The organism is Shewanella sp. QJM3NY_23, from assembly GCF_056173105.1.
The window spans coordinates 2,018,504-2,249,189 of the sequence record NZ_CM149657.1; the positions used below are offsets into that span (position 1 = coordinate 2,018,504).

180 protein-coding genes, 21 tRNA genes and 5 pseudogenes (2 of these 206 cut by a window edge) are annotated in these 230,686 nt (G+C 45.2%); 87 read left to right on the forward strand and 119 right to left on the reverse strand.

The window, feature by feature from the left end:
* From AC0VXX_RS09180 to AC0VXX_RS09200, 5 genes are all read left to right on the forward strand, one after another.
* A protein-coding gene (locus tag AC0VXX_RS09180) for an FAD:protein FMN transferase (protein ID WP_475516868.1) crosses the window boundary here: on the forward strand, positions 1-816 show its 3' portion. 381 nt of this gene lie to the left of the window's left edge; only the last 816 of its 1,197 coding nucleotides appear in the window; its start codon lies off the left edge, out of view; its stop codon occupies positions 814-816.
* A gap of 806 nt (positions 817-1,622) precedes the next feature.
* Complete coding sequence (locus AC0VXX_RS09185) at positions 1,623-3,476, forward strand: sensor histidine kinase (RefSeq protein ID WP_475516869.1); 1,854 nt, start codon at positions 1,623-1,625, stop codon at positions 3,474-3,476.
* The gene (locus tag AC0VXX_RS09190; protein WP_475516870.1) at positions 3,469-4,098 is read left to right on the forward strand and encodes a response regulator transcription factor; all 630 of its coding nucleotides are present in this window, start codon (positions 3,469-3,471) and stop codon (positions 4,096-4,098) included. The genes AC0VXX_RS09185 and AC0VXX_RS09190 overlap by 8 nt, the downstream gene beginning before the upstream one ends.
* 9 nt (positions 4,099-4,107) lie before the next feature.
* Positions 4,108-5,028, forward strand: coding sequence for a serine hydrolase domain-containing protein (locus AC0VXX_RS09195; protein WP_475516871.1), 921 nt, complete (start codon positions 4,108-4,110; stop codon positions 5,026-5,028).
* A complete protein-coding gene (locus AC0VXX_RS09200; RefSeq protein ID WP_475516872.1) occupies positions 5,013-5,315 on the forward strand; it encodes a serine hydrolase in 303 nt (100 codons plus the stop codon). The genes AC0VXX_RS09195 and AC0VXX_RS09200 overlap by 16 nt, the downstream gene beginning before the upstream one ends.
* A 675-nt stretch (positions 5,316-5,990) precedes the next feature.
* Here AC0VXX_RS09200 and AC0VXX_RS09205 read toward each other — a convergent pair.
* Positions 5,991-6,749, reverse strand: a complete 759-nt coding sequence (locus AC0VXX_RS09205; protein WP_475516873.1) for a tRNA-uridine aminocarboxypropyltransferase — start codon at positions 6,747-6,749, stop codon at positions 5,991-5,993.
* A 144-nt stretch (positions 6,750-6,893) separates the two neighbouring features.
* Entirely contained in the window at positions 6,894-8,207 is a 1,314-nt protein-coding gene (gene pssA / locus AC0VXX_RS09210) for a CDP-diacylglycerol--serine O-phosphatidyltransferase (RefSeq protein WP_475516874.1), read from the reverse strand.
* A 573-nt stretch (positions 8,208-8,780) separates the two neighbouring features.
* Here pssA and AC0VXX_RS09215 point away from each other — a divergent pair.
* Both AC0VXX_RS09215 and dacB read left to right on the forward strand, forming a co-directional pair.
* A complete protein-coding gene (locus AC0VXX_RS09215) occupies positions 8,781-8,960 on the forward strand; it encodes a hypothetical protein (protein ID WP_475516875.1) in 180 nt (59 codons plus the stop codon).
* A gap of 174 nt (positions 8,961-9,134) precedes the next feature.
* Positions 9,135-10,745 carry a D-alanyl-D-alanine carboxypeptidase/D-alanyl-D-alanine endopeptidase gene (gene dacB / locus AC0VXX_RS09220; protein ID WP_475516876.1) on the forward strand — a complete coding sequence of 537 codons (1,611 nt, stop codon included), beginning with the start codon at positions 9,135-9,137 and terminating at the stop codon, positions 10,743-10,745.
* A gap of 78 nt (positions 10,746-10,823) precedes the next feature.
* Here dacB and AC0VXX_RS09225 read toward each other — a convergent pair whose 3' ends face one another.
* From AC0VXX_RS09225 to aroA, 10 genes are all read right to left on the reverse strand, one after another.
* Positions 10,824-12,581 carry an acyl-CoA dehydrogenase C-terminal domain-containing protein gene (locus AC0VXX_RS09225; protein ID WP_475516877.1) on the reverse strand — a complete coding sequence of 586 codons (1,758 nt, stop codon included), beginning with the start codon at positions 12,579-12,581 and terminating at the stop codon, positions 10,824-10,826.
* 150 nt (positions 12,582-12,731) lie between these two features.
* Positions 12,732-13,274 carry a DUF2058 domain-containing protein gene (locus AC0VXX_RS09230; protein WP_475516878.1) on the reverse strand — a complete coding sequence of 181 codons (543 nt, stop codon included), beginning with the start codon at positions 13,272-13,274 and terminating at the stop codon, positions 12,732-12,734.
* Positions 13,275-13,357: 83 nt separating this feature from the next.
* Positions 13,358-14,191 carry an SDR family oxidoreductase gene (locus tag AC0VXX_RS09235; protein ID WP_475516879.1) on the reverse strand — a complete coding sequence of 278 codons (834 nt, stop codon included), beginning with the start codon at positions 14,189-14,191 and terminating at the stop codon, positions 13,358-13,360.
* 78 nt (positions 14,192-14,269) lie between these two features.
* Positions 14,270-14,965, reverse strand: a complete 696-nt coding sequence (gene pyrF, locus AC0VXX_RS09240) for an orotidine-5'-phosphate decarboxylase (protein ID WP_475516880.1) — start codon at positions 14,963-14,965, stop codon at positions 14,270-14,272.
* Between the two features lie 33 nt (positions 14,966-14,998).
* A complete protein-coding gene (lapB, locus tag AC0VXX_RS09245; protein WP_475516881.1) occupies positions 14,999-16,159 on the reverse strand; it encodes a lipopolysaccharide assembly protein LapB in 1,161 nt (386 codons plus the stop codon).
* A 1-nt stretch (position 16,160) separates the two neighbouring features.
* Positions 16,161-16,481 (reverse strand): lipopolysaccharide assembly protein LapA domain-containing protein, encoded by a 321-nt coding sequence (locus AC0VXX_RS09250; RefSeq protein WP_475516882.1) that lies wholly within the window; start codon positions 16,479-16,481, stop codon positions 16,161-16,163.
* Positions 16,482-16,603: 122 nt separating this feature from the next.
* A complete protein-coding gene (ihfB, locus tag AC0VXX_RS09255; RefSeq protein ID WP_475516883.1) occupies positions 16,604-16,891 on the reverse strand; it encodes an integration host factor subunit beta in 288 nt (95 codons plus the stop codon).
* Between the two features lie 71 nt (positions 16,892-16,962).
* Positions 16,963-18,630, reverse strand: coding sequence for a 30S ribosomal protein S1 (gene rpsA, locus AC0VXX_RS09260; protein WP_110457652.1), 1,668 nt, complete (start codon positions 18,628-18,630; stop codon positions 16,963-16,965).
* 99 nt (positions 18,631-18,729) lie between these two features.
* Positions 18,730-19,422, reverse strand: coding sequence for a (d)CMP kinase (cmk, locus tag AC0VXX_RS09265; RefSeq protein WP_475516884.1), 693 nt, complete (start codon positions 19,420-19,422; stop codon positions 18,730-18,732).
* 184 nt (positions 19,423-19,606) lie between these two features.
* The gene (aroA, locus tag AC0VXX_RS09270) at positions 19,607-20,887 is read right to left on the reverse strand and encodes a 3-phosphoshikimate 1-carboxyvinyltransferase (protein WP_475516885.1); all 1,281 of its coding nucleotides are present in this window, start codon (positions 20,885-20,887) and stop codon (positions 19,607-19,609) included.
* A 389-nt stretch (positions 20,888-21,276) separates the two neighbouring features.
* Between aroA and AC0VXX_RS09275 the strand changes: the two genes are divergently transcribed.
* Positions 21,277-22,467: an amino acid aminotransferase gene (locus AC0VXX_RS09275; protein ID WP_475516886.1), complete on the forward strand. Its 1,191-nt coding sequence runs from the start codon at positions 21,277-21,279 to the stop codon at positions 22,465-22,467.
* A gap of 72 nt (positions 22,468-22,539) precedes the next feature.
* On the opposite strand, the gene serC is transcribed toward AC0VXX_RS09275, so the two are convergent.
* Both serC and gyrA read right to left on the reverse strand, forming a co-directional pair.
* Positions 22,540-23,628 carry a 3-phosphoserine/phosphohydroxythreonine transaminase gene (serC, locus tag AC0VXX_RS09280; protein ID WP_475516887.1) on the reverse strand — a complete coding sequence of 363 codons (1,089 nt, stop codon included), beginning with the start codon at positions 23,626-23,628 and terminating at the stop codon, positions 22,540-22,542.
* Positions 23,629-23,816: 188 nt separating this feature from the next.
* A pseudogene (gene gyrA / locus AC0VXX_RS09285) lies at positions 23,817-26,509 on the reverse strand (DNA gyrase subunit A).
* Positions 26,510-26,807: 298 nt separating this feature from the next.
* On the opposite strand from gyrA, the gene ubiG reads away from it, so the two are divergent.
* The 5 genes from ubiG (at position 26,808) to yfaE (ending at position 32,790) form a co-directional block, all read left to right on the forward strand.
* Entirely contained in the window at positions 26,808-27,524 is a 717-nt protein-coding gene (gene ubiG, locus AC0VXX_RS09290; RefSeq protein ID WP_475514011.1) for a bifunctional 2-polyprenyl-6-hydroxyphenol methylase/3-demethylubiquinol 3-O-methyltransferase UbiG, read from the forward strand.
* Positions 27,517-28,218, forward strand: coding sequence for an HAD family hydrolase (locus tag AC0VXX_RS09295; RefSeq protein WP_475516981.1), 702 nt, complete (start codon positions 27,517-27,519; stop codon positions 28,216-28,218). Before ubiG ends, AC0VXX_RS09295 begins: the two co-directional genes overlap by 8 nt.
* 577 nt (positions 28,219-28,795) lie before the next feature.
* The gene (gene nrdA, locus AC0VXX_RS09300) at positions 28,796-31,084 is read left to right on the forward strand and encodes a class 1a ribonucleoside-diphosphate reductase subunit alpha (RefSeq protein WP_475514012.1); all 2,289 of its coding nucleotides are present in this window, start codon (positions 28,796-28,798) and stop codon (positions 31,082-31,084) included.
* Between the two features lie 73 nt (positions 31,085-31,157).
* Positions 31,158-32,288 (forward strand): class Ia ribonucleoside-diphosphate reductase subunit beta, encoded by a 1,131-nt coding sequence (gene nrdB / locus AC0VXX_RS09305; RefSeq protein WP_475514013.1) that lies wholly within the window; start codon positions 31,158-31,160, stop codon positions 32,286-32,288.
* A gap of 121 nt (positions 32,289-32,409) precedes the next feature.
* Entirely contained in the window at positions 32,410-32,790 is a 381-nt protein-coding gene (gene yfaE, locus AC0VXX_RS09310) for a class I ribonucleotide reductase maintenance protein YfaE (RefSeq protein WP_475514014.1), read from the forward strand.
* Between the two features lie 211 nt (positions 32,791-33,001).
* Here yfaE and AC0VXX_RS09315 read toward each other — a convergent pair whose 3' ends face one another.
* Entirely contained in the window at positions 33,002-33,691 is a 690-nt protein-coding gene (locus AC0VXX_RS09315) for a hypothetical protein (protein WP_475514015.1), read from the reverse strand.
* Positions 33,692-33,989: 298 nt separating this feature from the next.
* Between AC0VXX_RS09315 and AC0VXX_RS09320 the strand changes: the two genes are divergently transcribed.
* A protein-coding gene (locus AC0VXX_RS09320) for an IS3 family transposase (RefSeq protein ID WP_475514016.1) occupies positions 33,990-35,545 on the forward strand; the annotation gives its coding sequence in 2 pieces (ribosomal slippage) (positions 33,990-34,443 and positions 34,443-35,545; 1,557 coding nt in all).
* A gap of 381 nt (positions 35,546-35,926) precedes the next feature.
* Here AC0VXX_RS09320 and AC0VXX_RS09325 read toward each other — a convergent pair.
* Positions 35,927-37,942 carry an oxidoreductase gene (locus AC0VXX_RS09325; protein ID WP_475514017.1) on the reverse strand — a complete coding sequence of 672 codons (2,016 nt, stop codon included), beginning with the start codon at positions 37,940-37,942 and terminating at the stop codon, positions 35,927-35,929.
* Positions 37,943-38,107: 165 nt separating this feature from the next.
* On the opposite strand from AC0VXX_RS09325, the gene sppA reads away from it, so the two are divergent.
* A complete protein-coding gene (sppA, locus tag AC0VXX_RS09330) occupies positions 38,108-39,949 on the forward strand; it encodes a signal peptide peptidase SppA (RefSeq protein ID WP_475516982.1) in 1,842 nt (613 codons plus the stop codon).
* A gap of 314 nt (positions 39,950-40,263) precedes the next feature.
* Entirely contained in the window at positions 40,264-41,277 is a 1,014-nt protein-coding gene (gene ansA / locus AC0VXX_RS09335) for an asparaginase (RefSeq protein WP_475514018.1), read from the forward strand.
* Positions 41,278-41,342: 65 nt separating this feature from the next.
* On the opposite strand, the gene AC0VXX_RS09340 is transcribed toward ansA, so the two are convergent.
* The 7 genes from AC0VXX_RS09340 to AC0VXX_RS09370 form a co-directional block, all read right to left on the reverse strand.
* Positions 41,343-41,624 carry a YeaC family protein gene (locus tag AC0VXX_RS09340; RefSeq protein ID WP_110457665.1) on the reverse strand — a complete coding sequence of 94 codons (282 nt, stop codon included), beginning with the start codon at positions 41,622-41,624 and terminating at the stop codon, positions 41,343-41,345.
* Entirely contained in the window at positions 41,621-41,938 is a 318-nt protein-coding gene (locus AC0VXX_RS09345) for a zinc ribbon domain-containing protein (protein WP_475514019.1), read from the reverse strand. The genes AC0VXX_RS09340 and AC0VXX_RS09345 overlap by 4 nt, the downstream gene beginning before the upstream one ends.
* A gap of 12 nt (positions 41,939-41,950) precedes the next feature.
* The gene (locus tag AC0VXX_RS09350; protein WP_475514020.1) at positions 41,951-43,078 is read right to left on the reverse strand and encodes a M14 family metallopeptidase; all 1,128 of its coding nucleotides are present in this window, start codon (positions 43,076-43,078) and stop codon (positions 41,951-41,953) included.
* 332 nt (positions 43,079-43,410) lie between these two features.
* The gene (locus tag AC0VXX_RS09355; protein WP_475514021.1) at positions 43,411-44,091 is read right to left on the reverse strand and encodes a response regulator transcription factor; all 681 of its coding nucleotides are present in this window, start codon (positions 44,089-44,091) and stop codon (positions 43,411-43,413) included.
* Positions 44,092-44,534: 443 nt separating this feature from the next.
* The gene (locus AC0VXX_RS09360) at positions 44,535-46,310 is read right to left on the reverse strand and encodes a DUF885 domain-containing protein (RefSeq protein ID WP_475514022.1); all 1,776 of its coding nucleotides are present in this window, start codon (positions 46,308-46,310) and stop codon (positions 44,535-44,537) included.
* A 718-nt stretch (positions 46,311-47,028) separates the two neighbouring features.
* On the reverse strand, positions 47,029-48,951 hold the full coding sequence (locus AC0VXX_RS09365; protein ID WP_475514023.1) for a RecQ family ATP-dependent DNA helicase: 1,923 nt from the start codon (positions 48,949-48,951) through the stop codon (positions 47,029-47,031).
* A gap of 88 nt (positions 48,952-49,039) precedes the next feature.
* Entirely contained in the window at positions 49,040-49,843 is an 804-nt protein-coding gene (locus AC0VXX_RS09370; protein ID WP_475514024.1) for an endonuclease/exonuclease/phosphatase family protein, read from the reverse strand.
* 167 nt (positions 49,844-50,010) lie between these two features.
* On the opposite strand from AC0VXX_RS09370, the gene cls reads away from it, so the two are divergent.
* Positions 50,011-51,465 carry a cardiolipin synthase gene (gene cls, locus AC0VXX_RS09375; RefSeq protein WP_475514025.1) on the forward strand — a complete coding sequence of 485 codons (1,455 nt, stop codon included), beginning with the start codon at positions 50,011-50,013 and terminating at the stop codon, positions 51,463-51,465.
* A gap of 511 nt (positions 51,466-51,976) precedes the next feature.
* On the opposite strand, the gene AC0VXX_RS09380 is transcribed toward cls, so the two are convergent.
* From AC0VXX_RS09380 to astE, 10 genes are all read right to left on the reverse strand, one after another.
* Complete coding sequence (locus tag AC0VXX_RS09380; protein WP_110457673.1) at positions 51,977-52,321, reverse strand: zinc ribbon domain-containing protein YjdM; 345 nt, start codon at positions 52,319-52,321, stop codon at positions 51,977-51,979.
* A gap of 189 nt (positions 52,322-52,510) precedes the next feature.
* Positions 52,511-53,398: an IS982 family transposase gene (locus tag AC0VXX_RS09385; RefSeq protein ID WP_475514026.1), complete on the reverse strand. Its 888-nt coding sequence runs from the start codon at positions 53,396-53,398 to the stop codon at positions 52,511-52,513.
* Between the two features lie 91 nt (positions 53,399-53,489).
* Entirely contained in the window at positions 53,490-53,681 is a 192-nt protein-coding gene (locus tag AC0VXX_RS09390; protein WP_110457674.1) for a CopG family transcriptional regulator, read from the reverse strand.
* A gap of 446 nt (positions 53,682-54,127) precedes the next feature.
* Positions 54,128-54,215: transfer RNA gene (locus AC0VXX_RS09395), tRNA-Ser, on the reverse strand.
* Between the two features lie 257 nt (positions 54,216-54,472).
* Positions 54,473-56,461: a methyl-accepting chemotaxis protein gene (locus AC0VXX_RS09400; RefSeq protein ID WP_475514027.1), complete on the reverse strand. Its 1,989-nt coding sequence runs from the start codon at positions 56,459-56,461 to the stop codon at positions 54,473-54,475.
* 349 nt (positions 56,462-56,810) lie between these two features.
* On the reverse strand, positions 56,811-57,878 hold the full coding sequence (gene nadA / locus AC0VXX_RS09405; RefSeq protein ID WP_475514028.1) for a quinolinate synthase NadA: 1,068 nt from the start codon (positions 57,876-57,878) through the stop codon (positions 56,811-56,813).
* Positions 57,879-57,990: 112 nt separating this feature from the next.
* Positions 57,991-59,583: a dihydrolipoyllysine-residue acetyltransferase gene (locus AC0VXX_RS09410; protein ID WP_475514029.1), complete on the reverse strand. Its 1,593-nt coding sequence runs from the start codon at positions 59,581-59,583 to the stop codon at positions 57,991-57,993.
* Positions 59,584-59,593: 10 nt separating this feature from the next.
* Positions 59,594-60,571 (reverse strand): alpha-ketoacid dehydrogenase subunit beta, encoded by a 978-nt coding sequence (locus tag AC0VXX_RS09415; RefSeq protein WP_475514030.1) that lies wholly within the window; start codon positions 60,569-60,571, stop codon positions 59,594-59,596.
* A 3-nt stretch (positions 60,572-60,574) separates the two neighbouring features.
* Positions 60,575-61,753 (reverse strand): thiamine pyrophosphate-dependent dehydrogenase E1 component subunit alpha, encoded by a 1,179-nt coding sequence (locus AC0VXX_RS09420; protein WP_475514031.1) that lies wholly within the window; start codon positions 61,751-61,753, stop codon positions 60,575-60,577.
* Positions 61,754-61,957: 204 nt separating this feature from the next.
* Entirely contained in the window at positions 61,958-63,001 is a 1,044-nt protein-coding gene (astE, locus tag AC0VXX_RS09425; protein WP_475514032.1) for a succinylglutamate desuccinylase, read from the reverse strand.
* A gap of 297 nt (positions 63,002-63,298) precedes the next feature.
* On the opposite strand from astE, the gene msrA reads away from it, so the two are divergent.
* Positions 63,299-63,778 carry a peptide-methionine (S)-S-oxide reductase MsrA gene (gene msrA / locus AC0VXX_RS09430; protein WP_475514033.1) on the forward strand — a complete coding sequence of 160 codons (480 nt, stop codon included), beginning with the start codon at positions 63,299-63,301 and terminating at the stop codon, positions 63,776-63,778.
* A 483-nt stretch (positions 63,779-64,261) separates the two neighbouring features.
* Here the strand turns inward: msrA and AC0VXX_RS09435 are convergent, their stop codons facing one another.
* The 3 genes from AC0VXX_RS09435 to AC0VXX_RS09445 form a co-directional block, all read right to left on the reverse strand.
* Positions 64,262-64,918, reverse strand: coding sequence for a glutathione S-transferase family protein (locus AC0VXX_RS09435; RefSeq protein WP_475514034.1), 657 nt, complete (start codon positions 64,916-64,918; stop codon positions 64,262-64,264).
* A 632-nt stretch (positions 64,919-65,550) separates the two neighbouring features.
* Positions 65,551-66,153 (reverse strand): hypothetical protein, encoded by a 603-nt coding sequence (locus AC0VXX_RS09440; protein ID WP_475514035.1) that lies wholly within the window; start codon positions 66,151-66,153, stop codon positions 65,551-65,553.
* 59 nt (positions 66,154-66,212) lie between these two features.
* Positions 66,213-66,692, reverse strand: coding sequence for a hypothetical protein (locus tag AC0VXX_RS09445; RefSeq protein WP_475514036.1), 480 nt, complete (start codon positions 66,690-66,692; stop codon positions 66,213-66,215).
* 406 nt (positions 66,693-67,098) lie between these two features.
* On the opposite strand from AC0VXX_RS09445, the gene AC0VXX_RS09450 reads away from it, so the two are divergent.
* The gene (locus AC0VXX_RS09450; protein ID WP_475516983.1) at positions 67,099-67,335 is read left to right on the forward strand and encodes a tyrosine-type recombinase/integrase; all 237 of its coding nucleotides are present in this window, start codon (positions 67,099-67,101) and stop codon (positions 67,333-67,335) included.
* Between the two features lie 117 nt (positions 67,336-67,452).
* Here AC0VXX_RS09450 and AC0VXX_RS09455 read toward each other — a convergent pair.
* The 3 genes from AC0VXX_RS09455 to punC form a co-directional block, all read right to left on the reverse strand.
* Positions 67,453-69,008 (reverse strand): IS3 family transposase gene (locus tag AC0VXX_RS09455; RefSeq protein ID WP_475514037.1). Its coding sequence is split into 2 segments (ribosomal slippage): positions 67,453-68,555 and positions 68,555-69,008, totalling 1,557 coding nucleotides; the frame shifts between segments, so codons are not numbered across the junction.
* An 872-nt stretch (positions 69,009-69,880) separates the two neighbouring features.
* Positions 69,881-69,971 (reverse strand) — tRNA-Ser (locus tag AC0VXX_RS09460).
* Positions 69,972-70,122: 151 nt separating this feature from the next.
* Positions 70,123-71,388 carry a purine nucleoside transporter PunC gene (punC, locus tag AC0VXX_RS09465; protein WP_475514038.1) on the reverse strand — a complete coding sequence of 422 codons (1,266 nt, stop codon included), beginning with the start codon at positions 71,386-71,388 and terminating at the stop codon, positions 70,123-70,125.
* A gap of 117 nt (positions 71,389-71,505) precedes the next feature.
* On the opposite strand from punC, the gene punR reads away from it, so the two are divergent.
* The 6 genes from punR (at position 71,506) to AC0VXX_RS09495 (ending at position 74,789) form a co-directional block, all read left to right on the forward strand.
* Positions 71,506-72,408 carry a DNA-binding transcriptional activator PunR gene (gene punR / locus AC0VXX_RS09470; protein WP_475514039.1) on the forward strand — a complete coding sequence of 301 codons (903 nt, stop codon included), beginning with the start codon at positions 71,506-71,508 and terminating at the stop codon, positions 72,406-72,408.
* A 227-nt stretch (positions 72,409-72,635) separates the two neighbouring features.
* Positions 72,636-73,295 carry a Bax inhibitor-1/YccA family protein gene (locus AC0VXX_RS09475; RefSeq protein WP_475514040.1) on the forward strand — a complete coding sequence of 220 codons (660 nt, stop codon included), beginning with the start codon at positions 72,636-72,638 and terminating at the stop codon, positions 73,293-73,295.
* Positions 73,296-73,419: 124 nt separating this feature from the next.
* Entirely contained in the window at positions 73,420-73,809 is a 390-nt protein-coding gene (gene tusD, locus AC0VXX_RS09480) for a sulfurtransferase complex subunit TusD (protein ID WP_475514041.1), read from the forward strand.
* Positions 73,810-73,828: 19 nt separating this feature from the next.
* Entirely contained in the window at positions 73,829-74,185 is a 357-nt protein-coding gene (gene tusC, locus AC0VXX_RS09485) for a sulfurtransferase complex subunit TusC (protein WP_475514042.1), read from the forward strand.
* The gene (gene tusB, locus AC0VXX_RS09490; protein WP_475514043.1) at positions 74,185-74,457 is read left to right on the forward strand and encodes a sulfurtransferase complex subunit TusB; all 273 of its coding nucleotides are present in this window, start codon (positions 74,185-74,187) and stop codon (positions 74,455-74,457) included. Before tusC ends, tusB begins: the two co-directional genes overlap by 1 nt.
* Positions 74,454-74,789, forward strand: coding sequence for a TusE/DsrC/DsvC family sulfur relay protein (locus tag AC0VXX_RS09495; RefSeq protein WP_110457694.1), 336 nt, complete (start codon positions 74,454-74,456; stop codon positions 74,787-74,789). The genes tusB and AC0VXX_RS09495 overlap by 4 nt, the downstream gene beginning before the upstream one ends.
* 261 nt (positions 74,790-75,050) lie before the next feature.
* On the opposite strand, the gene serS is transcribed toward AC0VXX_RS09495, so the two are convergent.
* The 6 genes from serS to lrp form a co-directional block, all read right to left on the reverse strand.
* Positions 75,051-76,337: a serine--tRNA ligase gene (serS, locus tag AC0VXX_RS09500; RefSeq protein ID WP_475514044.1), complete on the reverse strand. Its 1,287-nt coding sequence runs from the start codon at positions 76,335-76,337 to the stop codon at positions 75,051-75,053.
* 19 nt (positions 76,338-76,356) lie between these two features.
* The gene (gene crcB, locus AC0VXX_RS09505; protein WP_110457696.1) at positions 76,357-76,731 is read right to left on the reverse strand and encodes a fluoride efflux transporter CrcB; all 375 of its coding nucleotides are present in this window, start codon (positions 76,729-76,731) and stop codon (positions 76,357-76,359) included.
* The gene (locus AC0VXX_RS09510; protein WP_475514045.1) at positions 76,724-78,055 is read right to left on the reverse strand and encodes a replication-associated recombination protein A; all 1,332 of its coding nucleotides are present in this window, start codon (positions 78,053-78,055) and stop codon (positions 76,724-76,726) included. The genes crcB and AC0VXX_RS09510 overlap by 8 nt, the downstream gene beginning before the upstream one ends.
* Positions 78,056-78,063: 8 nt before the next feature.
* Positions 78,064-78,690 (reverse strand): outer membrane lipoprotein periplasmic chaperone LolA, encoded by a 627-nt coding sequence (lolA, locus tag AC0VXX_RS09515; protein ID WP_475516984.1) that lies wholly within the window; start codon positions 78,688-78,690, stop codon positions 78,064-78,066.
* A gap of 70 nt (positions 78,691-78,760) precedes the next feature.
* Positions 78,761-81,280: a DNA translocase FtsK gene (locus AC0VXX_RS09520; protein ID WP_475514046.1), complete on the reverse strand. Its 2,520-nt coding sequence runs from the start codon at positions 81,278-81,280 to the stop codon at positions 78,761-78,763.
* Between the two features lie 180 nt (positions 81,281-81,460).
* Positions 81,461-81,964, reverse strand: coding sequence for a leucine-responsive transcriptional regulator Lrp (lrp, locus tag AC0VXX_RS09525; protein ID WP_110457698.1), 504 nt, complete (start codon positions 81,962-81,964; stop codon positions 81,461-81,463).
* A gap of 178 nt (positions 81,965-82,142) precedes the next feature.
* Here lrp and ald point away from each other — a divergent pair, with 178 nt between their 5' ends.
* Together ald and trxB are read left to right on the forward strand one after the other, a co-directional pair.
* Positions 82,143-83,258 (forward strand): alanine dehydrogenase, encoded by a 1,116-nt coding sequence (gene ald / locus AC0VXX_RS09530; RefSeq protein WP_475514047.1) that lies wholly within the window; start codon positions 82,143-82,145, stop codon positions 83,256-83,258.
* A 133-nt stretch (positions 83,259-83,391) separates the two neighbouring features.
* Entirely contained in the window at positions 83,392-84,345 is a 954-nt protein-coding gene (gene trxB, locus AC0VXX_RS09535) for a thioredoxin-disulfide reductase (RefSeq protein WP_475514048.1), read from the forward strand.
* 435 nt (positions 84,346-84,780) lie between these two features.
* Here trxB and rplT read toward each other — a convergent pair whose 3' ends face one another.
* The 4 genes from rplT to thrS form a co-directional block, all read right to left on the reverse strand.
* Positions 84,781-85,140 carry a 50S ribosomal protein L20 gene (gene rplT, locus AC0VXX_RS09540; RefSeq protein WP_011865827.1) on the reverse strand — a complete coding sequence of 120 codons (360 nt, stop codon included), beginning with the start codon at positions 85,138-85,140 and terminating at the stop codon, positions 84,781-84,783.
* 18 nt (positions 85,141-85,158) lie between these two features.
* Entirely contained in the window at positions 85,159-85,353 is a 195-nt protein-coding gene (rpmI, locus tag AC0VXX_RS09545; RefSeq protein ID WP_011865828.1) for a 50S ribosomal protein L35, read from the reverse strand.
* Positions 85,354-85,441: 88 nt separating this feature from the next.
* Positions 85,442-85,984, reverse strand: coding sequence for a translation initiation factor IF-3 (infC, locus tag AC0VXX_RS09550; RefSeq protein WP_475516985.1), 543 nt, complete (start codon positions 85,982-85,984; stop codon positions 85,442-85,444).
* Between the two features lie 3 nt (positions 85,985-85,987).
* Positions 85,988-87,916, reverse strand: a complete 1,929-nt coding sequence (gene thrS / locus AC0VXX_RS09555; RefSeq protein ID WP_475514049.1) for a threonine--tRNA ligase — start codon at positions 87,914-87,916, stop codon at positions 85,988-85,990.
* A gap of 605 nt (positions 87,917-88,521) precedes the next feature.
* On the opposite strand from thrS, the gene AC0VXX_RS09560 reads away from it, so the two are divergent.
* Complete coding sequence (locus tag AC0VXX_RS09560) at positions 88,522-89,262, forward strand: SDR family oxidoreductase (protein WP_475514050.1); 741 nt, start codon at positions 88,522-88,524, stop codon at positions 89,260-89,262.
* Positions 89,259-89,459: a CPXCG motif-containing cysteine-rich protein gene (locus AC0VXX_RS09565; RefSeq protein WP_110457704.1), complete on the forward strand. Its 201-nt coding sequence runs from the start codon at positions 89,259-89,261 to the stop codon at positions 89,457-89,459. Before AC0VXX_RS09560 ends, AC0VXX_RS09565 begins: the two co-directional genes overlap by 4 nt.
* A gap of 345 nt (positions 89,460-89,804) precedes the next feature.
* Here AC0VXX_RS09565 and AC0VXX_RS09570 read toward each other — a convergent pair whose 3' ends face one another.
* Positions 89,805-90,428, reverse strand: coding sequence for a riboflavin synthase subunit alpha (locus AC0VXX_RS09570; RefSeq protein ID WP_475514051.1), 624 nt, complete (start codon positions 90,426-90,428; stop codon positions 89,805-89,807).
* A gap of 29 nt (positions 90,429-90,457) precedes the next feature.
* Between AC0VXX_RS09570 and AC0VXX_RS09575 the strand changes: the two genes are divergently transcribed.
* From AC0VXX_RS09575 to AC0VXX_RS09600, 6 genes are all read left to right on the forward strand, one after another.
* Complete coding sequence (locus tag AC0VXX_RS09575) at positions 90,458-91,816, forward strand: MATE family efflux transporter (RefSeq protein ID WP_475514052.1); 1,359 nt, start codon at positions 90,458-90,460, stop codon at positions 91,814-91,816.
* 177 nt (positions 91,817-91,993) lie between these two features.
* Positions 91,994-92,070, forward strand: a tRNA-Val gene (locus AC0VXX_RS09580).
* A gap of 48 nt (positions 92,071-92,118) precedes the next feature.
* Positions 92,119-92,195: transfer RNA gene (locus AC0VXX_RS09585), tRNA-Met, on the forward strand.
* 15 nt (positions 92,196-92,210) lie between these two features.
* A tRNA-Val gene (locus tag AC0VXX_RS09590) sits at positions 92,211-92,287 on the forward strand.
* Positions 92,288-92,334: 47 nt separating this feature from the next.
* A tRNA-Met gene (locus AC0VXX_RS09595) sits at positions 92,335-92,411 on the forward strand.
* A 428-nt stretch (positions 92,412-92,839) separates the two neighbouring features.
* A complete protein-coding gene (locus AC0VXX_RS09600; RefSeq protein WP_475514053.1) occupies positions 92,840-95,539 on the forward strand; it encodes a bifunctional acetate--CoA ligase family protein/GNAT family N-acetyltransferase in 2,700 nt (899 codons plus the stop codon).
* A 226-nt stretch (positions 95,540-95,765) separates the two neighbouring features.
* Here the strand turns inward: AC0VXX_RS09600 and AC0VXX_RS09605 are convergent, their stop codons facing one another.
* The 8 genes from AC0VXX_RS09605 to zwf all read right to left on the reverse strand — a co-directional run bounded on the left by AC0VXX_RS09605 (position 95,766) and on the right by zwf (position 105,205).
* Positions 95,766-96,794 (reverse strand): GGDEF domain-containing protein, encoded by a 1,029-nt coding sequence (locus tag AC0VXX_RS09605; RefSeq protein WP_475514054.1) that lies wholly within the window; start codon positions 96,792-96,794, stop codon positions 95,766-95,768.
* Positions 96,795-96,920: 126 nt separating this feature from the next.
* Entirely contained in the window at positions 96,921-98,582 is a 1,662-nt protein-coding gene (locus AC0VXX_RS09610; protein WP_475514055.1) for a phosphoethanolamine transferase, read from the reverse strand.
* 170 nt (positions 98,583-98,752) lie between these two features.
* On the reverse strand, positions 98,753-99,172 hold the full coding sequence (locus AC0VXX_RS09615; RefSeq protein WP_475514056.1) for a MarR family winged helix-turn-helix transcriptional regulator: 420 nt from the start codon (positions 99,170-99,172) through the stop codon (positions 98,753-98,755).
* Entirely contained in the window at positions 99,162-100,208 is a 1,047-nt protein-coding gene (dmeF, locus tag AC0VXX_RS09620; protein WP_475514057.1) for a CDF family Co(II)/Ni(II) efflux transporter DmeF, read from the reverse strand. Before dmeF ends, AC0VXX_RS09615 begins: the two co-directional genes overlap by 11 nt.
* A 314-nt stretch (positions 100,209-100,522) precedes the next feature.
* The gene (locus AC0VXX_RS09625) at positions 100,523-101,164 is read right to left on the reverse strand and encodes a bifunctional 4-hydroxy-2-oxoglutarate aldolase/2-dehydro-3-deoxy-phosphogluconate aldolase (RefSeq protein WP_475514058.1); all 642 of its coding nucleotides are present in this window, start codon (positions 101,162-101,164) and stop codon (positions 100,523-100,525) included.
* 21 nt (positions 101,165-101,185) lie between these two features.
* Positions 101,186-103,012 (reverse strand): phosphogluconate dehydratase, encoded by a 1,827-nt coding sequence (gene edd, locus AC0VXX_RS09630; protein ID WP_475514059.1) that lies wholly within the window; start codon positions 103,010-103,012, stop codon positions 101,186-101,188.
* Positions 103,013-103,021: 9 nt separating this feature from the next.
* Entirely contained in the window at positions 103,022-103,720 is a 699-nt protein-coding gene (gene pgl, locus AC0VXX_RS09635) for a 6-phosphogluconolactonase (protein ID WP_475514060.1), read from the reverse strand.
* Between the two features lie 12 nt (positions 103,721-103,732).
* Entirely contained in the window at positions 103,733-105,205 is a 1,473-nt protein-coding gene (zwf, locus tag AC0VXX_RS09640; RefSeq protein ID WP_475514061.1) for a glucose-6-phosphate dehydrogenase, read from the reverse strand.
* Between the two features lie 310 nt (positions 105,206-105,515).
* Here zwf and AC0VXX_RS09645 point away from each other — a divergent pair, with 310 nt between their 5' ends.
* Positions 105,516-106,370: a MurR/RpiR family transcriptional regulator gene (locus tag AC0VXX_RS09645; RefSeq protein WP_475514062.1), complete on the forward strand. Its 855-nt coding sequence runs from the start codon at positions 105,516-105,518 to the stop codon at positions 106,368-106,370.
* 182 nt (positions 106,371-106,552) lie between these two features.
* Positions 106,553-107,992 carry a pyruvate kinase gene (gene pyk, locus AC0VXX_RS09650; RefSeq protein WP_475514063.1) on the forward strand — a complete coding sequence of 480 codons (1,440 nt, stop codon included), beginning with the start codon at positions 106,553-106,555 and terminating at the stop codon, positions 107,990-107,992.
* A gap of 303 nt (positions 107,993-108,295) precedes the next feature.
* On the opposite strand, the gene AC0VXX_RS09655 is transcribed toward pyk, so the two are convergent.
* The 3 genes from AC0VXX_RS09655 to AC0VXX_RS09665 form a co-directional block, all read right to left on the reverse strand.
* A complete protein-coding gene (locus AC0VXX_RS09655) occupies positions 108,296-110,572 on the reverse strand; it encodes an acyl-CoA dehydrogenase (protein WP_475514064.1) in 2,277 nt (758 codons plus the stop codon).
* A gap of 9 nt (positions 110,573-110,581) precedes the next feature.
* Positions 110,582-111,220 (reverse strand): TetR family transcriptional repressor PsrA, encoded by a 639-nt coding sequence (gene psrA, locus AC0VXX_RS09660; protein WP_475514065.1) that lies wholly within the window; start codon positions 111,218-111,220, stop codon positions 110,582-110,584.
* Positions 111,221-111,404: 184 nt separating this feature from the next.
* Complete coding sequence (locus AC0VXX_RS09665) at positions 111,405-111,992, reverse strand: Smr/MutS family protein (protein ID WP_475514066.1); 588 nt, start codon at positions 111,990-111,992, stop codon at positions 111,405-111,407.
* Positions 111,993-112,295: 303 nt separating this feature from the next.
* Here AC0VXX_RS09665 and AC0VXX_RS09670 point away from each other — a divergent pair, with 303 nt between their 5' ends.
* Positions 112,296-112,868, forward strand: a complete 573-nt coding sequence (locus AC0VXX_RS09670) for a YybH family protein (protein WP_475514067.1) — start codon at positions 112,296-112,298, stop codon at positions 112,866-112,868.
* Positions 112,858-113,385, forward strand: a complete 528-nt coding sequence (locus AC0VXX_RS09675; protein ID WP_475514068.1) for a YchJ family protein — start codon at positions 112,858-112,860, stop codon at positions 113,383-113,385. Before AC0VXX_RS09670 ends, AC0VXX_RS09675 begins: the two co-directional genes overlap by 11 nt.
* 186 nt (positions 113,386-113,571) lie before the next feature.
* Here AC0VXX_RS09675 and AC0VXX_RS09680 read toward each other — a convergent pair whose 3' ends face one another.
* The 3 genes from AC0VXX_RS09680 to AC0VXX_RS09690 form a co-directional block, all read right to left on the reverse strand.
* Entirely contained in the window at positions 113,572-115,764 is a 2,193-nt protein-coding gene (locus tag AC0VXX_RS09680) for a putative bifunctional diguanylate cyclase/phosphodiesterase (RefSeq protein ID WP_475514069.1), read from the reverse strand.
* 136 nt (positions 115,765-115,900) lie between these two features.
* Positions 115,901-116,188: a DUF406 family protein gene (locus tag AC0VXX_RS09685; RefSeq protein ID WP_475514070.1), complete on the reverse strand. Its 288-nt coding sequence runs from the start codon at positions 116,186-116,188 to the stop codon at positions 115,901-115,903.
* 116 nt (positions 116,189-116,304) lie between these two features.
* Positions 116,305-116,793, reverse strand: coding sequence for a VC2046/SO_2500 family protein (locus tag AC0VXX_RS09690; protein WP_475514071.1), 489 nt, complete (start codon positions 116,791-116,793; stop codon positions 116,305-116,307).
* 125 nt (positions 116,794-116,918) lie between these two features.
* Here AC0VXX_RS09690 and AC0VXX_RS09695 point away from each other — a divergent pair.
* The 4 genes from AC0VXX_RS09695 to AC0VXX_RS09710 all read left to right on the forward strand — a co-directional run bounded on the left by AC0VXX_RS09695 (position 116,919) and on the right by AC0VXX_RS09710 (position 118,872).
* Positions 116,919-117,003 (forward strand) — tRNA-Tyr (locus AC0VXX_RS09695).
* 33 nt (positions 117,004-117,036) lie between these two features.
* Positions 117,037-117,121, forward strand: a tRNA-Tyr gene (locus AC0VXX_RS09700).
* Between the two features lie 105 nt (positions 117,122-117,226).
* Positions 117,227-117,311, forward strand: a tRNA-Tyr gene (locus tag AC0VXX_RS09705).
* Between the two features lie 499 nt (positions 117,312-117,810).
* A complete protein-coding gene (locus AC0VXX_RS09710) occupies positions 117,811-118,872 on the forward strand; it encodes a PLP-dependent cysteine synthase family protein (RefSeq protein WP_475514072.1) in 1,062 nt (353 codons plus the stop codon).
* Here AC0VXX_RS09710 and queE read toward each other — a convergent pair.
* Positions 118,869-119,537 (reverse strand): 7-carboxy-7-deazaguanine synthase QueE, encoded by a 669-nt coding sequence (gene queE, locus AC0VXX_RS09715; protein WP_475514073.1) that lies wholly within the window; start codon positions 119,535-119,537, stop codon positions 118,869-118,871. The two genes, AC0VXX_RS09710 and queE, sit on opposite strands and share 4 nt — an antisense overlap.
* Positions 119,538-119,723: 186 nt before the next feature.
* Here queE and queC point away from each other — a divergent pair, with 186 nt between their 5' ends.
* Positions 119,724-120,407 (forward strand): 7-cyano-7-deazaguanine synthase QueC, encoded by a 684-nt coding sequence (gene queC, locus AC0VXX_RS09720; RefSeq protein WP_475514074.1) that lies wholly within the window; start codon positions 119,724-119,726, stop codon positions 120,405-120,407.
* Positions 120,401-120,985 (forward strand): rhombosortase, encoded by a 585-nt coding sequence (gene rrtA, locus AC0VXX_RS09725; protein ID WP_475514075.1) that lies wholly within the window; start codon positions 120,401-120,403, stop codon positions 120,983-120,985. Before queC ends, rrtA begins: the two co-directional genes overlap by 7 nt.
* A gap of 105 nt (positions 120,986-121,090) precedes the next feature.
* Here rrtA and uvrB read toward each other — a convergent pair whose 3' ends face one another.
* A complete protein-coding gene (uvrB, locus tag AC0VXX_RS09730) occupies positions 121,091-123,106 on the reverse strand; it encodes an excinuclease ABC subunit UvrB (RefSeq protein WP_475514076.1) in 2,016 nt (671 codons plus the stop codon).
* A 779-nt stretch (positions 123,107-123,885) separates the two neighbouring features.
* Between uvrB and AC0VXX_RS09735 the strand changes: the two genes are divergently transcribed.
* The 14 genes from AC0VXX_RS09735 (at position 123,886) to gloA (ending at position 134,090) form a co-directional block, all read left to right on the forward strand.
* Positions 123,886-123,961 (forward strand) — tRNA-Asn (locus AC0VXX_RS09735).
* A 35-nt stretch (positions 123,962-123,996) separates the two neighbouring features.
* A tRNA-Asn gene (locus AC0VXX_RS09740) sits at positions 123,997-124,072 on the forward strand.
* 63 nt (positions 124,073-124,135) lie between these two features.
* Positions 124,136-124,211: transfer RNA gene (locus AC0VXX_RS09745), tRNA-Asn, on the forward strand.
* A 39-nt stretch (positions 124,212-124,250) separates the two neighbouring features.
* Positions 124,251-124,326: transfer RNA gene (locus AC0VXX_RS09750), tRNA-Asn, on the forward strand.
* 32 nt (positions 124,327-124,358) lie between these two features.
* Positions 124,359-124,434, forward strand: a tRNA-Asn gene (locus AC0VXX_RS09755).
* A gap of 154 nt (positions 124,435-124,588) precedes the next feature.
* Positions 124,589-126,499, forward strand: coding sequence for an EAL domain-containing protein (locus AC0VXX_RS09760; RefSeq protein ID WP_475514077.1), 1,911 nt, complete (start codon positions 124,589-124,591; stop codon positions 126,497-126,499).
* A 95-nt stretch (positions 126,500-126,594) separates the two neighbouring features.
* Positions 126,595-127,173 (forward strand): electron transport complex subunit RsxA, encoded by a 579-nt coding sequence (rsxA, locus tag AC0VXX_RS09765; protein ID WP_475514078.1) that lies wholly within the window; start codon positions 126,595-126,597, stop codon positions 127,171-127,173.
* A gap of 2 nt (positions 127,174-127,175) precedes the next feature.
* Complete coding sequence (gene rsxB, locus AC0VXX_RS09770; RefSeq protein ID WP_475514079.1) at positions 127,176-127,745, forward strand: electron transport complex subunit RsxB; 570 nt, start codon at positions 127,176-127,178, stop codon at positions 127,743-127,745.
* A complete protein-coding gene (gene rsxC / locus AC0VXX_RS09775) occupies positions 127,739-129,937 on the forward strand; it encodes an electron transport complex subunit RsxC (RefSeq protein WP_475514080.1) in 2,199 nt (732 codons plus the stop codon). Before rsxB ends, rsxC begins: the two co-directional genes overlap by 7 nt.
* Positions 129,938-129,939: 2 nt before the next feature.
* Positions 129,940-130,992, forward strand: coding sequence for an electron transport complex subunit RsxD (rsxD, locus tag AC0VXX_RS09780; RefSeq protein ID WP_475514081.1), 1,053 nt, complete (start codon positions 129,940-129,942; stop codon positions 130,990-130,992).
* A 20-nt stretch (positions 130,993-131,012) separates the two neighbouring features.
* Complete coding sequence (gene rsxG, locus AC0VXX_RS09785) at positions 131,013-131,651, forward strand: electron transport complex subunit RsxG (RefSeq protein WP_475514082.1); 639 nt, start codon at positions 131,013-131,015, stop codon at positions 131,649-131,651.
* Entirely contained in the window at positions 131,644-132,342 is a 699-nt protein-coding gene (locus AC0VXX_RS09790; RefSeq protein WP_475514083.1) for an electron transport complex subunit E, read from the forward strand. Before rsxG ends, AC0VXX_RS09790 begins: the two co-directional genes overlap by 8 nt.
* A gap of 3 nt (positions 132,343-132,345) precedes the next feature.
* A complete protein-coding gene (gene nth / locus AC0VXX_RS09795; protein WP_475514084.1) occupies positions 132,346-132,990 on the forward strand; it encodes an endonuclease III in 645 nt (214 codons plus the stop codon).
* Positions 132,991-133,679: 689 nt separating this feature from the next.
* A complete protein-coding gene (gloA, locus tag AC0VXX_RS09800; protein WP_475514085.1) occupies positions 133,680-134,090 on the forward strand; it encodes a lactoylglutathione lyase in 411 nt (136 codons plus the stop codon).
* A gap of 164 nt (positions 134,091-134,254) precedes the next feature.
* Here the strand turns inward: gloA and AC0VXX_RS09805 are convergent.
* From AC0VXX_RS09805 to AC0VXX_RS09835, 7 genes and pseudogenes are all read right to left on the reverse strand, one after another.
* A pseudogene (locus tag AC0VXX_RS09805) lies at positions 134,255-136,768 on the reverse strand (TonB-dependent receptor plug domain-containing protein).
* Positions 136,769-137,643: 875 nt separating this feature from the next.
* A complete protein-coding gene (gene ruvB, locus AC0VXX_RS09810) occupies positions 137,644-138,657 on the reverse strand; it encodes a Holliday junction branch migration DNA helicase RuvB (RefSeq protein ID WP_475514086.1) in 1,014 nt (337 codons plus the stop codon).
* A 19-nt stretch (positions 138,658-138,676) separates the two neighbouring features.
* Positions 138,677-139,294, reverse strand: coding sequence for a Holliday junction branch migration protein RuvA (ruvA, locus tag AC0VXX_RS09815; protein WP_475514087.1), 618 nt, complete (start codon positions 139,292-139,294; stop codon positions 138,677-138,679).
* Positions 139,291-139,812, reverse strand: coding sequence for a crossover junction endodeoxyribonuclease RuvC (ruvC, locus tag AC0VXX_RS09820; RefSeq protein ID WP_110457740.1), 522 nt, complete (start codon positions 139,810-139,812; stop codon positions 139,291-139,293). The genes ruvA and ruvC overlap by 4 nt, the downstream gene beginning before the upstream one ends.
* A 4-nt stretch (positions 139,813-139,816) precedes the next feature.
* Positions 139,817-140,563, reverse strand: coding sequence for a YebC/PmpR family DNA-binding transcriptional regulator (locus AC0VXX_RS09825; protein WP_475514088.1), 747 nt, complete (start codon positions 140,561-140,563; stop codon positions 139,817-139,819).
* Positions 140,564-140,628: 65 nt separating this feature from the next.
* On the reverse strand, positions 140,629-142,419 hold the full coding sequence (gene aspS, locus AC0VXX_RS09830; protein WP_475514089.1) for an aspartate--tRNA ligase: 1,791 nt from the start codon (positions 142,417-142,419) through the stop codon (positions 140,629-140,631).
* 171 nt (positions 142,420-142,590) lie between these two features.
* Positions 142,591-145,458, reverse strand: coding sequence for a transporter substrate-binding domain-containing protein (locus AC0VXX_RS09835; RefSeq protein ID WP_475514090.1), 2,868 nt, complete (start codon positions 145,456-145,458; stop codon positions 142,591-142,593).
* A 149-nt stretch (positions 145,459-145,607) separates the two neighbouring features.
* Between AC0VXX_RS09835 and cmoA the strand changes: the two genes are divergently transcribed.
* The 8 genes from cmoA to AC0VXX_RS09875 are packed head-to-tail and all read left to right on the forward strand — an operon-like array spanning position 145,608 to position 154,248.
* A complete protein-coding gene (gene cmoA, locus AC0VXX_RS09840) occupies positions 145,608-146,339 on the forward strand; it encodes a carboxy-S-adenosyl-L-methionine synthase CmoA (protein WP_475514091.1) in 732 nt (243 codons plus the stop codon).
* Entirely contained in the window at positions 146,336-147,328 is a 993-nt protein-coding gene (gene cmoB, locus AC0VXX_RS09845) for a tRNA 5-methoxyuridine(34)/uridine 5-oxyacetic acid(34) synthase CmoB (RefSeq protein WP_475514092.1), read from the forward strand. Before cmoA ends, cmoB begins: the two co-directional genes overlap by 4 nt.
* Positions 147,329-147,352: 24 nt before the next feature.
* Positions 147,353-148,099 carry an ATP-dependent zinc protease family protein gene (locus AC0VXX_RS09850; protein ID WP_475514093.1) on the forward strand — a complete coding sequence of 249 codons (747 nt, stop codon included), beginning with the start codon at positions 147,353-147,355 and terminating at the stop codon, positions 148,097-148,099.
* Positions 148,100-148,116: 17 nt separating this feature from the next.
* Positions 148,117-149,622 carry an inactive transglutaminase family protein gene (locus AC0VXX_RS09855; protein ID WP_475514094.1) on the forward strand — a complete coding sequence of 502 codons (1,506 nt, stop codon included), beginning with the start codon at positions 148,117-148,119 and terminating at the stop codon, positions 149,620-149,622.
* Positions 149,623-149,624: 2 nt separating this feature from the next.
* Entirely contained in the window at positions 149,625-150,581 is a 957-nt protein-coding gene (locus AC0VXX_RS09860; protein WP_475514095.1) for an alpha-L-glutamate ligase-like protein, read from the forward strand.
* Entirely contained in the window at positions 150,544-152,223 is a 1,680-nt protein-coding gene (locus AC0VXX_RS09865; RefSeq protein ID WP_475514096.1) for a peptidase M3, read from the forward strand. Before AC0VXX_RS09860 ends, AC0VXX_RS09865 begins: the two co-directional genes overlap by 38 nt.
* Positions 152,201-153,307 carry a DUF3541 domain-containing protein gene (locus AC0VXX_RS09870; RefSeq protein WP_475514097.1) on the forward strand — a complete coding sequence of 369 codons (1,107 nt, stop codon included), beginning with the start codon at positions 152,201-152,203 and terminating at the stop codon, positions 153,305-153,307. The genes AC0VXX_RS09865 and AC0VXX_RS09870 overlap by 23 nt, the downstream gene beginning before the upstream one ends.
* Before the next feature lie 47 nt (positions 153,308-153,354).
* Positions 153,355-154,248 (forward strand): LysR family transcriptional regulator, encoded by an 894-nt coding sequence (locus AC0VXX_RS09875; protein ID WP_475514098.1) that lies wholly within the window; start codon positions 153,355-153,357, stop codon positions 154,246-154,248.
* A 632-nt stretch (positions 154,249-154,880) separates the two neighbouring features.
* On the opposite strand, the pseudogene AC0VXX_RS09880 reads toward AC0VXX_RS09875, so the two are convergent.
* Positions 154,881-155,196, reverse strand: a pseudogene (locus AC0VXX_RS09880) (putative metalloprotease CJM1_0395 family protein); the annotation flags it as partial.
* Positions 155,197-155,743: 547 nt separating this feature from the next.
* Positions 155,744-156,010 carry a chemotaxis protein gene (locus AC0VXX_RS09885; protein ID WP_475514099.1) on the reverse strand — a complete coding sequence of 89 codons (267 nt, stop codon included), beginning with the start codon at positions 156,008-156,010 and terminating at the stop codon, positions 155,744-155,746.
* A gap of 313 nt (positions 156,011-156,323) precedes the next feature.
* Between AC0VXX_RS09885 and trhA the strand changes: the two genes are divergently transcribed.
* The gene (gene trhA, locus AC0VXX_RS09890) at positions 156,324-156,998 is read left to right on the forward strand and encodes a PAQR family membrane homeostasis protein TrhA (RefSeq protein ID WP_475516986.1); all 675 of its coding nucleotides are present in this window, start codon (positions 156,324-156,326) and stop codon (positions 156,996-156,998) included.
* Positions 156,999-157,018: 20 nt separating this feature from the next.
* Here trhA and AC0VXX_RS09895 read toward each other — a convergent pair whose 3' ends face one another.
* Positions 157,019-157,543, reverse strand: coding sequence for a tRNA-uridine aminocarboxypropyltransferase (locus tag AC0VXX_RS09895; protein WP_475514100.1), 525 nt, complete (start codon positions 157,541-157,543; stop codon positions 157,019-157,021).
* A gap of 167 nt (positions 157,544-157,710) precedes the next feature.
* The gene (def, locus tag AC0VXX_RS09900; RefSeq protein ID WP_475514101.1) at positions 157,711-158,202 is read right to left on the reverse strand and encodes a peptide deformylase; all 492 of its coding nucleotides are present in this window, start codon (positions 158,200-158,202) and stop codon (positions 157,711-157,713) included.
* A 275-nt stretch (positions 158,203-158,477) separates the two neighbouring features.
* Between def and AC0VXX_RS09905 the strand changes: the two genes are divergently transcribed.
* Together AC0VXX_RS09905 and AC0VXX_RS09910 are read left to right on the forward strand one after the other, a co-directional pair.
* Positions 158,478-158,804 (forward strand): MGMT family protein, encoded by a 327-nt coding sequence (locus AC0VXX_RS09905; RefSeq protein WP_475516987.1) that lies wholly within the window; start codon positions 158,478-158,480, stop codon positions 158,802-158,804.
* A 35-nt stretch (positions 158,805-158,839) separates the two neighbouring features.
* Entirely contained in the window at positions 158,840-159,583 is a 744-nt protein-coding gene (locus AC0VXX_RS09910) for a DUF3108 domain-containing protein (protein WP_475516988.1), read from the forward strand.
* A gap of 121 nt (positions 159,584-159,704) precedes the next feature.
* Here the strand turns inward: AC0VXX_RS09910 and AC0VXX_RS09915 are convergent, their stop codons facing one another.
* Positions 159,705-160,502, reverse strand: a complete 798-nt coding sequence (locus AC0VXX_RS09915; protein ID WP_475514102.1) for a class II glutamine amidotransferase — start codon at positions 160,500-160,502, stop codon at positions 159,705-159,707.
* 243 nt (positions 160,503-160,745) lie between these two features.
* Here AC0VXX_RS09915 and fadE point away from each other — a divergent pair, with 243 nt between their 5' ends.
* Complete coding sequence (gene fadE / locus AC0VXX_RS09920) at positions 160,746-163,193, forward strand: acyl-CoA dehydrogenase FadE (RefSeq protein WP_475514103.1); 2,448 nt, start codon at positions 160,746-160,748, stop codon at positions 163,191-163,193.
* Positions 163,194-163,384: 191 nt separating this feature from the next.
* Here the strand turns inward: fadE and hda are convergent, their stop codons facing one another.
* Together hda and AC0VXX_RS09930 are read right to left on the reverse strand one after the other, a co-directional pair.
* Positions 163,385-164,095 (reverse strand): DnaA inactivator Hda, encoded by a 711-nt coding sequence (gene hda, locus AC0VXX_RS09925; protein ID WP_110458946.1) that lies wholly within the window; start codon positions 164,093-164,095, stop codon positions 163,385-163,387.
* 67 nt (positions 164,096-164,162) lie between these two features.
* Positions 164,163-165,263 (reverse strand): DUF2066 domain-containing protein, encoded by a 1,101-nt coding sequence (locus tag AC0VXX_RS09930; RefSeq protein WP_475514104.1) that lies wholly within the window; start codon positions 165,261-165,263, stop codon positions 164,163-164,165.
* A gap of 197 nt (positions 165,264-165,460) precedes the next feature.
* Here AC0VXX_RS09930 and AC0VXX_RS09935 point away from each other — a divergent pair, with 197 nt between their 5' ends.
* On the forward strand, positions 165,461-166,693 hold the full coding sequence (locus AC0VXX_RS09935) for a uracil-xanthine permease family protein (protein ID WP_475514105.1): 1,233 nt from the start codon (positions 165,461-165,463) through the stop codon (positions 166,691-166,693).
* Positions 166,694-166,951: 258 nt separating this feature from the next.
* On the opposite strand, the gene AC0VXX_RS09940 is transcribed toward AC0VXX_RS09935, so the two are convergent.
* Together AC0VXX_RS09940 and AC0VXX_RS09945 are read right to left on the reverse strand one after the other, a co-directional pair.
* Positions 166,952-167,968, reverse strand: a complete 1,017-nt coding sequence (locus tag AC0VXX_RS09940; protein WP_475514106.1) for an IS110 family RNA-guided transposase — start codon at positions 167,966-167,968, stop codon at positions 166,952-166,954.
* A gap of 170 nt (positions 167,969-168,138) precedes the next feature.
* Positions 168,139-168,489 carry a Grx4 family monothiol glutaredoxin gene (locus AC0VXX_RS09945; RefSeq protein ID WP_475514107.1) on the reverse strand — a complete coding sequence of 117 codons (351 nt, stop codon included), beginning with the start codon at positions 168,487-168,489 and terminating at the stop codon, positions 168,139-168,141.
* A 229-nt stretch (positions 168,490-168,718) separates the two neighbouring features.
* Here AC0VXX_RS09945 and sodB point away from each other — a divergent pair, with 229 nt between their 5' ends.
* From sodB to AC0VXX_RS09965, 4 genes are all read left to right on the forward strand, one after another.
* Positions 168,719-169,303, forward strand: coding sequence for a superoxide dismutase [Fe] (sodB, locus tag AC0VXX_RS09950; protein ID WP_475514108.1), 585 nt, complete (start codon positions 168,719-168,721; stop codon positions 169,301-169,303).
* A 234-nt stretch (positions 169,304-169,537) separates the two neighbouring features.
* Positions 169,538-171,472, forward strand: a complete 1,935-nt coding sequence (locus AC0VXX_RS09955) for a PrkA family serine protein kinase (RefSeq protein WP_475514109.1) — start codon at positions 169,538-169,540, stop codon at positions 171,470-171,472.
* Positions 171,473-171,520: 48 nt separating this feature from the next.
* Complete coding sequence (locus tag AC0VXX_RS09960; RefSeq protein WP_475514110.1) at positions 171,521-172,789, forward strand: YeaH/YhbH family protein; 1,269 nt, start codon at positions 171,521-171,523, stop codon at positions 172,787-172,789.
* A 13-nt stretch (positions 172,790-172,802) separates the two neighbouring features.
* Positions 172,803-174,329, forward strand: a complete 1,527-nt coding sequence (locus AC0VXX_RS09965; RefSeq protein ID WP_475514111.1) for a SpoVR family protein — start codon at positions 172,803-172,805, stop codon at positions 174,327-174,329.
* A 57-nt stretch (positions 174,330-174,386) separates the two neighbouring features.
* Here AC0VXX_RS09965 and rplY read toward each other — a convergent pair whose 3' ends face one another.
* The 14 genes from rplY to AC0VXX_RS10035 form a co-directional block, all read right to left on the reverse strand.
* Complete coding sequence (gene rplY / locus AC0VXX_RS09970; protein WP_110458937.1) at positions 174,387-174,674, reverse strand: 50S ribosomal protein L25; 288 nt, start codon at positions 174,672-174,674, stop codon at positions 174,387-174,389.
* 128 nt (positions 174,675-174,802) lie between these two features.
* Complete coding sequence (gene mepK, locus AC0VXX_RS09975; protein WP_475514112.1) at positions 174,803-175,357, reverse strand: peptidoglycan L,D-endopeptidase MepK; 555 nt, start codon at positions 175,355-175,357, stop codon at positions 174,803-174,805.
* Between the two features lie 89 nt (positions 175,358-175,446).
* Entirely contained in the window at positions 175,447-177,027 is a 1,581-nt protein-coding gene (locus AC0VXX_RS09980; protein ID WP_475514113.1) for a L,D-transpeptidase family protein, read from the reverse strand.
* A gap of 367 nt (positions 177,028-177,394) precedes the next feature.
* Positions 177,395-177,480 (reverse strand) — tRNA-Leu (locus AC0VXX_RS09985).
* Between the two features lie 39 nt (positions 177,481-177,519).
* A tRNA-Cys gene (locus AC0VXX_RS09990) sits at positions 177,520-177,593 on the reverse strand.
* A gap of 29 nt (positions 177,594-177,622) precedes the next feature.
* Positions 177,623-177,698, reverse strand: a tRNA-Gly gene (locus tag AC0VXX_RS09995).
* A 204-nt stretch (positions 177,699-177,902) separates the two neighbouring features.
* Positions 177,903-178,460, reverse strand: coding sequence for a CDP-diacylglycerol--glycerol-3-phosphate 3-phosphatidyltransferase (gene pgsA, locus AC0VXX_RS10000; RefSeq protein ID WP_475514114.1), 558 nt, complete (start codon positions 178,458-178,460; stop codon positions 177,903-177,905).
* Positions 178,461-178,507: 47 nt separating this feature from the next.
* Positions 178,508-180,340 (reverse strand): excinuclease ABC subunit UvrC, encoded by a 1,833-nt coding sequence (uvrC, locus tag AC0VXX_RS10005; RefSeq protein ID WP_475514115.1) that lies wholly within the window; start codon positions 180,338-180,340, stop codon positions 178,508-178,510.
* Between the two features lie 36 nt (positions 180,341-180,376).
* The gene (uvrY, locus tag AC0VXX_RS10010; RefSeq protein WP_110458933.1) at positions 180,377-181,021 is read right to left on the reverse strand and encodes a UvrY/SirA/GacA family response regulator transcription factor; all 645 of its coding nucleotides are present in this window, start codon (positions 181,019-181,021) and stop codon (positions 180,377-180,379) included.
* Positions 181,022-181,369: 348 nt separating this feature from the next.
* Positions 181,370-182,548, reverse strand: a complete 1,179-nt coding sequence (gene prpF, locus AC0VXX_RS10015) for a 2-methylaconitate cis-trans isomerase PrpF (RefSeq protein WP_475516989.1) — start codon at positions 182,546-182,548, stop codon at positions 181,370-181,372.
* 60 nt (positions 182,549-182,608) lie between these two features.
* On the reverse strand, positions 182,609-185,200 hold the full coding sequence (acnD, locus tag AC0VXX_RS10020; RefSeq protein WP_475514116.1) for a Fe/S-dependent 2-methylisocitrate dehydratase AcnD: 2,592 nt from the start codon (positions 185,198-185,200) through the stop codon (positions 182,609-182,611).
* Between the two features lie 202 nt (positions 185,201-185,402).
* Entirely contained in the window at positions 185,403-186,527 is a 1,125-nt protein-coding gene (prpC, locus tag AC0VXX_RS10025; RefSeq protein WP_475514117.1) for a bifunctional 2-methylcitrate synthase/citrate synthase, read from the reverse strand.
* A 121-nt stretch (positions 186,528-186,648) separates the two neighbouring features.
* Entirely contained in the window at positions 186,649-187,527 is an 879-nt protein-coding gene (gene prpB / locus AC0VXX_RS10030; protein WP_475514118.1) for a methylisocitrate lyase, read from the reverse strand.
* A 24-nt stretch (positions 187,528-187,551) separates the two neighbouring features.
* On the reverse strand, positions 187,552-188,208 hold the full coding sequence (locus tag AC0VXX_RS10035) for a GntR family transcriptional regulator (protein WP_475514119.1): 657 nt from the start codon (positions 188,206-188,208) through the stop codon (positions 187,552-187,554).
* A gap of 360 nt (positions 188,209-188,568) precedes the next feature.
* On the opposite strand from AC0VXX_RS10035, the pseudogene AC0VXX_RS10040 reads away from it, so the two are divergent.
* Positions 188,569-188,712, forward strand: a pseudogene (locus AC0VXX_RS10040) (IS110 family transposase); the annotation flags it as partial.
* Positions 188,713-188,746: 34 nt separating this feature from the next.
* On the opposite strand, the gene AC0VXX_RS10045 reads toward AC0VXX_RS10040, so the two are convergent.
* The 3 genes and pseudogenes from AC0VXX_RS10045 to AC0VXX_RS10055 form a co-directional block, all read right to left on the reverse strand.
* Positions 188,747-189,967 (reverse strand): hypothetical protein, encoded by a 1,221-nt coding sequence (locus AC0VXX_RS10045; protein ID WP_475514120.1) that lies wholly within the window; start codon positions 189,965-189,967, stop codon positions 188,747-188,749.
* Between the two features lie 432 nt (positions 189,968-190,399).
* Positions 190,400-191,190: pseudogene (locus tag AC0VXX_RS10050) on the reverse strand (IS91 family transposase); the annotation flags it as partial.
* A gap of 453 nt (positions 191,191-191,643) precedes the next feature.
* Positions 191,644-191,734: transfer RNA gene (locus AC0VXX_RS10055), tRNA-Ser, on the reverse strand.
* A 209-nt stretch (positions 191,735-191,943) separates the two neighbouring features.
* On the opposite strand from AC0VXX_RS10055, the gene AC0VXX_RS10060 reads away from it, so the two are divergent.
* The gene (locus AC0VXX_RS10060) at positions 191,944-193,677 is read left to right on the forward strand and encodes a S16 family serine protease (protein ID WP_475514121.1); all 1,734 of its coding nucleotides are present in this window, start codon (positions 191,944-191,946) and stop codon (positions 193,675-193,677) included.
* 66 nt (positions 193,678-193,743) lie between these two features.
* Positions 193,744-194,259 (forward strand): bifunctional 3-hydroxydecanoyl-ACP dehydratase/trans-2-decenoyl-ACP isomerase, encoded by a 516-nt coding sequence (fabA, locus tag AC0VXX_RS10065; RefSeq protein WP_475514122.1) that lies wholly within the window; start codon positions 193,744-193,746, stop codon positions 194,257-194,259.
* A gap of 82 nt (positions 194,260-194,341) precedes the next feature.
* Here the strand turns inward: fabA and rmf are convergent, their stop codons facing one another.
* From rmf to rlmKL, 5 genes are all read right to left on the reverse strand, one after another.
* Positions 194,342-194,518, reverse strand: coding sequence for a ribosome modulation factor (gene rmf / locus AC0VXX_RS10070; protein ID WP_110458926.1), 177 nt, complete (start codon positions 194,516-194,518; stop codon positions 194,342-194,344).
* Positions 194,519-194,706: 188 nt separating this feature from the next.
* Positions 194,707-196,545 (reverse strand): DUF3466 family protein, encoded by a 1,839-nt coding sequence (locus tag AC0VXX_RS10075; RefSeq protein WP_475514123.1) that lies wholly within the window; start codon positions 196,543-196,545, stop codon positions 194,707-194,709.
* A gap of 26 nt (positions 196,546-196,571) precedes the next feature.
* Entirely contained in the window at positions 196,572-198,485 is a 1,914-nt protein-coding gene (locus tag AC0VXX_RS10080) for an ABC transporter ATP-binding protein (RefSeq protein ID WP_475514124.1), read from the reverse strand.
* 1 nt (position 198,486) lies between these two features.
* Positions 198,487-198,723 (reverse strand): glutaredoxin family protein, encoded by a 237-nt coding sequence (locus AC0VXX_RS10085; protein WP_475514125.1) that lies wholly within the window; start codon positions 198,721-198,723, stop codon positions 198,487-198,489.
* Entirely contained in the window at positions 198,716-200,851 is a 2,136-nt protein-coding gene (gene rlmKL, locus AC0VXX_RS10090; protein WP_475514126.1) for a bifunctional 23S rRNA (guanine(2069)-N(7))-methyltransferase RlmK/23S rRNA (guanine(2445)-N(2))-methyltransferase RlmL, read from the reverse strand. Before rlmKL ends, AC0VXX_RS10085 begins: the two co-directional genes overlap by 8 nt.
* A gap of 297 nt (positions 200,852-201,148) precedes the next feature.
* On the opposite strand from rlmKL, the gene AC0VXX_RS10095 reads away from it, so the two are divergent.
* From AC0VXX_RS10095 to AC0VXX_RS10110, 4 genes are all read left to right on the forward strand, one after another.
* Positions 201,149-201,225: transfer RNA gene (locus AC0VXX_RS10095), tRNA-Met, on the forward strand.
* A 48-nt stretch (positions 201,226-201,273) separates the two neighbouring features.
* Positions 201,274-201,350 (forward strand) — tRNA-Met (locus AC0VXX_RS10100).
* 48 nt (positions 201,351-201,398) lie between these two features.
* Positions 201,399-201,475 (forward strand) — tRNA-Met (locus AC0VXX_RS10105).
* A gap of 781 nt (positions 201,476-202,256) precedes the next feature.
* A protein-coding gene (locus tag AC0VXX_RS10110) for an IS630 family transposase (protein ID WP_475514127.1) occupies positions 202,257-203,283 on the forward strand; the annotation gives its coding sequence in 2 pieces (ribosomal slippage) (positions 202,257-202,712 and positions 202,714-203,283; 1,026 coding nt in all).
* A 313-nt stretch (positions 203,284-203,596) separates the two neighbouring features.
* On the opposite strand, the gene AC0VXX_RS10115 is transcribed toward AC0VXX_RS10110, so the two are convergent.
* From AC0VXX_RS10115 to AC0VXX_RS10175, 13 genes are all read right to left on the reverse strand, one after another.
* Positions 203,597-204,130 carry a cell division protein ZapC gene (locus AC0VXX_RS10115; RefSeq protein ID WP_475514128.1) on the reverse strand — a complete coding sequence of 178 codons (534 nt, stop codon included), beginning with the start codon at positions 204,128-204,130 and terminating at the stop codon, positions 203,597-203,599.
* A gap of 159 nt (positions 204,131-204,289) precedes the next feature.
* Complete coding sequence (gene pyrD / locus AC0VXX_RS10120; protein WP_475514129.1) at positions 204,290-205,315, reverse strand: quinone-dependent dihydroorotate dehydrogenase; 1,026 nt, start codon at positions 205,313-205,315, stop codon at positions 204,290-204,292.
* A 60-nt stretch (positions 205,316-205,375) separates the two neighbouring features.
* Entirely contained in the window at positions 205,376-210,220 is a 4,845-nt protein-coding gene (locus AC0VXX_RS10125; protein WP_475514130.1) for an NAD-glutamate dehydrogenase, read from the reverse strand.
* A 267-nt stretch (positions 210,221-210,487) separates the two neighbouring features.
* The gene (locus tag AC0VXX_RS10130; protein ID WP_475514131.1) at positions 210,488-212,794 is read right to left on the reverse strand and encodes an efflux RND transporter permease subunit; all 2,307 of its coding nucleotides are present in this window, start codon (positions 212,792-212,794) and stop codon (positions 210,488-210,490) included.
* A 12-nt stretch (positions 212,795-212,806) separates the two neighbouring features.
* Positions 212,807-213,817, reverse strand: coding sequence for a WD40/YVTN/BNR-like repeat-containing protein (locus AC0VXX_RS10135; protein WP_475514132.1), 1,011 nt, complete (start codon positions 213,815-213,817; stop codon positions 212,807-212,809).
* A gap of 52 nt (positions 213,818-213,869) precedes the next feature.
* Entirely contained in the window at positions 213,870-215,234 is a 1,365-nt protein-coding gene (locus AC0VXX_RS10140) for a DUF1329 domain-containing protein (RefSeq protein WP_475514133.1), read from the reverse strand.
* Between the two features lie 18 nt (positions 215,235-215,252).
* Positions 215,253-217,301, reverse strand: coding sequence for a DUF1302 domain-containing protein (locus AC0VXX_RS10145; RefSeq protein ID WP_475514134.1), 2,049 nt, complete (start codon positions 217,299-217,301; stop codon positions 215,253-215,255).
* Between the two features lie 320 nt (positions 217,302-217,621).
* Positions 217,622-217,840 carry a DUF2835 domain-containing protein gene (locus AC0VXX_RS10150; RefSeq protein ID WP_475514135.1) on the reverse strand — a complete coding sequence of 73 codons (219 nt, stop codon included), beginning with the start codon at positions 217,838-217,840 and terminating at the stop codon, positions 217,622-217,624.
* A gap of 62 nt (positions 217,841-217,902) precedes the next feature.
* Positions 217,903-220,464 (reverse strand): aminopeptidase N, encoded by a 2,562-nt coding sequence (pepN, locus tag AC0VXX_RS10155; RefSeq protein ID WP_475514136.1) that lies wholly within the window; start codon positions 220,462-220,464, stop codon positions 217,903-217,905.
* 74 nt (positions 220,465-220,538) lie between these two features.
* Positions 220,539-222,584, reverse strand: coding sequence for a carboxy terminal-processing peptidase (gene prc / locus AC0VXX_RS10160; protein ID WP_475514137.1), 2,046 nt, complete (start codon positions 222,582-222,584; stop codon positions 220,539-220,541).
* 31 nt (positions 222,585-222,615) lie between these two features.
* Positions 222,616-223,257 (reverse strand): RNA chaperone ProQ, encoded by a 642-nt coding sequence (gene proQ / locus AC0VXX_RS10165; RefSeq protein WP_475516990.1) that lies wholly within the window; start codon positions 223,255-223,257, stop codon positions 222,616-222,618.
* A 283-nt stretch (positions 223,258-223,540) separates the two neighbouring features.
* Positions 223,541-223,999 (reverse strand): GAF domain-containing protein, encoded by a 459-nt coding sequence (locus AC0VXX_RS10170; RefSeq protein WP_475514138.1) that lies wholly within the window; start codon positions 223,997-223,999, stop codon positions 223,541-223,543.
* Between the two features lie 16 nt (positions 224,000-224,015).
* Complete coding sequence (locus AC0VXX_RS10175) at positions 224,016-224,300, reverse strand: YebG family protein (protein WP_475514139.1); 285 nt, start codon at positions 224,298-224,300, stop codon at positions 224,016-224,018.
* Positions 224,301-224,547: 247 nt separating this feature from the next.
* Between AC0VXX_RS10175 and AC0VXX_RS10180 the strand changes: the two genes are divergently transcribed.
* The 4 genes from AC0VXX_RS10180 to AC0VXX_RS10195 all read left to right on the forward strand — a co-directional run bounded on the left by AC0VXX_RS10180 (position 224,548) and on the right by AC0VXX_RS10195 (position 229,583).
* A complete protein-coding gene (locus AC0VXX_RS10180; protein ID WP_475514140.1) occupies positions 224,548-225,162 on the forward strand; it encodes a paraquat-inducible protein A in 615 nt (204 codons plus the stop codon).
* Positions 225,155-225,787 carry a paraquat-inducible protein A gene (locus tag AC0VXX_RS10185; protein WP_475514141.1) on the forward strand — a complete coding sequence of 211 codons (633 nt, stop codon included), beginning with the start codon at positions 225,155-225,157 and terminating at the stop codon, positions 225,785-225,787. The genes AC0VXX_RS10180 and AC0VXX_RS10185 overlap by 8 nt, the downstream gene beginning before the upstream one ends.
* Positions 225,774-228,398 carry a PqiB family protein gene (locus tag AC0VXX_RS10190; RefSeq protein WP_475514142.1) on the forward strand — a complete coding sequence of 875 codons (2,625 nt, stop codon included), beginning with the start codon at positions 225,774-225,776 and terminating at the stop codon, positions 228,396-228,398. Before AC0VXX_RS10185 ends, AC0VXX_RS10190 begins: the two co-directional genes overlap by 14 nt.
* A 165-nt stretch (positions 228,399-228,563) precedes the next feature.
* Positions 228,564-229,583, forward strand: a complete 1,020-nt coding sequence (locus tag AC0VXX_RS10195; protein WP_475514143.1) for a GGDEF domain-containing protein — start codon at positions 228,564-228,566, stop codon at positions 229,581-229,583.
* Positions 229,584-229,653: 70 nt separating this feature from the next.
* Here AC0VXX_RS10195 and AC0VXX_RS10200 read toward each other — a convergent pair whose 3' ends face one another.
* Together AC0VXX_RS10200 and AC0VXX_RS10205 are read right to left on the reverse strand one after the other, a co-directional pair.
* The gene (locus AC0VXX_RS10200; RefSeq protein WP_475514144.1) at positions 229,654-230,286 is read right to left on the reverse strand and encodes a class GN sortase; all 633 of its coding nucleotides are present in this window, start codon (positions 230,284-230,286) and stop codon (positions 229,654-229,656) included.
* 2 nt (positions 230,287-230,288) lie between these two features.
* Positions 230,289-230,686, reverse strand: the end of a protein-coding gene (locus AC0VXX_RS10205; RefSeq protein WP_475514145.1) for a marine proteobacterial sortase target protein. The gene runs 1,918 nt beyond the window's last position; the window shows 398 of its 2,316 coding nt (coding positions 1,919-2,316); its start codon lies off the right edge, out of view — the gene reads right to left on this strand; its stop codon occupies positions 230,289-230,291.

The window sequence follows — 230,686 nt, forward strand, 5'->3', positions numbered from 1 at the left end:
ATCGATCCGCAGCTGACCGCGCTTATCGCATCAGGTATCGATTGGTATAAGCAAAGCAATGGCTATTTTAATATTGCCCTGTCGCCGGTGATCGACCTGTGGCGCAATCATCGTTTTGCCTGCATTAAGGCTAATAATGATCCCAGCCAGTGCAGTATTCCGACACCTGTAGAATTAACTGCTGCAGCCAAATTGACTCACATAGAAGCGATACAACTCGATAGGCAAGCCAATACCATTCGCTTACAAGATGGCATGAGTATCGATTTAGGCGGTATCGCCAAAGGCTGGATGGCCGAAAAGGTGTATGACCAATTAAAAACCGACGGTGCACAGCAGTTTATGATCAATGCAGGCGGTAACATTCGTCACTTTGGTCTGCATCCTGAGGGGCGTCAGTTTGTCACTGCGATTGAAGATCCGCTATGTAAAAAAAGTGACTATCAATTGCCTAAATGCGCCACCTTTGAGGGACAGTTCCATGAAGTAGTGACAGGTCAAGACTTGACTATCGTCAGTAGCGGTAATTACTTACGTTACTTTGAGGTGAAGGGACAGCAATATCATCACTTAATAGACCCAACGACTCTTTACCCTAAACCTAATGGCATAGCGACGACTGTGGTCTTAAATAATCAACAGATTTATGCTGATGTGATCTCAACTATGTTATTTTTAATGCCGCGAGATAAAGCGCTAGATTTTGTGAATCAGCATGATTATGTTGAGGCCATTTGGTATTTAAACGAACAAGGCGATAAAGTTGAATCTAACCGTTTTAACCAATTTAGGTTGAGCCCTAAAAATGAGAACTAGATCTCAAATCACTCTAAATTTGCAATGCAACTTGAGTTAGTAATGGGATCGAAATCATAAAGCCAATTTAATAGATTAAGTTGGCTTTATTTTTTAAATCAAAAAACGCATTGACCATATTTAACAATAAGTGAAGTTTTCATTTATTATCCGCCATTGAGTTTAAATGAAACAACCTTGTAGTTAATTGAATAAATCATCCAGATAAATTAATAAAAGCAACCAATCAAAAGCCAACTAAAGCAATAAGCCTATAAACTAATTACTTTATTGCCCATAATAAGTGTGACATGTAAATTAGACTGGGCTAAATATGACGCAATCATATGGCTTAACATGCCAATTCTATTTTACGGAGCCATGCATGGGTGCGTATTAACTTAGTGCTTATCAAGGTGAATGCTAGCAATAATTTTGCTGTGTTTATCAGCCAGTGTTGTCATCTTCGTTTTAAACTTGTCCATTAGCCGCTTTGATCACTTTGAGTGATGATTTTACCCAAGTTTAACGTCAAAATAAGACCATTTGCAGCAAAGCGCCCTTTATAGTTAGGGCTCCTTACAGCTGAGGACTCCTTCCCCTTTACCGTTAAGCACGCTTTACTGATGAGTTCGCGATACGGGTAAGTCCCAGTAGCCCTTGTGAGCCAGATCACCTCCTGTAATTAAGCAATTAAGAAAATAGCTCAAAGTAAGTCATAATGCTGACTATGATATTTGCTATTGGCCTTTGAAATGAGTTTGCGCACGCAAAATCCACTTTTCCCGCAATCAACCCACATTAACTTCAGAGCTATGTTTAGGACAATGCTCAAGAGCATCATCCTACTACTGGTGATGACCATGGGGAGGGCTTATGGCGCAGACGACATCACCATAATAACCGCTCAAGGTACACAAGGTGGCGTTGTTAATAACAGTAAAGTAACCCGCAATCGCCCCTTAACTGTGGGTGCGCTGGCTTTTTCTGCGCCAGAGGTGGTCTACCAACGCTGGGCGCCGACCTTAGCACGGGTGAGCAAAGAAACTGGGCTGCCACTGACATTAGTGCCACTCACGCCCGATCAGCTGGTCGCAAGAGTCGCCAATAATGAGCTCGATTTCATTATTGGTAACGCGCTCATTACTGTAGCATTTAAAAAAGATTATGGCGTAAGCCACCTACTAACCTTAGTCCCTCACACTCGAGTAACGCCAGAACATGCCATAGGCTCAGCCTTAATCGCTAAAAAAGATCTTAATATCAATAGTCTTAACGATCTTAAACAGCTTAGGGTTATCTCAACAGATCCCAACGCCTTTGGCGGCTTTCAAATTATTGCCGGAGAAATGGTTGAACAAGGTATTGCACCGCTTAGTGATCTTAAGCAATTAGACTTTGTTGGTTTTCCTCAAGATAAACTGCTCAACTATATTATTGAAGATCGTGCCGATGTAGCCATTTTGCCCAGTTGCGTGTTAGAAACCGCCATTAACAAGGCGGCGATTTCGGCCGATAAACTGCACGTTTTATTACCCCAGCTGCACAGCGACTTTCAATGTCAGGTATCAAGCAAACTTTACCCCTCGTACGCGTTTTCTAAACTGGGGCACACAGATCATCGTGTTGCGACGCAGGTGGTACGCGCCCTATTGGCTATCGAGGCAGACGATAGTGAAGCTATTAACGGGCGTTACCAATATTGGTCGGCGCCAGTGCAAGACAATCACGTATTTGCCTTACTCGAACATCTAGATCGCTGGCCCTTTGTCACCAACTGGCAGCGACTGGTTGCCGATATAACGCCTTGGGCCATGCTCACCGGCTTAGTGTTACTTTTGGGATACTTACACCACCTGCGAGTGAAACGATTAGTGGTGAAGCGCACTCAGGCCCTAAGCGATGAAATGGCGCAGCACAAAAACACCCAAAAGGCGTTATTTGAACAACAAAAACAATTTTATAAGGCGCAGCGAGTGCTATTAACCGGTGAAATGGCTTCAGGTATCGCCCATGAACTCAATCAACCGCTCGCTGGGATCCGTTATCTCACCCAAGGGTGTATTTATCGTCTTGGAGACGGTCATGATGAGTTAAAATCGGCCCTCACCAAAGCGATCCAACAAGTGGACCGAGCGCAAAACACCATCAAACGCTTTCGCCAGTTTTGCCACCAGCCCAGTGTGCTACAAGATTGTGACTTGCAAGAGCTTATCCAAGATACCCTTAATTTAATGCAACCAGACTTTAATCGAATGAAGCTGCAACCCCAATTGACCTTAATGCCACTTACCGTGTGTATTGACGTGAGTTTGATGCAGCAAGTACTGGTTAACTTGCTGCGCAATGCGCTTGATGCCATGGAAACCATAGAGCAACCGCAACTGGCGATGTTAATCTGCCAAACTGAACAAGACGCGCACATCGCTATTACCGATAATGGCACAGGGTTAAGCGAAGCGGCGCAGCAGCGACTATTCTTCCCTTTTGAAACGTCAAAAGTGCATGGGCTCGGGTTAGGCATGGTGGTATGTAAACGCATTATCGAAGAACACGGAGGAAAAATCCGCGCCATGAACAATCGCGAACTCAATACCAGCGACGCTCCCTGGGCAACCCTACACCCACGTGGTGTAACCATACTCGTGACTCTTCCACTGAAGGCAAAGACAGATGTGTAAATTGTATTTGGTCGACGATGACCAAGATGTATTGGACTCTTTGAGCTGGATGCTCGACGCACTGGGTCATCAAACCCAGTGTTTTCTCTCCGGAGAGGCGTTTCTTGCCCAGGTTGATTTACAGCAGCCCGGCATTGCCATATTAGATATTCAAATGCCCAGCATCGATGGTATTGAGTTATTAGACAAGATAAAATCTACCCTCAGCCCGATTGCCGTCATTATGCTCACAGGCCATGGCACCATCAATATGGCGGTGCAATCGATTCAAAAAGGGGCGCTCGATTTTCTAGAAAAGCCAGTCGATGGCGATAAACTCCACAGCTTAATCAAGCTGGCGGAGCACGATACCGCTAGCCGCTATGCCCAGCGTACCCAACAAGCGAGCGTGAGCGAGCGCATCGACAGCTTAACGCCACGCGAGCGGCAAGTGATGTATAAAGTATTAGAAGGTAAACTCAATAAGGTGATCGCCAATGAACTTGATATCGCCCAGCGCACCATTGAATTACATCGACAAAAAGTGATGCAAAAGATGCAAGTTAGCAATATTGCAGAATTGGCGTATCTGATGGCGAAAAGTGATGCCGACATCAACGTACCGCGCTCATCACCTAAATAGGAAAGCTGCATGAATGTAAAACGGGTTATAGCCGCTAACAGCATCGCGCTTATTATCATGTCTATGTCTACATCGACTTGCGCCCAGACATCACCCGCTAGACTCTCGACTTATGACGCGAGCAATACAGCAAAAACCTCAGAATACCAAAATGTGGCGGAGAGCTTTAACCACCAATTTCACCGAGAATTAAAAAATAATAAGGTGCCTGGCGGCGCAATGGTTGTCGTGCAAGGTGATGAGATTATCACCCTCACAACCTTTGGCAAGCGCAGTAAAGACAGCAATGAAAAGGTTAATGCCGATACCGTGTTTCGCCTCGCCTCGATATCAAAAACCTTTGCCGGCACCCTTGCCAGCTTATTGGTGCATGAACACGATCTTAGCTGGCAACAACCAATAGTCACTTACGTGCCCGAGTTTCGCTTATCTGATCCCAAGCAAAGCCAGCAAATCACCCTAGGTCATATCGTGGGCCAAAGCAGCGGTCTCATGCCTAACAGCTACGACAACTTGATCAATGCCAACGTACAATTGGATAATGTGATCCGTCAATTTACTAAACTAACGCCCATCTGCAATCCCGGCGTGTGTTATAGCTATCAAAATGTTGCCTTCTCATTTATTCAGCAGGCTATCGAACAAGAAAGCGGTCAACCCTATGATGAGCTGATTAACCAACGACTATTTGTCCCTTTAGCAATGGACACGGCCTCAGTCGGCTTTGCGGCGTTTAATCATGCCAGCAATCGCGCCGAGCCACATATTAAAACCCGAAGCGGTTTTAAGCGCGTCAAGGTTAAACCTAATTATTATCAGTTAGCCCCCGCCGCAGGGGTTAATGCCAGCATCACAGATATCAGCAAATGGCTTATTGCCAATATGGGTTATCGGCCCGATGTGGCCCCCAACGAGTGCTTGAAGATGTAACCACACCAGGTGTACGCACCACCAAAGAACTTAGGCGACGAGATTGGCGACCTTACCTTGATGACGCCCACTATGGTAAAGGGTGGCGAGTCTATCAATTTGAAGGTCAAACGTTGATATATCATGCAGGTTGGGTAGCGGGTTATGTGGCAGAAATTGCCTATTCGCCAGAGCTTAAGCTGGGGATGGCCATTTTACTTAATGGCGAATCGAGAGTAGTGAGCGAGCTTAGCGCGCAATTTTGGCATCAAGTATTTAGCCTTCATAACCATAACAGGCTCAATTGATAGGTAAGCTAATAGCGTTAGATGACAATAACTGAGTCGTTTCTCTCAATGAAGGGCTATACCAAGCAAGAATAATGGATTAATAAACAGATAAAAAAAGGAAGGCACGTGGAGGAGTGCCTTCCGAAGGTGATGGACAAACTCAACTAGAATGTGTCTGCAGGGATACACTCTATAGTCAAAAATACGTTTGCTCCAAAACGACTGCGTTAAACCAAATGGATTAATACCAACCAGCCAAAACAGTCCCTATCAAACGATAAACGCACAATACGAAATGCTTCAGTAGATGCTCGATAACGATGATGGGGCACGGAGCAGTGGTAGTCGTTACGTGACGCGAATGTAACAAGATCACTCTTAATCTGTGTTAACGCTATTTTTTATGCCAGCCTAACGCTAATAACATGTCGAGCTGGTTAAAATTCGCATAGAATACTCATTTGAATAAAAATACCGCTTTATGCACTTTTGAAAATATAACCCCGAGATATTTTTAACCGATATTCAGAATGAGGCATAACTATTCATCATTTAGCATCACCAAGCCATGAACGATAGACAATAAATACCCGTAATTACCCTATAAATACGTCAAAGCGTTTTACCATCGAGTTGATAAAGAGCGCCGTGCCGTTGCTAGGTATCACAACAACAGCGGCTAGCTCTTTTAGATTATCGGTTAAGGCTGAGTTTAAAAGCTGTTTGTAAGTCCTGTAACGGTGAGAGATCTAGGGTGCTTTTACGGCTACGACTAAACAATGATGACTCAATAAACAGTGAGAACCAGGCATTAAGGCTATTAGCGTTGGCGACTTCACCTGCGCTTGCTAGCGCTAACGCGGCCACTTCGGCGGTACCTAACTGGAAATCGCGACTGCCCTTACGTAAGCCATAACGCGCAGCGGTCTCTGGGGTAAAAGATAATAGCGGCAGTTGATGTAAATAAGGGCTTTTACTGAACATTTTAATCGCTTCTCGCCAACTACCATCGAGTAACACCAATAAGGGCCGCTTTCCTGAAGGAGACGCTTCGACTTGGCCTGTTTGGGTCACCGACTCGACAACCGCTTGACCCGGTTTAGCGTATTCACTGGGAAACACCACATAAGGTTGATAGTGCGGCGAGTTAAGCAGGTTCAATAGTTTGCGATTAGCGTAGTTACGCGACCAAATATAAGCATGGGTATCGGGAATAAGATCGGCAATTAAGCGTCCCGAATTACTGGGCTTTAACACTTCATCGTCGTACATGATCAATAAAAAACTGACATTGGAGTCAAGCTGTCGACGAAATTCACAGGTACAAAACTGCTGCGCCAATAAGCAGGCCTCGCAGCGTAGCAGGTTTTTACCGCGAGCATTATAGGGTCTGGTTGAGATCGCTTTACGATATTGATATCGCTGGTGGATAGCGTGAGGTGTAAAACCCATAATCTATTTTTTGCCTTTAAAAAATTTCAATGCAATGGTGGCGCCACATCTATCGTTGTGTCGACGATACGCCAAAGGTTCCTCTATTATAGAGGACAATAAAAAAGCGAGCATCTGCTCGCCTTTTTGATGGGTTTATCACCACTAGAGTATGCGGCGCAGTAAAAAGTCAGCCTTAATGCGCCGAATGCGATTCATAATTTTGCGCACCGGCGCTGGGTAATCTTTTAAGGTTTCAATTTGACTGTAGTGATACAAACGCTGGGTATGCTCAAGAATATGCGCCTGTTCATCAGCAAAGTGTGATTGCCAGCAACCCTCTTTATCGTGGATAAGCAAGCCATTTTCTAAGTCCAGCGCCCAAGCACGCGGATTAAGATTAGATCCGGTGATCAGATGATACTGTTCATCCGAGCTTATTCCCTTGAGGTGATAACTATTACGCCCATGTTTCCATAAATGAATGTTCAGCTGGCCAGAGTCGATAGCCCACTGCTGGCGCTTAGCAAATTTACGCAGCGCCTGTTCATACAGGTAAGGCAGTGCGCCAATGGTGGAGAACTGCTCTTCTGGCGGAATAAAAAAGTCGTTAGCCGTTTTGTCACCCACCACGATATCGATGCGTTTTCCCTGCTTAAGGTGCTTAGATAAGGCGCGAGACAATATATAGGGCGGATTAAAATAGGGAGTACAGATAAACAGTGAGCGCTTAGATTCAGCAACCAAATCAACAATCAGCCGATTAAGTTTATTACGCTTACGACCCAGTCCCACTAACGGCGTCACTCGATTACCGCGTTTGGTGGCAGTAAACTCATATTGTGCCGCGCTTAAACGCGATTTAAGTGTGCGTACATCGGCCTTATCGGGTAACTGTTCGCTCTCTTGCGGCTGAGTCAGTGACGTTACCGCTTTATCGCTAACAATGTAATCTTGCACCATTTGGCGCATTGAGCGAGCGAGCTCTGGCGAATCAATCACGTGATAACGATCGAAGCGGTATTTGTCGCCTTGATGTAGATAGATATTATTTAAACTGGCGCCGCTATAGATAACGGTATCGTCAATAATGAAGCCCTTGAGGTGTAATACCCCCATAAATTCACGAGACTTAACCGGCACCCCTAAAATCGTGATCGGATGTTGTGCCTGCTCCATCACCTTGCGGTACATTAAATAATTGCCACTATCGCCTTTGTGACCAATCAGTCCGCGGCGCGCACGATGAAAATCCACCAAGACGGTGACATCTAATTGGGGGTTGTTGGCTTTGGCATCCATAAGCGCCGTGAGAATTTCACGACCCGCTTCGTCATCTTCGAGATACAATGCGGCGATCGTAATGGCAAATTTAGCCTGAGAAATCTGTGTTAATAGTTCGGCTTTTAGTGCCGAGGGGGTTAGCAACCAACGAATTGAATCGGGTTGTAACGCAATACCACCTAGCTGATCCAGCAAGGTATCCTCCTTCGAAAAATAGTGACCATCACGGCAATAACAACGGGGTATCCCCAAATACATGCCTTAAGGCTTTACAACTGACCAACGCAAACCTGCGTGATAATGTGTCGTTATGCCCCGTGATGTATGTCAGGATCTTGGTCTCACATGAGCACTTTAATGAAATAACCACTTGCGCATCTTTGGGATGACTCGATTAATTAGCGCAATTGACTCGCATGTTTAAACCACATCTTCGACCCAATACTATCGGGTATTTTGGCCTAAATGCATAAGCAATGTCTCATCAGCAAACCATTCTAGTGGTATTGCGTAAAGCCTCATCGACGCAATTATGGCCCATGGTGAGCCTATCCTTCTCTCAAGGGGATAGAAATTACCGACTTACGCTACGTGGGGCAAGGTTTTTCTACAGGATTGCGAGTTGACGAGCAAAATAGTGGCTTTAATTTAACCAAGCACACCAGTGTCGTCCAATTATTAACCATCAATATCAAATTTATGCCGCCGTCACGGCTTTTTCATCATGCAAACGTTACAATAAAATGTTTGCGTTTAAATGAGATCATTATGAACACTAAAATACTCATCACCCTAGCCTTAACGTTACTGGCGGCCTGGGGGATTTTTCATTTTAAAACCCAGTTAGGTTTACTGATATTACCGCTATTTATTGCACTGGTGCTCTTTGTCACCTTGCGCCTGTACCGTTTAATGGAAAAAGATGCGCCTGAAGATAAAGATGAATAAAGCCGCGCGAGTCAAAAACTAGAGAGATAAGGCCTGAGTATTAATTCTTGGGGTGATCAACATCTGATAAGCAGAAACGCTTGGCTTACAGTAAAATGCTCACCAAAGAGAGAAAGTTGCTTGCTCCTATGGAGCTGTCCATAATGAGCCTTTAGCCTCAACGTTATCATTGCCATGCCTTTTAAACTGTTTGCCACCCAATATGTTCCCTCTCGCCGCTCATTATGGCTCAGCCTAACTCTTGCAGGTGCGCTGACCAGCGCAGCACTGACCTCACAAACGGGCTATAGCGCCGAGCACGCTAGCGCAGCGACAACAGCCACACGGACATCAACACCCCAATTACAGACACCATTTCAAGTACAGGCTCAATCACAATCTAAGTCGCAAGCAAACGCGGTGACATTGCAGCAATTGCAGCCAGCAACGTTTGAAAACATGACTCGTCAGTTAGCCCCACGTCACTCCCAATTAGCCATCGGCGTGGTCGACTTACATTCAGGCCAGGCGTTATATCAGCACAATATTGATACTTTAATGCAGCCCGCTAGCACCCAAAAGCTGCTGACCGCCGTTGCAGCAACGGCTCAACTGGGCAATGCCTTTCGCTTTACCACCGCCCTTTATGGTCAATCAGTGAACCATAAAGGAGAGCTTAATGGCGATCTCTCTATACGCTTTAGCGGCGATCCCAGCCTCACCCGCAATGATTTAAGCCATTTAATACAACAGCTCTCCGAGCAAGGCGTACATACCATTAAGGGGAACGTCTATTTAGTGGCTCAGGCCGAAGAGCAGCTTCGCGCTCCTGGTTGGGTGTGGGACGATCTAGGCATCTGTTACGCCGCGCCTGTGTCGCAATTTGTCATTGATAGAAATTGCATTTTCGGTGAACTCACGCCGCAACTTGGCAGCAATCACAGCCAGTTGAATTTTCCAAAGGATCTTCCTGTCACCTTAACGACCAGTGCCCAGTTTGATAAAAATAATCAACGGGCATTGTGCGATTTGGCATTACAACGCTTACCCAACAATCACTTTCACTTAAGCGGTTGCTTTGCGGGTAACCAAGCATTGAAGCTGGCCATCGCCATTAATGAACCAGCCCTTTACGCCCAGCAAGTAGTGACTCAACTTTTTGCCAAAAGTAATGTGCGCCTGAGCGGTAACGTGCTGCTCAGCAACCAAGTCAACCAGCAGGCCAAATTGCTGGCGCAGCATTACTCGGCGGCCTTGCCTGAACTGCTGAGCACCATGTTACTGACCTCTGATAACTTAATTGCCGACAGCCTATTCAAAGCGCTAGGCGCGGATGTGTATCAACAGCCAGGCACATTTCTCTCTGGCACTAAAGCAATGAAACAGGTTTTAACTGATGAAGGCATTGACCTTGACTATGGGCAAATTATCGATGGCTCAGGGCTATCACGGTATAACTTGTTAAGCGCAAGGCAACTGACGCAGGTATTAATGCTTATTTATCAAGATGAGCGCTTTCGGTCTTTATTGGCGCAGTTACCGCTGGCCGGGCGTAGCGGCTCTTTGCGATACAAATCGGGTTACCGCCAAGCGCCATTGCAAGATAAGGTGCAGGCCAAAACAGGTTCAATGCAAGGGGTCGACAACTTAGCGGGCTATTTAAGCTTAAATGCTGAAGATAATCTGCTATTTGTGATCCTTGAAAATGGCATCGACCCACAGCAAAAGCAGACACAACCCATGCCCTTTAGCGCGCAATGGTTAACGGCGTTATTGAAAGAATCCCAACCAACGCCCTCTCAGTAAGCGTTAGTAACAAAAACGCGTCTAAGTTGGTCTTAGACGCGTTGTTTATGTCGCTTTTATAGAGCTATTCGTCAGCATTTAGAATAGCGATTCATCCATTGCCATCACAGTCGCATCGCCACTACTGACTTGAGCTAAATGGTAATCGACCTTAGGTAACAGTTTAGCCATGTAAAAATCAGCCAATTGCTGTTTGGTTTGGCTAAATTGTTGATCTTGATGGCCTGCGGCTTTATCGGCCATCAATAACCAATAATAGCCATACATTAGATGACCGAAGGCATCGAGAAAATCGACCGCCGAGGCATTGATCAATGCAGGTTGAGTCAATTTGTTATCGTTGATCTGGTGCGCCACCGTTAATAGGGCTTCAAATCGTGAAGCCACCGCATTTTTATGCTCGTCACAAATGTGCGTCATCGCGGTCAAGGTTGCTTGATGTTCAGTGACAAACTCAGTCAATGCAGTGACATTATCGCCTGTGGTTTTACGGCCTAAGAAATCGATAGCTTGGATACCATTAGTACCCTCATAGATTTGGGCGATACGAGTGTCACGCACTAGCTGCTCAATGCCAGTTTCACGAATATAACCGTGACCACCAAACACTTGCTGAGCCATCACCGCGGCATCTAAACCTCTATCGGACAAAAACGCCTTAGCAACAGGAGTCATCAAGCCAACATAACGAGCGGCTTTGGCTTTAACTTCACCTTCACCATATTTGGCTAAATCCAATTGTTGACCGGTATAGACTGACATTGCACGGCCCGCTTCGGTATAACAACGGATATTCAGCAGCATGCGCCTAACATCACCGTGGACCAAAATAGGATCGCTTATCGCCCCAGTTGGTGAGCCGCCAGCGGCAACGCCTTGAGTACGCTCTTTTGCATACTCAGCAGCCATCTGATAAGCGGCTTGAGATGTACCCAGCCCTTGAATACCAATGGCTAAGCGCTCATAGTTCATCATGGTGAACATGCAGACTAACCCACGATTGGCTTTACCAATGAGGTAACCTTGAGCATTATCAAAGTTCATCACACAGGTCGCAGAGCCCTTAAGCCCCATTTTGTGTTCAATCGACCCGACGCTAACACCGTTAGTCTCACCCAGCTCACCGTCATCATTCACCTTAATCTTAGGCACTAAAAATAGCGAAATACCGTTTGAGTCAGGCAACTTGGCCAAAACCAGATGGATAACGTTGTCGGTGAGATCGTGATCGCCACCAGTAATGAATATTTTACTGCCGCTAATAAGATAGCTGCCATCATCTTGTGGCACTGCTTTGGTGCGAATGTTACGCAGATCCGAGCCCGCTTGCGGCTCTGTCATGTCCATGGCTCCAGCCCATTCACCGCTATAAAGCTGAGGTAAATAGGCTGCTTTAAGTGCATCACTGCCATGAGCGTTAATGCATAAAGCCGCGCCCGCCGTTAATGAGCCGTACAGCGTAAAAGCGTTACAGGCACTGTAAGCCATCTCATCGACAAGAACCCCGAGCATTTTAGGCATTCCCATACCACCGAAATCAGGCTCACCGCAGAGTCCGACCCAACCGCCCTGTGCATATTGGTCATAGACCGCTTTGTAACCGTCGGGTGTGATCACCTTATCACCTTGATGACGCACGCCTTGCTCATCGCCACTGCGGTTTATAGGATGGATCAAATCACGCGCGATTTTATCGGCTTCATCCATAATAGCCACCGCGGTATCCATGTCTACCGACTCGGCAAGTTGAGGTAGCTTAGCCCAGGTTTGCGGTGCATCAAATACACCTTCTAGCAGGAATTTCATGTCGGCCAACGGCGCGTAATATGGATTCATCTTTTACTCTCAAACATCAAATTAAAACAGTTGTTTTAATCTATACTAACTCGTTAACAGAATAAAGCCTTTTGTTAAGGAACCGTGGGCTGCTTCCATAAAAAAAGCCCCGCAAAAATTGCGAGGCTATTTGATAAAAATTTACAGCGATCACCACATTAAATCGTCAGGGATCACATAATCCGCGTAAGGATCGTCTTCAGCGACTGTCTCTGCTTGCTCATCTTGTTGCCACAAGTAACCGCACCATTCAGGTACCAATAAGTGGACTCGTTCAGCTAATTTATGCGGCACCAAATAACTGGTCTCTTCATAACGAACGATCCCAAGTTGGCCATTAAGTAGTTGGCTTTGCAGCTTGTCGGTGATGTAAACAGAATAAATTTTAGTGCCTAGAGTGTAGTTAAATTTAACTTCAGCTCCTTTAGGTACATCAACGGCGAGACGCTTAAACTCGGTGATAAGCCCTCTTACTTGGCCTTTTTCTGTCGCCTGGGCAAAACGTTGCTCATTGAGCGCTTTGTCTTTGGCAATTTGAGCCTGCTTCTTGGCGGCGATTTCTTGCTTTAGCGCCTCTGAGCCATCATCTACCTTGGCTTTACGATCGCGGCGTTTTTGGGTTTTAGTATCACGCACTTTTTGTTTGCTTACTAAACCCGCTTTTAACAGTTGTTCTTGAAATGGGTTCGCCATGGGTTTCTCACTATCCTTGATAGCAAGCATTGCTGCTATCTCGTTATGGGTTATAAAATGAGTCTATCTATTAAATACAGTCATTAAGCACGAGGGCTCATCTGGGCTAATTTACTCAGTTCGGTCATCGCCAAACTTGCGCCGCCTAGGGACCAGCCACCATCAACAGGTAAGATGGTACCTGTGATATAGCTCGCCATAGGCGAGGCCAAAAATAACGCGGCATTGGCAATGTCTTGGCATTGACCATTGCGTTGCAGTGGCACGCTTTGAGCCACCCGTTGCTGTAATGCCTCACTCGGCGCTAAACGATTAAAGCCTTCGGTGTCGGCAATGGGGCCCGGAACTATCGAATTAACGCGGATCCCTTCACTCCCCCACTCTAATGCTAAACTTTTAGTTAGCATATCGACGCCGGCTTTGGCAGCGCTGACATGTGCCTGCATTGGCATGGCAATATAGGCTTGGGGCGCTGAGATCTGAATGATGCTGCTACCCGGTCTTTTCAGCAACGGATAAGCCTGTTTTAACACCTGAAAACTGCCCAGTAAATCAATGTCCATCACAGATTTAAAGCCGTTTTCGCTCAATTGAGCTGCCAAGGCGGGGAAATTCCCCGCAGCGCCACTAACTAAAATATCGATATGCTGATATTGAGTGGCAATAACGGCAAAGCCTGCCTTTACCCGCTCAAGATCGCGCACATCGAAACTGACACCGAGCATGTTTGCATTTGGGTTAATGCTTTGCAGTTGGTTAACTGCCGCATCGACTTTATCTTGGCTACGGCTCGCCACTGCCACATTAGCACCAGCATGGGCAAATGCCTTAGCAATGCCTAAATTAATGCCACTGGTGCCACCGACAACGACGACATGTTTACCTGAGTAATCGAATATTGCTTGGTTATCTTGCATGGTATTTCAATCCCTCCAATCATCTGTTGCCGTTTAAGTTAGGCGCGCTCCCCTTAGCCTGTCAAGTATCTGCCAGCACTAAGCTAATGAAGCGTGAATAGCACTGAGCGCCGCAAGCGGATCAGCCGCTTTGGTAATTGGACGACCTATGACTAGGTAGTCTGAGCCTGCAGCAATGGCTTGTGGCGGTGTCATGATGCGATGTTGATCGCCTTTGTCGGCGCCTGCTGGACGAATGCCAGGGGTGACCAACTTAAACTCAGGCCCAAATTCAGCCTTTAACATACTGGCCTCTTGCGCCGAACAAACAATGCCGTGTAAACCCGCTTGTTGAGTCAACGCAGCAAGTCGTTTTACATGCTCGGCGGCGGATACATTGATCCCCAATAACTTAAGATCGTCATCGCTCATCGAGGTCAATACGGTCACAGCAATTAACAATGGGGCTTTGTCACCATAAGGCAACAGTGCTTGCTGAGCCGCTTGCATCATGGCTAAGCCACCACTAGCGTGCACATTGGTCATCCATACGCCAAGCTCCGCCGCTGCAGTAACCGCTTTAGCTACGGTATTGGGGATATCATGAAATTTTAAATCGAGAAAAAGGTCGAAATCACGACGGTGGATCTCTTTGACTAAATCGGGCCCAAACAGGGTAAACATCTCTTTACCCACTTTTAGGCGGCACATGTTGGGATCTAATTTATCGATTAGCTGCAAAGCTTCGGTTTTATTATCGTAATCTAGCGCCACTATAATGGGTTTACTGCTCATCTTGTTCTCCTGATGCTTTGCATGTAGTACGTATTATTCGCCGTCGAGTCCGCGGATCCGCTTGATAGTGCCCCAATGTTTACACGAAGGACAATGCCAGTAGAGTGTGTGTGACGGGAAACCACACTCAACACAGCGGTAACTAGGACGGAATTTAATTTGTTGTTCGACCAATTCGGCTAGCATATTGAGGCTTTTCTTTGCCTGGCCATCTTCAGCATGTTGCAGTTGCATCTTCATCAGATGCTGGAAACTTTTCATGGTTGGGTGTCTATATAAGCCATCGAGTACCAGTTTTTCGGCGTCTTGGATTTCGCCTTGAGCTATCATCTGCTGTGCCAGCGTAATAGCGACACTGGCGCCAGCACCCTGCTCTAATGCTTCTCGCAACAGTTCTCGGTAAGCAGGTTGATCTTGTTTGTCCTGGTATGCTTCTTTCGCGATGGCCAGTGCTTCAGGAAACAGCTCAATATCGACCTCTTTTAGCCTATTGAGTATCTCTTTGCACCGACTAACATCTTGTTGATCAAGATATATTTTTGCCATATTTAACAAGGCGCGACCACAAGTACTGTCTTGCTTTAATGCCTGACTCAGCATTTTTAATTTGAGTTCACTGTCTTGTTGTTCATCAGCCAACTCACAATAAAGGTGTGCCGATAGATGCTTCAGCGTTTGCTGGCGTTTACGTTTGAGCGTTTTGATGATATCGATGGCTTTTTGCCAGTCTTTGGTCACTTGATAAATAGCCACCAACTGATCTTCAGCTTCTTCGCTGTGATCATCTTGTCGCACTAGGGCTAAAAATATCTCTTCTGCGCGGTCGTAAAAACCCGCGGCGAGATAATCTTTGCCCAGTTCCATCATGGCAATATCACGCTGTTCGGTGGTCAAGCTTGGCCTAGCAATCAGATTTTGATGAATGCGAATTGAGCGATCGACTTCGCCACGTTTACGAAATAATGACCCCAGAGACAGATGGGTGTCTATGGTGTCATCGTCAACATCGAGCATGGAGATGAAGAGATCAACCGCTTTATCTGATTCATTTGAAAGAAGAAAGTTAAGACCGGTAAAATAATCTCGGCTGAGCTGTTTACGCTTACTATTCTGTTTGTGCCGTATACTACGACGCCCCATATACCATCCGTAACCGGCGGCAATAGGCAATAACAGAAACAGGATCTCTAACATACTAAGCGTTCAGTTCTTTGGGTTTAACTTGGTCTTCAACCGTGGCAACATCAAGGGCTGATGTGGGGACTTGGGCTTCCAGTTGGGCTATTTTTTTATTGGCTTGGCGTATTGCCAGCTTCATTTTCGCGATATGGTACACGGCAAAAATCCAACTGACGAGAAAGCCAACTAAAAAAACCACACCCAACACCACAGGGAGACGATATTCGCCTTGGGCAACAAAGTAACTAATGGTTACCAACTGTTCATTTCGAGCACCAAATAATAAAGCAAGCACGAAAAACAAGGCTACAAGGATGGTCGCAATAAATGACTTCACGTTACACTCCATAAACGCGTAATGGTGAGATGATTATCTAAGAATTTAAGCTAACTAGCCAGCTATACCTATGATTTAGGCATAAAAAAGCCTCCGAGAGGAGGCTTTTAAAACGATGTCATTTACGAGTTGATCGAATCAACGCGCTCACGCAGTTCTTTACCTGGCTTAAAGTGCGGCACATATTTGCCTTCCAATTCGACTGAAGTTCCAGTTTTTGGATTACGGCCTGTACGTGGAGCACGATAATGAAGCGAGAAGCTACCAAAGCCACGGATCTCGATACGATCACCGCTTTCTAATGTTGTTGCCATTTGCTCCAACATCTCTTTGATTGCATTTTCAACTTCTTTTGCCGACAGCTGCGACTGCCTAGTGGCAAGTTTTTCGATTAGTTCGGATTTAGTCATCCTGTACCCTCTTTAATCAAGCCAAACACAGTCACCTAACGGGGATGAAACATCCCCGAACTTCAGGCGATTTACTTACGAGCTGCTTTGAACGCTTCAGCCATAGCACTGCTCATAGCAACGTCATCTTGCTTGTTCAGGTTAGCCATCGCTTCTTTCTCATCAGCTTCATCTTTCGCTTTGATAGATAGGCTGATAGTACGGTTCTTACGATCCACACCCATGAACTTAGCTTCAACAGCATCACCTACTGAGTATACAGTAGACGCGTCTTCGATACGCTCACGTGAGATATCAGCAACACGTAGATAACCTTCTACAGTGTCAGCTAGCTCAATGGTAACGCCTTTCGCGTCAACAGCAACTACAGTACCGTTTACGATAGCACCTTTCTTCTTATCTGCAAGATAAGCATTGAACGGATCGTCTTCAGTTTGCTTAACGCCTAGGCTGATACGCTCGCGTTCTGGATCAACTGACAGTACAACTGCGTTGATTTCGTCGCCTTTCTTGTAATCAGATACAGCTTCTTCGCCAGTACCGTTCCAAGAAATGTCAGATAGGTGAACTAGACCGTCGATGCCGCCGTCAAGACCGATGAAGATACCGAAGTCAGTGATTGACTTGATCTTACCAGTAACTTTGTCACCTTTCTGGAAGCGCTCTGCAAAATCATCCCATGGGTTAACTTTACATTGCTTAAGACCTAGAGAAATACGACGACGCTCTTCATCGATGTCTAGTACTAGAACTTCAACTTCATCACCTAGGTTAACAACCTTAGATGGGTGGATGTTCTTGTTAGTCCAATCCATTTCAGAAACGTGTACTAGACCTTCAACACCTTCTTCGATTTCAACGAAACAACCGTAGTCAGTTAGGTTAGTTACGCGACCAGTTAACTTAGTGTTTTCTGGGTAGCGCTTGCTGATTTCTAACCATGGATCTTCGCCAAGTTGCTTAAGACCTAGTGAAACACGAGTGCGCTCACGATCGTACTTAAGTACTTTAACGTTGATTTCGTCACCAACGTTGACGATTTCAGATGGGTGCTTAACACGTTTCCACGCCATATCAGTGATATGTAGTAGACCGTCAACACCACCTAAGTCTACGAATGCACCGTAGTCAGTAAGGTTCTTAACGATACCTTTAACCGCTTGACCTTCTTGTAGATTCTCAAGAAGAGCATCACGTTCTGCACTGCTTTCAGATTCGATAACAGCACGACGAGAAACAACAACGTTGTTACGCTTCTGGTCTAGCTTGATAACTTTGAATTCTAATTCTTTGTTTTCTAGGTGAGCAGTGTCGCGAACTGGGCGAACGTCAACTAGAGAACCTGGTAGGAATGCACGGATACCGTTTAATTCAACAGTGAAACCGCCTTTAACCTTACCATTGATGATACCGATTACAGTTTCAGCATCTTCGTACGCTTTTTCTAGAACGATCCAAGCTTCGTGACGCTTAGCTTTCTCACGAGAAAGTTGAGTTTCACCGAAACCATCTTCAACAGAGTCTAGGGCTACGTCAACTTCGTCGCCAACTGCGATTTCAAGAACGCCTTGTGCGTTTTTGAACTGTTCAGCTGGGATTGGGCTTTCAGACTTCAGACCAGCGTCAACAAGTACCATACCGTTCTGGATTGATACTACAGTACCACGAACGATAGAACCTGGACGGAACTCAAGTGTTTCAAGGGATTGTTCAAATAGATCAGCAAAAGATTCAGTCATGTTTAATTTACTTTAAGTAATAAACCACAGCCCATCCTAGACGTGGAGTCAGATTAATCATTTGTCGCATCCGTGAGACAAATAGTATAACGCGCGTCTTTACAGACCCACGTCGGGTAATTTTTGTTTGATGTGCGCCAGAGCAAGCTCTACCACTTCATCAATGCCCATTGTTGTCGTGTCGATAACAAGAGCGTCCTCGGCTGGGATCAAGGGAGCAACGGGGCGATTCATATCGCGCTCATCGCGTTCAACGACCTCAGCTAAAAGACGGTCGATATTAACATCGAAGCCTTTGTCCTGCAACTGATTATAGCGCCGCTGCGCCCTTTCCTGCGCCGAGGCAGTTAAAAAAAGTTTAGCCGGTGTTGAGGGGAATACCACTGTGCCCATATCGCGGCCATCGGCGATTAAACCTGGCGCTTCAGCGAAGGCTCGCTGGCGACGCAATAATGCTTCTCTAACACTCGGAAATGCCGCCACTTTTGAGGCTGCGTTGGAGCATTCTTGGCTGCGGATATCGTGGGAAACATCCTCTCCTTCGAGTACCACTTTAATGCCGTTGTGATTAGATGTTATAAATTGAACATCGAGATGGGCGGCCAGTAGTGCTAAAGATGCTTCATTGTCTAGTTCGACATTATGGTGAATAGCCGCCAAGGCTAAAACACGATAAATAGCACCGCTATCAAGCAGCTTCCAACCTAGTCGAGAAGCAAGTAATTGACTGATAGTGCCTTTACCCGCACCGCTTGGGCCGTCAATAGTGACGATAGGAGCCCGTTGTGACATATGTTTCTCCAAATTAAATCCATCTTCCCTAACGATCTTGAATGCCGTTCACGAAAAAGAGCGCGCGCATTATAAACCAAAACCCGCAACAAAGCGGTAAAAAGTTAACATTAATCAGAGGAGGATCAGCTTAGGTTCAGAAAAAGGAAGCCATAAACTATCAGCTTCCTAAGGTGTGCAAAGTTTAAACTGCTAGTGCAGCAAACTTTTCAAAGTAATTAGGGAAGGTTTTCGAAGTGCAATCGGGATCATTAATGGTGATACCACAATCGGCAAAGGCCAACATGGAAAAACACATCGCCATACGATGGTCATTGTACGTATCTATCTGCGCAGTGTGAGGCTGTTCGGGAGGCGTCACGGTAATATAGTCGTGGCCTTCGTCGACCTCGGCGCCTACTTTACGTAACTCGGTTGCCATGGCAGCTAAACGGTCGGTTTCTTTAATGCGCCAATTATAGATATTACGAATCGTGGTCGGCCCTTTGGCAAATAAGGCCGTCGTTGCTATTGTCATCGCCGCATCGGGAATATGGTTCATGTCAAGGTCGACGCCAGTTAATGGCGCGGCGCGGGCAATAATATAATCATCGCCCCACTCTATCTGTGCGCCCATTTTCGCCAGTACATCAGCAAACTGAATATCGCCTTGAATGCTGTTACGCCCAACACCTGTGACCTTAACTTCGCCGCCTTTTATCGCTCCGGCCGCCAAAAAGTAAGACGCAGACGAAGCATCCCCTTCGACTAAGACTGTTCCTGGCGATACATATTGCTGCCCAGCAACAATCTCAAAGCACTGGTAGTTATGGTTTATCACCTGAACACCAAACTGAGCCATCAAAGCGATGGTGATATCGATATAGGGCTTGGAGACGAGTTCACCCTTAATTTGAATATTAACGGCCTCTTTTGCTAATGGCGCCACCATTAATAAGGCCGTTAAAAACTGGCTAGAGAGATCGCCTGCAATGGTGACATCACCGCCATTTAAGCCGGTTGCATTAATCGTCAGAGGGGGGAAACCGTCGTTTTTAAGGTACTCAATATCAGCGCCAAGCACCCGAAGTGCATCGACTAAGTCACCGATAGGGCGCTCTTCCATACGGGGCTCACCCGTTAAGGTAAATTGCCCTGTCCCTAAGGTAAGCGCCGCACATAATGGTCGCATTGCGGTACCCGCATTACCTAAGAATAAGCACTGAGGTTGCGATGCATGGAGCGCACCGCCAAGCCCTTCGAGTTCACAGACGGTTTTGTCATCTGAAAGCCGATAGTTAACACCTAATTGTTCAAGTGAAGCCAACATATGACCAATATCATCAGAATCGAGTAGATTGGTCAGTGTGGTCGTTCCTTTGGCTAAGGTTGCTAATAATAATGCACGATTAGAAATGCTCTTAGAGCCAGGAATGTTAATCGTACCTTGCACTTTGCTTATGGGCTCGAGTCGTAGTTGCTTCATTAATCACTCTTTTATCATTGCACGACCTATTTATCGGCCTGCGGGTTATCATTAACGTTATTACCATCACGACAAAATGGCGATCTGTTCAAAAGACTTTGAACCTCGTAGTTATAAAATTACTGATTGGCGCGCAGTATTCAACCCTTTTTTACTATTTTTACCCATTATTGCGTCGTTTTATTACTAAGCGGTTAAAAATAGGGTTTGTAGCCTGTGGTGATCCCTTAATGACTTAGGATAAATTGCTCTGGCATGAATTATTGCCAACTGAACAATGAAATCATTTCATCATGTTGACTGTTACTTAGAATAGGGTTTAGTTTATTCTTAATCACTTCACCGCATTCGCCGCTTACGGCCCAAAACAACAATAAAGGTTATCGAATATGTTTGAAAATCTGAGCCCTATGCCAGCAGATCCTATTCTAGGATTGATGGCTCAATACCGACAAGATCCTCATCCGCACAAAGTCGATTTAGGCGTTGGCGTTTATAAAGATGCTGTCGGTAATACTCCCATTCTTGCTTGTGTAAAGCGGGCCGAACAACTGCGTATCGATACCGAGCAGACCAAGGTATATATTGGCCCAACAGGCTCATCCGAGTTTAATCAATTAATTGCCGAATTAGCTTTCGGCAAAGATCATCAAGCCTTGCAAGAGGGCCGCATCCGAACCGTGTCGACTCCAGGAGGCACTGGCTCGCTGCGTGTCGCCGCTGATTTTATTAAACGCCTTAACCCCAATACCACCGTATGGGTTAGCGACCCGACATGGGCTAACCATATAGGGCTATTTGAAGCCGCTGGGTTAAGGGTCAAAACCTATCCCTATTATGATCACGCCAACAAAACCCTTAAGTTCGATGAGATGCTCCAGGCGTTGGCACAGATTGGCAAAGACGATGTAGTGTTACTGCATGCCTGCTGTCACAACCCAAGCGGCATGGATTTGACCAATGCGCAGTGGAACAAGGTCGTTGACCTCACAGTGCAACAAGGGTTCACCCCGCTCATCGATATGGCTTACCAAGGCTTTGGCGATGGTGTTGACGAAGATGCCTACGGAGTTCGGCAAATGGCAACTCACGTCGACGACATGATTTTATGTAGCTCTTGTTCAAAAAACTTTGGTCTCTATCGTGAGCGTATTGGTGCCTGTTCAATTGTGGCAGCATCGAGTCAGGCTGCCGAGGTGACATTATCGGTATTGTTATATGTAGTGCGTTGTCTTTACTCTATGCCCCCGGCCCATGGCGCCGCGATAGTAGAGACTATCTTAGGCAACACAGAACTAAAACAACAGTGGCTCGATGAACTGAAAGTGATGCGGGATCGGATCAATAGTAACCGCGCCATGCTGGTTAATAAACTGCTAGAAAAAGGCGTTAGCCGTGATTTTAGTTTTATTGCCCAGCAAAAAGGGATGTTTTCTTTCTTAAGCATCACACCTGAGCAAGTCGCACGATTGCAACGCGATCATAGTATTTATATGGTGGATTCTAGCCGTATCAGTATTGCGGGAATTGCTGAAGGAAATGTCGACTACTTAGCTGAATCAATTGCCAAAGTGCTATAAAACAAAAAAGTTCCTAGGATCTTTATCCTAGGAACTCATTTAATATAAATCACTTGTAACAGCTAGCTGCGACTAATGTTGCTCAGCAAAGTCCCGCATAAATCTGACTAACGCTTCAACACCCTCAATGGGCATGGCGTTATAGATACTGGCTCGCATTCCACCGACACTGCGATGGCCTTTTAACGCGACTAAACCCGCTTCTTTCGCCTGAGTGATAAATTGCTCGTTGAGCGATTCATCTTTTAAGTAAAAGGTCACATTCATTTGCGAGCGATTGGCTTTAGCCACGCGGGTTTCATAAAAGTCATTGCTATCGATAAACTGATATAGGGCTTGGGCTTTTTGCGTATTGAGTTTCGCCATCTCGGCAATCCCCCCTTTACCCTTAAGCCATTTAAACACTTCAGCAGCCAAGTACCAGGCAAAAGTCGGCGGCGTGTTGTACATAGAATCATGCTTAACGGCTAAGCGGTAATCCATGATTGAAGCTTGCGGCAGTTGCGGCAGAGCCAATAGCTCATCTTTTACGATAACAATACTCAGTCCTGAAGGACCTATGTTTTTCTGCGCACCCGCGTAAATTAACCCAAAACGGCTTACATCGATGTCACGCGACATAATGTTCGATGACATGTCAGCGACAATCGGCCATGGCGAATCTAATTCATCAAAAATTTCGATACCATCGACAGTCTCGTTAGGACAGTAATGTAGGTAACGATAATCTTGATCAATACGGCTAAGATTTGGAACGACAACACTGCTGATATTATTACTTTTTTCGACAATATCAAGCACGTCAATATTCTGCTCACCTACCAGTTTAATCGCTTCTTCTGCCGCGGCTAAAGACCAACTACCATCGACTAAATAGAGTGCCCTACCATTGTTGCCTAAAAAATTATTCACAACAGCAGCAAACTGGCCTCGACCGCCGCCATGCATAAACAAAACATGGTAGTTGTCGGGTATTGACATTAGCTCACGCAGATCTGCCTCGGCTTGCTCTGCCAGCGCAATAAACTCTTTACTGCGATGACTGACTTCCATCACCGACACACCTTGGCCATTCCAATCTAATAACTCCGCTTGTGCCTGTTGCATAACGGTGGCGGGCAACATTGCAGGGCCTGCACAGAAATTATATGTCGCGCTCACTTCTCTTCTCCTTTGACCTTTGATGTGTCATTGCGTGGGTACAAATGGTTATGTTTAATTATGGGTAATACGTTTCGGGGACTACGTTTCAAGTACTATATTTTAGTTTCAAAGTTTCACGTACTCAGGATTTGACTTGCACAAACAAAACGAGCGTCCCAAAGGACGCCCGTTAATTTACCTAGCTGTTACTCAGCGGGCTCTGTATCGTGTGTATCACCCGATGCACCCTCAACAGGCGCTTCATGAGCGTCGACTAAGATAGGATTACCCTCTTCGTCTAGTTCGACTTCATCTTGGATCTCATCGATACGCTGTAGACCGACCACTTTCTCATCTTCTGCGGTGCGAATGATAGTCACACCTTGAGTGTTACGACCAATGCTCGATACGCCAGTTGCTGGTGTACGCACCAAGGCCCCTTGTTACTGATCAGCATGATTTCATCATTTTCGCCAACTTGAACTGCACCAACAACGGCACCGTTTCGTTCGCTCACCTTGATAGAAACCACCCCTTTAGTGCCACGGCTCTTAGCCGGGTACTCAGACAAGGCTGTACGTTTGCCATAACCATTTTCGGTCACGGTAAGGATATCGCCATCACCTTTTGGCACGATAAGTGAAACCACACTGTGGCCTTCTTCTAGCTTAATACCGCGTACACCGGTTGCCGTACGGCCCATGGCACGCAGGGCTATAATTTCTTCGCCAGTTTCAGGATCGATTTTCACTTCACCCGTCTCAGAGTTACGGGCTTTTTCATTGAATCGAACCACTTTACCTTCGTTAGAGAACAACATGATATCGTCATTACCATCGGTAATATCGACACCAATAAGCTGATCGCCATCTTTCAGGTTAACGGCAATGATACCGTTAGCACGTGGGTTACTGTAGGCGGTTAATGCGGTTTTCTTCACTGTACCGTGCGAGGTCGCCATGATAATAAACTTATCTTCAGCGTATTCACGTACCGGTAAGATTGCCGTGATATGTTCACCATCAGACAGTGGCAACAAGTTAACAATGGGTCGACCACGGGCGGTGCGACTGGCTAACGGTAGTTGATACACTTTCAGCCAGTACATCTTACCAAAGTCAGAGAAGCACAAGATGGTGTCGTGGGTATTGGCGACCAATAATTTTTCGACGAAATCTTCATCTTTAACCTTAGTCGCTGCTTTACCTTTACCACCACGACGCTGAGCTTGGTAGTCAGACAGAGGTTGGTATTTAGCATAACCAAGATGAGACAGGGTCACGACCACATCTTCTTCGTTGATCAGATCTTCAAGGCTCATGTCAATTTCGTTGGCATTAATGATGGTGCGTCGTTCATCACCGTACTGCTCTAAAATCTCTTCAAGCTCTTCTTTGATCACTTCCATCAGACGCTCAGGGCTGCTCAAAATAAGCAATAGTCCAGCGATGAAGATCAGTAGTTCTTCATATTCTGATAGAATTTTCTCATGTTCTAGACCCGTTAAGCGATGTAAGCGCAGTTCTAGAATCGCCTGAGCTTGTTGCTCAGTCAGGTAATATTTACCATCGCGAATACCAAACTCTGGCTCTAACCATTCTGGACGTGCGGCATCATCACCCGCCTTCTCGAGCATGCTTTGTACATGACCCAGTTCCCAGCCCTGTGCCACCAGTTGTACTTTGGCTTCAGCTGGGGTTGGCGAGGCTTTGATAAGCGCAATAATAGGATCGATGTTTGCCAGAGCAATGGCGAGTGCTTCCAAGATATGAGCACGTTCGCGAGCTTTACGCAGTTCAAACACGGTGCGGCGAGTCACCACTTCACGGCGGTGTAAAATAAAGCACTCGAGCATCTCTTTAAGGTTAAACAGCTTAGGCTGACCGTCGGTCAACGCCACCATGTTTATACCAAAAGAGCACTGCATTTGAGTTTGGGCATAAAGGTTATTAAGGACAACCTCACCCACTTCGCCGCGCTTAATCTCGATAACGATACGCATACCGTCTTTATCTGACTCATCGCGCAGGCCGCTAATGCCTTCAATCTTCTTATCTTTAACCAGCTCGGCAATCTTTTCGATTAGGCGAGCCTTGTTCACTTGATAAGGGATCTCATGAACGATAATGCGTTCACGGCCATTGTCTTCAGTTTCCACTTCCGCTTTAGCGCGCATGACGGCGCGGCCTCGGCCAGTATTGTAAGCATCAATGATGCCTTTGCGACCGTTAATAGTGGCGGCAGTTGGAAAATCAGGCCCTGGAATATATTCCATTAGCTGTTCAATCGATAAGCTTGGCTCTTCGATTAACGCTAAGCACCCTTTTACCACTTCGGTTAAGTTGTGCGGTGGGATATTGGTTGCCATACCAACAGCAATACCTGATGAACCGTTGATTAACAGGTTAGGTACGCGCGTCGGTAATACGGCCGGAATGAATTCGGTACCATCGTAGTTAGGTACAAAATCGACGGTTTCTTTGTCTAAGTCAGCCAGTAAAGAGTGAGCTAACTTCTCCATACGAATTTCGGTATAACGCATTGCAGCTGCAGAGTCACCGTCGACCGAACCAAAGTTACCTTGGCCATCAACTAGGGTGTAACGTAGCGAGAATGGCTGCGCCATACGAACGATAGTGTCATAAACTGCAGTATCACCATGTGGGTGATATTTACCGATAACGTCACCGACAACACGTGCCGATTTTTTATAGGGTTTATTCCAATCATTCTTGAGTTCGTTCATCGCGAATAACACGCGGCGGTGAACAGGTTTGAGTCCGTCTCTTACATCAGGTAGAGCACGGCCAACGATAACGCTCATGGCGTAATCTAAATATGAATTCTTTAATTCGTCTTCAATATTAATTGGTGTTATAGATGAAGCCAGATCAGTCATAAACTGCTCGATCCCTTGAAATTTAGCCGACACCCCACTGTATGAAAATAAAACAGTGTTGTATCAAGCCTGAAAACGTGATTTGGCATTCTAACACAGATAATTATTGTCGCTAGACCCTATTGATATTTCCCAGCAAATATATGATTAAACCGATAAACATTGACTCAAATCAAACCCTGTATGCTTTGACAGCAAAGTCACAGCATAGCTTGCGCAACCTGATTGATTATCCTTTGTTTATTAATTGCTATCGGTATAATAGCACCACAATAAAATCTCGATGAGAGGTCCAAGAGTGTCTAACCATAGCAATGTTGATCCACAGGAAATCGCTAAATTTGAAAAGATGGCAGAAACCTGGTGGGATCCTGAAGGCGAGTTTAAACCTATTCACAAACTCAACCCGCTACGACTGAACTTCATCGACCAAACGGTCGGTGGCCTGTTTGGCAAGCGAGTATTAGATGTCGGCTGCGGTGGCGGGATCTTGTCTGAGAGTATGGCCCGTATTGGCGCCAAAGTGGATGGGCTAGACATGGGAACAGAGCCATTAGACGTCGCTCGTCTACATGCGCTTGAGACCGGTGTTAAGATCAATTACATTCAAGATACCGCTGAAGCCCACCGCGATAACCACCTTGGTACTTATGATGTAGTCACCTGCATGGAGATGCTCGAACATGTCCCCGATCCTGCCTCTGTCATTCAAGCTTGCAGTGACATGGTTAAACCAGGTGGCTATGTGTTTTTCTCTACTATTAACCGTAATATTCGTGCCTATATAGAAACGGTACTGGGTGCTGAATATCTGCTGAAAATGTTACCCGTAGGCACCCATGATCATAAAAAATACATCAAACCTGCCGAGCTTATCGCGATGGCTGATAATGCCGAGCTTATCTGCAGCGACGCCACGGGGATCACTTACAACCCGATGAGCGGCATGTTTCGTTATACCAAGAGTCTCGATGTCAATTATATGATAGCGACTATCAAAAATGACGATGCCTAATAGCGCGATCCTTGGGGTGCTGTTTGATTTAGACGGCACCTTGGTTGATACCGCGCCCGATCTTGTCGCGGCGCTGAATCTGGCTCTGCACGATTTTGATTACCCCAGTGTTGCGCTTGAAGATGTACGTGACGCCGCATCCAATGGCAGTTTAGCCCTAGTCACCGCGGCTCAGCCGACACTCGATGCTGCGCAAAAAGTCCAACTGCAGCAGGCGCTGCTGGCGCATTATCAACGTATCAATGGCGACCATGCTAAGTTGTTTGATGGCATAACAGAGGTACTGCGCTATTTAATTGATAATGGCATTGCCTTTGGTGTTGTCACCAATAAGGCAGCACGATTTGCCCGCCCATTATTAGCCACACTGCGCTTAGGGCAACAGCCCCTTATCGATTGTATGAGCAGCGTTATCAGCGGCGACACTACCACCCAAGGTAAACCCGCCGCAGCACCGATGCTGTTAGCTGCGCAGCAGCTGGGCTACCATGCACATAACATCATCTATATCGGTGATGCACGGCGCGATCTTGAAGCGGCGCAAAATAGCCACATGCTTGGCGCCATTGCCATGTGGGGTTATATTGCCGAAGATGATAATCCTACTCATTGGCCGCACCAAGTATGCTTTGATAAACCACAAGCCATTATCGATTATCTGACTCAGGCTTCTGTAAACCACAGCGTAAACTAACCATTAATAGCCAGCAAATCGCACTAATCGCAACATTAAGCGGTTTGTTGGTGTTGATTTAACAAAAACACCATGAGTTTAACGGCGTTTCAATGAAATGTTGTTCCTAAGTGTCGCTTTACCATTGCTTGTATGCTTTTACTTAGAAACAGATTGATGAATGTTAACAGTGATAGGATCGCAAACTTAGCCCAATGATGAATAAACGATCGCCACGATCGATGATAAAACTAGCGTTCTATTCGTTTAAATTTAATCGCTCAAAAGTGACTTCAAATGAGCAAGCATAATTGAAAACAAGGCTTAAAGGTTAGCCATTACTAACCCTAAGCGTTACCCCCAAGATATCCACAACTTGTCCCCTAAAATCTCGCTTGCAAAATGCCGCCAACCTCACTATCTTGTATCCTATATTTTATATAACACCATATATTGTGTGTGAGTGACGATCGAAGCCACTAGAACCTAAGTTGTATTTTGGTAATTTTCGTTAACTTTTCGATTGTTTTGACAGGGAAACGTTGAGTGTTTTTTTTCAACTCATTTGACCGCAATATTTAATCAAGGCTTATCTTTAATGAACAGCACTATGCAAGTCACTAAACGCAGTGGCGAACGTGAAACTATCGATCTCGATAAGATCCACCGAGTGATCACTTGGGCGGCAAAAGGACTGAAAAATGTCTCTGTCTCTGAAGTGGAATTACGTTCTCACCTTCAGTTTTATGATGGAATTCCAACTGAAGCAATCCATGAAACCATTATTAAGGCTGCCGCAGATTTAATCTCGCCAGAATCACCTGATTATCAGTTTCTCTCTGCCCGTTTAGCTATCTTCCATTTGCGTAAGAAAGCCTTTGGTCAATTTGAACCACCCAAGCTGTATGATCATGTCGTTAAGCTGGTGGAGATGGGCAAATACGACAGCCACATCCTAAGTGACTACACCCGCGAAGAGTTAGATTTGCTTGATGAGCATATCGATCACTGGCGCGACATGAACTTCTCTTACGCAGCCGTTAAACAACTCGAAGGCAAGTACTTGGTACAAAACCGGGTTAGCCATGAGATTTATGAGAGCGCCCAGTTCTTATATATCCTGGTTGCGGCATGTTTGTTTGCCAAATACCCAAGAGAGACGCGTCTAGATTATGTAAAAAACTTCTATGATGCGACTTCAACCTTTAAGATCTCGCTACCCACCCCCATCATGGCGGGTGTGCGTACCCCTACGCGTCAGTTCAGCTCGTGCGTACTGATTGAATGTGGCGATAGCTTAGACTCAATCAATGCCACCGCGTCGGCCATTGTAAAGTACGTATCACAACGTGCCGGTATTGGTATTAATGCTGGTCGCATTCGTGCGCTAGGTAGCCCAATTCGTGGCGGCGAAGCTTTCCACACGGGTTGCTTACCTTTTTATAAGTATTTCCAAACCGCGGTTAAGTCGTGCTCACAAGGCGGCGTTCGTGGCGGCGCAGCGACCCTCTTCTACCCTATGTGGCATTTAGAAGTTGAATCACTGCTGGTATTGAAAAACAACCGTGGTGTTGACGATAACCGTATTCGTCATTTGGACTATGGGGTTCAGATCAACAAGTTGATGTATCAACGCTTGATCCAAGGCGGCATGATAAGCTTATTCAGCCCATCTGACGTACCTGGCATGTATGATGCGTTTTTTGAAGATCAAGCCGAGTTTGAACGTCTTTATCTGCAATATGAAGCGGATGACAGCATTCGTAAGAAACAGATTAAAGCCGTAGAGCTATTTGCGTTAATGATGCAAGAGCGTGCTTCTACTGGCCGTATTTATATTCAAAACGTCGATCACTGTAATACTCACAGCCCATTCGACTCAAAAGTAGCCCCAGTGCGTCAATCTAACTTATGTTTAGAAATTGCACTGCCAACCAAGCCATTGAATAATGTTGACGATCCTAACGGTGAAATCGCACTATGTACCTTATCTGCCCTTAACTTAGGTGCAATTAAGAATCTTGAAGAGCTAGAGCCATTAGCAGACCTTGCTGTACGTGCGCTAGATAATCTACTCGATTATCAAGATTACCCTATCACCTCGGCTCATAAAGCATCGATGAACCGTCGCACCTTAGGGATAGGTGTGATTAACTTCGCCAACTACTTGGCTAAAGAAGGGGTACGTTACTCAGACGGTTCAGCCAACGGCATTACCCACAGAACCTTTGAAGCTATCCAATATTATCTATTGAAAGCATCGGTGAACTTGGCTAAAGAACAAGGCGCTTGCCCATTGTTCCATGAGACCAATTACGCCAAAGGCATTTTACCCATAGACACCTATAAGCGTGACTTGGATAAAATTTGTGACGAGCCATTGCACCTTGATTGGGAAACACTGCGTGAAGAGATAGTGACTCATGGCCTACGTAACTCTACGCTGTCGGCCCTGATGCCATCAGAGACCTCATCACAGATCTCAAATGCCACCAATGGCATTGAACCTCCACGCGGATTAATTAGCGTGAAAGCCAGTAAAGATGGGCAGCTTAAGCAGGTGGTACCTGACTTTGAAAAATATCAGCATAGCTATGAACTATTATGGCAAATGCCGAACAACGATGGTTATTTGCAATTAGTGGGTTTAATGCAAAAGTTTGTCGACCAATCGATTTCTGCCAATACTAACTATGACCCAAGTCGTTTCCCTGGGTCAAAAGTCCCTATGCAAGTGTTGCTAAAAGATCTATTGACCGCTTACAAATACGGTGTGAAGACACTTTACTATCACAACACTCGTGATGGCGCCTCAGATAGTCATGACGATATCACCGCCATTGAAAAAGAAGATGATAGTTGCGCTGGCGGCGCGTGTAAGATCTAATCACTTGATGTTTATCATCAGTATTTAACGTTAATATATGGGGGCTTAGCCCCCATTGTCGGAAGATAGAAACATGGCCTATTCTACATTTTGTCAAACCGCTAATAATGCTTCACTGGAACCCATGTTTTTGGGGCAATCAGTCAATGTAGCGCGTTATGATATTCAAAAATATGAAGTTTTTGAAAAACTAATCGAAAAGCAATTATCCTTTTTCTGGCGTCCAGAAGAAGTCGATGTCAGCAAAGACAAAATCGACTACGCTGGCCTACCTGATCATGAAAAGCATATTTTCATTTCAAACTTAAAGTATCAGACTCTGCTTGATTCGATTCAAGGCCGCTCACCTAACGTGGCATTTTTACCCTTGGTATCATTACCCGAGTTAGAAACCTGGATTGAAACTTGGTCGTTTTCTGAAACCATTCATTCACGCTCATACACTCACATTATCCGTAACATTGTTAACGACCCATCGGTAGTATTTGACGATATCGTCGCTAATGAAGAGATCCTTAAGCGTGCTAGCGATATCGCCGAGTACTACGATAAGTTGATTGTCCTTAGCCAAGCCTTCCATTTGTTTGGCGAAGGTACGCACGAGATCGACGGTAAACACGTCGTGGTCACCCAGCGTGAGATCAAAAAAGCACTGTATCTGTGTATGGTGTCGGTTAACGTATTGGAAGCGATTCGTTTTTACGTGAGCTTTGCCTGCTCTTTTGCATTCGCTGAACGTAAAGTAATGGAAGGTAACGCTAAAATTATTCGATTGATCGCCCGTGATGAAGCACTTCACTTAAATGGTACCCAGCATATCCTTAAGATTATGCAAGCGGGTAAAGACGATCCAGAGATGGGTGAAATTGCTAAAGAGTGTGAGCAGATAGCCACAGATATCTTTATCAAAGCGGCAGAGCAAGAAAAAGAGTGGGCAAAATACCTATTCAAAGATGGCTCAATGATCGGTCTTAACGAACAGATCTTATGCCAATACGTTGAGTACATCACTAATGAACGTATGAAATCGGTTAACTTAGTCAGCCCGTACGCAGATCAGAGCAACCCGCTGCCTTGGATGAAGAACTGGCTAGAAAGTGATTCAGTACAGGTCGCGCCGCAAGAGGTAGAAGTATCATCTTACCTTGTGGGCCAAATTGACTCTTCAGTCGATGAAAGTCAGTTTGCCGATTTTGATCTGTAATCATATAGCTCTGTGATTGAGTGACGAATCACCCTGCATGGCTAAATCGATGCATCCTATTTTTAGTCACCATAACGTGAGCAATCATAGCTCAATAAATAGATGTTAGATAATTATAAGCATGACGTTTAAGCAAGTGACCTTTAAAAAAGCGCCCATTGTCAGCCTACAAGGCCAGCCAGTGCTGCTCTATACTGAGCAGCACGTCAGCCTGCTACAGGCTCTGGAGCAGAAAAACGTTAAGGTATTTTCAGAATGCCGAAACGGCTTTTGTGGCGCCTGTAAAACCAAACTCAATCATGGCTCGGTGATATATCATACTGAGCCTTTAGTTGAACTGGAGGCCGATGAATGTCTGCCTTGTTGCTGTCATCCCGATGGCGACGTGGACTTGGCCTTATCGGCTCAAGGCGCTAATGTGGTCATCACTCGTGCGTCAAGCTCGAACAACAGCTCTGCCACAACGGTTAATCAGTCAAGACAAAATCAACTGAAATGTTAATCCTTCATGCTTAAGGATTGTCATTGTGCTAAACGTGCAACGATTACCACCATTAGTCATCCTTGCACTTAGGCTCATCTTTAAGACTATCGCAGATAATTAACAGCATTGCTGGCTTAACAAGCCCCAGCCATTGGTTCAATAAAAGGCTAACCGATAAGGTTAGCCTTTTTATTGTATTGGAAATCACGAAACAGTAATTTGGTTCAATTTACCTAGGTAGTATTATTGATTTTACTTCAGGGTTGGAATTAAAAGAAACTCGGTACTCGAAAATTCCAGTGTCTGAATTGTAGACTTTCATAGAGTTAACATACCCCGATTTATGAGTCGGGGAACTCGCTCTGCGAATAAACTCATTGAAAAAATCCTCTAACTCACCTTTAGATTCAGAAGCAAAATAACCAAAACAAACATCATTATTACAGGCAACGTCATAATCGCTAAGAAGTGGATTCACATCTGACTTGTTTATATAGTCGCTAATACGGTTTTCATACTCAACAGTATCAGACTCTTTATTTGTATAATTAGGCAGTTCTTTAACAATCTCTCTATATACTGGAGATGTCATTATTGCTGCTAGAGTAACGCCATCAACAACATTATCACTCACGATCGATTGATAAAGTTTTTCACCAATGTCGCTAACTTTTATCTGCTTATCTCCTATTTTATAACTTTGCCTATCAGTTTCAGAAATCTGATTATTTGATTTACCTTCATAACTGTTAGATAAAGCATTGCTGCCATCACTCACAAAATCAAGGTTTTCACTTTCTTTAACTTCATTACTTTCTGATAAGGATGAATCATTGCTTGAACTATAAAAATAGACAAACACAATAGACATTATGGCTAAAATAAGTAGTGATGATAGTACTTTTTTATTTGCAATCATGATTTACCAACTCTCAAGTGATTATTGAATTCTAGTGTGTTCTACCATAATGATCTAGGATTGTGCCTAAGCAACTATTTTTCACATATTGGAATAGGATTAATTACGTAAGCAAAGTCGCCGCTCGATAAGGAAATCGCGAATATATAGTCACATTTATTTATAATCATTATTTCCCTATAAAATTATAAACAGAACATATTTAAATATAGCCCACAGTATCCCCCTGTGTCAGGATTGTTGTCACCCCTTAAAATCATCCAATAATTAAATAAAGGGGGCGGTCAATGAGAGCTCAATGGCACGATATTCACCTGAACGTAAAGACGCTGTCTTAAAGAAATTATTACCTCCCCACAATATGACGGTCACGGAAGTGGCTCGCAGTGAGGGGATCTCCTACCAAACCCTGTATCATTGGCGAGATAAAGCCAAAAAAGAGGGTCGCCCTGTGCCAGGTAAAACATTAACCAGTAATGATTGGTCAGCTGAAGCTAAGTTTGCAGTTCTCATTGAAACAGCACCAATGTCAGAAACTGAAATCAGCCAATATTGCCGAGAAAAAGGCTTGTTTCGAGAACAAGTTCAGCAGTGGAAACAAGATTGTTTAGGTGGTTTTAAGACGAGTGAAGTTCAAGCTAAAACGATTAAGCAGCAAGCCAAATCAGACAAGGCAGAAATAAAATCCCTGCAACGAGAATTACGTTATAAGGAGAAGGCACTCGCTGAAGCTGCGGCTTTACTGGTGCTTAGAAAAAAGCTCAATGCGCTTTGGGAGGACGACAGCGAGGAGAGTTAACGCCTTTGCCTAAGCGCATAACACTGGTGGATTTAATACAAGAAGCTTATGCCCACGGTGCGCGTCTTTACAAAGCTTGCGCTGAAGCAGAGTTAAGTAAACGGACGTATCGCCGCTGGTATCGAGCAGGAAAAGTGCAGGCAGATTTAAGGCCTACGGCAGTAAGACGGGCGCCTGCTAACAAGCTTAATGATGATGAGCAAGAGCAGATATTGGCAACCTCTAATGAGGTAAGGTTTGCAAGCCTACCTCCCTCACAAATCGTGCCGACACTGCTTGATGAGGGGGTCTATATCGCTTCAGAGTCGAGTTTTTATCGAGTGTTAAAAGCCAATGAACAATTAAATCGGCGTGGGCGAAGCCAAGGCGTAACAAAAAGAAGCAAACCAGATGCTTACGTTGCAGATGGGCCAAACAAAGTATGGTCTTGGGATATTACTTATTTAGCCTCGGTCATCAAAGGGCGCTTTTATTATCTGTATATGTTTGAGGATATTTATAGCCGTAAGATAGTGGGTTATGAAGTCCATGACCGAGAATGTGGTGAGCTAGCGGCCGAGTTAATGCAGCGCAATATGCTACGTGAGCAATGCTTCAAAAAACCGTTAGTACTGCACTCTGATAACGGTGCTCCGATGAAGTCATTGACGATGAAAGCCAAGCTTGAAGAGTTAGGTGTTACCGCTTCGTTAAGTAGACCAAGCGTAAGCAATGACAATCCTTACTCCGAAGCATTATTCAGAACCTTAAAGTATCGGCCGGAATGGCCTAGCTCTGGCTTTAAAAACATCACCGAGGCACGGGAATGGGTAGAAGAGTTTGTGACTTGGTACAATACCAAACATAAGCACAGTAAGCTCAATTTTGTATCACCGAGTGAGCGACATGCGATGCAAGATAAAGCGATTTTATCTAAGCGTAAGGAGGTACTAGAAGAGGCAAGATCAAGAAACCCTAAACGCTGGCCAAACGGTATAAGGAACTGTGACGTTATCGGTGAGGTAGTGTTGAACCCAAAAAAAGAGTCTGAAACTGAAACAAGAAATGCAGCTTAAAATTTAAGTAAAGAGTGCCAACTACCTTGAAAAACACCGGTATTGCAACCATGCTAGCAACTGGCCAGATTCACGTCAACAAACTGTTAACACTCTGAGTTGTAGGTTTTTCCATAATGTAGATAATAACATTATCCACTCTAATTGAGATGTAGGAAGGGAGTGAAGAAGCTATATTGGTTGGTTTATCAATAATTGTATTAGGCGTTTACGGCCAATTCTAGATTGGTACCCCATCAGTCTCTACATCGACAAACGACACTGCTACAATAAAGTCGTTTTTGCATCAGTAATGTCGTAGCAACACCACGTTATTCGCTTATTATGCTGAGATCTGATTATAAGATGGGATAACCCAAGTGTTATCCCATACTCAGTTAATTACAAGCTGATAGCCAGCTCTGCCCCCTGACGGATCGCGCGTTTAGCATCCAGCTCTGCCGCAACATCGACGCCGCCTATCAGGTGCACGGGTAATCCCGTTGCTTTCATCTCATCGACCAAAGTACGGTTCGACTCTTGGCCAGCGCACAAGATAACATTATCGACGTCAAGCACGCGTGAGTCATCACCCACCTTGATATGTAAACCTTGTTCATCGAAGCGTTCATAGTTAACTCCAGTTAACATTTGCACTTGATGGTGTTTTAACACAGAGCGATGGATCCAGCCGGTGGTTTTACCCAGCCCTTTACCCATTTTACTGGTTTTACGCTGCAGTAAATAAATCTGCCGCTCAGGCGCCGATAGCTCTGGCTCAGTGAGCCCGCCAGGCTCAGCATACGTCTTGTCAATGCCCCACTGTTTAAACCACTTGTCCGGTTGCAGTGTACTCGACTCACGTTCACCAAGATAATGCGCCATGTCAAAGCCAATACCGCCCGCACCAATCAAGGCTACCCGCTCACCAACGCTAACTTCACCGCTAAGCACCTGCTGATAGGTCACCACCTTAGGGTTATCAAAACCAGGAAGTTCTAGGCGGCGCGGCACGACGCCTGCCGCAATCACAACCTCATCAAAGGCTTCATCACGTACCACAGAAGCATCGAGACGAGTGTTGAGTCTAAGCTCAACATGATGGCGTTTCATCTGCTCAGTAAAGTAGCGAATGGTTTCATTAAACTCTTCTTTACCTGGGATCTTACGCGCTAAATTAAACTGACCTCCCACCTCGCTTTTCGCCTCAAATACCACGACTTGATGACCACGCATAGCCGCATAGATTGAAAATGCCATGCCGGCAGGGCCAGCGCCCATCACGGCAATGCGCTTTTTGGTCGCAGCTGGAGTAAAGTTAAGCTCAGTTTCATAGCAGGCTCTTGGGTTAACCAGGCAGGTCGCACGCTTAAGGGCAAAGGTATGATCCAGACAAGCCTGATTACAACCAATACAGGTATTAATCAGCTCGCTTTCACCCGCAGCGGCTTTGTTAACAAACTCGGCATCGGCAAGAAACGGGCGCGCCATCGACACCATATCGGCCTGCCCTGAGGCAATGATCTGTTCACCTATTTCGGGCGTGTTAATGCGGTTGGTGGCAATTAACGGTACTGTTACTTCCTGCTTGAGTCGCTCAGTCACCCAAGCAAAGGCGCCGCGCGGAACACTGGTAGCAATGGTTGGTACCCTAGCTTCATGCCAGCCAATACCTGTGTTGATAATCGACACCCCAACCTGCTCAAGGGATTTGGCTAAACTGACCACTTCATCCCAGCTCGAACCATTATCCACCAGATCCAACATAGATAGACGGAAAATAATAATAAAGTCAGCGCCAACCTTAACACGTATCGCCTTGACGATTTCGATGGGAAAGCGAACGCGATTGTCAAATGTACCGCCCCATTCATCCTCACGCTTATTGGTACGCGAACAGATAAATTGGTTAATCAGATACCCTTCCGATCCCATGACTTCGACGCCATCATAACCGGCTTTTTTAGCCAAGGCCGCCGATGTCGCGTAATCTTTTATCGTGTTTTTCACCTGTCGAGATGACATGGCCGAGGGGGTAAATAGAGTGATAGGCGATTTGATTTTGCTTGGTGCCTGTGAAAACGGGTGGTACCCATAACGCCCGGCATGTAAAATTTGCATACAAATTTTACCGTCAGCCTCATGAACCGCATCGGTCACTATTTTATGTTTAGCCACTTGCCACGGGAAACTTAATTGACAGGCATGTGGGGCTAAGCGGCCGCGCAAATTGGGGGCTATTCCGCCAGTTACAATTAGCCCTACGCCACCTTTAGCACGCTCTTGATAAAATGCTGCCAGTTTCTCAAAACCGCCCTTTTCTTCTTCAAGCCCGGTATGCATGGATCCCATGAGTACACGGTTCTTGAGTTGAGTGAATCCAAGATCTAAGGGTTCTAATAAATGTGGAAACGACATTCAAACATCCTTTTTAAACAAGTGATTTAAACTAGCATACCCGTTGTTTGTTTTAAGCTCAATACACAATCAAAGGGCTATGAAAAGATTCATTTACAATTGTGTTTCACCCCAAAGAGGATTTTCAGTTAGCATAGGGAAATCTAGCTAATATAGGAGTGGATGATGTCCGCTAAACCCTCAGTTTTTAAAAGGATCTTAATCGGTTTGTGGAAAGGCCTTAATGGTACTCGCAAGCTAATACTTAATCTGTTCTTTTTCGGTTTCCTCGCGCTCATTGTGGTTGCCATGAGCAGTGACGAGCTGCCTACCGTTGAAGATGGCTCTGCGTTAGTGCTCAATTTATCCGGCACTGTAGTAGAACAGTTACGTCAAGTTGATCCCATAGAAGCAGTGATGAAAAGCAATCAAGGCGCCGATGTTGATGGTGAGATTTTACTGGCCGATCTGTTACGCACCATAGATAACGCCGCCACCGATAATCGCATAGCCGCAATTGTACTCGATATTGGTGAACTCAGAGGCACGGGGATCAGTAAGCTGCAAAGTATCGGTGAAGCGTTAGAGCGCTTTAAAGCATCAGACAAACCGATCATTGCCATGGGCAACTGGTATGGCCAAAATCAATATTTTTTAGCCTCTTTTGCCGACACCATTTATCTAAATCCACAAGGTGGAGTTGAAATTGATGGCCTAAGTCGTTATCGCCAATATTATAAATCGGCGTTAGACAAACTTAAAATTAAGGCACATGTGTTTCGGGTTGGCACCTTTAAATCGGCGGTTGAACCCTTCGTACGCGATGATATGTCAGCAGCAGCCAAAGAAGCTAACAGCGCCTTACTTAACGATATTTGGACCAGTTACGAGCAAACGGTTGCCCGTAATCGCGGTCTTGAGCAAAGTGATTTAGTGCTCACATCTGAGCAGTACCTTGCCGAGCTAGATAAAGCTAAGGGCCGCTCGGCAGAAATGGCCGTGAATATGGGCTGGGTCGATAAACTGGTCTCGGCTGAGGCCTTTCGTTTAGCCATGATAGATAACGTGGGTAAAGCCAAAGAAGGTCATCAATATAAGCAAATAAATTATTACGATTACCGCACGCTTGTAAAAGAGTTACCACCTCTGATGATACAAGACACTGTTGGCATCATTGTGGCCAAAGGCAATATTCTTAATGGTAGTCAACCTGCTGGCCAAATTGGCGGTGAAAGCACCTCAGCCCTGCTGCGTAAGGCGCGCTTTGATGACAAAGTCAAAGCGGTTGTGCTACGTGTCGATAGTCCTGGTGGTAGCGCGTTTGCCTCTGAGCAGATCCGCCAAGAAGTGCTCGCACTGAAAACCGCTGGTAAGCCGGTGGTTGTCAGTATGGGCAGTTATGCGGCTTCTGGTGGTTACTGGATCTCGGCCAGCGCCGATTATATCTTTGCCACGCCAACGACCCTAACAGGCTCTATTGGTATCTTTGGTATGGTTGCCACATTTGAAGATTCACTGGCTTCCCTTGGCGTGTACACCGATGGAGTGTCAACATCAGACAGAGCTGCATTCTCTGTCGCTAAAGGCATTAGCCCTGAGTTAAAACAGATCATTCAACGCCAAATTGAGCGCGGCTATTATGACTTTATTTCACTGGTCGCCACTGAGCGCGATATGGAATTGGCCGAGGTCGACAGCATCGCCCAAGGTCGTGTTTGGTCTGGTAAAAAAGCCCTCGATTTGGGATTAGTGGATGCGCTCGGCGATCTCGAGCAAGCCGTAACCAAAGCGTCTGAGCTGGCTAAACTGGATAAGTTTGACACTCGCGTGATTGAGCAAGAGCTCACACCTCAAGAACTATTTATTCAGGAAATGTTCGCCAGCGTTGGCGCCTATTTACCTGAATCGGCATCAAACAGCCAGTTAGCAGATAAAATCATCGGTCAATGGAGCAAATTTGCTCAAGAGTTCAGTGCCTTTGACGACCCAAATGGCGTGTATCTCTACTGCGATACCTGTAATTTTTAACCTCACAGATCTTGACCATTAACGACAAGTGTTAATCAAAAAGCCCTCGCATTTTCGCTGGGGCTTTTTATTCCTCCTCACCATTAATCATGCCCATAAGACACGGCAATAGGTCATATTGCCGTCTCCATGTGGTTCAGCTGTGGGTATGTTAGCGCCTGCAGATTTTTGGTAACGCCACACTCAGACAGAGAATCACCAAAGTAGAGGCGGATTATGGGCAATTGCTAAGCGCTTACCTGCTATAACCTTTTTTATTAATGCCAACCCCAGTATAATCGCGCCACCCTTGCGATTAACCAGCCACCATTATTATGACAAAACGCTCAATCTACGTTGCCTACACAGGCGGTACCATCGGCATGCAAAAAACCGATAACGGCTTCGCGCCGGTACCAGGGTTCTTAACCGATTGTGTTAACGATATGCCGGAGTTTTTCCATGCAGAGATGCCCAGCTTTGTCATTCATGAATATCAGCCGTTAATCGACTCATCCAACATGGCGCCCAACGATTGGCAGATGATCGCCAATGATATCAAGGCTAACTACGACAAATACGACGGATTCGTGATTTTGCATGGCACTGATACCATGGCCTTTACCGCCTCGGCACTCTCTTTTATGTTACAGGGACTCACCAAACCCGTGATTGTCACCGGCTCGCAAATTCCATTGGCGCAGTTGCGCTCCGATGGGCAAACCAATTTGCTTAATGCCTTGTATATCGCGGCAAACTACCCGGTGGCCGAAGTGTGTTTGTTCTTCAATAATAAGCTGTTTAGAGGCAATCGAACCACTAAGGCCCATGCAGACGGTTTTGACGCTTTCGCCTCGCCTAACTTTCCGCTGTTAATTGAAGCCGGGATTAAAATTCGTCTGCGCGCAGGCAAGATCAGCCAATCACAAGCCAATACCCTTAAAGTGAACAATATCAGCCCGCAGCCGATTGGCGTGGTCACCTTGTATCCAGGTATCACCACTGCCATTATCGACAATATTTTACAGCAACCGGTTAAAGCGTTAATTTTATTAACTTATGGCGTGGGTAACGCGCCGCAAAATCCTGAGTTGCTCGACTGCTTACGCCGCGCGAACGAACGCGGAGTGATCTTAGTTAATTTAACCCAATGCATGCAGGGAAAGGTGAACATGGGTGGCTATGCCACTGGTAATGCGTTGGCACAAGCGGGGGTGATCAGTGGCTTTGATATGACCACCGAAGCGGCGTTAACCAAACTGCACTATTTACTGTCTACCGATTATAGTACGGCGCAAATTCGCGAAATGATGCAGCGGGATCTGTTTGGGGAGTTAACCGAAGATTAAAAAAATGCCCCTAATTATGGTTAAAAACTTATGTTTAAAGACCAATGGTTAGGGGCATTATTTAATTATAATTCTTCGGCTTTAAACGCGGCGATGCTCTCGCCTTTAAACTGTTTTTTAAGCTCTGCTTTAGACAGCTCGTTTAAGGTGCCTTGGTTACCTATGGTAAAATGGTCAGTTTGATTTAACCTTCTTGCCTGATAGAGCATCACCAGTTGTAAGGTTTGCTCTTTTTGTTCATCAGACAACACACTGCCATCATCCCACTTGCCCAATTCAGCAGCGCTTAATAAGCGCGCATACACTTCATCTGGCATCTCATCGATTACTTTATTAATGTCACTCATACACTTTTCCGTTTATGTAATACTATTCGCACTCTGGCAATGAGGTAACCCACAAACCCAAACACTACGCACGCACCAGCAATGTTGGCCTGCGCACCTTCGGCAGGCTCTCCGCCCCAAAACCAAATCACCACCCCAGCGATGAATAATGTCATAGCAAAAAAACTATGATTCATTAACTGGTTACTGCGTTTAATATGGCTTATCCGATTAAGCGATTCATTGTCACCACTGGATTTAGCTGCGCAGTGAGGACACGTTTTCGCTAGGCTGGATATGCGCTTATTACAATTTGGACATTGTATTAACGCCATATCAGCCCTCCATTACTTAATATCGTCAACCACGGCCAACATGGCCAACAACGAGGCTTCACCTAAATAGATACAGCGCTCTGGCGACCAACCCGACATAGGATCAGCCATATTCGCATTATCTTTAAAGGGCATTTCCAAGGTATTGGACAAGCAGCCAAAGGTTTCGGCTACCCAGTTTGAGGCAACCGTAAGATTCGCCTTGCCCGGCTCATCTTTATCGTAGCCAAATTTATCTTGAAAATCGGCGCTGGTCAGTAGCAAAGCATCGACAAAGCGACGCTGTAACTGCGCCATCTTATCGTTAAAGCACGGCACGCCTTCGCAGCCGGCCAAAAACACATAAGGTAAGCCTTCATCACCATGCACGTCGTAATATAAATTCACCCCAGTTTGCTGCATTTTGTTCACAACATGATACACCTCGGGGCTTTTCTCCAGTGAAGGGGTTTGCCATTCGCGGTTAAGGTTGACGCCCGCAGCATTAGTGCGTAAATGGCCTCTAACGCCGCCGTCGGGATTCATATTCGGTACTATGTAGAAATTAGCTTTGTCTAACAATGCCTTGGCTGTCGGGCAATCACCGTCGAGTAAGTTGGTCAGCAGGCCTTCAACTAACCACTCGGCCATGGTCTCACCTGGATGTTGGCGAGCGGTGATCCAGATATTAGCTTTATCGGGATCTTCATCGCCGACTTTGACTAAGGTTATATCGCGCTCATCAAGTGTGAGGCCTAGATGCTCTAGCGACACCAAAGGATGTACTTGAACGGTGCTGAGCAGATCTTGGTGACGCTCATAACTGTATGGCGCGAAATAGGCGATTTGAATAACGTCACAATCGAGTTCAACCTCAATGGTCAATTTACCGTCTTGATAACGGGTTGGCAGACGAAACCACTGCTGGCGATCGTAACTGGCGACGGCTTGGTAATCTTCCCAACCCTTGGTGTAAGATGCCGAGCCGGCATTCATAATATTAAGGGTATAGTGTTGGCCGACAGTGCCCTGCAACTTAAAGTTAAACCACTGAAAAAATTCCCCGCCTTCATCTGGTCTGATCGCCAGCTGTATATCATTTATATTATCTTGATTGATGACATCAATATTACCGCCATCGAAATTGGCACTGATCCGCATATCCATTCCTTCATATTATGTCGCCGCATAGGGCAGCGTTGTTATCTGAAATCACTTATCAATCAAATGCACTCACTACACGATGAGATTAAGCTCACGCCGACACCAAGAGTGGGATCAGGCCTGATGAATGGTCATGTGCCGTTATATCCATGATAAAACGCATAACGGATTAACAATCTATTTTCACCAGCAAGCATGCCATAGTGACCCGATGTCATAATGACCGATAATAAGTACGCTTGATATTAATGCCCATAGGATAAACTAAATTGGCTCACTTTCGCAGTCGCTATCACAAAAAAGCCGCCAATCTTGATCAAATACACCGCTTAATTGGCAAAACTGTACCCTTGTCCCCGTACCGTATTAATCATGCTTTTGGGCAGATTGGTCTGGGCAAGTTTTCGACGCGTATTGCTGATGTGCATATCGAGGTTACGATCGAACTGACCTAACTCTTTTTTGAGCACTGCACGTTGTAACTCCTGCTTGGTGACCACTTTGCCTTTACGCTCAAACAGGTATTTGATCAAATTAAACTCTGTGTGTGTCAGGGTGACTCGGCGCTCATCCACTTCAATACTGTAATCGAGTTCATTAAAGTTCATTTGCTTAAACATACAGCGTTGTTGTGGCCGAGGTTGGGTACGGGCCAGTTGAATACGACGCTGCAACGCGGCGACTCTGACCTGTAATTCTCTGGTGCTAAAGGGTTTTGCGATAAAATCGTCGGCACCTAGCTCGTAACCTTTAATTCGAGTCTCTTCATTATCATTAGAGGAGATAACAATGACAGGTAAGCTATCGCGGCGAGATTTTAAGAACGCAAAGCCATCTGCACAGGAAATATCAATATCGAGTATGATAAGTTCCGGCTGCAGCTGTTCAACTTTGTCTAGCGCTTCTTTGCCATTATTGGCATGGTCAATTTGACAAGCTTGTGAATACAAGGCTTGAGCCACGATCTGTCTTACGCTCAGATCGTCATCGATAAGTAACACCCTGTCCATCTACGAACCTTAATGATAACAATTATCATTAAGGTTACATCTTTTAAGTATGCGATGCCATTACTTTTTATACGTAGTCGTGGCTTTTAAGCAAGATTTAATCACATCGTGATAAGGCTCACACCATTTGCCCTACCCTAGACTCAAAGTAACCCACAGTAGCGACACAACACTTGTATATAAAACACCCACCCCATGCAGGCACTATTAAGCTCTCAATATTAGGCAGGCTGGCGATAATAGGTAGGTTATCGACATATGGCGGCCATGAATATCAGCAGCCAATAAGCTCTACGGATACAAAAAGGGCTAAAAGCACTAAGTCCACATCAACTCAGAACAAGAAAAACAGTCAAACTACCCATAAAACTCCCATAAAAAAGCGGCCTCAACATTGCAATGTTGAGGCCGCTGCTATAGCAAGATTAATGCATATTAAGCCGTTACTGCTGCGCTAACATCAACTGACGAATGTATTTTACTGGCGCACTGCCATAACTTAAAAAGGTCTCATGGAAAGATTTAAGGTCAAACTTATCCCCCTCGACCTGCTTTAACTCTTCTCTAAAGTCATAAATCTCACGGTAACCGGCATAATAACTGGTTAATTGCACTTGGCTCAATGTCGCTCGGCGCCATTTACCTTGCGCCTCGGCTTCCTGCTGAAACGCCTCTTGCGTCATCAGTGCTATCGCTTCAGCCTCTGTCATGCCTTTGACTTGGATGGCATAATCTAAAATGGTGTTGGCAATGACTCTCAGATTCCATTTGTAATACATTAGCCACATTTCTGGTTCAAAATTACCGTAACCTTCTTCCAGCATCATACGCTCAGTGTACACCGCCCAACCTTCGACCATAGCGCCATTACCAAAGAGGCTTTTGACTAAACTTGGCGACTCATTAGAATAAACTAACTGAGTATAGTGACCTGGGATCGCCTCATGAATATTGAGAACCTGTAAAATCCAGTGATTATATTCGCGTAGATAGCTTTCAGCAGACTCATCACTCATGTCATCGAGTGGCGTCACATTGTAATAAGTGTTGCTGGACTTTTCATAAGGCCCTGGGGCGCTAATAGAAGCCCCCGCAAAACCGCGCATGTATTCAGGTGTTTCACGCACCACTAACGGCTTGTTAGGATCTAATGTGACTAACTGTTTAGCGTTGACAAACTTAACCAACTGAGGAATTTGTGCACGCACCTCATCAACAAAGTCTTCCCGTTTAACATGTTTGGCCGACAACTTATCGATCAGCTGACGAGTCGCCACCGTACTGTCGCTTGGCATAGGCGTGGTAAAATAAGTCGACCACAACTGAGCGGTGATCTTGGCCATTTCAGCTTGAACGCGATCTTTATCGGCTAACGCTTTCTCATACAATGCCTTTGCTGTCATGCCTGACTGAATATCAAAGGCAAACTTTTGCTCGTATAGCGACTCACCAATCCTAAAGCTACGCGCGCCCTCTTTTTCAAGCTGACTTTCTAATGACTTAAGCCATTGTATATGTTCATTAATGGCGCTAGTTGCCGCGTTAAAACGACTAACAAACAGTGCTTTTTCTTGCTCGCTTAATCCTGAGCTTTTAACCGTGCCTAGCAGTTCATCAGAAAAAACCGCAAACGCCCCCTCATTTTGCATCACAGCCAACTGAGTATGCTCAAGGGTAGGATTGTTAATGTTAGCGCGCGCGGCATCGTAATAAGCGGGAACATTTTCCATGCGGCCTAAAAATGAGCGCAGGCGTTCATCGAGCGGCGCAAAATCTTCATTGATGATCTGCGCAAAGCCACCAGCGACATTATAAGCCGAGGGATCCCATTGCCATGATTTAAAGGTCTCTATCTCCCATTTATCCCGCAGTAGCAAATTTTCAATCAGGCGATAATCGATCAGTTGACTCGCCGACAGTGATTGCGGCTCAAACTGCTGGAGTAGCGCCAACTGGTGTTCGATAAATTGCAGCGATAGCGCACGATTAGCCGCATTCGGTACTTTTAACTGTGCATCATATTGATGGTAGCCACTGTACAATGCCCACGTTGGTGACTCCTGCCAAAGTGCGTCGATAAATTGCTGTGAAAACTGCTCAAATTGATATTGTGTCGCTTGCGTCATGGCAGGCTCACTCGGTGTTACAAGCTGATGCTGACAGGCAGTCAAACCGCCTAACGCGAGCACAACGGCCGCAGCGAGAAAGGATTTTTTCATCTTGGCTTCCCTAATAGGTTTTAGTTTATTGTTCTAGTTTATTTTGATTTTTTAATCATTTGGCGCTGTATTTGTCTTTAGCACCAAACTGATGCTTATCTGTAAGCGTTACTGACTCACACTTTTATCACCATGACTTGCGTCAAAGATAAATCATAAGCGGCATTGCTAGTGGTTGGCATTAAAGAGATAACAGCAGGACTTCAACCTTTGCCTAAAGCCCGCGTGACATAACGTGCTAAACCTACTAATAGCCAATTACCCATGTGTTCTATACAGCTTAATTTAGGTCAAACGCCGCCAGAGTTAATCACGTTAGCGGATAAATTGCAGCTAAAGGGTTAATATTGACAAAGATTGTTACAAAAAACCTACTCAATCTACAGCCTATAATCAATGCCTTACAGTGGCTATCAGGCCTCCCCCCTTTGTCGATACAGCCCTTTGTTGATATGGCCACATTATTGCTATAGATCGCAAAATTGATTCTGCCAGTACACTTGAGTGTCAGGTCAGAATCAGGCTCAGCTTTATTTAAGGCTCTAGCTGACCCAAAGCCCAATTGTAATAAAGAGCTATTCAATTAAATGCTTTTGATTAAATGCTTTTGATTAAATACTATTTAATCAAAAGCGATTCAATCAAGCTTATTGCAATAAAAGCCCTATTGATAAAGCACTTGCAGTGCGATCCATGATGACTGCAGTAGCCAAGCGCACTAGCCTAAATGTTGCTGGCACCAGGCTTTCACGTCGGCAAACGGATAAGACTCTAACACGGCAAAATTAGGATCGCGGCGTAATTTAAGTTTGGTAAATAAAGGCGTGGGTAAACCACATAAGGCACGGGCTAACATATTGGCATCGGCTCGATCGCCTAATAGGCGCAGCAATCCGTCACACAGCGCTGCAAAAGGTTTGCTCGCAAGTGGCGTCAATCTGGTGTTATGGGGTAACACGGCCGCACCTTGTATACATACCGAGCAATGACCACAGTCTTGCGTCAACTGTTCATCGGCAAAATAGGCTGACAATCTGCGGGTTAAGCAATGGTCACTGCCTAGCATATCAACCATGGCTTGGATCCGCGCAATCTCACTTTGCTCTTTACGTAAAAACTGCAGATGTAATTTCTCAACTAAAGCATCAATATTTTGATCAAACTCAAGCAGTTGATAAACCTCGGTCATTTGCTTAGTTTGCAATTCTATCAAGCCTTTCTCTTCAAAATAATTGATAGCAGATACTGCCCGGCTTCGGTCACTCGGATAATGCCGATTCAGCGCATTAAAATCGATGGTATACCAAATTCTGGCTTTATTAGCACTAGAGAGCAATGCGTGCACAAATGCCTGACGCTCACCGCTAAAGCGTGCAATAAGCTCGTCTTCGCTGCACAACAACTTAAAACGGTATTCGGCGTAATAGCTAAAAGCGGGTTTGATCACCTCGAGCATCTCTAAATACACCAATAAGGTTTTTAAGCTTAAAAGGCGCACATTAGATTGCATTGAGAGAGTATTGAGCATCACTTCCCATTGTGACGACTGTTGTTTGGCTTGTACGATTTCATGTAACACAGAAGCGATACCTTGTTTATCGGGCGTATCCCCATACACAAAGTTTTGTAACACATTAAGGTTATCGGTGTTGGCAAGGACTAAGCAGTCAGATGGTAAGCCATCGCGTCCGGCTCGACCTATCTCTTGAGCATAGTTTTCTATCGACTTAGGCAGATCATAATGCACCACAAATCGTATATCTTGTTTATCGACCCCCATACCAAAGGCGATCGTCGCCACAATGATCGGGCAATTTCCGGCCATAAAATCGCGCTGTATGGCTTGACGAATATCGCTGTCCATCCCTGCATGGTAGGCTTTAGCCGCTATATTGGCGCGATTAAGCGCACTGGCCACTTGCTCGGCACTTTGCTGTAACGTGACATAGACAATGCCGTGCTGACCTTGACGAGGTCGTAGCCAGTCAATCAACGTTGCTAGCTTATCTTCGCTGCTCACCCCTTTAACATTAAGGTGTAAATTGGCGCGATAAAACCCGGTTAGCGCAATATCATCACGGGGAATGTTAAATTTAGCCCCCATATCCTCAATCACTTGTGGTGTAGCCGTCGCCGTTAACAACAAGGTTTGAGGAATACCAAGATCACGTTGATATTGAGGTAGTTTTAAATAATCAGGCCTAAAATTGTGTCCCCACTCTGAAATACAGTGGGCCTCATCGACCACCAGCAATGAGATAGGCACATTGGCGATAAATTGCCGAAAGCGTTCATTGTTAAACCGCTCAACAGAGATCATTAAAATCTTAATCTGACCTTGGCGGATCCCTGCCATAACCGCTTGGGTTTGTTCATGGGTTTGGGTGGAATCAATACTTGCAGCCGCGATGCCTTTTTGATGCAAAAATGCCAGTTGATCTTGGATCAAGGCCAATAAAGGAGACACCACAATCGTTAAATGCGGTAACGCTAACGCGGGTAATTGATAGCATAAAGACTTACCCGAGCCAGTGGGGAAAATAGCCGCTGCACTGCGACCAGCCATAATGGTTTCAACCACTTGCTGCTGACCAGGACGAAACGTATCGAAGCCAAAATACTGTTGTAAAAGTTGCTGCACAATAAAAGCCTATTACTGAGGGCCCGCAAAGGAAGCCAGTCTGCCTAGCCTATCTTGAATAGGCAAGTACCATTAAGAATCCACTTATTTACATCAATGAAAACTTAGCCACTATAGGGTTGTGATCTGACGCCTTAGTTTTAAATGACTCGGCTTCAATTAGCGTTAGGCCGCGATAATAAAGATGATCAAGCGGTAAACCAAAAACCCTATGCCTATGATCAATATGATACTTAGCTTCTTTTAACTTAAGCCGCTCTGTGAGTTGAGCGACAACCCGCAAACGTCCCTCACGCCAGGTATTAAAGTCACCGGCAAGCACCACTGGCCCTTGATGTAGCGCCACTTTTTTAATGATCTGCTCCCACTGTGCTTGGTAAGTATCAAGGCGCCAATCAAAATTCACCCCATGCAAATTAATCACCAATAAGGATTGATGGTTCGAAAGCCGGTATTGTGCAATCAAGGTCGATTTGGCAAAGCGGATAAGCGGCTCAGGGGCTTGAAAAGCACAGGCTTCATAGGCCGATTGCCAGGAGATGTTCATCACCCCCATAGGCACATTCAACCATTTAAAGCCTTTCGCCATCACCACATGTTGTTGCTGTTGTTGTAAATAACCAGCAAAACGGCGTGTTAAGCGTGCTTCTTGTAATAGCACTAACTCGCTTTGAGCAGTCAGTTGTTGCAACACCGCCTGCCATTGAGGTTTTTGTTGTTTATAAATGTTCCACACCGCAATATTGAGCAAGCCATCTCTGTCCAAAGGCTCTGAAGTGCTCGTCTGCTGGCATTGCGATACAAACATGGGCTCAACTTGGCTCATCATCACCTCGGCACTTCCATTAAGTTGTTGTACTACAACAACATAAAATAATGGCAATAGAAGCATTATAGCCCCTAAGCCTATTTTTACTCGTGTTGAAACCAATCAATTTCCTTACTTAAGCCTATAATTCACTCAAATTTATGTGTATAGCTACGTTTTATTATGATAAATCAGTACAATCAAGCATAGCGTGCTCTATTACAACAACCAAGGCTAAGTGCCACACAATTATGGAAAATTTTTATCAAATACTCACCATTGCGGGCGTACTACTCTATTGGTTAACGCTGGGCGCGGTAGCGGTACGCGTGGTAATTAAACGTCGCACTATAGGGGTGTCATTTTCTTGGTTACTGGTTATCTACTTTCTTCCCTTTATCGGTATTGTCGCTTACATGCTGTTTGGCGAGTTACACTTAGGAAAATCTCGAGCCAGTCGTTCTAAAGCGATGTTTAGACCTTACGGCCAATGGTTTGCCAAGCTGTACCAGCATCCTCAACACCAACCGCACTGCCAAAGCCACTATGGTGTTTCTATTAGTCAATTGTGTGACAGCCAATTGGCCATCCCCTCTTTAAGTGGCAATAATCTGATACTGCAAAACACGCCAGAACAGATTTTAAACTCAATCATTGCCGATATTGATGCTGCTAAAGAGAGCATCATCATGGAGTTTTATATTTGGCATCCCGGTGGTAAAGCCGACAATGTGGCCCAAGCCCTGATCAGTGCAGCGCTGAGAGGTGTGAAGATAAAGCTCTTGCTTGACGCTGCCGGTAGTCGCCCGTTTTTCAAATCTAAATGGCCCAGCCAACTGCGTAGTCACGGCATTCAAGTCGTCGGGGCTTTAGCCGTGAGCCCGCTAAGGATGTTCTTTCGGCGTCTGGATTTACGCCTACATCGAAAAATTGTAGTTATCGATAATACCATTGCCTATACCGGGTCAATGAACCTCATCGATCCGAAATACTTTAAGCAAACCCAAGGTGTTGGCCAATGGATTGATGTGATGGTACGTATCACAGGACCTGTGGTGCCGGTTGTCAGCGCTGTTAGCGCATGGGACTGGGAAGTAGAAACCAACCAGCGCGAGTTACCGCAGCAACCTATTGATGGGCATCTGTTACCCTGTTCAACCTCTCTGGTGCAGGTGATCCCATCGGGTCCGGGCATGCCAGAAGAGGTTATCCATCAAGTATTACTGCAAAGTCTTTATGAAGCTCGGCGTAAAATTGTTATCACAACCCCCTACTTTGTGCCCAGTGAAAACCTACTCGACGCGCTGGCTACCGCTGCCCACCGCGGTGTTGATGTGAATATTATCATTCCACGTAAAAACGACTCCACCATGGTGAAATGGGCCAGTCGTTCTTTCTTTGGTGAGTTGCTTAAAGCGGGAGTGAAAATTCATCGATTTAATGGCGGACTGCTGCACACCAAGTCGGTGGTGATCGATGACGAACACTGCCTTATCGGCACCGTTAACATGGACATGCGCAGTTTATGGCTGAACTTTGAGCTCACGCTTGCTGTTGACGATGTCGTCTTTGCCGCTAAATTAGCGCAATTGCAGCAACAATATATGGATGATGCCGAGCAGCTCAATTTAGCCCGCTGGCAAAATAGAGCGCTTTATAAACGCTTCATTGAACACGTATTTTATCTATTTAGCCCCTTGTTATGATGAGTCAATAGCATTGGCTGTCTATCACAGTTGTCAATTACTGTTAGCTGTCATCAGAGAGCCCCTTGACACTCAACTGTCACACTCAGGGTAATAATTGCAGGGGGTATTGATGTGTGACTATTCAGTGCTTGGATATTAAGCAGTCGATTTTTATGCACTTGACACTGAGCTATTGATATTGGAGCACCATGAAATTACAGCATTTTTGATAAGTTAGATGTTTGAGCTCTTGGTTATTTGAACACTTGGGTATTCACGCTCTTGCATATCAAAATACCCAGATACTGAGATACTGAGATACTGAGATATTATCGTTTATCTTTTAGCCAGCCTCCAGAGTTTATAAACTCTGCAGACTTAACCCGATAGTACCTTGTACGGTTAACGCTTCAATCTAACAGTGGGCTAAGTATCTCTAAGATGACTAACATCATCGCATACATTGGTCAATTTAAGGCAAAAAAATACCTGCACATGGCAGGTATTGTTAAAACTTAAACTAAAATGATTAGTTTTGTTTTCTGACAAACTGTGACTTCAACATCATTTGACCGTTGCCATCAACTTTGCAGTCGATGTCGTGATCACCATCAACGAAACGATTAATAACCGCTTTAGTGCCGACTTTAAGCACCAGTGAAGAGCCTTTCACTTTAAGATCTTTAATCAACGTGACCTTATCACCTTCGGCCAATAAGTTACCCACGGCATCTTTCAAGATGATGGCATCTGGATCAACGATCTCTTCGTTCGGATTCCATTCATTAGCGCACTCAGGGCAGATCAATAACGTGCCGTCTGAATACGCATAAGGAGACTCACATTTTGGACATGGTGGGATTATATCGCTCATCACTAATTCTCTTTAATTTACAAAATATAACGGTCAAAGCTTTATCAATAACCATAATCGTCTAGCATACATGATGCCTTTGACGCTTGCTCTGACCATAAATGATAATAGTATTATAATAAAATTATCATATTTCAGCTAGCCAACTTTGATTTCTATGCCGTAAAAGTAAATTAACCTCAGATCGGTTTAACGTAACACTGAAATCACGTTGAATTCTGCTGATGTAATATTGAGTTGTGGCTTATTCTCTTTGAGTTGATAAGCCACTAAACCTCCTATCACATTAAGCATGAAACCATGTACGCTGCGGTGCCGCGTATGCTCTATTTGTGAGATGTTTTTTAGCTGGTCATTGATTGTTTCGATAATAAATCGTCTAGAAAGCATGGCTCTATCCCATAATGATAAAGCCTTTGCTTTCATGTTTTTACGCACGTTATTAACGATAGTTACCCCACGTTCTAATAGGTCGCCTGCTAACGCTTTGCCGATATACCCCTTATCAGCATAGAGTTTATCCATTGATTCAACGACCATACCTTTTACGGGTTTCGTGTCATGCACATTCGCAGGTGTTATTTTGGCTGCAACGATGCCACCTCGATGGTTCACAATAAGATGAAGTTTAAAACCATAGAACCAGCCCATCGTGCCTTTTCCTCGGCTGGCGAGACCTGCTAGCGTTTTATGCCTTGGAATTCGTAAATTATGACAAACCTTAATGCTCGTTGAGTCAACGAACTCGATGCCTGTCGGTTCGCTTTTTAAAGAGGAAAAATAACTGCACATTGGAATGACTGTACTCGGCATGACTTCAAGAAATCGAGTGTAGCTGAGTAAGTTTGGAAAATCAGATTTGTAGAAACGAGCCAGATATCCTGTGTAAAAATTCTTGAAGTCACGATGATTAGACATATGGAAGGCAATGATAATTGTCATAATTTCACTCATCGTCATTCTGCCAGCGCGCTTACGCTTGCGGGTTCCATCAGTTAGACACTGTTGTTCCCATTGAGGAATAAAAGCATTACAAAAATCATCGACATCACAAAATACATCCACTAAATTATTCATATGCCCTCTGCGTGATTGATTAATCTTGGTCGAGAGATCTGATCACAAAGAGGGCTATTAGTTCAATTTCTTATCCCGAGTTCAGGTTAAATTAACTTCTCACTTTTGGATTATGCGTCGGTGTTTGTTGACCATAACTCACATCATGCTGCTCAAGATAGCCACGAATAAGCTGGCGCACCACTTGTGATGGGGTTAAATCTTGAGAGGCACAGAGTTGCTCAAAAGCTTGCTTCTTGGCAGGATCAAGTAATACGGTAAATCGTGCTGTTTTATTTTCCATTGAGTAGACCTACACCTAAACATTATCATCTGATTATAATCAATCACTCCTTGAATGCCTACCGTTGTTACACGTAAATCTGATTCGGTTAGCAAGCTGTTTTGCCTTAGATTCTGTTTTAGCACTCATTATTCAAAGAACAATAAATAAGCCTAACCGATTTGAAAAATTTTAAGCTGTGCAGATAATGGGCTTAACGAGCAATACTGAAGAAAAAGGCTTTAGGCTCCAAAGCGACAAGTGAACCAGTAATCAACTGATTGAGGCTTTTACAGTTAGAGAGGAAGTAGTGGCGATTCACAAGCAATAAGGAGTCTATGCCCTGTCTAGTTTTGAAGTGTGAAATTGTGATACGAAAAAAACAGACGGAAGCATCGAATTTGCCCCCAAAATGCCCCAAAGCAGAAACGGGAACCAGTAAGTTACTGATTCCCGTTCTTTTAATTTGGCGGTGAGAGAGGGAGTCGAACCCTCGATACGTTACCGTATACACACTTTCCAGGCGTGCTCCTTCGGCCACTCGGACATCTCACCGTAGCATTAGCGTTATCGGATCTTTAAGATTCGATGCGGCCAACGGAGCGACACTTTACGCAAATCACTAAACTGGGTCAAGCAATAAAACAACTGTGTCAAGCATTTGCGTAATAGTTCACCAGTTTTCTTGTTTCCCAGCCCTATTCTGGTTTGGATCTGACGAAAGTGTCTAATATCTGTGGTGTACAACATGATGCATATGCAAGCAAGCTGATGAAAACCTAAATCGCCCGCCCTACTCGCTACTCAGTGAGTTACTTAAATTTACTCACGAGTTGTGACATAGCGCTGACATCGTTAAGCAAGGCTTCGTTTAGCTGACTGAGCTTATCGGATACATCATGAGTATTACGATAAATCTCACTTATCTTCATCGCATTTTGATTCACCTCTTCAGAGACTGCCGACTGTTGATGAGTTGCCGCTGCAATTTGCTCGTTCATGCTATCGATAACACTGACTTCATTCACAATACGCACTAATTCTTCACCGGCACGACGAGACTCGACAACACTAATCTCGGCACGCGCCTTGCCCGCTTCCATCGCTTTTACGGCGAGCAGTGCGCCACGCTCTAGACGCTCTGTCATGCTACGAATATCTTCTGTCGAAGTTTGAGCTCGTTGAGCCAGATTTCTGACTTCATCGGCCACCACGGCAAATCCACGTCCCATCTCACCTGCACGCGCTGCCTCTATCGCGGCATTGAGTGCTAATAAATTGGTTTGCTCGGCAATGCCGCTGATCACGCTAAGCACATCGACAATCCCTTTAATATCTTTATCAAGGTGGTTGATTGCCTCTGCAGCTTCATCTATTTCAATCGCCAGTTGATTGATTGACTCAGCCGTACGCTCTACTTCTTGGCTGCCCTCTTGAGCTTCTTTATTGGCTTTTGCCGACGCTTCTGATGCTTGCACCGCATTTTGAGCAATCTCTTGTACCGTGGCACTCATCTGTGTCATGGCCGACGCAACTTGATCCACTTCGCTATGACCTTGAGTGACATCTTCGCGCATATTGCGCGCATAGCCTTCCATCTCTTGGCAGGCATCGAGCAAGCCTTTAGTGTTAGTGCGCACCGTGCCAATAACCGTTTCAAAATCAGCCATCATGTGGTTAAACGCTTGTCCCAATTGCGCGATCTCATCACGTCCAGATATGGCTACCCGTACGCTCAAATCATAATGTTGCTGCGATTCAGTCACTTTATGGTATAGGCTGCGCAGTGAACTATGCAGATAACGGCCGATGAGCAGTGACAATACAATGACAACTAAACCTGAGGTCAGCATCAACACGATAGCGCTGATCATCAAGGTGGTAGCTTGGGTCAAAGCTGCACGGGTATCAGTCAACAGCTCGTTGGATAAGCGCAGTTCAAATTGCCGCAGCGCTTCGATTCTCGCGGTCGACTTGGCAAACCATTGAGTCGAACTGTTAGCTTGTAGCTGTTGTGGGTCTTGGCTAAAGGCGATACTACGTAGCTGATTTACCTCGGTAAAAACCGAAGAATTAGCAAGTTGTTGATACGCGGATTTAACCTGAGGAGTCGCCAAAGCCAAGAAGCGCTCTTCATAGGTATTTTGCTCTGACACTAGTGTGGCAAATTTAAGAAACATATTCGGCTTAAAACTGGGGTTACCAAACGTAGAGCTCAGTACAGCCCGCTCGATTCCGGCACGTTCTTTCATCTGCAAATATGCCGCGAAACTAGCAGATTGAATGGCAATAGCGCGGCTATCTCCCTGTAAGCTGGCGTGGTCGACAATCGCTAATAATGCCGTATTGAGGTCGCTATAATACTGCACCTCCTCTGCCACACTAATGGTCTGTTGATCGATACGGCGGCGCACCTCATCGAGTTGACTCAGCATACTGTTAACGCTGTTCATCTGAGTTGCAAAATCAGGTGAGATCGCATGGTTTAAGGTAAAGGATCTAAATGTATCAACTTGTTGATCGCTTAGCTGACGTTGACTAGGCAACTTATCGGCAAATGCTTGACCTTTTGATCCAAGAAATCCGGCGCTCATGCCGCGCTCTTTTTGCAATTCATGGACTAAATTACTATTCACTTGTGAAAACTCAGCCAGAGTTTCTATTTGACTCAGTCCTTGTTGCATTTGGTATTGGCCATAAACAACGTATAAGCCAAAAAATAATGCCCCAAGAATAGGTGGCACTATCACCAGTAATAGCTTGTTTTTAATTGAAAGATTACTTATCCATTGCATATTCATGATTGGTTACCCATAACACCGCATTTTTTAAGCCATTGTATTGTCATTTGAGTAAGACGCTCCGGAATATTATCTGGTCAATCACTGCATAGCGCCTGGGTTTGTAAACACTAGCATGACATTTAAATGTCAGTAAAACATCAGCGACAGGCGCACCAAATGGGACTGTTTTTAGCACTTCAATCAAGCAAGCACAATTAGTCTCTGGTCTAGTACTGCGCCGAATTAGAGCAAATTTAAACATAAAAAAAGCGCCTTTAATGGCGCTTTATTTGCTTAATATCAAGTTTGCTCAGCGGTTGGATAATTAACTGCCTTATCGACCATTTTTAAACGGCAACTTATGCCGTTAAGCATTACCCTTAATTTGCATATTTAACGTTTTGGCAAAGTCGAGCATCCTGTCCAAGGGCAACAGCGCCCTTTGACGCAATGACTCATCGACAAATATCTCATGTTGTGCGCTGTCACTGTCACTTAACGCTGCCTCAATGGCTTGTAGGCCGTTCATCGCCATCCAAGGACAATGAGCACAGCTTCGGCACGTTGCTCCGTTACCACCAGTGGGCGCCTCAATTAATGTCTTGTTAGGTGCAGCTTGCTGCATCTTATAGAAAATGCCTTTATCGGTTGCCACAATAAAAGTGTCGTTATCCATTGATTGTGCAGCTTTAATCAACTGGCTGGTTGAGCCCACCGCATCGGCTAACTCGACCACACTGGCGGGTGACTCAGGATGAACTAGCACGGCTGCATTTGGATGCAGTGCTTTAAGCTCACGCAAGGCCTTGGCCTTAAATTCGTCATGGACAATACACTCACCTTGCCACATCAACATCTCGGCGCCAGTTTGCTTGGCAATGTAACTGCCTAAGTGTCTGTCTGGGCCCCAGATGATTTTTTTACCTTCGCTATCTAGATGCTCGACAATTTCCAGTGCAATGCTAGATGTGACCACCCAATCGGCGCGGGCTTTGACCGCTGCAGACGTATTGGCATAAACCACTACGGTATGATCGGGATGAGCATCGCAAAAAGCACTGAAGGTTTCGATGGGACAACCAACATCCAATGAGCAAGTTGCATCAAGGGTGGGCATTAAGACGGTTTTTTCTGGGCTCAAGATTTTTGAGGTTTCGCCCATAAATTTAACCCCAGCTACAATCAATGTCTTAGCTGGATGATCGCGCCCAAATCGCGCCATTTCAAGTGAGTCAGATACACAACCGCCAGTCTCCTCGGCTAATGCCTGGATCTCTGGGTCGGTATAGTAATGGGCTACTAACACCGCGTCCTTTTCTTTTAAAAGCTGCTTAATACGCGCCTTATAATGCTGTTTTTGCTCATCATTTAGCGGAATAGGTTTAGCGGGAAATGGATATTGTATGTTTGATATACTTGGAGCTAACTGACTCATGCTTAAACCAAAAATAGTGGATTAATTTGCGTCATTATACTTAATTCAGGCCAAAGATTAATAGCATTAAAAAAAAAGAGCGCTAAGCGCTCTTTTTCAAAAAAACGTTTTGTTAATGCATAGCCAGCAGCATCTCTTGAGGCTGCTCAAGATACTGTTTCCACAAATTACAGAAGCGTGCAATGGTGCCGCCATCGATAACGCGATGGTCACCCGACCAACTCACTTGCATGATCTTACGAGCCTCTACCTCGCCCAGCGCATTAAAGCGCGGCAACGTTTGCAGTTTACCTAACGCCACAATCGCTACCTCAGGTTTATTGATAATAGGCGTTGCGACTGTGCCACCTAATGCACCAATATTAGAGATAGAAATGGTGCCACCTTTAAGGTCCTGCGGGCTCACCCTGCCACTTCGGGCATCTTTAGTTAACCGAGTGATCTCACTAGCCACGTCAAGAATCGATTTAAGCTGTACATCTTTAACATTAGGCACCAATAAGCCCACTTTCGAGTCGACCGCCATGCCTATATTGTGCGAAGCAAAGAAGGTTTGCTCGGTGCAGTCGTCATTAACTCGGCTATTGATATCGGGGAATTGACTTAAGGCCAACGACATCGCTTTCATAAAAAACGGCATCATAGTGAGTTTTAACTCATCGCTAGAATACCGCTGTTTCAACGATTCGCGCAGGGCAACTAACTCAGTTAAGTCTAACTCTTCGCAATAGGTGAAATGCGGTATGGTCGATACCGACTCCATCATCATCTTCGCCATCACGGCGCGAACGCCGCGAATGGGTTCGACTCGCTCTGATTGCTTATTCTCAAGTGTGGCGATCTGCTCGGCGCTGCTGGCAGCTTTAGCCGCTTTGGCTTTAACGGCTTCGCCACCACGATAACGTTCGACATCTTCTTTATAGACGCGGCCATGTTTGCCCGTACCAGGCACTTTGGCTAAATCGATATCATAACTGCGCGCCAAGCGTCTTACCGCTGGGCTGGCGAGTGCTTTACCATTGCTAGGTAATGTACCATCGACCTCTAAGGTGTCATTATCTGTCGCCGCATTATGAGCACTAGCGGCATGCGGTTGCGACACAGCTTGAGCTGCAGGCGCCGACTCCACCTCCACTTCAATAGCAAATAACGGTGAATGCACTTGGGCAAGTTGGCCTTTGCGGTAATGCAGTTTTACAACCTTACCACTTTTTATGGCCGGAATTTGCACCAGTGCTTTGTCGGTCATGACATCGGCAATGGGTTGGTCTTCGACCACCATGTCACCTTCTTTGACTAACCAATCCACTAATTCACATTCGACAATCCCCTCGCCAATATCAGGCAGTAAAAACTCTTCAATGGCAGTGCCCACTGCACTTGTGCTGGCATCATCTTGCGATGAATTATTTTGAACGCTAGCTGAGTTAACGGCCGCTTCCTCCGATAATTCAGTCTCAGCAATATCATCCAGCTCCACCGAATAAAGCGGTGCATGCACTTTTGCGACATCGCCTTTTTTGTAATGAAGTTTTTTGATAATACCAGCATGGGGTGCGGGAATTTGCACTAAGGCTTTGTCTGTCATGACATCGGCAATGGGTTGGTCTTCAACCACAGTATCGCCTTCGCTCACCAGCCATTCGACCAGCTCGCACTCAACGACCCCTTCACCTATATCGGGTAAAATAAATTCTTTAATCATGCCTGCGCTCCTAATATTTCATCGATGCTTTGATCGCTTCAAACGTTTTGAGCGCATCTGGCATATATTCTTTTTCGTGCACCAAGGGGTAAGGTGTATCTAGGCCACACACTCGGCTAATGGGAGATTCAAGATACAAGAAACACTCTTCTTGAATCGTGGCGGCAATTTCTCCAGCGAAACCACCCGTTAATGGCGCTTCGTGATTGATGAGCAGGCGACCGGTTTTCTTAACTGACGCCGCGACTGTCTCCACATCCCATGGGGCAAGTGTACGTAAATCGATGATTTCGCATGAAATGCCCTTTTTGGCTGCCATCGAAGCTGCATTTTCGATGATCTCCATCTGCGCCCCCCAAGCCAGTAAGGTGATATCTGTGCCCTCTTTAACCACTTCCGCTTTACCTAGCTCTATCTCATAGGCGCCTTCAGGGACTTCACCGACACTGGCGCGGTACAAGCGTTTAGGCTCGAAAAACACCACAGGGTTGTTGTCGCGAATAGACGCTAATAATAACCCTTTAGCCTGATAGGCATTTCGTGGCACAACCACTTTTAAGCCTGCGGTTTGAGTGAAATAAGCTTCAGGTGATTGCGAATGATAATGACCACCAGCGATACCTCCGCCATAAGGAGTGCGGTAAGTGATGCCACCGACGTTGAATTCGTTACCACTGCGATACCTAAACTTGGCCGACTCGTTGACGATTTGGTCAATGGCAGGAAAGATATAATCAGCAAATTGGATTTCGGCAATCGCGGTCATGCCGTTTGAGGCTAAACCGTTAGCAAAACCGGCAATGCCTTGCTCAGTCAGTGGGGTGTTAAAACAGCGATCACGGCCAAATTTTTCCTGTAAGCCAGAGGTGGCACGAAATACGCCACCAAAGTGGCCTACATCTTCACCAAACAATACTGCTTTCTCGTCGGTTTCCATTGCAATGGTCAAGGCATCATTGATGGCTTGTAACATATTGATCTTTGCCACGATTTAGACTCTCCCTGCACTATTTGGATAGGACTCTGGATATTTCTTAATATGCTGTTTAAGATTTTTGAGTTGCTGTTCGAGACGCGGCGTTGGCGTGTCATACACATCGGTTATCAGTTCATCTATGGTCACAACAGGCAGCTTCTCTGCCACTTTAACCGAGGCTAACACCTCTTGACGATATTTGTCATACAGTGCGCTGTCATCGCTTTCGGCTAGCCAACCTTTATTGATCATCCACAATTTAAAGCGCTGCACGGGATCATGCTGTTGCCACTTCGCCTCTTCCTCTTTGGAGCGATAGCCAGAGGGATCATCAGACGATGAATGTGCGCCTAAGCGATAGGTCATCGCTTCAATGAGTACTGGCGCATTATGCTCTAACGCATAAGCTCTGGCTTGCTGGGTAGCGGCAAGCACAGCTAACATGTCGTTACCATCTACGCGTATGGTGTGCATACCATAGCCCACCCCTCGGCTAGCAATACCATTGCCGGCAAACTGCTCACTGGTCGGCGTTGAGATGGCATAGCCGTTGTTACGGCAGAAGAAAATCGTCGGCGACTTGAGCACGGCGGCCATATTCAGTCCGGCGTGAAAATCTCCTTCAGAGGCGGCACCTTCACCGAAGTAACAGATAGCAACATTACGTTTACCCTGCATTTTAAGGCTATAACCGACCCCTGTGGCCTGTGGTATTTGCGTCGCCAGTGGCGATGAAATGGTTTGATAATGCAAGGCACTGCTACCATAGTGAATCGGCATTTGACGGCCTTTCCCCAGATCTTTTTCATTACTGAACATCTGGTTCATAAACTGCTCGGTGGTAAATCCACGGTAACGCAGCGCGGCATGCTCACGGTATTGCGCTAAGATAACATCTTCATCATCGAGCGCCGCGACACTGCCAACGATAGACGCTTCTTCTCCGGTGCAGGTCATATAGAAGCTGATGCGTCCTTGACGCTGTGCGCCTAGCATGCGTTCGTCGAGTACTCGGGTGAATACACAAGTGTCATGAATTTTTTCAGCTAATGCTTGGTCAATCACAGGTAATACTGCTTCTTCAAACGTGGTGCCGTCTGCTTGAAGGATCTTTAAAATCGGGATTGACAGCGAATCCTTATCAAGAAAGCTGACCCTATGGACAGTTTCTGTCGTGCTCTTAGTGTTGCTCATACTATTCTCTTATCAGCTGAGTTTTCTTGTTATTTATTTGCTAGCGATTGAGCATAACACTCAATCTCTGGCCTGTATTATCTTCACACGTGAGGTTCAAATTACGTTAACGTAAACTACCTATCAAGCCCAACATGTTTAAAGGAACTAACTAGCATCTAACATTGTTGTATATTTAGCTTTACAATCCTGTCGAGCGTGGCCTTAACTAACCTGATAGCCCTCTGCGGGCACCAAACAGAGCACGGTTCTTTGCCCGACGGGCACATTGGCATTAGGAAACACGATAGACTCTAATGCAGCATCAACCTTAATCTCTGCACCGCCCTCTTTTGCCAGTACATAACCTTTAGGAAACGCGGTAAAGTTCTCCACGTCATTGGTAAACGTAAATTCAAAATCGTCATAACGCTTATTAATAGAGCGATTAACTTGGTAAAGGTTAAGCTGAGTGTTATCAAATGCGGGCAATGCCAAAGGCTCACCTTTAATCAATTGAATTAACATTGTTTTTAACGCAATAAAGCGTGTCATATCATTTTGACCCATCGGCATAACCTTGCCAAGTTCGATAGTAAAAGCATGGGCTTGATAATTATGAGCAGAAAAGTAACTAAAGGTGGTGGTTGGCTCGTGGTGAAATAACACCGTCTTAATACCACAAGCGGCTAAAAACATCAGTTGTTCACCACTATAAGGCGCACCTTGACGATAGGGATAAATGGCAAATTTTTCATGCTTGGAGCCACGAATAGCCGTGTGTAAGTCATAGTGATATCGCGGCGAGTTAGGCTGACCGCCAGTAAAAAAGCGATCGACATAACGCTCAAGCTTCTTGGCTCTCACACGCTCGGCATTGATAAGCCCTTGCCCACTGGAGTGTGCCCCACTAAAAAGCCGGTTGAGGTTTTCTTCGACAAAACGGGTGCCATTTAAAATAGCCGCAGGATTACCGATTAAGAAAAGTAACCTTTGCTGCGTGATGAGTTGGCCGCAGAGTAACTGAGTGATCAGCGTGTTACACAGTTCAATGGGTGCGGTTTCATTACCGTGTATGGCACTGGACAATACAATATTTTTGACTGGTGCATCGCCGCTAGACAACGGCTCAAATGCTATCACCCCGGTATCCCAAATATGTACGCGGGTGTGTTCGCCTATGGTAAAGGTAAACGGCTCTGGGATAGATTTTGGATTTGCGAGGGTAAATTGCAAAAAGTCATTCGACAAATTTAGTGCTTGTTGCACACAAAACTCCTTACATTATTCATACCTTACAGACCATGTTGATCTGCTGTAATAGGCATGACTCCTTGGATTTATTAGTATTATGTTTATCAAGGGCTGATAGTACCATTTAACGGATCAGACAGCCATTTGTCACCACACAATAACTCAGTAACCGGTAAATTAAACTTGCATTCTCATTAAAGCCATCACACAATAAAGCCATCTAGACGTCTACAGTGGTTGCAGGGTGATACTGAGAATTTCATCCTTACCTGCTAATAGGCATATATCAATTAAAAGTCATGAGGTGTACAGATGGCTATAGCCACATTTGGTGCTGGTTGTTTTTGGGGTGTAGAGTACTTTTTCAGACAAATTGAAGGGGTGACAGCGGCAACCTGTGGTTACATGGGCGGTGACGATAAGCGCACCACTTACGAACAAGTCAAACAAGGCAATAGCGGTCACGCTGAAGTGGTTCAGATTGAATATGACGAACACCAAGTCAGTTACCAACAACTTTTAGCCGTATTTTGGTCTAATCACAACCCGACCATGCTCAACATGCAAGGCGGTGACATAGGTCATCAATATCGCAGCGCGATCTTTTTTTATGATCAGCAACAAAAAGCGGCTGCAGAGCAATCGAAACTTGCCTTAGCGCGAAGTGGAAAATGGGGGATGCGCCAAATTGTCACAGAAATCGTGCCAGCGATGGCGTTTCACCGCGCCGAAGAGTACCACCAAAACTACTTAGAAAAGAATAATCTACCCAGTTGTCACTTGACCTATTAAGCCACGATTAATCACGGCAATACTTAAGTAATGTTAAAACTAATCAGGCTATTTTTAACGCGGCAATGGGCAATACTGGCATGTAGCCTGCTCAGTTTTTGTGATGAACGACTTGGGTTAAATGGCTTTTTATGCAAAGCTGTTCATTAATGTAACAAGCACTTTTATGCAACCCTCTCTTTTAATGTCTGCAACGTTATATCAAGTTTGTGTGCCTTATAAAAAAGCCGCCAACCCATTATAGGTTGGCGACTTTTACTAATCAGTCGTCATCTAATCAATCTATGTCTCATTGGACCATTACTCATTCATCACATCTGAACAGCCACTCATGCGTCGCAGCGTTTTATGTGACGATTGACTGCATGCGACTAATTTATAGGCCTTAGTATTTATAGGCCAGTATTTATAGAGCTTAGTATTCACCGCAGTTAAGTCAGTTTAATCTCAGTTTTCATCAACAAAACTGGATCTACACCAAACCTATGCCGTTATTTTTGCAATAATACTTTGCTCGCCGGGTAACATGGCTTGCATCGATGCGCGCGCCTTAACCCGTAAATATAAAGCACTTAAATATGGCCAACGCGTCGCATCTATCGTCTCGCCAGCGTGCTCCATATTAACCATCTGACAACTGAAAGCCAGATCCGCTAAGGTGAGCTTTCCTGCGACAAAATAATCGCTACCCGCTAACTGTTGCTCAAGGTAATCGAAATGAGCAGGCAATTTTTCTGTCAGTGTTAACTGTACTGCAGCTTCGTCACACTCTTTCCCCATACTTTTACTGAGAACACGCTGCGCAAACACACTAAAGGTTGTCAGAGGTGCTAGTTCGTCATCGGCATATTTAGCTAACCAGCGCACGCACGCATTTTGCTCAGCATTATCACCCAGTAAGCTCAACGCTTGTGGATACTGATCTTCGAGATATTGGCAGATCACGCTCGAATCGGCCAAAGTGAAATCTCCCACTTTAATCGCTGGAATACGGTTGAGTGGGTTTATCTCTTTATACCAAGACGGCTGATCAAACGGCGAAATTATCTCTAATTGATAATCCAACGCCTTTTCCGCCAAGCACAAACGTACTTTACGCACAAATGGCGACAGCGGCACACCATAGAGTATCAGGCTCATTGTAAATCCTCAGTTAATTTAGAATTAGTTAATTTAAAAAATGAGCCATGCTATACACCTTAAGCCACGAACACAAGACGCAGTAATCACATCGGCTTCACCACTAAAATAACAAAAAGCCATATCTTTTGGTGCATCTTAAAATTGGATGGGGACGCCTTAATCCTAAACCATATAACGCCGCATTAAAGTGTAAGAACACGCCCACAAAGGCACGGTAAACGGCACGGCTACAACAATAATAAGGGGTCTTAGATACACGTTTGAGTTTAGCGAGAGAGCGGCATAAAACCTCCTGGTTTCATGCTCAATCAAAGCTTAGTCAGAGGCTAATGTCTATAAGCGGTTAGGCAGCAAAATTTTGCAGCATGAGATATCTAGAAGTGAAGCATACGAGGTGATTAAGGTATTGAAAATATTGAGTTGCTTATAAAAAACTAATTGGCTAGCGTTGCTAAGGGATAGTTACGGTTAGCCTAAAGTGTCATTTAAGATCCGGACCTAAACCAGCGTGAACTCTCGCGCCGCTATTTACTATACAAAGGTATCACTTCAAGTAAGCTCGGGCTTGTTCAACACTCGGGATAAGGACGCAGCTGCGCGCGGCCTATCCTTATTTGTTATGTTTCGCCCTACAACGACTCACCAACTTCCCAAACGCACGCTACACAAGATACAGGTTTAACATATCTATTTTGTTTAGTATCGAACGTTACTTTATGAAGTGACTTTACTTGATAATTTGGTAGACATTCAATATGCGCTTGGCGACCATCGTCAGGTAATTGATAGTTAAATACGTCAACTAAAGCGCAAAATAATCGAATACACTTTTTTTCTTTGATTCGACCAAGTTTTTCAATGTCATTTTGATAGGCTGTAGTTGTATCTCGCAACTTAAATTCAATCGCTATTGTATAACCAGAATCCAATTTAAAAACTAAATCGGTGGGTCCGCCATTTTTAAGATCGTATTCCCTATACCATTCAACTTTTGTTTCACCAAAGATATTCTTTGACTCTTTGACAATCGCCTTACCGCATTCATATGCAAAAGCTAATTCAGGCATATGAAATATACCCTGTTCTATATCAGATAGTTCTCTATTTTCACTCTCAGCCACAGAGCAGATTATCTGAGCAATACGATTAATATCCATAATTCCCCTTTCAGAAACATAACGTTCGAATAACGGGCGTTTACTAGCCCAAACTGATTGAAACGCCTCAATCACAACGTTTCTTTGAAAAAATGCGCCACGAGTAAACGTCCCAGTTCATTTGCTTGTTAGCACTATACATACCCCTTGCCAACTTTTTGGAGAGCAGAGAGCATCATCAACACCTCATTTGCCACATAACTACTTCTATTACCCTCGAAGCCATAGCGCCAAGAAACGAAGTGATTGTTGTATTTTTCAAAAAATGCTTGTGCTGATAGTGAAAAGCCTATTTCACTGAGCTGAAGCTTGATTTTGTCTTTGTATTCTTGTGCCAAACTAATAAATAGACTAGACAGGTGATGTCCATGCTCACCACCTTTACTTACGACCTCTTCGTATTGAACAACGCCTTCACAATACTCAGAGGGGGCTTTGAAAACGGTCTTTCCATCAAAAGCTTTTAGATATAACTCTAGTGCGAAACTGGCATTTACGATAAAAGGGGCACCGCGATGAATCATCGCTGCTGCTTCATGTAGGGTAATCGCTGCAATATGAAACGCTTCTGCTTGATAATAAATACTTGGTTCTACTGGTCGTACAATTTTCAATATGGCCTCTCATAGTGCTAACAGCTTATTATCTAGCTGCTCGATAATGTTCCGGTTCAAATTACAACTTAGGCGCAATCAGCCCAATATAACCGACTGTTTATAAATAAAAAATGATAGAAATGACATCTAGTTTTATCAAAATCAAGCCTGCAAAATTGAGCATTTTGATGTAGCGGTCTCTACAACCTTTTACAAAATATCTTATTTTCAATACCTTACTTATTCTACGGAGATTTATCGAGCGAAAATTATCAAAAACCAATTACGACTGTATATATACAGTTACCGTTGTACAATTCCGATGAAAAAACCCTCTTTTATTGAAGCTATCCGTGAACAAATTAGAGTTCGCCACTACAGTTAGCAAACGGAAAAGTCTTATCTTTACTGGGCGCGCTATCTCATCAGATATAGCCAAGTTCAACGAGCATTAAGAGTCGCCACAAAACAGGCTCAGGTGGGTAAGCGAGTCACAGCCCATACTTTCAGGCATTCGTTCGCGACTCAACTTCTACAACATGGAACAGGTATAAGAACCGTACAAGAACAGCTTGGACATAAAGATCTTCAAACCACCCAGATTTATACTCATGCAGCGGGTATCAACCAAACTGGCATCGTCAGCCCACTGGATAGATAAAAACCTAAATCTTGTCATTAGGACCGAAGTGAAATTTTGCCTTGTTTGCCTTTTTAAAAATTTAAAAGTTAACCCTAGCGGTGTTTTTCAAGGTAGTTGGCACTCTTTACTTAAATTTTAAGCTGCATTTCTTGTTTCAGTTTCAGACTCTTTTTTTGGGTTCAACACTACCTCACCGATAACGTCACAGTTCCTTATACCGTTTGGCCAGCGTTTAGGGTTTCTTGATCTTGCCTCTTCTAGTACCTCCTTACGCTTAGATAAAATCGCTTTATCTTGCATCGCATGTCGCTCACTCGGTGATACAAAATTGAGCTTACTGTGCTTATGTTTGGTATTGTACCAAGTCACAAACTCTTCTACCCATTCCCGTGCCTCGGTGATGTTTTTAAAGCCAGAGCTAGGCCATTCCGGCCGATACTTTAAGGTTCTGAATAATGCTTCGGAGTAAGGATTGTCATTGCTTACGCTTGGTCTACTTAACGAAGCGGTAACACCTAACTCTTCAAGCTTGGCTTTCATCGTCAATGACTTCATCGGAGCACCGTTATCAGAGTGCAGTACTAACGGTTTTTTGAAGCATTGCTCACGTAGCATATTGCGCTGCATTAACTCGGCCGCTAGCTCACCACATTCTCGGTCATGGACTTCATAACCCACTATCTTACGGCTATAAATATCCTCAAACATATACAGATAATAAAAGCGCCCTTTGATGACCGAGGCTAAATAAGTAATATCCCAAGACCATACTTTGTTTGGCCCATCTGCAACGTAAGCATCTGGTTTGCTTCTTTTTGTTACGCCTTGGCTTCGCCCACGCCGATTTAATTGTTCATTGGCTTTTAACACTCGATAAAAACTCGACTCTGAAGCGATATAGACCCCCTCATCAAGCAGTGTCGGCACGATTTGTGAGGGAGGTAGGCTTGCAAACCTTACCTCATTAGAGGTTGCCAATATCTGCTCTTGCTCATCATCATTAAGCTTGTTAGCAGGCGCCCGTCTTACTGCCGTAGGCCTTAAATCTGCCTGCACTTTTCCTGCTCGATACCAGCGGCGATACGTCCGTTTACTTAACTCTGCTTCAGCGCAAGCTTTGTAAAGACGCGCACCGTGGGCATAAGCTTCTTGTATTAAATCCACCAGTGTTATGCGCTTAGGCAAAGGCGTTAACTCTCCTCGCTGTCGTCCTCCCAAAGCGCATTGAGCTTTTTTCTAAGCACCAGTAAAGCCGCAGCTTCAGCGAGTGCCTTCTCCTTATAACGTAATTCTCGTTGCAGGTATTTTATTTCTGCCTTGTCTGATTTGGCTTGCTGCTTAATCGTTTTAGCTTGAACTTCACTCGTCTTAAAACCACCTAAACAATCTTGTTTCCACTGCTGAACTTGTTCTCGAAACAAGCCTTTTTCTCGGCAATATTGGCTGATTTCAGTTTCTGACATTGGTGCTGTTTCAATGAGAACTGCAAACTTAGCTTCAGCTGACCAATCATTACTGGTTAATGTTTTACCTGGCACAGGGCGACCCTCTTTTTTGGCTTTATCTCGCCAATGATACAGGGTTTGGTAGGAGATCCCCTCACTGCGAGCCACTTCCGTGACCGTCATATTGTGGGGAGGTAATAATTTCTTTAAGACAGCGTCTTTACGTTCAGGTGAATATCGTGCCATTGAGCTCTCATTGACCGCCCCCTTTATTTAATTATTGGATGATTTTAAGGGGTGACAACAATCCTGACACAGGGGGCTAGGGTCAAGTCGCTATCATAAGCGAGTACAAGTAGTGGTCGTACAAATAGCAAAAAACCCGTTATCTTTCGATAAGGCCTTTTGTTTTAATGTGGTAAAGAGATAGCTGACTTTAAACAATAGGAACCCGAGGGTTCAAGTCGCTATCTTTAACTAGTAATAATAGCGGAAGTACAAATAGTGATAGTACAAACAGCAAAAGCCCGTTACCTTTCGATAAGGCCTTTTGTTTTAATGTGGCAAAGAGATAGCTGACTTTAAACAATAGGAACCCTAGGGTTCAAGTCGCTATCATAAGCGAGTACAAATAGTGATAGTACAAACAGCAAAAAGCCCGTTATCTTTGAATAAGGCCTTTTGTTTTAATGTGGCAAAGAGATAGCTGACTTTAAACAATAGGAACCCTAGGGTTCAAGTCGCTATCATAAGCGAGTACAAATAGTGATAGTACAAACAGCAAAAAGCCCGTTATCTTTGAATAAGGCCTTTTGTTTTAATGTGGCAAAGAGATAGCTGACTTTAAACAATAGGAACCCTAGGGTTCAAGTCGCTATCATAAGCGAGTACAAATAGTGATAGTACAAACAGCAAAAAGCCCGTTATCTTTCGAGTACAAACAGCAAGAAGCCCGTTATCTTTCGATAAGGCCTTTTGTTTTAATGTGGCAAAGAGATAGCTGACTTTAAACAATAGGAACCCTAGGGTTTAAGTCGCTATCATAAGCGAGTACAAATAGTGATAGTACAAACAGCAAAAAGCCCGTTATCTTTCGATAACGGGCTTTTGTTTTAATGTGGCGGAGAGATAGGGATTTGAACCCTAGATGGGCTATAAACCCATGCCGGTTTTCAAGACCGGTGCATTCGACCACTCTGCCATCTCTCCGAACGCCGCGAATAATATAGTGCTCTTTAATCGATGTAAAGTAAAAATGATATTCGCGGCATCAACTGCTTAACTAACCATCAACTAAGGGCTATCACCTACTATCGTTTTATTTTGAAAGCAGATGTTGCCCTTTCGATGAAAAATGCAATTAATTTTCGTCGCTGTGGATACCAACACGCGAGTTATCCGGCGCCGCCAGTTCTTTGCTCAACTTTTTACTTAGCTGGCTCCAGCTATTTAAACGGCGCATTTTGTATCCAACCAGCACACCTACTGACGATACGACAATTGCGATAGCGATTGTCACTTCAGCATGTATTGCCCATATCGCAACAATCGATGATGCGCCGAACGCTAAGCTTATCTGCAAAAAGTTCTGTAAGCCTGCCGCCTTGGCTGAAGCTTGTTTAAAGACCTGCAGCGCACAATTAACCACAATAGGATAACAAGCGCCATTAGCCGCCGCTAATACCGAGAAAATACATAACAAAGGCCAAATGGTCTCGGCCTGGACCACTAAGGTACTAAAGGCGATCCCAGCAACGCACATGCCAAACAGTAACAATAAAATGGTTAAGGTCTGCTCAGCACCGACTCGACGGATAAGCACTTTGCTCATGTAGCCACCCACTATAAACATGACAGTTTGAGGTATAAAGCTCAGGCCAATTTCAGTGGCTTGGTAACCGTGTTGTTCCATGGTGATCGGCCACAGCGTCAGATACGAGAAAAACGCCGCAGAGCAAGCCCCAAATATTAATACGTTACCCAAGTATTGTGGGCTCTTAAGCATATCAAGATAACTCACCCCCACCTTTGTAGGTGCTTCGGCGTTATTTTCAACTTGCTCCGATTTAACCCACATCATGGTTGCCAGCATCAACAGCACTGTGAGGCCAGTCAATAGCATAAATATGCTGCGCCATTCACTATGCTCTAATACGTAGGCGCCAAGAATGGGCGCTAACGCAGGTGATAGTGCCACCAAAGGCATAATATTACTGAACATCTTTTGTGCTTCAGTCGCTTCATATTTATCGATAACGATGGCTTGCCAAATCACGGCAGCGCTGCAGGCACCAATGGCCTGGAAGAAGCGGCCAAGATTGAACAGCCACATAGTATCACTCACCGCAACCATATAACTGGCACAGCCAAACACCATTAAGCCAAATAGTAAGCTGTTACGCTTACCAAAGCGCTGCACTAATGGCCCATACAACAATTGACCGATAGCCAAACCAGCTAAGAAAAAGGTCAATGAGCTTGCCACATGGCTAGGGGTGGTTCCAAATGTTGCTTCAATTGCTTTGAAAGCAGGTAAATACATATCAGTTGCAACAAAACCCAACATACTCAGCAACGCAAGATAGATAAAAAACAGCAATTTTCCGCATTTATTCATAAAATTCATACATTCACACTAGTAACAAAATAACGAGTCGCGGAGTGTAGATACTTGCTTATTGGTTGTGAAGCGTTTATTTTTGCTTACAGGTTTGAAAAATTCTCACAGCAAGGACCTAAGAGTATGCTTTCAGAACAATCCATGAAACTTGTCGATATGGTGGCCCGCGCGGGCAGTTTTACCGCCGCGGCCAATAAGCTGCATAAAGTGCCTTCTGCTGTGAGTTACGCAGTTAAGCAAGTAGAAGAAGAGTTAGGTGTGATGCTGTTTGAACGTCACCACCGTAGTGTCAGCTTAACGCCTGCGGGCGAGCACTTTGTCAAACAGGCCCGCCAAGTGCTCACCAATATCGAAGCTCTAAAAGACAATACCAAACGTGTGGCTAATGGCTGGCAGCCGACATTATCTATCGCGCTCGATAACATTGTCAGGGCCGACAAGATCAGTGTGTTGATTGCCGATTTTTATCGCCATTTCGACAATGTCGAGCTGATCATTCGCATCGAAGTGTTTAATGGGGTTTGGGAGTCTATCGCCACAGGTCGCAGCGATATTGCCATTGGTGCAACCACCGCCATCCCTGTTGGCGGCGATTATCGTTTTAAAGATATGGGCCATATCGATTGGACCTTCTTGGTCAGTAAACATCATCCATTAGCTGCAATAGACCGCCCTTTACTTGACGATGAACTTAAGGCCTACCCAGCAATTTGTCTTGAAGATACCTCACGAGAGATCCCCAAACGCATGACCTGGCTGCTGGAAAATCAACGCCGCTTAGTCGTTCCCGATTGGATACGCGCAATTAACTGCTTCCGTGAAGGGTTAGGCATAGGTTATATGCCCAAACATTTTGCATCGCCCTTTATTCAGGCGGGCGCGCTTATCGAAAAACAGTTAGAACGGCCAAAAGCCGCTAGCCCTTGCTGCTTAGCCTGGAACGATGCCAATATGTCTCCGGCGATGGCGTGGGTATTGGATTACTTAGGCGACAGTGAAAAATTGCAACGAGATTGGTTTCATTAATCATTTAGCATCAATCAATTAGTATTAATCACCGACTAACGCTTTTACCACAGCGCTGGCTCAGGTATGATTTAACCATGGACATTGACTAGCGTAAAATTCTATTCATTTAATGGAACTGTTGAATATGAATGAACTCAAATGATCATTGAGCACTTTTACTATAGAGTCACACTGATTAAGCGATAACGCTAAGCAAAAGTTATTTCGGGTCACTGGAGAAAAAGATGACACAAGAAACACTGTACGCAGGACATGCTTCGACAGAAGTTGTTAATAAACTGCTTAAAAATACCTATATGCTATTGTCGATGACACTCGCATTCTCTGCATTATGTGCCGGCCTAGCAATGGCGATGCAGATTGGGCCTATGATGTCATTGGGATTATCCCTTGGTGGACTGGTACTGTTATTTGTCACATTAAGAAAAGCCGAAACTGCTGCTGGGCTATTTTGGGTGTTTGCATTTACAGGCATGGAAGGTGCGTCTTTAGGCTATATGCTTAACCACTATGCGGGTATGGCGAACGGCCCACAATTGATCATGCAGGCCTTAGGCTTAACCTCTGTGGTGTTTATCGCCCTGTCAGGTTATGCCCTAACCACGAAAAAAGATTTTTCATTTATGCGCGGCTTTTTAATTGCCGGTTTGGTCATTGCTATCGTTGCGGGTATCGCCAATATCTTTATTGGTAGTGGCACCGTATTTATGGCGCTTAACGCGGGTGTCGCATTATTGATGACGGGGTTCATTTTATATGACACCAGTCGCATCGTTAACGGTGGTGAAACCAACTATATTCGCGCGACTATCTCGCTATACTTGGATTTCTTAAACTTATTTATCTCTATCCTGCACCTAATGGGGATTGGCGGCGACGATTAATTTACCGCTTAACCTCTCTCCCAAAAGGACTTCGCGTCTGTTTGAGATACAGGGATAAATTGCGATAGAATAGCTCCCAATTATGGGAGCTTTTTTTGCTCCATTATCGGGAATATTGATCTTCATGAGTAAAATTTTAATTCAAGTCAATCAACCCGCCTACGGTCAAAACACCAGTTTTAAAGCATTGTGCTTTGCTAAGGCGGCTATCGCTGAGGGTCATGAGATCGTGCGGGTATTCTTTTATCAAGATGGCGTGTTATCAACCAACGGTTTAAATAGCCCCGCGTCTGACGAATTCGACCTCACTAAGGCATGGATAGCATTAGGGCAGCAACATAATGTCGCCTTAATTAATTGCGTCTCCGCTGCATTAAGACGCGGCGTATTATCGCAAACAGAAGCCAGCGAACAACAACTTGCCCATTGGAACTGTGATAGCCCTTTTGTCATGGGCGGTTTAGGTGAGTTGGTTACCGGTATAGAGCAGGCTGATAGAGTCGTCTGTTTTTAGCGTCTCTTTTAGGAACATCATGAAAAAAATCACCGTAGTGTTTCGCCATGCACCTCATGGCAGTGCCAGTAGCCGTGAAGGGCTTGATTTTGCGCTGCTTAGCGCCAGTTTTGAACAACAAGTCACCTTAATATTTGTCGATGATGGTGTGCTCAATCTGCTTGCTAATCAACAGCCAGCACAAATTGGTTGCCGTGATTATATTGCAACCTTTAAGGCCCTGCCCCTCTATGATATTGAGCAAGTGTTTATTTGCCATCAATCTTTACAGGATAGAGCACTCAACCTTGAGCACTGTGCGATAACGGTCGAACCACTAGAGCCAAAGGCAATAACCGCGCAATTACAGCTAGCCGATGAGGTGTTTGTATACTAATGATATTACATATTATTCAAGCAGAAGATACTGCGCTAACCACATGTTTGCGCTATATGGCTGAGCAAGATATCCTGCTATTATGTGGCGATGCCGTTAATCTTTTGCTGCAGGTGAAGTGGCAACAAGCGTTAGCACAGCGGAACGTATTGCTGCTGCAAGATGATGTCGAAGCTCGTGGACTTGGTGACCTGTTGGCCAATTATTGCTGTATTACTCAACAAGGGTTTGTTCAACAAACTTTGCTTAATTCAAAGGTGATAACCTGGTGAACTACATACAATATCAAACTGAAAAAATAGAAACAGATGCTCAAGGGTATCTTAAAAATGTCAACGATTGGCATGAGGAGTTGGCCAAGGTCATTGCCGCGGGTGAGAATATCGAACTCACACCAGCCCATTGGGAGGTGATACATTTTGTGCGCAATTTTTATTTAGAATACAACACCAGCCCAGCGATACGTGTATTGGTTAAGGCCATTGGTCAGGCGCTCGGCACCGAAAAAGGCAATTCTAAATATCTTTACACCCTATTTCCGGTGGGGCCAGCCAAGCAAGCGACTAAAATAGCGGGCCTGCCAAAACCGGCAAAATGTATTTAACCAAACGGCGTTCAACCTTGATGCAGCATAATCATGTCGTGATGATTAATGAGCAATAGCCCAATAAGCATTAGCGCCGTGATTCAATACAAAAAAGCCTAGCATCGCTAGGCTTTTTTATTATAGGTTTTTTAATATCACCAAGACTGCTTTACCAAATGTAGCTAGCATGACGCCAACGAAAATACAGATAATGACTACATAGGTCAGCCACTGAAACGAGTGCCTACCGTTATCCATTAAGCCTATGTTCTCTAAGCGTTAGCCTATTTGGGTCATGCCGCCCATATAAGGACGTAACACCTCTGGTACCGTAATAGAGCCGTCGGCATTTTGATAATTTTCTAACACGGCAACCAGAGTACGACCAACGGCCAGACCAGAACCATTAAGCGTATGCAGAAGCGCAGGTTTTTTGGCTGATTTTGCTTTATAACGCGCTTGCATGCGACGAGCTTGGAAATCTTGCATGTTGCTGCATGATGAAATTTCACGATAGGTATTTTGCGCTGGCAACCAGACTTCGATATCGAAGGTCTTCGCCGCGCCAAAGCCCATATCGCCAGTACATAACACCACAGTACGGTAAGGCAGCCCTAGCTTTTGTAATACCGTTTCTGCATGTTGGGTCAGGCTTTCTAGCGCCGCCATCGACTCTTCTGGCTTAACCAATTGCACTAATTCAACTTTATCGAACTGGTGCTGGCGAATAAGTCCTCGCGTATCACGACCGTAAGAGCCGGCTTCACTTCTAAAACACGCGGTATGCGCAGTAAGCTTAACGGGCAACTCGTCTTCATCGATAATGGTATCGCGTGCAAGGTTGGTCAATGGTACTTCTGCCGTTGGGATCAAGCTTAAGCCTTGACCCTCTTCAGTAGCCGGTTTGGTGTGAAACAGGTCTTCACCAAACTTTGGCAATTGGCCTGTGCCTAACAGACTGTCTTCGTTGACCAATAATGGAACATAAGCTTCGGTATAACCATGTTCGTTGGTGTGCAGATCAAGCATGAACTGCGCCAAGGCACGGTGCATACGGGCAATTTGTCCCTTCATCACGATAAAGCGAGAACCGGTGATTTTAACTGCATTTTTGAAATCAAGACCACTGTGCAGCTCACCTAAATCAACATGATCTTTGACTTCAAAATCAAATTGTTTTGGTTCACCCCAGCGACGGATCTCCACATTATCATTTTCGTCCGCGCCAATAGGAGCCGACTCATCAGGCAGATTAGGCACGCTCATCGCAATCGCGTTAAGTTCGTCGAGTAGGGTCGCTAACTCTGCTTTTTTACTATCAAGCTCTGCACCCAAATCGCCTACTTGTGCCATGATAGGCGCCACATCTTCACCTTTGGCTTTGGCTTGACCAATGGATTTAGAGATGGCGTTACGCGAAGCTTGCAGCTCCTCGGTCGCCACTTGCAGTGACTTACGCTTTTCCTCTAACTGGCTTAAACGACCAACGTCAAGAATAAACCCACGGGTTGCGAGACGCTCGGCCGTCGCTTCTAATTCTGTTCTTAAAAATTTGGGATCTAACATGTTTTTAGTTTCTTAATAGTTAAATGCGAGAAAAAACCAACTGCTGCCCAATGTAAACCATGAAAAGGCATAGACAAAGGTTCAGAGCGATATTAATAAAAGCTTTCAACCACTGGCCTTGTTGAATTAACAGCAAGGTTTCATTGGAAAAGGTTGAAAATGTTGTCAGCGCCCCTAATAGACCTACCGCCACGAGGGCTTTCATTTCCGGACTGACATCACTGACTTGACCGAGCGCATAAATCACGCCCATCAAAAATGAGCCAAGGGTATTGACGACCAGTGTACCAAAAGGAAATGCTGAGCCAAATACCTGAATCATCAATATTGAGATAAGATAACGAAAAACCGCCCCTATTGAGCCCCCTATTGCAACAAACAGTAGATTACTCATAGCGTTTCAACTCACTTTGGCTGTCGAGCTGAGCTAATAATTCGAGTTTAGCCTTAATGCGTTTTTCAAACCCATGCTCGGTTGGGTAATAAAAACGACTCTGGGCTAACTCTTCAGGGAAATAACATTCACCACTGGCATAGGATTGCGGCTCGTCATGGGCATAACGATAACCCTCGCCTAAACCAATATCGGCCATCAATTGTGTCGGCGCATTACGCAGATGATTAGGCACTGGGGCCTGTCCAGTTTCACGCGCCAAGGTTCGGGCAGCTTTAAAGGCGGTGTAAACCGCGTTGCTTTTGGGCGCACTGGCTAAATACACTATGGCTTGGGCTATAGCACGCTCACCTTCAGAGGGGCCTACTCGATGAAAACAGTCCCAAGCATTAAGCGCCACAGTCATTGCCACCGGATCGGCATTACCGATATCTTCAGAGGCGATGGCTAGCAATCGTCTGGCGATATAGAGAGGGTCGCAACCGCCTTCAAGCATGCGGCAAAACCAATACAGCGCCGCATCGGGCGCAGAGCCTCGAATCGATTTATGCACCGCTGAAATAAGGTCATAATATTGATCGCCATTTTTATCGAACCCAGCCAATTGCTGACCCGCCACATCGATTAACAGCGTTTCATTAAAATATTCGCCATCGGCAATCATGTCGCTCATTAGCTCAACAAGGTTTAGCGCTTTACGCGCATCTCCTTCGCAGAGCGCAGCTAACTTTGTCGCCACCGCATCGGGCATCTGTAACTGACGTTTACCTAGGCCGCGCTGCTCATCATGCAGCGCCTGTTGCACTATGGCTTTGATCTCATCATCGGTTAAGCGTTTAATTAAATAAACCCTTGCCCGCGACAAGAGTGCGTTATTAATTTCAAACGAGGGGTTTTCGGTGGTGGCGCCGATAAAAATTACCGTACCATCTTCAATAAAAGGCAAAAAGGCATCTTGCTGGCTCTTATTAAAGCGATGCACCTCATCAACAAATAACAAGGTGCGCTGCCCACGAGACTGGGCGACATTTTTAGCATGTTCAATGGCGGTGCGTATCTCTTTAACGCCAGAGGTGACAGCGGAGATCCGCTCGACATGGGCGTTAGTGTACTTGGCAATTAACTCAGCTAAGGTGGTTTTGCCTGTACCGGGTGGTCCCCACAGCATCATAGAATGAGCTCGCCCCGCCTCAAGCGCTTTGCGCAGTGGTTTGCCAGCATCGAGCAGATGACCTTGGCCAATATATTGCTCTATCGTTTCTGGACGCATTCTGGCCGCAAGTGGCCTAAAGTCAGGGGCGAAATCAAAGGTTAACGTTGACACGAGCTAGCCTACTTAATTGCTTTCAAGCGTTGATCGTCAATATCGACGCCTTCGGGAACCGTAAATTCAAACAGGCTCTTATCGGCATCAGCCAGCGTCGCTTGCTCTGACAAGTTAAACTCGCTGAGATTCCCTTGCTGATCTTCAAGCTTCATGGTTTGTAAACTGCTGGCGTTAAAACACACTTCAACCTTGGCGACCCCAGCATCGACATCTTTAGGCGCAATGGAGTAACAGTTGTCAGCTTGGGTAACCTGATATTGTTGCCAAGTATAGTCATCACGGTGAACCAATAAAGCGATGGGAGATGCCTCAATAGCCTGATTTAAATCAAGTACAGACACCTCCTCGGCAAACGGATTGTAAATCCATACATCTTGGCCATCAGCCACAATGAGTGACTCATCTGGTGAGGTTAAATGCCAATAAAATTGATTGGGCACGGCAAGGGCAAATGTCCCCTCTCCCTGCTGGATAACCTTACCGTTAATATCAGTAACGGTTTGGCTAAATTGGGCTTTTAAACTGTTTAAATCGCTTAGCTTTTGCTTTAAAGAGACCGCATCATCGGCACTGGCCTGCGCGGTAAACAGCAGGGGTAAGCTTAAAGCGAGTAATGCAATTCGAGTCAACATCATGATTTTCTGTTCCTATTTATGTCTAAAGCGCAAAAGTAGATCAACGGTATTTATCGCCAAAGATAAGTTAATACACTTTAGGTGGAGGCGGCGCTAATACCTCTCGGTTACCATTATGCCCTTGAGAACTCACCACACCTTGCGCTTCCATCTGCTCAATAATACGCGCTGCTCGGTTATAACCAATCTTAAATTTACGTTGAACACTAGAGATAGAGCCGCGGCGTGTTTCTGTAACAAAGGCGACGGCATCGTCGTAAAGCGCATCAGTCTCTTCATCGCTTTCAGCTGCTTCGCCAGGCAACAATACTTGTTCACCTTCCGCTGAGCCCTGTAAAATTTCATCAATATATTGTGGCTTACCGCGGCGGTGCCAATCGGCAACAACCGCATGGACTTCATGATCGTCAATAAATGCACCATGCACCCGATTAGGCACACTCGTACCTGGTGGCAAGTAAAGCATGTCACCCATACCGAGCAAGGCTTCAGCACCTTGCTGATCGAGAATGGTACGCGAGTCGATGCGTGATGACACTTGGAACGCCATACGTGTTGGAATATTGGCTTTAATTAAGCCGGTTATCACATCGACTGAAGGGCGCTGAGTCGCTAAAATTAAGTGGATCCCTGCCGCACGTGCTTTTTGAGCGATACGGGCGATAAGTTCTTCCACTTTTTTACCGACAATCATCATCATATCGGCAAATTCGTCCACAACCACCACAATTGAAGGCAGTTTATCCAGTTCGGGGGCTTGCTCTTCCATGCTGTCTTGCGAGCGCCATAGCGGATCGGTTATCACCTCGCCTCGCGCCTTGGCCTCTTTAATTTTGACGTTATAGCCCTTGAGATTACGCACCCCTAATGCGGACATCAACTTATAACGACGCTCCATCTCACCGACACACCAGCGCAGTGCATTGGCCGCCTCCTTCATGTCGGTCACCACTTCACACAGTAAATGTGGAATGCCTTCGTAGACAGACAATTCGAGCATTTTAGGGTCAATCATAATAAAACGTACATCGTCTGGGCCAGACTTATATAGCAAGCTGGTGATCATCACATTGACCCCGACCGACTTACCCGACCCAGTGGTACCTGCCACCAATAAATGAGGCATTTTACCTAAGTCAACGACAACAGGTTCACCCGCAATATCTTGCCCAAGTACCATACTCAAATGTGATTGGCTCTCGGCAAAGGCTTTACTGTCCAAAACATCACGCATAAAGACCGTTTCGCGGAATTTATTGGGCAATTCAAGCCCCACATAGGCTTTACCCGGGATGACCTCGACAACACGCACACTTTCAGCCAGCAGAGAACGGGCCAAATCTTTCGATAAGTTGGTTATTTTAGACGCTTTAACCCCTGGGGCGAGTTCTAATTCAAAGCGAGTCACCACCGGGCCAGGGAAAACCCCGACGACATTAGCGACGATATTAAAATCGGCAAGCTTAACTTCAACCAGCCTAGCCACTTGATCCAACTCTTCAGGGCTTATGGGATTAGCTTTGCGGTTAGGTACATCCAGTAAAGAGATGTCGGGTAATGGCGTGGTGGGTTTAGTGGGTTGTGCACTATCGCCACCGGGAAGGACGACAACACCATCCACGATTTTGGCTTTCTCAGTCTCCTGCTTAGCGGCAACCACTGCGCCCGTTGAATGCCTGTCATCAAAATCGATCTCATCATCAAGGTCAGTGTTGATTGACGGCGCTAATTGGCTAAATTTCGCTTTATTCGGTTTCTCTTTGGTGTGTAATGACGGAGCGTCATCCACATCGGCACTAATATGAGCCATATCGATAATACTGTCGTTATCACTCACAGACCGATCATCTAAGCGATTATCTTGCTCATCATCTAGGTCTTCAACTTCAAACGCGTCTTCATGACGTTGGCGGCGCTGTTCTTTAAACCGATTAACTACAGACATAAAGCCTTTAGTATCATCAGTTTCGGGTGCGCTAGAGAACTTTTCAGGAATCGTTTTTAATTGCCTAAAGCACCAAATAGTGCCATAGCCGATAGCATCAATAACGGTTAACCAACTCACCCCCGTGAGCAAGGTGAAACCTGCGCCGACAAAGCAAAGTAACAGTAAAGTGGTACCGAGTTGGTTGAAATAAGGCAACATGGCACTGCTGATCACATCACCCGATACTCCGCCTGCAGAAAACTCATAAATATCGTTAGCATTCATACTTGCGAGCGCCGCAAGGCTAAACATGATCAACAAAAAACCGATAAGCCGCAGGCCAACCGAGAAGTAATCGATCTCGAGGAGTTTATGGATACGTTTAAAAAGCAACCAGCCCGTTAAAGCGACTATCACCGGAATAATATAGGCTGTATAGCCAAAAAAATAGAATAAAACATCGGCCAGCCAAGCCCCTACCGCGCCAGTCAGATTTTTAATCTCACCGTCGAAATGTGATTGGCTCCATCCGGGATCAGACGAATGAAAACTACTTAATGCCAGTAGAATAAATGTTGCCACCATACAGCAAAAAATCAGTCCACCTTCTAGTAGACGCTGTATGCCACTGAGTGTTTTTACACTATTTCCCTTAGACAAACGAAAACCCATGATGCAAAAATAATAGGTAGCGCTAAGATATCAAAATAATCTGCAAGGTGCAGCGTTTTCCCTGTTGATACAGCGTAATAGATGAGGATAATGGGGGTTGTTGATGAAATTATATGCGGGTTAAAAAAAAAGGAGCTTCAAAAGCTCCTTTTGACGACTTAAAAAGATCTATGACTCAAGCGTGACATTAATTGCCACTCTATTGGTTTGCTTCACTTCTTCCATCACCACGTATGTACGGGTATCTGAAACCGCTGGCAACTTCAATAACGTTTCACCTAACAAGCGACGATATGCGGACATATCTGATACGCGAGTTTTTAACAAATAGTCGAAGTCTCCAGAAACCAGATGACATTCTTGAATATCATCTAATAACTGAACTGCCCGATTAAATTTATCAAATACTTCAGCAGTATCACGATTAAGCGTTATCTCAACAAACACTAATAAAGACGCCCCAAGAAAATGAGGATTTACTAACGCTGTATAACCATTGATATACCCCTGCTTTTCGAGTCTTTTAACTCTCTCTAAACAAGGTGTAGGGCTTAAACCTACACGCTTAGATAACTCAACATTAGAAATGCGGCCATCCATTTGTAACTCATTAAGAATGTTACGATCGATCCGATCTAAGTCTTTTATAGGACTCTTTTTATTATTAAGCATATTTTTGACCTTGCTTTATCACTAAAACAATATTTAGCTCTGCATACACCCGAAATACGGCAGTATTAACTGCCGAAGTGATACTATACTAGATTTCCCTGAAACAATCACGTTCAGGTCATATAAAATAACAATACAACCCACAAAAATGGGTTTTTCTACATTTTGAGGCTCGAAGATGATAATTGGTGTACCTAAAGAAATCAAAAACCACGAGTATCGTGTCGGTATGGTACCGTCAAGTGTCCGCGAATTGACCAATAAAGGTCATGTTGTTTACGTGGAGACCAATGCTGGTTTAGGCATTGACTTTAATGACCAAGACTATATTGATGCTGGGGCATCTATTTTAAACACTGCAGAAGAAGTGTTTGAAAAAGCAGAGATGATTGTCAAAGTTAAAGAACCACAAGCCGTTGAACGCGCCATGTTGCGTCAAGATCAACTGCTATTTACCTACCTTCACCTTGCGCCAGATTTGCCACAGACGAACGATCTTGTTAACAGCGGCGCCGTTTGTATCGCTTACGAAACTGTCACTGATAACCGTGGTGGTTTACCGCTACTGGCTCCTATGTCTGAGGTTGCTGGTCGTATGTCGATTCAAGCCGGTGCCATGGCACTTGAAAAATCTAAAGGTGGCCGCGGTATGTTACTTGGCGGTGTACCTGGGGTTGAGCCAGCAAAAGTGGTCATTATCGGTGGCGGTATGGTTGGTACCAACGCGGCGCAAATGGCGGTAGGTCTCGGTGCTGATGTGGTCATTCTGGATCGCAACATTGATGCACTACGACGGTTAAATGCCCAGTTCGATAACCGAGTTAAAGCCATCTATTCAACAGCTGCCGCTATTGAAAAACATGTATTAGAGGCAGACTTGGTGATTGGCGGAGTGTTGGTGCCTGGCGCTGCAGCGCCGAAATTGGTCACTAAAGAGCATATCAAGCAGATGAAGCCTGGTAGCGCGATTGTCGATGTTGCTATTGACCAAGGTGGTTGTGTTGAAACCTCTCATGCGACCACGCATCAAGATCCTACCTATATTGTAGATGACGTAGTTCACTACTGCGTGGCGAACATGCCAGGTGCAGTAGCACGTACATCGACTGTTGCATTAAACAATGCAACCCTACCCTATATCATAAAACTGGCAGACTTAGGTTATCGCAATGCTTTATTGCAAGATAAGCACTTGCTTAACGGTCTTAACGTTATGCACGGCAAGATCACTTGTAAAGAAGTGGCTGAAGCCTTAGGGCTTGAATTTGTCGACCCAAACATTTTGTTAGCTTAAGTTCTGGGTAATACACAATAAAGGGAGCCTTTTGGCTCCCTTTCTCGATTAGGTCAATCTAAAAGATTGCCTTTACCCTCAACATTAAATTCCCTACAATCGCTGCAATTCGCTATAAGGCACGGAGAGAAAGATGAGCCAAGCTAGACACTGTAACTTACTAATTTTGGGTTCTGGCCCCGCTGGATATACTGCAGCCGTATATGCTGCCAGAGCTAATTTAAAACCTGTGATGATCACCGGAATGCAACAAGGCGGTCAATTAACCACCACGACTGAAGTTGAAAACTGGCCGGGTGATGCTGACGATCTTACTGGTCCAGCATTAATGGAGCGGATGCAAAAGCATGCAGAGAAGTTCGACACCGAAATTGTATTTGATCATATCAATGAAGTGAATTTACAAGTCCGTCCTTTCCAATTGAAAGGTGACAGTGGCGATTACACTTGTGATGCTCTGATCATCTCAACGGGTGCATCAGCCATGTACTTGGGACTCGAATCTGAAGAAGCATTTAAAGGTAAAGGGGTTTCGGCCTGTGCAACCTGCGACGGTTTCTTCTACCGTAACCAAAAAGTGGCAGTGATTGGCGGCGGGAATACCGCAGTTGAAGAAGCCTTGTACTTGAGTAATATCGCTTCTGAAGTTCATCTTATCCATCGTCGTGACAGCTTCCGCTCTGAAAAGATCTTAACCAAACGGTTAATGGATAAAGTTGAGAGCGGCAACATCATACTTCATCTGGACAATACTTTAGAAGAAGTCGTTGGTGATAACATGGGTGTTACCGGCCTAAAGATGAAGAGCACCAAAGATGGTTCAATCACAGATTTAGAAGTAATGGGTGTTTTTGTTGCGATTGGTCACAAGCCAAACACTGAAATGTTTGCAGGCCAACTCGAAATGAACAACGGTTACATCAAAGTCCAAAGTGGCCTAGATGGTAATGCAACTCAAACCAGTATTGAGGGCGTATTTGCAGCGGGCGATGTTATGGACCAACATTATCGTCAAGCTATTACATCCGCTGGTACTGGTTGTATGGCGGCGCTCGATGCCGAACGTTATCTTGATGCGTTAAAATAACTTGACCGTCGATTAAAAAGCAGGCTTGCCCTGCTTTTTTTGTACTACACAAAGGTATATAAATTATAGACATATCAACGTAAGTGCTGTTAATAGCCTATATTGAGTCAACTTTATGTATTACTCCCCTTCTACCAATCACTCGGTTTATTAAAAATCATCACTCGCTAACGCCTTTACTTTCAGAGCCATACTGTCATCAATAATAAGTGCATTGGAACTTACGTCTCTAAAGAAGGTAAGATATTGATGCCCTAATACCTGCCACCAGAAAACTCACAGGCCGCTGGCTCGTTGTTTTAGTAAAGTGCACAAAATTATTAGCAACCAATACATTAGTGATATACAGCAAGAGAATAGCAATAGACATTAGGGTAAAAATACAAGCAATAAAAAAGGGGCCCTAAGGCCCCTTTTCCAAGCAATACATACTAATTACTTAGCTAATGCTTCTTTTGCTTTTTCAACTAAAGTTGCAAATACAACTTTGTCGAATACAGCGATGTCAGCCAAAATCTTACGATCGATTTCGATAGACGCTTTCTTAAGACCGTTGATGAAACGGCTATAAGACAGACCATTTTGACGAGAAGCCGCATTGATACGTGCAATCCATAGTTGACGGAATTGACGTTTCTTTTGACGACGGTCACGGTAGGCATATTGACCAGCTTTAGTTACGGCTTGCTTTGCAACACGGTAAGTACGTGAGCGAGCTCCGTAATAACCTTTGGCTAGTTTTAGTACTTTCTTGTGACGAGCACGAGCGGTTACACCACGCTTAACTCTAGGCATTGTTCTTTACTCCTTTAATTAAGCGTATGGTAGTTGACGTGCGATTGCTGGCACATCAGACTTTGCAACTAAACATTTTGCACGTAAGTGACGTTTACGCTTAGTGCTCTTCTTTGTCAAAATATGACGTAAATGGGCTTGCTTGCGCTTAAAACCGTTAGCGGTTTTCTTAAAACGCTTTTGTACACCCTTGTCTGTTTTCATTTTAGGCATTGCTAAAACTCCGCATTGGGACATTAATAAAACGCAAGGCGAGCAGAGTCCCTAAAAAAGGTCTCTGCTACTTTTTATGGTTGCCTTACTATTTCTTTTTCGGCGCAAGTACCATCACAGCCTGACGTCCTTCCATTTTTGGAAAGGACTCAACAACTGCTATCTCAGCCAAGTCATCTTTAATACGATTCAAAAGATTCATACCAAGACTCTGGTGAGCCATCTCGCGACCACGGAAACGAAGCGTAACTTTCGCTTTGTCGCCGTCATTTAGAAAACGCGTCAGGTTGCGTAGTTTTACCTGATAGTCGTTTTCATCAGTACCGGGACGGAATTTTATTTCCTTCACCTGTATCTGTTTCTGCTTCTTTTTTTGTTCTTTTTGAGCTTTCCCTTTCTCAAAAATGAACTTCCCGTAGTCCATAATACGACATACAGGCGGCTCAGCATTAGGGCTAATCTCTACCAGATCAGCACCAGCTTCGTCTGCAAGCTCTTGAGCTTCCTTGAGGCTGACAATACCGATAACTTCACCATCTAACCCACTTAGACGTACTTCTGATACGCCTACAATGAGTTCGTTAATTCTATTTGCCGCTGCTTTGCGCGCATCTGTTTTTTTGATCTTTATGACCTATTCCTCCAACATATTTAGACTACGGAGCGAAATTTGTTGTTTGACCTTGGCAGCAAAATCTTCGATTCGCATTTTACCCAAGTCAACACCATCTCTGGTTCGCACCGCTACTTCCCTATTTTCCATTTCTTGGTCACCAACGACCAAAAGATAGGGGACACGCCTTAGTGTGTGTTCGCGTATTTTAAAGCCTATCTTCTCATTCCTCAAGTCTTTCGAAGCACGAATTCCCTGATCTTTGAATAAATTGACAACTTCATCGACATAATTTGATTGTTTGTCGGTAATATTCATGACAACCGCCTGCACAGGAGCAAGCCAAGTTGGGAATTTACCCGCATATTCTTCAATCAAAATGCCAAGGAAGCGCTCTAAGGAGCCTAAAATAGCACGATGGATCATCACTGGCGTTTGACGACTATTGTCTTCTGCAACATAAGTCGCACCTAAACGCCCCGGCAGTGCGTAATCGAGCTGCACTGTACCACATTGCCATGCTCTGTCTAAGCAATCATGCAATGTAAATTCAATTTTAGGGCCATAGAAGGCACCTTCGCCAGGCAAAATCTCATATTCAATCTCATTTGCCTGCAATGCGTCCATTAATGCTTGTTCGGCACGATCCCACATGTCGTCATCGCCGATACGTTTTTCAGGGCGAGTAGACAACTTCACCACGATATCTTTGAAGCCGAATGTTTCATATGTATCGTAAACCATTTTGATACAGGCGCTAACTTCTTGTTGCACTTGTTCTTCAGTACAGAAGATATGTGCATCATCTTGAGTAAAACCGCGGACGCGCATCAAGCCATGTAATGAGCCTGAGGGTTCGTTACGATGGCAGCAGCCAAACTCAGCCATACGTAAAGGGAGATCGCGATATGATTTTAAACCTTGGTTAAAAATCTGTACATGACCTGGGCAGTTCATCGGTTTAACCGCATATTCACGGTTTTCTGATTGCGTCGTAAACATGGCTTCAGAATACTTATCCCAATGACCACTGCGTTCCCAAAGTACACGATCCATCATTAATGGACCTTTCACTTCTTGATAGGTGTATTGACCTAACTTTTGACGAATGAACTTTTCTAATTCTAGGAACAGACTCCAACCATCATTGTGCCAAAACACCATTCCTGGTGCTTCTTCTTGCATATGATACAAATCAAGTTGCTTACCGATTTTACGATGGTCTCGTTTAGCCGCCTCTTCTAGACGAGTAAGATGGGTCTTTAATGCTTTTTTATCAGCCCATGCTGTACCGTAGACACGTTGCAACATTTTATTGTCGGAGTTACCACGCCAATAGGCGCCAGCCACACTCATTAACTTAAAGTGATGACAAAACTTCATGTTTGGCACATGAGGACCACGACACATGTCGATATATTCTTCGTGATGATAAAGTGCTGGCGAATCATCTTTACTGATGTTCTCATCCAAAATTGCCATCTTATACACTTCACCACGCGACTCAAAAGTGTCGCGTGCTTCTTGCCAGCTGACTACACGTTTAATCACCTTATAATCGGTTTTTGCTAGCGCTAGCATGCGTTTTTCTAGCTCGGCGATATCATCTTCGGTCAACTTATGATCGAGATCGATATCATAATAAAAACCGTTATCAATCACAGGCCCGATCGCCATCTTGGTTTCTGGCCACATTTGCTTGATGGCATGACCTAATAGATGCGCACACGAGTGACGTAATATTTCAACGCCCTCTTCATCTTTTGCCGTGATGATAGCGAGTTCAGCATCCGATTCAATCAGATCGCAAGCATCTTTTAGCTCACCATTAACGCGACCAGCGATACAGGCTTTAGCAAGACCTGGACCGATATCGGCGGCGACATCAAGTGTTGATACGGCATGAGCAAACTCGCGCTTGCTACCATCAGGAAGTGTAATTACAGGCATGAAAATTCCTTATCCAGTGGTGACCCCCACGTAGGGCCACTTGGTTAGTTAAGTCAAAAGAAATAAGCATCTGAAGAGCAAAACATTACTAAAGTTTTGGGATTCCTCAATGCAGGGCGGTCATTTTAGGGGGCTGAGCCATAAATCGCAAGAGTAATGCCGTCTTGACTCTACTTATCTCACGAAAAACCATTGATTGATTGTCATCAATTAGCGACTTATTTGTCATTCATCGGTCATAGCGGCGCACTACTCTGATAGACGTTAATAACAAGGAGATTACTCCCATGTTAAAGTCACTATTACTGGCAAGGCAACGCCACTTACTCTTGTGCATGTGTCACTCGAGGCACACGGCAAAGAGGATGGCGCGATAAATTGATCCTCCCTAAATCCCCTGAAATACATGGAGTGATATCTTATGTCATCTATGTAATCTATTTCCTATGCCTTATTTCCTATAGCATAGGCAAGGACTAACAATGGCTCATGCTCGTCAATGAGCTGCTAGTTGATCACATTAATCCAGGTAACTACTAGCCCTTAAGCTCAAGGCTGTTAAGCTCTATCACTGTATTTTATGATAACGAAGGACGTCATTTAACATGAATAATTGGGTGCTGATTACTGGTGGAGCACAGCGAATTGGCCGTGCCATCGCATTACATTTACATCAGTTGGGCTACAACATCGCACTGCACTATTCACGCTCAAGCTATGATGCAACAGCGCTCTGCGATCAACTTAATGCCACTAGAGCAAACTCCTGCCGATTATTCCAAGCTGACTTGAGTCAAGCTCAAGAGATAGAGCGCCTTATCGACCAAGTTTCACAGCAATGCCCCGCCTTGAAAGTCGTTATCAATAACGCATCTTTATTCAGTGCCGATAACTCGATTGTCGATCACAGCGCCTTGACTACCCTATTATCGGTAAACCTAATGGCGCCCTACCTTATTGTACAAGGGGTAAAGCGCATATTAACGGATAATCAGGGATGTGTGATTAACTTAATTGATATCCACGCAGACAGGCCATTGTTGGGCCATGGACTATACTCAATGTCGAAAGCTGCGTTAAAAATGGCGACCTATTCATTAGCGCAAGAACTTGGCGCAAAAGTGCGTGTAAATGGGGTCTCTCCAGGCGCTATACTATGGCCTGAACAAGCCAATGATGCTGCCCAAGAGCAAGTGCTAAAGCAGATCCCACTGCGGCGCTGTGGCACAGTTGACGACATCGCCCACGCAGTGAACTTTTTAATTGATGCGCACTATATTACTGGTCAAGTGATCGCCGTTGATGGTGGTCGCAGCGCAACAGGTTACCAAGGAGCCGACGGATGAGAATTATAGACAAAGTGATCAGCTGCCCCCATTGCGGTCATCATCAACATATTAACATCGACATCAGCTGTGGCGATCAAGACTATTATGATGACTGCCGCGTATGCTGTAACCCCATCCATATGCGTACTCACGTTGACGCTGCTCAGCATAGAGTTGAGTTGTATATTGACTCTGATGATGAACAAGTCTACTAACTCTTAGGATACTTGCCAGTATCAGATCAAGCTTCGCTGTTTGATAATAGCGACTGCGGCAAAGTGACAACTAGAGTTACCACTCTCTTGCTGGGATAGTGAATTAACAGGCATGTAACGCTAGAGGTTAAGCTAAAATCTTGGCGTACTGCCAATACTCAATCACAATACACAATGCTCAATGTTCAATACCAATGCTCAGTTAATTTAACGTATTAGCTTAAGCTCAGTGAGATCATCTCAATGACTTCATATTAGAGACTTACTCACGCAACGTGTTAAATACCAGGATTTAAGCGCAGCGGCTAGCAAAATGCTGGCCACTGCAAGGTTGCAAATGGTGCTCTAGTTGCTCTGCTGTGCAAAACGTTTAGCCAGTACTCGCTCTACGGTATCGACAATCGCTTGCGTTTGACTGTCTATTTCAATATTAAGTCGATCACCTTGCTTGCATTCACTGAGGTTGGTTAATGCTAAGGTTTCAGGGATAAGATGTAACTTAAAACTGTTCTCAGTCACTTTCCCTACCGTTAGACTACAGCCGTTTACACCGACAAAACCTTTATAAAGAATATAATTCATCCACTTAGGGGCAACCTCTAATGTTAGGTCAAAATGTTGCTCGGTATGGCTAACGTCAGTGATCAACGCCTGCGTATGAACGTGGCCCGATAGAATATGGCCGCCAATCTCACTACCGAAAGTGAGTGACCGTTCGATATTCACCAACGAGCCTACGCTTAGGTTTGCTAGATTCGTGACGTTTAATGTCTCTTCCATTACATCAAAAAACACCCTATCATCAGCAACCTTAGTCACCGTTAGGCACACGCCATTGGTGGCGACGCTCGCCCCAGTCACTAATCCCTGTATAAGATGTGAAGGGAAAGCGATTTCGATCGTATTGAGTCCATTTTTTTTAGTAATTGCCACAACATTGCATGTGGCTTGAACAATACCTGTAAACATATTTTACTCGCTGTATTAAGGCTTTATCCATGAATCAATTCGGCTTTCAAGCCAAAAAGCTCGTTCAATTAGCGCTGCCAGTGCTTATCGCTCAAGTCACTCAAACCATGATGGGCTTTATCGATACCGTAATGGCAGGTCGGGTCAGTGCGGTCGATATGGCCGCTGTGGCTATCGGAGGAAGCCTCTGGTTACCCGCCCTACTGTTTGTGCAAGGCCTGTTGATGGCCTTTACCCCAGTATTTGCCCATCACCATGGTGCGAACGATCAAAAAGCGATTCAACCGATTGCGTTTCAGGCCGCCTATATTGCCATAATTGGCAGCCTTGTGGTTATCTCCTTCCTGTTTTTTGCGCCACAGATCTTTAAATGGATGGGCTTAGAGCCTGAGCTCGCTGCGTTAAGTGTGGAGTACCTCTATGGGTTTGCATGGGGGGTACCCGCCTTTGTATTGTACCAAGTCCTGCGAGGATGCAGCGAAGGGATCTCTTACACTTTACCAACGATGATCATCGGGTTTGTTGGACTCGCGGTCAATATTCCAGCCAACTATATCTTTATCTATGGCCACTTTGGTGTTCCGGCCATGGGTGGTGCTGGTTGTGGTATCGCGACGGCATTGGTCTTTTGGGCCATGTTGATTTCGATGACTCTTTATATGCAGCTGCATTCACGTTTCAAACAGCTGGCGCCGTTCAGTGCATTTCACCTACCGAATTGGTCCACCATTTGGACCATGACCAAACATGGTATGCCGATCGCGATGGCGCTGTTCTTCGAGGTTAGCCTGTTTGCTATTATCGCGCTATTACTTGCCCCTATGGGTGCTAACGTCGTTGCAGGCCATCAGATAGCCCTCAACTTCTCATCTATCGTATTCATGTTGCCACTGTCCATTGGTATTGCGGTATCGATTCGGGTGGGTTATTACCTAGGACAAGAAAAAGAGGTCGTTGCTAAACTGGTAACCAAAGTGGGATTGCTCATTGCGTTTTCCTTGGCGGTGATCACCGCAATTATCACTGTCGCCTTTAGAACTCAAATTGCACTCCTTTATAACAATAACCCTGAAGTGGTCACGCTTGCTGGCAGCCTAATGTTTTTAGCCGCCTTGTATCAACTCTCCGATTCGGTGCAAGTCGTCGCTGCTGGTGCATTAAGGGGATATAAAGATACGCGCAGTGCGTTTTACATTACATTAGTGTCTTACTGGGCTATCGGCATGGTATTGGGTTACTTGCTTGCCCAAACGGATCATATTGTGCCAGCAATGGGCGCACATGGCTTTTGGATTGGACTGATTGCTGGCCTGACTTCGGCGGCGCTACTATTTGCATTGCGCCTTAAGTATATCCAAACACACCGCGCAGCCATTAGTCCGTTATAAAAATTGACTGCACAGTGCCAAGATGATGGCGATAAGGTCATCATCTTGGAGGATAAAACCACAAGTTGCACAGCAAATCACCGCTTAGCTAAAAAATTACTTTTTTTACTTGCAACAACAGTAAGATCCCCCTTAATATAGCGCTCGTTCGATGGCAACAGCCAAACAACAAACAATACAACCGTAGCTCAGTTGGTTAGAGCACTACCTTGACATGGTAGGGGTCGGTGGTTCGAATCCACTCGGTTGTACCACTTCTTTTATTGCAGAAGTAAAATAGCGATATGCACTGAAAATACGGACGCGGGATGGAGCAGTATGGTAGCTCGTCGGGCTCATAACCCGAAGGTCGTCGGTTCAAATCCGGCTCCCGCAACCAATTTTCAATTGCGATACAACCGTAGCTCAGTTGGTTAGAGCACTACCTTGACATGGTAGGGGTCGGTGGTTCGAATCCACTCGGTTGTACCACTTCTTTTACAGTAGAAATAAAACAACTGTAACGCTTAAAATACGGACGCGGGATGGAGCAGTATGGTAGCTCGTCGGGCTCATAACCCGAAGGTCGTCGGTTCAAATCCGGCTCCCGCAACCAATTTTAAAGTGATAAGCCAGCGAAAGCTGGTTTTTTTGTATCTAAAATTCCACAATGCCCTACTCTAATGACTATCTACATCACTCAAGTGCAACTGAACACTTATAACATCTACAGATAATCAACTGCTTGACTAATCGTAGGACGTATCAATTGTAATCTGACAGCATTGCAATCTGCTTGAGTAGCCATTCTGTCAATCTCCCTTGTCTTCTTTATAATTGATTTAACTAGAATGATGATCAGCATTATTTATCTGATGACCACATTAATGACATAGCGGCTTATTACAAGAGTAATGCCCTTAGCTCGCAACTCCTTACCCATACTGAGCCAACTAATAGTAATACTTATCCTACTAAAATCTTAGAGAAAAAATAATAAATTGAGTTACACTGCTAAGGGATAAGTGGCAATTGGAGCTCAGCATGAGTCAGCGGACATTACACTCTTTATTTAAGCCAAAATCGGTTGCCATTATTGGTGCATCTAATGGAAAAAAACGAGCAGGTAATGTCGTGATGCGCAACCTTTTATCAGGGGGCTTCTCAGGCCCTATCATGCCCGTCACCCCAAAGTATGAAGCCGTGCTCGGTGTGTTAGCTTACCCCAATATCGAATCATTACCCTTAAAGCCCGATCTCGCGATTATCTGCACCGCCGCCGCCCGTGTCCCCGCCATTGTTGAACGACTGGCTCAATTTGGCTGTAAAGTGGCCATTATTAATGCCTCTGGTATGGCGATGCAAAGCGATGATGAAGGCAATAATTTATTGGCGTTAACCCGCCAATACGCAAAGCGCTATGGCATGCGTTTATTGGGCCCAAACAGTTTAGGCATGATACTCCCCAATTTGGGGCTCAATGCCAGTTTAGCCCACACTAGCGCCCTGCCAGGAAAAATCGCCTTTGTGTCACAATCGGCAGCCATATGTACGACGGTGTTGGACTGGGCTAATAACAAGGGGATCGGGTTTTCCTCTTTTATCTCCTTAGGTGACGCTACCGATATCGACTTTGACGAATTACTGGATTTTCTCGGCCGAGACTCTCGCACCACAGCCATTTTGCTCTATGTCGACTCTATCAATGAGAAGCGTCACTTTTTATCTGCCGCTAGAGCGGCCGCACGTAATAAACCGATTTTAGTGATTAAGTCGGGACGGAGCTTAGAAGGGACTACGGCCGCCAAATTACATACGGGTGGGATTGGTGGTAATGATGCCGTCTATGAGGCCGCTTTTAGACGTGCTGGTATGTTAAGGGTTAACGACCTAATTGAGTTATTTGCCGCCGTTGAAACCCTAGCCCACTCCTCTGCCTTAGAAGGTGAACGTCTCGCCATCATGACTAACGGCGGTGGTCCTGCGGTACTCGCACTCGATCAGTTGATGTTAAGCGGCGGCAAAGCCGCGCAGCTTGATCAAGCCTGCACCGATGCCCTCAATGCCTTATTACCCAGCACATGGTCAGGACAAAACCCGGTTGATATTGGCGGTGATGCCGATGCAGAACGCTACACTCAATGTTTAAACATTTTAATGAATGCCGATATTACCGATGCGATTTTAGTGTTGCACTCGCCGTCGGCGCTGGGTGATAGCGTGGAAATTGCCGAGCGTATAGCGACGTTAATCGCCTCTCACCCTAATCGTAATCGCATCAATGTGCTTACCAATTGGAGTGGCGAAGATTCAGCTTATGCAGGACGCAGATGCTTTAACCGCGCGGGGATCCCAACCTATAGAACATCAGAAGGTGCCGTGGGGGCCTTTATGCACATGGTGGAATACCGCCGCAACCAAAAGTTATTACAAGAAGTCCCTCAGTCTATCCCCGATAATATTCCCACCGATGCCGAGCTGGCACGGCAACTCTTAGGTCAAGCTTTAGCTAAACACAAAAAAGTGCTCGAGACCCATGAAGCGATGGCGATCATGAGCGCCTATGGCCTTAATACCATCGAAACCCATTTCGCCACTTCGGCGCAGCAGGCTGCTGAACTTGCTGATCAAATAGGCTACCCTGTCGCATTAAAAGTGCAATCACCTGATATTCATCATAAATCAGATGTGCACGGTGTCATACTCAACTTAACGACTCGTAATGAGTTGATGCAAGCAGCCGATGCCATCATCGGCCGTGTGCATAGCTTAAATCCCGATGCCATTATTGAAGGTATGATAGTGCAAAAAATGGCTCTTACCGCTGGAGCTCAGGAGATCCGGGTCGCGGTAATTAACGATCCTGTATTTGGTCCGGCAATTTTACTCGGTGAAGGCGGCTCAGAATGGCAACCCAGCACCGATGCCGTAGTTGCCCTGCCCCCGCTGAACATGACCTTAGCACGCTATATGGTGATCCAAGCATTAAAGACCCATAAACTCAAAGACAGACACTTACCCTTAGGGCTCGACATGAATGCCCTGTGCGTGATGTTGACGCAAATTTCTCACCTGATCATCGATTGCCCCGAAATAGCGGGCTTAGATCTCAACCCAGTACTGTGCGCCGGAGAGCAAATCACCCTGCTCGATGTCAACATCCAGCTGCAAGAGGGGGTGATAGATAACAGTAATCGTCTGGCTATCTGCCCCTACCCTAAAGAGTTAGAGCAACGCGCTAGATTAAAAAACGGCCTAGAGATCATGCTGCGCCCCATATTGCCAGAAGATGAACCTAAACATTTAGCCTTCGATAATTCCCTTTCTGACGAAGACAGATATAAGCGCTATTTTGGAGTCCGCTCTAAGATGACACATGAAGAGATGGCGGTTTTAACTCAGATTGATTACGCCAGAGAGATGGCGTTTATTGCCACCACCAAAGGCCCTGACGGTGAAGATATCACTTTAGGTGCTGTGCGGGCCTCTATCGATCCTGATAATACCGAAGCCGAGTTTGCTATGGCGGTTCGCAGCGACCATCAGGGGATTGGGCTAGGTAAACTCCTTCTCGAAAAGCTGATTGCCTATTACAAGGCCAATGATACTCAAGTATTGACCGGGTTTACCATGTTTGAAAATCGCAATATGGCGAGCCTAGCCAAAAGCCTTGGCTTTACCGTAACGTTCGATATGGATGAACGCTTAATCAAGATGGATATGCAATTAAAACCAAGTGAGTAACTTACTATAGTAAACCGATAAAACAGACCAAAACCACTACGCTAACGAAAAAGCTCACTAAAACAGCTAATGGTTAGGGTCATAAGATACTGACGTTAAATAGCGTACCTAGCTGGGATTAACGTGCCAAGGTTGTCAAATGGCGTCGTTAAATAGCGTCAGGCCACTATCAATGTAAAGCGTAGCAACGAATATAAAGCATACCACCTGGTACAGACCTCAGCTTTTAGCCTTTAACACAGTTACGTCCCGCTGATTTGGCCCGATACAGTGACTCATCGGCACGAATAAAATAGCTGTCTCTATCATCACCACTGCGTAAACTCGCCACCCCAACAGATACAGTGATAGCACCAAGGGACAGCTTATTATCTTTACCTATGCTCAAACGTCGCTCTGCAATACGGCTTCGCAGTAACTCAGCCACCACCATAGCACCGGCATGCTCGGTATCTGGCAGTAACACCACAAACTCTTCGCCACCATAGCGCGCGACAAAATCTTCGCCTCTAACGCCTTGCTTCAGCGCCAGCGCAATATAAGCCAGCACCTTATCGCCAACCAAGTGGCCATGAAGATCATTAAATTGTTTAAAGTTATCGATATCGATAATCAATAAACTGCTATGGGTATTATGTTGTTTAAAATATTGAATATGACTCAGGAGTTCTTCATCGAATGCACGACGATTATATAAAGAGGTCAGTTGATCCGTCATTGCCACCAGATTTAAGTTTTGCATCTCGGACTTAAGACCAACAATCTCTTGGCTCATCATAGATAGACTCTGCTCCATCTGCTGATTACTCAACACCACACTACTGACTTCTTGGGCTAGTGCATCGATGAGGCCATCCAAGGTTTTTTGATCTGGAGACAGTGATATATCATTACAAAAATCGCTCAGACTCTGGCCAAACTTAGCAGTACCTGCGGTCATCATAGACAGCTTAGTCATTAAGCTATTAATCAGTAATTGGGTTTCAACCTGGACGGTTTGAATCACTTCCGGTGATTGTTCTTGAATAAACCGATTATGCAAGCTAGCGTTAATGTCTCGGGTAAAGCTTACCTGATTTGATAATAATCCATCTATAGCACGTTTCAAATCAAGGTTAACCCCACGAAAGTACTCATACCATACGGCGTAATTATCGGGTGTAACCGGAATATTGAGTTCGGACATACGGGGGACGGCATGCCGTAAAATTTTAGCTGAAAGCTCCGTTTCAGAAATATGTTGTGCTAAATTCATTCATTATCGCCATTGATTAGTGACTAAAACACAGGGGAAATACTGAGTCTTATAAACAACCGACCTAAGTTGGTGAGCAAGATACCTCTACCATAAACAATTATCCGCACTTTCGCAGCAACTTTGTTACTGTTTTGTTGCACTTAGACTGCTTTTATCTATATCGGCTCTGCAACTTGAAAACAGATCCATCGCTGGAAGATAAAGGCTGGTAGTCACATTCATTAGCCCGAGTAAGCTCGAAAATAAATTGTCATGAGAAAAGCCTCCTTGGGTTGCAAATTGAGTTAAACAATCGATATTCAATTGATTATCAGCAGCAAAATCAGCCGAAAACCAAGCCAACAACGGGACAGAAATTTGTTCTTTTGGTGCAAAAGCATAAGGCGTACCGTGCAGGTATAAACCTCGCTCACCTAACGACTCTCCATGGTCTGACACATACAATAATGCACTATCGACCTTATGTTGCGTCTCTTTTAGCCGCTCAATAACCTGAGCCAGAATATAATCAGAATACAAAATTGTATTATCATAGGTATTGATTAATTCAGCATCACTGCAATTTTGAATATCACTACGCTGACAATCTGGAATAAAGGTGCGGTGCGCATCGGGATAACGCAAATAATAAGTAGGACCATGAGATCCCATAATATGCAGTACGATAAGGGAGTCTTGGGGTACTGGTAACGCTAAGTGTTTATCTAACTCGGCTAATAACACCTCGTCATAGCAATAATGGCCGTCACAAAATGGATTGTCTGCACTCATATCAACCTTAAGATATTCAACCCTGTCGCACACTCCTTTGCAACCACTGTCATTATCGAGCCAATTGACCTTAATACCAGCATAGCTGAGCACATCAAGCACGGTATCTTGCGCCTGAGCCTCGCGTGCTTTATAGCTTTGCCTGTCCATACTGGAAAACATACAAGGTAGTGACACTGCCGTGGCGGTGCCACAAGAAACCATGTCTTGAAACGCTATCATATCAAAGGGCTGAGTATGTACATTCGTTGCTCTATGGTAACCATAATAGCCATAATTCATCGAGCGAGCGGTTTCGCCCACCACTAATACCAGCAAATTAGGTTTTTGGTTAGTACCGGCAGAGATATTTTTGGCATCAATACCCTGTCGTTTATAGACCAAAGGAGTTTGTAAATAATTGCTATTGATATATTTCGCCAAGGAGCCTACGGCATAGGTTGGTACTATATAACGCTTGATTTTATCGTTATTTCGACCAAACGCGACATAATGTTGATAATAAAGCATGCCAATTAGACCAATACCTAGTCCCATTACTAATATAAAAGCCAGCTTGTGTAATAACTCTTTGAAGAAAGGTTTATAGGTAATATTCATCCTATAAATCAATAATGCGGGTAATAAGCCTGTAACAATAACAGTGACCACAGAGTCAAGGTTGAGATAGGTAAACGCCTCGCTGCTATTGGTTTGTAAGGTATTTTCAATCATGCCGTAATCAAACACGACACCGTACTCTAACGCGGCAAAAAACAACGCCGATGACAATAAAGTCAACACCATAAAAAACGGTTTAAGTATCCACTTAATACTAAACAGTGAAAAAATAATGCTCAGCGAAAATAATAAAAAAAAAGGCAGACTGGCGACAAACAGATAATTGACATCGCCCTGCTGGGCGATGCCTTGTCTGACTAATTTAAACAAGGGAATATTAAAAATAGCAACATAAAACAGTGCAATAAGGAAAGTAAACTGGTTGGTACTGAATCTATTAATGAAGAATTTCAAGTATAAGTCCCTATACACTACCTGTATTTACGCTATGAATAGCGCCTCGTCAAGGCGCCATCTCAGCATAAACCACAGTCCTAATAAGACTTAAACACTACCACAACGCAAATTACTGACAACAAATTATTTACATTTAATTCAACACAGCTGACCAGAGCTTATACAGATTAAAATTCGTGGTTCATTCGCTCAAACAAGCCCAATAAACAACGACGCTCAGCGTCACTCATTTTCATCGTCAACTGCTGAGTCAATTGATGATGCAATTCATCATGTTGCTGATAAATTACCTCACCAGCTTCGGTTAACGTTACCAATACAGCGCGTCGATCCGTTTGCGGTACTTGCCTCATGACTAAGCCGCTGCGCACCATCTTATCTATCTGCACCGTTAGTGTGCCAGTGGTGATCCCCATTTTTTCAGCTAACTCCTTCATGCGCATTGCTCCGTTAACCCCTAAAATCTCAACCGCATGAATTTGTGATAATGAATGCCCGGTGTCTTTAACTACCGCCAGTTCCCACGAAGAGAGCTTGTCATAAAACTCAATAATTTCATGACTTAATTTACGATGATTAATGTCCATGACCATCAGTCCCTCCCGCTAAAGAATGCGACTCAGCTAAGGTAAACACCTCAATCGTTAAGTGATCGATCCGTTTAAATGAGGCTAGCTTTTGCCTAAAATACTCCACCTCTTTGGGATTTGGGCTAACGATTGAGACCATAGCTGCGTGATGGTTGGCACTCACAGGCCAAACGTGAATGTCGCTTACTCGATGTTGCTCTTCTTGTTCTACAGCCTCAACCATTTGCTGTAAATAGGCTTCATCAATACTGGCATCGAGTAAAATGGGCGCCGTTTGCTTGACTAACCCCCAAGCCCAAAAACTAATAATGACCGCGCCAACAATGCCCATAGCAGGGTCTAACCACTGCCAACCCAAGAACTTGGCAAATAAAAGCGCGCCGATGGCCAAAAGTGAAGTAAGCGCATCGGCCATCACATGGAAATAGGCTGCACGCAAGTTATGATCATGCGCTTTGCTTTGTCCCTCGCCGTGATGATGTTTGCTTGCTTCATGTTCATGTTCATGTTCATGTTCATCAATATGGTGAGTATGTTGATGTCCATGATGATGGTTATGTCCGTGATGATCGTGACTGTGATGATCTTTGAGTAAAAACGCTGAGATCACATTAACGGTTAAGCCAATTAAAGCCACAAATATGGCTTCATTAAAATGGATCTGCTCAGGGTTAAGCAAGCGACTAACCGATTCGACCACCATGAGTAATGCTACCAAACCTAGCGCTATGGCACTGGTAAATCCACCGAGTACCCCAACCTTGCCTGTACCAAAAGCATATTTAGGATCGTCTGCGTATTTTCTGGCATAGTAATAGGCAAATAAAGTGATCATAAACGCCGCCGCATGGGTGCCCATGTGCCACCCATCTGCCAATAACGCCATCGAACCATATACTGTGCCCGCGACAATTTCTGCCACCATGGTCACTAGCGTTAAATACAATACATAACGGGTATTGCGCTCACCATCGGTGTTTAAACGCACAAATTGGTGGGTATGTTGCCATGGTTTGGCATTATGATTCGCCATAAGTAAATTTCTCAAAAAGTGACTGACAAATAGTATGTCTTTCGAATATTTTGATTATCAAACTAAAATGACAGCAAAACAAGCCTATAAGTTAAATTTACATTGGCAATCGAAGTAAATTATTACATGTAAATACTTGTACTTAGGTTAAGTGATACACAATACAAAGGACTACACCATAATGAAGAGGCCATCTCTGGTTTATCAGTACTGTTGTTGTATAAAGCTATTTGTCCATAAAAAAACCTCTGCTATTGCAGAGGTTTTTTGTTTAATGTGTCTTAATACTTAGCGTCAAACTGCGCTCGGCTTAATTAAATGCCGCTGATCGCTTCTTTACACAATTGGGTAATACGTTCCCAGTCACCTTGCTCCATCGCATCGGTTGGTGCAATCCAGCTGCCACCGATACAATCAACATTATCCAATGCCAAATAATCTTTATAGCTACTAGGAGTGATCCCCCCCGTTGGGCAAAAACGAATATTACTCAATGGACCGGAAAAGGCTTTTAACGCATTAACCCCACCAGAGGCCTCTGCCGGGAAAAACTTAAAATTGGTGTATCCCAGCGCCATGCCCTCCATCACTTCAGAGATGCTGGCAACACCAGGGATCAAGGGCACAGTCCCTTCCATCGCCGCTTTAAGCAGCTCAGTGGTAGCACCTGGGGTGATCACAAACTGTGCCCCTGCATCTACCGCTTGTTTTAACTGTTCGGTGTTTAAAATAGTTCCGGCGCCAACCAAAGCTTCAGGGACTTCTTTGGCTATTTTAGTGATCGCCTCTAATGCGCAAGGTGTGCGCAGGGTCACTTCTAATACACTAATCCCCCCTGCCACCAGCGCCCGAGCTAAGGGCACTGCATCTTCAATCTTATTAATCACCATTACAGGAACGATTGGGCTACGTTTAAAAATATCTTGCGGTTGTATTGACCAGTTATTCTCAGCCATTGCTTTAGTCTTCCTAAATGATTAATAATTTTCGTCGATAGTCGTGGTGCAACGTGCACCCGTCTCAGGACTACTTAAGTTTGAACGCAGTGCCGAGAACAGTTCCCGTCCCATGCCGTAACTGCTGCTGCGTAAATTAACTTTCTCAGCCTCACGGGTCGACAACACGGTTTCATCTACCAACAAGGTCAGTTCGCCGCTGTTGGCATCGACGCGAATTAAATCGCCGTTCTCTACTTTAGCGATCATGCCGCCATCTAAGGCTTCTGGTGTGAGATGAATAGCAGCAGGCACTTTACCCGATGCGCCAGACATGCGCCCATCGGTCAACAAAGCGACCTTAAAGCCTTTATCTTGCAGCGTGCCTAAAATAGGAGTCAGCTTATGTAACTCAGGCATGCCTATCGCCTTAGGACCTTGGCCCTTAACGACGACAACGCAATCTTTGTCCAGCTCACCGGCTTTAAATAAGGCTTCTAACTTATTTTGATCGTCTATGACGATAGCAGGGGCTTCTACCACACGATGCGAGGGCGATACCGCCGAGACTTTTATCACCGCACGACCTAGATTGCCCTTAAGCAGTTTTAAGCCGCCATTGGCTTGGAAAGGCTTTGCCACTTTCGTCAGCACCTCAGGATCTAACGACTCACTTGGTCCCTCGACCCAAACCAGTTCATTATCAATCAGTTTAGGCTCTTGGGTGTAACGACGCAGACCAAAACCGGCTACCGTATTAACCTCTTCGTGCAGTAAGCCTGCATCGAGTAGCTCTTTAATCAATAACGCCATGCCGCCTGCGGCGTGGAAATGGTTAATATCAGCATGACCATTAGGATAGACACGTGCTAATAACGGTACGGCATCGGACAGCTCAGAAAAATCATCCCAATTAACAATAATACCGGCAGCACGGGCAGCAGCCACAATATGCATGGTTAAATTAGTTGAGCCACCTGTAGCAAGTAAGGCAACAATACCGTTAACTACCGATTTTTCGTTCACCACTTCACCGATAGGCGTGTACTGTGTGCCCATTTCAGTGAGACGACAAACCTGCTTAGCCGCCATCTTGTTTAAGGCTTCACGCAGTGGATCGTCTGGATTAACAAACGAAGACCCCGGTAATTGCAGCCCCATCACCTCAAGCATCAACTGATTACTGTTAGCCGTACCGTAAAAGGTACAAGTGCCGGCGCTGTGATAAGACTTTGACTCGGCTTCGAGTAGCGCCGCTCTGTCGACTTGACCTTGGGCAAACTGCTGACGAATACGCGCTTTCTCTTTATTTGGGATCCCCGACTTCATCGGACCAGCAGGCACAAACAGCATAGGCAAGTGACCAAAACTCAAGGCGCCTATAAGCAACCCTGGTACGATTTTGTCACAAATACCCAGTAATAATGCCCCATCAAACATGTTATGTGACAAACCCACGGCGGTAGCCATCGCGATCACTTCGCGGCTCAGCAAGCTCAGCTCCATGCCTGGTTGACCTTGGGTAACCCCGTCACACATGGCGGGTACGCCACCCGCTACTTGCGCAACGCTGCCCACTTCTTGGCAGGCCGCTTTTAGCAACTGAGGATAATGCTCATAAGGCTGATGCGCCGACAGCATGTCATTAAAGGCCGTGACAATGCCGATGTTTGCTTTGGTCAATGCCTTAATAGCACTCTTATCGGCGGGGCTACAGGCTGCGAAGCCGTGGGCTAAATTGCCACAACTTAAACTACTGCGATGCACCCCATTAATTTTAGCCTCATTAAGGGCGGCTAAATACTGAGCACGAGAATGCTGGCTTCGAGCGATAATTCTATCGGTAACTGACTGGACTACTGCATGCATAATAACTCCTTAGGCGCTCCAATAGACATCGACTGGCGTGCTATGCTGGCCTAATACGGCGCGGATAGGCATCGCTTTTTCGTCTTCATTTTCGAGCGCTTGACGGTAAACTGCTAACTTTTGTTCACCGACAATATGTAAATAAATTTGACGGCTAGCTAACACCGCTTTTTTAGACAAGGTCATGCGTCCATGAGGCGCAGCACCAGGATTGACCGCTAAACAGAGGGCTTGAGTGGTTAATGCCAGCTCGATTTCAGCGGCGCAAGGAAACCATGAACAAGTATGACCATCGTTACCCATGCCCAATACCACGACATCAAACGGCTTGGGGAAATTAGCCAGATGTTCAATCGTCATATCAACGCCGGCTTCTGGGGTCGCGAACATATTTTTTAGTCCACGAAATTTAGCCGCTGCCGCGCGATGCTGTAACAGATGTTGTCTCACTAGCTTTTCATTAGAGTCATCTGATTCGGTATCGACCCAACGCTCATCGGCCAAGGTGATGTAAACATCGCCCCATTCGATAGCCTTATGGCTCAATAACTCAAATAATGCTATGGGTGTCGAGCCACCGGAAACCACGAGGCTTGCCTTGCCGCGCGCATCAATCGCCGCTTGTAATTGATTAGCAATACGCTCAGCAAGTTGATGTTCCAGCGCGGCTTTATTATCAAACGACTTAAACACTGATTCTTTAATCATGACAACTCCTTCCTATTCGTCCCACGAACGGCCGTCTTTGGCGATTAACGCCACCGACGCTACAGGGCCCCAACTTCCTGCTGGATAGGGCTTAGGTCTTTCATTACTCTCTTCCCAAGCTTGAATAATGCCATCGACCCATTTCCACGCTTGTTCCACTTCATCGCGGCGCACAAATAACGCTTGATTACCTAACATAGCCTCGAGTAATAAACGTTCGTAGGCATCGGCAATGCGATCGTTTTTAAAGGTATCTGAAAAGCTTAAATCCAGCTTGGTGGTTTGCAATCGCTGTTTCTGCTCAAGACCAGGCACTTTATTCATCATCTGAATTTCAACCCCTTCATGGGGTTGCAAGCGAATGGTTAATTTATTGGCAGGTAGATTGCGATAACTAGAGCGATATAAGTTATGGGGCGGGTTCTTGAAATAGACAACAATTTCTGAACTCTTAGTGGGCATACGTTTACCGCTTCGCAGATAGAATGGCACGCCAGCCCAACGCCAATTGTCGATATCGACTCTAAGCGCCACAAAGGTTTCAGCTTTAGACTGCGTATTGGCGCCCTCTTCTTCTAAATAACCCGGCACGGGTGTGCCTTTTAAGAATCCGGCCGAATATTGACCGCGTACGGTATTTTCATAAATATTGTCGGCGTCGATTTTTCTTAATGACTTAAGCACCTTCACTTTTTCATCGCGGATACTGTCGGCATCTAAGTTAACCGGTGGATCCATTGCCACTAAGGTCAATACCTGCAATAAGTGGTTTTGGATCATGTCGCGCATTTGGCCTGCTTTGTCGAAATAGCCCCAACGGCCTTCAATGCCCACTTCTTCAGCAACCGTAATTTGCACATGGTCAATGGTACGATTATCCCATTTAGAGGCAAATAACGAGTTAGCAAAGCGCAGGGCGATCAGGTTTTGTACTGTCTCTTTACCTAGGTAATGGTCAATACGATACACTTGATTTTCGTTGAAATAGGCACTGACCTGATCGTTGATCACTTTAGATGATTCGAGATCTGAACCAATCGGCTTTTCGAGGACTACACGGGTATCAGGGAAAATCAGGTTTTGTTCGTGCAGACAACGACAGATGTCGCCAAAGATAGCGGGAGGAGTGGCAAAATAACTAACCATGACACGCTTTTCTGGCTCCAATACATCATGAAAAGCCGCGTAACCTTCTGGCTCAGTAAAATTGGTGGCGATATAAATGCAGCGTTTAAGGAAGCGTGCCAAGGTGTGTTCGCACAGGGTTTCTTTAACAAAGTTAGATAATGCGGTGTTCACTAACTCTTGATATTGCTCTTGAGTAAACTCATCTTTAGCCACCCCGAGTATTTTGGTCTCTTTATTAAGTAGGCCGGCCTTATCAAGCTGGTATAAAGAGGGCAATAACTTACGCCTTGCTAAATCGCCTTTGGTTCCAAACAATACAAAATCACAAGCTTTGGCTTCTGCTGATGTCATGCCCATAGCTTAAAAGTCTCCTATACCAAAGTGGCCCATCGTATCGATGAGTAATTCACATATTTGTTGTAATATAACAACAGAATTCGTTAAATGCATCTAAATTTTACAAAAAATGACCTATCAGTAAACTAGTAACAAGACGACAAAATCTGATATGCTTTTCTCGATTAAATGTCTCTATATAGTAGCAAGTTTGCTGTGTAGTCAGATTATAGTTCGATATATAAAGCCAGACTTTAGCACTTTTTGTTTGTTTCTATAATGACATAAAAGAATAAATATAATTACATTACTATCGAGTGGATGTACGCATATGAATACCCTAGAAAAGGTTCAAAAAAGCCTAACTCATTTCAGTAAATCGGAACGTAAAGTCGCTGAGGTCATTTTAGCGTCACCACAAACAGCTATCCACTCCAGCATTGCAACATTGGCTAAAATGGCCGATGTGAGTGAGCCCACAGTCAACCGGTTTTGTAGACGCTTGGACACAAAAGGATTTCCAGATTTTAAGCTGCACTTAGCGCAAAGTTTAGCTAATGGTACACCCTATGTCAGTCGCCACGTCGAAGAAGACGATAGTCCAGACTCTTACACCACCAAAATTTTTGAATCATCAATGGCTGCGCTCGATACCGCCAGACAAAGCATGGATACTGCCGCCATCAATAAAGCTGTGGATATCCTCACTCAGGCAAAGAAAATCTCATTTTTTGGTTTAGGGGCATCGGCCTCTGTGGCCCATGATGCACAAAATAAGTTCTTTCGTTTCAATGTGCCCGTCATCAGTTTCGATGACGTGTTAATGCAACGTATGAGCTGTATTAATAGTTCTGAAGGTGACGTGGTGGTCCTTATCTCACACACAGGCCGTACCAAATCCTTAATCGACATCGCCCGTTTAGCGCGGGAAAATGGCGCAGCTGTGATTGCTATCACTTCACGTAACTCTCCCCTGTCCAGTGAATGTACCTTACCCGTAACAATGGAAGTACCAGAAGACACTGATATGTATTTACCCATGGCCTCTCGCTTAGCTCAGTTAGTCATTATTGACGTGTTAGCCACCGGCTTTACCCTACGCCGCGGCCCTCGTTTTAGAGAGAGTTTAAAGCGGGTTAAAGAGGTGCTAAAAGAGTCGCGAATCGAGAAAGATCCTATACTCTAAGCAGCCCAGAGCGTGATTAAAGGCGAGTTGGTTTATCCAAATCGCCTTTTTTTAACCTTTTAGTGGCTGTGCCTCACAAAATTAATAACTTGAGGTAGATCATTTTGTTTGTAATTTTCCTACAAAACTGAAGTTTGTCTGTTAATATAGAGTAAGATTTTTTAACTTTAACGGAGTATCTCATGTTCCGCAGAACCAAAATTGTAACGACACTCGGTCCAGCCACCGATCGCGATGACAATCTACGTCGTATCATTAAAGCTGGTGCAAACGTTGTTCGCCTAAACTTCTCCCACGGCTCACCCGAAGATCACCTTAAACGCGCGGCTGATGTGCGTAATATCGCCAAAGAACTGGGTGTTCATGTGGCTATATTAGGTGATCTACAGGGGCCCAAAATCCGTGTATCCACGTTTAAAGATAATAAGAAGGTGCAACTTGACCTTGGTAAATCTTTTGTCCTAGATGCCGATTTAGCCAAAGGCGAAGGCGATGAGCACCAAGTCGGTATCGACTACAAAGAACTACCCAATGATGTCACCATTGGCGATATCTTGATGCTCGACGACGGCCGAGTGCAACTTAGAGTTGAAAAAGTTGATGGTAACAAGGTGCACACGACTGTGACAGTTGCAGGCCCATTGTCTAATAACAAGGGCATCAACAAAAAAGGCGGCGGCCTTTCTGCGGCGGCGCTAACAGAAAAAGATAAACAAGATATTATTACTGCAGCCGCGATTAAAGTCGATTACCTCGCAGTGTCATTCCCACGCTGCGGCGCTGACTTAAATTATGCCCGCGAATTAGCGCGTAAAGCTGGCAGTAATGCGTTAATCGTCTCTAAAGTTGAGCGTGCCGAAGCGGTTGCGACCGATGAAGCGATGGATGATGTAATTTTAGCATCCGATGCTGTGATGGTTGCTCGTGGTGACTTAGGCGTCGAAATTGGCGATGCGGCACTGGTTGCCGTACAAAAGAAACTGATTAGCCGCTCTCGTCAGCTCAATAAGAGCGTGATCACCGCGACCCAGATGATGGAGTCGATGATCACCAGTCCAATGCCAACTCGCGCCGAAGTGATGGATGTGGCGAATGCTGTGCTTGATGGTACCGATGCCGTGATGCTTTCTGCCGAAACTGCAGCTGGTGACTTTCCTGAGGAAACGGTATTGGCTATGGCCAATGTCTGCCTTGGCGCCGAAGCTCACCCAAGCGTGCAAGTATCAAAACATCGTTTAGATGAGCGCTTTACGTCAGTAGAAGAAACCATTGCACTGTCAACTATGTATGCGGCCAACCATCTAGAGGGCGTTAAAGCCATTGTCGCGTTAACCGAATCAGGTGCTACGCCACAATTGATGTCACGTATCAGCTCTGCGCTGCCTATTTTTGCCTTATCACGTCACGATGTGACACTGGCCAAAATGGCGCTGTATCGCGGGGTACACCCTTTCTACTTTGACTCTACCGCCCATCCTGCCGATGAACTGGCCAAGAAAGCGTTAGAGGCGCTGCAAGCGGCGGGTTACCTCAACAGTGGCGATATGGTATTGATGACCAAAGGTGATGCTATGGAAACCATTGGTGGCACCAATACCTGTAAAGTACTTATCGTGGCGTAATGATGACACTCTCATCGAGATAGCGCCATCGAGCTAAAACGGCTAGGTATAAAAAAGGTACGCATTGCGTACCTTTTTTTCTATCTGTTGCTTGCAAGTTAAGTCAGTCATTTCAAGCTAAGCTTACATGCTAAGGCAAGCTTAGCTCACTTAAACCTTATTGGCTCATCTAAACCATTCACTCTATATAACACAGTCTATGTGACTCACGATAAACAACTGACAATAATAAAGAACTCACAATAAACGACTTGGCCTTAATCAGTTAGGTCAGATAGCGGAGTGATTAGCTTAACCACTCAGCTATAAACGTTCGAAATCATCCACAGCAATAGCCACTTGGCGCAGCTTATCCGCATCAATCAATTGCTCAAACTCATTCTCGCTAATGATGTCTGCTTCTAACGCCTGTTGATAGAGCATCGCTGGAGCGAGCTTTTTGGCAAGCTTACCCTCTTTTTGCGCGCGTTTGATTTTTTTGTTCAACCCATCGCAAGCATGAAGAGCCACAAAAGCAAGCTCCACTTGCGCCATACCGCCCTCATCGCCATCAAAGTTAGGGCACAAGAATGTTAGTCTGTCTCTGGCAGGACCTGGTTTAAGCATGCCTTGGCAAACTTTTATCGCTAACTTATCCTCTGGAGCATTGAAATGATTGCCTAGCGGAAATACCAGCAAACGCATCAACCAGGCAACAGGACGATTAGGAAAATTGCGTAACGCCCCTTGTAGTGCATTTGCCGCCTTATGCAATCGTGTCTGCATCACATAGTGCACCGCGGGTAAATCATCTTGTTGGCGGCCATTGTCTTCAAACAATTTTAACGTGGCAGAGCCCAGGTAAAGCTCACTGAGTACATCGCCCAAACGTGCCGACAACATCTCTTTACGCTTTAAATCGCCGCCCATGATCAACATTGAAAGGTCGGTCACAAACGCCAGCGCCGCAGAGATGCGAGTCATGTGTTTGTAATACTGCGCTGTACTGCCACTGACTGGCGCGGCGTTAAAACGACTACCACTGAGCGCACTAAATAACGTGCTGAAGGCATTACGGCAGGCATAACCCATGTGACCTAACAGTAAGTTATCAAAGCGTGCTAACGCCGCAGTATCATCGTCCATTGCCGCGGCTTCCATTTCGGCTAACACATAAGGATGACAGCGGGTCGCGCCTTGACCAAAGATCATTAAACTGCGGGTCAGAATATTAGCCCCTTCCACAGTGATCGAAATCGGGTTCGCCATATAACCGTGGCCTAAATAGTTTTTCGGCCCAAGCTGGATCCCCTTGCCCGACTGGATGTCCATGGCATCGTTAAACACATCACGGCCCATCTCGGTCATATGGTATTTGGCTATTGCGGTAACCACCGACGGTTTCACTTTGAGATCGATGCCTGTAGTGGTTAATCGGCGCGCCGCCTCTAGCTGATAAGTATTGGCAATGATCCGCGCCATCGCCTCTTGAACGCCTTCAAATTGCCCAATAGCTAAACCAAACTGATGCCTAACGTAGCTATAGGCTGTTGTGGTTTTAGTGGCTAGGTGTCCCGATGCTGTCGCCAATGCAGGCAGTGAGATCCCTCGGCCTGCCGATAGGCATTCCACCAGCATGCGCCAACCGCGCCCAGCGTATTGAGGGCCACCGATAATCCAATCGAGCGGAATAAACACCTCTTTGCCCTGAGTGGTACCGTTCATAAAGGCCATATTCAGAGGATTATGACGACGGCCGATCTCGACACCTGGATGATCGGTCGGAATAAGCGCACAGGTGATCCCAAGATCAGGGTTATCGCCTAGTAGCCCATCGGGATCACGCATTTGAAACGCGAGCCCCAATACTGTCGCGACCGGCGCTAAGGTAATATAACGTTTATCCCACGTGAGACTTAGCCCCAATACTTCTTCACCATCAATGATTTTACGACAAACGAGCCCTTCATCAGGAATGGCACCCGCATCAGAGCCGGCCTCGGGGCCAGTCAGGGCAAAACAAGGCACTGCTTCACCACTGGCTAACAAAGGTAACCAATGTTCACGCTGCTCTTTGGTACCATAATGGGTCAGTAATTCACCAGGGCCTAATGAGTTAGGCACCATAACGGTAACCGCGGCACTTACACTGCGACTGGCCAATTTACTCACAATAGTTGAATTAGCATAAGCAGAAAACGCTTTACCACCGTATTCCTTAGGAATAATTAGCGCAAAAAAGCCTTCATCTTTAAAGTATTGCCACAATTCTGGCGGGAGATCCTTACGATTTTGTACTATGTCAAAATCGTCAATCATCGTCAGCGCCGTCATCACTTGATTATCAATAAACGATTTCTCTTCTTCACTCAGAGCAGGCTTACCGTAACTGTGTAAGGCGTCCCAATTGGGCTTACCGCGAAACAGTTCTCCCTCCCACCATACATCACCGGCTTCCATCGCTTCCTTTTCTGTATCAGACAGCGGCGGTAGTACCTTTTTGAAAAAGGCAAATACTGGCCGAGTAATAAACTGCATGCGGATACTTTTAACGCCAAACAACACTATGATGAGCAATAGTGCCAAAATAAAAAGAGTCATAACGCCCCCCTATTGGGTACTAACGGGTACTGCCACGCCGGCAGCGAGATATGGAATAACTTTGCGAATAACGGCTTCAATATCATAGTGCTCGTTAAAATCAGCCTGGGCTATTTCGGTTAATGCATCGGCGGATGCCATAGTGAACACCACAGTGCCTAAGGTAAAGTGTAATCGCCAAAACATCTCTGCGGGGGGAATATGTGGTGCACTTTCTGCCACCGCCTTCACAAACTTGTTAAGGTGCTCACCGTAATGAGTGGTAATAAACCAGCGCAGATGCCCCTGGCTTTCGATATAACCCCGGCCGAGTAATTGTAAAAAAGTACTGGTGCCGTCCACTTTGAACTTATTTAATTCAAGTAAAGGTTTGACTAAAGAGGAGAAAATTTCATTTAACGATGGATTACCGCTGGCTTTGATGAGCATTAGCTCTTCAGAAGCTTCCGGCATAAAACGGTCTAAGTAGCGCGCCAGTACCGCCCTGATAAGCTCTTTTTTTGAGCCAAAATGATAATTGACCGAAGCAAGATTGACCTCAGCTTTACTGGTGATCAATCTTAATGAGGTTTCTGAAAATCCACGCTCTGCAAATAGCTTTTCGGCGGCATCCAGTATTCTTGTTTTAGTGTCGGATCGACTTGCCATTCCGTGACCTTAACTCTGATTTAAACATGCGTTTAAATTAAACACTAGTACACTTTTTGTCAAATGAAATTCCGCCGTAGCATCATACTTTAAGTATTGGGATTACAGATAATCTAACAGCAAATGGCCTGTGACTTTAAGACAAATGAGGCTGAAACCGCATAACAAGATTAACTCAATGCCATTAACGCAAATGCGCCCCTTTTCGCGTTAACTCCCGCGTATTCATTCGTGCATTTTCCGATTTTGCCAGCATCACCATTAATGCGCCCGCTCCTCCCCACTCTCTTGGCGCGCTATGATAGCCAATCACACCGTCAATCGAAGGTAACCAATGAACTAAGCAAGATTTAATTAACGCGGGAAACGGTTTGTTATTAACCCCGGTACCATGGATGAGTATCACGTTACGGTATTCACAACTCAAACTGCGTTGAATAAAATCAAACAACAACTCTTTAGCGCGCGCCACATTATAGCCTTTAAGGTCTATATCGGCTTGCATAGCATACTGACCTTGGCGAAATAATTTAAACACTTGTTGCTGTACCCCTTCACTTTTCATGCTGATAACAGCATCGGGGGCGACAGGCTCGATCACATTCAGGTCATCACTTGAACGAGATAGTGCTTCTCTGCGTTTAGTTTCAAAGTGTTTATCTTGTTGTGACTGAGATGAGGCAATATGAGAGCTAATTGCCGTTTTATCGCCATTTAGAGGTATCACATCTGCCATAGAGGCCAGAAATATCGCACTTTCTTCTTCTGTCATGGTGTTGTTTGCTCTTAATTCATTGCGATTAATGGTATTAACGCTATAGCGCTACATCATATCGATGTGAAACACTATTTTGACTGTAGCAGACCAAAATATCCAGCGAGTATACTTGTTACTTGTGCTGCTTCACTCATTGAAATACTACCTTGAGGGCGACTATGAACATGATTTAAACCCACCTAAAGATAAAGGGATAAGACGAAGGGCTGCGTGACACACTTTGTTAATATCTAACTCTTTCCCCGTAAAAGGGCATAGATTATAGTGGCGCTAGCATTAGTAAAAATGAATATCTTAATGAAATTTCTGACACCCTTAGTCCTTATCTGCAGCGCGCTGTGTTGCACCTCTGCTATAGCGCAACATACCGATGGGGATAATGAGGCCTTAAACCAGTTTTATCGCCAATTTAGCAGCGCATTTGCCCAGCTCGATGCCACTGTGATTGCAGATCTGTATGCAGAAGATGCCAGTTATATCCCTGAGCAACAAAGCAAAGCGATCACCATGGGCCGAGAAAATATCATAAACCTATACCAAAAATTTTTCGGTAAGATTAAACACAAAAACGCCCAAATTGAGGTCGACTTTCGGGTTATTGACCGACAAATATCTGCCCAAAGTGCAACTGATATCGGCTATTACCTTATCCGTTTTTATCCACCAAAAGAGAGCGAGGAGCCAATGAGCGAATTCGCGGGCAAATTTGTCACTGTCTCAAAAAAACAAGCCGATGGACGTTGGTACTTAACGGTGGATACCAATAATCGCGGGGAGCCGGCATTCTATTACGATGCGAAACCGCTACCAAACCTGTATTATGGCAGCCAATTTTCAACAGCCAGTAATAAGTCGAGTCATGAAAAGTGATCCATTAACGGGTGAGCAAGTCTTCAAGCACAGTAATACAGCCCAAGAGTGTCCCTGCGGTCAACATGTAAAAGGAGAGCGCTTAACCTATCAAGAATGCTGTAAAATATATCATCAAGGCGCGCTTGTACCGACCCCTGAAGTCTTGATGCGCAGCCGCTACAGTGCATTTGTCATGCGTCTGCATGATTACCTCATCGCCACACATCATCCAGATACCTTAAATGGCTTAACTAAGTCGATATTAGATAGCGATAATCAGACCCAATGGTTGGGGTTGAGCATTCAGCGTAGCGCAACCACTGACGATAATGGCGTGGTTGAGTTTCATGCATGGTATCGAGAAAACAATCGACTAGATGCCATACATGAAGTATCGCAGTTCATTAGGCAACAAGGCGTATGGTGGTATACCAGTGGTGAGCAGCTTAATCCGCAGCTCCCCAAGCGTAACGATCCTTGTATCTGTTATAGCGGACGTAAGTTTAAGCAGTGCTGTTTAAATCTAGCGAATTGAGAATAAAAGCTATGCTCGTGTTCGCGCATACTCGCACACGCACAAGAGACACATATCGTTAAGGTGCTGTAACCAGTCCCCCACACAAAGACTTTTTATAAGCGATAACTACGCGACAAGCAAAAAATGGCTCACGGCAAAATCTGCTACTGGCGATATGTTTGGCGCTATGTTAAGCCCGAGCGATCAATGGGCTTTAATAGGGGCAGCGCCACTTAACACACCAATACTGGCTCGTAAAAATTGACTGAACTCGGCTTCTCGTAGCGCCGGGCTGTATAAGAACCCTTGGGCCTGATGGCAACATAACTCAGATAAGAAGTCTTCTTGCTCCAGGGTTTCCACCCCTTCAGCAGTCAATGAAATATTAAGCGCATAGGCCATCGCCACAATCGCGCTGACAATTTCACGGCTTTCATGACTTACCCCTATATCAGAAATGAAAGAGCGATCAATTTTTAATTTTGAAATAGGAAACTGTTTTAAATAACGCATCGAGCTATAACCGGTACCAAAATCATCGATGGCTAATCCAACACCCAGCTCAGCCAACTCTTTGCATAAATGGGTAACATAGACAATGTCTTCCATCAGCTCCGTTTCAGTTATTTCTAAAATCAGCGTGTTAGGCTTAATTCGGTAACGGGTCACCAGTTGCCAAATTTGATCATATAAGTTTGAGCTAAAAAACTGTTGTGCAGCGACATTGACGTGCATCGAAATATTAATGTTGTCCCGCTGCCAAAGATTCAATTGACGGCAAGCGGCTTCTAGCACCCACTCACCTATGGAGTTGATCATGCCAGACTTTTCTGCCACATCGATAAACGCACCAGGATACAACACGCCTCGCTTAGGGTGATTCCAGCGGATCAAAGCTTCTGCGCCAATATAACGATTACTCTTCAAATCTTTAAGCGGTTGATAATAAAGTTCAAATTCTCGGCTTTTGAGCGCCAACTGCAGTTCTCTTTCGATAACTGCAGTCTCTTTAAAGGCGCTCAATAAAGCATGATTAAACACTTGAATGGCATCGCCTTGCTTATTTTTAGCATACTGCAGCGCAATGTCGGCACATGTTAATGGGGCAAACATTTGCTCTAATGTTTCAATACAAACTACAGATAAGGCGGGTTTAACCTCAAATAGTTCATGCTTAATCATCACAGGCAAACACAAGTGCTGATATAACCGATTAATGAGTAAGTTCATTCTGTACTGACTGTCGAGCGTATCAATGACTAAGGCAAACTCATCACTGCCAACCCGCGCCAGCAGTTGTGTTTTACTAATGCTAGCAAAGTGGCTTAAACGCCGTGCCATCTCTATCAGCAGTAGATCTCCTTTTGCGTGCCCATAGGTATCGTTAAAGCGTTTAAAACCTTTAAGGTCGAGCAAAATCAGATGACCTTGAGTGACATTGTCCAATTGCTGACTAAAATGACGGCGGTTGTATAGGCCTGTGAGTGGACAGCGCCATGCCAACCGCTCTAATTCTGTTTGATGTTGACGAGCCTCTGAACAATCTTCTGCGGTGACCAGAGCATAATCATTGCCCCTTTTAGTGGTAAATGGCTTAACCGAATAACGCAGCCAATAACGGGTACCATCTAAGCGGGTTATTTGCACTTCACCTTTAGCCGTTTTCCCCCGCTTAACCTCAGCGAGTGCCGTTCTAGCTTCACAGGGGGACTGTTTAAAAAAATCAAGGTGATTGACGTCAACGCCAATCACCTTTTGTTTGGGTATACCTGACATGGCATGGTGAGCACCATTAACATATTCGATAATATCAGTTTGCAGATTAACCACCATACTGACCTGCTCTGAGTGCTCTATGGCCTTAAGAAACAGGCTCAAGCGCTCATCGGTTTCATAAGCGCGGGCCGTCGCTAAGGTGAGTGCCAATTGGTCAGCGACTTGTGCGGCAATATGCAGTTCACTTTCACTCCAAGTATGGGCTTCAATGTGTTCTAAAAACAGTACGCCTTCGAGATGACCGTTAATCCTAATGGCCACATCTAAGGTACTGGCAATACCTTTGGGGCGAAGATAGCACTCGTGAAGCTCTTGCACCCTTGTATCCTTGTGCACAGCAATCGCATCAACAATTCGATGTTGCTTAAGCTCTGATAAATAATGGCGACATAACGAGGGAGCGGGACGTGGGAGAGCAATAACGGATAAGTTATCGTAATGGGCGACAAGACACGTTGAATCACGTTCGAGCGAAAACAGGCAAACACCAACATAATCAATAGCTAAGTGCTCGCTTAACTGTTGTGCAGCTAGCAAGGCAGTTTCGTTAAACAGTCCTTGCTCTTTCTCTAACGAATTGACAATGGACTCGAGCAGATATTGGTATTTACGTTTTATCATAGCATCCTAAAACCAACAGGCCTGATAAGCCTGCTGAGGCTTTGTGATATAAATAAGCTTTAATTGGGCAAGCAAATAAAGTGTAATAATATTAAAACCTAACCAACACTTAAACCTATATCTGCAGTAGACAAATTTATAAGTTGTTGTGTAATTGATAAATCATTTTTTCGGCGCTAAACGCGAAAGTCAATGACAGGGTTTTCCCTGTCTCATCGTCTATCACTTCCACTGCTACATTATCGAAACGCGCTGTGGCTGCATTCACCAAGCGTTCAATTTGCGCCTGGGCGTCATCACCTGTAATCGCTATGGTTAATACCCTATCATGCTCATCTATCACAGCACCGATATCGGCATAGCTGCCGCAGTCATTACAAGTATCATTAACCAGATCTGATTGTCTTTCTTGAATGTTTTTCATATTCACAACGCTAATAAGTAAACTAAGACCATCATTATAGTGATATCTGGCGTTAGATACGAGACACGGGTCAAATCTCAACTTAAATTTGAAAAACAGACCCAGTCTAATAGGGCTTATACCATGATGTCAGCCATCGTACGTTGCGCCACCACCTGATCGGCAAAATGTACAATATCATCCATGCCAATTTGGTTATTAAGTTGACCACGATAGCGCGACTGAGTCACACGGTCGCAATTATTTAACACCGCATTCATCGCTATACTTTCGTGCCCGCGGATCACCAGAGCTTCAGGCGTTAGGCTTTGCTGCAGATGAAAAGCACTCATTCCCTGTTGGTGAAATACCGCACTATTATCGATTACAGCTTGCTCTGTAATATTAACTAACAAGGGTTGTGATCGCGGTAACTCAAACCGCTGACGTAAGCGGCTATCGGTGTCTTCCAATGAGTGCGGCAGATGAAACTGAGCCATATCACGCGCATCATCTGAAAGCATGGCAAGTAATAAGGCAAACTCCCCACGCCTATCATCTGAAACAGCATGATTAAGCCGGGTGCCTAAATTGACCTCATTGATTAATAACCGATTGGTTTGCATAAAAAAACATCACTAAAACAAGTCGTTGGTATTTTATCGACCGCTTAAACACTAACTTTAGTAATTATTTTAATTAGGGGGTTTACAGAGGATGAGTTTGTGACTACTATTGCCGCCGCAATTGAGGAGGGGTTCCCGAGTGGCCAAAGGGATCAGACTGTAAATCTGACGGCTCAGCCTTCGAAGGTTCGAATCCTTCTCCCTCCACCATTTGCGTACAATATGATATAAAGAGATATTCGTGGAGGGGTTCCCGAGTGGCCAAAGGGATCAGACTGTAAATCTGACGGCTCAGCCTTCGAAGGTTCGAATCCTTCTCCCTCCACCATCTTTATCTCTGATGCTTAAATTAGTTGTAGTTGGCTTTACAACTGATGCTAAGTTCATCGTGTTATATTGGGTAACAAAAAAGTAGTAACAAAAAGTAATATGTGGAGGGGTTCCCGAGTGGCCAAAGGGATCAGACTGTAAATCTGACGGCTCAGCCTTCGAAGGTTCGAATCCTTCTCCCTCCACCACTTTTCTGTTCATTAACTCTTTGATTTTTCTGATTATATTCCCCTGCACTTTACACGATATAAAACATCCTTCGGTTTAAAATCTTCTGTTCCTTTAGTACTGTCACTGTAATCGTCCACTGCAATAGTTTACTGCAATAGTTCGCTGCAATCGTTAACAGCAATATTGTTCACCCATTGATGATAAAGAACATCTGTTATTAAATGCTCCGCACACCTTGTCACCCCAATGCATTGCCCTACTGCGCCCTTTTTAAGACCTAATAGCTAAAAATAAGTAGCATTAACCCATGCTGTAGCGGGTTGCAACAGCGAAACAGACATTGGCCATTAATGTATAACTGTCAGTATTTCACTACGCTTACGATGCAATAAAATCACAATGGTTAATCTTGTCTCTATATCGGCTGACAAAACATCGTTATAATTTATAACTAAACGCTATATAAGAATTGCATGCAATCCCTCTTCTAGAGAGGTCAATCATATTGGAGAACGAATGGAACGCTCGTGGGTTAACCAAGCAATCGCAAAAATTGAAGCCGATTATCAGCGTAGTGCAGACACGCATCTCATTCATTTAGATATTCCCTCGCTTCAAGGGGTCGATATCTATTTAAAAGATGAAAGTACTCATCCCACAGGCAGCCTTAAACATCGCCTGGCGCGTTCGCTCTTTCTCTATGCTTTATGTAATGGCTGGATCAAGCAAAATACGCCCATCATAGAGTCGTCATCAGGCAGTACTGCGGTTTCTGAAGCCTATTTTGCACGATTACTCGGCTTACCCTTTATTGCCGTCATGCCTACAAGTACCGCCAAAAGAAAGATCCAACAGATCACAGCCTATGGCGGCCAATGTCATTTTGTCGAACACTCCAGCGAGATCTACGCCGAATCTCAACGTTTGGCCGATGAGTTATCGGGCCATTATATGGATCAATTTACCTATGCAGAACGGGCTACCGATTGGCGTGGCAATAATAATATCGCCAATTCCATATTTGAGCAGATGAAATGTGAGCCCCACCCGGTTCCTCGTTGGATTGTCATGAGCCCAGGCACGGGTGGCACCTCGGCGACGATCGGCCGCTATATTCGTTACCAAAGAGAACAAACACAACTGTGTGTGGTCGACCCGGAACACTCCGTATTTTATGATTATTTTATCAGTGGCGACGCCAGTGTCACCTGCACACAGGGCAGCAAAATTGAAGGTATAGGTCGCCCACGCGCAGAGCCGTCATTTATTCCTGGCGTGGTGGATAAGATGGTTAAAGTTGCAGACGCCGCCTCTATCGCTACGATTTATTGGCTAGAACAGCTCATTGGCAGAAAAGCCGGGCCCTCGACGGGTACCAATCTGTTTGGCGCACTGCAACTGGCTTGTGATATGCATAGTCAAGGCCAGCAGGGCTCTATCGTCACCTTGTTGTGTGATTCAGGCGAGCGGTACTTAGATACCTATTACGATAGGCTGTGGGTGAGTGAGAACATAGGTGATATCACTCACTACCAGACCCTACTGGAACAATTTAATCAAACCGGTAAGCTTGATTAGTCGATATTGAGATACTTATGAGTCTGTATCGATAAACGCCAATTACGCGCGATACAGACTTGCATGGCTAACTGCGTTGCCCTTGGCTTTTGACTTATCGGCTGTAAGCAGATGGTTTTGCCCAAGGTATCGATATTCGTCAATAGCTCATCGAGTTCATCAATATGGCTCTGTTTGGCGACCGGATGCTTTATCTCATCGGCGCGTTGTAATGCCTGCTCCAGCACCTTATAACCGCCCTTCATATTGACTTTCGGCGACACGGTAACCCAGCTACGTGGATCGCACTGCACGTCAAAGGTACCACTGGTTTCAATCTGGCATTGATACCCTTGCTCCGATAACGCTTGTGTCAATGGACGTAAATCGTAAATACAAGGCTCACCGCCCGTGATCACCACATGTTTAGCAGTAAAACCTTTGCGTTGCCATTGCACCAAAAGTTGCGCTGCATCTAGCTCTGCCCAGCGGCCAATTTCACCATCGACTTGGATGACTAGCTCAGGGGCGACGCGGTTTTCAGGCAGTGTCTCCCATGTGTGTTTGGTATCACACCAGGCGCAGCCTACTGGGCAGCCTTGTAAGCGAACAAAAATCGCGGGAACGCCGGTATAAACACCTTCCCCCTGAATAGTTTCAAATACTTCGTTGACCGGGTACTTCATGGTTAACCTCATCGCTATGGGGCCGCTTTTATAGAAGATTTAGCGCCCACTGGCAAGTATAACGCGATTATTTATCTCGCAAGTGGCTTAAATCCTCTTCCAAACGGCTTTGCGCTCAACAAGACATTTTGCAAGCGTTGCAGCGTCAGTTAAACTAACGCCAAATTTTGTTAACGATAAACCTTCATGTCTAAAGCAGTTGTAGTGTTCAGTGGTGGCCAAGACTCCACAACCTGTCTAATACAGGCGTTAAACCAATACGATGAAGTTCACGCTATCACCTTTGATTATGGACAACGACATCGACAAGAGATCGACGTTGCCAAGCAACTCGGTGAGCAGCTTGGCGTTATCAGCCATAAAGTTCTCGATGTAACGGTATTGAATGAGCTGGCAATTTCAGCATTAACTCGTGATGCCATTGAAGTATCTAACGAGCTAATGGCCAATGGATTACCCAATACCTTTGTGCCGGGCAGAAATATTTTATTCCTCACTTTGGCGGGGATTTATGCCTACCAACTGGGGGCTGATACAGTGATCACTGGGGTGTGTGAAACTGACTTTTCGGGCTATCCTGACTGCCGAGATCAATTTGTTAAGGCGATGCAATCGGCCTTAGAGCAAGGCATGGATCGCAACTTGACCATTGAAACGCCATTAATGTGGCTTAATAAGGCACAAACTTGGGCGCTGGCCGATAAATACCACAGCCTAGCGCTTATTCGCGATAGCACCCTCACCTGCTACAACGGCATCATAGGTGATGGTTGTGGTACTTGCCCTGCCTGCCTATTGCGTAGCCAAGGGCTACAAGACTATTTAGACAATAAGACAAGAGTCATGGCTGAGCTTAACCGCCAATGCTAAGTTCATTAAAATCAAGTTCGAAACCCTATGGGCTAGTGCTACTCATAAGCATTGTCTGTATCGCGCTCTATTTTGCCCCGTTCGATAGTAGCCTCGCCTATCGTAAAGCGGCCATTACCCAAGGTGAATGGTGGCGCTTATTGACAGGCAACTTGCTGCATACCAATGCTTGGCATTTGGCGATGAATCTCGGCGGATTATGGGTATTGGCGTTTTTACATGAGATGCATTACCGCGCAGCAAACTTTAGCCTGCTGTTTGTCCTGTTGTGCTTATTACAGGGGGTAGGGCTTTACTGGGGGTTTCCCACATTACTGGGTTATGTAGGGCTTAGCGGTATGTTACATGGCTTAGTGACCTATGGTGCCCTAAAAGATATCCAACGCGGTATACGCTCAGGTTATCTCTTGTTAGTCGGTGTGTGCGCTAAAGTCGCTTACGAACAAATCTATGGGGCGAGTAAGCAGATCACCCAACTGATCGATGCCCGCGTTGCCACCGAATCGCATTTAATCGGAGTGTTCACGGGCATATTAGTGTTTATTGGCTATAAGCTTATTCGGCGCTGGTCCAAATAAACTGACAAATAAATAAGTCATCACCCCTACATCCTTCCGCTAACGGATGTGGGGGGATTTATCCACTCTACTTTTATCTCATTAACGACTCAACGCTCATTAGATTTAGGCTTTTATTAAAGCCTCTCTTAACGCATGGACTTGATCACGTAGCGCCGCGGCTTGTTCAAACTCAAGATCGCGCGCATGTTGATGCATGCGTTTTTCCAACTCATCAATTTGATGGCTCAGGGTCGCGGCATCTGCAGCAACATAATCCCCTTTAGGTTCGGCCACTTTATGATAGGAAGGTAGCACCCTTGCGGTATGCTCGTTGCCGCCGATATCCATCACATCGGTGATCCGCTTTGACAATCCTTTAGGGGTAATGCCATGTTCCAAGTTATATTGACGCTGTTTTTCTCGCCGCCTTTCGGTCTCATCAATCGCCTTAGCCATCGATTTAGTGATCTTATCACCATAAAGGATCACCTTGCCGTTTACGTTACGCGCTGCGCGGCCTATGGTCTGAATCAGCGAGCGCTCAGAACGTAAGAAGCCTTCTTTGTCTGCATCTAAAATACAGACTAAGGAGACTTCTGGCATATCGAGTCCTTCACGTAGCAGGTTAATGCCAACAAGCACATCGAACACCCCTTTACGTAGATCGCGAATGATCTCCACCCGCTCTACCGTATCAATATCTGAGTGTAAGTAGCGCACCTTCACTCCATGTTCATCTAAGTACTCGGTAAGATCTTCTGACATGCGCTTAGTCAGCGTAGTCACCAATACCCGCTCGTTCACCGCAACCCGTTTACCAATCTCTGATAATAGGTCATCGACCTGTATTCCAACCGGACGCACTTCAATCTCGGGATCCAGTAGCCCTGTTGGGCGCACAACCTGCTCGGCGATTTCGCCATCACTCTTGTCGATCTCATATTGCGCAGGCGTGGCTGAAACAAACACGCTTTGAGGCATTAAGGCTTCAAACTCTTCAAATTTGAGCGGGCGATTATCTAACGCCGACGGCAAGCGGAAACCGTATTCCACTAGATTCATTTTACGCGAGCGGTCACCTTTATACATGGCGCCAATTTGCGGTATGGTCACATGAGATTCATCGATGATCAGTAAACCGTCAGCGGGCAGATAATCCAGCAAGGTCGGTGGCCCTTCGCCAGGGCGGCGACCTGATAAGTAACGCGAGTAGTTCTCGATCCCCGAGCAATAGCCCAGTTCGGTCATCATTTCGATATCATACTGCACGCGCTCGGAGATCCGCTGAGCTTCAATAAGCTTATTATTATCCAATAGGTACTGTTTACGCAGACGAAGCTCAGCCTTGATCTCTTCGGTCGCGGCAATAATTTTCTCCCGAGGCGTCACATAGTGGGTCTTGGGATAAACCGTGGTTCTAGCTATACGCTGTAAGATATGCCCCGTTAATGGGTCAAATAGGCTAAGTCTGTCGATTTCATCGTCAAACAGTTCAACGCGGATCGCATCTCGCTCCGAGTCTGCCGGGAAAATATCGATCACCTCTCCTCTGACCCTAAACGTGCCGCGCTGCAACTCTATGTCATTACGGGTATATTGTAATTCACTTAAGCGCTGCAATATCTCGCGCTGCCCCATTAAGTCGCCCTGACGCAGATGCAACAACATTTTCAGGTAAGAATCAGGATCGCCCAGACCATAAATCGCCGATACCGAGGCGATCAGCACCACATCTTTACGCTCCAGCAGTGCTTTGGTCGCCGATAAGCGCATCTGTTCAATATGGGCATTAACCGACGCATCCTTTTCGATAAAGGTATTAGTTGATGGCACATAGGCTTCAGGTTGGTAGTAATCGTAGTAAGAAACAAAGTATTCAACGGCATTATGAGGAAAAAACTCTTTCATCTCGCCATACAGCTGCGCCGCCAAAGTTTTATTGGGTGCCATGATAATAGTCGGACGTTGTAACTGCTGTATGACATTGGCGACAGTGAAGGTTTTGCCTGATCCGGTCACCCCAAGTAATGTCTGACACGCAAGGCCAGACTCGATGCCGTCAACCAACTTCTTTATTGCGGTAGGTTGATCGCCGGCGGGCTTGTAATGGGAGACAAGTTGAAACGATGATTCACTCAATGGGACACTCCTAACTAGTTCAGCAGGCTATCTTAATCGACCTAGCCACTTTAGCCAATCTCGCGGCAAGGATTTAGCTAAACCATTTTAACGCGCGATGATTATTAGGGCCCAGCTCCCATTCGGGCAATTAACTGAGATGAAAGTTTAATACGACGGTCACAATAAACGACTATACGGCAGAAATGGGCGTCAAACCCAACCCAGCCGCGACATTAATACACAAGAGCCGCCCTCAAATTAATTACATATTTACAACACCTAAAACACATCTTAAATTTGGCTATTGCTTTTTTTAACCAGCTGAAATTAAACAGATAATAAAAAAACAGTTAAATCTAGTCATTTTAAGTACAAGCCGCAATACATAAGGGTTTGGCGGCCTATTTTGCAGCTAACCCACAGGCTTATCCACAGATTTAGTGGATAACTCTCATAACCTCAGTAGCATCGCGGCTTTGGCTAAGCTGAGGTCATTCAAGAATATGGCCGCTGTGCGTGTAATTTTACTACATTTGATATAATTTCGCCTAAGTCGATAACCATGGCCGTTTCCTCCTATTACGATAATGAACAGAAGCTTAACTTGCCAATATGGATTGCCTAACCATAATAAAGATGCAGAGAAGATAAGCAAAATGCGCACTAAGCCAGCAGGATGGGCATTAGATGAGCACTTAACCGCATAATTCTCCTTTTTTTTCTCCCCATCAGTTGACTCGTGTCTAAGAGCGATTTAATATGCGCTCCGTCTTCAACGACGAGTTGCTTTAAACGTTTCCCCTGTAGTTCAGTTGGTAGAACGGCGGACTGTTAATCCGTATGTCACTGGTTCGAGTCCAGTCTGGGGAGCCAAAGCGACACAATGTAGAAGACAAGTAAAATGCGTTTCCCCTGTAGTTCAGTTGGTAGAACGGCGGACTGTTAATCCGTATGTCACTGGTTCGAGTCCAGTCTGGGGAGCCAACGCAGTACAAAGAGTGTAAGATAAAAGCCGATGTGAATTGGCGATGTAAAAGTTAATGCGTTTCCCCTGTAGTTCAGTTGGTAGAACGGCGGACTGTTAATCCGTATGTCACTGGTTCGAGTCCAGTCTGGGGAGCCAAGCTTTTAAGAAAAATGTAAATGTAAAATAAGTATCGATTCCCCTGTAGTTCAGTTGGTAGAACGGCGGACTGTTAATCCGTATGTCACTGGTTCGAGTCCAGTCTGGGGAGCCACTTATTTTTAAATAACATCATCAAATATCGATTCCCCTGTAGTTCAGTTGGTAGAACGGCGGACTGTTAATCCGTATGTCACTGGTTCGAGTCCAGTCTGGGGAGCCACCTCTTAAGTTACACCATCATCATCTCCTTATCGATACAATCACCATTAGCCACCACTGTTTTGATAATAAAATTCCGCTTTAATAAATAATCAGTTAGACTAGTTAATAATCAATTTATCCAAATTTAGCTAGAGATTCTGGACTCACTGTTTATGGGCGTTACTAAGACATTTCACCTAGTTTTACTGATAGTATTCAGCGTGATTTCGTTATTCAGTTATCAGTATGAACATCAGCGCGCCTCAGCCGTTGCCAGCCAATCTCTGCAACACTATATTCAGAGCCCGCTTTGGCAAACCTCACTCCCCACAGACGGGGAAACACTCTTTAGCCTCTTAAACCGCGATTATCATTTTCAGTTTTTTCAATATATTCATCAATTAGATGGCGCCCTTAGCTATACCAGTGGTCAGCTGCACCCGGTAAATGATGACATCATTGCCGCGTTATTTAGCCAAGATCTTAGCGACACTCGTGTCTTGGCTCAAGGACGATTACAAGCCAAGCTAGACGACAGTCATATCAAAATCGAAGCCAAACAGCGTTTTATTAAGGCGTTAAGTGTTATTTGGCTAACTTACCTAGTGATAGCCCTTCTATTTAGCTTATTGATGATGCGTCTCAATCGGGCTATTCGCTACGCTAGTAAATATATCAATAGCTTATCTGAGCTTAAATTTGACGCCTTAGCCCAATCTGCCTTTCGCGGCGAATTAGCCCCACTTGGCCAAGCGCTGGAAAAATGTCGTGCTTCACTCAATAGTAAATTTGACGAAATACAGCAGCACAATATCAAACTCAATAAAGAAGCCTACCAAGATCCTGTCACCCTATTTAGCACACGTGCAAAGTTTACTGAAAAACTGGACAGTTTAGCTCAGCCCGGAACGCACTTCGGCGTCATGGCAATAATCAAGGCCACAGAATTAGGCCAAATAAATCGCTCCCAAGGACGCGAAGCCGGAGATAATTACTTAGCCGGTGTCGCCTCATGTGTACGCAAGAGTATTCAAGACATTGCTCATGCCGAGTGTTTTCGCATCTCGAGTGCCGATTTTGCGCTGTTTATCCCCGATATGACACTTAAAGACGCACAGCCTTTACTGCATAACTTGAAAGCAAACTTTGATCTGTTTCAGCAAACAATCGATGCCGAATCCGTTGCTTATACTGGTTTAGTGCCTTATCAGCAGGGCAATCAAGCGCTCTCATTAGTTTATCTTGGCGACGCCGCTGTGAGCATTGCCCAAACCATGGGGCCCAATAGCTTCCATGTCCAAGACAAAATCAATGGGGATGAGTTATTTGGCGATTCAAAATGGAAAGCCGCCATTGACGATATTATTAAGCGCCGTGCCGTTAAGTTTCATGCACAAGATATTCAACCTTGCCGCGGCGCCGATAAAGTATACCGAGAGTTGTTAGCCCGATTTTACAGCAGCCAAGGTAAGTTTTTACCCACAGCAACAGTCATTGCCATGGCCGAGCGTCATGGTATGAGTGTTGAGTTGGATAAAATGATTATTCTCAGTACTTTTAAATTACTTATCGACAACCCGAGTCTACAAGGCGCGTTTGGCATCAATATTAGTTCTAACTCAATGACACAACCGGCCTTTATTGCCTGGGTCAAAACCCTGTTTGTTCATCAGCGCCAAATCGCCTGTCGCATAGTATTAGAGGTCAACGAGGCGGGAATGCAAGCCAATATCAATCAGGCACATAAATTTGTTAGAGAGATGCACGGTGTTGGGGCGCGTGTCGCTGTGGAGCATTTTGGGATGGGGTTCACCTCCTTTAAGTTTTTTAAAGAAGTACGCCCCGATTTTATTAAACTCGATGGTAGCTACACCCAAGATATTGAATCTGATCATAATCGCTTTTTTGTTAAAATGATCGTCGATGTCGCCCGTAAACAGTCCATTTGCGTTATTGCATCAAGCGTCGAACGCCAAGAACAAAAGTTAATATTAGAACACTTGCTGGTGGACGGATTGCAAGGCTATTACATCGCTAAACCCCAACCCATCATACTGCGAGATGAACAATCCTCAGCCAATTAAACCGTAAATGAAATAATCCCTGCATTCTATGTGTTGTTTATCGATGCCGAAAGGTCGATAATAGCCGCTAAATTAGATATAGATAACCGATTGAGATGAGCGAATATCTCCTGCTTTTGGTCGGCACTGTGCTGGTCAACAACTTTGTTTTAGTTAAATTTCTCGGATTATGTCCCTTTATGGGCGTCTCCAGCAAACTAGAGTCCGCAATAGGTATGTCGATGGCGACTACCTTTGTGCTTACGCTTGCCTCCATTTTGAGTTATCTGGTCGACAACTATCTATTGCAACCATTTGAATTAGGCTACCTTCGAACCATGGCCTTTATCTTAGTAATTGCCGTCGTGGTGCAGTTCACCGAAATGTTAATCCAAAAGACCAGTGCATCTCTACATAGAACATTAGGGATCTACCTGCCGTTGATCACTACTAACTGCGCTGTATTAGGTGTGGCACTGCTCAACGTTAATGAGAAGCATGACTTCATCGAATCTGCAATTTACGGATTTGGCGCCGCTGCAGGCTTCTCCCTCGTGCTTATCCTCTTCTCAGCTATGCGTGAGCGCCTAGCGGCTGCGGATGTGCCAGCGCCGTTTAAAGGTGGCGCAATAGCCATGATCACCGCAGGCCTAATGTCACTGGCCTTTATGGGCTTTACAGGTTTGGTAAATTAACCATGTTTGAGATCGTCATCGCCATTATATTACTGGGATTACTCGCACTATTTTTTGGCGCGCTACTAGGATTTGCCGCCGAAAAGTTTAAAGTCGAAGGTAACCCAGTGGTCGAGCAAGCCGAAGCCCTTTTACCACAAACTCAATGTGGTCAATGTGGCTACCCTGGTTGTCGCCCCTACGCCGAAGCCATCGCCAATGGCGAAAAAATTAACAAGTGCCCGCCTGGTGGTACCGCCACGATGGAAAAATTGGCCGAGTTAATGGGGGTAGAACCTGAACCCTTGACCGCCACCGCCGAAACCCAAATCAAAAAAGTGGCTTACATTCGAGAAGAAGAGTGTATTGGTTGCACTAAATGTATCCAGGCCTGCCCGGTCGATGCCATTTTAGGCACCGGCAAGCAGATGCACACTGTTATTGCCGATTACTGCACTGGCTGCGATTTGTGCGTTGAACCTTGCCCAGTCGACTGCATCGACATGTTGCCAGTGACCCCAAACATTCAAAATTGGAATTGGAAACTTAACGCCATTCCCGTCATCAACATTAACGAGGAATCCAAGTGTTAACTTTATTTGAACAAATTGATAAAGGAACACTATGGCGCGTGGCGGGAGGTATTCATCCGCCTGAGTTTAAAACCTTATCAAATCAATATAATATCGCCCGCTTGCCTTTGGCTGACCAATATGTCATTCCGATCCCTCAGGTTGGCGAAAGCTGCACCTTGGCGGTGGCCGTCGGCGATATGGTGGCCCAAGGGCAACGGCTCACCCAGGGAGACAGCTTTCGTCATCTGCCTGTACACGCACCAGTATCGGGCCAGATTGCGGCTATCGAAACGCGCCCAAGCAACCACGCCTCGGGCTTGCCTGTGTTGTGCTGTATCATAGATAACGATCATCAGCAGCGGCTTTGTTCTGCTATCCATGCGCCATTAAGCCAAGATGACGTTAAAGCGATGGCCAGTGATGAGATTCTCACCAGAATCCAACGGGCAGGCGTTGCTGGGCTTGGCGGCGCGGCGTTTCCAACCCATATAAAATTAAAACCGGTCAGTGATATTGAGCTCTTGATCATCAATGGTGTCGAGTGTGAACCCTATATCACCTCAGATGACCGCTTGATGCGCGAACATAGCACAGAGATTATACGCGGCATCGAGATTATTCATCAGTTACTGGCGCCCAAACGCATCGTCATCGCCATCGAGGACAATAAACCCCAAGCCATTGAGCAGATGACACATGCCCTCAACAACAGCGACTTACCAGCCCAGTGCGCGCGGGTCACCGCGATACCCACTGTGTACCCTTCTGGCGGTGAAAAACAACTGATCCAAATCATTACGGGTCAAGAGGTGCCATCGGGTGCCATTCCTGCCAACTTAGGTATTTTGGTACAAAATGTGGGCACCGCCTTTAGCATTGAGCAAGCCGTCTATTGTAACGCCCCGCTAATAGAGCGAGTTGTTACCTTAACGGGCAATAATATCGGCCAACCGGGTAACTATTGGGTGCCAATTGGTACTCCCATTGAGCATCTATTGCATTGCGCTCAATTTAAGGGAAATGACCAATCACCGATTATTATTGGCGGCCCCATGATGGGTTACATGCTGCCCAATCGACAGGCTCCACTGCTTAAAGGTACAAACTGTATACTGGCCCCCGATAGCAGTGAAATCGCGACGCCAGCTCCAGAGATGCCTTGCATTCGCTGCGGCGAGTGTGCCCAAGCCTGCCCTGCGGGTTTGTTACCCCAGCAGCTGTTTTGGCATGCCAAAGCCGAAGAATACGATAAAGCGGCCAGCTATAACCTTAGAGATTGTATCGAATGTGGTTGCTGCAGTTATGTCTGTCCAAGTGACATTCCCTTGGTGGAATATTACCGGGTCGCTAAATCTGCGCTGCGAGTTGAAGCTGAAGAGAAGAAACAAGCAGAACTGGCCAAACAGCGTTTCGATTCGCGTATGCTGCGCTTAGAACAAGAAAAGCGCGCCCGTGAAGAAAAAGCCAAACAAGCGGCACAAAAACGTAAAGCCGCCATGTCTGGCACAGATAAAGATGCCGTCGCCGCGGCAATGGCACGGATAAAAGCCAAAAAGGCGGCTGAAACTGCCACTACAGCTGCGCCCACATCCAACACTGAGGGCAGTGCAAATGCAAGCAACACGGCGACCCAAGATAAAGTAGCCGCCGCTATTGCCCGCGCCAAAGCAAAAAAGGCCGCTCAACTGGCGCAAAGCAGCGATGCGCATCAACAAGCTGAGCCAAACGATGTAAATGTCAACAACGCTCCATCAGCGGCGCCATTGAGTGAGGCCGAGGCCAAGAAGGCCAAAATCGCTGCGGCGGTCGCTAAAGCCAAGGCAAAAAAAGCTGCCCAGCTGGCGCAAAGCAGCGATAAAAATGAGCAAGCTAACACCAATGATGAAGACACCAGCGTCGCTCCATCAGCGGCGCCATTAAGTGAGGCTGAGGCCAAAAAGGCCAAAATCGCTGCCGCGGTCGCTAAAGCCAAGGCAAAAAAAGTTGCCCAGCTGGCGCAAAGCAGCGAGGCCCCATCATCAACGCCAGTAAGTGGTACAAGTGAAGCTGACCAGCAAGATAAAGCCGCTGATAGTATTGATGCTAATAGTATTGAGCTATCGGCAGCAGAGATTAAGCAACAACGTATTGCCGCCGCAGTGGCAAAAGCAAAGGCCAAAAAACTGGTCAAGGCCGCTAGTGCAGCTCAAGATGATGAGCACGAGGATTAATCATGGCTTTTAAGATGGCATCTTCGCCCCATATAAATACGAGTGCACAAACCAGCACATTAATGCTCAAGGTCATGGCCTGTGCACTACCCGGTGTGCTGGCTCAATGTTACTTCTTCGGCTGGGGCGCGATTATCCAAGTGCTACTGTCTATCGCCGTTGCGATGGCCACTGAAGCGGCGGTTTTATCGTTACGTAAGCGCCCAGTTTGGCCAACATTAAGTGATAATAGCGCCGCACTTACGGGGTTATTGGTCGGCGTGGCCATTCCTGCGCTTGCCCCTTGGTGGATTAGTGTCATTGGTGTGATATTTGCCATTTTAGTGGTTAAACACCTCTATGGTGGCTTAGGTAACAATATCTTTAATCCGGCGATGGCAGCTTATGTCATGCTGCTGATCTCCTTTCCCTTACAGATGACCACCTGGGTGGCCCCTGCGGGCGCAGCGCTCAACGATGTCAGCTTATTGGCAAGCTTGCAGATTATTTTTCAAGGGATAAGCCCTGCAGAAGTATTAGCCTATCGCGCCGGTTTTGACGGCATGAGTATGGCGACCCCGCTCGATGCGATTAAAACCTCGCTTTCAACGGGACTGACCATCAATGAGGCACTGGAAAAGCCTACCTTTGAAAACGGCTTTGGCATTGGCTGGGTATGGATTAATGTCGCCTATCTGTTTGGCGGTTTATGTATGCTTAAGCTTAAGCTGATCCGCTGGCATATTAGCGGCGCTATTATCGGCAGCTTATTTGTCTGCGCCAGTATCGGCTATCTATTAAGCCCCGACACTCATACGGGCCCATTACTGCATCTATTTTCTGGCGCGACTATGATTGCAGCCTTTTTTATCGCCACCGATCCGGTTACTGCGGCAACCAGCGTTAAAGGGCGCTTACTATTTGGTGCATTAATCGGGGTATTGGTTTACAGCATTCGCAGCTTTGGGGGGTATCCTGATGCATTCGCCTTTGCTGTATTGTTAGCCAATCTGTGTGCGCCGTTTATCGACTATTATGTGAAGCCTCGCGCCTATGGCCATCGAGCAAGCCGTTAAGTCATGCTCAGGAGAGTAAATTGAAACGTTCTATTGTTAAAAATGGCAGTTTATTGGGGTTATTTGCACTGCTGTGCACCGCCTTAGTTGCCATGGTTAATCTGTTTACTGCCGATCGTATTAAGCAGCAACAAGATCTGCAATTAATGCGTACTCTGCATCAGATCATTCCCGATGAGATACATGACAACGCCTTAATTGAACATTGTATTTTAATCCATGACGCTGCCGCGCTTGGCGTGGATGAACCTTTACCCGCTTATATCGCCAGCCAACAAGGTACACCTGTGGCCATCGCCATCGAGACCGTCGCACCGGATGGTTATAATGGCCAAATCAAATTGATTGTCGCCATAGATGTGCAAGGTAAGGTGCTCGGCGTGCGCACCCTAGCCCATAATGAAACTCCTGGGCTGGGTGATAAAATTGAGTTGCGTAAATCAGATTGGGTCTACCTGTTTAATCAGCAGCAGCTGAACGATGACAATGATAAGCTGTGGGCCGTTAAAAAAGACGGCGGACAATTTGACCAATTTACCGGCGCAACAATCACCCCCAGAGCCTATGTCGGCGCGGTAAAACGTACCCTGCAGTATTTTAATGCTAACCAAGCACAACTGCTTAACCGCCCAGCTAATTGTGAGGTTTCCTATGAGTAATTATCGCGATATTGCCTGGCAAGGCTTATGGAAAAACAATCCAGGACTGGTGCAATTATTGGGCTTATGCCCATTGCTGGCCGTAACCGCGACCCTAACAAACGCCATCGGGCTGGGTTTAGCGACCTTAGTCGTATTGGTTGGCTCCAACATCTTAGTATCGCTAGTGAGAGACTTCGTCCCTAAAGAGATCCGTATTCCGGTATTTGTGATGATTATCGCGGCGCTCGTGACCTGCGTACAACTGCTGATCAACGCTTACGCCTACGGTTTATATCTGTCACTGGGGATCTTTTTGCCGCTGATTGTCACTAACTGCGTGATCATCGGTCGCGCCGAAGCCTTTGCCTCGCGTAATACCGTCAGCAAAGCCGCTTTCGATGGTTTAATGATGGGCCTCGGCTTTACCTTAGTCTTGATGGTGTTAGGGGCGTGCCGTGAAATTTTAGGCCAAGGCACCCTTTTTGATGGCGCTAATCTGCTGCTTGGCGACTGGGCGGCCGATCTGACCATCCATTTCTGGCAGGTAGACACCAATTTCTTGCTCGCCATGCTCCCACCGGGGGCATTTATCGCCATGGGCTTTTTAATTGCTGCCAAAAATATCATCGATGACAAGATTGCCGCACATCGCCCAGCTCCAGAGCCAGAGCAAGCCGTGACCCGAGTTAGAATTACCAAGGTAAGTTAATCGATGAATAACGAAAAACGCCGCCAAATATTAGAGATCCTGCGTAGCAATAACCCTAAGCCGGAGACAGAGCTTAACTTTGCATCACCGTTTGAGCTTTTGGTTGCCGTCACCTTGTCGGCCCAAGCAACTGATGTGAGTGTTAACAAGGCCACTGATAAATTGTTTCCTGTGGCAAATACCGCCCAAGCCATTTTAGACTTAGGGGTTGATGGTTTAAAACAGTATATTAAAACCATAGGCTTATATAATAATAAGGCCATTAACGTCATCAAAGCCTGCCAGATATTAGTTGAAAAATATGCAGGTGAAGTGCCCGAGAACAGAGAAGCCCTCGAAGCCTTACCTGGTGTGGGCAGAAAAACCGCTAATGTGGTGCTTAATACCGCTTTTGGCTGGCCGACCATTGCGGTGGATACTCACATCTTTCGCGTTGCCAATCGCACTAAATTTGCCATGGGGAAAAATGTCGATCAGGTTGAGCAGAAGATGTTAAAAGTCGTACCAGCTGAATTTAAGGTCGATGTACATCATTGGTTCATCTTACAAGGTCGCTATACCTGCTTGGCCCGTAAGCCTCGCTGTGGCAGCTGTATTATTGAAGAGTTGTGCGAGTTTAAAGACAAAGTCTATCCTGACGAAGACTGAGGCTAGCCCTATCGCAAGCGGCTTTTATGCCCAAGCAGACTCAAGTTATCTGCCAACAAAAAAGCCGCTAATGCGGCTTTTTTTTAGATATCGATAACCTCATCAAATTAAGAGACAGTGCATTTTTACGGGTGTTTTTTACCACACAGTGGCTCTTTGGGTCGTTCAGCGGCGTCATCCATGTCGCTTAGATCAGCATGAGCGCTCGGGCCTTGACGTAAAAGCTGCTCATTAAGCCCTTTCATTGAAACAACACACCAGTTATCAATATCAACAGCGGTTTAGAACATTGATACAAAGAATATTGATAGCACCAGAGCGATGGTGACAGCTAAGCCTAAGGCCATTTTTAATTCGCTAGACATGATTAAACTCCTTTAAGTACGTTAAGTCATTATGCGGCTAAAGCAGATTTGCACCAAAGTATTTACTGAATTCTGTGACCTCAGTCATAGGCGCTATAGTGGCAATATGACAGGAGGCCTGTGCACCTTTCTAGTCATGCTTTAGTAATGCCACAGTTACTATTAAAGTGATTGGCTACTGATTCAGGTGGTGAGTAGTAGGCCACTATTATTGAGCCTAATCCTATGTTTAAACAGACTTTAGCGACCTTTTAGGCAGAGATGACCACTGACCTTAATTAGGGGTATAATGGCCGCCATCTTAAACCAGAATAAGAGGTCTTCATGGCACAACTTCTTCACACTATGCTTAGAGTTGGCAATCTCGAACGCAGCATCCATTTTTATACTGAAATCCTTGGCATGAAACTGCTTAGACAATCTGAAAACCCAGAATACCGTTATACCCTCGCCTTTGTCGGATTTGACGACGAAAGCACAGGTGCCGCAGTGGTAGAGTTGACCTATAACTGGGATACCGATAGCTATGATCTAGGCACAGGGTTTGGCCACCTTGCCATTGGCGAAGCCGATATCTACAGTCGCTGTGCTGCAATTGAAGCCGCCGGAGGTAAAGTGACCCGTCAACCCGGCCCTGTTGCCGGTGGTAGTACTGAAATTGCCTTCGTTGAAGATCCAGACGGCTATAAAATTGAATTTATTCAACTTAACTCGGCGCAACAAGGCCTAGGCTAAAACGTTAGCTGACTTAAATAACGTTTTCTGACGCTAACGGCTATCGCCAAGTCAGCTATGTTAAAGCAGCAAGTTAAGCATAAAAAAAGCGCCCTAAGGCGCTTTTTTATTTTAGCTCTTGATACTCAGCAATGCATCGCTAAATACCTCAAGCTAATTATCGATTAAAACTTGAACGTCACACCAGCAAAGTACTGACGACCTACCGTGTCATAGACTTCAGGTACCGTACCGCCGTCACTGCCGTTAGACACACGTGATGGCTCTTCATCGGTCAAGTTCTTCACACCAGCGCTCATGGTTCACGCGTCGTTTAGGAAGTAAGTTGCCGACAAGTTGTGATACAAAATCGCATCCACTTTATTGCCTTCGGCTAAATCTTCCATTTCACCGATATAACGGTTGAAGTACATTAGGTTCCAACTATCTTGACCAGCCTTAATACTGAAGTTATTACGCACTTCTGCATAGGCACCGAAGTTACCGTCGATAGTGTCGGTATAGTCAATACCGTCTTGCTCGAAGTTAAGCAAGTAAGTGGTATCGTTAACAATCGCCCAATCTAATCCTAAACCTTCAAAGTTGTAGGCTAGGTTAAAGTCTATACCGCTTGTGTCTTGAGTACCCACGTTAGTTAGCGAGTTAGTTAAGTTATCTAGATCGCCATTCGGACCGATGTTAAAGGTTTCGCATGCGCTCTGATCGCCAGCAAAACAGTCTTTAAGGCCAGCTTGTGTGTCTAAACGCGCAATCGCGTTATCCACTTTAAAGCGCCAGTAATCAAGCGTTAACGACATGCCTTCAACATAGCTTGGTGAATATACTAAACCGGCAGTATAAGAGTCAGACTCTTCTGGCTGTAAGTTTTCATCTGATGTACGGTTAACCAAAATCTGAGGATCTAATGCATTGCCCCAAGGATCATCAAGATAATCGTACGAACCTGAGTTACCGCCGTATAATTCGCTTACACTTGGTGCACGGAAACCGGTTGCAGCCACTGCGCGCAGCATTAAATCATCAGTTGCTTCATAGGTCAGGCCTATTTTCCACGTTGATGCATTACCAAAAGTCGAATACTCGTCAAAACGCAGTGCAAATTCACCAGTTAACTTCTCAGTGAAAGGTACGCTCACCTCTTGATAGACAGAGATAACGTTATAATCGCCATCGGTAGGATCTTGCTGCGCTGAGGTACTTTCACCCGCAACTACGATTGGGTCTGGATTATAGTAACCACTTTCGCTGCGATATTCTGCGCCGATGGCAAAGCCAACAGCACCTGCATCAAGCTCAAACAATTCACCGTTTAGACCTGCAGATAATACATGCTGCTCGTTACCACCATCTGCTTGTTCGCTGTAGCTTACGCTATTAAGCAAATCGGCATCGGTAACAGGCTGCCCTGTGAACCATGCATCTTGATTGGCGTAGATGGCATTAGTCATCAAGGCGCCATTGATTGAGTTTTCAACCGATGTGCTAGCCTTGTTCTTACCATAGGTGTAGGACAAGTCCCAGTTCATGCCAGTATGCACATCCAGTGCACCTTCAACACCAATTGACGCACGCAAAGTATCAGTATCTTGCTTATAGATACGTGAACCGACGTCATTCATACGTTTTCTATAATTAACAAGGCCTTTATCATCGGCCACAATACCAGCACTGGCCATATCGGCATCGATATCGATACACTCGAGCGTGTTTTGACCCGGCACACAGACATCTAGCATTAGATTGGCTGGTTGCGGCGCCAACTGTTGGCTGGACTTACGCTTGGTGTATAACACGTCAGCGTTAAAGATAATATCGTCACTCAACTCTTGTGTCATGTTGGCAAACAAGCTGTAACGTTCACTCGGCGTTTGATAGTAGCTATCTTGGGTATAATCATAACCCCAATCACGCTCTACCCAGTTACCATTTTCATCTTTGATCAAACCGCCTAATGAACCATTTGGCAAAAATGAACTCGCGCCAGGCGTAGTCCAATCACGATCAGACTGGATCACACCACGACGGTCAGAATAAGCAGCACCAATGGTGTAATTACCTTTATCTGTGTTGAAACCGTATAGCGCACTGATATCGCCGTTTTCACCATCACCTTTATCGGTAGCACCACCGTTTAGGTCGATTTGGAAACCTTCGAAATCTTTCTTAGTGATGATGTTCACCACACCAGCAATAGCATCAGAGCCATAAACTGCTGAAGCACCATCTTTTAATATTTCAACACGGGCGATCATAGCGACCGGGATAGAGTTCAAATCCACTGCACTATCGGCACCAGAACCCGAGTTAACCATGCGGCGGCCATTTAGCAGTACTAGCGTACGCTGTGAACCCATACCACGAAGATCAACCTGAGCGATACCGTCAGCACCGTTATTGGTGCTAGAGCCCACTGCGGCGCCCGCCATAGACGTTTGTGCTTGTAGCATCTGGTCTACCGAAGTAAAACCTTCTGCTTTAATTGAGGCCGCGTCGATAACGGTAACAGGAGAAGCCGTTTCCATGTCTTTACGTTGAATACGTGAACCAGTAACGGCAATACGCTCAAACGATGCGCTTTCTTCTGCAGCAATGGCATTGCTTGAGGCAATAAAACCACTGGTAGAGACTGAAGCAATTAATCCCAACTTAATTGCAGATGCTAATTTTGTTCTTATCATGTAACGATAACTCCCTTGCCTTCATTATTATTGCACGCTGTTAACTATTAATATTTATTCAGCGTTGGGCCTGATACTGTCTCGTCACTTAACACACGTCAACAACCACAATTTTTAACTATTGATAATAAAAAGTTAATAAACATAGTAGTAGCGATAACAATTAAGCGCGTTAATTAAGCGCAACTATAGATTAATGTCGTGATTTGAGGTTTTTTGTTTATAAAATAGCTACCGATCACGTTTTTAAAGCCAAGAATCACATACATACAAGCAACAACGTAAATACCAAAAATGTGACACGAATCACGCTTTACCGGTTATTATGACGCTTCCCGCCTAAACTGACGTTAAAAAAGACAGTGTTAATTAATTAACAATTAGCAGGTTTGGTATTAATAATGTGATGCTTACCATCGCGTATATGTTTAAATTGAGCGCCAAATACCATGGCGGTTAACGCATTAATCAATAGCCTTTAGTTAGAGAATACTGTCATTATTTACCTATTTACTCTATTTGTTGCCCTATTTAATGTTGACGCCGAGAAGCACTCGTCTAATTTACAAACTAAAAGCATCGCATTTAACAAAGGCGATACAATTAGAGGGGGAAGGTTGGATTATTGCTTTGCAGACTGAAATTTCGATCGATTGTTAATTAATTAACAATCCAAGTGGTGGGGATCATTCATGCACAAATAGTGAATAGCCAGTAGATCAAGATTAGCGAGTAATGCTACAACCTAAGCATGATAACGCTGTCAACTCGCGCTAGATAAAGCACAAGCAAACGCACATAAAAACGCAGCGCGGCCCATTTAATATAAACGAATCGCGCTGTCGTTAAGTAAAGCTGATAAGTCTGAGATTCGGTTAATCAGGCTTAATCAAATTGAAATGTTGATAGGCACGTGGCGTAGCAATACGCCCTCTTGGGGTGCGTTGTATAAAGCCTTGTTGGATTAAAAACGGTTCGAGTACATCTTCGATAGTCTCTCGCTCCTCACCAATCGCAGCGGCTAAATTGTCTAAGCCAACGGGGCCACCCATAAATTTATCGATGATCGCCAGTAACAGTTTACGATCCATATAATCGAACCCTTCAACATCGACATCGAGCATATCCAGTGCACTTTCGGCTACATATTTAGTGATCTCGCCATCGTGTTTTACCTCGGCGTAATCCCTTACCCGGCGCAATAAACGGTTGGCGATACGCGGTGTACCGCGAGCGCGACGCGCCACTTCAAGAGCGCCATCATCCTCAATTGGTAAGCCGAGTACCTTAGCTGAGCGGGTCACAATGCTACTGAGATCGGCAACATTATAGAACTCTAAACGCAGTGGGATACCAAAACGCGCGCGCAGTGGCGAGGTTAATGCGCCCGCTCGTGTGGTTGCGCCGATCAAGGTAAAGGGCGGTAACTCCAGTTTAATCGATCGCGCCGCAGGTCCCTCACCGATCATGATATCGAGCTGATAATCTTCCATTGCCGGATACAAAATCTCTTCCACCACAGGACTGAGGCGATGGATCTCGTCGATAAACAGCACATCGCCCTCTTCAAGGTTGGTTAACAACGCGGCTAAATCGCCTGCTTTTTCCAGTACTGGGCCTGAAGTGGACTTAATATTGACCCCCATCTCATTAGCCACAATCATGGCTAAGGTAGTTTTACCCAGACCTGGCGGGCCATAAATCAACATGTGATCGAGCGCTTCGCCGCGTTTCTGCGCGGCTTCAATAAACACTTTAAGCTGCGCGCGGGTATCATCTTGACCTGTATACTCATCGAGTAACTTAGGTCGCATAGCTCTGTCTATCTGCTCATCACGTTCCTCAATACCTTGAGGTTGCGCCTGAATTAATCGATCGGCTTCTATCATTTTATTCTCACTTAACAGGCTATAACATCGACTTTAACGCGGCTTTGATCAGGGTTTCTGAGTCCATATCTTCTTGATACACCCCAGAGACCGCTTTACTCGCTTGGGCGGGTTTATAGCCTAACGACAATAATGCGGCGATGGCATCTTCTTCGGCTGAATTGACCTGTGGCTTAGCTGAGTAGTTTGATTGCAAGACAAATTCACGCTCAGAACCTTGTGAAGCTTCCATTAGGCTCTTAAGTTTATCGCGCATCTCGACTAATAAACGTTCGGCGGTTTTCTTGCCGACGCCCGGCAGTTTAACTAAGGTCGCAATATCATCGTGTTCAACGCATTTAACAAACTCACTGGCGGTCATACCTGACAGAATCGTTAACGCCAATTTCGGCCCCACACCATTGGTTTTAATCAATAAACGAAATAATGCACGTTCTTGTTTGGTGATAAAACCGTACAAGAGCTGCGCATCCTCACGCACCACAAAATGGGTGTAGATCACCGCTTCTTGGTTTAGATCGGGTAACTCATAAAAACTGGTCAGTGGTAGCTGTAATTCATAGCCCACACCGCTAACGTCAAGCAAGACTTCTGGGGCTTGTTTCTCTACCAATAACCCCCGTAAACGACCAATCATCTGTATCTTCCGTATGTTCTGCTACTGGCTTTACCGCCCATGGCGATCAGGCTCTGATAGGTATGAAAATGACATACTGCAACGCCTAAAGCATCAGCCGCATCGGCTTGGGGCGCTGCTGGTAAGGTTAATATTTGCTGGATCATGTGTTGTACTTGAGACTTTTGCGCCCGTCCAGTCCCCACCACGGCATTTTTTATCTGGGTGGCTGAATATTCGGCTACCGGTAAATTGGCATTGGTGGCGGCCACTATCGCCGCGCCGCGCGCCTGTCCCAGCTTTAATGCTGAATCAGCATTCTTTGCCATAAAAACCCGTTCAATGGCGAATTCGTCGGGTTGATACTGACGAATAATTTCGCTAATGCCATCAAATATAATTTTTAAACGAGAGGGTAAATCATCGGCTTGGGTGCGTATGCAACCACTGCCAAGGTAAATTTGGTGTCTTCCCTGACACTGGATAACGCCATAACCTGTGATCCGCGATCCTGGGTCAACACCTAAAATGATGGGCATGGCATTACTCTAAGGCCTGTAAGATATCATCGGCAATCTCTGCGTTATGATACACCTCTTGTACATCGTCATGATCTTCAAGATTATCAATAAGTCGTAGAAACTTAGGGGCGGTATCGGCATCCAATTCCGCTTTGGTCGACGGTACCATGGTCACTTCAGCATTCACAGCTTCAAGGCCTGCTGCATCTAACGCATCTTTAACCGCGCCAAAATCTTCAGGAGTGGTGTACACATCAATCGAGCCATCATCATGGGTCACCACATCATCGGCGCCGGCATCGAGCGCCGCGTCCATAATGGTGTCTTCATCACAGCCTGTATCAAAGGAGATCACGCCGCGCTTTTCAAACAGATAAGCGACAGAACCGTCGGTGCCTAAGTTACCACCCGATTTACTAAAGGCATTACGTACGCCTGATACGGTGCGGTTGCGATTGTCGGTCATGGTCTCAACCATCACCGCAGTGCCGCCTGGCCCATAGCCTTCGTACATAATGGTTTCTAATACTTGACCATCGAGTTCACCAGCGCCGCGCTTAATAGCACGCTCTACTGTGTCACGGGTCATGTTATTGGATAAGGCTTTATCGATAGCGGCGCGCAAACGTGGGTTAGAATCGGGGTCTGAGCCCCCTTCGCGGGCGGCGACGGTCAATTCGCGAATGAATTTAGTGAATAATTTACCGCGTTTGGCATCTTGCGCTGCTTTACGGTGCTTGATGTTGGCCCATTTACTGTGACCGGCCATAACTGACTCCTTATTTCGAAACGTTCTCGAAAAAGCCGAGCTTTCGCTCGGCTATGTTTATCTTGTTATTCTGCGTCTTGCTTGGCTTCAGGTTTAGCTTCAACCACTGAGATGCCTAGCTCATCGAGCTGAACCGGGTTGGCAAAGCCTGGGGCATTAGTTAGCGGACAGGCCGCCGTGGTGGTTTTAGGGAACGCCATGACATCACGAATCGACGTGGCGCCAGTCATCAACATCACGATACGGTCAAGGCCGAAGGCTAAGCCTGCATGTGGTGGCGTGCCGTACTTTAACGCCTCGAGTAAGAAGCCAAATTTCTCTTGGGCTTCCTCATCATTAATGCCCAAAATGCGGAATACCGCTGACTGCATTTCACTGTTGTGAATACGCACTGAACCACCACCGAGCTCACAACCGTTGAGCACCATATCGTATGCATCAGAGATAGCTGCCGTTGGATTAGCTTCAAGTTCTGCGGGGCTAATGCCACTTGGCGCAGTGAATGGGTGATGCATGGCATGTAAACCGCCATCCGATGTGCGCTCAAACATTGGGAAGTCCACAACCCACAGCGGTTTCCACTCACCTTGCAGCAAGTTGAAATCTTCACCCACTTTCAGACGTAGTGCCCCCATTGCCTCGGCAACGATATTCGCTTTATCGGCACCAAATAAGATTAAGTCGCCATTAGATGCATTGGTGCGACTTAAAATAGCGTTAACCACCTCTTCACTAAGGAACTTAAGCACGGGAGATTGAATCCCTTCAAGCCCTTTTTCTAGCTCATTGACTTTCATCCAGGCTAGCCCTTTGGCACCATAGATGTTGACATATTTGCCATATTCATCAAGTTGCTTACGCGACAGCGAAGCGCCACCAGGCACGCACAATACGGCGACGCGACCATCTGCATCGTTAGCAGGTTCTTGGAATACTTTAAAGTCGACGTCTTTAACTAAGTCTGCTACGTCAATTAATTCAAGCGGGTTACGCAGATCTGGCTTATCAGATCCGAAACGACGCATCGCTTCTGCAAAGGTCATCTTAGGGAATTCGCCTAAGTCGACATTCAGTAACTCTTTAAACAGACCGCGAACCATCTCTTCAGTCTTGTCCATCACCTGTGCTGATGACATAAACGAGGTTTCGATATCGATTTGGGTGAATTCAGGTTGACGGTCGGCGCGTAAGTCTTCGTCACGGAAACACTTAACAATTTGATAGTATCGATCGAAACCTGACATCATCAACAACTGTTTAAACAGTTGTGGCGACTGTGGCAAGGCAAAGAATTGGCCTTTATAAGTGCGGCTTGGCACTAAATAATCGCGCGCGCCTTCCGGTGTTGCCTTGGTCAAAATAGGCGTTTCAATATCAAGGAAACCATTGCCATCGAGGAAACGACGTACGGCACTGGTCACTTTTGAGCGAAATACAATGCGTTCAGCCATTTCTGGGCGACGTAAATCTAAGTAGCGATACTTAAGACGCTGCTCTTCGGTGTTATGCTGGTTTTTGTCCATGTTGATGGGCAGTGGCGCAGCGCTGTTAAGAATACGCAACTCTTTACCCAAAATTTCAATTTCGCCAGTACGCATCTGGTCATTGACTTGGCTTGTAGGACGAGCACGCACAAGCCCTTTAACTTGTACACAGAACTCACCACGCAAGGTGCTGGCAATGTCAAATACTTCAGGCAAGTCTGGATCATACACAACCTGAACAATACCCTCACGATCGCGGAGATCTAGAAAAACAACACCACCTAAATCACGGCTACGATTAACCCAACCGACAAGAGTGACTTCTTCTCCAACATGAGACCCGTTGACGTCTCCACAATAATGACTGCGCATCTAACCCTTTCCTTTCATCCACAAAGCGGTGCTTGAGGAATATTCAATACATGACAAAAGCGGCATTATAGTGAAATATTGCCGATTTCAAAACAACTTCATCGTCTTAACATGAAGTAAACCTGTGGGATGAGCAAATATCCAGCAATTGGCGATTTGCCGTCGATATGATCACGCACTACGATAGCAGCCACCGCCTTGTGCTGTGGCTCGCGATAATCGCTCATCGGCTTTTTTGAGTATCTCGACCGCACAGTCGCCATCGCGTGGGAACATCGCCACCCCAATACTGACCGATAGTGCCACATCTTCAGCATCGATAGCAAAAGGTGCCGAGCAAGTATCGATAATCGCCTCGGCTACTTGGCAGACCTGAGTCAGCTCTTTGCTGTGATTAAGGATAACCACCAACTGCTCATCGTTAAACTTGGCCAAGGTATCAGATTTTCTCACCAAGGTACTGAGCTTACTTATGGCTATGTTCATCAGCTGCTGGGGTTGCCCTGCACCTAGGCGCTGCTGGAGCTGTGTTAGGTTATCAAAACCGATAAACAGCACGGCAAAAGGCTGCATTTCACGGCGATGGGTTAATATCGCTTGCGTTAATCTATCATCCAATATGCTGCGATTGGGCAGGCCAGTTAACGGGTCAAACTCTGGTGTCGATGAAGTGGCCAAGCTTGCCCCTATATGGGGGCGGTATCTTTGGCGCTTTCGAACAGCATTGCGCCACCATAAGGCTAGCATCAACATTAATACGACCACCAGCAAGAGATAAAAGGCCTGCTTCCAACTGATAGACACAAACGAATGAGGGGATTCTTGCTCAATCCAACGCTGGTAGATCTGCTGTTGCTGCGCGGTAGACAATTGTGCAATCGCTTTATCGAGCAGCGGCACTAACGGTTGCAGTTGTGCGGTTAATGCAAAATGACTCTGCTGATCGGAGTAATCGGCTAACACCGACATTTTTAACTGACGATGATCGCTGTCGCTAAGCTCAACTCCCATGTTGATCACTTTTTCAATAAAACCATCGGCGGTGCCTTGCAATACAGCGTCAATACCAGCACGCGTATTGGGGACTAAAATAAGCTCTATGCCTAGGGTGTTATTCATCAGCTGCGGGATCAAATGATAACCTTCGACGATTGCTAAACGTTTACCGCTCATCTGCGCCAAACTAAAAACTAAAGCATTATTAAGGTTAGTCACCAATCCCCAAGGCGATGGCCAATAAGGGCCAGAAAACACCAACTCTTTTTCACGTTCAGCGGTTAAGGCGGCACTGCCGACAATATCGATATCACCACGCTTGAGTGCAGCGAGCATGCTGCTCCAGTCCTTAAACATCACGGGAACAAACGTCAGATGCAGCTGCGCGGCCAAACGCTGGCTAATGTCATGATTAATCCCCTGAAATTGGCCATCTTCGCCTTCAAACTCCATCGGCGGCCAATCTTGCAGGTAACCGATATTAAGTGGCCTAAGGTTAGCTAAATAGCGCTGCTGCGCAGGACTGAGCGGCAGCGCTGTCGTGCTCGCTTTTACCGTCCTGTCATTGTTGTCTAAAATCCATTTACTTTCGAGATTAGCCAGTTCAGTTGCCGAGATGAGGTTAAATCCGGCGCGGATACGTTTAATCAGTCCCTCATCTTCGCTGCGGGTTAACGCATAAATATCACTGGTGAATGTGAGCTCCCGGTAAGGGTAAAAATCTTGCCAAGCATCGGCCTTGATTAAATAGTGCTGTGTCCATGCAGAAGCCGCAACAAAAGCTTTGATATCACCCTGTTGCACCGCTGCTATCATCTGCTCAACATCATTAAATAAATGCAGCTCACTGTCTGGAAAGGTGTTGTGCAATTGATCTAAATAGGGTGCCGACGCCACCGCGCCGATACGATGACCCGCAAGGCTGTCGAGAGTAGTTAACCTCTTTTGGTAACTAAATAGATGACTATTAACTTGATAGGTTTGCCATACAGGACGTAAATCCGCGTAACGGGTATCGGCTAAAGTAGTTGCGAGGCTAGTATCTGCCACAATATTGCCCCCCTCCACCTGCAACGCCTCATCCAATGGATAACCTATGTGAATATCGGCGCGGCGATAAGCCACATCCTCTAAGGTGGCATCGAAGGTATTAGTGCGGAAATCGACCGCGATACCGGTTTTTTGTGACCACAACTTCCAGATGTCGATATACAGACCATGGGGCTGACCATCGCCACCAATATCGACATAAGGTTCGATACCCACAGGCGTGGCAATAATCAGCCGTTTAGCATCATGGCTAAATCCCAGCCAATGCTTTTCTATCGCGGCGCGCATCGCTGGCGTCACTAATTGAAAACCTTGATTGATTTTGGCTTGCAGTGCTTGGTTACCTTGTTTAACGGCAGGTAGAATAGGAATGGTTTTAATCAAGAGTCGATGCTCTAATGGAAAGGCTTCCATCACCGCTCGGCTCACCGCTTTATCGCGAAGATACCCTTCCATCCCCGCAAACACATCAACTTCGCCGTTAATCACGCCATTAAGCAGTGCATCGCGTGAATCATAGTAGCGGAAATTAAGCCCACTTAACTGCTTGATTAAATTTGCTTCATGAGATGAGCCACTCACAATGCCTATTCGATATGGGATTAAGTCGCGTAAATGGTTTTTATTCTGTAGCGATTTACGCACGTATAAATAGGTATTAACTGAAGTGATAGCATCGGCAAAGTCATAGCGCGACTCACGCGAGTCAGTATGTCCCATGCCGATGTGAATATCGGCATGGCCTTGTGCCAATTGGTCGAGAGAGTCTTGCCAATCTAAACGCTTAAACTCAACAGCTGTACCCGTTTGCGTGGCCCATTCACGCCACAAATCGACCAAGATACCTTTAGGCTCACCACCATCATCAACAAACTGATAAGGAAAACTGTCGGTGCCCATCACCAAGACTAACGGCGGCAGTTCACTGTCGGCCCGCGCGCATGACGACATACACAACGCCATGGCAAGGAGTAAAGGATAAAGTAATTTCAATGATCTTCCCTAGAACGTCAAGGCGTTGTGAAATATATGTTGTAATTAGGATATTAGACAGAATTTTCTCTAGAATTTCCAGTACTAGGCTTGCTGCTAACGCTGATGTTTCGCTAGAATGAAAAATCGAACTTATCTAATCAATACTCATGAACTCATCTCAAGATACAATATTCGCCCAAGCATGTGAAAATATCAGTGACTTTCAATTCGATGACAGGGTTGCTGGTGTGTTCAATGATATGATTAAGCGTTCCGTGCCAGGTTATGCCCAAATTATCAGTACATTAGGTGATTTCGCCGACAAATGTGTCTCACCCAATACCCGGGTGTACGATTTAGGCTGCTCGCTGGGCGCAGCGACCCTTAGCGTGCGTCGTCGCCTTGACGGACGCGATTGCCGTATTATTGCCGTCGATAATAGCCAGTCTATGATTGAGCGCTGTCAGCAAAACTTAAATGCCTATGTTAGCGATACGCCTGTCGACCTGATTTGCGGCGATATTCGCGACATTGAAATTGATAATGCCTCCATGGTCATTTTAAATTTTACCATGCAATTTTTAGCACCAAATGACCGCGAAACATTGCTCAATAAAATCTACCGCGGCCTGCAACCCGGTGGCATTTTAGTGTTATCAGAAAAGCTCACCTTTGAAGATGCACCAGTACAAGCCTTACTCGACGAACTCCATTTGGACTTTAAACGCGCCAATGGTTACAGCGAACTGGAGATCAGCCAGAAACGCAGTTCACTTGAAAATGTCATGAAACCCGACTCATTACCACAACATGAGCGGCGATTAAAAGCCCAGGGCTTTAGTCATTTTAGTGTGTGGTTCCAATGTTTTAATTTTGCTTCTATGGTGGCGATAAAGTGATAAGTTTCAGCTCGTTTTACAAACAGATTGCCGACTCTAGCCTGCAACATTGGCTCGAAACCTTGCCCGCTATTTTGGGGCAATGGCAACGCAATAATAAACATGGTGATTTACCCAAGTGGGAAAAAGTCCTCAATAAGCTGCATTATCCTGAGCCCGATGAGATTAACTTTACTAGCAGTGTGACCATCGGCAGTGGTAAGCAACTCAGTGACGGCGAACGAGAAAAGCTGCAAAACCTATTAAAAATTTTTAAACCTTGGCGCAAAGGTCCTTATCACCTGCACGGTATCCATATTGATACCGAATGGCGTTCAGACTGGAAATGGGATCGCGTCAAACCGCATATTTCACCGCTGGCCAATCGTACTGTACTCGATGTGGGTTGTGGCAGTGGCTACCATATGTGGCGCATGCTAGGTGAAGGCGCTAAGCATGTGGTCGGAATTGATCCGTCTCCTTTATTTTTATGTCAATTTGAAGCGGTAAAACGCTTAGCCGGCGAGCATCACCCGGTGCACTTTCTTCCCTTGGGGATAGAGGAGTTACCGCCACTGGATGCCTTTGATACGGTATTTTCCATGGGGGTATTGTATCATCGACGCTCGCCTATCGACCATCTATTGCAGCTGCGAGACCAATTGCGTGCCGGTGGCGAATTAGTATTAGAAACATTAGTGGTCGATGGTGATGAAAATACCGTATTAGTCCCTGGTGACCGTTACGGAAAAATGAACAATGTGTGGTTCTTACCTTCGGCTAAAGCCTTAGCTGCTTGGCTAGAAAAAGCCGACTTTACCGATGTTCGCTGTGTCGATATTGATGTTACCTCATTGGCAGAGCAGCGCAGTACCGACTGGATGCCTAATGAGTCACTGGTGGATTACCTTGACCCTAATGATATCAGTTTGACTGTCGAAGGATATCCAGCGCCAAAACGCGCCACATTTATCGCCACCAAGAATCAACCGAATAAAGATTTGGTTTAACTGAAATAGTATATGGGATGGACTATGTTAAAACAGATAACTGCCATAAGCGTTGCAACCCTGTTAGCGGGCTGTGCAACGACCGACGTCAATAAGCCTATACCGGTTGATGCCGCCACACTCAATAGCAGCCTCAGTCAACAGCAGAGCGAATTAGCCAGCTTAATAAAAAATAGTCATGCAAGCCATGAACAAGCGCTCGGTGCCATTAGCACCCTGTCAAAGCAAATTGACGCCTTGAATCAGTCGGTCGCTAAAATCAATTTACAGCAACCAGAAAAGAAAATTATCGAAGTGCCCATTCAGTGCGAGCCGTCTCCTATTGGTGATAAGTTTATTTTAGGTGCGGTGGAAAATGTCTATATGGACGAAGTGAAAGCGGGCTTCGAGACTCGTATCGATACTGGCGCCGAATCATCCTCATTAGATGCACACAATATTATTTTGTTCGAGCGTGATGGTAAACAATGGGTGCGTTTTGATGTGTTTACCCAAGGTTATGACAAACCACCACAAACCTTTGAGTCTAAAGTTGAGCGCTTCGTGCGCATCAAACAAGAATCCGATGAAGAAAGTGATCGTCGCCCAGTGATCCACGCTCACTTACAAATAGGTTCATATAAAGCCGAGACCGATCTTAATCTTGTCGATCGCAGCCACTTAGAGTACCAACTGTTGCTCGGACGTAAATTTATGCAAGATATCGCCGTTGTCGATGTTGCGCAAAGTTTTATTCATGGCAAAACCATGCCTAAACAGAGCACGAAATAACATAGGATTATTGGCTGATGCATTCTAGAAAACCGTTTTATATTGTTGTTGCGCTCCTCTTTTTAGCGGGTGTGGCGGCAAGTGTTTATCGCGGCATTGAACACAATGTCCCTTTCCTTCCAGGCAAACAGGTACAAAGCTGGGCCGTTGATGCCAAGGTGAGTTTCCAAGCCACAGGACAACCTGCTGAGGTCACCTTTTCATTGCCAAACGATCCGGCATTTGAAGTGCTGGTTGAAAACGCCACGTCCCCGGGCTATGGACTGACCATCGCAGAAGATGAAATGGGGCGTCACGCCACTTGGTCGATCCGTAATGCCATAGGTCAACAAGACTTATATTACAAAGTCACCCTTGTGCCCACCGGCAATAATCAAGTGATTGCCCTGCAGGAACCCCAACCTCCCTTACCTTACAGTTGGCCTGCAACCGAGCAAGCCGCCGCCGAGCAAATTATGGACGAAGTATGGTCTCGGAGCGCGACTAATCTCTCATTTGCCCAGCAACTGAACAAAAGTTTTAATGCGACCGATCGCAGCCAAAATATCGAGCTTTTACTGTCGGGTAATACTCCTGCCGATCTGTTTATTCAAATGCTCAATAGCAAAGGTATTGCGGCGCAAAAAGTCAACGCGCTATTTTTAGAAGATCAGCGTCGCCGCCAACAGTTAACCACCTTCGTTGAGGTGTACCATCAAGGCGAATGGCTGCTGTTTAACCCCGCTAATGGTACCCAAGGTCGCCCAGATAACCTACTTATCTGGGATCGCAAAGGTAAATCGACCCTTGATGTGATTGGTGGCGTAAATTCACAGGTCAACTTTTCGATGCTGCAAGATACCCGCTCAGCACTGGCGACCTCTATCGATATGCTCAAAAATAAAGATGCCTTGGATTTCTCACTGTATCAATTACCGCTAGAGGAACAGAGTCTGTTTAAAGGGATTTTGCTGATCCCCATTGGTGTGTTGATGGTGGTATTTCTACGCGTCATTATTGGTATTAAAACCTCTGGTACCTTTATGCCAGTACTGATCGCATTAGCCTTTATTCAAACCACACTACTGACCGGGCTTATCGGCTTTTTACTCATTGTGGCGTTCGGTTTGATGATCCGCTCATACCTATCTGAACTCAACTTGCTGCTCATTTCCCGCATATCGGCGGTGATCATTGTGGTGATAGGCATCATTGGCCTGTTTACCTTAATCTCTTATAAATTTGGTCTCAGCGAAGGGCTAACCATTACCTTCTTCCCGATGATCATTTTGGCTTGGACTATCGAGAGAATGTCCATTTTGTGGGAAGAGGAAGGCGCTAAAGAGGTATTAGTACAAGGCGGCGGTAGCCTGTTTGTTGCGACACTGGCCTATCTCGCCATGAGCGCAGCTTGGGTTCAGCATTGGGTCTTTAACTTCCTTGGCATCCACTTGGTGATTTTAGCTGTGGTGTTACTCATGGGTCAGTACACAGGTTACAAGTTATTAGAACTCAGACGTTTTAGACCTTTGGCGGGACAGTAATCATGCTATTTGCGCGTCCTAAGGCGCTAAGGGACAACGGGGTCCTGGGCATGAATAAGCGTAATATCGACTACATAGGTCGTTATAATCCGCGTAAATACTATAAACGGGTCGATGATAAGTTGACCACTAAACAACTGGCCTTGGCCAATGATATTGCGGTACCCGCCTTAATAGGCACAGTTTCCCAGCAGCATGAGATTGTGCATATTCCGGAGATGGTCAATAACCGGAGTGGTTTTGTCATTAAACCATCACAAGGCTCGGGCGGCAAAGGGATCTTAGTGATCACTAAAGTGGCTAATGGCCATTACTATAAAGCCAACGGCAACGAAGTCACACCCAGTGAAATCGACCGTCATATATCCAACATTCTCAGTGGATTATTTTCACTGGGCGGTAAACCCGATGTGGCAATTGTCGAAGGTCTGATTAAATTTGATCCAGTATTCGATGGCTACTCCTTTGAAGGTGTGCCCGATATTCGACTCATCGTATTCAAAGGCTTTCCGGTCATGGGGATGCTGCGTTTATCAACCGCCGCCTCTGACGGTAAGGCTAACTTACACCAAGGAGCGGTAGGCGTTGGACTCGATATTGCGACAGGACAAGGCTTGCATGCGGTGCAATTTGACCGCCCCATTGAACGCCATCCAGATACCGATAGAAAGCTGACCGATATTGTAGTGCCCCATTGGGATACCTTGCTCCATACCGCTTCTAAAGCATATGAAATGAGTGAGTTAGGCTACTTAGGCACAGATATGGTACTGGATCAAGAGCTAGGTCCACTACTACTTGAGCTTAATGCTCGACCCGGTTTGGCCATTCAAATCGCTAACAGTCAGGGGATTTTACCTCGTCTGCAACATGTCGAGCAGATGAGAAATAAATTCATGTCAGTGGAAGAGCGCGTCGCCTATGCTAAAACGCATTTTAGCAATCGCCCTAACACTTAATGTGGTGCAGGCGGCGCAAGCCGCCTCGCCCATTGCGCTGTTATCCGAGCAATGCCTTCGCTATGAGATAGCCCCATGGATGGATAGCCCCCCAAGCGTGCCATCTGTGCAGGTTGTCAATCTTGAACGTGACCTTATTGGCCTGTTTAACCTGAAAGACAGCCTACGCTATTATCAACAATATGCACTTAACTCGGCGAGCCAAGAAGCCCTATTGCTTTGCCAACTTCACCTTGGAGATCAAATTGATAAGCTATATCATGATCCCAATATTGTCAGCTTAAGTCAGGCGTTAAAGAGCAGCTTTCGCCCGGATGAACAGGCAATCGCAAAGCGACTGACTCAGCTATTACAAGGTGAAATGGACATCGCCGATAAAGCGGCGTTACACACCAGCGAAGCCAGTATCACTTTCGCCCTAAGGCAACAGGCACTGTCATTGGTGATGAGTGACGAACGCTGTCTGCTGAAACCCGTTAATGATGCAGAGCTTAATGACCCCATTCCCCGCTTTAGTGAGTCGATAGCCAGTTACTTGATTGAGCAACGTGATCCCCATTGCCGTCAGCAAGTCTGGCAAGCCTATCAACTGCGGGCCAAAGACAAGAGTGAACGCGCCCTTACCCATGTTATTGCCGCAAAGCAACAACAGGCTGAACAGGCGGGGTTTAGCGACTATGCCAGTTTCAGTTTAGCGTCCCAGCATATCGCGACGCCACAACTTCTGAAACAATATCTCGACGCAATGACTCAGCCAACCCTTGCTCCTTGGGAATTGGGGATTGCACTATCTCAAGCGGATAAAACACCACTTCAGCCGGTATTTACCCAAGTGATGTTAAGTCAAATTTACCAAGCGCTACAGCCCTTTGGGATTAGGGTTGAAAGCCTCAATGACAATATGATCCGTCTATGGCATGGACAACGTCTGCTTGGGGATCTATTTCTCAGCCAAGGCGAGCCTAACCAAGATACAAGCATTAGAGTCACCCCGATACGCTACAGCGTTGTGGGGCAACAGTTTGGCCAAGTATCACTTAGCTTTCCAGACATACTCAACTCTCATCGCGCACAAACACAGCTGATTGAGGCATTTAGCAATGCCTTAGCATCGCTGCTTAAAGGGGGGCGCTTCTATCTCATCAATACCTTGGCAGACACTCAAGACAGTGGCTTAGTCGGTCAATATTGGTTGTCATTGTACTTGCAACAGCGGTTATTGCCGCCGGCGCCAAAAGAGAGCCGCGAAGCGCGTTTAGCCACTTTTGCCGAGCAACAGAGTGTTTTTCGAAGCAAACTGGCATTAAATCTCTATCAAACAACGTCTCACGCCTACCCCGATATGGCGCGCGAATTTGAATTGAGCTTTACTCAACCTTGGCCGCAAGCTAATGAGGCTATTTATAGTTTCATGGGTATCGTTAGCCAAGGGCCGCGCTATTATCAACGTCTTTGGCAACGCAATCTTGCGCGGCTAATTGACCAACAAGCCACAATCGATAAACCAGCGTTATTCGAACTGCTGTTGATTAATGAAGCGCAGTTACCTATTACACAACAATTAACCCTTATTTTTGGCGAACCAGTGTCGACCTCCTCTTTAATAAAAAGGATCCAACATGATCAACACGCGTCCCTCTAAATATCTCATCGCAGTGCTCGGCCTAAGTGCAGCATTGCTATTGCCCAGCGCCAGTATCGCTAAACAAGTCGAACAAAGCAGCACGCTTAACGCTAACGAGGTGCGCCAAGGTATCCAGACCCATCTTGAACAAAACCTCTACCAACTGCCTCCAAGAGTGCAAGGCCATTATGGTATTCGCCTATATCGTATGACTGGTGATGCGAAATATGCCAATGCCGCACTGGTCGATCTGTATGCCGTGACCGAGTCACAGAGTTTTTATGCTTGCCAGTTAGATAAGCCTGGATTTATCGACACCGAGGCGAGAGAGGCTATCGCGATTCTTGGCAAGGGCTCGCGCGCTAAAGCACGCAAAAAAGCCCTACAGCCTTTTCCTGAATTTCTATTTTACACTGATGTGTTATTACGCTTTTCCAGCCGAATCGACGAATTTGGCTTACAGGGCCCCTGCCATGACAAACTAATCAAGGCGTTAAAATCCACCGATCTCAAAACGGGATTAACCGACAAAGCCATGATTGAAGCCTGGGCTGCGCAGCTGATCAATTACGCCTACTGGGCAAAACAACTTGAAGTAGGTGATTATATCGCCGACTACAAACAGGCTTTTAATGATGTCTATCCTACAAGTCGAGATAGCGAGCTCAACAAAAAACAATTTAGAAACAAAATCTATGGCATGACCCACTTTATTTTTGCCGCAAGTGAGTATTACCAACAGCCTGTTGATGCTAAAGAGTTTGCTTGGATTTTAGATTATTTCGCTGCCAACCTTGAGCGGATTTTGACCGATGCTACCGACGATATTATTGCCGAAGTCGGCATCAGTTTTCATTTAGCTGGTTTGTCTCAACACCCAGTGGTAAAACAAACCCAGCGACATATTATTAACGCCTATGATGAGACGCTACATACTATCCCCTCACCTAAAGGCAATCCCGATCTCGCCTTAGGTGAACACCGAAATGTATTGGCTATGATGCTGCTGAATTGGCCAACTACTTTGCATCAAGGCCCCTATTTTCATGAGCTTAAGCGCACCCAGAAATACCTGCCTAAACAGGTAAGCGTTAAACCTTAGCCTAATATCGAGCCGCGCTGCGGCTTGAGTAACGAGATTGAATATCCATGAGCCAAGCAAAATCAACCTTAGAACAGTGGCGGATCCTGCAGGCAGTAGTCGATTACGGCGGCTATGCCCAAGCCGCCAAACAACTGAATAAGAGTCAGTCATCGTTAAATCATGCGGTCGCCAAATTGCAATCGCAGCTTGGCGTGGCCTTACTTGAAGTTAAGGGCCGTAAAGCCTACCTCACCGAAACCGGTGAGGTATTACTGAGGCGCTCTCGTCATATTACCCGTTCGGTCACCGAATTGGAGATGCTGGCCAATAAATTAGAAAAAGGCTGGGAGCCATCGCTCGTCATCGCTCGGGAGATCATCTACCCGATGGAGACCCTTATCGATGCCCTAAGTCAATTTGAACCTCAAGGACGTGGTACGCGCATCACCATTCTCGATTCGGTTATCAATGGTACCGTTGAATTAGTCGAATCTGAACAGGTCGACATTGCCATTGCCGGCTCGCCGCCCAAAGGGTTTGTCGCGGAGCCGCTGTGCCATATCGACTTTTTGTTAGTCTGTCATCCAAGCCATCCATTGGCACACCGCGATGAACCTCTATATGACCAAGTCCTAGCCGAACATTTACAAATTGTGATTAAAGACACGGCCCAGATCGCTCGCGCCGATTCAGGATGGCTTAAAGCTGAACAGCGCTGGACGGTAACCAACTTCCATGAAGCCTTGGTTATTTTGCAAAAAGGTATCGGTTTTTGCTGGGTACCAGCTCACTTGGTGCAAGGGTTACTCGACAGCGGTCAGCTTTACCGCCTTGCACTGCAAGGCAGTAGCCATAGACAAGCGGGATTGAGCTTGATCATCCCCAATCGAGATAATCAAGGCCCAGCATCGCAATTACTGGAGAGCTTGATATTGGCTCAGCACCAAACGAGCAACTGATGGCAGTAGACCGCTGCCACTCAGTATCGTCTCTAACGCGACGCGGCCCGCTTTATATTGGCTGGCATTTGTCATTAAACCGAAATACGCAAAGAGGCTAAAAACTGTTCTGGTCCACTCAAACAGGAAAGGTGACAAGGTCAATTGTAGGGTGAAAAGGATCACAAAGAGCTAGGAAATATGTATCAAACTGTTCTGCTAAAGCCCTTGATGACGCAACAATCATAAGCTAACAGCGACATCGACTTAGTTAATACTTTCAATTACTTAGACAACAAACGCCGAGATAACGAGCATTTAGACAACAACAGAGTCATCAGCAAAGACAACGTCATTAATGAATAAACAACCACCAACAACCCGTTATACCTCAATATCTATCTGTTGTCCTATTAGCTGGCTTGGCGCCATTCCCTGACTAGGCTGATACTGCGACTGGAGTAGTGCTGAAAACGATCCCGAGCCAAAGGCTTGCTGCTTATCGGTATCTAAATATTGAGCCTGATGTACCGCGCCAATCTCTTCTATCCCAGGAGTCGCAGCGTCATCAGGAGAAGCTGCGGATGAAGGCTGAGTAAGGTCACTGGCAGATTGCGTCCCCGCTAAAGACGTCTCCACTCCCCTTGATAACACAGCTTGTTGACGCTCTATCGCAAGCTCTTGATTTGCTTCATTCATCTTGCGCAGTGCTTCACTGGCTATGCGAATATCGGCCATCGAAGGCGCAACCGGTGCCATCGCCGCGGCATACACTTGCTTCATTTTGCTTAACGTGGCTTGTGGATCGCCGGCCACCACGGATACATCAATAGCGACCTCTCCAGCTACCGCATAGCGCTGACCGTCACTTCCCTGCTCATAGGTAAAACTTGGCGGCCCAGCCAAATTGCCACCGACACTTGCATGGGCCTGTTCATGAGCCCGCACCTCGATATCACGTTGACTTAGCTGTGTTAATTCAGCTTGTTGCGCAAGTTGTTCAGCTTCGGTTGCTCGCTGAGATTGCCCGTCACCTAGTGCCAGTGGTGCCTCATTCACCGCAGTATCGTCTGTGCGATCAGCTATCACGATCGAAGTCGCGCTGGTTATATCCTTATCTGCTATTACGCTTCTTGCAATCTGCCCAGCCTCTTCCTTTGTGGTAGTGATGGCACTAACGTTTAACATGGCCCCAAGACCGTTAGGACCCAGTGACAGATTAAAGCGACGTGATAGCTCTGCTGTCATAGCGCCAGTTGCTGATGGGGTTAACTCAGGTGTCGGCTTCAAATGCTTTGACACAGACCGTTCTGCCGCAGACTCACGGCTTATAGCTGGGGTATGTGCCGCTGATGCTAAGGTTGGCGCAGCGTGCATTAATGTGGGAGATAATAAGGTTAACGGTTTTTGCAGCGAAAATTCTGATGACTCTGGCGCGCCACCAGCACGCCAAGAGGCATGGCTGGCTGATAACACCTTAGGGCTTAGCGTTACATTAACAACGCTGTTCACAAGGTTACACCTTGATATCGATAACGGTTCCTAGGGTTTCTGATGACACGGCTATCACTTCTGTGGCAGCCTCGGCTTGATTGAGTGATTCAAGAGATGATACCAAGGCTTGGGTTTTATCTGTTTGTGCGACAGGAGTGTAAGTATCTGTTATAGATACATTTGTGTTTGGCTGAGATGGTTTAGCCACATCCACCGTTGCTTGGGTTAACCCAGATTGAGCACTCTGTAACCCCGACAACCCTGAGGCAAAACTCGATGGGATCTGCATAATAGTGTCTCCAATTCTGTCATAAAAAATACCGTTTGATTATTAGCCAACTGGCATTAAAAGTACAGCACTAAGCAATAATAGCAGCTCAGTTTAGTGATCAGTTAATCACTAACTGTGCCACCAATACATCCAACTGACATCCGTTTCTTTCAACTCGATGACACTCCATATATAATCGCCACACTAGCGTTAATTAGCGCAAAGTAAAAACGTGAAAAATTTGAGCGTACACACGTAAGCCAGGTAGTGTTTGTAAACATGAGCTGTTACACTGCGATAGACGAGGTCTAACCAGATGATACTAAAACCCATGACAAGCCAAGAATTATCTATAACTACTGATAAATCATTACCTAAAGCGCCATACTCACCAAAAGAGGAACTGGCAAACGCCATTAGCCACGGCCTAGGTATTGTGGCTGGCATAGTAGCATTAATGGTGTCTCTCACTAAGGGATGGGATCACCTATCAGGAGTGCAGCTTACAGGTGTTATCATCTACTGTGCGAGTATTATACTGTTATTTCTCTGCTCGACTCTCTATCACAGTGTCAAGGACCCTCACCTTAAACATAAACTAAAAATTGCCGATCATTGCGCGATTTACCTGCTGATTGCCGGAACATATACCCCGCTGTTGCTTATTGAACTGGGCGGTGAGAAGGCACTGTTTATGCTCATTGCTATCTGGGGAATAGCCTTGGGTGGAGTGTTATTTAAAACCATCTTCATTCATCGTTTTAAAATGTTCAGCGTATTGCTTTACTTAGCGATGGGCTGGTTATGTATGGTGGTGCTAGACGACCTGATTGCCGCCATGACGCCGCTTGGTTTTAGCTTATTGCTCGCGGGTGGCTTGTTTTACAGTGGTGGCGTGGTGTTTTACGTCGTTAAGCGCATTCCTTATAACCACGCTATCTGGCATTTATTTGTGTTGGCGGGCGCTGTCAGTCATTTTCTCTGTGTCTACCTCACCGTTATCTAACGTTAATCTATTGGGTTAATTTACTGCTCGCGACGATTAAACTCAGCAAATGCGTCGCCAAGCTGCGCCGCTTGAGCGAATAAACCCGCTTGGCTAAACAGTAATTGCACACATTCGAGTGTACATAATCCCCCCTCAACTTGGTTACGTCGTAACTGATATGTTGAATCTTGTGTCGCTTGTAATTCCAGTCGATTTGCCTGTTGTAAATAGTGGCTTTGGCGCACCATTTTACGCGCTTCTTGCCACGTAGCATCCAAAATGATGATCGACTTTTGTGTCACTGTTTTTGCGTCACCAAGTGCAGTGTCATCGGCTTTAATTAAGGCGAGATCTGAGTCAATATTCGAGGCAGCTGGCTTATCGGTAGCTGGAAACAATAGCAAGGCTTGACCCGTTTGACAGGCTTGTTGCAACCCCTTATCAGGATTGATACGAGACCAAACAAGCTGCTTACAATACTGTGGAAAATGCGCTAATGCTAGCTGACCGGTATTGGTTGGGCGAGTCAGCTCTCGCTCATGGGTAAGTAACACTATATTCATCTATTTAACTATTTATTTATCGTTAGCGAGTTGTTTCTATCTGTGGGCTATTACACAATTGGGCCATCATTTTTTATGTTGATTAACCGAGTCTCACATTGCAGCTCTTTTCAATCGGGGCGACATTCATCACCCCGGTGAGAACAAGGTTCAATAAAGATATTCAACTAGCGGTATTTACTGGCTTTCTTTAGGGCTATTTGCTGTTTGAGTGTTGATAGGTGCTCGATGAAAATTTTGCCGTCCAGATGATCCATCTCGTGCTGCAGCACGATAGCCAGAAAGTCATCGGTTTCTATTTCAATGCTCTGGCCTTGACGGTCAAGCGCTTTGACCTTGACCTTTTCATAGCGAGTGACCTTAGCGCGGTAACCCGGTACCGATAAGCAACCCTCTTCGCCGATAAACTCGCCGCTGCGTTCTATAAATTCAGGATTGATGAGTACTAATGGCTCATCTCTATTGTCAGACAAGTCGATAACGATAATGGCATGTAAGCTACCGACTTGAGTAGCGGCTAAGCCAATACCGTCATCGGTGTGATACAGGGTTTCGAGTAGATCGTCAATAAATGGCTGCGCCGCGGCGATATCTGCAACGGGCTGCGCCTTACGCTTTAAGCGTTCATCGGGAATAGTCAGAATATCCAATACTGGCATAGTGTTAATTTAGTCATGAAAATTTGGCGCTATTATGACCTAACTGACGCTAAAGGCAACGTTAGCGGGATTTTATTTACTGAACAATCCCCTGGGTTTAAGCCAAATGCATTTGAGTCAATATTGAATTGTTCTATGCTAAACACTAGGCTATAGCTATCTTCCAAACGGTATTAACTCATTGACAGTAACTCGGCGTTAATGTGGTTTATCGATATTCGGCATTGATGAATCTATCACAGGAACTCAACTTGAACTGTTCGACTCTTTCACCCATGGCGCGCATTTGGCACATTGTTGGCTTAATTCCTGAAGGTAGGGTGAGTTCATATGGTAAAGTGGCTGACTTAGCTGGATTACCTGGCAGAGCTAGGTATGTATCTCGAGCGCTCAAATTGGCACCTGCGGAGCTTAACCTTCCATGGCATAGGGTGATCAATAGCCAAGGTAAAATCGCTTTTGCCGAACATACGCCCGCTTTTATAGAACAGATGCAACGATTAAGAAGTGAGCATATTGTGGTGAACCGTGGCAAGATAACATTGTCGAATTATCAATGGCAGCCCGATCTTGCAACATTAGTGCTGGAATTACCTTTTTAACACTCGCTTTTATACCGGAGATAATCTTGTCAATCATGAAGCCTATTATTATTCTATCCAGCCTACTTGCGCTCAGCATTAATGCTATGGCAGCACAACACCCGCTGACTGCGCATATCGCAGAGTATCAAGTCAATTATGGCAGTATCGAACTCGGTAAAGCTCGCTATCAGCTAGCGCCTGCACAAAATAACCTATATCAATACCGCTTCGACAGCGATGTCAGCCTGCTAATGTTGTCAGACAAACGAACAGTACAAAGTACCTTTACCTTAGACGGCGAGCGGCTAGTCCCCATGCGCTATACCCATGAGCGCAGTGGCACCGGACCACATTACCAAGAACAATCGGCTTATGTTATAGACCAAAATATCGTTCATAGCCGTTACAAAGAGGAGCGCGCCAAATTCCCTTATAATGGCAATCTATTTGATCCTCTCATGGTGCAGTTACAATTTCGACTCGATATGATGGCTGGATTGACAAATTTGCATTATGTCATGCTTAAAAGCGGGGAAATTGATGAGTATGATTTTAACGTCGTTGGTAAAGAGCGGATGCTCATCGAAAGTGGTCAGTATGATACGGTTAAAATTGAAGTGGTTAGAGACAATAATAAACGCCAAACCTTTTTTTGGATGGCACCTGACTTAGGTTATTTGCCGGTTCGACTGACCCACTTTGAAAAAGGCAGTAAGCAATTAGATATCACATTGCTCAGTTATCAATTTTCTCATCAGCCTGCTGAGGTGGTTAATCAACAGACGGCTAATCCGTGATCCATTTTGCTGTTAATGGCAAACCGTTAACAGCTTAAACTAATCAGAGCCTTAATCGCCTATGCTCTACGCAAATTTAATACTCAAATCTTGGCGCTCAGATCCGCTCCGATTTTAGTGCTTAAATCTTAGTTATCAAATCACTGCCAAGAACGATTTCACCTCGGCAAAACACTTGCCAATCACCCGGTTGCAAAATCTGCCAGCGTTCATTATCAGTTAATGGCCGCGTGGCTATCACGGTGACGATATCATTGGCAGTGGTTTCCTGATTGAAATCAATTACCACATCGGTATCAATTAACTTAGCTTTGCCAAATGGCGCTCGGCGGGTGATATGACATAAGTTGTTGGTACAATAAATCATTAAGTGTTCGCCATCACTGAGGAGCATATTAAACACCCCAAGACTTCGAATATCCTCTGCTAAAGTGGCAACATAAGCATATACATCAAGCCAATTATCAGGTGGCGTATCACCAAAATGTTCTGCGACTTTTTCTAAGATCCAACAAAAAGCCAGCTCACTGTCGGTATCCCCCACCGGCTGATACCGGGCCACGTTGAACTTAGCGTGATAATCACTTAACTGACCGTTATGAGCGTATGTCCAGTTTCGTCCCCAAAGCTCACGCGTAAATGGATGGGTATTTTCTAACGCCACACAACCGCGATTGGCTTGCCTTATATGGCTTATCACCACTTCACTCTTAATCGGGTAAGACTTGATTAATTTAGCCACATGGGATTGGCTACTGGGCTTAGCATCTTTAAAAGTGCGACTGCCTTTGCCCTCATAAAAGGTTATTCCCCAACCATCGACATGCGGGCCGGTCACCCCGCCACGTTCGGCTAAGCCAGTAAAACTAAAAACAATATCGGTTGGCACGTTAGCACTCATGGCCAGTAGCTCACACATAAAAAAGGCACCTTCACTCTCAAATCAGTCATTAAAATCATTCTAACTAGTTGACCCAGTTTGTGGAATCCTAGTGTCAATAAAAAAATTTAAACAATTGTTTGAAAATTGCTTGTATAAATGTCACGAGAGGGTTAGATTTTATGCGACACAGGTCTGACCACAATCTATAATTGTGATAACCGTCATATAAAAAGAGCTGACATTAGTGCAGTTAACAGTCGCAATTGAAGGAGAATAACAGTGACAACCTTACTTTGGATTTTAGTGATGCTCTTTACGTTAGGCGCATTAGCCTACCTAAGAGTTTCTCTGCTCACCTCAAGCATCATTGCCGCCATTATCATGGCAGTCGGTACCGCTACAGATGCCATCGCCATGCTGTCTTGGCTCGTCTTCTTTGCGATTGTACTTCCGCTTAATATCGCTGCTTTTAGAAAAAGCGTTATCACGCGCCCGCTGCTTAAGATATACAAAGGCATCATGCCTGAAATGTCTTCAACAGAAAAAGAAGCTATCGAAGCAGGTACAACCTGGTGGGAAGCCGACCTTTTTGCCGGTAAACCTAATTGGAAAAAATTACACAACTACCCTATTGCTCGCCTAACCGCTGAAGAGCAAGCCTTTCTTGATGGTCCAGTTGAAGAAGTCTGTAAGATGCTCAATCAACATCAAGTGTCTCATCAATTAGCTGATCTTCCTCCTGAGATCTGGCAATACTTAAAAGATCACGGTTTTTTTGCCATGATCATCAAGAAAAAGTACGGCGGACTCGAATATTCAGCCTATGCGCAATCACGCGTATTACAAAAGCTGGCTGGCGTATCCAGCGAACTGGCTTCTACTGTTGGTGTGCCTAACTCATTAGGCCCTGGTGAATTATTACAACACTATGGTACTGCCGAGCAGCAAAACCACTACTTACCTCGCTTAGCAAAAGGCTTAGAAGTCCCCTGTTTTGCATTAACCAGCCCAGAAGCTGGCAGCGATGCTGGCGCAATTCCTGACTTTGGCGTGGTCTGTAAAGGCCAATGGCAAGGTGAAGAAGTGCTCGGTATGAAACTGACCTGGAACAAGCGTTATATCACCCTTGCCCCAGTTGCGACCGTTTTAGGCCTTGCCTTTAAGCTGCAGGATCCCGATAAATTACTCGGCGATAAAGAACATTTAGGTATCACCTGCGCCCTTATCCCTACAGATGTGCCAGGTGTGGAAACCGGTCGTCGCCATTTCCCGCTTAACTGTATGTTCCAAAATGGTCCAACCCGAGGCAACGAGGTGTTCGTTCCCTTAAGCTTTATTATCGGCGGGCCAGAAATGGCAGGTCAAGGCTGGCGCATGCTGGTGGAATGTTTGTCTGTGGGCCGTGGTATTACCTTGCCGTCAAACTCTGCCGGTGGTGTGAAAACCGCAGCCGTAGCGACCGGTGCTTATGCGCGTATTCGTCGTCAATTTAAGTTACCTATTGGTAAGCTTGAAGGGATTGAAGAGCCAATGGCACGCATCGGCGGCAATGCCTATTTAATGGATGCGGTAACAACCTTAACGACAACCGCTATCGATTTAGGCGAAAAACCTTCAGTGATTTCTGCCATCGTTAAGTACCACTTGACTGACAGAATGCAAAAATGCGTTATCGATGCCATGGATATCCATGGCGGTAAAGGCGTGTGTTTAGGTGAAGGTAACTACCTAGGTCGCGGCTATCAAGCGGCACCCATCGCCATTACGGTTGAAGGGGCAAATATCTTAACCCGCTCGATGATAATCTACGGTCAAGGGGCTATTCGTTGCCATCCTTATGTATTGGCTGAAATGGAATCAGCATTTGATCCTGATGCAAACAAAGCACTAAACGATTTTGATTCGGCGCTATTTGGCCATATCGGCTTTACGATTAGTAACTTAGTGCGCAGCTTCTGGTTAGGCTTAACCTCAAGCCGATTCTCAAACAGTCCCTATAACGATAAAACCAAGCGTTACTACCAACAGATGAACCGTTTCAGCGCTAACTTAGCTTTATTGTCTGACTTAGCGATGGCGACATTAGGTGGTGGCCTTAAGCGTAAAGAGCGTATCTCTGCTCGCCTAGGCGATTTGTTGAGCCAGCTTTACTTAGCGTCAGCAACACTAAAGCGCTATCAAGATGAAGGCCGCCAGAGTGAAGATTTAGTCTTAGTGCAATGGGCTGTTGAAGATTCGTTGTACAAACTACAAGACTCGCTTGACGATCTATTAGACAACTTCCCTATGGGATTAGGACGCTTATTACGGGTCATTATCTTCCCATTTGGCCGTCCACTTAAGCGTCCAAGTGATGTACTGGATCATAAAGTGGCTAAGATCATGCAAACGCCCTGCGCCAGTCGTGACCGTTTAGGTAAAGGTCAATTCTGGACGCCATCTGAGTTCAATGCTGTAGGTATCCAAGAGCAGACCTTTAAAGATATCCTCGCTTGTGAGCCGCTGCACGATAAAATTTGTAAGGCATCGGGTAAGCGTCATCCTTTCATGTGGTTAGATAAGCTAGCCGCCGAAGGAAAAGCCTTAGGTATTCTCAGTGACGATGAGGTTGCATTACTTGAACGCGCTGAAATTGGCCGGATGAAATCAATCAATGTCGATGATTTTGATCCTGCCGAGTTAAAAGCCCAGGTCGTCGCGTCTGCCGCCCAACATCAAGCGGCATAAATCGCTCAAGAAACGGCTAACATAAAAAAGCCCAAACGTGAGTTTGGGCTTTTTGTTATTTCTGTTTCGTCTAATTAAGTTGTTAGTTTGGCAACTTAATTAATGAAAGCGCGGCAGATAAATCACATTGTAGCTATCTTAAGTGCTTGAGAGATAAAGGCTTAAGTGTTTTATGGCTAAGAGCTTATCACTTACAACCTAAGCATCTCTTTGACAAACGGGATGGTCAATTTACGTTGATGAACTAACGACGCTTTATCTAATCTATCAAGCACATCAAATAAGGTACGTAAATCACGGGCTAGACGGTTCAGTAAGAAACGACCGACATCTTCAGGCAACTGTAAACCACGCATCGCCGCGCGGCGTTGTAGTGCTGCTAGCTTTTCATCATCGGCCATAGGCTGAACTTGGTAAGTCAAGCCCCACTGCATTCTAGAGATTAAATCGGGTAACACAAAGCCGCTATCGACTGCAGAAGCACTGGCACTGACCACCAATTTACAATTTTTCTGCTCTGCTACACGGTTATACAGATCAAATAGACTCTCTTCCCATAAAGGATGGCCGGCTATTGCATCAATATCGTCAATACAGACAAGATCAACTTGCTCTAATCCTTCTAGCAATTCGGTTGAGATACTGGCATGGATCCCCAGTGGCAAATAGAAACTGTTGCGATTAAGTTCATTAGCACGGGCACAAGTCGCATGCATCAAATGGGTACGACCCGATTTTACCGGCCCCCATAGATAAACGGCCTTCTCCGCACTTCCATCAGCACAGTCTTGTAAACTTTGAATTAATTGATCGTTTCCGGCCGCTGGATAATAACTGTTAAACGTTTCATCATCAGGCAGATAAACGGGTAACGACAACTGTAATGGGGAATGGGATGCCACTAATTAAATCTCGATATCATTTGTTTGGTAAAAGAAAGGTTCCAAACATAATGGAACCCAGCTTACATTAATGACCAAGCCAAATATAGTTAATGGTCTCACTCTGTGATGGTGCTAACGGATCAGCACCGCCTACTGGCATAGGCGTTAACACAGACTGCGGTTTAATTCTTGATTCTAAACTGAGTAGACGGATAAGATCTGCTTTAGTACCAAATAGCGCTAAAGTAAACTGGGCCGCCCCACCCTGTAACCGTGTTAACGAAACCTGTTTTACCGCACTCAGTTGGGTAAGGTAGTTTTCAATATCAACCAGTTGTTTACGTTCAGTAATGTCGATAAAAGTAAGTTGAGCACTGAGTGCTGCACCGCTATCGGCAACCGCGTACTGGCTGACATAATATTCACTTATCGTTAAAAACATCTGATTAAGGGCACTATCAATATCGGTAACCACTCCAGCGTCTTGTACCAATGGATTAAACAAAGCACCGCCTTGGGTTCTTGGATACAATACCATCGAATAATGTAATTGATTGTCTGCGGTAGGTTCAATCGAGCTCATCATAAAATAATCGGTATTATAACGAGCAGATGCGCTAGCGACTGCATCGACAAATAAGCCACGCACATCGCTGACGCTAACATTCATCGCATCATCAAGATCCATCATTGGCAACAATACCGGTAGTCCACGAGCCTGAGCTAATTCATCAATATAGGCTCGGCTCTCTGACGTTGATGAGTCATTCAAAATGGCACGTTGACCATCTTGCTGCAAGCTTAACCAAATGAGAGTGAGTGGACGCTGGCTTCCCCATACAGGCAACCGAGCATCACGAAGTAATTGGATTATTTTTTGATGATCGAAAGTAGCACGTAAATATTGCTGACCGTCGGTTTCTTGATACCCAAACTGACGAATAAGTGCGGTAGGGTTGTTAAGTGCAGCAACAATACTCGGCGCTGATAAGGCACTTTTATTGCCGGTATTTTTAAGTATCACATTGTGCAATGCTTGTGCTAATGCGCTATTTTTCGTTTTAGTGGTACGGTCCGCTACCTTGACAATACTCATATCAAGTTCAGTCACTTCTGCCGCAACGGCTATATGTGCAACCATCAAGATGATGGTGGTAAACAAACCATAGGTAAGACGCTTAAACATCTATATCAATACTTTAACTAAATACAATGGCTGCAGTGTAACACAGTTTGTGCGGTTCTTGCCTGCATCCCCCCTTGCCTGAGGTGATTTTTTATTAATTTTTTTTAACCCAATGCAAAATAATGTGACCGTAACTAATGCAAATGAAATGACTAAACGTTAAAATTGTTCGGTTTACCTAAAAAAAGAGAATGAAAATGAATCGTTTAGCAATTCCATTACAAGGCGCCCAGATGTTATTTGTCGCCTTCGGCGCACTGGTATTAATGCCACTATTAACTGGCCTTGATACTAATGTCGCTTTATTTACAGCAGGCTTGGGCACCCTGTTGTTTCAACTTGTCACCCGACGACAAATCCCTATCTTCCTCGCTTCCTCTTTCGCTTTTATTGCGCCTATTCTTTATGGCGTACAAACTTGGGGGATCCCATCGACCATGGGCGGACTCATGGCGGCCGGTTGTGTTTACTTGATTCTAGCAAGTATCGTCAAAGTACGTGGTGATGGTTTTATCAAGCGTTTATTGCCGCCAGTGGTCGTTGGGCCGGTCATCATTGTGATTGGCCTAGGGTTGGCCCCTGTTGCGGTCAATATGGCTTTAGGTAAAAGCGGCGATGGTAGCCTAGTTTTGGTTGATGGCAGCGTAGCATTAATGATCTCTTTAGCATCGCTACTGTCTACCATCGCGGTAGCCATATTTGCCAAAGGCGTTGCCAAATTGATGCCGATTTTAGCTGGGATCATTGTGGGTTATTCTCTCAGTTTAGCCATGGGCATTGTTGATTTCACCCCAGTACATAACGCCAACTGGTTTGCTATCCCAAGCTTCGTTGCCCCTGAGTTTAACTGGCACGCCATCGCCTTTATGATCCCTGTGGCAATAGCCCCTGCTGTTGAACATATCGGAGATATTTTAGCGATTTCAAACGTTACTGGTAAAGATTACATGAAAAAGCCCGGCCTACATCGCACCTTAAGTGGTGACGGCATTGCCACCATAGCAGCATCTGCACTTGGCGGGCCACCAAATACGACATACTCAGAAGTCACGGGCGCGGTAACGCTTACCAAAAGTTTTGATCCCCGCATCATGACATGGACTGCCATCACCGCAATCACCTTAGCTTTTGTGGGTAAACTGGGAGCACTGATGCAAACGATCCCCATTCCAGTGATGGGCGGTATTATGTGTTTATTATTTGGTTCTATTGCGGCAGTTGGGCTTAACTCGCTCATCAAAAATCAGGTCGATATGGGCGAGCCGAGGAACCTGTGCATCGTAGGTGTTACTTTAGTCTTTGGTATTGGTGGCATGGCCTTTGGTATTGGGTCATTCAGCCTAACCGGTATTAGCCTATGTGGTATTGTCGCCATTACCATGAACTTATTACTGCCAGCGACTAAGCCAGAAGCAGCGCTTACCGAGTAACACATCTACTAGGCTTAAATTAAACATAAAAATGTATGGTCCGCCTCGTTATTGCAAATGATATTTTCGATAACGAGGTTGGTTTGCGCTAATGTATTCGGAGTCTTCATTAGGTGCTTACCACCCGCTCCACGATGAGTTCCGCGCTAGATTGTCCTCAAAAAGCCAAAAGCATACTGCGTTGCTGTTTTTTATGTCAGGTCTTCAATCTAGTGGTCTGACCGTTCTGTCATCTTCTCTATCATCTGCAAACTCGGGTTAAACTCTTACTTCAAATGCTTGCTTGGTCGATAACACTGACCACGCTATCCGCACTAATTTATTCGCCAAAGCAACAACTGCTACATTAAATGGCTTTCTCGCTCTAAGCTCAAGTATCCATTCTCCAAATACCGCCACCGCGACTTCAGGCCTAGATAAAATCGACCGAGCACCATGAATGAACAAGGTTCTTAGCGCTTTATTGCCGCGCTTACTTATTCCTAATAACGTGCTTTTACCGCCAGTTGAGTATTGGTGTGGGACTAATCCTATCCACGCAGCTAACTGGCGCCCGTTTTTAAAGTGACTCACATCAGAGATATCGGCTAAGCACTGGCTTGCTGTTAAATCTCCTACACCAGGAATAGATTTCAGCAATTGAGCGTCTTCACTTTGCTCGACAAGCTGTTTCAGCTTTCTATCTTGTCCTGCAATACGCTCATTAAGTTGTTCATAGTATTCATGATGTTCAATTAGCTCCTGCATTAACATCGGAGGAATGGGCTCTTTATTATCGGCAAGCCATTGAAACAAGGCTTTCATCTTGCTATGTCCTTTAGGGAAGCTCATACCAAATTCAAGCAAGATAGCTCCAATACGGGACATGCACGCGGTACGCTCTTTTACGTAACTAGAACGAATACGTTGGAGCACTGAGATAACCTGAGCAGTTTCAGTTTTAACACCAACAAAGCGCATCGATGGGCGCGTTGATGCTTCCGCTATCGCATCGGCATCAATATAATCATTTTTATTGGTTTTAACGTAAGGTTTAACGTACTGCGGGGGAATGAGTTTAACTTCGTGCCCAAAAGACTGGCACTTTCTGGCTAACCAGTGTGAGCCACCACATGACTCCATCGCGATGATGGTGGCGGGTGTTTGAGCTAAAAACGCAATAAGTTTTGTACGAGATAAGTGCTTTCGAAATTGCTCTCGACCGCTATGGTCATGAGCAACAAGGTGAAAAGAAGATTTGCCTAAATCGATCCCAATGACTTTAATAGTAGACATGATGGTTCGCCTCTTTGATTGCCTAACCCTAAGCTTAGCTTAGGGGTGAGGCGGACCATCTAATTAAGCCCTTCAATCGAAGGGCTTTTAATATTTAGTAAATGCCTAAGCTAATTATAATTTAATTAACGCCATATATTGCGCTTTAGCTAACAGCACTCGAGTAATGATTAGGCTTCTGCGTCTTGTGCAGGGTATTTTGCCGCAGTTTCATTAATCAAAGTTTGCAACTCACCTTTTTGATACATTTCAGTCAAAATATCACAGCCACCAATAAGTTCGCCTTCAACCCATAACTGCGGGAAAGTAGGCCAATTAGCATACTTAGGCAGTTCTGCGCGGATATCGGGATGCTGTAAAATATCAACGTAAGCAAATTGTGCACCGCAATTAATCATAAGCTGTGCCACCTGAGATGAAAATCCACAGCTAGGTAGCTTAGGTGAACCTTTCATGTAAACGATGATTGGGTTTTCAGCAATCTGCTGTTTGATTTTTTCTACAGTTTCATTTGTTTGCATCTTCTTTCCTAAATATTGCAGCAAAGCTACTTAAACAATTTTGCCTATTGTACGTCAGGATGACTAAGAACAAAAACCTACTTTTACCAAGGTTATTGAATAGAATAATTTAACGATTGAATTAATCGGTAAAATCAGCCAAACAATGATTCACATCACAATTTTATCAGGTAGAATGGCTAGCTGTGAGCAAACAGAAAAGACAATTGAATGTCAATGGAGAAAAAACATGGCTTTTGAATTACCAGCACTTCCTTATGCAAAAGACGCATTAGAGCCCCATATTTCCCAAGAAACGATTGAATACCATTATGGTAAGCATCACAACACTTATGTTGTGAAGCTAAACGGCCTAATTGAAGGTACTGAACTTGCCGAGAAAAGCCTAGAAGAGATCATCAAGACCTCTACTGGTGGTATTTTCAATAATGCGGCTCAAGTTTGGAACCACACTTTCTATTGGAACTGCCTATCGCCAAATGGCGGCGGCGTTGCCACTGGTGATATTGCAGTCGCTATTGATGCAGCCTTCGGCTCTTTCGATGCATTCAAAGCACAATTTACTGATTCTGCAGTGAACAACTTTGGTAGTGCATGGACTTGGTTAGTAAAAAAAGCAGACGGCTCTTTAGCTATCGTCAATACCAGCAATGCAGCGACACCATTAACAGAAGATGGTGTAACACCACTACTGACTGTTGATGTGTGGGAACACGCTTATTATATCGATTACCGTAATGTGCGCCCTGACTATCTTGCTCATTTCTGGGAGCTTGTGAACTGGGAATTTGTTAACAGCAACTTCGCTGCTTAATGAATAGTGTCACAACAAAAAGGAGCCTTAATGGCTCCTTTTTTGTTTTTAATCTAAGGATTTTTAAACAAATCATCATCAGCCACATATGCAACAGTTGCATTTGCAATGTTTTGTTATTGTTTTCATTATACTTTTTGCTACCCAACTCACATTTCCCGTCTATCATTAGGAGTAGGTAACTGAAAGTTCAGTTGCCCCTTAAGATTTATTGCTGGCTTCAGGGGGTGGAAAATGGGCATATTCGAGCATTATCAACAGCGCTATGAAAAGAAATTAGATGAAGAATATTCGCTACAAGAATTTTTAGCCATTTGCAAAGACGATCGTATTGCGTATGCATCGGCAGCCGAACGCCTGCTTATTGCAATCGGTGATCCTGAGGTTATCGACACCTCAAAAGATTCGATTTTAAGCCGAATCTTTTCCAACCGTTTAATCTCTCGCTATCCTGCATTTAAAGATTTTTTCGGTATGGAGGAAGCGATAGAACAGATAGTGGCCTATCTAAAACACTCGGCACAAGGTCTTGAAGAATCTAAACAGATCTTATATTTACTTGGGCCTGTAGGTGGTGGTAAATCATCCCTAGCAGAAAAGCTCAAATCATTAATGCAGCATGTACCTATTTACGTACTCAGTGCTAATGGAGTGCGTAGCCCAGTGAATGACCATCCATTTTGCTTATTCAATCCTGATGAAGATGCCGAGCTGCTCAAGAGTGAATATGGCATTCCGGGGCGCTACCTCAAAACCATTATGTCGCCATGGGCCGTCAAGCGTCTCCATGAATTCGGCGGTGATATCTCTCAATTTAAGGTCGTTAAAGTCTATCCTAATATTTTAGATCAGCTGGCCATTGCCAAAACAGAACCTGGCGATGAGAACAATCAGGATATCTCCTCACTCGTGGGTAAAGTCGATATTCGCCAACTCGAACATTTTGCCCAACATGATGCCGATGCTTACTCCTACTCGGGTGCACTGTGTCGAGCCAATCAAGGGTTAATGGAGTTCGTTGAGATGTTTAAAGCCCCTATAAAGGTGCTACATCCACTACTAACTGCTACCCAAGAAGGTAATTACAATGGTACTGAAGGGCTTTCAGCCCTGCCCTTCAACGGTATCATTTTAGCGCACTCTAACGAGTCAGAATGGACCACCTTTAGAAACAATAAAACTAACGAAGCGTTTTTAGACCGCGTCTATATTGTTAAAGTCCCCTACTGTCTGCGGGTGTCTGAAGAGATTCAAATCTATAAAAAATTGCTATTCAACTCTGAGTTATCACAAGCCCCATGTGCTCCCTATACTTTGGAGCTACTGGCCCAATTTAGCGTATTGTCTCGCATTAAAACACCTGATAACTCATCGATATACTCAAAAATGAGAGTCTATGATGGTGAGAGCTTAAAGGATACAGATCCCAAAGCTAAATCTTACCAGGAATACCGTGATTACGCTGGTGTCGATGAGGGTATGCAAGGATTATCGACCCGTTTCGCCTTTAAAATTCTCTCTAAAGTATTTAACTTCGATCACAGTGAAATAGCCGCCAATCCGGTGCACCTTTTTTATGTGCTCGAGCGACAAATCGAACAAGAGCAATTTCCTAACGAAACGGCAGAACGATACCTAGAGTTCTTAAAAGGCTACTTAACTCCCAAGTATGTTGAATTTATTGGTAAAGAAATTCAAACGGCCTATTTAGAGTCCTATTCAGAATATGGTCAAAATATTTTCGACCGTTACGTTACCTATGCTGATTTTTGGATTCAAGATCAAGAATATAGAGATCCAGAAACCGGCCAGCTATTTGACAGAGCCGCCCTTAATGCTGAGCTCGAAAAGATTGAAAAACCAGCAGGGATCAGTAATCCAAAAGATTTTCGCAATGAGATTGTTAATTTTGTATTACGAGCTAGAGCTAACAATGAAGGCTCTAACCCACTATGGACCAGCTATGAAAAGCTGCGCACTGTTATTGAAAAGAAAATGTTCTCCAATACTGAAGATCTATTACCGGTTATCTCTTTTAATGCCAAAACTTCGACCGATGATCAGCGTAAACACGATGATTTTGTCAATCGAATGATGGAGAAAGGCTATACCAAGAAGCAAGTAAGACTTTTATCAGAATGGTATCTGCGCGTGCGTAAATCATCTTGATAATATTAGGTGGGGAGATCTCTCCCCACGAGTTGTTTGGAGGTGCGCATGGCTAATTTTATTGACAGACGATTGAATGTTAAGGGAAAAAGCACAGTCAATCGGCAACGATTTATCAATCGTTATAAACAACAAATTAAAAAAGCGGTCAGCGATGCGGTGACTAGGCGCAGTGTTACCGATGTAGACAAAGGTGAAAAAATTGCTATCCCTACCCGTGATATTAGCGAGCCCACTTTTCATCAAGGCCGTGGTGGCGTTAAAGAGCGGGTTCACCCGGGTAACGATCAATTTGCTCGAGGAGATAAAATTGAACGCCCGCCCAAAGGACAAGGTCAAGGCGGCGGACAAGGTGATGCATCTGACTCTGGGGAAGGACAAGATGATTTTGTATTTCAAATATCTAAAGATGAATATTTAGAGTTGTTGTTTGAAGATCTTGAACTGCCGAACTTACAAAATAATCGCCTCAATAAACTGGTAGAATACCAAACCTATCGTGCAGGGTTCACCAATGATGGCGTGCCTGCCAATATCAATATAGTGCGTTCACTGCGCTCCTCATTGGCACGGCGCATTGCCATGTCATCATCAAAAAAAGCCCTATTAACCGAACTTCAAGCAGAGCTAGAAGCGTTGGAGCAAACACCAGGTTCTGAAGCTGAAAAGATCATTAGCTTACAGCAGCAGATAGCCGAATTAGAGGCAAAAATAGCCAGAGTACCGTTTATCGATACCTTCGATTTGCGCTACAACAACTACGCAAAACGTGAAGTCCCCTCAAGTCAGGCGGTAATGTTTTGTTTAATGGACGTGTCTGGCTCTATGGATCAAGCCACCAAGGATATGGCAAAGCGATTCTACATATTACTCTACCTATTTCTCACTCGAACCTATAGTAATTTGGATGTGGTCTATATTCGGCATCATACTCAAGCTAAAGAGGTAGACGAGCATGAATTTTTTTATTCACAAGAAACAGGCGGCACTATAGTATCTAGTGCACTTAAATTAATGCACGACATTCAACAACAACGTTATCCTGAAAATGAATGGAACATCTATGCCGCTCAAGCATCAGATGGTGATAACTGGGCTGATGACTCACCAGCCTGCCGCGAGTTATTAGCAAAAAAATTACTCCCCGTAGTGCGTTACTTCAGCTACATCGAAATCACTAATCGTGCCCATCAAACCTTGTGGCGTGAGTATGAAGGGCTTCAAACAACTCACGATAATATTGCAGTTCAACACATAAAACGAGCTGAAGATATTTACCCAGTGTTTAGAGAGCTGTTTAAGAAACAAGCGGTTTAATAAGGGGACAATTATGAGTTCAAATAATAGTAAGAGATTGGATGATGGTCCAGATTGGACATTCGACTTGTTGCAATCGTATCTGACGGAAATTGAACGTGTCGCAGCTCATTATCGACTCGATACCTACCCTAATCAAATTGAAGTGATCACAGCCGAGCAGATGATGGACGCCTATGCCGGTATCGGTATGCCAATCGGTTACACTCACTGGTCCTTTGGCAAAAAATTTATCGAAACCGAGCAGGGTTATAAACGCGGTCAAATGGGATTAGCGTATGAAATCGTCATCAACTCCGATCCCTGTATCGCTTATCTAATGGAAGAAAACACCATCACCATGCAAGCCTTAGTGATGGCTCACGCTAATTTTGGCCATAACAGTTTTTTTAAAGGCAACTATCTGTTCAAAACCTGGACCGATGCCAGTTCAATCATAGATTACTTAGTATTTGCAAAAAATTATATTCGCGAATGTGAGGAGCGTTACGGCACCGAACAGGTCGAACTCATCATCGACTCATGCCATGCCTTGATGAACTATGGGGTTGATCGTTATAAAAGGCCCAGTGAAATCTCGTTAAAAGAGGAAAAAGTTCGTCAAAAAGAACGTGAAGAATATCTACAAAGCCAAGTCAATGATTTATGGCGAACCATTCCCTTAATGCCCGCTGCTGAAAAAGCGCAGTCAAATACGAGTTTTCCTGCCGAGCCGCAAGAAAATATCCTCTATTTCATTGAGAAAAACGCACCGCTATTGGAATCCTGGCAACGTGAAATTGTGCGTATCGTCAGAAAGATGAGTCAATATTTTTATCCACAGAAACAAACTCAGGTGATGAATGAAGGCTGGGCAACCTTCTGGCACTACACCATTTTGAATCACCTCTATGACGACGGTCTCGTCAGTGACCGCTTTATGATTGAGTTTTTAAAAAACCACACTAACGTTATCGCGCAGCCCAGTTACAACAGCCCCTACTACAGTGGTATTAACCCGTATGCACTAGGTTTTAATATGTTTGTGGATATTCGACGTATTTGTGAGTCACCAACAGAGGAGGATAAACGTTGGTTCCCGGAAATAGCTGGGAGCAACTGGCTAGATACCCTGCATTTTGCGATGGAAAACTTTAAGGATGAAAGTTTTATCAGTCAGTATTTATCACCTAATATCATTCGCCAATTTAAGCTGTTTAGTATTCTTGATAATGACCAAAAAAATTACCTAAATGTCTCGGCTATTCATGACGATCAAGGCTATAAGGACATACGACAAATGTTATCACAGCAATATAATTTATCTAATCTTGAACCTAATATTCAAGTGCAGAACGTGGCAATATCTGGCGATCGTTCATTGGTATTAAGGTACATCCCCATCAACAACATCCCTTTAGATGATAGCTGTAAAGAGGTCGTTAAACATCTACACCGTTTATGGGGATTTTCAGTGACATTAGAAGAACTAAGTGAACAAGGTGATACAAGGATCATCGTAACTTGCCCTGACAAACAGGCAGAATTAGATCAAATATAAGCAATTTCAACCATAAAAAAAGCGCCAAATAGGCGCTTTTTCTTATTCAATCTCGCATTAAGCGAAAGTGAAATCCACGTGCTCGATAAGAGGCTTAAACGCGTGACGTTGCATAGCTTGAACACGAACCTTAACTTCTTTACCATCTAAAACGATAGTGATATCAGAAGTATAGAAATCAGCATTCGCTTGAATGTTGATGATATCTTTGTGTTCGAATTCAATAGAAACAGGTTCTTTACCCGCACCATAGATAACAGCAGGAACTTTACCAGCATGACGTAGGCGGCGGCTCGAACCTTTCCCTATTTCAGTACGGGCTTGTGCGGTAATTGCGTAAGACATAATTTACTCACTTAATATAATAAAGTTTTAGGTGACCATCGCTTTCGACCAACGATGACCTCATTTAAAGCGAGCGAATACTAGCATAACCCAGACTACGACACAAACACTTGTTAACCCCCTTAGTATTACCAAGTTCTTACCGGTCCAGTATCCACATGTACAAACCCAGAGTTAGGGTAAAAGCCCACACCACCTAACTTTAAAGACACCGCGGCATCACGCAAATCTTTTAAGTTAACATCAGGTATCGCAATATCCATTGCCATTCCCTTCATGTGGTAACTCTTCTTTGCTACGCCATTACTCTTTTGCGCTAACATGTGATTAGTTTTCGGTGAACGATAACCAGAAATCACATGATATTCATGTTGATCATCTATATTTAACGTCTGTTTGAGTAAATAAAGTAGATCGAATAATCGCTTATCCATTGGAGCCACTTCATTTTGCCGATGATCTCGTAAAATATGATTAAAATCTGTGAGAGTATTATCCTGATAACTCCCATCAATCCAATAGCTTCCTTGCCCCTTTTCCCCTGTATGTCTGTTATAAAAGCTCAAGCTACGTACGCCTTTAGTTGAACGACTCGCTTTTACTTTAGGAGACACCATCGAAAACATTGCTACACCACCTAGGCCTAACAACAACTGCCTACGTGAAGGACACACTATTGACATCAATACCACCGTTCATTATTTGCACAAAAACAGCGCATAAATTAAACGGTTTTGATGGTGAGATCAAGCTAATGTTTTGCCACAGCCCTTTATTCATCAGGGTTTGAGGCATTATTGGCCTGTAGATCCGAAATAATATTTTGATTTTTCTTATATATATCATCCCTAAACTGGGCAATATTGTGTTCATCAAGCCAGGATGTCCAATAAACAAGGTGCACTGGTAATTTATCATCAAAGGCGAACCATTGCGTTTTTGTTCGCTCAATTTGCATGTCGACCCAAGTCTGTTTATCACGCACTAGGTTCGATGCTATCCAGTTAGCCAACTGCTCGACTTTTTCGACGCGAATACACCCTGAAGATAACGCCCTATCACTTCGCGCAAAAAGGGCTTTATCCTGGGTATCATGTAAATAGACGCTGTATTGATTTGGAAAATACAATTTATAGCGACCTAAGGTGTTATTAACACCCGGCTTTTGCACTAAGCGATAAGGAAAATGACCTCTAGCAAGATCTCGCCACTCTTCATCGCTTTTTACCACTAACTCCTCCGAGTAATTAAACACTTCAAAATTATGTTGATTAATATAACCACCATCTTGGCGAACTTTAGGCAGTAGATCGTATTTAAGTAAACGCCTTGGCACACGCCAGCTGGGATTGATCACTAAATTGCTGATCTCCCCCTGTATAACGGGTGTTGGCCGATAAGGCTTACCCACAATCACCTTAGACTGCAGCACGGTTCGATCTTCATCTACCAAAACTAAGTCATAAGCCGGAATATTGATCAGCAAATACCGCTTACCTATGTTGTGCATATATTTAGCACGATTAACAAAATTGACTGCCAGCAACCGAGCACGATTTGTCGGTGTTAAGTTGAGCCAGCGCAGGGTTGCAGGTCCAATAATGGCATCGGGGTTGAGTCCATGACGCTCTTGGAAAGTTAATATTGCGCGGCGTAATTTGTCATCGTAAACGTCGGTGGATTGATAAGGCTCAGAATGATTGACCGGCGTGGATGTTGTTGGTGTTGGTGTTGGTGTTGGTGTTGGTGCAGAACTTAACAAACCACGGTATTCTGACCCCACTTTATATGTCTCTATATTTTGACTTTCCTTACCTTCACTCATGTCTTGCGTGACATAGTCTTGGTTAACATTGCTCTTATCGATATCTTGCTCATCATAATCACCTAACCATCTCAGGCGCTCAACAATATCACTAATATCAGGGTGACTATCACCTGGCTTTAACCAACCATTGGGTTCTATCCTTGTCCAGGGCTGCACCTTAGCTAACCACAAAAGATAGCGAATGCGGTTGTTTACAGGCAAAAAACCTTCAACATCAGGCTCAAGCGCCAACACGGCGGTATAGGGATCGTCATCATTAATTAAATAGGGGGCAATAGCGTTGATGTCATTCTGCAGCCAAAATTGCGCGACTGAATCTTTTATCTGATAAAAATCATCAACAGATAAAGGTTCATTTGCAGTTAATATCCGCTGGTATCGTAAGAAACGTTCATTCGACTCAATTAGAGAGATCAACTGCACTTGCTGTAACAGCGATGTGGTTGCGGCTTCCATTCTGGTCTCTGAGACAGCTGTAGACATCCCCCACAGCAAGATAATTACCGTAACTATACTTCGCATCATAATCCCTCCTCGAGTAATTATGGCGCAAATACACGCGAGCAATGCCACACATAAAGACAGATTTTGTATAAGCTAACCGTTTATCCAAACTAAATAGCTAAATAACGCGATACTGAAATAAGGTTTACCAACATAGTTTCTCGATCCCTTGGCCCACTAGCATCAGTATTTTACTACCTGCTTTGCTGTACGATTATGATCGTTATAGGGTTTAGGGCTGAGACTAAAGACTATTTAATTAGGTTGCACATAATGTTGGTTAAGGTTTGCGGCAAGCAAACTGGGAATGGGAATGCAGAGATATATAAATAAACAGCAGAAACAAAAAAGCCCCAACAATTGTTGAGGCTTTTTTGTCATCTTAAAATGGTACCCGTGGCCAGACTTGAACTGGCACGCTTATTCAGCGAGGGATTTTAAATCCCTTGTGTCTACCGATTCCACCACACGGGCAATGTGTGCGTTTTATCGCTATTGCGCTAAAACTTAAAGTGGAGGCGCGACCCGGAGTCGAACCGAGATCGACGGATTTGCAATCCGCAGCATAGCCATTCTGCCATCGCGCCAAATTGAATGTCCAATTTACACTGTAAATTGGAGCGACATATCGGGTTCGAACCGATGACCTATACCTTGGCAAGGTATCGCTCTACCAACTGAGCTAATGTCGCATCATTCTTTGCTACATTTATTTTCAAACTTAATTTAAATTTTGTTTAACTTAAGTTTAATCAACAATGTTGCTTTGTTATCTAGGTTAAGCTTTAGTTGCTTCCCCTTGACTTCGGAATCGAATTCTACCGATTTTAGTTCCAGTGTCAACGCACTATTTTACAATTTGATGTCGTTTGCACACTAAGTGATCGCATTGCGCTCTAATTGTTCGATTCGTCGGTTAAATCGCCCCAGGCAGCCATAATATAGCTAACCATGGACCAAAATGTCAGAATAGCAGCGACATAAAACAGCACAATGGCGGTATAAGTCAAAAAGTCATTCGGACGCCAAATCAAACCGACAATGGCCACCATCTGGGCAGCGGTTTTGTACTTACCAATCCATGACACGGCAACCGAGCCCCGCTTACCTATTTCGGCCATCCACTCACGCAGCGCAGAAATCACAATTTCACGGCCAATCATAAATAGTGCGGGCAAGGTTAACCAAATATGGTCATATTCAGCCACCAGCATCACTAATGCTGTGGTCACCATGATCTTATCGGCAACGGGATCGAGAAAAGCGCCAAAGCGAGTCGACTGTTGCAATTTTCTGGCAGCGTAGCCATCCAGTGCATCAGTAACTGCAGCTAACCAGAACACAAAAGCAGCTGCAAAAGGTGACCAGCTATAAGGAACATAAAAAAGAACTACAAAAACAGGCAGTAAAACTAGCCTGAACAGCGTAAGTGCTATCGGTACATTAAACGGCATGACGAAACCAATTATCTAAAAGCAGCGCCAATCTTGCCTTAATTTTGTTACCCTCGCAATGCATCATGTATTGTTTGCGCCATTTCTAAGCTAATACCTGGGACTTTTGCTAATTCAGCCACACTTGCGCCTTTCACTTGCTGAAGTCCCCCTAAATATTGTAACAAGGCCTTACGCCGTTTTGGCCCAACCCCTGCAATCGACTCGAGTGTTGAGGTGTTACGTGTTTTTTGGCGTTTGTTTCTGTGACCTGTGATCGCAAACCTATGTGACTCATCACGAATATACTGGATCAAATGCAGTGCTCCCGAGTCGGCCGGCAGATGAAACACTAGCTCATTTTCACCATAAATAAGGGTCTCTAAACCGGGCTTACGCCCTTCCCCTTTAGCTATGCCAATTAGTGTCGGGGCGATATCTAACTGAGCAAATTTCTCATCGACGACGTGCTGTGCGATTCTGAGCTGGCCAATACCGCCATCAATAAATAAAATATCAGGAATTTTGCCATTAGCATCGATTTTATCGAACCGTCGACTAATTGCTTGCTTCATTGCCGCATAATCATCACCAGGGGTGATCCCCTTGATATTATAGCGGCGATACTCTGACTTATTAGGCCCTTCACGATTAAACACCACACAAGAGGCCACCGTACTCTCCCCCATGGTGTGGCTTATATCGAAGCATTCCATACGACGGATCGGATTCGACAGCTCTAATGCCTCTTCGAGTAACAGGAATCGCTGCTCTATGGTATTTTGCTGTGATAATCGCGTTTCAACCGCATTTTTTGCATTGGTATCGGCAATGCGCAAGAAACTAGCCCGTTCGCTGCGCACCTTCGTCTTAATCGTCACGCTTTTAGCGAGCGCCTGTTCAATCGCTTGCTCCAACTCATGTATATCATCAAAGTCATGGCTAACGATGATCTCTTTTGGCAACGTACGTTGACTGTCGAAATTGAGATAAAACTGCAGCATAAAGGCGCGTAGAACCTCATCGAGTTCGGTCTTATCCGGTACGGCGGGATAGTAACTGCGGCTCCCAAAAATTTTACCGCCGCGGATAAACAATAAATGAAAACAAGCAACGCCAGAGGCAAAGTACACCCCAATAACGTCCATATCTCCGCTGCCGCCCGACACCTCTTGTTGCTCGACAACCCGGCGTAGTGCACTTATCTGATCCCGAAAACGCGCAGCAGCCTCATAATTAAGTGCTTGTGCTGCTTGTTCCATCTTGCCTACCAGCGTTCCCATTACCTGCTGATCTCGCCCGCGTAAAAATAGCGTGGCGAGTTTAACCTGTTCTTGGTACTCCTCATCGGAGACTTTACCGACACAAGGGGCGCTGCAACGGCCAATTTGATACTGCAAACAGGGGCGGGACCGCGCCTTATAGTAGATATCGTCACATTGACGGATAGGAAATAACTTTTGCATCAAATGTAAGCTTTCTCTAACGGCGCCGCCATTAGGATATGGACCAAAATACTGGCCTCTCTCACGTTGAGGCCCACGATGATAGGCTAAACGAGGATGCTGATGCTGACTGAGAAAAATATAAGGATAGGATTTATCATCTCGCAGCAGCACATTGTATTTTGGCATGTACTGCTTGATGTAATCATTTTCGAGAATCAGCGCATCCGTTTCGCTGTGTGTTAGCGTAACGTCAATATCATGGATATGCGAAACTAAGGCTTCGGTTTTGACATTGTTTAAATTTTTGCGGAAATAGGAGCTAAGGCGTTTCTTAAGATCTTTAGCCTTTCCCACATAAATAACGGTCCCCTGGGCATCATACATACGATAGACACCTGGGGATGAGGAGACGGTTTTGAGAAAGCGGGTCGAATCAAATGCAGAGATAGTCATACCTAAACGCTTGTTGGTCTGGAGCAATTAAAACAATTAAAACTGGCCTGTATCCAACATCTTATAACGAATGGCTAAGCGGGTCAGTTCAACATCGCCATTGATCCCCAACTTATCAAACAGACGATAACGGTAGCTGTTAACGGTTTTAGGGCTTAAATTAAGTTGCTCAGAGATATCACTAACCTTCTCACCATTGGTGATCATCATCATGATCTGCAGTTCGCGCTCAGATAAACTTTTAAACGGGTTATCGTCCGTTTGATTAAATTGACTCAATGCCATCTGCTGGGCAATTTCGGGCGATAGATAACGCTGACCGTGGGCCACTTGACGAATCGCTTGGATCACCTCAGGCGGCGTAGCTCCTTTGGTTAAGTAGCCAGAAGCCCCAGCTTGCATCACTTTGGTAGGAAACGGATCTTCGGTATGAATCGTTAGCACAATAATTTTGGCATGGGATTGATAGCGTAAGATCTTACGGGTCGCTTCGAGTCCGCCAATCCCCGGCATGTTCATGTCCATCAAGATCACATCGGCTTCGTTATTACGACTCCATTGCACAGCAGACTCGCCATCACCGGCTTCACCCACCACCTTAATGCCACGCTCATCTTCGAGGATACGACGAATGCCAGTTCTTACCAATTCATGATCATCAACCAAATATACAGATATCAACTTAAAATCTACCTTGATAACTAACACTAAACCGACATTGGTTTATGTACGATAACACCATGTAATTTATCCCAATTCACTTTAATAAGAAAGGATAAAATGAATTCATCTAAGCCAATGAATTATAAGTAATCTATTTCAGTTATTTACCGTTCAAAAAATTAGCAAACCGCCAGTTACAAGCTAACGGTTTACTAACTAAAACACTACATCGAACCAGACTCATAACGACACTATCAGTGCCTGTACAAGCCTATTGCTACGCAAGTGAATCGCTTAAGCCACACCATGACAATTAATATGCTCGCACACTCCATTTCAAAGTATGGTCTGCATAATGAGGCTGTGTTACTCGATGGTATCGGCCGGAATATACACCCAACCTTGCATTAATACCCGAGCACTACGACTCATACTCACTTTTTCCACCTCCCACTCACCCGCTTGTTGCGTGGCTCTCGCGCCCACTTTTAACGTGCCAGATGGATGACCAAAACGCACACTTGTGCGCGCCTGACCACCCGCAGCCACATTGACTAAAGTACCGGGGATCGCCGCAGCGGTGCCAATGGCCACAGCAGCTGTGCCCATCATAGCATGGTGTAATTTGCCCATAGACAGCGCACGAACTAACAGATCTACATCATTTATCGTCACCGTTTTACCACTTGATACGCTATGGGGTTTTGGCGGCGCGACAAAGGCGACCTTAGGGGTATGCTGACGGGTCTTAGCCTCATCAATCGATTGAATAAGCCCCATTTTAAGGGCGCCATATGCCCGAATGAGTTCAAATTTAGCCAACGCCGCAGCATCACCATTAATCGCCTCTTGCAACTCGGTGCCATCGTAACCCAGCTCCCGTGCATTTAAGAAAATAGTGGGAATACCGGCATTAATTAAAGTCACGCCAAACCGCCCGACGCCCGGCACATCAAGCTCATCAACCACATTGCCGGTGGGCAACATGGCGCCCGCTTTATCGGCGGGATCGACAAACTCAACTAACACCTCAGCAGCTGGAAAAGTCACTCCGTCGAGTTCAAAATCGCCCAACTCAAGTACTTCACCATCGAGCATAGGCACATGCGCAATAATGGTTTTATGAATATTGGCCTGCCAAATACGCACCACTGCAATGCCATTTGCAGGAACTTTTTCGGGGTCAACTAAGCCTTGGGAGATCGCAAAAGCCCCCACCGCAGCCGTTAAGTTACCGCAATTACCGCTCCAATCGATAAAGGGTTTATCGATTGCCACTTGGCCAAAAAGATAGTCAACATCATGATCCGGTTGACCGCTTTTAGCCAAAATCACGGTTTTACTGGTACTCGAAGTGGCTCCACCCATCCCATCGGTATGTTTACCATAAGGATCTGGACTGCCGATCACCCGCAATAATAGCGCATCGCGCGCCGCGCCAGGCACTTGCGCCGCAACAGGCAGATCGTTTAAGGCAAAAAACACCCCTTTACTGGTGCCGCCACGCATATAGGTCGCGGCAATTTTCATCTGTTTCATGGACATTCCTGTGATCACGTTGGCGACGACATCAAACGCTAGTATGTCATCGCCAACTGACGTCATTTAGGCCTTTTTAGCCTCGAGAAAATCTTGAGCAAAACGCTGTAATACGCCACCGGCTTGATAAACCAACACCTCATCGGCAGTGTCTAATCGACATGTCACAGGCACCTCGATGCGCTCGCCATTTTGACGATAAATCACTAAGGTCAACTGGGCTCTGGGGGTCGGCTCACCGACAACATCGAAGGTTTCACTGCCATCAATACCATAGGTTTTACGGCTCTCGCCGGGCTTAAATTCGAGCGGTAATACGCCCATACCCACGAGGTTAGTACGGTGGATCCGCTCAAAACCTTCAGCCACAATCGCTTCAACGCCAGCCAGTCGAACACCTTTGGCGGCCCAGTCTCGTGATGAACCTTGACCATAATCGCCGCCCGCCACAATAATCAAGGGCTGCTTGCGCTCCATGTAGGTTTCAATCGCTTCCCACATACGCGTCACTTTGCCCTCGGGTTCGATACGAGTCAGTGAGCCTTGCTGTACTTCACCGTTGACCACGGCCATCTCATTGATGAGTTTGGGATTAGCAAACGTGGCTCGCTGCGCCGTAAGGTGATCGCCGCGGTGAGTGGCGTAGGAGTTAAAGTCAACTTCTGGTAACCCCATTTTGGTTAAGTACTCCCCGGCGGCACTGCTGGCTAAAATGGCGTTGGATGGCGATAGATGATCGGTTGTGATGTTGTCGCCCAGCACTGCCAGTGGACGCATACCTTTGAGGCTACGCTCCCCTGCTAACGCTCCTTCCCAGTATGGTGGACGACGAATATAGGTGCTTTGCGCACGCCAATCATACAGTGGGCTAACTTGCTCACCGTAATCCACGGCAATATCAAACATTGGCGTATAGATCTCTCTAAACTGCTCGGGTTTGACGCTGGCTTTCACAATGGCATCAATCTCTTCATCAGTTGGCCAGATATCTTTAAGGCGCACGGGCTCACCCGATTGATCGACACCGAGAATATCCTGTTCAATATCGAATCGAATTGTGCCTGCAATCGCATATGCCACCACCAGCGGCGGCGAAGCCAAAAAGGCCTGCTTAGCATAGGGGTGGATGCGGCCATCGAAGTTACGGTTGCCCGACAATACCGCGGTGGCATATAAGTCTCTGTCGATCACCTCTTGCTCAATAACTGGGTCTAATGCCCCGCTCATGCCATTACAAGTGGTGCAGGCAAAGCCGACGATGCCAAAACCCAATTGCTCAAGTTCTGGCAATAAGTTGGCATCTTTAAGATAAAGCTCAGCCACTTTTGAGCCAGGTGCAAAGGAGGATTTCACCCAAGGTTTGCGTGTTAAGCCCAATTCATTGGCTTTTTTCGCTAATAACCCTGCCGCAATTACGTTACGTGGGTTACTGGTGTTGGTGCAACTGGTGATGGCGGCAATGATCACCGCGCCATCAGGCATCAAGCCTGCTTCATTTTCGACGGTACCTGAGATCCCTTTTGCGGCAAGGTCACTGGTTGCCACGCGCCGATGCGGGTTTGATGGCCCGGCGATATTTCGCACCACACTGGAGAGATCGAAGCTCAGCACACGCTCATACTCGGCGCCTTGCATACCATCGGCCCAAAGCCCTGTGTGCTTGGCGTAATTTTCGACCAACTTCACTTGCTCACTATCACGGCCGGTGATCGTCAGATAATCGATGGTCTGCTCGTCGATATAAAACATGCCGGCAGAGGCGCCAAATTCTGGGGTCATGTTAGAGATGGTCGCGCGATCGCCTAAGGTCAAATTGGCCGCGCCTTCACCGAAGAACTCTAAATAGGCGGAAACCACCTTTTGCTCACGTAAAAACTCGGTTAACGCCAGCACAATATCGGTTGCGGTAATCCCACTTTGGCGCTTACCGGTTAACTCGACACCAATAATATCGGGTAAACGCATATAAGATGGACGGCCAAGCATCACGTTTTCAGCTTCCAGTCCGCCCACACCGATGGCGATAACCCCTAGTGCATCGACGTGTGGAGTGTGACTGTCGGTGCCCACTAAGGTGTCAGGAAAGACAACCCCGTCGCGCGTTTGGATAACCGGCGACATTTTTTCTAGGTTGATTTGATGCATGATGCCGTTACCGGGCTGAATGACATCCACGTTTTTAAAGGCTTTTTTGGTCCAGTTGATAAAGTGAAATCTGTCTTCATTCCGGCGATCTTCAATGGCGCGGTTTTTGGCAAACGCATCTTTATCGAAACCGGCATGCTCGACGGCAAGCGAATGGTCGACAATTAATTGTGTCGGTACCACAGGGTTGACCTCGGCAGGATCGCCGCCTTTTTCGGCGATGGCATCGCGAAGCCCTGCCAAATCGACCAGTGCGGTTTGCCCCAGAATGTCGTGACACACGACCCGAGCAGGATACCAAGGAAAATCAAGATCGCGTTTGCGCTCAATCAGTTGAGATAGCGCATCGTTAAGCATGGCGGGATCACATCGCCTCACCAAGTTTTCGGCAAGCACTTTAGCGGTATACGGCAGTTTATCGTAGGCGCCAGGGCTTAACGCCTCGATAGCGCTACGAGTGTCAAAATAGTCAAACGATGTTCCGGGAAAGGGTTTACGGTGTGTTGTATTCATAACGTCATCCACAGATTTTACGTGCACGCCATGTCGATATTCACCTTGATGACCCAATGACATAGGCTAAGGCGATGTCGTCTATTGGCATACAGCGCAGCATAACGACCGTAATACTGCGCTAAAAATGAAGTAGCAAGCGGCGATAAGCCAAGCTCACAGAGCCACTTATCGCCATAATGTTTAACCTTAATTGCTTAGATTATCGCTCGCTGATAGGCACCACTTTACGCGGCTCGGCACCGACATAGTCGGCGCTTGGGCGAATAATGCGATTATTAGCGCGCTGCTCCATCACATGCGCCGCCCAGCCAGTTAAGCGTGAACAGACAAATATTGGGGTGAATAACTTGGTCGGGATCCCCATAAAGTGATACGCCGATGCATGGAAAAAATCGGCATTACAAAATAGCTTCTTGGTGTCCCACATAAACTCTTCACATGCCACCGAAATGTCGTATAGCGAAGTATCGCCAAACTCATGGGCTAACTTTTCAGACCACGCTTTGATGATCACGTTGCGAGGATCAGAAGTGCGATAAATCGCATGGCCAAACCCCATGATTTTCTCTTTGCGCTCTAGCATGCCAGCCATCTGAATTTTGGCATCTTCTGGTGAGCTAAATTGTTGGATCATCTCCATCGCCGCTTCATTAGCTCCGCCATGCAGTGCAAGGCGCAGCGAGCCGATAGCGCCAGTAATACAGGAGAACATGTCAGACAAGGTTGAGGCACAAACGCGGGCGGTAAAGGTCGATGCATTAAACTCATGCTCTGCATATAAAATCAGCGATACATCCATCACGCGGCGATGCTGATCCGATGGTCCCTTACCATTAAGCAGCTTAAGAAAATGGCCCGCGAGTGAGTCTTCATCGGTTGTACAATCAATATCGACGCCATCATGGCTGTAGCGATACCAGTAACACATAATCGCAGGAAACGCCGCCAGTAAACGATTGGCTGCATTATATTGCTGGGTAAAATCGACTTCTGGTTCAAGATTGCCCAAAAATGAGCACCCCGTGCGCATCACATCCATCGGGTGGGCGTCACGAGGAATTCGCTGCAATACCTCTTTTAGCGCCTGCGGCAGATCACGCAGTGACATTAGCTCATTTTTATAACCATCGAGCTGTGCGGCAGTGGGCAGTACGCCATTAAATAGCAGGTAAGCCACCTCTTCAAACGTGGCATTCTCAGCCAGATCCGCCACATCATAACCACAGTAGGTCAAGCCAGAGCCAGATTTACCCACTGTACATAACGCTGTTTCACCAGCACTTTGGCCACGCAGACCTGCACCACTTAACTTTTTATCAACCATAATGTGTTCCTTTTTGGAATCTAAATTATTTATTCGCCAAGCAGCACGCTTGGCGCGTAGGGTTTTATACTGTCCTTAATTGAGCGACCTCTCAGCGATTAGCTGTGCAGCTCAAGCCACACTATTTATTTTTACCTTCGGCAAATAAGCTATCTAACTTTTGTTCGTAATCGTGATAACCCAGATAATCATAAAGCGCCATACGCGTTTGCATCGTATCGAGTACCGCCTTTTGATCGCCATCGCGTAAAATCGCGGTGTAGACATTTTCTGCCGCTTTGTTCATCGCTCTAAAGGCACTTAACGGGTAGAGCACCATGTCCACGCCCCACTCACCAAGCTGGGCTTTGTTCCATAATTCGGTTTGACCAAACTCGGTAATGTTCGCTAATAATGGCGCATCGATGGCACTGGCAAATGCGCGATAATGGGCTTCGGTTTGCACCGCTTCGGCAAAAATACCGTCGGCGCCAGCGGCAATATAGGCCCTAGCACGTTCAATCGCCGCCTCTAACCCTTCTTGAGCAAACGCATCGGTGCGAGCCATGATAAAAAAGTCGGGATCGGTGCGCGCATCGACTGCTGCCTTAATGCGGTCAACCATCTCTTCGGTCGAGACAATCTCTTTGTTGGGGCGATGACCACAGCGCTTTTGCGCCACTTGATCTTCCATATGTACCGCTGCAGCGCCGGCCTTTTCCATATCTCGAATCGTTTTAGCAATATTAAATGCCCCGCCCCAGCCAGTATCGATATCCACCAGTAAGGGCAAGGCGCAAGCTGAGGTGATGCGCTGCACATCAACCAGTACATCATTGAGCGATGTCATGCCTAAATCTGGCAAACCATAAGAGGCGTTAGCCACGCCACCACCAGAGAGGTAAATGGCTTGATGGCCAATTTGCTCTGCCATCATCGCGGAATAGGCGTTTATCGTGCCTACAATTTGCAGTGGCTTATTATTTGCCAGTGCCTCACGGAACTTCTTTCCTGCGCTCATGCTTAATTCCTCTTAATGTTTTCTCTATGCAAGCTTGTTTTGAATATTGTTTTTTGAATACATGATGTGGCGCCGCATTAATATCTCGGCCAGCTCTTCATCACGGTTAGCAATAGCCTTAACAATATGCTTATGCTCATCAAATGCCGTTGTGACTCGCGGCCCCGCCATGCCCAGTTGTACCCGATACATGCGCACCAGATGATAAATGCCATCAAACAGCATAGAGATAAGGTGTTTATTCTTACTGCCCAAAATAATGCGATAGTGAAAGTCCACATCACCCGCTTCCTGGTAATAAGACTCTCCCTCTTTAACATCTTTAAAATGGCTTTGTAGCAAGGCTTCAAGTTCACCAATTTCAGCATCAGTCATATGCTTAGCTGCCAACCGTGCCGCCATCCCCTCGAGTGACTCTCTAATCTGGTACAATTCAGATAATCCCGCAGCGGTTAACGCTACCACTCGCGCCCCCACATTTGCCTTACGCTCGACAATATGGCTCGACTCCAAACGATTTATCGCCTCACGGATCACCGCGCGGCTGACGCCGTAGGTTGTCGACAATTCAGTTTCACTCAGCTTAGCGCCCGCTGCGATCACCCCTTCGACAATATCCTGCCTTAATTGATAAAAGGTTTTATCTGCCGCGGTAACGGGTTGTAGGGGTTGAAATGTCATCTCTAAGGTTAGCCTGCTGAATTATCACGTTGTCGACAATATAGCTTTGAAGGATTAAGTATTCAACCCAAAGCGACCATATTGTCGACAAAAACGTTAATAGTTAGACTAAAGTTGTAATCAAACTGTGACTATTACCGTGATTGAATCTAGCTAAGCTGCGCCTTAATAGCGCATCAAAGTCAATCGCAATAAATTAACAATGGGGAAAAGTCGATCCCTAGGGAAAGATTCATCAGTCTCGAATAGTAAACGGTGCGATCCATGGAGCTATTGCTGGCATTACTATATTGTCGATAGAAAGTATGTTCATATTGTAACCATCCCTTATATCGATCATATTTTAAGGGAGGGTTACATCAGCAACTACTTGGGCAAGCCAAGCCCAAGAAAGTGGCTATTATTGCATGCGTCCGAAAGATGATAGTCATCCTCAATTCGATGCTAAGAGATGGCGTTATGTGGGATGAGAATACAGGTAAAAATAAGTTATTGACGCCATAGTCGTTTGTTAGTTGCCTTGCCCTAACATGTTCCACTATTTACTTTTCTGAGATTCTTCGGTCTTCATGAGTCCTATGATGTCTTTGAGCTTATCGATAGTTTGTGGCTGAAAATCAACTTGCTGAATTTCTTTAAATGCACTTTGACTTTCCATGTTCCAGTTTTCAAAGATAGACTTCATATCCTCTTTGCTTACATCGTTACCATATATTTCTAGGTACAGTTTGCCGAAACTAATAGCGTGTGTACGTTCAGTTCGCTTAAGTGCTTCATGCATATAGGCATTTGATTGGTTGTATGCGTGCTTTGCCCACGCACAAAAAAGGCCAATGACAATTAACCCCTTGAGCATGAGATAGCCGAATAACAGCCAACTAATATCAGCTTTGTCCGTATTGCTGAACTCATAAGCACCGTAAGCTAGGGCCAGTAATGAAGCAACTACCGCACAAGCCAATGCTACATTCCCCTTAAAACTCCAGTCGTGAGCCTTTGTTTTGTACTCCGTTTCTTTGGTTTCTAGGGCAGACAGAGCATTTGATACATATTCTGGTACTTTTATGTCAATTCTCTTCTGTATTTGTTTTTCGTGTTCTTCTTTTAGTTGCAACAATTTAGCAGATAAGTCATTTTCGCGCTTTTTGAGAGTCTCATGCTCTTTTTGAGCTCGAATCTGCTGATCATGTAAATGCTTTTCTGATTGGGCAATCTGTTGTTGTATCAACGACAACTTGTGTTCAGATTGTTGAATGCGAGCTTCTGCCTGCTCTTGTCTTAATTGCGCTTGCTGTTCTAACGATCGGATGCGGTCTATCGCTTCTTTTTCTAATGAGTTGTCAATTCTGCTTGCCGTAATGTGGCTAAGCTCCCTATCTAGAAGAGTTTCTTCGTTAATTAAACGCTTCCACTCCTCACGGGCTTTTACCGGTAATGTATTTAACAACTTAGTTCGAAGACTTGACGATGAACTAGAAAGAACCCTAAATTTAGCTTCATTCGATAAGCTAGAAACAATTTTCCGGATGTTTGCTTCTGAAGCTAGCAACAAGTACTTATTAATTCGATTTTCAGGAATTCGCTCAAATATTGCATTAAGCGATTTTGGGGATTGCGACGAAAACAGGTCATTTAGATTGCGCTCACTCATATGTGATAGAAATCTGTTGAGCTCTTGCCCACTACTTTTTACAAGTAGTGCATCAATCTCACTAGTTTCCATAGAATGATAAAGGTTTATCAATTTATCTTTAGGCATATTGCCTATTCTTACGTCTTCCAAATTATCCGCCTATTATGAATATGTACCACTTGGGCAAGAACGTCTTAGTATTTATGCGTTGCGCTGTCTGCAAGGCATAAATCGCTTGTTGGACTTGGCCGCTGCCACATCCATGTATTTGGTATGTATTATGCTATAGGAGTTTGCTTTTCTGCGGTAGTCGTTTTTTTGAGCTTAGGTAAGGTAATCAATTGGTCTTCTTTAGTATTTTTATATTTCATTCACTACTCTTGACCGCAAATACTCGTGATTAACTGTGCTTTTTAGACCATTAATGCCACTAAGTCATGCCACTAAGGCCGCAGGCCTTTGCCTCACTGATATTTATAGCAAGGTCTTACTCACAGTCTTACTCACAGTGGTTATCGACAACTTAGCCGTTATCGCTTTTTATCTCGCGCATTATCGTCAGCCTGTCTGTCGCAAAGGGACATTGGTCTTTTGCAATAATGCCAAGAATTGCAGCTTGATGACCCCTACGAACTGTAAATAGCCTTGCTGGCATTTCGGACACCGCCACTGACAATCTCTTGCTCTGCTATAGACTTATCAGGCTTAAACTGTAATAACGGGAGCTGTGGTCTGATTGTCGCCAGCTTTTTTCGCTTGCACGCATTGGCTAAAAAGCCTAAGTGGCGAACTCGCATCACACCTTTAGGCAACACATGTAATAGATAGCGGCGAATAAACTCTTTAGCATCAAGTCGCATCACTTTGCGTTTATTGCCGTCTGCATAGTCTGTGTAACTAAAGCTAATACTCTCAGCTGTCACCGCCTTAATTCTCGACTCATGTAGCATGCCTTTACGGGTATAGCGCCCCAGATATTTCACCCCTGTGGCTGCACGCCTTAAATACGCTTTGCTGTACACACACCACGCTTTACTCATTAATGCTTCAGGTTTCGGGGCATCAAGTTCACACGCCCTGAGTGCTTGCATCATCTTGGCTCGATACACAGTCGCAAGAGCTTTAGCAGGAAATAAGTAGTCCGAGGTTACTCCTCGCCATTTGCCCTGTACTGTTAAAGCACCTCCAGGGATTAAACAGTGCAGATGAATATGCTGACTCAAGTTGTGTCCCCAAGTGTGTAATACCGCTGTTGCGTCTAGTTGACCTTGTAGCTGCTTACGGGATGCGCCGAACTGACTTAACGTCTGCCACACCGCCTCAAACAATGCACCGTAAAGCGCCTTAGCTGTAGTACAAACAGCAAACAGCCCGTTATCTTTCGATAAGGCCTTTTATTTTAATATGGCGAAGAGATAGCCGACTTTAAACAATAGGAACCCTAGGGTTCAAGTCACTATCATAAGCAAGTACTGGTCATGGTAGTACAAACAACAAAAAGCCCGTTATCTTTCGATAACGGGCTTTTTGTTTTAATGTGGCGAAGAGATAGCCGACTTTAAACAATAGGAACCCGAGGGTTCAAGTCGCTATCATAAGCAAGTTCTGGTCATGGTAGTACAAACAACAAAAAGCCCGTTACCTTTCGATAAGGCCTTTTGTTTTAATGTGGCAAAGAGATAGCTGACTTTAAACAATAGGAACCCTAGGGTTCAAGTCACTATCATAAGCGAGTACAAATAGTGATAGTACAAACAGCAAAAAGCCCGTTATCTTTCGATAGCGGGCGTTTTGTTTTAATGTGGCGGAGAGATAGGGATTTGAACCCTAGATGGGCTATAAACCCATGCCGGTTTTCAAGACCGGTGCATTCGACCACTCTGCCATCTCTCCGAACGCCGGCAATACTATAAGCATAGCGTTAAGATGTAAACCCAAATTCGTAAAATCCGTGCCACTTGTCGAAGAAATATACCATTCTACTTTTTGCAGCCTGCATCTGTTGCTCATAATTCACCTGTATATGGCAAAATAACGAAACTTAATAGGGCGACATCAAAATTGTGCTAACATCTGAGCATGTTTAAATAATACTCTCCAATATGAACGCGAATCCAATTGCTCCAGCTTCTCTTTCACCCAATTTTGCTATCCCATCTATTGCTAATATCGTTGCCACTCATCAAGCAAGACTGCTAGGCCAGTCTCGAACGCTCGACGCTTTCTCCCTGTTAGCCAGCACGAGCGATCAGCATATGTATTTAGCCGATCAAAGTGGGATTGATAGAAAACGATTTATTCAAGCCTTGGTTGAAAGTCAGCCGCTTCATTCGGTGCAATATTTAAACCGCATAGCCCAAGATGGCCAACAAGCGCCTCAAACCAATAGTACCCTTGTGTGGCAAGCCGAGCCAGGTGAGGATAACCTCAGTGCTACCACGTACCGTTATCGCTACCTCAGTGGCAATATTAAACGCCGCGACTTGATTGGCCACATCAGTAGTCTCAATTCACAGCATTATCATCCTGGCGCCTTTGCTGATTGCCGTTACCTGTTTATCTGCGCTGAATCATTATGGAAACGCGAGGGCTTATGGGAGTTAGTGTTACAGACCATAGATCGCGCAGAATATGACATTCATTCTAATTGGCCCGCTATTGCACTTAACTGCAAAATTATTTTAGTCGGCAGTAGTGCGCTCTATAGCGTCTCTTATATTGAAGAGCGCCTATTTGCCAGCCACTTTCCCCTATTAGGCGAATTAGTCACTGAACTGACCCTGCCTGAATTTTCTGAACAAGATTACCTGCAATGGTTGGTCACATTAGCCGATGATAAAGGGATAACCCTAACGCAATCGGCATTGGCACCGCTGTTTAACTTCAGTTCTCGACTGGCGAACCATCAGCAACACCTGAGCTTGTTAACGACTCCTTTGCTCCAGTTAATGGAGCAAGCCTGTGCATACAGCCAGAGCCAAGAGTTAACCGATGCAGCAATAGCTCATGCGCTGGCACAACAAACCCAGCGCCATAACGCTTCTCAAACCCTGTCAGCACAAAGTTTTGATGATAACTTTATTAACCTGCCGACCAGCGGTACCATGATTGGCCAAATAAACGGCCTCACCGTATTGGATGCCGCCGAGTATTGCTACGGTGAGCCAGCACGGATTACCGCTTCGGTACATTATGGTGACGGTGAGGTAGCCGATATTGAACGTAAATCTGAGCTAGGCGGTAATATTCACGCAAAAGGCTTAATGATCCTCTCCTCTTGCCTGTACCGTATTTTCGGTAAAGATGCACCACTGCATTTAAATGCTAATATTGTGTTCGAACAGTCTTATCAAGAAATTGATGGTGACAGCGCCTCATTGGCCGAATACTGTGCCTTGATGTCAGCCATTGCTGAACATCCTATTGAGCAAGGTATTGCGGCTACTGGCGCGATAGACCAATTTGGTCAAGTTCAGGCTATCGGCGGCGTTAATGAAAAAATTGAAGGTTTTTTTGCCCTGTGTCAACGGCGTGGACTTACAGGCACCCAAGGCGTTATTCTGCCAAAATCTAATGTGCAACAACTGAATTTACACCAAGATGTTATTGATGCTATTAATAGTAAACAGTTTCACTTGTACCAGGTTGATCACATTGACGAAGCAGTAACCATACTGATGAAGATGCCAGCTGGGATCCCAGATGATAATGGCCAGTTTCCAGAAGACACCTTGTATCGCTTAGTGCAAGACCGCTTAGAGGGCTTAGCGGGTTATCCAGATGAAGAAGTCTCATTTTTTGCTAAGTGGCTCGCGAAACTAAAAATTTCTAGCTGATCGGAGTTGTTTAGCTTACACGTGTTCGCTAACCTTGGCAGCTCAAATTGCGGAGTGATGTTAATAATGAATAGAGCAAACAGTTTTAACAAAGAAGAATTAGTGGCTTGCGGTCACGGTACGTTATTTGGCGCCAACTCTCCTCGCCTACCTATCGACAATATGTTGATGATTGATCGCATTACTAAGATTAATGCCGATGGTGGTGAATTTGGCAAAGGTGAGATTGTAGCCGAATTGGATATTGACCCTTCTCTTTGGTTTTTTGACTGTCACTTTCAAACCGATCCCGTAATGCCTGGTTGTTTAGGGCTAGATGCAATGTGGCAATTAGTCGGCTTTTTCCTCGGATGGGAAGGCGCAGAAGGTAAAGGACGCGCACTCGGTGTGGGTGAAGTTAAATTTACTGGCCAAGTCTTACCTGATGCCAAAAAGGTCACCTACAAGTTAACCATTAAGCGTAAAGTTTATCGTAAGCTTGTGATGGGTATTGCCGATGCGGTGATGGAAGTGGATGGTCGCGAAATCTATTCGGCTAAAGATCTAAAAGTGGGTATCTTCTCTGATACGTCGACTTTTTAATCGAATCATCTCCTTATCAGTATCAGCCTGATATAAAAATGCCCTCTATAACATAGAGGGCAACTTTCAATCACACTGTCAATTATTTATTAAACAGTCCACTAAGACGTCCATCAACGCCTTCGCGCCACCCTCCTAACCAATGCGACTTCGAGTCTAATGTTGAATAAGGACAATTCTCTTTAGAGCGGCCTCCTATTCCTGCCTTAAATCCTTTTGAAAAAGCTCTATCTAGACGATCTCGTTTTTGTCTTTTCATGCAAGCATCCTCTGTTCGAAAATCCATGAGGCCAAAGCCTCATGGATACAAATAGAACTTTTTGCAGCTGAGATCAATCAAAAAAGTCGCTTTTTAATCGGTTATTTTTTAAGCTTATGAGTTGCTTGTTTAAAAAAAATCGAGGCATAAGCCTCGATTTTTATTTCAATTTGTTCTAAGAACTAAGATTAGCCTTTACGGCGTCTAAACCAAAGCAAAGGTAAGGTTAAAAGCCACATAAAACTGGCTGCGCCTTTACGCTCATAGTCACCATTCCCGGAGTTATCGCTCTCTTTTACAGTACAGGCGGCACCTGAATTAGACGGCTGCATAACAACCATTCGAGGGATAAAGGCCGTCACAGGTTGACCATCGGCATTGAGTAAGAATAACGGTTCACCATTGTCACCAATCACCAAATCACCATTACTGTCGAACTGGTAAGAAGGTTTACGAATAAATGCCGTACCGACAATGGTGCCGTCTTCATTGATGCTGTTGGCTTCAACGATACGGATCTCACTTTCATAAGAGAGTAAATCCCCATTGCCATCAGTTACTTCAACTTTATTACGTGCCCAACCGCCATTGCCGTCTTGAGTATAGCCTTTTGATTCACACACTAATAGTTCGTTAAGGTCGTAAAACTCACTGTTAGTCTTATCGAACAAGAAACCAGACTTTAATCTTGGCTTCTCTTTCTCACTGGTGGCTTCGATATAGCCTACCACTTGATCTTTATTGTTAATATCTCTTGGGCGCGAACTGCGATCAGAAACACCTTGATAAAAATCGTTTGGAGTTACGAATGTTGGAGATGCTTGATTGGTATCTAAATAGAAGAATTTATCGCGTGCATACCCTTCTAAATATTGCTTGTAGCTACCCACAAGGATGCCATTATCATTAATATCATAGGCAATCGAAGAGAGCTGATCGTCCGTCATCTTAACCCAATGATATTGATAGGTGCCGTTGCTGTCTTTTTTCCAGTAGGCGGCATCAAATGCCAGTTTATCGGTGTCGTTATTACGATAAACATGTGAGCGCCCTGCGACGGTGCCGTCCTTGTTAATCCCTAAACCTTGAGCAGTAAATACCACATCTGAAGTCGAGGTTAATCCCAGTGGCAACTCGGTTGGCGTCACGCCGTTATCATCAAGCTGCCATACCATAGCGCGAGTTTGGTACAAAATACGACGAAAGCCGCTAGCATCAGGATATTGATTGAGCTGCACACAAACATCGAGAGGATAAACTTCGCCAGTAATACATGCATTGAGACGTTCAACACTACTATTAGCAAGGGCTGTACTGCCGTAGCCTGTTACCTGATTATTATCATTAATCGCCGCAGCGACAGAGAGACCACCGACAACAACATCAGTGTCATCTTTAGTGTAAGTAGTATAAGGCGGGGCTATCGCAATATCAGTACCGTCGGCTTTTTTAACGAAAGCACGTTCTTCAAATTCGCGGTAATACCAATATTCTTGCCCGGCAGTCTCGCCGGTATAAGCCACTTTTTGCTCTGGCCCGGTGTAACTGCCCACACGTAGACCCGCATTATTGATACCATAGTAAGAGGCATTAATTGAATTGATCGTCTCGGGATTATCTTCGACAGTATCAGCTGGAGCCGTAGTACCAAATACCGAGTCGAATATCGGTAGCCAGCTACCTGTGGCGCCATTTCCCTCTGCGATGAAGGTAAAGTTATTCGCTTCAATAGGCGCATTTATCGAGTAAGTGACGAGCTGCTCAGGAGAAATACCATCTTCAATATCGATGATGCTGTTATCGTCATCATTAACTTCCAGCTTTTTCTTACCTTGAGAGATACCCACCAACTGATTTTGTTGGTTAACAAACATGCCGTAACCGTTAATCGTCGAGGCTAAGGTACCATTAAGATCATAATCTTCAATATTTTGAATTTCATAAACGGGTGCGGCAGACACTGTCTGTAATGCACTAACAACACCGACCGCCACTAATGATAAGGCGCTATTAAACTTCAACTTCATTCACTAATTTCCTATTATTTTATCGTTTATTTTAGCGCTTCTAGCTCTTCCCAACGCTCGAAAAAAACTTCTAACTGCTGCTCTCGCTCTGCCAGTTCGCTTAAACGACTGCTCACGACATCTTGTGCTTGAGCATAAAAATCCGGTTCACTAATTTGCGATTGTAAGGCTTTAATCTCAGCCTCTAATTGCTCCATTTTGGCCGGTAAACCTTCGAGTTCTCGTTGTAGCTTATACGATAACTTTTTCTCTGGTTTAACCACAGGCTTAGCCTCTGGGGCTTGAGCAACTTTGGGTTGGACAGCGACTGGCGTCACTTGTTCCTCAGAATAAAATTTTGCGCCTTGCGACACCGCATCTTGATAACCACCAACGTATTCGCTCCAACCGCCATTGCCGGTGAACCACCATGAACTGGTCACAGTGTTATCGATAAATGCACGGTCGTGGCTGACCAACAACAAGGTGCCTTGATAATCAGTTAGCAAAGACTCTAACAATTCAAGCGTCTCAATATCAAGATCGTTCGTTGGCTCATCGAGAATAATTAAGTTTGCTGGCCGCAGCAATAGTCGCGCTAACAGCAGACGATTTTTTTCGCCGCCCGACAGTGCTTTAACTGGTGTACGGGCGCGCATGGGCGAAAACAGGAAATCTTGTAGATAGCTTAAAATATGCCTATCTTGGCCATTAATGGTGACGGTTTTCTTGCCTTCACCGACGTTTTCTTCAACCGTTTTCTCTGGGTCTAATGCTTCGCGGTACTGGTCAAAATACGCCACCTCAAGCTTGGTGCCCACTTTAATTTCGCCAGACTGAGGGGTCAATTGACCAATCAATAGCTTAATTAACGTCGACTTACCACAGCCATTGGGGCCAATTAACGCGATACGATCGCCACGCATTACACTGGTGGAAAAGTTCTTAACCAAATTTTTATCGGGTAAGTTGTAATTTAAGTCATTAACCTCAAATACCAACTTGCCGGAGCGTTCGGTATCGGCGACGGCCATCTTAGCGCCACCTTGGCGATTAATCCGTTCCATTCGCTCCATACGTAACGCTTTTAACGCCCGAACTCGGCCTTCGTTGCGGGTTCGACGTGCTTTAACGCCTTGACGGATCCAGGTTTCTTCATCGGCTAACTTTTTATCAAACTGGGCATTTTTTTCGCTTTCGACGCGCAACCATTCGGCTTTGCCGTCGAGATACGCCTGATAATTACCCGGCCATGATGTGATCACACCACGATCTAAATCGACAATCCGTGTTGCCATGCGTTGAATAAAGCCACGGTCATGACTGATAAACACGATAGCGCCGCGATAGTTGAGTAAAAAGGCTTCTAGCCACTCAATGGTATCGATATCTAAATGGTTGGTCGGCTCATCGAGTAATAACAGATCTGGCTCACTGACCAGAGCTCGCGCTAAGGCCACTTTGCGCTGCCAACCACCAGATAAACTCATCAGGCTCGCATCGGCATCAAGACCCAAGAGTTCGCACGTTTGGTTAATTCTTGAGTCTAGTTGCCAGCCATTAAGGTGGTCGATATCCTCTTGCAAACGCTCCATCTGTTTCAACATGCGATCCATCTCATCGACAGAGGCACTTGCAACATCATGGGAGAGCTGATGATAACGTTCTAATTTTTCACCAACTTCTTGTAAACCAGCGGCAATATAAGCATACACAGTTCCCTGCTCTGCTTTGGGAGGATCTTGTTGTAAGCGGCTGACTTTAATATCGGTGGCGATGTTAAATTCGCCTTCATCAAGCAACACTTCACCACACAGCACTTTCATCAAACTCGATTTACCAGCCCCGTTACGGCCAACAATACAGACCCGCTCTCCAGGCTCTATGGTAAAGTCGGCGTGTTGCAGTAACGGCGTGTAACCGTAGGCTAATGAGCCATTGTTAATACGAACCAGACTCAATTTACGCTCCTATAAACTGTTTTAATTGTGAGATATCGAACGGCCAATTTAATTGGGCTTGCGTATCGGCACGCAAGAAAACAGGTATACGGGTGCCGTATTCCTGGGCTAATTCGTCGGTATCACAGATATCTTGCTTAACATAATCGATCCCTAAGGTATCAATTAATGCTTGTGCCTGTTCACACAGATGGCAAGCATCGGTGTGAAACAGGGTAAATAAAATACGATTAGGCATGGGTAATAAGCCAGGTATTGTGGATCTGAGGATTGCGTTTGTAATCCATAGGTAAGGTCTGGTTATCGATATTAGTCACCACTAAGCCGAGCTCAGCAAGCGCCTCACTTTCCATCTTAAACTTACGCTTATTGTTAGAGAAGATGATCTCACCCTTTGGATTGAGCAGCTTCACTAACCCACTGAGCAAACTCACGTGGTCACGCTGCACATCGAATGAATCTTCCATGCGTTTAGAGTTAGAAAACGTCGGTGGATCGATAAAAATCAGATCGTACTTCTCTTGGCAATCAGCAATCCACTGTAAGCAATCGCTTTGAATAAACTGATATTGACGCCCAGATAGCCCATTTAAAGCAAAGTTATCTTGAGCCCAACTCAAATAGGTATTTGACATATCAACGGTCGTGACCGACTTAGCCCCACCAAGTGCGGCATGTACCGATGCCGATCCTGTGTAGGCAAATAAATTCAATACCGAACGCCCTTTTGACTTCTCGCCCACTAGTTTACGGGTTAAACGGTGATCGAGGAACAAACCTGTATCTAAGTAATCCTTCAGGTTTAACTTAAACTTAGCTCCATACTCTGTGGTAACCAGTTCCAATTTTTTGGCATCAAGCTTTTGATACTGATTGGTGCCTTTTTGACGCTCACGCGTCTTAAGAATAATCTTATCTGGATCGACCCCAATGGCATTAGGCAGCACTAACAATATATCGGTCAAACGGCGCTTAGTAACCGATTCTGGTATATCTTTAGGCGCAGAGTATTCTTGGATAACCACGTAATCTAGGTATTTATCCACTGCCACATTATATTCAGGAATATCGGCATCATATAAACGATAGCTATCGATACCTTCGCGCTGAGCCCACTTACTTAATTGCTTAAAGTTCTTTTTGATTCGGTTGGCAAAAGAGGTGGCCACTTCGCTAATCTCACCGCCTTGGGCCAACACTTGGCTCGGTTCGATACGACGGGTGCTTTCGGCATGCAGTGTATATAAGTTAAAGGCACACTCTAACGCGCCATTGAACATTTTCATCTGTTTATCGGCTTTAAGTTTAAGCGCCGAGAGTAATTCAATGTCGCTGTTGAGCACGGCGATTTTCCAGCCACCGAACTCACTCTTAAATTTGTCACCTAATTGATAATACAGCTGCAGCAGTGAGGTGACTGTGCCTAAACGCTCACCATAAGGCGGATTGGTAATAACAAAACCTGTAGCAACAGGAGGCGTCACATCAAGCGCATTAGAAACGGAGAACTCAATTAACCCAGCAACGCCTGCATTTTCAGCATTACGTTTTGCCAGTGCCACCAGGCGCGAGTCGATGTCTGAACCAAAGAACTTGATTTGACAACGGCTGATACCCAGCGATGCACGCGCTTTAGCTTCGTCCATCAAACCTTGCCACACACCGTCTTGATGACGTAACCATTTTTGAAAACCAAATTTAGCGCGATAAAGCGCAGGCGCTACATCACAGGCCATCATCGCCGCTTCAATCAAAATCGTACCGCTACCACAGAAAGGATCGAGCACATCTTGCGGTGCCTCTTTCCAACCACTGCGCACTAACATATTAGCCGCGAGGTTTTCTTTTAATGGCGCTTCACCCGTGGTGGCACGGTAGCCGCGCTGATGCAGTGCTGGACCAGAGAAATTGATCCCCAGCGTCACCTGACCACGGCGATAATGGGCATCAATCTTGAAGTCTGCATCGACCCGAGATACGTTCGGACGTTCACAACCATCGTCGCGAAAGCGATCTACTACCGCATCTTTAACCTTTAAAGCACCAAACTGGGAGTTTTTGATAAAGCCGCCCACACCATGGAAATCGATGCTAAAGCTACTCTTATTTGAAAAGTGCGTCTGCCAATCGACACAATATGCTGCATTATAAAGCTGCTCGGGCGTTTCACACGGGCCTTTGTAAATGACTAAAATAATACGGCTGGCAAGACGAGACCATAAGGTAATACGATAAGCCAATTCCAGTGGTGCCGAAAAATACACCCCCGCAACACTTTCTTTAACGTCATTAGCACCAAGCTCGATTAATTCGAGCGATAATGCGTATTCATAGCCTCGTGGGGCTGCAGCAAAAAAATTCAACATGGATAAATAGACACACTTCAAAAATCAATCCGACATTATACCTTGTCCAACCACTAAAAGATAAAAAGTTCTATCCATAGCTAGACATAAATTCCGCGATACGCTTAATAAGCCTGCAGAGTGCCGCTTTAATGAACGTCTAACAAGATAAAACCGATTGCTGCTTGCAATGGCACCCTGGTATCGATATAGTTCGCCCCGCTTTGAGGCACACCTAGTTACTCAGTGATTAAGCATGTTGACTAAGCAATTCTGTAGTAGCGGAATTAAAAGGCTACAGCGTTTGATACATACGGACGCGGGATGGAGCAGTATGGTAGCTCGTCGGGCTCATAACCCGAAGGTCGTCGGTTCAAATCCGGCTCCCGCAACCAATTCTTTAGTAGTAGAATTAAAACACTACAGCGTTTGATACATACGGACGCGGGATGGAGCAGTATGGTAGCTCGTCGGGCTCATAACCCGAAGGTCGTCGGTTCAAATCCGGCTCCCGCAACCAATTCTTTAGTAGTAGAATTAAAACACTACAGCGTTTGATACATACGGACGCGGGATGGAGCAGTATGGTAGCTCGTCGGGCTCATAACCCGAAGGTCGTCGGTTCAAATCCGGCTCCCGCAACCAATTCTTTAGTAGTAGAATTAAAACACTACAGCGTTTGATACATACGGACGCGGGATGGAGCAGTATGGTAGCTCGTCGGGCTCAGCACTTTATATAAGCAGCGAAGGTCGTCGATAAACTTTCAAAAAAAGCAATCCGGCTCCCGCAACCAATTCTTTAGTAGCAGAATTAAAACACTACAGCGTTTGATATATACGGACGCGGGATGGAGCAGTATGGTAGCTCGTCGGGCTCAGCACTTTATATAAGCAGCGAAGGTCGTCGATAAACTTTCAAAAAAAGCAATCTGGCTCCCGCAACCAATTCTTTAGTAGTAGAATTAAAACACTATAGCGTTTGATAAATACGGACGCGTTATGGAGCAGTATGGTAGCTCGTCGGGCTCAGCACTTTATATAAGCTGCGAAGGTCGTCGATAAGCTTTCAAAAAAGCAATCCGGCTCCCGCAACCAATTCTTTAGTAGCAGAATTAAAACACTACAACGTTTGATACTTACAGACGCCAGATAAAACAGGTCCCCCCAACCGACTCTACACTTTATATAAGTAGCTCTATTTATATAAACAGCTCACTTTATATAAACAAAAGTCGTCAATAATATTGCAAACAAGCAATCTGCCTCCAGCAAACTATATTCAAGTCAAAAAGTAACCATTACACCAATTCATACCTTCAACAATTCAAGTTCAATCATTAACCTTAACTTTCCATTCGCCTAGTTATACCAATTGAAGTAAATATATGATCTAATTGGTGCCCCATTATCAATTAGGTATCTATATGTCTGTAGCTGAATTAGAGCACTTAGCAAAAAAAGAAAAACGCAGTCGTATTAAAGTTCGCTATCTTGCCATCTGCCATTTTCTTGAAGGCAAATCACGAACTGAGATTGCAAGGTACCTAAGGGTAGCGAGAGGCAGTGTAAATAAGTGGGTCACCCTCTACTTGACGGACGGAATTGATAGTTTGAAGGATACGCCTAATCCTGGTCGGCCATCTAGATTAACACCGCAACAGCTAGAATCTGTCGCAGGTTTTGTGAAGGAAAGAAGTTCTTCTACTTATGGCGGACGGCTTCAAGCAAAAGACGTTGGTGAGTTTATACACACTCAATTTGGTGTTGAATATGAGGGCAGAAATGTCTATAGGCTGCTTCATCAATTAGGCTTTTCGTGGATAACAAGCCGCTCTAAGCATCCGAAACAAAATGAAGAGGCTCAACGCCTTTTTAAAAACCTTCCTCATGGAAACGATCCTTAACACCCCAGGCCATTTACCGCTTGATAGGATCGATGTGTGGTTCCAGGATGAGGCCAGATTTGGCCAGCAAAACACGACGACTCGAGTTTGGGCGCTAAAAGGCTCAAGACCAAGAGCAATTAAGCAACAACAATTCGAATATGCCTACTTGTTCGGCGCAGTCTGTCCCAGCAACGGTAAAACAGAGGCATTGATCACGCCATGTAGTAACAAAGAAGTCATGATAGAGCACTTGTCATTGATCTCTCAAACAACTCCTTTAGGGCGACATGCTGTCGTTATTATGGATGGAGCAGGCTGGCACCAACTGTCTTTAGCTGACGAGTTTGACAACCTTACCATTATCAAGTTGCCACCGTATTCCCCAGAACTCAATCCTGTCGAGCAAGTATGGCAATGGATGAGACAAAATGAGCTAGCCAACCGTTGTTTTGATGGATATGACGATATAGTGAATCAATGTACTAAAGCATGGAATCGTTTTAGGAGCGAGCGAAGCCGCGTAAAAAGAATATGTGATAGAGATTGGATTAACCTGGTCAGTTAATTAATTCAATTGGTATTAAACACCCGATTCAAACCTTTATTGTCTTCTTTGTTAAAATATCCATTTCCAACCTCTATTAAATCCCCCTTTATACTGCTTGCACTCTAATCACTCTCGCTGCCTATTGCCTTGGCGCGTATTCCACCATTAGCAAGCACAATTGATAAGTCACAACTTAACAGTTAATTACATAGCAAAATAATAAGGTCGAACCTTACAAAGGAGATCAAAAAAGGGGCCTAAGGCCCCTATCATGATATTTAAAACTTAATCCAAAACCCAAAGAGAATGACAAGGCTGAATAAGCGATACCTTAAGCTGCAGCGATTTGTCTATTCACTTTTACTGGATGAAGTCTATCGTTCATCACTTTAATGCATTCAAACTGTTGCAGTTGCTTAGTGTCACTCAGTGATAGTTTTGGCGATAACAACATCACCAGCGACGCCTGAATGTTGCTTTCAACAACCATAACATCAACATTAACGCCCTGGCATCTGAGTTGAAACATTTTAGCCAGTTCGCTATAAACACAAATCGCCGATGTATCAAAAAACCACGACTTTGGCATTTGTGGTTTTAATAAATAATGAGCCGCTGTCGCATTTAACGCTAGCTGAACTTTAACAGCATCTGCAATACTCATCGTTTTCGACAGACGCTCAACAAATTCAATATAGAATTTCGCGTGCTCAACATTAAACTGCATCGCCGTTAATGCGTCAGGAATGAGCAATTTTACTTTATAGGGAGTCAGAAATTCCATATCCGAGCCTAACGAAACGCTTAATACTCCATACGCGTCGTTATATATCCATTGCCAATCCCTTTGTGGCATTAATAACATAACGTGTACCTAATTACTGTCAATACAGACGGATAATAGATGATATTTCATCCAATATCAAAAAAAATCTCATGATTATGATATAGATAACAATACGTTATATTGATCTAGCGCGATCACAATATCGATCGCGCCAGATCTTAGATCGATACAGGATCGTTATTTGTGTTGAATTCGGTAAGCATCAACAATTTCTTTAATTAATTCTGGACCACGATAAATAAACCCAGAATAAATTTGTAACATAGTGGCACCCGCATCAAGTTTATCTATAGCATCGCTCGCACTGTTAATACCACCAACGCCTAGGATTGGAATTTTCCCTTTAAGACAGCCTGCAAGTTGTTTAATGACTTTTGTTGACATTGAATTCAATGGCTTACCACTTAACCCACCAGCTTCATTTGAGTTAACTAAACCGCTAACACCATCGCGAGTTAACGTGGTGTTGGTCGCTATCGCGCCATCGAATTCATTACGAATTAGTGAGTCCGCAATTTTTTCGATCTCTTCTAATGACAGATCGGGTGCAATTTTCAGTGCGATCGGCACGTATTTACCGTGCTGTTTAGCAAGATCATTCTGTTTAGCTTTGAGCGATCCCAATAGATCATCAAGTAAATCACCATATTGTAATGAACGTAAACCTGGTGTGTTGGGTGATGAGATATTTACCGCAATATAGGCTGCGTACTGGTACACCTTTTCCATACAGATAAGGTAATCTTCTTTACCCTGCTCTACTGGCGTGTCTTTATTTTTACCAATGTTGACCCCAACCATGGCGCCTGATTTTGCCGCTTTTAAATTGGCGACCAAGTTGTCGACCCCTTTATTATTAAAGCCCATACGATTGATGATGGCTTTAGCGGGTTTTAATCTAAAAAGACGAGGTTGTTCATTTCCTGGTTGTGGTCTTGGAGTCACGGTACCGACTTCAATATGACCAAAACCCATTGCATGAAAAGCATCAATGCATTCACCATCTTTATCCATCCCAGCCGCTAAGCCAACAGGATTAGGAAAGGTAAGTCCCATAAACTTAACAGGAGCAGGCTCAATCTGCTGTGCATAGAAGCAATTAAGCGGTGAATTAGCCGTGGATTTCAGACTGTGAATAGCCAGATTATGTGCTTTCTCTGGATCCATCTGAAACATGACTTTTTGTGCAATTTTATAAAACATGCATTCTCCTAGACCGAAAAAAGCCCCGGCTATTGCCAGGGCTTATTATTATTATAAATTTTACGATTGACCATCACAATGGAGGATCAACAGATTCAGCTCACGTAACGCGACTGAGAACTTAGCAAACTCGTGGGTTTGCGATGTCTTAAAGTCTGCAAGCATGTGGAACCATCTTTCCAATAAGCCCTGATTGGATTCGATCCACTGTGCAATAATGGTGTCAGCATCACAACTGTCGGTACAGGTACGCAGTACAACCGAACTTAGCGCACGTTGTTGCCAATCAAGCTCTTCTCTAAAGGCCGCTCTAGCTAATGCTTGCCAATGGTTAGCCACAGGCTGAGCACTAATCTGTTCAAGGAACCAATGCAATTCCACTTTCGCGCCTAGCTTAAAGTAAGTTTCGGCCACTAACGCGACTGGCTTATCTTCAAGTTGCGCAATTTGTGAAATATCCAATGCAGAGAACAAAGTACTCATGTTAACCACATCAGTGGCCACTTTATCAGGCACACCTTCTTTAACCAAAGCTGCAATCTCAGTACCAATCTCGTTGACTTCATCTTCGACCATATACTGATGCACATTTTCACGCAGTGCTTCAAAGACGGGTCTATAGAAAGCAACGGTTTGTTCAATGCTTTGATTACGGCTGCGATGACGTAAGAACCAACGACATGCTCGGCGTAAATTACGACGCAATTGATGTAGCATTTCGCCTTGAACAGCCGCAGGAACCACACCATTGAGTGCCGTGATAGATTGAGTTAATTCAGCTAAACCAAATACTTCACGTGCCATAGTGTAACAAATCGCAGCTTCGGCTACTGAGGCACCTGTCTCATCTTGCATACGTTGTACAAAATTAAGCCCCATATCGTTAACCAATTCGTTGGCTAATGACGTCGCAATAATTTCAGCACGTAATGGATGGTTCACCATACGATCACTGTAATTTTGTTGCAGTTGCTTAGGGAAATACTCAACTAACAACTGACTCAAGAAGCTATCTTCGGTAATTTCTGGGGTCAATAACTGCTCTTTAAGCACCATTTTCGCGTAAGCTACCAGCACAGATAACTCTGGACGCGTCATGGCTTTACCATTGGCCAGACGTTCGGCTAGCTCATCATCTGAAGGTAAGAACTCCAATGTTCTATCAAGCTTATCTTCTTTCTCAAGATAGTGAATGAAACGAATTTGCTCTTTCAGTTGCTCGGCGCCACGTACTTGAGTCACAGAGATGGTGCGCGTTTGATCTTTACAATCTTGCAGTACAATACGGCTCACTTCGTCAGTCATCTCGACTAATAAGCGGTTACGCTGCTTCAATGTCATCTCACCTTCTGCCACTAACGCATTAAGTAAGATTTTGATATTCACTTCGTTATCTGAGCAATCCACTCCACCCACGTTATCAACGAAGTCGGTATTAATGCGGCCACCGGCTACGGCATATTCAATACGGCCTAATTGGGTACAACCTAAGTTGCCGCCTTCGCCGACGATACTCGCCTTCACTTCACCGCCATTAACGCGCAGTGCATCGTTGGCTCTGTCGCCGACTTCGGCATGTGTTTCGCTCGATGCTTTAATATAAGTACCGATACCACCGTTCCAAATCAGATCAACGCGCATCTTAAGCAGCTCTTTAAGCAGCTCATTAGGCGTCATCGATGCTTTTTTGGTGCCCAACATCGCCTTGATCTCTGGGGTCAAGGTGATGGATTTAGCACTGCGCAGGAAGATGCCACCACCTTTTGAAATCAACTCTTGGTTGTAATCTTCCCAGCTCGAGCGCGGCAAAGTAAACAAACGGGCACGTTCTGTGTAGCTGGAGGCTGCATCAGGTGTTGGGTCGATAAAGATGTGCATATGGTTAAATGCAGCGACTAAGCGGGTATGTTCAGACAACAACATACCGTTACCAAATACGTCACCGGCCATGTCACCTATACCTAAACAGGTAAAGTCGGTGGTTTGACAATCGATACCAATCTCACGGAAGTGGCGTTTAACCGACTCCCATGCACCGCGCGCGGTGATCCCCATCTTCTTGTGGTCGTAGCCATTACTGCCACCCGATGCAAATGCATCGCCTAACCAAAAGTTATATTCCTGTGAAATGGCGTTAGCAATATCAGAGAAGGTGGCGGTGCCTTTATCGGCGGCCACCACTAAATATGGGTCATCTTCATCATGACGTACCACATTGACAGGCGGAACGACTTCACCTTCGATGATATTGTCAGAGATATCTAACAAACCACGGATAAACAAGCGGTAGCACTCTTGACCCTCGGTGAACATGGCATCACGACCACCTTCGGTTGGCAGTTGCTTACACACAAAGCCACCTTTCGCCCCAACGGGGACAATCACGGTATTCTTTACTTGTTGTGCTTTAACCAAACCCAGAACTTCGGTGCGGAAATCTTCGCGGCGATCGGACCAACGCAAACCACCACGAGCCACTTTACCACCCCGTAGATGAACCCCTTCTACACGCGGCGAGTAAACAAAAATTTCAAACTTAGGCAGCGGACGTGGCATTTCAGGAATAAGCTCTGGAGAGAACTTAAACGAAACGTATGGCTTATTACTGCCATCGGCCAAGGTTTGATAGAAGTTAGTACGTAATGTCGCATTAATTAAGTCGAGGTAACGACGAATAATGCGGTCATCATCTAGGCTAGACACATCATCTAGGCGCAGGTTTATCTGTTCGACAAACTTGGCCAATGTGCGTGTTTTCAGTTTAGGATTAAACTTACGAATGAACATTTTAACCAATAAATCAGCGATTTGTGGGTAACCACTAAAGGTTTGCTCAATGTAGGCTTGGCTAAAGGTAGCATCAATTTGACGCATATATTTAGCATAAGCGCGCAGTATTGAGACTTCGCGTCCCGTTAATCCCGTCGCTAACACTAAACGGTTAAAGCCATCATCTTCTAATTCTTTGTTCCACACTTGTGATAACGCAGTCTGGAATCTATCTTGACTGTCAGCTAAGTTATCGACGGCGGCCCCTTGAACTGTCATCAAGAAGTCTAGAATCCAGAAAGTGGCTCCATCTGCCGTTTTGACTTCGTATGGACGTTCGTTAATCACCCGAAGTCCGAAGTTTTCAAGCATAGGCAGCACATCTGAAAGATGGATAGGTTCATCTTTATGGAACAGCTTAAGCCTAACTTTATTGTCGTTTAATGCAGTTTCTTGCGGCTGATAAAACAGCATGCCTAACTTGTGCTCATCATCAAGCGCTTCTAGGTGTTCAATATCGACCACCGCAGAGCTCGGCAAAGCATCTTCTTTATAACTGCGTGGAAATGCCTCGACATAACGCTTAAGCAAACGATTGCCCGACTCTTCACCTTCTGCCGAAATTAACGCGCTACTGAGTTTATCTTCCCAAGAACGCGCCGCTTCAATCAGGTTATTTTCAATAGCAGCCACATCTACATCCGTATTATTATTATCGACTTTAACAATGTAATGAGTACGTGCCAGCGTTGACTCGGAGAAATAAGTCGTGAATTCAACGTCTTCATTAGTATTAAAATGTTGCGCCAAAATACGTTGGGTATCTTCACGCAATTTAGTGTTATAGCGATCTTTTGAGACATAAACCAAACAAGATAAGAAACGGCCATAGCCATCTTTACGCACAAACAGTTTAAGCTTGTCACGATCTTGCATCTCAAGTACGCCACGCGCCATGCTGGCCAATTCTGATTCACGTGCTTGAATAATCTCATCACGCGGCAGCGTCTCAAGAATATGCATTAAGGCTTTGTAATCATGAGAACCGGCCGTTAAGCCAGAGGCATCTAATACCCGCTGGATTTTTTCTGCTAACAGAGGGATCTCACGTGGGCTGCGATTATATAAATTAGAGGCATACAGACCGATAAAGCGATCTTCACCAATCACATTGCCCTTTTTATCGAAGCGTTTAATACCGATATAATCGATATAGGCTGGACGATGTACACGGCTCTTTTCACTGCTTTTGGTTAAAATAAGCAAACTTTTATCGAGGGCTTCTTTACGGGCAGTATCAGACAGAGTAGATAACAATAAGCCTTTGTTAGACTTAGGCTTACCGGGCACATTCATTAGGCCTAAACTGGTGTCATTATCGGGCACCAACTCTAAGTCACCTTCAACTTTATTGAGGCTATAACGGCGATAACCAAGCAAGGTAAAATGATGATTATTCAAATACGTTAAAAAGTTAATCGCTTCGTCGAGATCGCGTTTTTCACCAGGGAAAGGACGTGTGGCTAACTCTTTAATGGTACTGGTTAACTTGTTTGACATCTTCTGCCAGTCGTTAACCGATGCCGACACATCCACCAGTACAGAAGCAATCTCTTTCTCTAAACTCTTGATATCTTCATCACTGCTAAGGCGATCAATTTCGATAAGAAATACAGCGACTTTTTCTGATTTTTGGTTTTTATCATCGCCATAGGTAACATTAACAATAGCGTCTTTATCTCGCTGCACCGTGAGCGGCGTATGCAGCATCATATGGGTAGTGATGCCCATACGATTAAGGGCCATACCTACCGAATCAACTAAGAACGGCATATCTGGATGGATCACCTCAATAATAGAGTGAGATGATTTCCAGCCATGTTTAGATTGGCTTGGGTTAAATACGCGGATATGAGTTTCGCCGACAGGCGTTTTATTTGCGACATTCCAAAGACTGAGTACTGCACCGTAAAGATCGCTATCATTACGTGCATGTAAATCATCTTTTGACATATGAGCATAAATGCAAGTGGCGAATTGCTCGACCTGCTTAGCTTGTGAATTAGGGACTTTTGAGTGAATGAGGTTGACTACATTTTCAAGTAATACTGAAGGCATTGCATCTTTCAAGGCCATGTTACTGTTTCCTTTAGGGTCTATGGCAGCGCTTTTCTTAATTATCTGGATGCTAGAGCATATGACGGGCCAAATAATGTGACCTAGGTCATAGCGCGAAGTCTATTACTAAATGTGCCATATTTCGAGGATTATTTCAGTGGTAGATCCTGCTTAATTGTGTAGCTCGCAACGTTTAATGTCATTAGATGAAAAAACAATCGAAAACTTAGCGTAACTATTCAAAATGTATGCAAAAAAAAGGAGAGCATCTGCTCTCCTAATACATTACTGCTTTGGGTTTCGCCAGAATACAGCCCCTATCGCGGGTAAAATAATTATGGCGCCTAACATATTTACTAAAAACATAAATGTCAGCAAGATCCCCATGTCCATCTGGAATTTTAATGCCGAGAAGAACCAAGTGCTCACCCCAATCGCCAACGTTAAGCCAGTAAAGATCACCGCACTACCTCGTTCGATTAACGCTTGATGATACGCTTTTTGCACCGGCATCCCGTCACGCAGTTTTACAGCCATGGTCGATAAGATATAAATGCCATAATCGACACCAATACCCACGCCCAATGCAATCACGGGGAGCGTGCTGACCGCAAGACCAATATCAAGCTGAGTCATTAAGGCTTGCGCTAAGGTCGATACCACATACAGAGGTAAAATCACCGCAACCGTTGCCCTTAATGAGCGGAAACTTATCAAACACAGTACAAATACGGCGCCGTAAACATACAGCATCATAGGTAGCTGCGCCTCGGCAACCGCTTCATTGGTGGCAGCCATCACGCCAACAGGGCCCGATGCCAATTTGAAGCTGATTTTATCGTTATCCATTTGCGCCGATAACGCTTTGACCTTGTCGGTCACCACTTCTATGGTTTCGGCTTTATGATCGGTTAAAAACAGGTAAACCGGCATCACCGAGCAATTTCCGTTAAGCAGCCCCGACGTGGTGGGGATTTGCCCTACCGCTTGCACCAGACTCGCTGTGGTGCGCGGTAACACCTGCCATTTTGGATTTCCTTCGTTAAAGCCGGCGTTAACCCGCTTAGCAATCGATGCCAAACTCGCGGTCGACTCAACCCCTGGGGTATTGGCGGCTAACCATTCAAACTGATCGATTTGCATCAAAACATCATGATAAGTACAAGCTTCAGGGAAGGCCTCAACAATGACCGTCATCACATCTGTAGTGACCGAGAATTTGTCGGTAATATAAAAAGTGTCTTGGTTATAACGACTGTCAAAGTGCAGCGCTGGTGCGCCGCCTTGCAAATCGCCAATTTTCATTTTATTAGCTTGTTGCACACCAACAGCAAACAAGATCACCGTTAGCACTAATACCACTGCAGCGTACTTGGGCGTGGCAAAATAGGATAAACGTAACCAAAGCTTATCTATGCCGGCATGTGACTTAACCGCTAACGGATTAATCTTGGTATAAGAGATTAATAAAGGCAACAAAATCAAGTTAGTTAAGATAATGACCGCCACACCCAGTGATGCCGATATCGCCAATTCGCGAATAATACCAATGTCGATGGCCAGCAGAGTCATAAAACCCACAGTATCGGACAACAGCGCAATGCCACCAGGCACTAGCAAGCTTCTAAAAGCCAGCGCAGCGGCCGCTTTAGTGGTTTCACCCTCACCCACTCGGCGGCGCACGGCATTGATCATCTGCACACTATGGCTAACCCCAATAGCGAATACCAAAAACGGGATCAGAATCGACATAGGATCCAGACCAAAGCCCATAACCGTCAATAAACCTAATTGCCACACCACAGCCACCAAGCTGCACGCTAATGGCAGCAGGGTCAATTTGACTGATTTTGAAAACAGGTAAACCATGATTGCCGTCACCAAAATGGCAATCAAAAAGAACAACACAACCCCTTTAGCGCCTTCAGCAACATCACCGGCCATTTTGGCAAAACCGATGATATGAATTTTAATATGTTCATTTTCATACTGACCGCGTAGCTCTTTTTCCAACTGAGTGGCAAAGGCTAAGGTGTCTAACGGCTCACCTGTTTGAGGATCAAAGTCCATTAACTGAGCAGTGACCATCGCCGCTGAATAATCTTCTGCAATAAGACGACCAACGATACCGGCTTTTTCAATATTGCTGCGCACCACTTCCAGCCCAGCGGGCGTGGTAGAGAAATTAGCGGGGATCACCGGACCACCGGCAAAACCATCCTCCACCACTTCGGTAAAACGAGTCGAAGGAGAAAACAACGACTTCACTTGCGCCCTATCAACGCCTGGGATAAAAAACAGTTGATCATGTACTTGCTTTAGCGAATCAAAAAAATTGGCATTAAAAATATTACCGCTGGTATCTTCCACTGCCACCATAATGCTATTGGCGCCACCAAATTGTTTTTGATGCTTTAAATAGGTTTGCATATAGCTGTGGTTAAGCGGAATGTTTTTAATAAATGCCGCGTCCATGCGTAAATGGCTGGCTTGAAAGCCCAAAAAGAGTGTCACCACTACAAACGCAAAAATTACCAATCCCCGTTGCCTAAAAAGGAACGACTCTAATCCATTAACTACTTTATCTAACATGTCAGGGCCTTATTATTCTTGTTTTAATTCAATGAAACCTTTTGTACCCGCAACCCATTGTTTACCATTAGTATCCCGACTAATAGTGACCAGGTTTTCACCTTGACGTTGTGCGACCATTGCAACAGAACCATCATGATAAACATCGATAATCACGCCAGCATTACCCACGAGCCTTATCTTGTTATCATCGACTATGAGTCCACCATTTAAGGTCGACTGGATCGGCAGTGCTATCTCTTGCCAACTATTTGCCCCATCCTCGCTCTTAAACAGATGACCACGCAGCCCCATAACGTAGACACCTTTGCTTGTCACCAAAGCATTAAATAAGGAGCCGTCATAAGGAAAATCGAGCCGCTGCCAACTGATGCCTTTATCTTCTGAGACCGCAGCTAACCCTAACTCACCCACCATTAATAAACGCGAATCATCTAGCGGCACCACGCGATTAAAATGGGGCAACAAGGTACTACGTTCACTGAGGTATAAGGCTTCATCTTCGGCTTTTAAGTCTTCAAGGTAGGCAATATCTTCTTCAAATAACAGCTCACCATGAAACTCTGGCTCCCATGTATTGCCCCCATCTTTACTGCGATAAAACATGCCATAAGCCCCAATAGCGATGCCGTTTAACTCATCGAAAAACAGCACATCCATGAGGGGTTTTTCTATCTCAGGAGAACTCATCTGCACCTGCCAACTAAGCCCGCCATCTTGGGTGTGTAATACCGTGGCATCGTGACCCACTGCCCAGCCAAGCTTGCCATCAAGCAGATAAACCTTAGTTAAATGGGCTTGAGTTGGTGATGGACGCTGCTGCCAGTTGTCATCAAATACAAACAGATGCCCACGCTCACCAACCGCCACGGCAGTATCTGCCTTGAGGGTCGAGTCTAATACTAAGGAGTGCACGGCTAATGGCTGAATGGATGAGCTCATATCTGTATCGGCGCTCACTGTGTTTATGTGCGTGGTGAGCAACACAGACAACAAGGCCAATCGAAGCATGCTAAACGACATACAAACTTCCTTTTGTAATGGAGAGGCCTTTTGGCCTCTCCCTAATTGGTGATTAACGAATACCCGCTCGTCGTAATGCTGCTGGAGTGAAGTTTGCCTCACTCAACTGTGCATCAAAATTATACATACGACCTTCGTTATCTAAGCCCATAGCAAGATAACGACGCGATTGCAGATCATGGATAACTTCTAAAGTGGTCCACAAGGTAGGCACTTCATAGTAGTTAATCGCATGAGCTACGCCGACGCGATACAACTCATCACGGTTATCGTACATATCGGTTAACGACACCTGCCAAGAATCTTCATCGATATAGAACATGCGTGTTTTATAGATATGACGCATGCCCTCTTTAAGCTGCGCCTTGACCACCCATACACGGTGTTTTTCCCAGCGAACATGCTCAGGATTGATATGACCAGCTTGCAAAATTTGGTCATATTTGAGCTTATCTGAATGCAACTTATAGTCGTTGTAAGGGATATAGATCTCTTTCTTACCCATTAACTCCCAGTTATAACGCACAGGCGAGCCGTTAAACATGTCAAAGTCATCTGTGGTGCGCAGCCCATCAGATACTGTGCCTGGTGTATCAAATGCCACATTGGGGGCTTTACGCACTCGGCGCTGTCCCGTGTTATAGGTCCAGGCCTGGCGCGGCAGAGCTTCTTGATCCATCGTCTCTTTAACCAATAACGCGGTACCGGCTAACCGTGCAGGCTGGGTCACTACCTGCTTGAAATAAAACAGTGTATTGGAGGCCTTTAACTGATCTAAGGTCATTTCTGGACGTGAATATTCAAAGCGCAGCTCTTCAGCAGTTTCAACCAAGGTATAACTGCCACTGGCCGTCGGTGCTGCTTGACTGCGCGAGGTTTCAAGGTCAACACCACGAAAACGCAATACATGGTTCCAGATAGCTTCTAACCCATTTTGCGGAATTGGAAATGGGATCCCAACGGCGGCACCTGAAATACCATTACCGTCGGCAATTAACTCGGCGCGAGTCGCGTTGGCCTTGGTGGCATCGTAGACAAATTGTGGTACCGAAGCCGTCCTGCGAGTCTGATACACATTCATCTTGTATGTGTCTGGATACAGCTCAAACAGTTTTAACTGCCCCTCTGTGAGATTTGCCTTGTACTTATCTTTGTTAGCATTAGTGATGGTAAATTCAATTTTATCAGCAGCAAAAGGATCGGGATGATGCATCCCTTTTTCATAACCTGCGACCACTTTCGTGATACCGCCATCCCATGCAGGAATAGTCCCATCTGCGTTAGCCGCTTTTTCGCCGCCAAGTGGCGTTAATGATGTGCCTAATTTGGCCGCGTCGGCCTCTGATACTTTGGCAATGGCTGCAGGGGCGCTCAATGCAACGATCACAGCAGCTGACAATATGGCTAATTTCTTCATCGTTATTGTCCTTGTGAATTAGATTGAATACTTGATGTTAAATGACACGTAATCACGATCAGACATCTGATTAGTCGTGCCTACACCACCAAAGAAAGAGTTATAGGAGAAATCGGCTCCCCAACGATTTTGATAATCGAAGTTAACCCCGATAGCGACCGCTTTCTTACCTTCGGTAAATAGGAACATAGGATCAGGGGTTATCCCTTTAACGTCATGAGAGAAGATAATGCGCGGTGCCATGTTCACACCCGCAAACAAGTTGTTGTAGTCCGCCTTGGCTACAATTCGATAACCCCATGAAAAATCAGTTGGGAACGGATTGGTTTCTGGGCCGTTATGAAGGGCTTCGATAATACCAGGCATATCAGGATTTCCCCCTGAGCGAGCCGTGCCTGGGCCATTTAAACGCATCTCATCAAAGCCAGGCATATCGTGGATCCACACACCACCGACTTCGGCTAACATGGTTAAGTTACTGGTGCCTAAAGTAGGACCAAATAAATGCGTAAAGGTGACCTGTGCTTGAGTAGTATCACGCAGAATATACCCTTTGGCTGACTCGCCAGAGCCTATACCTTCAATTTGCGATATGCCGTCTAAATCAGGGCGCAATCCGGCATTGGCGAGTTGCTGAGGCATGGCGGCAAATAAGAGTTCAACGTCATCAATTTGCAGCGGCTCATCTTGACGATGGGCTATTTCACCAGCAACGGACGTATCACCAATCAAGGTGTTAAAACTGAAACCATAAAGCTGAATATCTTCAGGATATTCAATTTGTGCCTTAGAAAAGGTTTCTAGCCCTAATAAGGTGTTACGATCGACCGTGCCTCCGGCAGCAGCAACTGCGCCCAGCTTAGCTAAATCTCGCCCAATGGCCTCGGCAGTAAAATTAGCTGCGGTGCCACTGATCAAAGGACGGCGGCTATGATAGTTCATGTAATACAAACCAAATTCGGTTTCGCCAAGTTCTGGCGCATAGTAACCAAACTTAACACCGTACTGTCCTGAATCACTGGCACTAGCTTGATCTTTAACTAGAGTGGCTTTGGTCGGATACGCTAAAGCCAATCTCCCCAAGGTCTCGGCATCATATTGCCCCGAGGCCATCATCTGTAGCAAGCTATTGTATTCTGAGACAATAAAATCGAGATTCATATCTGGGTTAGCATTAAAGCCAAGTTGCGCGTTTTGACCATAGCCACCATAACCAGCAAAGTCATTGGTGGAAAAAAACGAGCCGGGCGTTGGCACCCATACTGGTTCCCAATCATATTGGTAGAAGGCTTCAACAGATAGGGAAGCGGTAACACCCAGTGACGCCCACACCATGCCTTGTGGCCTAAACGCTTCTTTTAACTCGGCACCAGGGGCATTAAGAATATTCAAATCCACCGGGTTAATCACCCCAATACCGTGGGCAATAAGGGTACTTTCTCCCCAAGATACTACTTGGTTACCCACACGTACACTAAGCGGATTCTCACCATCATTAAAATCAAAATCGCCATAAACAAACGCATCGAGCAAGCGCACATCTTTACATTGAACTTTAGAGGCCTCGGAGTCAGCACAAGGATCATACTCTTTACCCGTTAATGGGTCACTGTAACCATAGCTACCGTCATTCGCCTTTTGATCGTAAAAATACATACCACGAGCAAACAAACCGTAATTTTTATATTTTAGTGATAGCTCATGTAAACCTTTAAACACCATTGAAGTAACATCACCTTGAGAATAAAGCATATTACTCAAGTCACCGTTACTGGAATATGAGCCGGGCTGAGCCCAGATATCTGCTGAAGAATATTTGGTATTGTTAAACGCGGAATAATTTGACCAGTCGAAGCGCGGGTGATTCACTTTACCAATATGATCTTCCCAGTTTCGCTCTTCAACTCGCCAACTTGCGCCAGCACTCCAAGTTGAATCAAACGAACCTTGCACTTCCCCCCAATCAAACGACACTGCCTGAACAAGGGGTGTGGTTGCGATGCTCAACGCTGCAATAATCCCCAAAGCAAGCGTTGACTTATTAAAGCCATTTTTAAGATTTTTCATTTTAGCTCTTCTCCGTAACCTGCTGGATTCTTTGTTATAGGAATGGTAGCCAACATCTTGTTAGCGTACAGGTAACACCATTGTTACAGCATTTACTATCGATGAGCAAGGTGTAAAAAGAGAAAATTACCTTGAGATTTGGACACTTAAGCCAAATAAAACCGTACATTTCAAACGCACGATTTAAATAAGCAGATACAAGAGATTAACAAAAAGGAAGGTGTATCAAAAAAGCAATAATAAACAGGCAATTATATTTATAAAATAGGAGAGATTAAGCTAGAGATTTACGATCATCCGTTTGAAGTAATCACTCTAATTTATTGTACTCGAGTCAAAGAACGAAACTGCCCTGCATCATCGAGCTCTAATCTAAAATGACCAGACAGGCCACCAGGAGTTAAGAAAGGTCGAAAGTGACGGGCATTGATCCACAGCGTTTTCCCCCCTGTTTCCTTAACTTCGACTTTATCCACATATCCTTGATAATAATTTAAAAAATCATGGTAACTGACATAAATTGAAAAGAAAAAGACCATAATATCGTCAACAATAATAAGAACAGAAATGACGAGGCAGACACTGCCTCGTCGCTTAAGGTTTAGGCTAGCGCCTTGGTCACTTTTTCAAACAGGTCGTTAGATAGTTGCGGTAAGGCGAGTATTTGCTGCAATGACTGCTTCATCAATACCTGCCGGCTCTCATCAAACTTCTTAAACTGTATTAACGGCGTAATAATGCGCGCCGCAACCTGCGGATTAAGCGTATTTAACTCAATAATGACATCAGTTAATAATTGATAACCTGCACCATCTTGACGGTGGAATACCGCTAAGTTTGCCGCCGCAAACGCTCCAATTAACGCACGAACACGGTTAGGATTTGACAGGCTAAAAGCAGGGTGTTGCATCAGGGCTTTAATCGCGTCGATGCGTTCATCTCCAGTACAAGTGGCTTGTAACGTCAGCCATTTATCCATCACCAGAGGCGTTTGAGACCAACGCTGCTGAAAATCATCTAGCAGCGTTTGTCTAAGCACACTGGCTTCACTATTGAGCGCCGTTAACGCACCTAAACTGTCAGTCATATTAGTCGCATGACGATATTGGTTTTCGGCTAAGGTTTGATGTTCATCTGACACATTAAGCAATAATAGCAAGGCCGCATTCTTAAGCGAACGCGCCGCAGGTGCATCAATCGCCGCCAGCTCTCGGTATCGAGCCAATAACTCATCTTCACAGCCACAGGCTATCTCTTCAAGCACGAATGTACGCGCCATCGACAAGGCATCGATATCAGCCTCATTGACTTGCTCAATCAGGGTCGACAGATTGGGAAAATGTAGTATTTCGGCCAGTAAGGCCTGATCGAGATCCGGCTCCAGCAATAAGCCTTTTATTGCATCAATTAAACGGCTGTCGATGTGCATGCTTTGACCTGCTTGAAGGCTAGCCACATTGTGCCACACAGACTGGCTAAATAAGGTCACCGATGCTTCCCATTTAGCAACTTCACTCGAGGCAAAACGGATTAAGTGGAGCAGCTGCTCAATACTGTAGTTAAAAAGCAATTTTACTGGCGCCGAGAAATTTTGTAATAACGACGGTACAGGGACACTTGGCAGATCATCAAACACAAAAGTCTGCTCTGCTTGTGTGACATTGAGTACCCGATTGAGTATCGATTCACCCTCGGCGCTCAGCAGTTCGAGATCAAACGGAATATGTAACGGCCATTTTTCTGCTTGCTCTGCAGTAGGCAATGTACGCTGCGAAATATGTAAGCGATACTGCTTCGCCCCAGCATCATATTCCTCTTTGACTGTGACTAAGGGCGTTCCCGATTGACTGTACCAACGTCTAAATTGGCTTAAATCGACACCGCTGGCATCTTCCATCGCCGCCACAAAATCGTCACAGGTGACCGCCTGACCATCATGACGTTCAACATAACATTTCATCCCTGCCTGAAAGCCGGTTTCACCTAACAAGGTGTGCATCATGCGGATCACTTCAGCCCCCTTGTTATACACAGTCACGGTATAAAAATTATTCATTTCAATTACAGATTCGGGACGAATGGCATGAGCCATAGGGCCGCTGTCTTCGGCAAATTGCTGGTTTTTAATGATCTTAATCGCATGAATACGGTTAACCGCGCGCGAACCAACATCTGAGCTAAACTCTTGATCCCGAAAAACGGTTAACCCCTCTTTCAAGCTTAATTGAAACCAATCACGACAAGTGATGCGATTACCGGTCCAGTTATGGAAATACTCATGGGCCACTACAGATTCAATGCCATGATAATCATCATCCGTTGCCGATGCGGTATCGGCCAACACGTACTTGGTGTTAAATACGTTTAGGCCTTTATTTTCCATGGCGCCCATATTGAAAAAATCGACCGCAACAATCATGTAGATATCGAGATCGTATTCCAAATCAAAACGCTGCTCATCCCAAGCCATGGACTTTTTAAGTGATGCCATCGCATGATGGGATTTATGTAAGTTACCTTTATCCACAAAAACTTGCAGTGCAACTTCGCGACCACTTTTGGTCACAAAACTGTCTTGAAGCAGGTCGAAATCACCAGCTACCAGAGCAAATAAATAAGCAGGTTTTGGAAACGGATCCTGCCAGCAGACGAAATGACGACCACCATCAAGGTCGCCAGCCTCTACTTTATTACCGTTACTGAGCAAATAAGGAAACGCTTGCTTGTCGGCTTCCACTCGCACAGTGTAAATCGCTAACACATCTGGGCGGTCGAGAAAATAAGTGATGCGTCTAAACCCCTGCGCCTCACATTGAGTGCAGTAGGCGCCATCGGACATATAAAGGCCTTCAAGGGCTGAGTTCGCCCCTAGATCAAGGCGGGTGATCACTTGCAGTTCAAACTCAGCGGCTAGATTTTCCAGCAACAGCTGACCATCTTGGACTTGATAAGGATAAGGGTTGCCATTGACGGTCAAGGCCTCAATCGACAGCGCTTCACCATCGAGTCGTAAGGAAGTCGCGCTGTCATTTAGACGACGCACTTGGCTGGTTGCCGTCACTCTGGTATCACTGCCAGCCAACACAAAATCAAGCGCTACATGGCTAATGGTATAATCTGGTGCGCGGTAATCTTTTAGGTATTTCGCTTGAACTTGCGTCATCACAGTTCCTCTTGTCACTTAAAATTTGATAAAAAAAACGCGCCAATAGCGCGTTTTTTATTATAACCAGCCGTTTACTTAGACTGATTTTTAGCCACTTGCTCCATATCTACCATATCGAGAGTGATAAACACGGTTTCATCTAAGAATGCATCGGGTAACGCCATCTCATCGTCGGCATCGTCGAGCGATGTCAATGGTGCTAGGCCTTTAACAGCGCGGCGCTCGTTTAAACGTGCTAACTGCTTACTATCACTAGCCTCACGTTCTGCAATACGCTCTTTTTCCACTAAGGAGACACTGGTTTCTTTATGACTTTTCTTAAATTCGGCAATATCTTGATAAATATAGCTAAATTCTACATCTTGTTTAATACGCTGTTGATGACGACCATCTAAGTTAACCACTAAGTTTGGATTGATGTCGCCTAGCGTGCTGTATTGTGCCATCGGCACCTTGTCCCACGGCAATGCATTATCTTCTTCGGCTTCGCCATATTCGCCCGGCTCTAAGGCACTAGGGAACGGAATATCGGGTGTGACACCTTTAATTTGGGTGCTGCCGCCATCGATGCGGTAGAACTTAGCGATGGTATATTGCACATGCCCAATCGGCTTATCGTACATATCATAGATACGCCCGAGGCTTTTATGCTGCTGCACTGTGCCTTTACCAAAAGTCGACTCACCAACGATAAGTGCGCGATCATAATCTTGCAACGCCGCGGCAAAAATTTCAGATGCAGAAGCGCTATAGCGATCGACCATCACTGTCAGTGGACCTGCATAAGCAACCCGACCATCATTATCACGGTTTTGTGAAACTCTACCGTTGGCATCACGAATTTGCACCACAGGACCTTGTTCAATAAACAAGCCGGTTAACAAGGTAGCTTCGGTTAACGCGCCGCCTCCGTTGCCACGCAGATCAATGACGACGCCTTCAACATTTTCTTGTTTCAGTTTGGTCAGCTCTTTAAACACGTCTTGCGACAGGTTCATGTAAAAGCCTGGGATCTTAATGACACCGATTTTGCGACCAGCATAATCTCCGCTTGAAGGCTCAATCACCTCAGAGGTCGCTGCGCGATCTTCTAGCCGAATCTTATCGCGAACTATCGTCACATAAGTGGGTTTAGCTGAAGAGCCACCTTTCTTAGGTAAGACTTGCAGCACCACTTTACTGCCTTTTGGGCCTTTAATGAGTTCAACAACATCATCGAGACGCCAGCCAATCACATCGACGATCTCTTTACCTTCTTGGCCAACACCAACGATGCGATCTTCAGGGGAGAGTTTTTCACTGTTGGCCGCAGGGCCACCAGCAACTAAACTTTTTATTACGGTGTAATCTTCATCCATCTGCAGCACCGCGCCTATGCCTTCAAGGCTTAGGTTCATTTCCATTTGGAAACGCTCAGCGTTGCGCGGGGAAAGGTAACTGGTATGCGGTTCAACCGAGCGAGAAAAGGCATTCATCACACCTTGAAATACATCTTCGCTCTTAGTCTGGCTCAAGCGTTTGATGGCGTTGTTGTAACGCTTTTCTAGCACTTCAACAATTTCATCCCACGTTTTACCGGTGAGTTTGAGGTTGAGGGCATCGTATTTGACCCGCTGACGCCATAGCTCATTGAGTTCGGCTTCATCTTTTGGCCAAGCAGCCTCTTCTCTATCGTATTGATAGCTGTCACCAGGGACATTAAAATCAATCTCGGTATCGAGCAGGGCTAACGCATAGGCGAAACGGTCATATCGACGCTGTTGAACCAAGTCAAACATCTTATACGCAGCGGCTAAATCGCCACTCTTAAGCATGTCATCAAATTCGGTAGCATAGACCTTAAAACTGTCAATATCGCTTTGTAATAGCACATTACGGCGATAATCCAGTTGTTTTAAGTAGCGGTCGAACACCTGCATAGCAAAGGCATCATCAAAGTTAAAACGATGATAATGATTACGTGCATAGGTGTCCGCCACTCGCTTACTCGCCACTTTATGCTGTGGCTCTTGATTCAAAGAGGGCAACTCGCTTGATGGAATTGTAGGCGTCAATGCCCAAGCCGAGAATCCTACAAAAATGCTGGCAATTGAAGCTACCAGAGTTAGTTTTCGCATCAACAAGTTACTCCTTTGTACAATAGAACAGTTATAGCAGGATATGTTCAACCTTCACTTTAATGGTTAATCCTGAATCTAACTGCACTTGTATATCTTCTTTTTTGATGTCGAGTACGACACCCGCTACTGGTGATTTACCAAGTTTGACATTGACGCGTTGATTTGGTTTCAACTCGCCTAAAACTGCAGGTGTCAAATTCTGTACTGCAACGTCAGGTTTTGCCACTTTAGCCGCCGCAGGCTTGCGCTTAGGCGCTGGCTTTTTAAAGGGCTTTTTTTCAGCCTTAGGCTGAGTATTTTCGCCTTTGCTAGCCGCCGCTTTCGCTAAACGTTTAGCCTTGGCTTTTTCTTGACTCTCTTTCAGTGTAGCTTGTGCATGATCGATATGCTCTTGCTCTAGCTCACCGCATTCGTTGCCATCAAGGTCGACACGCTTTGCCCCAGCTTTGATACCTTTCAGGTAGCGCCAACTGCTAGTATAGCGACGTAAGGCAATTCTCAATTGAGTTTTACTGACTTTAGAATCATCAGCTAACCTTTCAGCCAAGTCCTGAAACAATCCAATTTTAAGGGGTTTAGTTTCACCTTCAGCAATAAAGCACAAAGGAAATGTTTCATATAAATACGCAAGAATAGCGTTGGTGTCGGTCAACTTTTCTGTTGATTCCATCATTACTTCCACAGTTTAAAAAGGGACTATCACCACACCAAACATGTGTTGGTGGGCGTGTCGTTCATATTTGTTGGATGCAGTTAACGGGCGTGATCTTACCTAGCGTAGATACACCCGTTAGCGTTTCGTCCAACATACCTTATCAATTACACTTAACAAACGCCAAGTATTCATTTCAAGCAATGAAATATTCCCCAGCGTTTTTGATGTTCGTCAAGCAGCCTATTATAAGCCTGCTAGATACGAATGCGACCATCAATTGCGCAAAATTGGTGTTAGTTTAAGCAAATAAAGCCTTTTCCAAACTTTTTACTACTAATTCAAGGCCATTTTCATCGACTTGATCAAATCTCGCCAAAGATGGGCTATCGATATCGAGAACCGCGATCACTTGGCCATTACGTCTTAATGGGATGACAATTTCTGAATTACTCGCCGAATCACAGGCTATATGACCGGCAAATTGATGTACATCGGCGACACGTTGCGTGGTATTGGTTTGCGCTGCTGTACCACAAACCCCCTTGCCCATAGGAATACGAGTGCAAGCCACTTTACCTTGGAAAGGCCCTAATATCAGTTGTTCGCCCTCAACCAGATAAAATCCAGCCCAATTGATATCGTCAAGGTTGTCATTAATTAATGCGGAAAAGTTGGCCATGGCTGCGATAAGGTTGTCTTCGCCGCTAAATAACGCTTCGGTTTGGCGAGCTAAAGTGTCATAACACACAGAGGTCATAGAGTGTCCTAATAAATTATGCTTTTGATTCAGTTTTTTTACTGGCTTTTTTTACAGCTGCCGGTTTGGTTACCGATCCGCCCTTTAATAAGCCCATCAGTTGATCTTTATTTTCAGCTAAATAAAAGCTGAATTTTTCCAGTGCATCGTCATCGAGGCCTAACTGAGCCTGTTCGATAAAAGGAAGAAGATTGTCTGCGATATCGAGCATCTTATCAAAGGCATCGGCCTCTTTTTTAGATGTGAATGTCATCTTCTCTACCCCTTCTCTAACTACGACAAATTTCGTTATAACTGCCATGCCTGCCCTCATACTGTTTTTATATACAGCTGTAGAATCTCATAAATACAAGTTGTTATGCAAGTGTTCAAATTTATCTGATAGAATCTTGTTCTATTATTTTGCTATCAATGACTTCACTGACACTGAAGCAACATGGTAACGACTTGCAAAAACAACGGCTTTTTGGATCTGAAGAATAGGGGGCAATAATGTATTTCACCCGCCCCAAACGATAGGAATATCCATCATTACTTCCGATAGAAACGTGTTAGACAAGAGCATTATCCTGTGCCGCTCGTGTGACTTAATCGTCAGCAAGCGGGCGTTACCTATTGGGGTAAGAGCCCTCTGTCCTCGCTGCCATAGTAATTTGTACGACACCCCATATTGCTCCATCAATGGTATGCTCGCCTTATGTATTACTGCTTTAGTACTGTATTTTCCGGCTAACATTTTCCCTGTATTAGAGTTACATTTTTTAGGGAGTGTACGCACCACAACCGTGATTCAAGGCGCTATGTCGGTGGCATCTCAAGGGTATTGGGTGGTCGGTATTGCTGTTTTAGTGGCCGCGGTTATCGCTCCTGGTTTACTCATTTTGTCTGTATTGGCACAAATTTTAATCGTTAAGTATCAAATGAAAAATCCCTTTTTTCGTAATATTTACCGACACCTGCTGCGCTGGCATAGCCTGTTGACTGAGTTGACTATGCTGGAGATATATATGATTAGTATCTTTGTTTCAGTGTTTCAACTCTCCGACTACACCGACCTCTATTTTGGTATAGGGACATTCTGTTTCAGTATTTTATTTATTGTGGTGATTTTCTTGCAGCGTGAATACGATATCGAGCATATGTGGAACCAGCTCAATGAATGACACTCACAGCAACTCGCAAGGACAAGCTGCGGGGATCACCAGTTGCCCTACTTGCGCCAAACTTTGCCGAATTGAAGATAACTATTGCCAACGTTGCGGTCAACGGGTGCAGAGCCGAGATTATGCCAGCATCCAAAAAAGCTGGGCACTACTGATCACCGCCGCCATTTTGTTAGTGCCAGCCAACTTGTATCCTATTACAGTTATGACAAGCCAAGGCCAAGTTCGCCGAGACACCATATTTAGCGGTATTAATCATTTGATCCATTTAGACTTATGGCCTATTGCTATCATTTTATTTACCGCCAGTATTCTAGTGCCAATGCTTAAAATTATCGGGTTGGCGACCTATCTGCTTGCCATGAGTTATCGTTTACCCATTTCAAAAAAGACATTAATGACAGGCTTTCACATCATTGAATGGATTGGCCGCTGGTCAATGTTGGATCTGTTTGTTATATCGATAACGGCAGCCTTAGTTAATATGGGGCAGATATTTGATGCTAAACCCGCCCCTGCTGCAACGGCCTTTGCATTAGTGGTCTTACTGACACAACTGGCGGCGAAAGTATTAGACACGCGTTTACTCTGGGACCGATTGGAAGCGAAAGATGACAAAAATTGAAACACCTAAAGTGGTAAAGAAAAAGTTATTTTCGCCAATTTGGCTGTTACCTATCATAGCGCTAGTGCTGGGCGCTTGGCTGGGCGTTAAGAGTATCCGAGAATCGGGTATCGATGTGCGTATCCATTTTCCAAGTGCCACAGGTATCGATGTCGGTAAAACCTTAGTACGTTATCAAGGTTTGACCGTCGGTAAAGTGGTCGACATTAGTATCGATGATGCTCTGCAAGGTGTGAATGTCGATCTGTTGATGGATTATCGTTCCACCCCATTTTTAAAAGACAACACCAAATTTTGGCTGGTCACTCCTAAAGCCTCAATCACAGGTGTTGAGGGGCTCGATGCGCTTTTTTCCGGTAACTATATCGCCATTCAACCTGGTGATGGCAATGATCGCAGTGAGTTTATCGCCGAAGATCAGGCCCCGCCAGTCGCACCAGGATCCGACGGTTTAATGGTGCAATTGAGTAGCCCAACCTTAGGCTCGCTCGATATAGGCTCGCAAATCTTTTATCGCCAAATACCTGTCGGTAAAATTTTCAGTTATCGCTTAGTCAATGACAGCAGTATCTTACTTAATGCTTATATACAGAAGCAGTACACACATTTAGTGAAACAAAACTCGCAATTCTGGAACGTCTCAGGTTTAGCCGTCGATGCATCACTGTCGGGTATCAAGGTGAAAACAGAGAGTCTGTCAGCCATTTTAGCCGGTGGCGTCAGCTTTTCCTCTGATCCTAATGGTCTCCAAGCCGAGCCAAATCAACACTATACAATTTTTGATAATAAAGATGCCGCCATTGGTGGCGTGGGGTTCTCACTGCTGGCCAGTGACGCCGATGCCATTCAAACGGGTGCAAGCATTGTATTTCGTGGCATAGAGATTGGCCGCGTAACCCACACACATTTAAGTGACGCTGGCGTCCTATTTGATGCAACATTCGATACCGATTATGCCCACCTCTTGAGTGGCACTGCACAATTTTGGGTCGAAGGCGCCGACATATCGACACAGGGTATCAAGCATGCCGCACGCTTACTCACAGGTAGCGTGATCAATTTTATGCCCGGTACAGGTGAGCCTTTAGCACAGTATCCACTACTCGATAGCGCCCCGCCATTACATAACCAACCTTTCGCGTTGACATTAACGGCCAGCGAAAACCCGGGCATCAACATTGGAGCACAGGTTCGGTTTAAACAGTTACCTATTGGCAGTGTCAGCGCCGTTCGGTTTAAGCAAGATTACAGTGGCGTCGAATATTCAATAGAAATATGGCCTGAGTATCAAAATCTTATCTCATCTGGTAGTTATTTCATTCCTGAATCAGCATTAGCTATTGACGCATCAATCGAGGGTGTAACGGTCAAAACCCGTGACTTAGGCACACTCACCCAAGGGGCGATCAGTTTAATTCAAGGCAAATCTTTAACCCCAGTAAAAGAGCACACTACCTTAGCCTTATTTAGCTCGCAGAAACAGGCAAAGGAAACCATCAGCCTAGCGGCTCAGCGACGCATCACCCTGTTGAGCCCAGACGGCGCCGATTTAAGTGCGACATCACCGCTCTATTTTAAAAAGATGCAAATTGGCCAAGTGCATAATGTGGCTTGGCAGCCGCAGAGCAACAATTTTGCCATCACCCTAGGAATTGATAAGCAATTTGACTCACTGTTAACCCCTAAAACTGTGTTTTGGCGTAACAGCGCCTTGACTGTCGATGCCAGCCTACGGGGCGTCAATGTAGAGGTAGCGCCTTTGAATGGGGCTATCAAAGGCAGCGTAAGTTTAGGCCTACTCGATAGCGATAATGCTGTTAATCGCCAACACTTATATGGCTCTAAGGCGCTTGCTTTAGCCAAAGCAACCCCTATCACACTTAGTTTTCCCGCCACAACTAAGTTAGCGGCTAAGGCAGCTATTCGCTATTTAGGTCATCAGGTGGGTGAAATCGAGCAGGTTAAACTCAATGACGATCTCAGTACGGTCAGTGTCGATGCTTATCTTTATGGGGATTATGCCAAGGCATTTACCCACCAAGATGCGCAATATTTTTTAGTCGATGCGCAGATTTCGTTATCTGGCATTCAGGCGGCTGAAACCCTACTTACCGGCCCATACGTGGCAGTCCTTCCTGGTAATAGCCAACAGTTAAGTCAGCATTTTATTGGCCTGACCGACAACCCAGTGCAACTAGATGATGGTTCGCTGCAGGTGACCCTTATCGACAGCAATTTAGGCTCCATAAAAATAGGCAGCCCCATTATTTTTCGCGGCATTAAGATTGGTGAAATAGCCCATTACCAATTATCAAACAACGGAACTGAGGTCAACATGCGAGCACAAATCGATACGCGCTATCAACATTTAGTCAATCAAAGCAGTCAATTTTGGGATATGTCAGGCATCAAGGTCGATGTCGGTCTATTTTCTGGCGCTCAAATAGAAACAGGATCACTTGAGACCATACTCACTGGCGGTATCGGGGTCGCGACACAAGCGGTGACCGGTCCAGCCAATCGACTGAGCAGCAATCAGGCTTTTACCCTACATGACAAACCACAAACTGACTGGCTTAATTGGGCGCCAAATCAACAGCCCAATCCATAATCATCATTAAGCAACTAACATAAATGAACCGAGGGACGAGCCTCGCGGTTGCGAGGCATTAATGCGACTCATATCGCGACTAGACCAATGAATATTGCGTAAACTGAAACTCAATAAATGGTCAGTAACAATAGAGATGTTCAGTACCGCGAGGAAGCTTTCACCATGTCAAAAGATCTGCTGCGTACAGCAGCCATCAACCTAAAAAAAGCAGTACCACTGATGTTAAAACATCAGATCCCCACCACCCCGACAAATTACGCATTATGGTACGCCTATGTGGGTGAGCAACATCCGGTATTAGTTGAAAAAATGGATAACCTCGTGGCCCAGTATCAAACTTGTCCCCCCGTCAATGCTCAATTACTGTATCGTGAGCACTTGTCTGATCCGGTTGAAATCGATGTACTGGATATGCGACAAAACTTAGAGGCCATGACACTGGAACTATCGCAATCGCTTAAAGATACCAATCATGATGCCAAAGGCTTCCAAAAGCGGATAGACCAAAACTTCGAGCAACTCAATCGCATTGAAGAGGAAGGGGTCAGCCTAGAAAAAGTTCTCGGGCTAGTACGTAATTTAGTGAAAGAGTCTGATGACATACGCACCAGTACCGAATTTTTTACCGCCAAATTACAACAGGCACAACAAGAAATAGATGCCCTGCGCGGCCAGCTGAAACGCTCAGAAAAAGATGTCTATTATGATGCGTTAACTGGTGTGCTCAATCGCCGAGCGTTCGATCAAGATTTGGCCGGCATTATCACTCAAGCCCCTGAAGGCACCTGCCTTATTTTGGTCGATATTGACCATTTTAAAGGCTTTAACGACACCTATGGTCACCTACTTGGCGACAACGTCCTAAAGGCCGTCGCTAAACGTCTAAGTGAAGCGTGCCGCGATGGCAGCAAAATTTACCGCTTTGGCGGTGAAGAATTTGCCATTTTAGTCCCCAAAAGCCACCAGCGTAAAGCGCGACATCTGGCCGAGGCCATGCGCCGTTCACTGGAAAAAGTCAGTATCAAAGATCGTCGTAAAGACCAGTTGATCGATACCATTACCGCCTCTTTTGGGGTCAGCGAATGGCAGAAACAAGATAGTCCGGCCCAGCTAATTGAACGCAGTGACGGTTTTCTTTATGATGCCAAACGACTCGGGCGTAACCGCGTGATGCCCATCTAAATCTAAATGAGCCCCACACGCGGCGCTGAAAATAAATCTGCAGTGCCGCTCATAATGCAATAAACATCAATTAAGCAGCAACTGACGCCAGCTGTATTTGTGGCTTTGCCGCCACGGGCTCAGCTATCACCACAAAACGCCAGCGACTTTGCGCACCCAAGCTGTCAAATGGATAACAGGTGACTAAGGTTAGCTGCAAATCATCTTGCCCATCAAGCAGCCGAGTATCAGCTTCGGCCACTATTTGAATCGACACCACCCGATAATCAATCGTTGTTGACGAGCTATCTTGCACCTGCAGTCGCTGCCCAGGTTGCACCCCTTTTAAATGGGCAAAATGAGTATCTCTATGGCCGGCAATCACAGTATTGCCCCAGCCATTAAGTTGGTTTGCCCCCATTAACGTGGCAGGACCAAACGCCAAGTTTCTGCCAGACGCGCCCGCTAATACATATAAGGCTTGTCCCTGCAATTGCCCCTGCCCTGAAACAAACTGCAGCTTAGCCACTGGATATGTGTCGGCCCAGCTCCATGGCTTATGTTGCTTACCATCGTTTAAGGTATCGCTCCACGCCTGCTCGATTAGAAATTGGGCAAAATGTGCCTTCGCCTGCATATAGCCTCCTTTACACAATAATACAATCGCAACGATACCAACCAATAGCATGATGCGATGACGATGAGCGCTTATCTGTACTGGCATGGTTACCCTCGTATACGTTGCAAGCACATCAACAGGCCGCGCTGCATTACACCGGCATAACTTAACCAATAAGCACCAAGTAGTAGCAGCAACATGCTGCCAATGGCTAAAAAGAGCCGACTCTCACTGGCTGTTTGCGGCCATTGCCCCATGGATGCTTGAGGCAGCAATGTGCTGGCTATCCCATCAAGACTCATTTGCTCTGCGGGTCTCACGATACGATTATCGACAGCCACTAGGCTGGTATAGGGGCTCAACAAATGGTGGTCCAGTGCGATTTGAGTCACTTGACGCTTTATACGCTCAACATTACTACTATTTTTACTCAGCATGAGCGCCGCAATCTGTTTGCGTGCCCAAATGAGATCAAGCCCTTTGGTTTTATCATCGCGTTGCAATG

Bases quoted from the DNA above. Each gene is read 5' to 3' on its own strand.
- pyrD (WP_475514129.1), bottom strand. From the start codon at position 205,315: ATGTTTTATAAAATTGCACAAAAAGTCATGTTTCAGATGGATCCAGAG.
- AC0VXX_RS09960 (WP_475514110.1), top strand. From the start codon at position 171,521: ATGGCTAATTTTATTGACAGACGATTGAATGTTAAGGGAAAAAGCACA.
- pgsA (WP_475514114.1), bottom strand. From the start codon at position 178,460: ATGCCGTTTAATGTACCGATAGCACTTACGCTGTTCAGGCTAGTTTTA.
- AC0VXX_RS09420 (WP_475514031.1), bottom strand. From the start codon at position 61,753: ATGAGCAACACTAAGAGCACGACAGAAACTGTCCATAGGGTCAGCTTT.
- AC0VXX_RS09895 (WP_475514100.1), bottom strand. From the start codon at position 157,543: ATGAATATAGTGTTACTTACCCATGAGCGAGAGCTGACTCGCCCAACC.
- punC (WP_475514038.1), bottom strand. From the start codon at position 71,388: ATGAATTTTATGAATAAATGCGGAAAATTGCTGTTTTTTATCTATCTT.
- AC0VXX_RS10085 (WP_475514125.1), bottom strand. From the start codon at position 198,723: ATGCCTAATCGTATTTTATTTACCCTGTTTCACACCGATGCTTGCCAT.
- AC0VXX_RS09190 (WP_475516870.1), top strand. From the start codon at position 3,469: ATGTGTAAATTGTATTTGGTCGACGATGACCAAGATGTATTGGACTCT.
- AC0VXX_RS09325 (WP_475514017.1), bottom strand. From the start codon at position 37,942: ATGTCGTTTCCACATTTATTAGAACCCTTAGATCTTGGATTCACTCAA.
- AC0VXX_RS10115 (WP_475514128.1), bottom strand. From the start codon at position 204,130: ATGTTATTAATGCCACAAAGGGATTGGCAATGGATATATAACGACGCG.
- AC0VXX_RS09855 (WP_475514094.1), top strand. From the start codon at position 148,117: ATGCATTCTAGAAAACCGTTTTATATTGTTGTTGCGCTCCTCTTTTTA.
- AC0VXX_RS09875 (WP_475514098.1), top strand. From the start codon at position 153,355: ATGAGCCAAGCAAAATCAACCTTAGAACAGTGGCGGATCCTGCAGGCA.
- AC0VXX_RS09680 (WP_475514069.1), bottom strand. From the start codon at position 115,764: ATGATAAAACGTAAATACCAATATCTGCTCGAGTCCATTGTCAATTCG.
- trhA (WP_475516986.1), top strand. From the start codon at position 156,324: ATGACAAGCCAAGAATTATCTATAACTACTGATAAATCATTACCTAAA.
- msrA (WP_475514033.1), top strand. From the start codon at position 63,299: ATGGCTATAGCCACATTTGGTGCTGGTTGTTTTTGGGGTGTAGAGTAC.
- AC0VXX_RS09575 (WP_475514052.1), top strand. From the start codon at position 90,458: ATGAATCAATTCGGCTTTCAAGCCAAAAAGCTCGTTCAATTAGCGCTG.
- AC0VXX_RS10075 (WP_475514123.1), bottom strand. From the start codon at position 196,545: ATGAAGTTGAAGTTTAATAGCGCCTTATCATTAGTGGCGGTCGGTGTT.
- AC0VXX_RS09685 (WP_475514070.1), bottom strand. From the start codon at position 116,188: ATGAAAAACATTCAAGAAAGACAATCAGATCTGGTTAATGATACTTGT.
- AC0VXX_RS09645 (WP_475514062.1), top strand. From the start codon at position 105,516: ATGAATACCCTAGAAAAGGTTCAAAAAAGCCTAACTCATTTCAGTAAA.
- nth (WP_475514084.1), top strand. From the start codon at position 132,346: ATGAATAACGAAAAACGCCGCCAAATATTAGAGATCCTGCGTAGCAAT.
- edd (WP_475514059.1), bottom strand. From the start codon at position 103,012: ATGCATGCAGTAGTCCAGTCAGTTACCGATAGAATTATCGCTCGAAGC.
- mepK (WP_475514112.1), bottom strand. From the start codon at position 175,357: ATGTCAATAGTGTGTCCTTCACGTAGGCAGTTGTTGTTAGGCCTAGGT.
- queE (WP_475514073.1), bottom strand. From the start codon at position 119,537: ATGAAGTACCCGGTCAACGAAGTATTTGAAACTATTCAGGGGGAAGGT.
- AC0VXX_RS09565 (WP_110457704.1), top strand. From the start codon at position 89,259: ATGAGAATTATAGACAAAGTGATCAGCTGCCCCCATTGCGGTCATCAT.
- AC0VXX_RS09850 (WP_475514093.1), top strand. From the start codon at position 147,353: ATGTTAAAACAGATAACTGCCATAAGCGTTGCAACCCTGTTAGCGGGC.
- def (WP_475514101.1), bottom strand. From the start codon at position 158,202: ATGCCAGTATTGGATATTCTGACTATTCCCGATGAACGCTTAAAGCGT.
- AC0VXX_RS09860 (WP_475514095.1), top strand. From the start codon at position 149,625: ATGCTATTTGCGCGTCCTAAGGCGCTAAGGGACAACGGGGTCCTGGGC.
- rsxD (WP_475514081.1), top strand. From the start codon at position 129,940: ATGGCTTTTAAGATGGCATCTTCGCCCCATATAAATACGAGTGCACAA.
- AC0VXX_RS09865 (WP_475514096.1), top strand. From the start codon at position 150,544: ATGCTAAAACGCATTTTAGCAATCGCCCTAACACTTAATGTGGTGCAG.
- cls (WP_475514025.1), top strand. From the start codon at position 50,011: ATGGAAAATTTTTATCAAATACTCACCATTGCGGGCGTACTACTCTAT.
- tusD (WP_475514041.1), top strand. From the start codon at position 73,420: ATGAGTAAAATTTTAATTCAAGTCAATCAACCCGCCTACGGTCAAAAC.
- AC0VXX_RS09275 (WP_475516886.1), top strand. From the start codon at position 21,277: ATGTTTGAAAATCTGAGCCCTATGCCAGCAGATCCTATTCTAGGATTG.
- AC0VXX_RS09945 (WP_475514107.1), bottom strand. From the start codon at position 168,489: ATGCAAACAAATGAAACTGTAGAAAAAATCAAACAGCAGATTGCTGAA.
- prpC (WP_475514117.1), bottom strand. From the start codon at position 186,527: ATGGTTGATAAAAAGTTAAGTGGTGCAGGTCTGCGTGGCCAAAGTGCT.
- nrdA (WP_475514012.1), top strand. From the start codon at position 28,796: ATGAACAGCACTATGCAAGTCACTAAACGCAGTGGCGAACGTGAAACT.
- AC0VXX_RS10150 (WP_475514135.1), bottom strand. From the start codon at position 217,840: ATGGTCTTTTTCTTTTCAATTTATGTCAGTTACCATGATTTTTTAAAT.
- AC0VXX_RS09825 (WP_475514088.1), bottom strand. From the start codon at position 140,563: ATGGCCGGTCACAGTAAATGGGCCAACATCAAGCACCGTAAAGCAGCG.
- AC0VXX_RS09315 (WP_475514015.1), bottom strand. From the start codon at position 33,691: ATGATTGCAAATAAAAAAGTACTATCATCACTACTTATTTTAGCCATA.
- AC0VXX_RS09915 (WP_475514102.1), bottom strand. From the start codon at position 160,502: ATGTGTGAGCTACTGGCCATGAGTGCTAACGTGCCAACCGATATTGTT.
- psrA (WP_475514065.1), bottom strand. From the start codon at position 111,220: ATGGCAAGTCGATCCGACACTAAAACAAGAATACTGGATGCCGCCGAA.
- AC0VXX_RS09230 (WP_475516878.1), bottom strand. From the start codon at position 13,274: ATGGCGAACCCATTTCAAGAACAACTGTTAAAAGCGGGTTTAGTAAGC.
- AC0VXX_RS09435 (WP_475514034.1), bottom strand. From the start codon at position 64,918: ATGAGCCTGATACTCTATGGTGTGCCGCTGTCGCCATTTGTGCGTAAA.
- AC0VXX_RS09965 (WP_475514111.1), top strand. From the start codon at position 172,803: ATGAGTTCAAATAATAGTAAGAGATTGGATGATGGTCCAGATTGGACA.
- AC0VXX_RS10140 (WP_475514133.1), bottom strand. From the start codon at position 215,234: ATGAAGAAATTAGCCATATTGTCAGCTGCTGTGATCGTTGCATTGAGC.
- AC0VXX_RS10145 (WP_475514134.1), bottom strand. From the start codon at position 217,301: ATGAAAAATCTTAAAAATGGCTTTAATAAGTCAACGCTTGCTTTGGGG.
- rsxA (WP_475514078.1), top strand. From the start codon at position 126,595: ATGAGCGAATATCTCCTGCTTTTGGTCGGCACTGTGCTGGTCAACAAC.
- AC0VXX_RS09570 (WP_475514051.1), bottom strand. From the start codon at position 90,428: ATGTTTACAGGTATTGTTCAAGCCACATGCAATGTTGTGGCAATTACT.
- AC0VXX_RS10125 (WP_475514130.1), bottom strand. From the start codon at position 210,220: ATGGCCTTGAAAGATGCAATGCCTTCAGTATTACTTGAAAATGTAGTC.
- AC0VXX_RS09955 (WP_475514109.1), top strand. From the start codon at position 169,538: ATGGGCATATTCGAGCATTATCAACAGCGCTATGAAAAGAAATTAGAT.
- tusC (WP_475514042.1), top strand. From the start codon at position 73,829: ATGAAAAAAATCACCGTAGTGTTTCGCCATGCACCTCATGGCAGTGCC.
- thrS (WP_475514049.1), bottom strand. From the start codon at position 87,916: ATGCCTGTAATTACACTTCCTGATGGTAGCAAGCGCGAGTTTGCTCAT.
- AC0VXX_RS10185 (WP_475514141.1), top strand. From the start codon at position 225,155: ATGAATGACACTCACAGCAACTCGCAAGGACAAGCTGCGGGGATCACC.
- dacB (WP_475516876.1), top strand. From the start codon at position 9,135: ATGCCTTTTAAACTGTTTGCCACCCAATATGTTCCCTCTCGCCGCTCA.
- uvrC (WP_475514115.1), bottom strand. From the start codon at position 180,340: ATGACTATCTCTGCATTTGATTCGACCCGCTTTCTCAAAACCGTCTCC.
- proQ (WP_475516990.1), bottom strand. From the start codon at position 223,257: ATGGAATCAACAGAAAAGTTGACCGACACCAACGCTATTCTTGCGTAT.
- ihfB (WP_475516883.1), bottom strand. From the start codon at position 16,891: ATGACTAAATCCGAACTAATCGAAAAACTTGCCACTAGGCAGTCGCAG.
- crcB (WP_110457696.1), bottom strand. From the start codon at position 76,731: ATGAGTAATCTACTGTTTGTTGCAATAGGGGGCTCAATAGGGGCGGTT.
- AC0VXX_RS09885 (WP_475514099.1), bottom strand. From the start codon at position 156,010: ATGCAGATCCCATCGAGTTTTGCCTCAGGGTTGTCGGGGTTACAGAGT.
- fabA (WP_475514122.1), top strand. From the start codon at position 193,744: ATGAATAGAGCAAACAGTTTTAACAAAGAAGAATTAGTGGCTTGCGGT.
- sppA (WP_475516982.1), top strand. From the start codon at position 38,108: ATGTCCGCTAAACCCTCAGTTTTTAAAAGGATCTTAATCGGTTTGTGG.
- cmk (WP_475516884.1), bottom strand. From the start codon at position 19,422: ATGTCACAACGGGCTCCTATCGTCACTATTGACGGCCCAAGCGGTGCG.
- dmeF (WP_475514057.1), bottom strand. From the start codon at position 100,208: ATGGCGAATCATAATGCCAAACCATGGCAACATACCCACCAATTTGTG.
- AC0VXX_RS09790 (WP_475514083.1), top strand. From the start codon at position 131,644: ATGAGTAATTATCGCGATATTGCCTGGCAAGGCTTATGGAAAAACAAT.
- AC0VXX_RS09605 (WP_475514054.1), bottom strand. From the start codon at position 96,794: ATGAATTTAGCACAACATATTTCTGAAACGGAGCTTTCAGCTAAAATT.
- AC0VXX_RS09910 (WP_475516988.1), top strand. From the start codon at position 158,840: ATGAAGCCTATTATTATTCTATCCAGCCTACTTGCGCTCAGCATTAAT.
- AC0VXX_RS10130 (WP_475514131.1), bottom strand. From the start codon at position 212,794: ATGTTAGATAAAGTAGTTAATGGATTAGAGTCGTTCCTTTTTAGGCAA.
- AC0VXX_RS09615 (WP_475514056.1), bottom strand. From the start codon at position 99,172: ATGGACATTAATCATCGTAAATTAAGTCATGAAATTATTGAGTTTTAT.
- AC0VXX_RS10200 (WP_475514144.1), bottom strand. From the start codon at position 230,286: ATGCCAGTACAGATAAGCGCTCATCGTCATCGCATCATGCTATTGGTT.
- AC0VXX_RS09235 (WP_475516879.1), bottom strand. From the start codon at position 14,191: ATGCAAGATAACCAAGCAATATTCGATTACTCAGGTAAACATGTCGTC.
- AC0VXX_RS09940 (WP_475514106.1), bottom strand. From the start codon at position 167,968: ATGTCTACTATTAAAGTCATTGGGATCGATTTAGGCAAATCTTCTTTT.
- AC0VXX_RS09870 (WP_475514097.1), top strand. From the start codon at position 152,201: ATGATCAACACGCGTCCCTCTAAATATCTCATCGCAGTGCTCGGCCTA.
- cmoA (WP_475514091.1), top strand. From the start codon at position 145,608: ATGAACTCATCTCAAGATACAATATTCGCCCAAGCATGTGAAAATATC.
- AC0VXX_RS10045 (WP_475514120.1), bottom strand. From the start codon at position 189,967: ATGCCTAAAGATAAATTGATAAACCTTTATCATTCTATGGAAACTAGT.
- AC0VXX_RS09380 (WP_110457673.1), bottom strand. From the start codon at position 52,321: ATGAGCGATATAATCCCACCATGTCCAAAATGTGAGTCTCCTTATGCG.
- ruvC (WP_110457740.1), bottom strand. From the start codon at position 139,812: ATGCCCATCATTTTAGGTGTTGACCCAGGATCGCGGATCACAGGTTAT.
- AC0VXX_RS09560 (WP_475514050.1), top strand. From the start codon at position 88,522: ATGAATAATTGGGTGCTGATTACTGGTGGAGCACAGCGAATTGGCCGT.
- AC0VXX_RS09385 (WP_475514026.1), bottom strand. From the start codon at position 53,398: ATGAATAATTTAGTGGATGTATTTTGTGATGTCGATGATTTTTGTAAT.
- AC0VXX_RS09400 (WP_475514027.1), bottom strand. From the start codon at position 56,461: ATGAATATGCAATGGATAAGTAATCTTTCAATTAAAAACAAGCTATTA.
- AC0VXX_RS09215 (WP_475516875.1), top strand. From the start codon at position 8,781: ATGAACACTAAAATACTCATCACCCTAGCCTTAACGTTACTGGCGGCC.
- AC0VXX_RS10060 (WP_475514121.1), top strand. From the start codon at position 191,944: ATGAACGCGAATCCAATTGCTCCAGCTTCTCTTTCACCCAATTTTGCT.
- nadA (WP_475514028.1), bottom strand. From the start codon at position 57,878: ATGAGTCAGTTAGCTCCAAGTATATCAAACATACAATATCCATTTCCC.
- AC0VXX_RS09760 (WP_475514077.1), top strand. From the start codon at position 124,589: ATGGGCGTTACTAAGACATTTCACCTAGTTTTACTGATAGTATTCAGC.
- AC0VXX_RS09980 (WP_475514113.1), bottom strand. From the start codon at position 177,027: ATGATGCGAAGTATAGTTACGGTAATTATCTTGCTGTGGGGGATGTCT.
- AC0VXX_RS09350 (WP_475514020.1), bottom strand. From the start codon at position 43,078: ATGCGGATCAGTGCCAATTTCGATGGCGGTAATATTGATGTCATCAAT.
- AC0VXX_RS10195 (WP_475514143.1), top strand. From the start codon at position 228,564: ATGTCAAAAGATCTGCTGCGTACAGCAGCCATCAACCTAAAAAAAGCA.
- aroA (WP_475516885.1), bottom strand. From the start codon at position 20,887: ATGAAGCAACTACGACTCGAGCCCATAAGCAAAGTGCAAGGTACGATT.
- AC0VXX_RS09655 (WP_475514064.1), bottom strand. From the start codon at position 110,572: ATGACTCTTTTTATTTTGGCACTATTGCTCATCATAGTGTTGTTTGGC.
- trxB (WP_475514048.1), top strand. From the start codon at position 83,392: ATGAGCCAAGCTAGACACTGTAACTTACTAATTTTGGGTTCTGGCCCC.
- rpsA (WP_110457652.1), bottom strand. From the start codon at position 18,630: ATGACTGAATCTTTTGCTGATCTATTTGAACAATCCCTTGAAACACTT.
- tusB (WP_475514043.1), top strand. From the start codon at position 74,185: ATGATATTACATATTATTCAAGCAGAAGATACTGCGCTAACCACATGT.
- rsxB (WP_475514079.1), top strand. From the start codon at position 127,176: ATGTTTGAGATCGTCATCGCCATTATATTACTGGGATTACTCGCACTA.
- AC0VXX_RS09410 (WP_475514029.1), bottom strand. From the start codon at position 59,583: ATGATTAAAGAATTTATTTTACCCGATATAGGTGAAGGGGTCGTTGAG.
- rrtA (WP_475514075.1), top strand. From the start codon at position 120,401: ATGCTAAGTTCATTAAAATCAAGTTCGAAACCCTATGGGCTAGTGCTA.
- rmf (WP_110458926.1), bottom strand. From the start codon at position 194,518: ATGAAAAGACAAAAACGAGATCGTCTAGATAGAGCTTTTTCAAAAGGA.
- prpB (WP_475514118.1), bottom strand. From the start codon at position 187,527: ATGAGCGCAGGAAAGAAGTTCCGTGAGGCACTGGCAAATAATAAGCCA.
- nrdB (WP_475514013.1), top strand. From the start codon at position 31,158: ATGGCCTATTCTACATTTTGTCAAACCGCTAATAATGCTTCACTGGAA.
- prc (WP_475514137.1), bottom strand. From the start codon at position 222,584: ATGCGAAAACTAACTCTGGTAGCTTCAATTGCCAGCATTTTTGTAGGA.
- pyk (WP_475514063.1), top strand. From the start codon at position 106,553: ATGTTCCGCAGAACCAAAATTGTAACGACACTCGGTCCAGCCACCGAT.
- AC0VXX_RS09205 (WP_475516873.1), bottom strand. From the start codon at position 6,749: ATGGGTTTTACACCTCACGCTATCCACCAGCGATATCAATATCGTAAA.
- rlmKL (WP_475514126.1), bottom strand. From the start codon at position 200,851: ATGTTGAATTTTTTTGCTGCAGCCCCACGAGGCTATGAATACGCATTA.
- serS (WP_475514044.1), bottom strand. From the start codon at position 76,337: ATGTTAGATCCCAAATTTTTAAGAACAGAATTAGAAGCGACGGCCGAG.
- rpmI (WP_011865828.1), bottom strand. From the start codon at position 85,353: ATGCCTAAAATGAAAACAGACAAGGGTGTACAAAAGCGTTTTAAGAAA.
- AC0VXX_RS09665 (WP_475514066.1), bottom strand. From the start codon at position 111,992: ATGACAGAAGAAGAAAGTGCGATATTTCTGGCCTCTATGGCAGATGTG.
- ruvB (WP_475514086.1), bottom strand. From the start codon at position 138,657: ATGATAGAAGCCGATCGATTAATTCAGGCGCAACCTCAAGGTATTGAG.
- AC0VXX_RS09195 (WP_475516871.1), top strand. From the start codon at position 4,108: ATGAATGTAAAACGGGTTATAGCCGCTAACAGCATCGCGCTTATTATC.
- AC0VXX_RS09370 (WP_475514024.1), bottom strand. From the start codon at position 49,843: ATGCTTCTATTGCCATTATTTTATGTTGTTGTAGTACAACAACTTAAT.
- zwf (WP_475514061.1), bottom strand. From the start codon at position 105,205: ATGGGCATGACATCAGCAGAAGCCAAAGCTTGTGATTTTGTATTGTTT.
- yfaE (WP_475514014.1), top strand. From the start codon at position 32,410: ATGACGTTTAAGCAAGTGACCTTTAAAAAAGCGCCCATTGTCAGCCTA.
- AC0VXX_RS10170 (WP_475514138.1), bottom strand. From the start codon at position 223,999: ATGACCTCTGTGTGTTATGACACTTTAGCTCGCCAAACCGAAGCGTTA.
- lrp (WP_110457698.1), bottom strand. From the start codon at position 81,964: ATGCTTAATAATAAAAAGAGTCCTATAAAAGACTTAGATCGGATCGAT.
- AC0VXX_RS10135 (WP_475514132.1), bottom strand. From the start codon at position 213,817: ATGTCGTTTAGCATGCTTCGATTGGCCTTGTTGTCTGTGTTGCTCACC.
- pgl (WP_475514060.1), bottom strand. From the start codon at position 103,720: ATGATTAAAGAATCAGTGTTTAAGTCGTTTGATAATAAAGCCGCGCTG.
- AC0VXX_RS09600 (WP_475514053.1), top strand. From the start codon at position 92,840: ATGAGTCAGCGGACATTACACTCTTTATTTAAGCCAAAATCGGTTGCC.
- AC0VXX_RS09345 (WP_475514019.1), bottom strand. From the start codon at position 41,938: ATGGCGTTAATACAATGTCCAAATTGTAATAAGCGCATATCCAGCCTA.
- AC0VXX_RS09935 (WP_475514105.1), top strand. From the start codon at position 165,461: ATGAATCGTTTAGCAATTCCATTACAAGGCGCCCAGATGTTATTTGTC.
- ruvA (WP_475514087.1), bottom strand. From the start codon at position 139,294: ATGATTGGTCGTTTACGGGGGTTATTGGTAGAGAAACAAGCCCCAGAA.
- AC0VXX_RS09185 (WP_475516869.1), top strand. From the start codon at position 1,623: ATGCTCAAGAGCATCATCCTACTACTGGTGATGACCATGGGGAGGGCT.
- pyrF (WP_475516880.1), bottom strand. From the start codon at position 14,965: ATGAGCAGTAAACCCATTATAGTGGCGCTAGATTACGATAATAAAACC.
- AC0VXX_RS09225 (WP_475516877.1), bottom strand. From the start codon at position 12,581: ATGAATCCATATTACGCGCCGTTGGCCGACATGAAATTCCTGCTAGAA.
- aspS (WP_475514089.1), bottom strand. From the start codon at position 142,419: ATGCGCAGTCATTATTGTGGAGACGTCAACGGGTCTCATGTTGGAGAA.
- prpF (WP_475516989.1), bottom strand. From the start codon at position 182,548: ATGTCCATGAAACAGATGAAAATTGCCGCGACCTATATGCGTGGCGGC.
- gloA (WP_475514085.1), top strand. From the start codon at position 133,680: ATGGCACAACTTCTTCACACTATGCTTAGAGTTGGCAATCTCGAACGC.
- punR (WP_475514039.1), top strand. From the start codon at position 71,506: ATGCTTTCAGAACAATCCATGAAACTTGTCGATATGGTGGCCCGCGCG.
- AC0VXX_RS09675 (WP_475514068.1), top strand. From the start codon at position 112,858: ATGAAAAGTGATCCATTAACGGGTGAGCAAGTCTTCAAGCACAGTAAT.
- AC0VXX_RS09930 (WP_475514104.1), bottom strand. From the start codon at position 165,263: ATGTTTAAGCGTCTTACCTATGGTTTGTTTACCACCATCATCTTGATG.
- AC0VXX_RS10190 (WP_475514142.1), top strand. From the start codon at position 225,774: ATGACAAAAATTGAAACACCTAAAGTGGTAAAGAAAAAGTTATTTTCG.
- queC (WP_475514074.1), top strand. From the start codon at position 119,724: ATGTCTAAAGCAGTTGTAGTGTTCAGTGGTGGCCAAGACTCCACAACC.
- AC0VXX_RS09360 (WP_475514022.1), bottom strand. From the start codon at position 46,310: ATGAAAAAATCCTTTCTCGCTGCGGCCGTTGTGCTCGCGTTAGGCGGT.
- AC0VXX_RS09670 (WP_475514067.1), top strand. From the start codon at position 112,296: ATGAAATTTCTGACACCCTTAGTCCTTATCTGCAGCGCGCTGTGTTGC.
- acnD (WP_475514116.1), bottom strand. From the start codon at position 185,200: ATGAATACAACACACCGTAAACCCTTTCCCGGAACATCGTTTGACTAT.
- AC0VXX_RS10035 (WP_475514119.1), bottom strand. From the start codon at position 188,208: ATGACATTTCAACCCCTACAACCCGTTACCGCGGCAGATAAAACCTTT.
- AC0VXX_RS09355 (WP_475514021.1), bottom strand. From the start codon at position 44,091: ATGGACAGGGTGTTACTTATCGATGACGATCTGAGCGTAAGACAGATC.
- pepN (WP_475514136.1), bottom strand. From the start codon at position 220,464: ATGACGCAAGTTCAAGCGAAATACCTAAAAGATTACCGCGCACCAGAT.
- lolA (WP_475516984.1), bottom strand. From the start codon at position 78,690: ATGTTGACTCGAATTGCATTACTCGCTTTAAGCTTACCCCTGCTGTTT.
- AC0VXX_RS09295 (WP_475516981.1), top strand. From the start codon at position 27,517: ATGCCTAATAGCGCGATCCTTGGGGTGCTGTTTGATTTAGACGGCACC.
- AC0VXX_RS09475 (WP_475514040.1), top strand. From the start codon at position 72,636: ATGACACAAGAAACACTGTACGCAGGACATGCTTCGACAGAAGTTGTT.
- rplT (WP_011865827.1), bottom strand. From the start codon at position 85,140: ATGCCTAGAGTTAAGCGTGGTGTAACCGCTCGTGCTCGTCACAAGAAA.
- AC0VXX_RS09390 (WP_110457674.1), bottom strand. From the start codon at position 53,681: ATGGAAAATAAAACAGCACGATTTACCGTATTACTTGATCCTGCCAAG.
- AC0VXX_RS09690 (WP_475514071.1), bottom strand. From the start codon at position 116,793: ATGCAAACCAATCGGTTATTAATCAATGAGGTCAATTTAGGCACCCGG.
- AC0VXX_RS09905 (WP_475516987.1), top strand. From the start codon at position 158,478: ATGGCGCGCATTTGGCACATTGTTGGCTTAATTCCTGAAGGTAGGGTG.
- sodB (WP_475514108.1), top strand. From the start codon at position 168,719: ATGGCTTTTGAATTACCAGCACTTCCTTATGCAAAAGACGCATTAGAG.
- ald (WP_475514047.1), top strand. From the start codon at position 82,143: ATGATAATTGGTGTACCTAAAGAAATCAAAAACCACGAGTATCGTGTC.
- AC0VXX_RS09340 (WP_110457665.1), bottom strand. From the start codon at position 41,624: ATGAGTGACATTAATAAAGTAATCGATGAGATGCCAGATGAAGTGTAT.
- lapB (WP_475516881.1), bottom strand. From the start codon at position 16,159: ATGTTAGAGATCCTGTTTCTGTTATTGCCTATTGCCGCCGGTTACGGA.
- AC0VXX_RS09710 (WP_475514072.1), top strand. From the start codon at position 117,811: ATGGAACGCTCGTGGGTTAACCAAGCAATCGCAAAAATTGAAGCCGAT.
- AC0VXX_RS09625 (WP_475514058.1), bottom strand. From the start codon at position 101,164: ATGGCTGAGAATAACTGGTCAATACAACCGCAAGATATTTTTAAACGT.
- rplY (WP_110458937.1), bottom strand. From the start codon at position 174,674: ATGTCTTACGCAATTACCGCACAAGCCCGTACTGAAATAGGGAAAGGT.
- AC0VXX_RS10175 (WP_475514139.1), bottom strand. From the start codon at position 224,300: ATGGCAGTTATAACGAAATTTGTCGTAGTTAGAGAAGGGGTAGAGAAG.
- ansA (WP_475514018.1), top strand. From the start codon at position 40,264: ATGACAAAACGCTCAATCTACGTTGCCTACACAGGCGGTACCATCGGC.